Below are 230,686 nucleotides of genomic sequence, written 5' to 3'. Positions count from 1 at the left end.
GGCCGGCATGGACCGGCTCGCCAAGCGTCATGGCGTTACATTGAACACGCTGCTGCAGACGGTTTGGGGGCTGCTGCTTCAGCGGTACAACGGCACGGGGGATGTCGTCTTCGGCAGCGTCGTGTCCGGCAGACCGGCCGAGATTCCCGGCATCGAGAGTATGGTCGGCCTCTTCATCAATACGGTCCCTGTGCGCATCCGCTGCACCGGGGACGAGTCGTTCGCGGCGGTGCTGCGGCGCAGCCAGGAAGCGTCGGCGGCCGGCTATGCATACGAGACGTACCCGCTGTTTGAGATTCAGGCGCTCACCGAGCAGAAGCAGGAGCTCATCGGCCATATTGTGGTCTTCGAGAATTTCCCTGTGGAAGAGCAGGTGGAGCAGCTGGGCAGCGGGGACGATTCCGACTTCCGGATTCAGAATTCCGGTATGGTCGAGCAGACGAACTATGATTTTAACCTGATTGTGACGCCGGGCGAACAGTTGCGGATCCGGTTTGAATATAACGAGGCTGTGTTCGAGCCGGCAGCCGTGGAGCGGATCAGCGGCCACCTGCTTCATCTCATGGAACAGGTCGTTGCGGACGCGGAGCGTGCCGTGGGTGAGCTTGAGGTCGTCACGTCCGAGGAAAAACAGCAGATCTTTGGTGCCTTTAATGCTACAGCGGCAGCTTCGCCAAAGGAGAAAACGATCCACCGGATGCTTGAGGAGCAGACGGAGCTTACGCCGGATGCCGAGGCTGTCGTGTTCGAGGACGAGCGTCTGACCTACCGGGAGCTCAACGGCCTGGCGAACCGGCTGGCGCATACGCTCCGGGAAGCAGGCGTGGGCAGGGATACGCTGGTCGGCCTGATGGCAGAGAGGTCGCTGGAGATGTTCGTCGGACTCTTCGGCATCCTGAAGGCGGGCGGCGCCTATGTGCCGATCGATCCGGAATATCCGGAAGAGCGCATCCGATACATGCTTGAAGATTCGGGCACGAAGGTGCTGCTGACGCAGAGCCGCTTGAAGGAGCAGGCGGCGGAGGCGGGGACGGTCCTGCTGCTGGATGACGCCGGGACGTATTCGGATGACGAATCGAATCCGGAGGCGGTCAGCGGAGCGGACGATCTGGCTTATGTCATCTATACCTCGGGGACGACCGGCAAGCCGAAGGGCGTGATGGTCGAGCATCACGGCCTCACGAACCTCAAGGTGTATTTTGACGAGGTGCTGAAGCTGGGGACGCAGGACAAAATCGTCCAGTTCGCCTCCCTCTCGTTCGACGCTGCCTGCTGGGAGATCTACGGCGCGCTGTTCACCGGGGCGGCACTGTATGTACCCACCTCTTCGACGATCCTGAACTACCGGCTCTTCGAGCAGTACATGCAGGAGAACGGGATTACGATGGCGGCCCTGCCGCCGACCTATGCGGTGTATCTTGAGCCGGACACGATGCTCTCGCTGCGCATTCTGTTCACAGCCGGATCGGCTTCTTCGGTCGAGCTTGTCAGCAAGTGGAAGGACCGGGTCGCGTACTACAATGGCTACGGTCCGACCGAGAACTCGATCGCCACCACGATCTGGCCGGTGTCGGAGGACCCGGATGCGGAGAAGGGGATCGTGTCCATCGGTCGTCCGATGCCGAACCAGCAGGTATACGTCATCGATCCGCTCGGCCACCTGGCGCCGGTCGGCGTCGCAGGTGAGCTGTGCGTGGCGGGAGCGGGACTGGCCCGCGGTTATCTGGACCGCCCCGAGCTGACGGCCGAGAAGTTCGTCGTGAGCCGCTTCAGCGGGGAGCGGATGTACCGGACGGGCGACCTCGCCCGGTGGATGGAGGACGGGCGGCTGGAGTATCTCGGGCGGATCGACCACCAGGTCAAAATCCGCGGCTACCGGATCGAGCTCGGCGAGATCGAATCGCAGATTCTGAAGAGCTCGTCTGTACAAGAGACGATTGTCATCGCAAGGGAAGACGGCCGCGGGCAGCATGAGCTTTGCGCTTACTTCGTGGCGGAGGATCTGCTGCGGGTCAGCGAGCTGCGCGCCCTGCTGGCAGCCGAGCTGCCGGGGTATATGGTGCCGACGCATTTCATGCAGCTCGAGGAGATGCCGCTGACGCCGAACGGCAAGATCGACCGCAAGGCGCTTCCGTCGCCGGAGGCCGGAGGGCTCAGCACGGCGGATTATAATGCGCCGCGTACCTGGATGGAAGCCCGGCTGGCCGAGATGTACCAAGAGGTGCTGGGAATCCGGGGCGTGGGTGTGAAAGACAGCTTCTTCGAGCTCGGAGGCCATTCCCTGAAAGCGACGGCACTCGTATCCATGCTGCACAAGGAACTTGGCATCAACGTGCCGCTGAAGGAAGTATTCCGTGCACCGACCGTTGAAGCGCTGGCCGAGGTGCTCTCGGGCCGCGAACAATCGGCTTACCTCTCGATTCCGGAAGCCGGAGCGGCCGAGATATACCCGCTCTCCTCCGCCCAGCAGCGGATGTATGTGCTCCATGAGCTGGAGGGCGGCCACCTTACCTATAACATGCCGGCGATGATGTCAGTGGAAGGGCAGCTCGATAAAGACCGGCTTCAGGAAGCCTTCCGGAAGCTGATCGCCCGTCATGAAGCGCTGCGGACAAGCTTCGAACTGATAGATGGCGAGCCCGTGCAGCGGGTTCATGCCGAGGCCGCGTTCGAGGTGGAGTACCGGAAGGCGGATGATATCACAGCGGGCGAGCTTGCGTCCCGGTTCGTGAGACCGTTCGATCTCACCCGGGCGCCGCTGCTGCGGGTCGGCCTCGTCGAGATGGCGCCGGATCGGTTCCTGCTCCTGTTCGATACGCATCACATCGTATCGGACGGCGCCTCCATGGGCCTGCTCACCGAGGAATTCGTGAGGCTGTACGAAGGGGAGACGCTCACCCCGCTGCGAATCCAGTACAAGGATTTCGCCGTCTGGCAGCAGGCGGAGCTGCAAAGCGAGCGGATGCGCGAGCACGAGGCGTTCTGGCTGGACCGGTTCTCCGGTGAGCTGCCGGTACTGTCCATGCCGACCGATCAGCCGAGACCCGCCCACCGCTCCCATGAGGGAGAGACGGTTGCCTTCGAGCTGGGCGCCGCACGGAGTGAGGCGCTGCGCAAGCTCGCCGCCGAAAGCGGATCGACGCTGTTCATGACGCTGCTCGCCGCCTATACCGTGCTCCTGCACAAGTACACGGGCCAGGAGGACATCGTGGTCGGTACCCCGGTGGCCGGACGGCCGCATGCGGACCTGGAACCGGTTCTGGGGATGTTCGTGAACACGCTGGCGCTGCGCCATACGCCGGTCCCCGGCAAGACGTTCCGGTCTTACCTGAAGGAAGTAAGGGATGAAGCCCTGCTGGCCTTCGAGCACCAAGACTACCCGTTCGAGGATCTGGTCGACCGGCTGAACCTGGAGCGCGATCTCAGCCGCAGCCCGCTGTTCGATACGCTGTTTGTAATGCAGAACGCGGACGACCGCGGCTACGAGCTTCCGGGTCTGCTCCTGAAGCCTTATCCGAGGGAACAGGCGGCCGCGCAGTTCGACCTGACCTTCGAAGCCGCCGAGACGCCAGACGGCCTCGCGTGCAGCTTCCAGTTCGCTTCCGCGCTGTACAAGCGGGCGAGCATCGAGCGTCTGGCGGAGCACTTCCTGCAGCTGCTCGACGGCCTCACGCAGGATCCGCAGGTGACGCTCGGGGAAGCGGATCTTGTGACAGCCGCAGAACGTGCGCAGATTCTCGGCGCGTTCAACGACACGGCGGCCGAGTATCCGAGAGAGGCGACGATCATCGGCCTCTTCGAGGAGCAGGCCGCCCGGACGCCGGAGCGCACCGCGGTGCTGTTCGAGGACACCTCGCTCACGTACGGCGAGCTGAATGCCCGGGCGAATGCGCTGGCCCGTACGCTGCAATCGGCGGGCGTCGGCCCGGACACGAGAGCCGCCGTTATGGCCGAGCGGTCGATCGAGATGATCGTCGGCATCTACGCGGTCCTGAAGGCCGGCGGCGCTTATGTACCGGTGGCGGCGGATTATCCGGAGGACCGCATCCGCTACATCCTCGAGGACTCGGGCGCGTCGGTCCTGCTCACGCAGGAGATCTTCCTGCCGGCCGTGCCGCAGGAGTACCGCGGAGTGACGGTCAATCTGAACGATGCATCCGTGTACAGCAGTGAGCGCTCCAATCTTGAGCCTGCCGCCGGACCGCATGACATCGCCTATGTCATCTATACCTCCGGTTCGACCGGCAGACCGAAGGGTGTCATGATCGAGCACCATTCGGCCGTCAACCGGATGCTATGGATGGATCACAAATACCCGATCGGCCCGGATGATACCATCCTTCAGAAGACGGCATTTACCTTCGACGTATCCGTCTGGGAGCTGTTCTGGTGGGGGATGGTCGGCTCTAAGGTGTGCCTGCTGCCGCCGGGCGGCGAGAAGAATCCGGCGCAGATCCTGGAAGCGATCGGGAGCTGCCGGATCACGACGATGCACTTCGTGCCGGCTATGCTCCACACGTTCCTGGAGTATGCGGAGGGGCTTGCACCGGAGGAGCTGGCCGGCAAGCTGGCTTCGCTCCGGCAGGTATTCGCGAGCGGGGAAGCCCTGCCGCCGCAGAGCGTAGCCCGCTTCCAGGCGGCCGTTGCGAAGCTCAACGGCGCACGGCTCATCAACCTGTACGGCCCTACGGAAGCGACGGTCGACGTTTCATACTTCGACTGCGAGCCGGACGGCAGCTATCCCCTGGTGCCGATCGGCCGGCCGGTGTGGAATACACAGCTCTACATCCTGAAGGAAGGCACGACCCGGGTGCAGCCGGTCGGCGTGGCGGGCGAGCTCTGCATCGCCGGCGTTCAGGTGGCGAGAGGCTACCTGAACCGGCCGGAGCTGAACGCCGAGAAGTTCGTCGCCGATCCGTTCACGGAGGGCGGCCGGATGTACCGCACGGGCGATCTTGCGCGCTGGCTGCCGGACGGGAACATCGAGTATCTCGGCCGGATCGACCACCAGGTGAAGATCCGCGGCTACCGCATCGAGCTTGGCGAGGTCGAGTCGGCGGTGCTGGACGCGGAAGGCGTGCTGGAAGCGGTCGTGACGGCGAGAGAGGACGAGACCGGCCAGAAGCTGCTCTGCGCTTATTATGTGGCAGACCGCGAGCTGGCGGCGGGAGCGCTGAGAGAGGCCCTGTCGGCCAAGCTGCCGGGCTACATGGTGCCGACGTACTTCGTCCAGCTGGAGCGGATGCCGCTCAGCGGAAGCGGCAAGGTCGACCGCAAGCGGCTTCCCGCACCGGAAGCAAGTGTGCAGAGGGCGGCTGATTACGCTGCGCCGCGCACGGAGCTGGAAGCGAAGCTGGCGGCGATCTGGGCTGCCGTGCTGCGGCTGCCGCGGGTCGGGATCACCGACAACTTCTTCGAGATCGGAGGCCACTCGCTGCGGGCGACGACCCTCACCGCGAAGATCCGCCAGGAGCTGGGACGGACCGTACCGCTGCGGGAGATTTTCCAATCGCCGACTGTGGAATCGCTCGCCCGGGTGCTCTCCGGTCTCGACGAGACGGGGTATGCAGCCATCCCGGCTGCGCCTCCGAGGGAGTACTACCCGGTCACGTCCGCCCAGAAGCGGATGTTCATCCTGGCGCATCTGGAAGGCGGCGAGCTCAGCTACAACATGCCGGGCGTCTTCACGGTGGAAGGTCCGCTGGACCGCAGCCGGCTGGAGGAAGCGTTCCGCCGCCTGATCGCCCGCCACGAGTCTCTCCGCACCGGATTCGGGATGAGAGACGGAGAGGTGGTGCAGAAGGTGTACGCGGAGGTTCCGTTCGAGCTCGACTTCATGCAGGCCGACGAAGAGGCGGCGGAATCCGTCGTTCGCGCCTTCGTGAAGCCGTTCCGTCTGGATGAGCCGCCGCTGCTGAGGGCCGGACTGATCGAGCTGGCTCCGGGACGCCATATTCTGATGTACGACACCCATCACATCATCTCGGACGGGATCTCCTCTGAAGTGATGATGGACGAACTGGCGCAATTCTACGAAGGCCGTACGCCGGCCCCGCTCTCCATTCAGTACAAGGACTTCGCGGTGTGGCAGCAGGAGTACGTGCGCAGCGAACGGTACCGCCGGGAAGAGCGGTATTGGCTCGACACCTTCGCCGGCGAGCTGCCGGTGCTGGACCTGCCGATCGCTTATCCGCGCCCTGCCGTGCGCAGCTTCGAAGGAGCTCTCTACGAATTCGAGGTGGACGGGGAAGTGACCGCACGGCTGCAGGAGCTGGCCAAGGCCAGCGGGGCGACGATGTACATGGTGCTGCTTGCCGCCTACAGCGTGCTGCTCTCCAAGTACAGCGGGCAGGAGGACATCATCGTGGGCACGCCGACCGCCGGCCGGCAGCTGGCGGAGCTGGAGCCGCTCATCGGGATGTTCGTCGGAACCGTAGCGCTCCGGCAGTATCCGCGCCGGGGGCTGACGTTCTTGGACTACCTCGCCGAGGTCAAGGAGAACGCGCTGCAGGCCTTCGAATCCCAAGGGTATCCGTTCGACGAGCTGGTGGACCGGCTGGAGCTTGAACGCGACCCGTCCCGCCATCCGCTCTTTGATACGCTGCTGGTGTATGCGGAGGAAGCGGAGACGGAAGCGCACGGGGGCGAAGCCGCCGCCGAGCAGGAGCTGACCTTCATTCCTTACGGGCAGGAGCATCAGGTGGCCAAGTTCGACCTCAGTTTGTCCCTGACGATGAAGGGAGACAAGCTGTCCGGCTCGGCGGAATACGCGGTGAAGCTCTTCGGCCGCAGTGCGGTCGAGAAGCTGGTGCAGGACCTGCTGAACCTGCTGGACGAAGCGGGCCGGGAGCCGCAGCGCAGGCTGGAGGAGCTCGGAGGCAAGCCGGTACAGGCGATGACAGTCGATGATCTGCGCATTGAAGCTATTGATTTTGCATTCTGACCAGGGGCCTTGATTCTCAGGTCCGACTTACGATAGGCATGGTGTGCCGCCGTTCCGTCCGGGACGCGGCACATCCTCATGTTTTCCCACGATCACTGGAAGCGAAGCTCATCTGAACGGGAGTGAGGATATTGAAAGCCGTAATCGACAAAGAAACAACCTATTGGAGCGGGAAATGGGACGGGGAGGACCGCGTGGTCTGCCTGCCTTACACGGGAACGCAGAGCAGCCGGACCTCATCCGGGTCTGAACACCTTACGTACGATGACCGTCTGCCGGAAGCCCTGGCCGAGAGAATCCGCGGCATTACGGGCGGATCCCCCATGGCCGTCTTCCTGGTGCTGCTGGCTGGGATCAAAGGGGTGCTCTTCCGGTACACGAATGAAGAAAACCTGATTGCCGGTGTACCCACCTTCCCTTCGGGAGAAGCTTCGGCACCCCTGCTGAATCCACTCCTGCTTATTAAGAGCCGGATGAATAAAGAGACTTCGCTGAAGTCCCTGCTGGGCGGGCTCAAAACAGCGGTAGGCGAGGCCATTGCCCATCAGCAGCTGCCATTCTGGAACTATACCGGAGCACTCGAGCTGCCGCAGACGCAGGACGGCCGGACGCTTATACATACCATGATTTCGATGGACGCTCTGCACGGGGAGGAGTCTCACAGCCGAATCGCCTCCGACCTGTCGGTCCGCTTCCATCTTGACGGGGGAAGCATTGCCGTCCGCATCCGCTATGACGGCGCCAGATACGATGCGCAGACGGTCTCGCGCCTGACGGGCCACCTTCGTCAGCTGCTCGCCGTCGTGCTGTTCCAGCCGGAGCTGCCGCTGACCGAGGCGCAGCTGTTGACAGACGAGGAACGCACGGAGCTCACCGAAACGTTCAACGAGACCGCAGCGCTTTATGAGCATGATCGCAGCATTCATGCGCTCTTCGAGGATCAAGTGCGCCGCACCCCCGATGCACAGGCGCTGCGTTGGGAAGAAGGGACGCTGACCTACCGCGAGCTGAACGCGCAGGCGAACGCCATCGGCCGGACCCTGCTTGCGCACGGCCTGCGGCCGGAGCAGCCCGTCGCCATCATGGCGGAGCGGTCTGCCGGTATGGTCGCCGGCATCCTCGGCATCCTGAAGGCGGGCGGCGCTTATGTACCGGTCGATCCCGACTATCCGGAGGAGCGCATCCGCTTCCTGCTGGAGGACTCGGGCGCGAAGCTGCTTCTGGCCCAGGATCGTCTTCAGGCACCTGCCGGGTTCCAAGGCACCGTGCTGCGCCTGAGCCTGGAAGCCGGCCTCACGGCAGAGGAAGAGGCGGATCCGGCGCTGATCTGCGAACCCGGCTCCCTGGCCTATATTCTGTATACGTCAGGCTCAACGGGCCGGCCGAAAGGCGTGATGGTCGAGCACCGCAGCGTCGTGCGCCTCGTGAGGAACACCAATTACGTCGCGCTGAACGAAGGCACGCGTATTCTGCAGACCGGGGCGGTCGTATTTGATGCGACGACCTTCGAGATCTGGGGGGCCCTGCTGAACGGCGGTGTGCTCTGCTTTGTTCCGCAAGAGGCGATCCTGGATGCGGCGAAGCTCAAGGCGGCGATCCGCGGGCTCGGCATCAATACGATGTGGCTGACCGCTCCGCTGTTCAACCAGCTCTCCCAGCAGGAGAAGGGGCTGTTCGAGGGACTGCATACGCTGATCGTCGGCGGGGATGTCCTGTCCGTTCCGCATATCAACCGTGTGCTGGAGGAGCATCCAAGGCTGCGGCTTGTCAACGGCTACGGGCCGACGGAGAATACGACCTTCTCGACTACACACGCGATCGAGGGCATCCAGGAGTCGGCCGTTCCGATCGGACGCCCGATCGCGAACTCCACGGCCTACGTCGTTGACCCGGCGATGAATCTCATGCCGGTCGGAACCTGGGGCGAGCTGCTGGTCGGCGGCGACGGAGTGGCCCGCGGCTACCTGAACCGGCCGGAGCTGAACGAAGAGAAATTCATTCCGAGCCCTTTCCGCGCGGCGGAGCGCTGCTACCGGACCGGAGACCTGGTCCGCTGGCGGGCGGACGGCGTGCTGGAGTACAAGGGTCGCATCGATTCGCAGGTCAAAATCCGGGGCTACCGGATCGAGACGGGCGAGGTGGAGACGGAGCTGCTGAAGCACCTGGGAGTAAAGGATGCGGTTGTCGTTCCGCTGAAAGACGAAGCCGGCCTGTACGAGCTCGCTGCTTATTACGTGGCCGAAGGAACGCTGACCCCGCGGGAGCTGAGAACATCCCTGGCGCAGGAGCTCCCCGCGTACATGCTGCCTTCTTACTTCGTGCCGATGGACGTGCTGCCGCTCACGCCGAACGGCAAGGTCGACCGCCGGGCGCTGCCCGCACCGGATGATTCTGCGGCGGATCAGGCGGATTTCGAAGCGCCTTCCACGGCGATGGAGCTGCGCCTTGAGCCTCTCTGGAGAGCGGTGCTCTCCTTGAAGCGGCCGGTCGGGCGTAAGGATAACTTCTTTGAGATCGGCGGTCATTCCCTGCGCGCCACGAAGCTGGTGGCCCAGGTGCACAAGGAGCTCGGAATCAACATCCAGCTCAAGGATATCTTCAAATATCCGACCCTTGAGCGCATGGCCGATGAGCTTCAGACGATGGAGAAGACGGAGTTCGCGTCGATCCGGCGGGTAGAGGAGCAGGACGATTATGGGGCATCCTCAGCCCAAAAGCGGGTCTACTTCGCCAGCCAGCAGGCGGGCGCGGAGCTAAGCTACAACATGCCGAACATCCTGCTGCTCGAAGGGCCGCTCGACACCGGCCGGCTCGAGGAAGCGTTCCGCGGGCTGATCGCCCGTCATGAGACGCTGCGCACCTCGTTTTGCACCGTGGATGGAGAACCGAGACAGGTCGTGCACGCCGAGGTTCCTTTTGCTATCGAAACGATCCAGGTCCCAGGGCATGAGGTGGGTTCGCTCGCTGCGGACTTCATTCGTCCATTCGATCTCAGCCGGGCTCCGCTGCTGCGCGTAGGGCTTGTACAGCAATCCGAGGAGCGTCATATCCTGCTGTTCGATACCCATCATATCGTCTCGGACGGCGCTTCGATGGAGGTTCTCGTGGACGAGCTCGCTTCCCTGTACCGGGGAGGGGACCTTACTCCGCTCCGCATCCAGTATAAGGACTATGCGGCTTGGCAGCAGCAGCGTTTGCAGGGCGAGGGGTACCGCGCACAGGAGCGCTTCTGGCTGGATGCGTTCGCCGGGGAGCCGCCGGTGCTGGATCTTCCGGCCGATTATGCGAGGCCTGCCATGAAGAGCTTCCGCGGAAGCATCTGCGAATTCAAGCTGACGGAGCGGCAGAGCGAAGGACTCCGCCGTCTGGCCAGGGAGAACGGGGCCACGCTCTACATGGTGCTTCTGGCGGTATATAAGACCCTGCTCCACCGGTACAGCAGCCAGGAAGATCTCGTCGTCGGCACCCCGGTGGCCGGCAGGCCTCATGCGGATCTGGAGCCGCTGATCGGCATGTTCGTCGGCACGCTGCCGATCCGCAGCTATCCGGAAGGGAGCAAGACCTTCGTTCAATACCTGGAGGAAATCAAAGAGGGGACGCTGCAGGCCTTCGATCATGCGGAGTACCCTCTCGAGGATCTGGTCGAGAGGCTCGGTCTGAAGCGGGAGCTGAGCCGGAGCCCGCTCTTCGATACGATGTTTGCCCTGCAGACAGCTCGCAATGATTCCGGTGAAGAAGAGCAAGAGGTGACTGGCGGACTGCGCTTTGCGCCGTATCCGAGCGAACACACGGTGGCCAAGTTTGACCTGACACTCTTCGCTGTAGAGGAAGCAGAGGGTCTTGGCTGCTCGTTCGAATATGCTCTGTCGCTCTTCAAGCGGGAGACGGTTATCCGTATGGCGGAGCATTTCAGCGGGCTGGTGGATGCGGTTATCGACAACCCGCAGACGGAGCTCGCCCGTCTGGAGCTGATTACTCCCCGCGAGAAGGATTCCATTCTCGGTGCGTTTAACGATACAGACACGAAGTATCCCAAGGATTACACGCTTCATGAGCTGTTCGAAGAACAGGCGGCCCTGCGGCCTGATGCCCCGGCGGTCACCTTCGGGAACCGGCAGCTGACTTACGGAGAGCTGAACGGGCAGGCGAACCGGCTGGCCCGGAAGCTGCGTGCGGCAGGCGTCTGCGCGGACCGTCCGGTCGCCATGCTCACGGAGCGGTCGACGGAGATGATTATCGGCATTCTGGCCGTACTGAAAGCCGGAGGAGCCTACGTCCCGATGGACCCTGAGTATCCCGAAGAGCGCCTGCGGTTCATCATGGAGGATTCGGGAGCTAGGGAGCTCCTGACGCTGACCGGTCTGCTGGACCGCGCGCCGGAAGCCGAACGGGTCATCCTGCTGGACGATGAGGCGAGCTATGACGCCGACGCGGCCAACCTGGAGCCGGTCTCAGGCAGCGGGCATCTGGCCTACATCATGTACACTTCGGGAACGACGGGCCGGCCGAAAGGGAACGAGACGACCCACCGCAATATTATCCGCGTCGTGCGGGATACGAACTACATCTCGATTGAACCGGAGGATTCGCTGCTTCAGCTCTCCAGCTATGCATTCGACGGTTCGACCTTCGATATCTTCGGTGCTCTGCTGAACGGAGCGAGGCTGGTGCTGGTATCGAAGGCCGACCTGCTGGAGATGACGAAGCTCTCGATGCTCATCGCCTCGGAGCGGATCTCGGTGCTCTTCATTACAACAGCGCTCTTCAATGTGCTCGTCGACCTCAATCTCGATTCCCTGAGCTCCCTGCGCAAAGTACTGTTCGGAGGAGAGCGTTCTTCACTCGCTCATGTCCGAAAAGCGCTGGAATTCCTGGGTCCGGATCGTCTGCTGCATGTGTACGGACCGACGGAGAGCACAGTCTTCGCCACCTGCTATCCGGTGAATGAGATCGGAGAGGGTGTCGTATCCCTGCCGATCGGACGCCCGATTGCCAATACCTCCGCCTATATCGTGCAGGGAGGGGACCCGCTGCGGCTCGCTCCCATCGGCGTTCCCGGCGAACTGTGCGTCGGCGGCGACGGCTTGGCCCGGGGCTACCTGAACCGGCCGGAGCTGACGGCCGAGAAGTTCATCCCGAACCCTTACCGGACGGAAGAGCGTTTGTACCGCACCGGCGATCTGGCGCGCTGGCTGCCGGACGGGAATATCGAGTTCCTCGGCCGGATCGATCATCAGGTCAAAATCCGGGGTCACCGGATTGAGCTTGGCGAGGTGGAGGCGCAGATTCTGAAGGCGCCGTCCGTGCAGGAGACCATCGTACTCGCGTGGGACGACGCGGAAGGGAGCAGACAGCTGGCCGCCTACTATGTGGCGGACGCGCCGCTGTCCCCGGGCGAGCTGAGGCGCTTCCTCGCCCGTGAACTCCCGGGGTATATGATTCCAGCCTACTTTACCCGGCTGGAGAAGATGCCGCTTACGCCTAACGGCAAGATCGACAGGGCCGCGCTGCCCGCCCCTTCGGATCAGCTCGACACCGGCACGCCGTACGAACCGCCGCGCACTCCGGCTGAAGCAGCGCTCGCGGGGGTCTGGCAGTCCGTACTCGGCGCGAAGCGGGTGGGTATCCGTGACAGCTTCTTCGATCTCGGAGGCGACTCCATCAAGGCGATTCAAGTGTCCTCCCGCCTGCTCCAGGCCGGGTACAAGGTGGAGATGAAGGAGCTGTTCCAGTACCCGACCATCGCCGAGCTGGGCGGCAGGGTACGGCCGGCCGGCCGTACGGCGGACCAGGAAGAGGCGAGCGGTCCGGTGGAGCTGACTCCGATTCTCCGCTGGTTCCTGGGAGAGGCGAATGAGGAGCCGCATCACTTTAACCAATCCGTGATGCTGTATCGCCCGGACGGGTTCAGGGAAGAAGCGGTCCGCCTCGCGGCCGCGCAGGTCGTCAAGCACCACGACGCCCTGCGGATGGTGTTCGAACGCTCGGAGGAAGAGGGCTATTCGGCCCGAATCCGCCCGTCTTCGGAGGGAGAGCCGTTCACCCTGCATACGGTGGACCTGCGTGAATCCGCCGATCCGTCCGCTGCTGTCGAACAGGAGGCGGAAGCGATCCAGCGCAGCATCGATCTCGGCACCGGTCCGCTGATGAAGCTGGGACTGTTCCGGTGCGAGGACGGGGATCATCTGCTGCTGGCCATTCACCACCTGGCGGTCGACGGTGTCTCCTGGCGCATCCTCTTCGAGGACTTCGCCTCGGCCTACGAGGAGGCGCTGGCCGGACGTACCGCCGCGCTGCCGCTGAAGACCGACTCCTTCCAGCTATGGGCCCGGAGTCTGTCCGACTATGCGGCAGGCTCCCGGATGGCTGCGGAGCGCGCCTATTGGCTGAGCCTTGCGGATGCGCAGTGCCCGTCTCTTCCGAAGGATTACACGGCAGAGGAAAGCTCTTATGTCCAGGACAGCGAATCCGTATCCGTTACCTGGACGGCAGAGGAAACGGAGCTGCTCCTGAAGCAGGCGCACCGAGCTTACAACACGGAAGTGAACGATCTGCTGCTGGCGGCGCTGGGACTTGCCGTACAGAGATGGACGGGACAAGGAAAGGTGCTCGTCAACCTGGAGGGGCACGGCCGGGAACCGATTATACCGGATATGGACATCACGCGGACGGTCGGCTGGTTTACCTCGCAGTTCCCTGTGCTGCTCGAGACGGACGTTGACGGGGATGTCGGGGAGAACATCAAGCAGGTCAAAGAAGGACTGCGCGCCATCCCGAACAAGGGGATCGGTTATGGTCTGCTGAAGTTCCTGGCGGAGCCGGAGGATAGTCCACTCGCCGCATTGAAGCCGGAGATCTCCTTCAACTATCTCGGACAGTTCGACCAGGACCTGGAACGCAGCGCGATCGAAACCTCCGCTTATTCCTCGGGGATGCCGCTGAGCGGGCTGACGCCGAGATGGTATGCGCTCGATATCAACGGCATGATCTCCGGAGGCCAGCTCGGTCTCACCATCACGTACAGCCGCAAGGAATACCGTCCCGAGACGGTCCAGGCGCTGGCGGACGGGCTGCAGACCAGCCTGCGTGAAGTGATCCGGCACTGTGCCGCACAGCAGCGAAGAGAGCTGACGCCAAGCGATGTGACCCTGAGGGGCATGAGCGCGGCGGAGCTGAAGGGGCTGGCTTCGCGGACCGCCCATCTGGGCGAGCTCGAAGATGTCTATCCGCTGACCCCGATGCAGGCCGGCATGCTGTTCCACAGCCGCTACGAGCCGAAGTCGGGAGCTTACTTCGAGCAGGTCACGTACAACCTGCACGGCTCCTTCGATTCCGAAGCGTTCGAGAAGAGCCTGAACGGCCTGATCTCCCGGCACGCCGTGCTCCGGACGAATTTCCTCTTCGGTGCGGCCGACCGGCCGCTGCAGGCCGTATTCCGCAGCCGCCGGGCCGAATACCGCTATGAAGATCTCCGGTCCCTGGATGAGGCGGACCGGGAAGGGCGTATGGCGACTGTGATAGCCGAGGACGCTGCGCGCGGATTTGATCTGGGCTCGGATCTGCTGCTGCGCATTACGGTCCTGCGTTCAGGCGAAACGGCCTACCGGTTCATCTGGAGCTTCCATCACATTGTCATGGACGGCTGGTGCCTCTCCGTCGTGAACGGCGAAGTGTTCGAGCGCTACAGCGCCGAGCTGGAAGGACGGGAGGCGGTGCTTGCTCCGGTAACGCCTTACAGCGACTACATCCGCTGGCTGCAGGACCAGCCTAAGGAAGAGGCTGCTTCTTACTGGAGGCAGTATCTGGCGGATTACGAGCAGGAAACCAAGCTTCCCTATGGCGATACGGCAGCCAAGGAGGCCGGTTATACGGCTGCGGAGCTGACCTGCGAGCTGGGCCGTGACCTGACGACCCGGATCAACCGGACGGCGAAGGCGCATCAAGTGACATTTAATACCTTCATGCAGACCGCCTGGGGCATCATCCTGCAGAGATACAATAACCACGGGGATGCGGTGTTCGGCAGCGTCGTCTCGGGTCGTCCCGCCCACATCCCGGGCGTCGAATCCATGATCGGCCTGTTCATCAACACCGTCCCGGTTCGTGTCCGCTGCGAAGGTCAAGAGTCCGTCTCGGCGCTGCTGCGGCGGATCCAGGAAGGGGCGCTCGCTTCTCAGGCGTACGATTACTTCCCGCTGTATGAGATTCAGTCCCTCGCCGGCGGTCGGCAGGATCTCATCCACCATATTATGGTGTTCGAGAACTACCCGGTCGAGGAGCAGGTGGAGCAGCTTGGAGGCCATCCGCAGGCAGCGTTCCAGATCTCGGACGTGGGCATGGTCGAGCAGACGAGCTATGACTTCAACCTGACCGTCATGCCGGGCGAGGAAACGGCCGTGAAGTTCGAGTACAATGCAGAGCTGTACAGCAGCCGGGAGATCGAACGGATTCAGGGGCACCTTGTTCACATGCTGTCGCAGATGGCGGAGGATCCGGAACGCAGCGTCGAGAGCCTGGAGCTAGTGACCGCCGGGGAAAAATTGGCGCTGCTCGAGAGCTTCGGTGCCCTGCCTGAAGGGGCGGAGGAAACAAGCCCGCTTCTGTTCCATGAGCTGTTCGAGCAGCAGGCCCGCCGGAGTCCGGATGAGACGGCGGTCATTTTCCGGGACCGCAGCCTCACCTATGGAGAGCTGAACGCCAGGGCGAACCTGCTAGCCGTCCGATTGCGGGAATCCGGTATAGGCAGGGAGCAGGTGGTCGGCATTCTGGCCGAACGGAGCGTGGAGATGATCACGGCGGTGCTTGCCGTATGGAAGGCGGGCGGCGCCTACCTCCCGCTCGACCCGGACTACCCGGTGGAGCGGATCGAATACATGCTGGAGAACAGCAGGGCGCAGGTGCTGCTTACACAGTCAGCGCTGACCGGCCTGGTGGCGCCATGGAGCGATCAGCCGGAGGCGGACCGTCTCGTGCTGAACCTGGACGACGAGTTTCTGTACAACGTCAATCCGGACAGCGTCAATCCGGACAGCGGCGGCGGGGAAGCCGCAGGCCTGCCGAACATCAACGAGCCGGGCGATCTGGCGTATGTCATCTACACGTCGGGAACGACAGGACGCCCCAAGGGCGTCATGATCGAACACCGGAGTCTGATGAGCACCGCCATGGCGAACCGGCGGGAATACCGGCTCGGGGAATTCCCCGTCCGCCTGCTGCAGCTGGCCAGCTTCTCGTTCGACGTCTTCGCGGGCGATCTGACCCGGGCGCTGCTCAACGGCGGAACCATGGTCATCTGCCCGAAGGAAGACCGGATCGATCCGGAGCGCCTGCATGCCCTGATCGAGACCTACGGCCTCACGCTGTTCGAGGCGACGCCGGCACTCGTGATTCCTTTCTTGGATTATGCGGCCCGCAAGGACTTCTCGCTCACCTCGCTGAAGCTGGTCATCACCAGCTCCGACAGCTGCAGTGTGGCGGATTACCGCGTGCTTCAGGAACGCTGGGGAAGCCGGATCCGCATCATTAACTCGTACGGCGTGACGGAAGCGGCGATTGATTCGAGTTATTATGACGAGCCGCTGGAGAAGCTGCCGAAGACCGGTCATGTGCCGGTAGGCCGGGCTTATATGAACGCAAGGTTCTATATCCTGGATCCTCAGCTGCGTCCCGTACCGGTAGGGGTGACAGGCGAGCTGTGCATCGGCGGGCCCGGGGTTGGCCGCGGTTATATGCACCGCCCGGATCTGACGGCCGACAAGTTCATAGAGAATCCGTTCGTGCCGGGAGAGCGCATCTACCGGACGGGCGATGCCGCCCGCTGGATCGAGGACGGCAACGTGGATTTCATCGGACGGATGGACCATCAGGTCAAGATCCGCGGCTATCGCATCGAGCTCGGCGAGATTGAAACGGCCATCCTCCGATTCCCGGGGGTCAAGCAGGCGGTTGTCACCGACCGGACCGACGAGCGGGGGAGCAAATACCTGTGCGGTTATGCAGCGGCAGAGTCCGAATTGGATCTCGAAGCCCTGCTGCAGGAGCTCCGGCAATCGCTGCCGGCACACATGGTCCCTGCCCGGTTCATGCAGCTCGAGAGGCTGCCGCTGACGCCGAACGGCAAGGTGGACCGGAAGGCGCTGCCTGAGCCGGAAGGCCGGATGATGAAGGGCACCGAGTACGTGGCGCCCCGCTCCGAAGGCGAGGCGCGCCTTGCGGGTATCTGGCAGGAGGTGCTGGGGGTGGAGCTCGTGGGCGTGAAGGACAGCTTCTTCGAGCTTGGAGGCCACTCGCTGAAGGTGCTGGAGCTTATGCGGCGGATCGAGACGGATCTCGGCGTGGAGCTCCCCCTGCGGACCGTCTTCGAAGCCCCGACCCTCGAAGCGCTGGCGGCGGAGCTGGTGAAGAGCGAGCTGGAACCCGGCAGCGGTACGCCGGTCACCCGGCTCAATGACTCCGGCCCGGTGCAGATCTTCCTTTTCCCGCCGATGATCGGCTCCGGACTGGCTTTCTCGGAGCTGGCGAAAGAGCTCGATACTTATGCGGTAGTATATGGGCTGGATTATATCGACGATGCCCCGAGTGAGGAAGAAATGCTGGACCGGTATGTCCGTGCGATTATCGAGGTGCAGAAGGAGGGGCCTTATCTCCTGGGAGGCTACTCGATGGGAGGCAACCTGGCGTTCGAGGTGGCCAAGGAGATGGAGAAACGGGGGTACACCGTATCCCATCTGCTGATGATCGACTCGGCCAGGATCGTCCGAGACTACAATCTGGCCTCCGAGGAGCTGTACCGGCAGGTGGAAGAGTCACTCGACGGGGTTGCCGAGCCGTTCAAACAGGTGCTCACAGGCCGCCACCGTGCTCGGGTACATGCTTACGCCGAGTATGGCAATCGTCTGGTCAACCGGTGGAGCGTACAGGCAAGCGTCCATAACTTCATTGCAGCGGGCGGTTTGGTGCCGGGCGTATCCGTCCGGGACGACCGGCTCAGCTGGAAGCATGGGACACGGGCAGCCTATTCGGAGCATATGATGAAAGGCGGCCATGACGAGATTCTCGAGAGCGGCTTTGTAGAGGCGAACGCCCAGGTGCTGAAAAGCGTGCTTGCCGGGATTGCCGGCCAGCTGCAGAGCGAATCTCCGGAGGGAACGACGGTATAACCAAGGTCCGCCTGGCAATCGTAAGCAATTCCAACCAAAGTCAAGGGCACTGACACTGGTCGGTGCCCTTTTTATTGGGCTTTATCCGCTCCCCGGTTCTCCCCGGAGCTTTACGGGTATTAATCCTTGAGTCCCCTATATTTGGCGCAAAATGGGAAAACATAGAGAAGAAAGGGGAATTCACCATTCGGAAAGGAGGAGTATGATGAAAACCATTCTGAAATCCGCCGCCCGGCTTACGCTGTGCGCCGGACTGCTTCTGCCGCTGGTCAATGCGGATGTCAGGCCGGCCTCCGCCGACTTCACCCTGACGCCCGCCGCCGTGGAGTCTGTTCTGGACGGGCTCATGAAGGAAAGGATGGACGCCCTTCATATTCCCGGTGCGGCCGTTGTCGTAACCAAGGGCAGCGAGATTTATTTCAGCAAGGGGTACGGATATGCCGATACGGCGAATCAGGTACCGATGGACCCGGCCCGCACGCGGATCCCGATCGGGTCGCTCACGAAGTCGGTGACCGCTTCCGCTGCTATGCAGCTTGTGGAGGCCGGCCGGCTGGATTTGAAGCAGGACATCAACACGTATCTGCGTACGTTCCAGGCGCCGACCTATGGGAACACGCCAATTACGCTTCACGACCTGCTGACGCATACCTCGGGGCTCGATCAAGCCGTATATGGGGTAAACGGCCGGACACGCGACTCCGTGCTGGATGCGCAGACGTTCCTGCGGCGGTATTTCGAAGCGCAGCCTCCGGTCCGGGCTCCGGGGGAGAAATACGAGTACAGCAACGCGGGACTGGGGCTGGTCGGTCATCTCGTTGAGCTTACGTCGGGCCAGCCGCTGGCCGACTATTACAAGCAGCGGCTCTTCGGTCCGCTGAAGATGCCGAATGCCACACTCGAGCTGCCGCTCGGCGATCCGCAGCTTGCCAAATCGTATTCCTTTGCCAAAGGGACGTACAAGGAAATCCCGTACAGCTATATCGCCCTGCCGGGTGCGGGTGGACTGAGCGTGGTGCCGAATGAATTCGCGAATTACCTGATCGCCCACCTGAACGGAGGGCAGGCGGGGGATGCGCGGATCCTGAAGCCGGAGTCCGTGGAAGCCATGCATGCGAAGCAGTATGCGGCGGATCCACAGCTCGACGGGATCGGCTATGGGTTCTTCCGCGGGAGGACGGCCGAAGGCATCCCTAAGCTGTATCACACCGGCGAGATCGACGGCTTCGTGTCGGAGCTGGTGCTGATCCCCTCCGAGAAGGTCGGCATTTTCGTTGCCGTTAACGGGGCCGGATCGGATGTCCAGCTGCATGAGGAGGTTCTCGAAGCGCTCAGCGCACACATGACCGCTCCTCCGCAGCCGCTCGATCCAAGTGCAACAGCTTCCGCCGGGGGCATGGGGATCGCCTCGGCCGCCATCGATACGGCAGCATTGGAGGGAGAGTATCAAGCGGGGATTAACCCCAAACACGGCTGGGGCAAGTGGCTCCGTTTCTTCGGCGGCTTCTCCTCGGAGGTGGAGGCGGCAGATTCCTCGACCCTTCAGGTGACCGGTACTTTCGCTGACAGTCCGAAGGAGCAGACGAAAGCGTTCAAGTACGCCGGAGACGGATTGTTCCAGGAGGTGAACGGCCAAGAGATGATTCGCTTTCATGAAGTCGGCGGAAAGATGGCCATGACCCTATCTGACCATACCACCCTGGAGATGGTGTCGTTCTTGCACCGAACCTGGACACTGCTTTCCATCTATGCGGCCGGCTCCCTGGTCTTCGTCGGGATCTGCCTGATCTGGCTGGTCCGTTACGGCATCCACGCCATCCGGAAGGCCGGCAAGCCTGTGTCCGGCGCCGTTGCGGCGATTGCACTGCTCAATACCGTCTTCCTGGCTGTGCAGTTCACCTACGGGAACAACCAGCTCACCTACGGGTACGCTCCTTGGTACGCGTGGGGCATTAGCTCCCTGCCTCTGGTCTCAGCTGTGCTGGCTCTATGGCTGCTTTGGCAGCTGGCATCAGGCCGAAGAGCGGGAGGCTGGACCGGCTGGAAGACCGCCTTTTCCCTCATGACCTTGGGGTTCACGGGGTTTCTGTATTACTGGAACTTCCTACCGCTGCACTACTCCTGATTCCAAGATGCTCCCATATCGGCGGCAATACACGAGCCATGCCTTAGAGCCCGGTTCTCTTCATCCGGAAGGGAACACGGGCTCTTTCTCTTGTGTTCGGCCGGCAATCAGCTGTCCTAATCGCAGGAGGCGCCGGACTATGTGCCGCTTATTCGGGAGGAGCGGTCCATGCCGGCACCCGGGTGACGATCCGGTTCCCGCTGGGCGCGAAGACACCAAAACCCCCGCCTCCGGAATAACGGAGCGGGGGTTCGGGCCCTGGGCAGCAGGGGCTTCAGCTCTGGTTCTGGTTCGGCGCATTCTGCGCCGTGTTGGCATTGGCGCCTGCGGCACGGCCGGCCTGGGTCAGCGACTGCAGGCTGTCCATGGAGCTCTGAAGCTTCTGGAGCTCGGACTCGAGCTCATTCGGCGAGTTGACGGCGGCCTGGATGCGCTTGCCGGATTCCTCAATTTCCTTGGCGACTCGGTTCACGGTCGATACATTAAACTGCATGGCGGCGGGGACCTCCTTGGATTCAGTAAGCCTTGGTTGTTGTTGTTTCTAGGCTTCCTCGGATTTCCAGAAGTTATTCAGCGGGTTCCCGGGCTGGTCTTGCCAGGATCCGGCGTACCCAATACAAATTCCAGAGGAGCATCATATACAGGAACGGATAAATCAGGGTGGAGTATGTAAGCTTCCAGCCGTTGTAATAAAACCAGTCGGCCCGGACCGCCGAATACTCATATCCAACGGCGAACAGCCACCAGCCGGCCACATACAGGCTCTTGGCGGCCAAGCTTTGCCGGTAAGGGAAGAGGTTTAAGAACAGCACATTGACAGCCGGGTAGATGCCGTAGATGGCCAGGTAACCGATCCAGTCCACACCGGAGCCCCAATATCCATAGAGGTCATACTTCAGGTTCAGGGTAATATCGGTCACCAGCACGAGGAGAAGGGAGAACAATGTTGTCGCATAATGCTCGATCCGATTCAGCTTCTTGGGAATCAAGAGAGCCGCGGCATTGAATAGGATGATTGATGCGAGTAGATGAAACGACAGCCCCATGTCCGTTTGTCCCCTCTCTTTGGACATAGAATGCCCCATCCCCCTCGCCGTATACCCAGATCATTCCGCTCCAGTCAAGTGATGTTAAGGGGGGCAGTGAATTAGGCGCCGGCTGCATATAAAATGGTAACGTGATCGTGGTCACCCTTCTCTATGCGGGTTTTGCAGCACGTTTGCAGTTCAAAAGGATCCATCTCCGGCATCCGCATAAAGCTCGCGGATCTCTTGGACCCGTCGGAGCAGCATCTCCCGGAGCTGCTCCGGCGCTTCGACCTCCGCCTTGGCTCCATATCCGAGCAGCGTGTCGGCGAGGCACGCAAGGTCGGAGAGGGCGGCCCGCCGCCGCACGCAGCCGGTACCGTCCTCATGGACCGTCAGCCCGTCGGCCAGCATCGGGTCGCTCTTGGCCCGGATGACGCCGGCACGTGACAAGTGGATCACAAGCTCGGCCGTCTCCTCACCCGGGCGGCCGGCGACCCAGTCCCGGATGTCAAAGCCTGCGGGATCGATCCGGCGAGACTGATCCCCTGACACCGCCAGGGCGGTGATGCGGTCGGCGCGGAACAGCCGGGTATCCTGCGAACGGAAGCAGTAGGCGGGACAGTACCACAGGCCGCTGGCCGTATAGACGCCGATGGGCTGGATGTCCCGCTGCGAGATGCCTTTTTCCGACTCATACGTGATGGTGACGATGCGCCCCTCGAGCGAAGCCTCCAGCAGCGCGGTCAAATGCGGCGTGTCGAGGCCCCGCTCCTGCACATGAAAGAGCACATGCGAGCGCAGCCTTTCGATCTTCTCCTTCGTCTCCCGGGGCGAGTAGTGGTAGAACTTCTTCAGCGCGGATTCCACCTCGGCTTCGAAGGGCAGCATCGGGTAGCCCTTCAGCGACTCGGCGACCAGGAAGAGTGCGACGGCCTCCTTGTCCGAGAAGTGAATCGGCGGGAGCATCCGTTCGCGGAGCAGCTGGTAGCCCCCATGGACGCCGAGCTCCGAGTAGAGCGGCACGCCGAGCTCGCTGAGCTCCTGCAGGTCGCGCAGGATCGTCCGCTTGGAGACTCCGAATTCCTCGGTCAGCTCCTTCAGGTTGAATTTGCGGTGAGCCTGCATTGTCATCAGGATATGCAGCAGGCGCTGGGCTTTGTTCATCGGGCGGGTCCCTCCAGTGGTTAATGAATTCATTGTAGCACGGAAAGGTGACGGGCTTTGGCACTTTTCGGTGATACCCTGAGGACATTCGAACCGGAGGGGGTCAAGAGAGCATGACGGAAGAATCGAAGAATACAACGACAAATACAACGATGACTGAAGAAGGGAAAGAATCGACGAGCATGGGTGCCCCGGAGCTGAGCCTGGCCCGGATCACCTGGCCGATCCTGGTGGAGATGCTGCTGCATCTGCTCATGGGCAATCTCGATATTCTCATGCTGAGCCATTACAGCGAACGGGCCGTGGCTTCCGTGGGGATCGCCAATCAGCTGCTGCAGTTCTTCCTTATGCTTTTCGGCTTCGTGGCCGCGGGAACGACGATTGTAATCTCGCAGGACTTGGGGGGCGGGCAGCGGCAAAAGGCGGTCCAGGCGGCCTGCACGGCGGCAGCGCTGAATACGGTGCTGGGACTCGGGATCAGCCTGGCCCTCGGGGGCGGAGCAGCCTTCTTCCTGACGCTCCTCGGAACACCGGCCGGGATGATGGGCGAGGCTGGAACGTATCTGCGCATCGTCGGCAGCTTTCTGTTCCTGGAAGCGGTGATGCTGACGGGCTCTGCGGTGCTGCGCAGCTATGGGCTGACCCGTGAAGTCATGTGGATCTCGATCGGCATGAACGCCGTGCATGTGTTCGGCAATGCGCTGGTGCTCTACGGGCCATTTGGTCTGCCCCAGCTGGGGCTCGAAGGCATTGCCTGGTCCACGGTCGTCTCCCGGCTGCTTGCGATGACCGCCATCGTGTACGCAGTGATGAGAACGCTTCGTCCCCGGCTGAAGCTCGCTTCCTTCTTCCGCGAAGCGGGGCCTTACGCCCGGAGGCTGCTGGGGATCGGGATTCCGTCCACCATCGAATATATGGCCTATTATGTCTCGCAGCTCATCATCACTTCGTTCATTGTCTCGATCGGCATCACGGCGCTGACCACCCGGGTCTATGCGGACAGCGTGCTGGGCATCGTCTCTCTGCTTGCGACTTCGATCGCGGTCGGCACACAGATTATCGTAAGCCGTTTGGTCGGCGGCAGACGGATGGCCGAAGCGGAGGACGAATGCCGCCGAAGCATCCGCTGGTCGATGGGCCTCTGCGCGGCCGCCGCGGCGGGAGCTGCCTTCGCCGCAGAGCCTATGCTCCGCCTCTTCACGGAGGACCCGGGCGTCATCCGCGAGGGCACCCGGGTGCTCTGGCTCATGCTGCTGTTCCAGCCCGCCCACAGCCTGTGCATGATCTATCAGCATGTGCTGAAAGCGGCGGGGGATGCGGCTTACCCGGCCAAGCTCGGCGTGCTCTTCATGATCGGCATCCGTGTGCCGGTCTCTTGGCTCTGCATCACGGTACTCGGCTTCGGCATCGTCGGCGTCTATGCCGCCTTCATCCTCGACGAGTGGACCCGTGCCCTTCTGATGCGCCGCCGCTGGGCTGCCGGGCAGTGGGCGGGGAGAAGGGAGCACGAGGCTCACGCCGCCGAAGCCGCGACATAGCACAAGGACCCGCCAGCCGTGAGGCTGCGGGTCCTTGTCATCACTTGACCTTCTTTTCATTCGCTGCAGGTTAACAGGAGAACTTCTCAATGCTCTCCTGCAGTTTCTGGGCAAGGCGTGCCAATTCTCTGGAGGAGCCGGTGATTTCCTCCACACTCGCCAGCTGCTCCTGGGCCGAGGCAGAGACGCTGTGGGTTCCTTCGGCAGCCTCCTGTGTTACCCGGTTGATTACCTCAAAGGCAGCCACAAGGTGCTTCGTCTCGAGAGACATCCCGGCGGAGGAGTCGGAGACCTCCTTGATCTGGCCGTTCACCTCATGGATGGAAGCTTCGATCTGGCGGAAGGATTCGCCGGCCTTATGGACCGCGCCGATGCCCTCCAGCACTTCTTTTTCCCCCTGGACGACCTTCTCGATGGCGCGCTTCGTCTCCGCCTGAATGGCCAGAATGACGTCGGACACCTGTTTGCCGGACTTGGCCGTCTGGTCGGCCAGCTTGCGGACCTCACCCGCCACCACGGCGAAGCCTCTGCCGCTTTCTCCGGCACGCGCCGCTTCAATGGCCGCATTAAGGGACAAGAGATTGGTCTGGGCCGCGATATCGGTGATGATGGCGATGATCTGCCCGATCTCATCCGTCTTTTGGCCTAGGGAAGTGACCACCTGCGTAATCTCGCCCACATGGCTTTGGACCGAAGACATCTGGTGAATGGCGGATTGAACGGCTGTCCCGCCCGCCGAAGCAACCTGTGAAGCCTGCTGAACCGCTCCGGTGACAAGGGAAGCGCTGGAAGCAATGTTCTTCGCTTCGACATCCATCTTGTGCACAAGCGATACGCTCTCCGTGATCGTACCGACCTGCCTTTCCGTTCCTTCCGCCAGGCTCTCGGTGATATGGGCGACATGCTCGGTGGCTTGTCCGGTTTGTTCCGCACTCGCGGTAAGCTGCTCGGAGGAGGCCGCCACTTGCTCGGCGTTGGTACCGACCTCTTGAATTAGGCTCCTGAGATTGGATGCCATCAGGTTAAAAGCCCCTGCCAGTTCACCGATCTCGTCCCGGTTTTGGATCCCTACGTTCGTATCCCTTAGATCGCCCTGCGCGATCTTGGAGGCCATGGCCTGCAGCTTGATGATCGGAATGGAAATCATACGGCTGATCGTTACAGTGGCTGCCGTACCTGCCAATAAGGTGACAACCGTCAGAAGGATGACCAAGCTTTTTGTCCGTTCTACCTCCTCAAAGGTAGCGGTTGCTTTCAGATCCAGGGCCTCCTGCTTTCGCTCTACAAACCGGTTGGCCGTGGTCGTAAAGGCATCCAGCACCGGACCTTGGGCGACGGAGATGTCAACGAACGCTTTGGTGTTATCCTGTTTTTTGGCATCGATCATCTGCATGGCGGCAGAGCTGGATTGACCCTGCAGCAGATCGAGGCCCGCCAGGATTTGCTTATCGTCCCGGTCCGTGATTAACGTCTTCAGTTCGGTCAGAGCACCTGTGAAGCGGCTTTGCGATTGTTGAAAAGCTTCCACCTGCTTGGTGTCTCCGGTGATCAGATACTTGCTCAGATGGGAGCTCTCGCTTTCAACCGCAATGTTCAGATCCTTGATGAGCTGAAGAGTTTTCGACTGGTGCTTGATCAATTCGGTATAGGAGTCATTCACTTTGACCAGATATACATAGCTGATCGTCGACATCACGGCGAGCAGGAAGAGGACCAGTCCAAAGCCTCCGTACAGCTTTCTCTGAATCGTGAATCCCTTGGTTTTCTTCATTTGCCGGTACCCTCCTTCGCTTCACCTAGATAGACCTTGGCCTGCTCACGGTACTGCTTGGCGGCCTGCTCGGGAGTCAGCTTCCCGTCGGTAACCTGCTTCAAGGCCAGTTCATAAGCCTTGCTGACCACCACATGACTTGAGGGGTAAGGGGCGTCAATCGGCTTGGAGCGTGTTTTGAGGTCATCGAGAATCCGGTACTGCTCCTTGCCGGCTTCATCGAGATTCGCGGACAGTCTCGCAGCAATTTTGCCCGACACGGGAACGCCGCGCTCTCCTTTCAGGATATCATTCGCCGCTTCGCTGTTCAGGAAGAAGTCCAGGAACGCGGCCGCTTCTTTTTTGTGCTGAGAGTAGGAGGACAGAGCCAGGAACATGGATGGCTTGATGAAATGGCCTGTCTGCCCGCTTGTGACTTCCGGATAGGGAAGAAGCTTTAAGGAATGGCCCGCGAGCTTGCTCAAGGAGGAGACGGAGTTGGTGGCTACACTGTAAAAAGCGGCATTCCCCGCAACGATGGGATGATTCTTATCATTGCCGGCTGCCGTCGTCGCTCCTCCGAGCAGACCTTCCTCACGCCACTGCTTGTTCAAAGCGAAATAATCGGCCATGAGCCGGTCATCGTTGTAACCCAGGGCGGTGCCTTCCGCGTTGTACATGGTGGCTCCGCGGGCTCTCAAATAATAGAAGACATCGATCATGTTTCCGAGAGGATAGAAGTCCGGCCTGCCGATCTTTTGCTTCAAAAGCTTCAACGTTTGATAAAGCTCGTCGATCGTGTATTCATTTTTGGGTACGGGTACCCCGGCGCTTGCCAATAATTGCGGGTCATAGATAAACATGGTCGAATTGTTCCCTATAGGCATGGCATACAGCTGATCCCCCTTCGTTCCGGGAAGGAGATAAGACTTGTCCATCTCCGAAAGATTCAGGGTGCCGTCTTCCGTAAACGCATTCAAGGGCTCGATGAGATCCCGGTTAATATAATCGTAGATGAAATTATAGTCCGCCTGGATGATGTCAGCGGTAGTCTGGTTGGCCGTTTGAATCGCCAGCTGCGTCGCGACCGCCCCGGTATTCGCAAGGGATTCGGTTTCAAAATGGACATGGGGATGCTCCTTCTGGTACAGCTCGATTACTTTCATCGTGCTTTCCTTCCGGCTGTCGGAGCCCCACCAGATAAACTTCAGCGTAATGTCCTCCGTTTGCTCCGTTTGCTGTACCTTCCCGCCGGCCGGTTGGCTGCATCCGACAGCGCCGGCAAGTAAAGTGGCGCCAAGTACGGAGAGAATGCTTCGTTGAGTCGAGGTTCTCATGGTCCACACCTTTCTTGATTGGTAATTCGGCTGCTGATCGGAATTGTGCAGTTTTCCAGCCTCTAAGCTTACTATCGGTAGACGGCCTGAAGAACGTTACCTTTTTTATCCAAGGCTGAAGATCGTTTTAGGGCGACAGGGAGATGGGAGCAGGGAAGGGGCGATCGGAGGATGCCCAAAAGGGCGGCCAAGCGGCCGATCGAAGAATGCCAAAAAGGGCGGCCAAGCGGCCGCCCTTTGCATGGATGGAACAATAGAGTGAGGATTCGAGTAGCACCTTAGGATAAGCGGTACCGTCTTACGACCGCACAGCCTGCACGGTGATCGCGTTGTCCCGGACAACGACCTCGACCGCCTGAACCTGCTCCTGCTCCAAGATGAGATCCGTGATGACGTCTTCGACCTGCTGCTGGATCACCCGGCGCAGCGGACGCGCCCCGAAGGCAGGATGATAGCCGAGCTCGGCAAGCTTATGCTTCGCTTCGTCCGACACCTGCAGGGAGATGTTCTGTTCCCGCAGCGAATTCGTGACTTCCGCGAGCATCTTGTCGACGATCCGGACGAGATCCGGCTGCTGCAGGGATGCGAACGGGATGATCGCATCGAAGCGGTTCAGGAACTCCGGACGGAAATAGGAGCCGAGCGATTCCAGCAGCGTGCTCGTCTGTACACTGTCTTCCGCGGCGAAGCCCACGGTGATTTTCTTCTTGTCGGTTACGCCGGCATTGGAGGTCATGATGATGACCGTATCCTTGAAGCTGACCGTGCGGCCCTGGCTGTCGGTGAGGCGTCCGTCTTCGAGCACCTGCAGGAACATGTGCTGCACGTCCGGGTGGGCCTTCTCGATCTCGTCGAGGAGAAGGATGCTGTACGGATTGCGGCGCACGCGCTCGGTAAGCTGGCCAGCCTCCTCATGACCGACATAGCCCGGAGGCGAGCCGATCAGCTTGGAGACGGAGTGCTTCTCCATGTATTCGCTCATGTCCAGCCGGATCATTGCCTCCGCACGGCCGAACAGCTCCTCGGCCAGCGACTTCGACAGCTCGGTCTTGCCGACGCCCGTCGGACCGACGAACAGGAAGGAGGCGATCGGCTTGTTCTTCGGCGCCAGTCCTGCACGGCTGCGGCGCACGGCGCGGGCCACCTGGCGGACGGCCTCCGGCTGTCCGATGACCTTCGCTTCGAGATGCTGGGCGAGGTCCTTCAGCTTGGCCGCTTCGTCCTGCTGCAGCTTGCCGACCGGAATACCGGTCTTCCGTTCGACGATGGCCTGGATGTGCTCGACGCGAACTTCCGTCAACGCCTGCGGCCGCTGCTCGTCCAGCTGCCCAAGCAGGTTCGTTTCTTCGTCGCGGAGACGCGCGGCGCGCTCGTAGTCTTCCCTCTGCGTAGCCAGGCGCTTCTCTTCCTGGATGCCCGCGAGCCGTGCGCGGACCGCATCTTCACCGCTGCCAGCTCCGAGCAGGTTCAGCTTGGCCCCCGCTTCGTCGAGCAGGTCGATCGCCTTGTCCGGCAGGAAGCGGTCCTGGATGTAACGCTGGGAGAGGTGCACGCAGGCGCGGATCGCCTCATCCGAGTAGGTCACCTGGTGGTATTCCTCGTACTTCGGACGCAGCCCCTTCAGGATTTCCACGGCTTCCTCCACCGTAGGCTCGTCGACTGTAACCGGCTGGAAGCGGCGCTCGAGAGCGGCATCCTTCTCGATGCGGCGGTACTCCTTGAGCGTCGTGGCGCCGACGACCTGCAGCTCGCCGCGGGCCAGGGCCGGCTTCAGGATGTTTCCGGCATCCATGGAGCCTTCGGCGGCGCCGGCACCGACCAAGGTGTGGATTTCATCAATGAACAAGATGACGTTCTTGCGCTGCTGCAGCTCGGTGATCAGCCCCTTCAGCTTCTCCTCGAACTGGCCGCGGATTCCCGTGCCCGCCGTCAGGGAGGCTACGTCCAGGGAGTATACTTCCTTGCCGAGCAGCTTGGCCGGCACTTTGCCTTCCGTGATGCGCAGCGCCAGCCCTTCGGCGATGGCCGTCTTGCCGACGCCGGGCTCGCCGATCAGCACCGGGTTGTTCTTCGTGCGGCGGTTCAGGATCTCGATGACCCGGTCGATTTCTTCGTCGCGTCCGATAACGGCATCGATCAGGCCGGCCTTGGCCGCGTCGTTCAGGTTGCGGCCGAGCCCGTCGAGGAGCCCGCCGCGGCCGGCGGCGCGGGAGGCGTTCTGAGGCTCCTGCCGCTTCGGAGGCTGCATCATGCCTTGGAACAGATCGTCAAAGGACGGCATGTGCGGGAAGGAACCGGACCCCGCAGGGAAGGGGATCCCGCTGCCGAGCTTGGCATAGCAGTCTTTGCACAGCTGGAGCTTCTCCACTTGGGTGTTGACCTGCAGATGCAGGGATACGGCGGCTTCTTGCGTATGGCATGTTTGACAGCGCATGGTTTCTACCTCCAATGATTTAAAATGATGGTTTATTCCATATGAGGTTCGGAAGTCGCCGGAGAACGGCGTTCCAAGGAGAATCGTTTGACTAATTTAGACTTTGATCTTGTTTGACTTTGACCTTATCTGATCTTTATTATAATCAAGCTTCAGCATTTGTCAAATGGTTGCTGATCGGGTTGATCCAGTTCAATAGAAACGCGCTGAAAGAGCGGAGATTCACAAGCCCGGTGTGGAACTGCGGCAGAGCAGAGGCAGGGATGGGTTAAAATGGACTTCAGGCTGAGGAGGGCCTCCTGACCGGACATCGAACAGGAGCGGACCGGCAGCCCCCGCTGGATGATCCCCGGATTCTGAGGCTTCGTGAAGGCGTCTAAGCCCGATTTTCCGCCGTTCTCCTCAAATGTATACTTATGGATACTTATCTGCTCCTTCACTCTCATGGTATGTTTTCTCTGGCCCTCATGAAGTGTGTAAGAACGAAGTGTCATAGAACGTGAAGAGTGAATGGAGGAACAAATGATGAAAAACTTGGGTGTATGGCATTCGCAGCCCCGGCGCCGCAAACTCGGTGTGATGCTGCTAGTCTCCGCGCTGCTCGTGCCTTACGGCGGGAGCACGATCAGCCATGCCGAGACGCCGGCGGGACAATTCACATGGGAGAGCGACTATTATACGGCCGGGGAAGATGCCGGCATCGTAACGCTGACCGTTCGCAGAGAAGGCGGAGCCGGCGGGCAAGCGTCGGTCGACTTCGCGACCGCTGACAGTTCGGCTTACGCGCAGAGCGATTATGGCTCGGGCTCCGGTACGCTTGTCTTCGCGGACGGCGAGACGGTGAAGACGGTGGAGGTCGTGATCTACGACGACGGCGAAACGGAAGGGGACGAATCGTTCTCCGTGGGGCTGTCGAATCCGACCGGCGGAGCGGAGCTCGGCGCTTATCCTTCGGCCGCGGTATCGATTGCGGACAACGACAACTGGATTCCGGATCCGCCAAGCGTGCTTTCGTTCGACCCCGTCTCTTATACGGTTGGAGAAGCGGCAGGCTATGCGGGGCTGCAGGTGGTCCGCTCGGGAGGCGCAGCGGATTACATCTCGGTCCAATATGCGGCAAGCAGCGGCTCTGCGGGTGAAGATCAGGATTATTCGGCGTTCGGCGGCACCCTGTCTTTCGCGCCGGGCGAGCGTCTGGCCGTGCTCCAGGTTCCGATCCTCGACGACAGCGAGCATGAGGAGAACGAGTCGTTCTCGGTCTCGCTGTTCGGGGCCAGCGGCGAAACGTCCATCGAATCGGGTACGGCGGAGGTCACTATCGCCGATAACGATCCTTTTGTTCCTGACCAGCCGGGCGAGTTCCAGCTGGAATCGGATGCATACACCGCGGAGGAAGGAAGCGGGACGGCATCGATCCGGGTGCTGCGCAGCGGCGGCGCAGACGGGGAGGCTGCAGTTGATTACCGTATCGAAGGAGGTACGGCGGCCGAAGGAGCCGATTACGGAGGCACCGGCGGTCAGCTTTATTTTGGCGATGGGGAGACGGAGAAGTCGATTGAAGTGCCGATTACCGACGATGCGGTGCATGAGGCCGACGAACAGTTCAGCGTTACCCTGACGTCCGCATCGAATGGGGCGGTGCTGGGCTCTACCGTCCGCAGCGTCGTGACGATTCAGGATAACGATCCCGCCGGCCGGATCGAGTTCAGCGCGTACACCAAGACCGCTTACGAAGAGGACGGCACGGTGTCGCTGACCGTCACCCGTTCGGGCAGCACGAATGAAGCGGCCAGCGTCCTGTATGCGACGAAGGATTACTCCGCCCTGGCCGGCCGGGATTACCGCGCCGCCATCGGGACGCTGGAGTTCGCGGCGGGCGAAGCTTCGAAGACCCTGACGGTTACCCTGCTCGACGACGGGATCAAAGAATACTACGAGTATTTTGCCGTGGAATTGTCAAACCCGAGCGGTGCCGAATTGGGAGATCGTTCGAGGATGATTGTGTCCCTGTACGACCGCGACCCGATCTATCTGCCTTGGCCTTGGCCGCGTTATTAAGCCGGCAAGCCTGTCGTCACCGCAGCAAAGCCCGCCTTCCCTCAGGATGGCGGGCTTTGCTGTGTCCGGCGGTGATGAGCCCCTGCTGTAAGCGGTCCGTCAGCGCGGCGCCGGCCACCGTCACGGCAGGCTTCTGCAAGGAAGCGGCCGGCTGTAAGACAACCGCGGCTGACCGTTCCCTGCCTGCCGTTTTGCCCAAAATCCAGCGTCTCAGCATGACACTTATTTACCCTTGGAAGGCCACTTTTTTACATAGAGGGATGGATTGGAAAACGCTATCATTAAACCATTCAAAGGCTGCGGCAGCAGGGACAGTCATCTATCAAAGAACGGGAGTGAGCACATGGCAGGCAGGACAAGCAGAGCAAGCAGGGCAAGCGGCTGTACAACGGGAATGAAGGTCATTCTGGCTTTGGCGCTGATGTTCTCCTTCACCGTACCGGCGGCCGCCAACGAGCAGACCGGGACATCTTCATCGTCGGGAGGCCAGGCATCAGCCCCATCCGGCTACACCTATCCGTTTCAGAATCCGGATCTCTCCTTGGATGCGCGGGTGAAGGATCTCCTCTCCCGGCTGACCCTGGAGGAGAAGGTATCGCTGCTTCACCAGTATGCGCCGGCGATTCCCCGGCTGGGCATCCAGGCCTTCCGCACAGGGACGGAAGCGCTCCACGGCGTCGCCTGGCTGGGGGAAGCGACGGTCTTCCCGCAGGCGACCGGACTTGCGAACACCTGGAACACGCAGCTGCTGAAGAAGATCGGTGCCACCGTCGGGGATGAAGCGCGGGCCTTCCACCGGAAGGATCCGGCCCAGAACGGACTCAACGTGTGGGCGCCGGTCGTCGACCTGATCCGCGATCCACGCTCCGGCCGGAACGAGGAAGGGATGGGGGAGGACCCCTACCTGACCGGGGCGATGTCGAATGCCTACGCAGCCGGGTTGAAGGGAGATCATCCCTTTTATCTGAAAACCGCACCGACGCTCAAGCATTTCATCGGCTACAACAACGAGAAGGACCGGGGCTCGAGCTCCTCCAGCATGGACCCGCGCAATCTGCATGAGTACTATCTAAAGTCGTTCAAGCCCGCGATCGTCTCCGGCTCGGCGCTCTCCCTGATGCCCTCGTATAACTCGGTCAACGGCCGACCGGCGATTCTCAGCCCTTTGCTCCGGAGCGTGGTGAAAGAGCAGTGGGCCGGGGACGATTTCTTCATCGTGAGCGATGCGTATGATCCGACCGGTACCGTGAATGACCACCATTATGTGGATTCGTATCCGGAAGCCCTGGCGCTGGCGATCCGGGCCGGCGTGGACAGCATGACCGACCAGGGCAGCAATTCGGGCGTCATTACCGGCTATATCCGGGAGGCGCTGGCCCAGGGGCTGCTAACGGCAGCGGATGTGGATGAAGCGGCGGCGAACGTGCTCCGCATCCGCTTCCGGCTCGGCGAGTTTGATCCTGCAGGACGCAGCCCGTATGAGATAATCCCCGAGAGCGTCATCAACAGCAAAGAGCATGCGGCCTTGGCGCTGAAGGCGGCACAAGAGCAGCTCGTGCTGCTCAAGAACGAGAAGGGGGCGCTCCCCCTGAGCAGGGAGAAGCTGAGCAGGGTGGCCGTCGTCGGGCCGCTGGCCGATCAGGTGCTGAGCGACTTTTACAGCGGGACACTGCCGTATGCCGTCTCTCCTCTTCAGGGCATCCGGGAGAAGCTGCCGGCCGAGAAGATCGCCTTCACCCGGGGCGTCGACCGGATTGCGCTGAAGTCGAAGGCCACCGGCCTCTACGTATCCGCTTCGCCTGACGCATCGGCTCCGCTCACTGCATCGGCGGCGGAGCCCGGGAAGAATGAAAGCTTCGACCTGTACGATTACGGCTGGGATCAATTCCTGCTGAGGGCCGGGGCCAACGACAAGTACTTGACGAACGGCTGCTGCAACGGCGCCGTGACGAATACCGCGAATGCGCCGGGCACGAATGAATGGTTCACATATCAGAACTACCGGTACGAACGCCTCCCGGATCAAACGTATGCCCTGTACAATTACCAGGCGGGACACTGGGATACGGGTCTCGCGGGAGGCAAATACGTAAGCGTAGAGCCTGCCGCACCGCATACGCTCGTGACTTCCAAAGATGCCGTCACCGGGGATACCGAGAAGTTCGAGCCCGTGCTGGTATCCGGCGGGCAGGAGGAGGCAGTGAAAGCCGCAGCAGGCACAGGGGCGGCCATCGTCGTCGTCGGAAGCCAGCCGCAGCTGAACAGCCGGGAGACGATCGACCGGGCGGATCTGGTCCTTCCGCCGGCGCAGGAGGCCTTGATCGAGAAGGTCGCCTCCGTCAATCCGAATACGATTGTGGTCGTTGTCTCCGGCCATCCGTTTGCGATCCCGAAGGTGCAGAAGAACAGGAATGTGAAGGCGATTCTTTATTCTTCCCACGGAGGACAGGAGGAAGGCAGGGCGATCGCCGATGCGCTCTTCGGGGATTATGCGCCGGCCGGCCGCTTGAACCAGACGTGGTATGCCGGAGTGAACCAGCTGCCGGACATCATGGAGTATGACATCATCAAGGGGGAGCGGACGTACCAGTACTTCGAAGGCCGGCCGCTCTATCCGTTCGGTCATGGCCTGACGTATGCCGATTTCGCGTACGGAAGCGTGCGGTTGAATAAGAATAAGGCGGACGCGAAGGACACCGTCAAGGTGGAAGTGGAAGTCACCAATCAAAGCCGGTTCCGCAGCGACGAGGTCATTCAGCTCTATGTCCATGCGGAGAAATCCCGGGTGAAGCGGCCGATCAAGGAGCTGAAGGCCTTCCAGCGCGTCTCGTTCGAGCCGAATCAGAAGCGCAGGATCACCTTCGAGCTGCCGGTCGGCGAGCTGGCCTTCTGGGACGTGACCCGCAGCACGGAAGCGGTGGAGCCCGGCACCTACACGCTGATGGTCGGCCGCTCGTCCGAGGACATCCGGGGAACGGCGAAGCTGAAGGTGGACGGGGAGGACATCCCGCACCGCAATCTCTACGGGGCGACACGCGCCGAGAACTATGACGATTATCAGGGCGTGGTGCTCGTGGAAGACGGGGAGAGCGGGGGCAGTGCGGTCGGTACGGCGGCAGCCGGCAGCTGGCTGCTCTTCAAGGATGTGGACTTCCGCCAGGGAGCCCGGAGCTTCCGTGCACGGACGTCCGGTACGGCGGGGGGAAGCATCGAGGTGCGGCTGGGTGATCCTCAGCGCGGCCGGCCTGCCGCCACGGCCGCCGTCCCGGCGGGCTCCGAAGGGCAGTGGACCACCGTTACCTCGCAGGTGTACGGCGCCCGCGGCGTGCAGGACGTGTATCTCCGGTTTGCCGGAGAGATGAACGTCAGCTGGTTCGAGTTCGAACCGGCAGGCGCCAAGCCTCCGGGCAGGCAGGAGGAGTCGGAGGACGGCGGACGCTGATCCCGACGGCCGGCGGGATCTGAGCAGCAGGGCTTCTATGATGACTTGACTTGCTGCGTATTTCGCTGAGATTGAATTGGTTATCGAGGTGTCACCTCGTGCGGCTTCGGGCTGCCGGGGTGACATCTTTTTCTTTCTCGTGGCGTTACTTGGGGAATAATGGAGAGAAAAATGTCGATTCGGCCCTGGTTTTGTCCGTATTTGCAGCTTTATCAGCACAACTGATAAATCCTATAAGATGATTGTAATTGACCGGAACCCTCCGCTGTGTTAGGTTCAATAGAGCGAAATAAGATAGAAATGCTGGGAAATCAAATCATTGCATGCCATGTGAGGTGGATCGTGTTGGTACTTCAAGTAACGAACAGTCCTTTTAATCAGGAGCAAGTCGAATTGCTCAATCGCATCCTGCCGAGTCTGACGGATAACCAACGGGTCTGGCTCAGCGGATACCTTACCGCTCTTCAGGGAGCGACAGGGGCCGCCGCCGTACCGGCCGCCGCAGCACCTGCAGCCGCTCCGGCGCAGGCCAAAGAAGTGACCGTGCTCTTCGGTTCGCAGACGGGCAACAGCAACGGGCTCGCGAAGAAGCTGGCCAAGAAGCTGGAAGCCGGGGGCAGCCAGGTGACCCTCTCTTCGATGAGCGACTTCAAGCCGAACAGTCTGAAGAAGGTGCAGAACCTGCTCATCGTGGTCAGCACCCACGGGGAAGGCGAGCCGCCGGACAATGCGATCGCTTTCTACGAGTTCCTCCACAGCAAGAGAGCGCCGAAGCTCGACGGCATGCAGTTCTCCGTTCTGGCTCTCGGTGATACATCCTATGAGTACTTCTGTAAGACGGGCAAGGATTTCGACGCCCGCCTCGAAGAGCTCGGCGCGAAGCGCCTGACTCCGCGTGTGGACTGTGACGTCGACTTCGCGGATGCGGCGGCCGAGTGGATGGAGCAGGTGGCAGGCTCTTTGAACGGCGCTGCGGCCCCTGCGGCTGCCGGCGGTGCGCCGGCTCCTGCGGCAGGCGCGGTGGAATCGGAATATTCCCGCTCCAACCCGTTCCAGGCCGAAGTGCTTGAGAATCTCAACCTGAACGGACGCGGCTCCGACCGCGAAACCCGCCACGTGGAGCTCTCTCTGGAAGGATCCAACCTCCAGTACGAAGCGGGCGACAGCCTCGGCGTCTATCCCGAGAACCATCCACGCCTCGTGGATGAGCTCATCGAAGCGATGGGCTGGAACGCGGAAGAGCCGGTTGCCGTGAACAAGAACGGCGAGCAAAAGCCGCTGCGCGAAGCGCTTCTGCGCCATTACGAGATCACCGTTCTGACGAAGCCGCTGCTCGAGCAGGTGGCGAAGCTGACATCGAACAGCGGGATCGGCGAGCTGCTGGAAGCGGGGCGCGAGCAGGAGCTCCGTGCCTACACGAACGGGCGCGACCTGCTCGACCTCGTGCAGGACTACAGCCTGAAGGGCATTCAGGCCGGCGAATTCGTCTCTGTCCTCCGCAAGATGCCTCCGCGCCTGTACTCGATCGCGAGCAGCCCGAAGGCATATCCGGATGAGGTTCACCTCACGGTCCGCACGGTCCGCTACGAAGCTCAAGGCCGCAACCGCTATGGCGTGTGCTCCGTGCACCTGTCCGAGCGCGTGCAGCCTGGCGATTCGCTGCCGGTCTTCGTGCAGAGCAACCCGAGCTTCAAGCTTCCGGAGAACGGGGATACCCCGATCATCATGATCGGACCGGGCACCGGCGTCGCGCCGTTCCGAGCGTTCCTCGGCGAGCGGGAGGAGACCGGAGCCGAAGGAAAATCCTGGCTGTTCTATGGCGACCAGCATTTTGCGACGGACTTCCTGTACCAGGTGGAATGGCAGCGCTGGCTCAAAGACGGCGTGCTGACCCGCATGGATGTGGCATTCTCCCGCGACACCGACGAGAAAGTGTATGTGCAGCACCGGATGCTCGAGAAGAGCCGCGAGCTGTATCAGTGGCTGCAGGAAGGCGCATGCGTCTATGTCTGCGGCGACGAGAAGAAGATGGCGCATGACGTGCATGCCGCCCTCGCTGCCATCTTGGAACAAGAAGGCGGCCTCAGCCCTGAGGAAGCCGTAGAATATTTGACCCGTATGCAACAGCAGAAACGTTATCAGCGGGATGTTTATTAAGACGGGATCCCGAAGATTGCGAGAGGAGAAAGACCACCATGTCCGAGAATAACCTGCTTTCACCGAACAGTGCGCCGCACAGCGATGTGGAAGATATCAAGCGCCGCAGCAACTATCTGCGCGGCAGCCTGGAAGAAACGCTGCAAGACCGTATTACGGGCTCCATCCCGGAAGATGACAACCGCCTGATGAAGTTCCACGGCAGCTATATGCAGGACGACAGAGACCTGCGCAATGAGCGCCAGAAGCAGAAGCTCGAGCCCGCGTACCAATTCATGCTGCGTGTCCGCGCTGCGGGCGGCGTCGTGACTCCGGACCAGTGGCTGATGATGGACCGCGTTGCGCAGAAGTACGCTAACGGAACGATCCGTCTGACGACGCGCCAGTCCTTCCAGCTTCACGGCGTGCTCAAGTGGAACATGAAGTCCACGATCAAAGAAGTCAACGACGCGATGCTGAGCACGCTCGCCGCCTGCGGCGACGTGAACCGTAACGTGATGGCGAACCCGAATCCGTACCAGTCGGAAGTTCACGGTGAAGTATACGAATGGGCAAGCCGGATCAGCAACCATCTCGATCCGCGTACCCGTGCCTATCACGAGATCTGGCTGGACGGCGAGAAAGTGGTCGACAGCCGCGACAACGAAGAGCAGGAGCCGATCTATGGACCGGTCTACCTGCCGCGGAAGTTCAAGATCGGGATGGCGATTCCGCCGTCCAACGACGTGGACGTCTTCTCCCAGGACCTTGGTTATATCGCCATCGTCGAAGACGGCCGTCTGAAAGGCTTCAACATCTCTGTCGGCGGCGGCATGGGGATGACGCACGGCGACCCGGCGACCTATCCGCAGGTCGGCCAAGTCATCGGCTTCTGCACACCGGAGCAGGCGGTTGACGTGGCGGAGAAGACCGTTATGATCCAGCGCGATTACGGCGACCGTTCGGTGCGCAAGCACGCGCGCTTCAAGTACACGATCGACGACCGCGGCATCGAGTGGTTCATCGGCGAGCTGACAAGCCGCCTCGGCTACAGCCTTGAGCCTGCACGTGAGTTCCACTTCGACAGCAACGGCGACCGTTACGGCTGGGTGGAAGGCACGAACGGCAAGTGGCACTTCAACCTGTTCATCCAGAACGGACGTGTCATGGACGAAGAGGGCTACCCTCTGATGACGGGCCTGCGCGAGATTGCCAAGGTGCATACCGGCGATTTCCGTCTGACAGCGAACCAGAACCTCATCATCAGCAATGTCACCACGGCGAAGAAGAAAAAGATCGAGGCCCTGATCAAGGAATACGCCCTTACGGACGGCCTCCACTATACCGCGCTGAAGCGCAATTCGATGGCCTGTGTGGCGCTTCCGACCTGCGGACTGGCTATGGCCGAATCCGAGCGCTACCTTCCGACGCTGCTCGATAAGCTGGAACCGATCCTGGTGGAGAACGGCCTGCGCGACGAGGACATCGTCATCCGCATGACCGGCTGCCCGAACGGCTGCGCCCGTCCGATGCTGGCCGAGATCTCGTTCATCGGCAAGGCGCCGGGCAAGTATAACATGTACCTCGGCGGCGGTTTTGCCGGCCAGCGCCTGAACAAGCTGTACAAAGAGAATATCGGCGAAGCCGAAATTCTCGAATCCCTGCAAGGCATGTTCTCCCGCTACGCCAAGGAGCGTAACGAGGGCGAGCACTTCGGAGACTTCGTCATCCGTGCCGGCTACGTCAAGGAAACACGTTCCGGTCAAGATTTCCACGCCGTATAATCGAGCGGTCCGCCCTAGAGGCGGGCCGTTTTTTTTACGATTTTCATAGAAACCATGAGTGCATTTGCCTATAGGCTGTTCGATTCGATTCTCGCTCTCCCTTTTTTTTCTGCTATACTATGAGCATTAGATAGAGAACAATTGGTGAAGTAGAAGGGGGTAGAGCATGAACAGCGGAATTGACCATTTGGCCGGCTATCTCCCCGGGCTGATCTTAAGAAAGCTGACCGACGAAGGCTGGGACCGTCTTACGCCTGTGGAGGAGACCGCTTCCGGGGCTGTCCTGTTCGTGGATATCTCAGGCTTCACCCACCTGGCCAAACAAGCGGCACAGCAGGGAACCATCGGACTCGAGCAGCTGTCCGTCATCCTGAATACATATTTCGATACGATGATTTCGACGATCGCGGCTCTAGGGGGAGAGGTCGTTCATTTTGCGGGGGACGCGCTGCTTGCTCTTTGGTGCCGGACGGCTTCCGGCGGCAGCCTGCCGGCGGTCACGCAGCTTGCTGTACAGTGCGGTCTCCGGATTCAGGAAGAGCTGCATGACCGGGAGCTGATTCCCTCTTTGCGGCTCTCGCTGCGCTTCTTCGTGGGCGCAGGCGGGTATCGCGTCAGCTATGTAGGCGGGGTGCAGGGAAGATGGGAGCTCGTGCTCTCCGGGGAAGCGGTCCGGCAGATCAGCGAGTACGGCCCCGAGGCCCAGCCGGGCCGAATGCTGCTGTCCCGCGATGCTTATTCGCTCGTGCGGGAGCACTGCTTCGGCGAACAGCCGGAAGACGAGGAGCGGGGAGTATTTGTCCTCTCGATGGGAGGGCAGGCTTCCCCTGAGCCGGCAGAGCCTCCTGCTTCCCTAAAGGATATACCGCTAGAAGCCCTGCTGCCGTATCTGCCTCCAACGGTCATGGCTGCGGTGTCGGCTGACGGTTCGGATTGGGCGGCAGAGCTGCGTAAGGTTACCGTTCTGTTCATCCATCTCCCCGACTTCCATCAGGACGTACCTGCTAAGACGATGCAGCAGGCGATACACGCCATACAGATGATCATGCAGACCTATGAAGGCGTAATCAACAAAGTCAGCCTGGATGACAAAGGAGCGGCGGTGATTGCCGGCATGGGGCTTCCTTCCCAGACGCATGAGGGAAATGCGGTCCGGGCGGTCAAGGCGGGGCTGGCGGTGAATGCCCGGCTCGCTGCGATGAACCTTCCGCATGCGGTCGGCATCGCCAGCGGCATGGTGTTCTGCGGCTCCATCGGCAGCAGTATCCGGCGCGAATACACGATGATCGGCGAGACCGTGAATCTGGCCGCGCGGCTTATGCAGTCGGCGGAAGCGGGCGTGCTCTGTGATGAATCCACCCGCGAGGAAGCGGGTGGGGAGGTGACGATGGAGCCGCAGGGCGCCCGGCACTTCAAGGGCTTCGCGGACCCGTTGAACGTCTACCGTCCAACCGGGATTGCCCAGGCTGCGGAACTGCAGCTGCAGTCCATGATCGGGCGCACGGAAGAGACGGCGGCGATGACCGGGCGGCTGGAGGCGCTTTTGCTCGGCGAGGGCGGCACCGTCATTATTGCCGGAGAAGCGGGGATGGGCAAATCCCGTTTGATCCAGTACGTCTGCGGTCAAGCGGAAGAACGGGGAATCCGTCTTCTGGCAGGGGCCGGGGACTCGATCGAAAAACGTACACCCTACTATCCATGGCGTTCGGTGTTTCAGAGTCTGCTTGGGCTCGTCCCGCTGCCGGAGCATACGGAATCGGCATACAGCCATGTTCTTAATACGGTACAAGCTATCCTGCCTGCCATGGCAGAGCTAGTGCCGCTCTTGAATCCGGTTCTGCCCTTCGAGATTCCGGACAATGAGCGGACGGCCCCCATGACGGGACGAACCCGGGCGGACAACACCCAGGAGCTTTTGACACGGCTGCTTGGGCAGGGCATCGGCTCGGCACCGGCCGTCATCATCCTGGATGACGGCCACTGGCTCGATTCGGCTTCCTGGACTCTGCTTTTGGCGGTATCCCGCCAGCTGCCCCAGGCTCTGCTTCTCTTGGCGCTGCGTCCGGAAAGCTCCGCTCTGCCGGCGGAGTACGGGCTCCTTGCCGGAGAACCGGGCGCCGCTAGGATCTTCCTCAAGGAGCTCTCCGAGCGGGACACGCTCCAGCTGCTCTGCGACCGGCTGGGCGCGGCGGCTCTGCCGGAGGCTGTGAGCTCTCTGATCCTGGGCAAATTCGAAGGCCATCCGTTCTTCAGCGAGGAGTTCGCTTATGCGCTTCGTGACCGGGGCTTTATCGAAGTCCGCGAGGGAGAATGCCGGGTCGTGAAGGGGCTGGACGAATTCCAGGACGTACATTATCCTCCGACAATTCAAGGCATCATCATGAGCCGCATCGACCGGCTGCCCCCGGCGGAGCAGCTTGTGCTCAAGGCAGCGAGCGTCATCGGCCGGCTCTTTTCGTATTCGGCTCTGCATGGCACCCTGCCTCTGAGAGCAAGCAGAGAGGAGCTCTCCGTATACCTTGAGCTGCTCGAGCAGGTCAACATGACCGTGCTGGAAGGCATGGAGCCGGAACTGACCTATCTCTTCAAGCACATCATTACCCAGGAAGTCACCTACAGTATGCTGCTGCATTCCCAGCGCAGGCAGCTGCACCACGCGGTTGCGCAGTGGTACGAGCGGCAGTTCGCGGACCTCGCACCCTATTACAACACGCTGGCCCATCACTGGTCGAAGGCCGGCATTACGGACAAGACCGCCGCTTATCTGGAAAAAGCCGGGGAGCTCGCGCTGCGGACCGGCGCCTACCAGGAGGCGGTGACAGCCTTTGAGGAGCTCGTGGCGCTGATTCCCGAAGCGGCCCCGCCGGTTTCCGAAGCCGCGAGATGGAACCGGCTGCTAGGTGAAGCCTATATGGGCACAGGGGATATGGCGAAGGCGACCGTACGGCTGCATGAGGCGTTGGCGATCAGAGGCCGGCGTCAGGCGGCGGGCCGGGCACAGTTCGCCTGGCATGTGGCGTGGCAGCTGACCCGCCAGCTGCTGCATCGTGCACGCCCGTCTTTCTTTATCGGCCGGCTGTCGAGCCGCAGCGAGAAGCTTAATGAACTCTCACGCTGCTACTTCCGGCTGTCGGAGATCAGCTTCTTTGTCAACAAGCCGATCGATAACCTGTATCATTCGCTGCATGGCCTGAATCTTGCTGAAGCAGCGGGCCCTTCGACGGGACTGGCCCAGATTACCGGCAATATGTGTGTGACGGCAGGGATCATGACCATGTATCCGCTTGCCGGCGCCTACCGCAAGCAGGCGCTGGAGGTGGCGGCTAAGCTTCAGGATCCGACGGCCCGGGCGTGGGTGGCGATGGACTTGTCCCTGTATCACATCGGTATCGGTGAATGGAAGGATGCCGAGGAATTTGCCCTGGACGCCATAGCGATCTATGACAGGATGGGAGACCGCAGGTATTGGGAAGCCGCTTCCTACTTGTATGTCAAAGTGCTGATGTATCATAACGCGGATTTTGGCGAAAGCCTGAAGCGGGCGAAGGGCATCTACGATTCGGGCCGGCGGAGCGGCAACGCGCAGGCCAAGTCCTGGGGGCTGCTCGCTCAGGCGGAGAGCCTGCTCTATCTGGAGCGGACCGGCGAGGCGGTGCAGCTGCTGCAGGAGGCGGAGTCGCTTGTTCCCGTCAACATTGGGCGCACGGAGGAGATCCGGGTGTACTGCCTGCTTGCCTTCGCCAGCTTGAAGTCAGGGAGGGCGGATGCGGCACAGCGGTACGCCCGGCAGGGTCTCGCTTACATCGGGAGCTCCGCGCCGACCACGTACTACTCGTATGACAGCTATGCGCTGCTCGTCGAGGTATTCCTGGAGTTGTGGATCCGGGGCAGGGAGGAATCACAGAAAGCTGAGCTGCAGCAGGCGTTGAAATCGCTGAAGTCCTTCGCCCGCATTTTCCCTATTGCAAGGCCGCGGCTGTCCTTATACAGAGGAGCCTTAGCCTGGATGGAAGGGAGGGCGGGCAAGGCCAGGCAGGCATGGAAAAACAGCTGGACGCAGGCGAAGCGGGCCGCGATGCCTTATGAGGAGGGGCGCGCTTACTTGGAGGCCGCCCGGCGGCTGGAGCCTGCGGATCCCGCTCAGGCGAGCTGTGCGGCGGAGGCCCGCCGCCTGCTGGAGCCGCTCGGAGTAACGCTTCGGGGCGGGCAGGGGCCAGCTGGCCGGCGGCAGTGAATTCCGCTGCGGGAAATAACGAAAGGGACTTCCCCGTTATGGCGGAGAAGTCCCTTTTTGCTATCTTCCTATAGTGAACGGGCTGAAGGCGAAGATCCGTCAATTAACGGAACGAGCGGCCGCTCAGCTGCTGCTCGGCAATCTGCACGAGACGGCGTGTAATGTGACCCCCGATCGCGCCCGTATCACGGGTTGCCATGTAGCCGTAGTAACCGTCCTGCGGGATTTGGATTCCTAATTCTTGTGCGACCTCATACTTCAGCTGATCCAATGCTTGTTGAGCTTGCTGAACAACCAAGGTGTTGCTGCTTCTTCTGTTAGCCATGATCATCATCCTTTCGTTGAGGTGTAAAGCTAGTATGTCATCGTCTTTGATATCGTATTCATGCGAATCTTACTTTTCTTTGAAAAAGATCCACATGAGTTACAGAGCTTTAAGAGATCTGCGACTGCTCAAAATTGTCGGTAAGCAGGCCGGATAAGCGGGCTCTATCAAGCAGCTTCAGCATTTTTTTGAAATCCTCGCTCAAAGACGAATCCGAGGAGCTGATGCTGCCTGTGAGCAGCAGCTGTTCTTCCAGCTCGTGAATGCGGCGGTTCTTGGCCTCCAGCTCCTCCTCCAGGTGCTTCACCCGCACGGCCAGCTCCTCCGACCTGACGAGACTGCCTCGAATCTGGTCGATGACCGTGTCGGCGCGCTCCAGGCTCCAGCCCCCTGCCATCGACCGTTCCAGCCGGATCGGCCGCGGATGCTTGGCCTGCTTCATCGCTTTACGGTCGAGCTTGGCCTTCTTGATCGCAGCCAGGCAGCTGTGCCGGACGACGGCATTCCAGCGGAAGCCGCAGGCGGCAGCCGTCCGGGCGAGCTTCTCTCCTACTTCCTCGAAGGCGGCGAGCTGCGTACTTCCGCAGCGGATATGCTCCAGGATGACCTCGGCGAGGAGACGGTCCTCTTGAGGCTTCCAACAATCCTTGCGTTCATTCATGTTAACACCCCATGTCGAAAGTATATTTACATGTATGTCCATTTTCTATAGGGGAATATACCGTTCCAGCTCTGTTCTTCTTAGGACTCTGCCGATCTAGTGGAGCAGAGGCGCGGCTTTGAAACATTCTGCCGGTCAGACTCGTATTATCGGTTAGAATAGTTGAGGTCAGGGGGAATGGGCATATGAACAGGGAAGAATTCGGAGCCGATGAGCTTCAGGGGGTCAGCGAGGAGAAGCGGGAAGAGAAGCAGGAGGAGAACTTTGCGGATGAGCTGCTCCATGTGGTCGGTGAAGCTCTGGTGTCGGGCGGCGATCTTCTGGTATCGGCTGCCACAGAGGTCGTGAATGCCGCGGGTACGGCGGCCGAGTCGGTCGGCGAGGCGGCAGAGAAAGCCCTGGACACGGTAGGCGAAGCCATCGGGGAGCTGATCGGCGGCATCTTCAGCTGAGACATGCCGAGAATGATGTCGAGCCCAATTTTTCCTCTTGTGCCGTAATCCTGTAGTCAAAAAATCAACTCAGTGAACGGAACACCGACGACAGCGCAGAACAGCACCCCTTATCCATCCTCGCCGCAGCCGAAAGGACGTCCGCCACATCCCGGATTCTGGGATTACGTCCATCCGACGGAAAGGCCGATGACGGTAAAGGACTGGGTGGTGACGCAGTTTATTCTGGCTCTGCCTGTCATCAATCTCATCATGCTGCTCGTGTGGGTCTTCGGCAAAACGTCGAATGTGAACCGGAAAAATTACTGCAGGGCGTCTCTTTGGCTGTTCCTGTTCTTCATGGTGCTCTATCTGCTTGGGACGATTGGAGTCATCTTGTATGCGAGATGGTCCCCTTCGGGGATCCGCTTCTCCTGATTGCCTCATGCCTAGTAAGATGGATGCAACAAAAATGGGTAAGGCTCATCAAACGAGACGGTGCTCCGCTGCAGAAGGATACGTAGGCGCAGCCGCATGGAACAGCCGGGACTTTGGGTCCCGGCTGTTTGTTTTTTTGCCGCTGCAGGAGTATTCGCTGATACTGGCATGTTTTAGAAAGGCGGCCACCATTGTGTTGGTGAAGATTATCGGCTCGGCGGTAGAAGGTACGGCTGAAGCAGCTGCGAGATCTCATCGAATAACGCGGAGATCTCCTCGTCCGAAGCCGAGGAAGCATCATAGCTTTGCAGTTCCTCCTCTAGTGCAGGAAGTGGATGGTCTCCGGTGCGGTTCTCATCATTTCCCGCAGACTCCTCCTCGGCGGGAGGCTCCAACTCCTGGAGGAGTTCAGTGAGCTCCGTCAAAATGCTTTTCTTCTGGTCGGCGGTCAGCTCGGGCGGGCTGCTTCCGGTGCTGCCTTCCAAGGGCTCCGAAGACGCCGGGCCGCTCTGCTGTCCCCAAGCGAAAGGCGGTGCAATCCCGCCCAGGCCTCTGAGCATCGAGGGGATGCCGCTGCTGTCCGCCGGCGCAGGCAGAGGTCGGTCTCTTTCGGGCTGCGGCGGACGGGATTCGGCGATTATCCCCATGATCTCCTCGAACGCCTCGCCTATCTCTTCATCCGTCGCTTTGGAGAGGTCCAATCCGCCCAGCTCTTCCTGCAGTGACGCCAGGGGGGAACCGGCACCCGCTGCGGTTGTGTTCTTTTCTGCGAGTGCCGAAGCCAAGGCGTCAAGCCTGCTCTGTATCTCGGCTAGCATGGACCGCTGCTCCTCCACTGTGAGCCCGGTATCGGCATATGTATTTTCGGTTTCCGCCTGCTGTGCACCGGCCATCATCCATGGCGGCGGTGCCATGCGCTTCATGGTGATTTGAAGCTTTTGCTCCGATGTCAGCTCCGTCGATTCTGCACTGTAGGTGCCGGTGGACACAGGCGTACGGTTCACGTACCCGGCCAAGTAGTCGGACATCTCGGCGCTGAGTTCCAGGGAATCAACCTGCTTGACCGGCCCATCTGCGGCTCCGTCAACCGATCCCTGGTGCCGGCGGTGGTGATGCTGTCCCTCGATGGGCTGGGTTTGATCGCTCGAAGCCGTGGTTGTGGAATAAGTGCTGCGGTAAATGGACATGGACATGGTCAGTTCTCCTCTCGAGTTCAAAACCTGGTGGATGATTCCACTGAAGTCTTCATCGGGAGCGAAGCTGAACGCAAGCTGAATGCCGGCTGAAAGTACGCTGAATGTTTTGGGGAAGGGTCAAATGGGGCGGAAGGTAAGAGAGGCTTTTCGCCTCGAAAGCGATCTAGTATGATGGAAGTGGCTCTAGGGGCTTTGAGGCATGCCAATCTTTCCCAAGAAAGCAGAATCTCCTGGGGAGGCAATGATCAGCTGTTCAGTCTGATTGCCGAGAGTACCGGACTTCCCTCTTTGCCGCCGGGTACAGCTCCCGGAGAAGAGTAGAACAGATGGAAACCGGCAGTTCTGAACCTAACTTTAATGTGCAGTAGAGAAAGAGGTATAATGGATGAGTGAATTCAGTGGAAGCTATCATTTGAGAACGAACGACCGGGAGGCAGCGGTTTCACTGCTTCAGAATTCCGAGAATCACGGTTTTATTTTTCCGGAAGGAAACGGCTGGGTAAGCTTCGTAGTGACCGGACCGCCTTTTGACATTAACGACGAAGTGATCAACTGGAATCCTGGCATTCTATTGCATTACATTTATGCGGAAGACCAAGGGGGGGGAGCTCAAAATCTGGAGCAAGGACGAGCTGGTGTTCGATTATCAATGTGACTGGACCGATGAACTTCGCATTGAAAAACACAGATTCGATCCTTATCTCTTGCGGGAGCTGGTTATAGAACAAGGGAACTCCGCTGAGGATATGGAAGCCGTATTTGAACTCAAGCAGCATTATGTCAAATTCGGTAACGAGCCGCCTCCCTATGTTCTGGCGCAGAGGCTTGGCCTGACGCATTACGAATGGATTTCCTCAGATTACGTCGACGGAGAGCGTTATCCGGAAGCCAGAGAGGTGTAAGCATCATGTTTATATAAGATCCACCCCCAGCACGCATACATACCATACTTCTTTGTTAGGAGCTAGTTCACCTATGTACCGGAACCTGGAAGAATGCATCATCGATTTGGAACAAAACGGCCACCTGGTGCGGATCAAGGAGGAAGTCGACCCTTATCTGGAGATGGCCGCGATTCACCTGAAAGTCTATGAAGCGGGCGGCCCCGCGCTGCTGTTCGAGAAGGTCAAAGGCTCGAAGTTCCGCGCGGTTTCGAACCTCTTTGGGACGATAGAGCGCAGCCAGTTTATTTTCCGCGATACATGGGAGGCGGCGAAAAATATCGTCGCTCTGCGCAGCGACCCGATGCAGGCTTTGAAGCATCCGCTGAAGCATACCGGCACAGGACTGGCAGCGCTGAAGGCATTGCCGATGAAGACCTCGGGAGGCACGGCCGCTCTGCAGGAAATCCGCATCTCGGATCTGCCGCTGATCCAGCACTGGCCGATGGACGGCGGCGCGTTCATCACGCTGCCCCAGGTGTACTCGGAGGACCCGGACAAGCCGGGGATCATGAACTCGAACCTGGGCATGTACCGCGTCCAGCTCAGCGGCAATGAGTATGTGATGGACCGGGAGATCGGTTTGCACTATCAGATTCACCGCGGGATCGGTGTGCACCAGGCGAAGGCGGTCAAGAAGGGCCGGCCGCTTAAGGTCAGCATCTTCGTCGGCGGACCGCCGGCGCATACGCTGTCAGCCGTCATGCCGCTGCCGGAGGGCCTCAGCGAGATGACCTTCGCCGGGCTGCTGGCCGGCCGGCGGTTCCGCTACAGCTACGTTGACGGCTACTGCATCAGCAGCGATGCCGATTTTGTCATCACCGGCGAGATCTATCCGGGTGAGACGAAGCCGGAGGGGCCGTTCGGCGACCATCTCGGCTATTACAGCCTGACGCATGAATTTCCGCTGATGAAGATCCACAAGGTCTATGCGAAGCCGAATGCGGTTTGGCCGTTCACGGTCGTCGGCCGCCCGCCGCAGGAGGATACGTCCTTCGGCGAGCTCATCCATGAGCTGACAGGCGACGCGATCTCGCAGGAGATCCCCGGCGTCAAGGAAGTCCATGCCGTGGACGCGGCCGGCGTGCATCCGCTTCTGTTCGCCATCGGGAGCGAGCGCTACACGCCTTACCAGCAGGTGAAGCAGCCTACTGAGCTGCTGACGCTCGCGAACCGGATTCTCGGGACAGGACAGCTCAGCCTGGCGAAATATTTGTTCATTACCGCCGAAGACGAGCAGCCGCTCGATACGCACAAGGAAGCGGAGTTTCTCGCATACATCCTCGAACGCATCGACCTGCGGCGGGACCTGCATTTTTATACGAATACGACCATCGATACGCTGGACTACTCCGGGACGGGGCTGAACTACGGCAGCAAGGTGGTCATCGCCGCCTACGGGGACAAGAAGCGGGAGCTGTGCAGGGAGGTGCCGGAGTCGCTTCGGGAGCTGCGCGAGTTCGGGCATCCCGAGCTCGTGATGCCGGGCGTCGTCGCCCTGCAGGGGCCGGCGTTCCGCAGCTACGAGGACGCCGGACGGCAGCTTGAGGAGTTGGCGGCCGAACTGGCCGGGAAGGGAGTGCCGGACACGTGCCCGATGATTATCCTGTGTGATGACAGCTCCTTCCTGAGTGCGGACCTCAGCAACTTTCTGTGGGTCACCTTCACGCGGAGCAATCCGTCGCATGATATCTACGGTGTGAACAGCGAGGTGCGGTACAAGCACTGGGGCTGCGACAGTCTGATCATCGACGCGCGGACGAAACCGCACCAGGCGCCGCCGCTCGTTCCCGACCCGGATGTCGAGAAGAACATCGGTCGCTTCTTTGCCCCGGGAAGGAGTCTCTCCGGAGTAAAGCTGCGGTAAGCATCATTTTGGACTCTTCAGGACCTTTAGTTTGTTAAGGATAAGCTATAGTTTGTGCTCTACCTGCATGACCCCCCGCTTGCTAAGATGACTCTTGAAGTGCCTTCAACCTTTCAGGAGAGAGTGAGCTGACGGAGATGACCCTACAGCAGGCAAGCAGAGGAGCGTTCTATACCGGAGAGTACCGCAATGTGTTCAGGGAGTACGGCTATGCGGAAGAGGAGATCACAGGCCGTGTCCATCAGGCATGGCTGGACATCTTCTTCGGGGATGAGCACACCCGGATTTATTTCGAGGCAGGCGAAGATGAAGGGTATATGCTCGATACGGGCAATCTTGACGTCCGGACGGAAGGCATGTCCTACGGCATGATGATGGCGGTGCAGCTGGACGAGAAGGAAGTCTTCGACCGGCTCTGGAAATGGGCCAAAACGCATATGTACATGACCGAAGGCCTGCATGCCGGCTATTTCGCCTGGTCTTGTAACACCGACGGGTCGAAGCGGGCCTATGGTCCGGCGCCGGACGGGGAAGAGTTCTTCGCGATGGCGCTGTTCTTCGCTTCGCACCGCTGGGGCGACGGGCCGGAGCCGTTCAACTACAGCGTGCAGGCGCGGGAGCTGCTGCATACGTGTCTGCACCGCGGCGAAGATGGGCAAGGGTATCCGATGTGGAACCCGGACAACAAGCTGATCAAGTTCATCCCGGAGTGCGAGTATTCCGACCCGTCGTACCATCTGCCGCACTTCTACGAGCTGTTCGCCCTGTGGGCGAATGAGGAGGACCGGGCCTTCTGGAAGGAAGCGGCCGCGGCCAGCCGGCAGTACCTGCACATCGCCCTGCACCCGGTTACCGGGCTGGCACCGGAGTATGCCCACTATGACGGGACCCCCAACGATGAGCGGGGCTACGGCCATTTCTTCAGCGATTCGTACCGGGTGGCGGCGAACATCGGGCTCGATTACGAATGGTTTCGGGCGGATGAGTGGCAGGCGGGCGCGGCGGAGCGGATTCAGGCGTTCTTCGTGGACAAATCCCCGGAGGACTACCGGAGGTATACGATCGCAGGCGTTCCGTTCGAGGAGAAATCCCTGCACCCGGTCGGTCTGATCGCGACCAATGCCATGGCTTCGCTCGCAGCGGCAGGACCAGAGGCTCGGGGGATGGTCGAGCTGTTCTGGAACACACCCGTGCGCACCGGAGAACGCCGGTATTACGACAATTGTCTGTATCTGTTCAGCCTGCTCGCGCTAAGCGGACGGTACCGGATATGGGCTCCCACAGCAGAGTGAACTCCCGGCGCGGGCCGCGTCTGCCCCCTGCCCTCGAGGCAGGGGCTTCTTTTTTCTCAGGAAGGCACCTTCAGGAAAAGGAAAAAGCCTCCCGGGCAGCGAAGCTTTGTTAAGGAAACATACAAAGATATCCAGTAGGAGGGACAGCCTATGAAACGAATGAACCGTCTGACCGAACTGATGCAGGGCTTCGTGGAAAAGGGGCCAGCCGGATGTGCCTGCTCCGTATCCAAAGATGGGGAGCTGCTCTACCAGGACTATGTCGGCTATGCGAACCTGGAGAGCCGGCAGCCCATTACGGAGGACACGGTATACCGGATTTTCTCGATGACGAAGGTCGTCACCTGCGCGGCAGCCCTGATCCTGTATGAGCGGGGCCGCTTCCTGCTGAACGATCCGCTGCATGAATACTTGCCTGAGTTCAAAGACCCGCAGGTGCTGCAGACCGATTCGGCCGGAGCCCTGTCGACCGTGCCTGCACAGCAGCCGATCAGGGTCAAAGACCTGTTCGCGATGACCTCCGGCTTGACTTACGGAGGGGAGCGGACGGAGACCGAACGCCGGGTGAGCCGGTGGCTGGAGGAGCAGCGCAGGGGAGAAGACGGAACTGCCAAGCTCGACGCCCGTTCACTGTCCAGGGGTCTGGCGGCGATTCCGCTCGCCTTCGAACCCGGTACCCGCTGGCAGTACGGCTTCAGCCACGACGTGCTGGGGGCGCTGATCGAGGTGCTCTCCGGCCGGACGCTGGGACAGTTCATGCAGGAAGAGATCTTTAGGCCGCTGGGCATGAAGGATACGTCCTTTAAGCTCACGGCCGAGACGCAGGGAAGATTGTGTACCCATTACAACCGGGCGGAGGACGGTACGCTCACCCCCAGCACGCAGTTTGATGACCCGTACCAGCCGGACAGCCGCTTCGAGAGCGGCGGGGCGGGCCTGCTGTCGACGATCGGGGACTACTCGAAGTTCGCCCAGATGCTTGCGCTGGGCGGCGAAGGGAATGGGGAGCGGATCTTAAGCCCCGGCACGGTCCGCCTGATGGCGGCCAACCAGCTCAGCCCGGTGCAGCTGCAGGATTACAACTGGTCTTACTTGGCGGGCTTCGGATACGGGCTCGGCGTAAGAACCCTGATGGATCCCGCGGCAGCAGGCAGCAACGCCTCGATCGGCGAATTCGGATGGAGCGGGCTTGCAGGCACCTGGGTGATGATCGATCCGAAGGAAAAGCTGTCCGCGGTGTACATGCAGCAGATGCTGCCGAACTTCGAAGCGGTGCACCAGCCGCGGCTGCGGAATGTAATCTATGGAGCGCTGCAGTAAGGCAGACAGACGAACGGTCTTCTCCCGTAAAGGGAGGGGGCCATTTTTTATTTTATAAAAATGATTAGCATAAACATGAAACTTGCGCTTGATCTCTCATTTTATTTATATTATCATTAACTTGTTTACAAAATAGTGAATGATTTTGGTATCTGTAAGCGGTTAAGGAACAGGAGTACAACGTACATAGGGGGAATGCGGTAGAGAATGAAACGATCTGTATTTAAAGCGTTTACATTACCGTTGACCAAAAGAGAGGAGATCTAGGAATGACGACAAGATTGCTTAAGCGCATGAGCCTCGGAATGGTAGCGCTGACACTGCTGGCACCCGGTACGGTGCTCGGCCAGAGTACAGCGGAATCTTCCGGGCAGAACGGGAACAAGCCGGGCCGGGATGTACAGGGGACACCGCCGGCGTTCCAGAATGTTTCGGTACACGACCCGTCCGTAGTGAAGGATGGCGATACGTTCTATGTCTTCGGATCCCACATTGAGGCGGCCAAATCCAAGGACCTGCAGAGCTGGACGCGTTTCACGAACGGCTATACGACACCGAACAATGTGATTTTCGGCGACCTGTCCAAAAATCTGGCCGGTTCGTTCGCCTGGGCCGGCGAGAATGACTCCGACAGCAAGGGCGGCTTCTCCGTATGGGCACCCGATGTGTTCTGGAATCCGAACTACGCCAACAGCGACGGAACCAAGGGTGCGTACATGATGTACTACTGCACCTCTTCCACCTGGAAGCGCTCCGCGATCGGGTACGCGGTATCCCAGAAGATTGAAGGACCTTACACTTATGTGGATACCATCATGTATTCCGGTTTTACCAGCAATGATGCCTATGATAACAACAGCAAGATCAACACCAAGTACACGAACACCAACATTCAGACGCTGATCAACAACGGGACGCTGAGCGGACCGAACGAGAAATGGTTCAAATCGAGCGGCGAGTATAACACGAACGAAGAGGGCGGCTTCCCGAATGCGATCGACCCGGCGCTGTTCCACGACAAGGACGGCAAGCTGTGGATGTCCTACGGCTCCTGGTCCGGCGGGATCTTCCTGCTGGAGATCGACAAGGCGACGGGCAAAGCGATCTATCCGGGCAAAGACGGCAAGACGGCCGGCAGCAACCCGATCGACCGGTACTTCGGAGTAAAGATTGCAGGCGGCTTCGGCAAATCCGGTGAAGGCCCCTACATCGTGTATAACAAAAACAACGGCTATTATTACTTGTATATGACGTACGGATGGCTTGGAGCGGACGGCGGCTACAACATGCGCCAGTTCAGATCCAAGAGCCCTGAGGGCCCCTATGTGGATGCGGACGGACAGAATGCCGTGCTGCCGGGCGAAGTCGATCATTCTCCGATCGGCAACAAGCTCATCAGCAACTTCCTGTTCGAGCGCAAGGTAGGGGACCCGGGTACGGGCATCGGCTTCGGGTATGTATCGCCGGGCCACAACTCGGTCTACTTCGATGCAAAGACCGGGCAGCAGTTCCTCGTGTTCCACTCCCGCTTCCCGCAGACCGGAGAAGCGCATGAGCTCCGCGTCCACCCGATGTTCATGAACAAGGACGGCTGGCCGGTGGTGGCTCCTTACCGCTATACGGGCGAGACCCTGGAGAAGCTGAACCGCCAGGATCTCATCGGCGAGTACAAGTTCATCAACCATGGACAAACCTACTCCGGCAGCATCACCAAATCGTCCTTCATCAAGCTGAACAAGGACAACACGATTTCGGGCGACGTAAAGGGCACATGGAACAAAACGGGCCACAACGAGGCGGAGCTCAAAATCGATGGAGATACCTATAAAGGCGTGTTCGTACGCCAGTGGGATCCGACTTCCCAGCGCTATGTGAATACCTTCACCGCCTTGTCTTCGAACGGTGTGTCGGTGTGGGGCAGCCAGCTGCAGGACAAGACGGACAAACAGCTGGTCGACGATGTGTATAACGATCTCCTGCTCGGTGATACGGGCAAAGTGATCTCCAATCTGACGCTGCCGACGGAAGGTACGCGCCACACAAAGATCGCTTGGAAGACATCCAATCCGGCTGTCATTACGGAAACCGGTGAAGTCACACGACCTGAGGATGGCTCGGCGGCCGGGAAAGCCACACTGACGGCAACGATCACCAAGGGCGGCACTACGAAAACGAAGACGTTTGATATTACGGTGCTGCCTTACCAGGATGCCGATCTTAAGGCCCACTACTCCTTCGAGGACGGTCTGAAGGATGCGACCGGCGGATTCGCAGCGGGCACGGTTACAGGCAACCGGATTGATAACACGAACGGCAGCATTACGTTTGCGGAAGGCAAAGCCGGCCAGGCGGCCGTGTTCAACGGCGCTTCGGGCGTACGCCTGCCTAGCGGCCTGATCTCTGGCAACCAATACTCTGTGTCGCTGTGGCTAAAGCCGGAGCAGCTGACATCGTTCACGACCACGTTCTTCGGCGCGAAAGATACGAACAACTGGGTGTCTCTCGTACCGAGCGGTCCGGCAGCCAACAACACGATGGTATGGTCCGGCAGCGGAACATGGTACGATGCGCCGGCAGGGATGACGATCCCCACAGGGGAGTGGACGCATGTGGCCTTCTCCGTGGATAACGGTACGATCATCGTCTACGTGAATGGGGAGGCGAAGTTCACAGGTTCGAACTTCCCGAATATCTTCACGACAGCGGATGCCAGCTTCAGCCTCGGCGTCAACTGGTGGGATACGCCGTTCAAGGGACTGATGGACGATGTGCGCGTGTATCAAGGCGCGCTGTCTCCGAAGCAGCTGGCCGATCTGGCACAGGGCAAGTAAGGGTTCGTAAGCTGTGAGATGAGATGCACCTCTTGGCAGCGTGGAGAGGAGCCTTTGGGCTCCCCGGCACCGCCAGGGGGTGTTTTTTATCTTGTTAGGGAACAGAATGGGCTGCTACGGCGGTCCGTTCTTTTTTTATTTGGAGCGATCTGAAATTTCGTACTCTTGATCTGAAAAATGGAACCTATCCCAGATGTAGGGAATCGATTATTTTTAGAAAAGATGAAGACAAGTCATGACGGTCCCAGGAGGGAAGGAATACGGAAGTGGACAGGACGGCTGATCACAATCGATTCACAGGAGCTCCGATGCGCCTAACAAAGGCGTATGCTATCGGACCCGTCAGGAATGGGCCCATGTCCGCTGGCAGGGCAAATCTGGAGGCTCCCGCTTGGTGGAGCTGGCCATTAGAGGAAGAGAGACCGGATGCCATGAGTCTGACGGGACCCGGCGGGCGGGTGCTTCCCTGCCGGGAGCTCGAACGCGTCGATCCGCGGAGCCGGGAGCTCGATCTGACCGATTACCGCTTGGACGGGGGAGAATCGTTATTCCTTGCCGCCAAGCTGTACTGTGACCGCCAGAGAAATCTGCTGCTGCGGACCTTCGAGATCAAAGGGCGGATCTGGGTCGACGGCGAGCTCGTCTATTGTGACTCCGGACCCTGCCTGATACCTATGCAAGCAGGTATGCATGAACTGTTGATCGAGTTCACTGAGCTGCGGGCAGACCGCTCGCTGCGGATCAGCGATCCGGAGGAGGAAGCGGCCCGGAACCCTCATCCGCTGTACGAGGAATACTTGAACCGGTATGTCCGCAGGCGGGCAGCGTTGATTCACGATTTCAGGACGCTGGCCGAGGGGCCGGAGCATACGGTATGCCTGCTGGCGGCGGACCGTACGGAGGTAGATGACGGACAACCGGCGGCGGTGAGCGTACGCAATGACCAAGGACAGGTGATCGCTTCCTTGGAGCTGCCCTTTCACCGGGAAATCACCATCGATCTGGAGGGACTTCGTCCCCTGACGCGCTCTCTGCTGCGCTTCGAGATCCGGTTCGCGGATACCCGGGGCCAGATACACACCTTAAACGCGCCCTTGATCGTCCATTCCCTGGATGCCCTGATTGTACCGGCGAGACGCGAATGGGAGCAGCTTCAGACGGAGCGGGAGATCCCGGAGGACGACCGGGCCGCTATCGAGGGAATCCTGCTGGAGCTGGACGGGATCCGGCAGGAGGAACGCGGGGCGCTCAAAGACGAGAAGCCCCGCATCGCCTGGGAGTATGCGGATTATCTGCCGGCCTGCCTGGCGGCGGTGAAGGAAGGGTGCCCCATCCGCGAGGCTGTGTACACCCGCAGGCTAATGGACGATTATTTCGTCTCCGAGCTCGACGGGGCTCTCGTCCGCTGCACGCTGCTGCTTCCGCCCGGGTATTCGGAGGGGGCTTCCTTCCCTCTGATCGTTCTTCTGCCGGTGGGGCACGAGGAGTTGTCCCTCCCCGACTTCCGGGACTATTTCCTCAGCGGAGAGGAGACCGGTGCCGTTCTGGTCACGTTCTCGTGCCGGGGCGTCACGATGGGCGGCTGTATCGGCGAGGCGGCTTTCCTGGAGGGCCTTGCCTACCTCTGCAGCCGCTACCGGATTGATCCCGGGAGCATCACTCTGACCGGCTATTCCAACGGGGCCTCTACCGCCTGGGCGCTGGCTGAGGCGTACCCCGACCGGTTCGCTGCGATTTCCGTTACTGCAGGCGTCCCTTACCAGACGAACCTGGTGAACCTGCAGCATCTGCCCATTCTCAACCTGTGCGGGGATGAGGATTACCTGATGGAAGAAGCGTACAGCCTTCCAGCCGCCGCACTGCCTGCGCAACATTCCGGTGTGCTCGAGACCGGCTCGAATCACTGGGACACGAAGGGCTTTCACTTCCTTCCGTACACTCTGAACTGGCTTCTTCAGCACCGGAAGCGGGAGGACCCGCCGGCAGTCCGCTACCGTACCGCCATCGGAAGACACCGGCGCAGCTTCTGGCTCGAGGTGACCTCCTATGAGTCGGATGCGGCGGCGGAGCTCACCGGGGAGCGCAACGCCCTGGGGACGTACGTGATCCGTACGGAAGGTGCCGGCGGCTTCAAGCTGCACCTGTTACCGGCCGACGGCAGGCCGGTGCAGGCTGCCGTTGACGAACAGCTGATTCGCGTGTCACCGGGGTCCGAAGGCGAGCTGCAGTTCAGGAAGGGGGCGGATGGGGCATGGCGGCAGGTCAGCGCGGCGGACATCCTCCAGGCGGATCTCCCCACGCATGGGATGGGGATTCTCGGGATCTACACCACAGGAGTGGATGTGCTGGTCCCCGGCGAATGGGGATTCGAAGAGGAGGAAGGGGCTGTCCGCAGCACATTGGACGTACTGGCGCGTCCCCGGACGGCGACCTGGGATCCGGTGGTGTACGTCAATTATCCGCAGATGACCTTGGGACCGGGATTCCCAAGGGAACGGCTATCACAGCGCAGCTGGATCTGGGCCGGCTGCGGCAGCGCTGGGCTGGATTGGCTGCGGGCGGAAATTCCGGACGGACTGCGGGCCGAGCTTGGGGACGAGGGGATTGGCATCGGCGGGCGCTATTACCCGGGACCATACTGCGTGCTGTTCATTCAGCCGAACCCGTTCAACCCGGCCAAGCAGGCGCTGATCGCGTACGCCTCCTCCCCCGAGTTGTTCCACAAGCATCTGTTCACCCGCAAGCTGCTGCTTCCCGGATACGGCAGCGGGCCCCATCCTTACCTCAGCAAGGAGGTGATCCTCTACTCGGGCGGAAGACTGCAAGCCATGAATATGAATCACGAAAACAAGGAGCGATGATCATGGAACAACGCATTATTGAACTGATCGGCGAGCTGAAAAAAGACCCCGCGCTTGCGGAACGGCTGACGCCGGAATCAAGCATTCTGAAGGATTCGGGCATGGAGTCGCTGCTCATCACCCATTTTATACTGAGGGTGGAGGACGAATTCGGGGTGGAAATCGACTTTGACACGTTCGACCTGTCTCACTTGGATTCGATTGCCTCCTTCTGCGGGTACATCCGGCAGCATCTCCCCGAGACGGCCGAGAGCGGGAGATAATGATGCGGCCGGAGAGAGCAACAGACCTGCCCCGCGTTCACTGCGGTTCCTTCGAGGCCGAGCAGTTCTGGCGGCCGGACGGACTGGTCAAGCTGCCGGGACTCCCGGACCCCGCCGGCTGGCGGATGGTCTCGGCGATGGATGAGCTGCTCTTCGCCTTCTGCCGGGAGGGGGACACGCTGCTCACGCGCAGTCCGATGAATGCGGCCCACCTGCAGTATTTGGCCGAGCTCGGCTTCGCCTTCCGCCATAACCGGCTTCCCTTGGACGAAAGCGGGGCGAACCCTCACTTAAGCGTACCGGAGCTTCTGGCCGGAACCGGACGCAGCACCCTCGCCGAGTGCATGCCGGGCGAAGGCATCCTGGAGCCCTTCGCAGTCATTCCCGGTACGGAGGAGGCGGCACGAGCCCTCGGTCTGAGTTGCCCTATGCCGCCGATGGAGACCATCACCCGCGTGAATACGAAGATGTATTCGGCGGAGATGAGAGAGCGGCTGGGCCTCCGGAACCCGGCGGTCACGGTCCGCAGCTCCGGGGAGCTTGCGGCCGCCGGCCGCGCTCTGCTCGCGGAAGGCCCCTTCCTCATCAAGGACAATTTCGGGGTGTCCGGACAGGGCAACCTGCTCATCGACTCGGAAGGGGTGCTGGATCGCATCACCGCCCATACGGCCGGGCAGGAGAAGAAAGGGAGGCGCACCGAGTACGTGCTGGAGACGCTGCTGCCGAAGGCGTACGATTTCTCGTGCCAGTTTCATGTGGGCGAGGATGGTTCGGTCCGGATCCTGTCCGTCCAGCGGCTGGCGAACAGCGAATTCGCTTACGAGGAGTCCTATACGCCGGAGCCGCACTTCCTGCAGGAGCTCGAAGAGCAGGGATATTTCGGGCTGATGGAATCGATCGGCCGGGAGCTGCACCGGGACGGCTATTTCGGCCACGTCTGCATCGACTCGATGGGTCTGGTGGACGGGGAGCTGGCGCCGCTTGTCGAGATCAATGCGCGCAAGTCGATGAGCCTCATCAAGCATGGACTGGACCGGTTCCTGCAGGAGGCCGGCCTGCAGGGCAACCTGCGCTCCTGTACGCTGCCTTCCCTGCCGCCGGGGCTGGCCTTCGAAGACCTGCTGGCGGCGCTAGACCGGGAAGGGGTGCTGTACCGTCCCGGCCGGGATGGAGGCGTGCTTCCGCTGACGGCGAATACGCTGACGGTGAACCGTTCTGCGGACCACCCGTTCAAGGGACGGCTGTACATCTGCTCAGCCGGGCGGGACAGGGAGCACGGCCGCGGCTTTACGGAGCGGCTGTTCCGGCTGCTCGAAACGCAGTCGCTCGAATTCACTCGGTAAGGGGGGACGTCTATGCAGTGGACCATTCTCGGCTCAGGCTTCGGGCTCGGATTTTATATCCCGTCGCTGCTCTTGTGCCGGCAGCTGGAAGCACGCGGACATGCCGCGGAAGCGGTGGTGTTCGAAAGTTACTTGAAGAGGGAGAAGCAGGAGAAGATTGCCGAGAGCCGCAGGGAGTATCATGCGAACTTCGCGGTGGCGCTGGTAGCCCAGCGGCTGCCCGCGGATGTGAGGCCCTCCATCGATTGGGAGGCGGCGGAGGCCCTGTTCTCCCGGTGGGAGAAGGAGGACCGCAGACGGTTCGTCGTGCTCTCCGGCCACTGGATCTATCTCCTCGACCGATACCGTGAGCGGATGGGGGAGAAGCCGGTCGAGGCGGAGCTGCTCTACGTGGACGCGGGAGTATCCCCGTCGTGGAAAAGCGTACGCAAGTACATCCCCGATTACGCTTCCCGCTATAGGGAGGTCAGCATGTATGATGCGGCATCCCGAGAGGTTCTCCTCCGCCTCCCCGTGACCGGGGAGCCTCCGGTTCCTTATGCGGAGAGAGAGGACCGCCTGGTACTCCACGGCGGCGGATGGGGCATGGGCACCTACCTCGAGAAACGGACGGAACTGGAAGGAAAGGGCTTCGCGCTCGATATCATCGCGGGGGCTATGGAGGAAGCGCAGCCGCATGGCAGACACCGCTTCTGGATGAATGATCCGGGCTGGGAGGCGTGGCGGACGGAAGGGGAGCCTCCCCGGCATACGTTTCCGAGATTCGGCGAAGTCCGGCCCGGGGAGCGGCCCGTCTTCACCTCACCCGGCCGCCGGCACGGACTGTATGAACGGGTCCGCGGGTCCAAGGCGATTGTCTCGAAGCCCGGCGGAGCGACGCTCATCGATTCTCTAGCCTCGGCGACACCCGTCGTTTTCCTGGATCCTTTCGGACCGCACGAGGCGAAGAATGCCGAGCTGTGGATTGCGAACGGATTCGGCATTTCATATGAAGCATGGAAAGAAGCGGATTTCAGTCTCTCCCTGCTGGAGAGGCTGCATGTAACGCTGCTGGCCCGGGCAGGCACGATCCGCAGCTATGTCGACCAGCTGTGCATGAACGATACCAGCGATAAGCACGATATCCCAATTGAGGTGAGGTGAGCGGCTATGCAGCCGAACAGCAGTGTGACGCTCGATAAGGAGTCCTTCGAGCTCATGAAGCGCACGATGAAGAAGATGGCGGTGCCTTTTCGCGAGAGAACCAGGAACCCGCTGTACAAGACCCCGGTCCCCGAATCGATCGGCATCAAGCTGACGAACCGGTGCAACCTGCGCTGCGCCCACTGCTTCCAGTGGAACGAGGACGGTTATCACCAGAATATGGACAAGGAAGAACAGAACAAGGACATCGACATCGAGGTGATCGAGCGGATTCTCGCCGAGACCCACGAGACGAAGTCTCGGCTCTATCTCTGGGGCGGGGAGCCGATGATCCACCGGCAGTTCGATCGTATACTCGAGCTGCTCGCCGATGACCCACGAGAGACCACGATCTGCACGAACGGCCTGCTTATGGACCGGTATATGGACGGCATCCTGAAGATCTCCCCGCATCTGGAGCTGCTGGTGGCTGTGGAAGGGCTCGAAGCCGAGCATGACTTCATCCGGGGCAAGGGCACCTTCCACAAGACGATGAGGCAGATCGAACGGCTCGTGGAGCTGCGGGAGCAGGGAATCTACAAGGGAAGAATCTCCGTTCACTCCATGATCAGCGACAGCATGATCCCGAAGCTCTATGAGCTGCTGGAGTATTTTGAGAGCCTGAAGCTCGATCTCGTGATCCTCTGCTTCCCGTGGTACATCTCCAAGGAAACGTCGCTCGAGATGGACGGCTACTTCGCCGAAAAATTCAGCTGGCTGCGGAAGCTGGAAGAGCAGCATATCGCCTCCTGGCATGCGTTCAAGTACCAGATGAGTGCGGAGCGGGTCCATGAGCTGGTCGGGGAGCTGACGCGGATCAATGAGCGGGTATGGAATATCCGGGTCCGCTACCAGCCGGGGCTCGATTATGACGAGATTCAGCAGTTCATCCGCGGGGAAGCGATGACCTCCCGGTGCGCCACGACCTGTCTTGCTCTCTCCACCAGGGTGGATGTGGGTCCGACAGGGGATGTGACCGCCTGCAAGTTCTTCAGCGAATTCACCGTGGGCAATCTCAAGGAGCGGAGTCTGATGGACATCTGGGAGTCCCAGGACTACGAACGCATCCGCGAGATCATCAATGTGGAAGGCCTGACCCCGGCCTGCTCGAAGTGCAGCGTGCTGTACCTGCATGGGATTTGAGATGGCCGGATTCAGGAGGAGGGCCGCCTGATGAGAAAAAGACAACAGATCGGCGTGATCGGAGCGGCGTCTATTCTGCCCCGGGTGCTGCTTGAGCCGGTCAGGGACATCGGACATCTTCGTGTGCTCGGGATCGCCTCCCGTACACGGAGCAGGGCGCAGCGGGTGGCGGACGAATACGGCATTCCGCTCGTGTTCGACAGCTACGAGGAGCTGCTGGCCTGCCGGGAAATCGACTGGGTCTATATCCTGCTGAGCAATCACCTGCACGCGGAGTGGACGATCAAGGCGGCAGAAGCGGGCAAGCATGTGCTGGTCGAGAAGCCGCTGTGCCTGCACTCGGCCGAGGTGCGTGCGATACAAGAAGCGGCGCAGCGGCATGGGGTGCACGTGCTCGAAGGCCTGATGGTGCAGCACCACCCGTGGCAGGCAGCCGTCAAGGATCTGATCGACGGAGGGTCCTACGGCCGGCTTCTGGAGATCGGGACGCGGATCTCGTATCTGCCCCGGGCGGGCTTCGAGACGAGCTACCGCAGCTTTCCGGAGCTGGGCGGCGGGGCCTTCCAGGACCTCGGCTGCTATTGGCTGCAGTTCCTGCAGGCCGCCGTCGGACTGGATGCCGAATCGTACGCCGGGCGCTCCTCTTTCGCCGGACCGAACGGCTGCGACTGGACCTTCGAGGCGGAGCTGGGCTATCCCGGCGGGCTGAAGGCCTCGACCGTCATTTCCTTCGAAAAGCCGTACAAGGCGAGCCACACCCTGATCTTCGAAGAAGCCGCCGTGTCCGCAGACGATTTCTTCCGGCCCAATCTGGGCTACCGGATGGGACTGAAAATTACCGAGCGGAGCACAGGAGAGACATTGAAGCGGTTCTGGGAGGAACAGAGCTATTACGCCGGCCAGCTGATCTACTTCAGCGATGTGGTGGAGGGACTGCGGGAGCCGGCGAATCTTGAGGCGACCGCAGCCCGGATCGCGGCCGGGGAACGGATCTACCGAAGTGCGGCGGCGGGAGCGGGTATCCCCCCGATCCACGCGGCCAGAGGTTAACTGGGAGTGGTGAAGATGTCAGGCATCATCGTCGAAGGACTCGCGAAGTCTTTTCAATATTATAAGAAAGAAGTGGGGCTCGCCAGCTCCCTGCGCAACCTGTTCCGCAGAGAAATGCTGACCAAGGAAGCGGTCAAAGGCATCTCCTTCGAGATCCCGGAAGGCGAGATCGTCGGCTTCCTCGGCCCGAACGGGGCAGGCAAGACGACGACCCTGAAGATGCTCACGGGCATCCTGTACCCGACCTCGGGCAGCGCTTCGATCCTTGGGCATGTGCCGTGGGAGCGGAGGAAGGCGTTCAAGAAGCAGTTCGCCATCGTCATGGGCCAAAAAAGCCAGCTGTGGTGGGATCTGCCGGCCAATGAATCGCTTCATCTCAATAAGCACATTTATGAGGTAGAGGAGGGGCAGTTCCGCCGCACGGTAGACGAGCTGGCCGAGCTGCTTGACGTGAAGGAGCTGCTGGGCGTGCAGGTGAGGCGCCTGTCGCTCGGAGAGCGGATGAAGCTGGAGCTCATCGCTTCGCTGCTGCATCAGCCCCGGGTGCTGTTCCTGGACGAACCGACCATCGGTCTGGATATCCTGTCCCAGCGCCGCATCCGCGAGTTTCTCAAATATTACAACCAGCAGCAGCGCACGACCATCGTCCTCACGAGCCACTATATGAATGATATCGAGGACCTCTGCAAGCGCACGATCATCGTGAACAGCGGACGAATCGTCTATGACGGCAGCCTGGCCGCAGTCAACCGCCAGCTCGGGCAGAAGAAGCTGATGAAGATCAAGCTGGGAGAGCCGGTGGATCCCCGGCGGCTGGAGCGATTCGGCCGTGTGCGGGAGTGCAGCGGGATGGAGGCAGTGCTTGAGGTCGACAAGAGCGCCCTCAAGGAACGCTCGAAGGAAGTGCTGGAGCATCTGCCTGTGCTGGACTTTACGGTTGAGGAGATCTCGATCGAGGAGGGCATCGCCCTGCTGTATGCCAAGGAGGCCGCCTCATGAGCGGAGCAGGGGGCAAATATGCCAAGACCTTCGTGATGGGGCTGCAGAATGCGCTGGAATACAGGGCGAACTTCACCCTCAGCCTGCTCAGCAGCATCTTCCCGATCGCCGTCCAGGTGTTCCTGTGGCTCGCGGTCTTCCAAAGCGCGGACCGGTCTTCGGTGTTCGGCTACACCCGAGGCGAGCTCATCGCTTATTCGATTCTTGCCGCCCTGTTCGGCAAGCTGGCCGCTGCCGGGTTCGAGCATGAGATCGCGGGCGACATCAAGGACGGGAGGCTGAGCAAGTTCGTCGTGCAGCCCATCCACTACTTCCTGTTCCGCCTCTGCTCGTTCCTCGGCGAGAAGGCAATGCACTATCTCGTCATTGCCGTGCTGACGGCCGGCGTCGTCTTCGCGCTGCGGGGCGATATTCAGCCGGAGCCCATGCGGATTCTGGTGTGCCTGGCCGCGCTGAGCCTGTCGGTGGCCATCAACTTTCTCATCTTCTTCTCGCTGAGCATGACCGCCTTCTGGATCCAGGAGGTGTGGGGTATCTATCTGGCCTTCAGCCTGCTCGCGAATATCGCGGGAGGGGGCCTGTTCCCGCTCGATATGTTCAGCGATTCGGTGCAAGCGGTGCTGAGCCTGCTGCCGTTCAAGTATATCGTCTACTTCCCTGCACAGCTTCTGCTAGGTAAGGTTCCTCCAGGAGACCTGTTCGCGAGCATCTCGGTGCAGGGGCTCTGGATCCTCGTGCTGACCCTGGTGTCCATGGGGCTGTGGCGCACGGGCCTCCGCAAATACGAGTCGGTGGGAGGGTAGTTATGGGCGCGGTATGGAGGGAATGTCTCAGATACGCACGGATCTATGGGTTATTCGTCAAGAACAGCGTGATCTCGATGATGGAATACCGGGTGAATTTTGTCTTCGGCATCCTGATCGAGCTTGCTTACTTGTGCATCAAACTGTCTTATATCTATGTGATCTACCGGATCGGGGTGGACATCCGCGGCTTTTCGCCGGACCAGATCCTGCTCTTCACCGGCGTATACACCGTGATGGCCGGTCTGTACTCCACCTTCTTCTACGGCAACTTCATCCAGCTGCCGGAGCATATCCGCACCGGCTCGCTCGATATCATGATGACCCGGCCGGTGTCCCTGCAGTTCATGGCCACGCTGCGCAGCATCGATATCGGCTATTCGATCCCGAATCTGATCGGCGGCCTGCTCATGATCGTGTACGGCTGGCGGCAGAGCGGCATTCCGGTGACGGCCGCCCACGTGACCGGCTTCACCGGCTTCATCCTCATTGGTGTGATGCTGACCTATGCGATCTTTCTCCTGCCCCAGCTGCTGTCCTTCTGGACGGTCAAGACGGGCGGGATCAACGAGGTGTCGAACGCGCTGTTCGACTTCAACCAGATGCCGATGGCGATCTATCCTGCCGCGATCCAGCGGGCAGGCACGTTCCTGCTGCCGGTCTTTCTGATCAGCAACCTGTCGCCGCTCTATCTCCTCGGCCGGATGACTCCCGTCTACTGGGTGTGGGGCTGTGCGGCTCCGCTGCTGTTCCTGCTGATGACCCGGCTCGTTTGGCGGATCGCGATCCGGGGTTATACCAGCGCGAGCTCCTAAGAGAAAGGAAGATGATTTGATGCTCCCAGTGGTACTGCTGGCCGGCGGCTTCGGCACCCGGCTCAGCGAGGAGACGGCCTTGAAGCCCAAGCCGCTCGTGGAGATCGGCGGCCGTCCGATTCTCTGTCATATCATGGAACATTACAGCCGGTACGGTATGAAGGAATTTTATGTGGCGCTCGGGTACAAAGGGGACTGCATCAAGCAGTACTTCCTGAATTATCCCTACCTGCAGAGCGACGTTACCGTTCGGCTCGGCGAGGGACAAGTCCAGGTGACGGAGTCCCGGGGCAGCGATTGGACCGTGCATCTGCGGGATACCGGTCTGCATACGACAACTGGAGGAAGGCTGTACCGGCTGCGCGACCAGCTCCGCGGGGATACGTTCCTAATGACCTACGGCGACGGGGTCAGCTCCGTGAACCTCCGGGCTCTGCTTGATTATCACTATGCACAGGGGAAGCTGGCCACGGTGACGGCCGTCCGGCCGCGGGGGAGATTCGGGACCCTGACGTTCGAGGGGGAACGGGTGACCGGCTTCAAGGAGAAGGAGCCGGCCGAAGAGAGCTGGATCAACGGAGGCTTCTTCGTGTTCGAGCCTGGCGTCCTGGATTACCTGGAGGACGACCGCACCGAGCTGGAGGGCGAGGTGCTCGGCAGACTGGCCCGGGACGGCCAGCTCGCCGCCTTCAAGCATCGGGGCTTCTGGGAATGTATGGATACCCTGCGGGATAAAAGGTACCTCGAGGAGCTGTGGGACAGCGGCTCCCCGCCGTGGATCGTGGAGGAAGGGGCTGCGGCTGCTGTGGCGGCAGGCAGGGAGGCGGCGCGATGGAGCTGACAGTCGACAGCCTCTTGGATGACGTCCGTCTGGCCGCTCTCGCGGAGAAGTTCGGAACGCCAATGTACGTCTATGACGGTGCCGTGATCCAGCGGCAGCTGGAGACCCTCCGCAGCCTGTTTCCGGCCGAGGCGGGAGTGGAGGTGTATTACTCGATGAAATGCAACCCGCTCCTCGGCATCGCCCAACTGCTCCGGAGGGAAGGCTGCCGGGTGGAGGTGGCTTCGGCCGGCGAGCTGGCGGCCGTTCTGGAGGCGGGGTATCCGCCCGCGGAGATCATTTTCACAAGTCCCGGGAAGACCGTGGAGGAACTGGAGTGGGCTGTGGATCTCGGCATCCGCTCCATCAATGCGGAGAGTGCCGAGGAAATCCGCCGGATCAACCGCATCGCGGCAGCCAAGGGACGCGTGGCGGATATAGCCATCCGCGTCAACCCGAACCTCGAGCAGAAGACGGCGGGCATCCGGATGAGCGGCGTCTCCTCCCAGTTCGGGATCGACGAGGAGGAGCTGCCCGGGGTGCTGGCCGAGCTGACCCGCCTGCAGAGCGTCCGGCTCATCGGGTTCCACGTCTACTTCGGAACCCAGATTCTGTCGGCGGACGCGCTGCTGGCCCAGCTTGAGGATACGTTCGAGCTGGCGCTGCGGCATGCGGAGAGCTCCGGGACCCCGCTGCAGTTCCTGGATCTCGGCGGAGGATGGGGCGTGCCGTACTTTGCCCATGAAGCGGCGCTTGAACTGGAACGGCTGCGCGAAGGCATCGCGGCGCTGTGGCTGCGGTATGCCGGCAGGCTCCGGGGCACGAGGATCGCGGTGGAGAGCGGGCGGTTCCTGCTTGCGGAAGCGGGCGTGTTCCTCACGAAGGTGCTGTACCGCAAAGCGAGCAAGGGCAGCACCTATCTGGTGTGCGACGGCGGCTCGAACCAGCATGCCTCGTCGGCGTTCCTCGGCCGGTATATCCGGCACAACTTCCCTATGCGGGTGCTGGGCCGCAGCGGCCCCTCCGAGCCGGTAACCGTAACGGGACCGCTCTGTACGGCGACGGATGTGCTGGGGCAGAAGGTGGAGCTGCCGGCCGCAGCTGAAGGAGACGTAATCTGTGTGGACAAATCGGGCGCTTACGGCCTGACGCACAGCCCGGTCCTGTTCCTGAGCCATGCGCTGCCGGCCGAGGTGCTGCTTCTCGAGGGCCGCGAGTATGTGCTGAGAGAAAGGGGGCGGGCGTATGACGTTATCCGAGGACAGCTGCCGCTGGATTGATACGGCCTCCGCAGGGTGCTGGTCCTTTGTCGAGGCGATGACGACGGGCCGGCGGCGGGATATCCTAGTGTGGCTCTGCAACATCGGAGCGGAGCAGGTCTGGCACCCGGCAACCGGCGGCATCACGGACCGGGAGGAGGACCGTGCGGTCCACCGGATGGAGGAGATGAACCTGCTGCTGTGCCGCCGGCAGGATGTGCTCCTTCTCCGCGAGGTGCCTGACAAGGAGTTCCTAAGGGACCTCGAGGCGCTCGGTTTCGAGATTCCGCGCATCCTGTGTCCAGCAGGGGCGGGGGCGGATCCTTACACCCCGATTGCCGAGCTGGTCCTGAAGGATGCGGAGCTGCTCCGGCAGCTGGAGGCACTGGCCGGGCCGCAGGTGTATTTCCTCCCGTATGCCGTGACGGAGCGGGAAGAGGAGATTGCGGCGAGGACGGGACTGCGGCTGATCGGTCCTTCCTCCCGGGCGGCAGCGGCCATTAACGACAAGGCGGCGAACCGGGCCATGGCGCAGATGCTCGGTCTGCCCGTCTGCCGGGGGACGATCTGCCGCTCGGCGGAGGAGCTGCTGGAGGCTTATGAGCAGCTCTACGTGCCGGGAGCCAGCTTCATTGTCAAGGATCCGTATTCGGCTTCGGGCAGGGGACTGCATCTGGTGGAGAGCCCGGAGCGGATGAAGGGGCTCGTGAAGCGGCTGATGCGGTTTGGCCGCAGGTCGCCCGAGACGGGCTGGATTCTCGAAGAATGGATCGAGAAGAGCGGGGATTACAACTACCAGCTGTTCATCCGTGAGGACGGGGAGATTGAAGTGTTCTCGCTGAAGGGCCAGCTGCTGGAGGGGACCGTCTACCGGGGGTCTCATCTCGAGGCGGACCGGGGGCCTGATCTCCCTGCTCCCTTCCGGGAATACGGGCAGCGCATCGGCAAAGCGCTGTACACGCTTGGCTACCAAGGGATGGCGGGGGTGGATGCGATCCGGGCGGCGGATGGGACGCTGATCCCGCTGATCGAGGTCAACGGACGATTCACCCTCTCGACGTACCTGAGCTTCGTAACGGAAGTGCTTGCTCCTGCAGCCGCGTTCGTATCCCGGTATTTCCGTCTTGTGACCCGGACACCTCTGACGTATTCGTCTCTGAAAACGCGTCTTGAGGCGGAGGGACTGGTCTATCGGGCGGACAGCGGGGAAGGGGTACTGGTCTACACGTCCGGCACGCTTCCCCAAGCGGCGGAAGGCGGGAGCGGCCGCTGCGTAGGGCGGGTTTTCGTTCTGATCGCCGCAGCGTCAAGGGAGCGGCTGTCCGGGCTGGAATCCGGACTCGAATCATTGCTGAACCATATACAACAGGAAGGGGAATGACGATGACCACGGCACAACTTACCGAGCTGCAGCAGTTAGCCGGCGCCGCGTTGGGTCTGCCCGCAGAGGTGCAGATGGTTCTTAAGCCCGAGACAGACCTGCGCAGCCATAATCTCAGCTCCATTACAGCCATCGAGCTGATCATCGCGCTGGAGGAGCGCTACGGCATTACGGTTCCCGAAGAGGAGCTGCTTATCGAAAATGTGTGCACACTGGCCCGGCTGGAGATCCTGGTGAACCGCTATGTGTCGGACTGAAGGGCGGGCGGGAACATGAGGACCCTAACGACGCCGATGCCGGAGGTACAGGCGGGAACCCACTGCCTCTTCGCCAGCCTGCGCAGTATCTACGAAGCCTTGGGCGAATCGGTAACCGAGACGGAGCTGTACTTTCGCTGCGGGGGGATGCTTGTCGAGCACAGCAGCGCACAGCCTTACCGGATCGGGCGCTCCGGCGAGGCGATGATGGAGGAGCTGGCGAAGCATGCTGGCAGGCCGCTCACCTATACCTTCAAGCCGGATGAGCTGCAGGAAGGCCGGCTTCTGCCGGCGCTGGAGCAGGCTCTCCTGCGGGGAGAGCCGGTGCTTCTCTTCGTGCACAGCGGATGCCTGGATCGCTGCCACGAAGTGTACCGGGAGAATCCGAGCCGGCCGCATGTCATCTGCCTGAACGGGCTGGACCGTACGGCGGGCAGCGCCTATATCATCGACTCGTTCCTGCTCGACATGTCCGGTCAGGCGCTGACCTATCAGGGACCGGTCCCGCTCCGCCGGCTGCTGGGCGGGATTTATGGGGCCGGCTTTGTCGGGAAGTCCCCGTACGCAGGGCGAAGCGGGGCGGTCTCCCCGGGAGCCGGCAGGGGGAGGATTGCGGCTGCGGGTGACGACTCCGCCCGCACAGCCGCAGGTGCCCTGGGCGCCGCTGCCCGCAGATCTGCCGATCAGGAGGAGGGCCTGAGGCTGGCGGCATCACGGATCAGGGAATACCTGGAATCGCCGGCGCACGCAACGGTACCGGCACAGGCACCGGACGAAGCCCTCGGGTATTCGGGCGAAGCGGCTTATCTGCGCTTCTTCGAAGCGCTGCAGGAAACTGCCGAGCTGCCCGACCCGGCATTCGCCGAAACGTGCAGGGAAGTGTACTACGGCCTGCGGATCGGAGGCGTCATGCATATGCTCCTCTACCTGCAGGAGCTCGTGAGCGAGCATCCTGAAGCGTTCCCGGAGACGGGGAAGGAGTGGATTCGAGAATTGGAGGAAGAGCAGCTGTGCTGGCGGAAGTATCTCCTGCAGCTGTATAAGATCGGCCTCAAGCTGCAGAAGGAGCAGTGGAAGCCCCTGCTGGAGAGGGGAGAAGAGCGGATGCTTCGGCTCTCCGGCATGCTGCGGACCCTAGCCGCGGAGCTGGATACCGCCCTGCACCGCGCAGCAAAAAACCGTCAGGACTAAGCTCCCGGCGGTTTTTTGCTTTGCTGCGGCTCCGCTTTCTCTCCGGCTGCCCGCCGATCGAAGCAGCTCCTCTAGCTCATGGAGACGGACTGGACTCCCTCATAAGCTTCCATCTGCCGCAGGCACAGCTCATACGGATCTTCGCCTCCGCGGTAAGCCTTCACCCAGTCCAGTACGGCGCCGACCGCTTCCTCGGCGGTCCACCGCGGCCGCAGGCCCAGGCGGCTCCAGGCCTTGGAGCAGTCGAGGCGCAGCAGATGATGCTCATGGAGCGAGAGGTCCTCCTCCACGCGGTAGACCGCGCCTTCGCCCCACTGCCGGCACACCTGCCGCACGATCGATTCCACGGTCTGCGCGTCTTCCTCCCGGGGGCCGAAGTTCCAGGCCTCGGCGTATGCAGCACCGCCGCAGAAGAGCAGTTCAGCCAGCCGGAGGTAGCCGGCCAGCGGCTCCAGTACATGCTGCCACGGCCGCGTGGCGCCGGGGCGGCGGATGGCGATCTCCTCGCCCCTCTCCAATGCACGGAAGCAGTCGGGGAGCAGACGGTCTGCCGCCCAGTCCCCGCCGCCAATGACGTTGCCCGCCCGGGCGGTGGCGATGGCGACGCCGTGCTCCGCATAGCGCGCGGGCGGGAAGTAGGAGCTTCGGTAGGCGGCCGTGACGAGCTCCGCACAGGCTTTGCTGCTCGAGTAAGGATCGAACCCGCCTAGCGGCTCGTCCTCCCGGTAGCCCCACAGCCATTCCCGGTTCTCGTAGACCTTGTCGGTCGTAACCATAATGGCGGAGCCGACAGTGTGCCCGGCGGCATGCAGGGAGCGGACCGCCTCGAGCACATTCACGGTGCCCATCACATTGATGGCGTAGGTGTCCTCGGGCCGTCGGTACGATTCCCGGACGAGAGGCTGGGCAGCCAGATGCAGCACAACATCGGGAGCCGTCTCTGCCATAGACCGGCGCACCTGTTCCACGTCGCGGATCTCTCCGATATGGCTGTTGATCCGCCCGGCCATCCCGCTCAGCCGGTACAGGCTCGGCTCCGTCGGCGGCTCCAGCGAAAAGCCTGTCACGTTCGCGCCCATGGCGTGCAGCCAGATGCTGAGCCATGTCCCCTTAAAGCCGGTATGGCCTGTAATCCATACCTTCCGGCCCTTCCAGAATGCCTTGTTCATCGCACTCGCCCTCCATACCCCGCAGAATACATGCATGGACCTATTTTACTCATAGCGGAGTGGGCGGGTAAGGCTCCGGATTTCGGATCGGGTGCCTGTTTTTCAGGCTTCGGTTTCTCATGCTGCGTCCGCCCAGCCCTGCCCCATCGGATTCGGCCGGCCTCCTACGCATAAAACATCCTTTATTTGGGATAGTAACATTGGCTGCAAGATCAACTTGAGGAGGCAATTCATGTCCAAACACACCAAGTGGATTGTCAGGCGGGCTGCGGTCCTGACCGTCCTGTTATGCTCCGCCGCGGGGACTGGGGCGGGGAACGCCATGGCCCCGGCCGCTGACCCGGCCGCCTTCGTCGACCCGACGGCCGAGCTGCCGAAGCCCGGCGAGCTCGAGCTGAGCTCCAGGGTTTACGTGGCCCCTTTCGCAAGGCTGACAGCGGGAGCCGGGCACCGGATCCGGATCGGCGACCGGGCCAATGTGCAGGATAATGCGGTGCTGGATGCCCGGCATGGGGATATCGTGCTCGGAGAACGGGCGATCGTTGCCCATGGCGCACAGATCCGGTCGGCGCAGCCGGCGCACATCGCAGCGGAGTCGCAGCGTCCGGAGTACAGCAATCCGGGCATTGGAGAGTTCGAGAGCTTCATGGCCGCACATCCCGGGCAGCTCAGCTGGGGCGCGGTCCCCGCTTTCATTGGCTTCAACGCTGTGGTGGACGGCGCCGTAATTACGGACGGAAGCATGGTGATGCATCTGGCCAAAGTCAGCCCGGGCATCACGCTGAAGAGCGGGCTGAAGGTGAAGGAGGGCAAATGGCTCCGGACGCAGGAAGAAGCCGATGATCCGGCTCTCGGCAAGGTGGAATACATCCAGACCGGAGATATCGAATTCATGATCGATGTGGTTGAAGTGAACAAGGAACTCGCGGCAGGCTATTCGCAGCTGGCAAGGGAGAATGCAAGTTTCGTCCGCGGAATCAATTATAATCCGGGCAAAATCCCGGGCAATGAGCATAGAACCCTGCCGGCCGTTGGCGGGGTCCGGACACAGCAGCCGGACACCGGCACCTACCGCTACCGGATCATCGGCAATGTGCAGATCGCCGATCTGACCGGCATCCGCGACGGGGTCTCCCTGCGCGCTGACGAAGGGCCGCTAATCCGGATCGGGGCTCAAGCCCGGTTCTTAGGCTCCAATACATTCCATGCGCTGAAGTCGACCCACATCTCCGCAGGGAACCGGGTGGTGCTTGAACCTGGAGCTCTTGTCCATGGAGGCAAGGACAAGCAGCTTAAGGGGGAGACCTGGACCGAGATCGGTGACGGCTCAGTGATCGGCGCAGGCTCCGTCGTCTTCCGGTCAAGGCTCGGCAAGGGCGTGCGTGTGGGTGCGGGCAGCCTGGTGATGGACTCGGTGATTCCGGACGGAGCGGTCATTCCGGACGGCGAAATCTGGATCGGAGGCAGGCGGAAATACAGCGCGGAATAACCCTCGCCGTACTCCGCCTGACCGACAGCGGCCCGTTCCATCTAACGGAAGCTTTCATAAAGCGACAGCGGCAGGAAGCAGCCGGACAGCACTAGAAGTGCCAGTCCGGCTGTTTTATTGCTGCCTTTCCATAGCTGTCTGGCGTAAGCGAACGTGTAGTAAGTCATATAGGCGGATACGCCGATCAAGATGAGGTTCATATTCATTTCACTCCCTGGTGCTGGTTCATGACGGGCGGGTCGATCTGCTTGCCGAAGCTTTCGATTTTGAGTTCCACGTTAACGCTAACCTTCGCTTTTGGGAACTGAGAAGGCCAATCGAAGTCTTCATACTGTTTTAGCGTCCAGAATTGACTCCGGGCGCTGAGATGCCACAAGAAGGGTTCCCCCTTGTACGTTTGCTGCGCCTTCGTCACGAATTTCATGATCCGCTCCTGCAGCTGCTCCTGCAGCGAGGCTTTTAGCTGCTCCTGCTTGCCGGCATCCGAAGCGTAATTGACGAAGCTGGGTGTAGAGAGGATCTGTACCCGCAGGGGGAGCTTCACCGATACCTCCACCGGATCGGTCCGCACATTGAGCTTCACCTTGGTTGTTCCATTCTTGATAAACCGGGCGGTGATCTGGTAATCGTTATTCAGCGGATCCTGATAGGTCGAGATGAATGAATGGGTCAGTGATTTGCGTCGTAAAAACAGAGAATAACGCGACTCCTCTCCGGTAATGGTGCCAATCATTTTGCCTGCTTTGAATACGGCCGAGCCTATAATCTGCACGGGGTCGCCGCCCTTCTGCGGGACCTGTCCGGCGAGGTAGTCATCCTCCACCCTGGAATACTTGCCGGACTGCTTCTCTGTCGTAGCGTAGATGGCCAGGAAGAGCGTATCGTTGGAGAGCCGCTGGAAATACCGGTTCAAGGTGGAGTAGGGAACAAATCCGGTATCGCGCCACCGCTCCTGCATGAACGCATAATACTTATGCGGACGGGTCTCCAGCTTCGGTTTGTTGTTCTTGACGAAGTCGAAGGCTCTCTCCTTCGATACGAGGAGATTGATCTCGCGGCGCATCTCCGGGTCACGTACGGAAGCGCCCATCACATGATGGTATAGATCTCCCTTGGCAAGGTCTTGATTGACGACGACGGTCCGCAGGTGGGCAAAGGAAATCTTCCGGGTAATGACGCTGTTGGCCAGCTCCTTGGCCGACAAGATATCCGGTGCGGTGAAGCTGACGATATCGCTCGGCGGTTCGTTCGGAGCAGATCCCTTATCACTGGATCCCACCTGCGGGTTGGCGATCTGGAATGTAACGGTAACCATATTCTTGGGGGCCTTATCGAGACCGAGCACGACGACGAACGCCTGCTCCTCCAGTTCGTTCTTATCCCAGCAGCCGGACAGCAGCAGAAACAGGGGAAGCAGCCACAGCAGCTTAAGCATGTTCATTGCTTGACCTCCTTCTCAGACGGTCCAAGGCCCACAGCAGGAACGGCAGACAGAGGTAGAAGAGCGAGCTGCCATGAAGAACAAGGTCCCGGTATTGGCTTACCCGCGGATTGTTCTCGGGCAGCAGTCCGAGGAGAAGAACCAATACTGCCAAGGGCAGGATCAACGGTTCGAATTCGTCCATCCGGAAGGTGCGGGCAAAGATAAAGGCTAGCATGTACAAATAGACGGAGATGTGGATGACCGCGGCGATAAGCCAGAACGCCAGGAAGATCGATTCCACGTGCGTAATGAATTGTCCGATAGTGGCTGTTCTTGTCAGCTGCTGGAATGGATAAGCCATATTTTTGGCGGCCGGATAATCGAAGACCGCAATGTACACGGCGGTCATCACGACGATTTTGATCGAAGAAAAAATAAAGCAGAGAAAGGAAGCCCTTCGAAATTCAGAGGCCGTGCGCACGAAGGGGACGAAGGCGGCCATGAGAACCATCTCCCCGAAGATCGCCGTATAGAAGGGGCTTTGTCTAATCAGGTGATCCCATCCGGGCCCGGCCGCGGGTGCCAAGTGCAGCCAGTCAATATCCTGCCAGACGAAGAAGACCAGCAGAGCCAGGAAAACTTCAATATAAGGAATGATGATCCAGGCCGTCCGTCCGATCGCTTCGAAGCCGCGCTTGCTGATATAATAAGCGGCCAGCAGGAACATGGCGTACAAGGCGTTGGGGGGCGTCTTCTGGTAGACCATCGTGTTTACGATATCAGCATAGCTTCGGGAGCTGAAGACCGTTGTTAGGAGCATGGCGGCAGCCAGCAGCAGTCCGATCCCAAAACCGGCGTACGTGCCGGCAAGCTCTGTGATCAGCTCCATCAGGCCTTTTCCTTCGTTCCTCCGAAGAACGGATGTCAGTACGACGAATGCCGTGAGCATAAGAACGAAAGAAAAGAGGGCGAGCAGCCACCCGGCATTTTGGCCTTGATCCATCAGCAGGGTAGGGGTGGTGTCTGCCAGCTTCATACCGACGGTGATCAGAATGAGGGATCCGTACTCCCGTGTTCCGATTTTTCCATTGGATCGTTTGATCATACGGTTACTGTTGTCCTTCCGGTTTTTTCTTCCGCTGCTTGTCCTTCGGCTGGGTATAGAGCGGACGCAGCCACTGCTTCCAGACGGGAGGGCGGACAATCATATCCTTGGAAGAACCCTGATGGGGGGAGAGCGGCGTAAGAAAGGGAACCCCATAGGATTTGAACGAGACCATATAGGCGATGACGCAGGTCAAGGTCAATGCAATTCCGAAAAAGCCCATGAAGGAGGCGATCAGAAGGATGGCAAACCGTAAAATGCGGACCGCAAAGTTAAAGGAAATCTCCGGAATGGTAAAGGACGAGATGCCGGTCAGGGCGACAATTATGACAAGAATCGGACTGACAATATTGGCTTCGACGGCGGCTTGTCCCAGGATGAGCGCCCCGACGATGCCGATGGTTGGACCGATGACCGATGGAATGCGGACCGCCGCTTCCCGGACGAGCTCGAAGGCGGCTTCCATGAGCAGCACCTCGATCAAGGCGGGGAAGGGGACCCGCTCCCTGGTGGCGCCGATCGCCAGCAGCAGATCCGTTGGCAGCATCTCTTCATGAAACGTGCTGACGGCAATGTACAGCGACGGGGTGAGCAGGGCGACGAAGACGGCTATGATCCGGACAATCCGGATGAAGTTCCCGTACGCCCACCGGAGGTACTGATCCTCGGGCGTATGAAAGAGCGACCAGAAGGTGACCGGGAGAATCAGCGCTTCCGGCGAATTCTCCATGAGGAGTACGACATGCCCTTCCATCAGGAAGGAGGAAGCCCGGTCCGGCCGTTCCGTCAGCAGGACCGTCGGAATCAGCGAGTAAGACCGTTCTTCGATATGTTGCTCGAGGATCGATAGATTGGAGACCGAATCCGCCTCAATCTGCCCGATCCGTTGTTTGATCTCGGCCACGAGCTCCGGGTCCGCCAGATTCTTAAGATACATCACCGAGATTTCATTAATGGAACGCCTGCCAACGGTAAGCACTTCCGACATGAGCTCACGATCTCTGATCTGCTTGCGGATCAGGGAGCGGTTGGCGGCCGCCGATTCGATGAAGGCTTCCTTAGGGCCCTTGAGCACGTGCTCGACCTGCGGTTCACCGATCGACCGGGATTGGAAGCCGGGCTTATCCACCGAGAGTCCCTGATCTTCGCCCTGGATCAGCAGAATCGTGCCGCCGTTGACCAGATCATGGATCAGATCCTGTATCAGGGATGTCGCTTTTACCGAAGAGCTCGTTAAGATCTCCTCGAGTGCGGCAACAGCCGCATTGGGGTGCCTCAGTCCAACCGGAGACCGCGTAACCAGCGGCTCTATGATTTGTTTTTCGATGCTTTCGGCCTCTGCCGCCCCTTCAAGGAACAGCACAGCTGCTTCCCGCCCAAGGGACGAAGCGAACAGCTCCCTGACAACCAAGGCTTTATTGGCGGGATAGTTAAAGGCCCGTTTGAGCTCGTCCACATTCTCGGCCAGACTCGCAGTTAGTCGCTGTTCTTGTTCTTCGCCGCGGCCCAAAGTGTCTTTCTCCATAGCAAGACCTCCGTACCCCACTGAGATGCACACAGGTTACGCAGGTAGTATGTGCATAGGCAAGCAAATTATGTATCTGGGGTGATGGAGCAATGGAGAGATCAAGGAGACGCCGGCATGGCAGTTCACGGCGCCTTGTGGGGATCCGGCCGGACGGTGCAGGGAAAGGAGACCGGATCCGATGGGCTCGTGCTTGCAGCCTTCGTTGTTGCGCTCCGCTATGCTTCGCATAAAGGCAGCTGTCCAAAACGAATTACGTCGCTAAGCAGCTGCAAGGAGGGTTGGATCACGGCTCCTTCTTCCCCGTCAAGCTTTCCCTTGCGGGCGGGTAACACGGCCAAGCATTCACCCATATACTGACGGTAACCTGCCGGAGAAGCGGCGTCCAAGATAACCGGCGTACTGCAGAGGCTTGGTGTAGACAGCCTTGCAGTGCCGGCTTACCCCGCTGTACATCCCCTTGTCAGGCTTGCCGTTCATCTCGATCACCCAAGGATGCCCCTGGGTATCGAGGGCGAAGTCCACGCTGGCCTCACACAGGTGGTTGCCGGTATCGGTCTCCACAATCTCCGCTGCCCGCAGACTCATATCGTATAAGGATTTCATCATTCTTTTGACTTCCGTAGGGGAATACAGGTGCCGAAGGGCTGCTGTGGAGGGGATCACCTTCTCGCAGATGCTGGTATTGAAGCAGCCTGAGTAGGCGAGCCGGGATACAGCGGCGGTTACAGACCACTGGCCCTCCCGGTTTTTTTGAGCGAGAATACGGATGTCAAAATGCCTGTTCTGAATTTTCCTGACATGAACGCCCTGCTGGATGAGATAAGGAGTGGAACCGATCAGATCTTCGATATTGTCCTGCAAAGAGGCTTCACTGTTCACGATAACCCGGGGAAGCGTATGGTGGTCCGCGATATGGATCTCGCCGGAGTCTTTCCTTTCCACACGATATACGCCCCGGCCCAGATTGCCGGTACAAGGCTTGAGATAGAGGAGTTTATGTTCGTTCAAAAGCCCGGGTACAGCGTCTTTGTCATATCCCCAGGCAGGGGGCAGATGAGGCGAGAGCCAGCGGGTCAGGCATTCATGGATTTCCAGCTTGTTGAAGCCATTGGCCTGGTTGAACCATCGGGTTCCCAGTACATGATTCATCCGCTGTACGGTAGTGATGTCCAGCCGGTAACAGCGGTTGTAGACCACGTTCGGGAATGGAAGCTCTCCTTCCACCCATCTCCCGTTCTTCAGCAGAAGTCCGCGTATGCGGGCTTTATTCCAGTCGATGGACGAGGGAGTGAATCCAACCAGCGTCATGCGGGGAGGCAGATGCTTCACGTACCTCTGGAGAACGGACTTTCTACGGCGGTCGCTCTCCACCATAATGCCCAGGAGAATGCCGGATTGGCAGCTCAATGGATTCCCTCCTTCCGTGCAGGGGAGTGAGATCCCAATATCTTATGCGGCGGAAGCGAATCGGCATGGACAACTGCACAAGTTACGGCCAAAAGAAAGAGCATACGTGATATTCGGGCCGCATAAACTCTGTTAGACCTGCTCTCCATACGGATCAGGCGGGTTGAACCTCCGAGCATTAGTGCAGACAGGAAGTGAAGAAGGAGCGTGATTGGGTATGGGCAGACTGCCAGGACCACCGGGCCCTCCCGGACCACAGGGGCCTACAGGACCTTCGGGTCCCCAAGGAGCTTCAGGACCAACGGGACCTACAGGACCGGCCGGACCGCCGGGGCCGCCTGGAACTCCAGGCATTTTCATTGAATTTGATTGTGCGGAGTTCTCCGGCATCATTCTGACGACAGCCGCCCCAATCGCCGATTTAGCCTCGGTGTCTATTACGGTGGATGAAGCCGATAACATCGTTTGGCTGACGGCCTATGCTACCTGGACACCCAGTGCGGCAAGCCCGACGATCGCCTTCAGTATCATTCGGGACGGCACGACGGTGCTGTGTACGGCTGGCGATACACCTGTTTCGGCGAACAGTCCGATTACTACAGCTCTTACCTGCTGTGATGTCGGGCCGTCTCCAGGCCCTCATACATACACACTGCGGGCCACAGGCACGATTCCGGGTGCCGGCGAGATTACGATTACTATCAATGAAGGAACATTGACTGCGGCAGAAATCAACACCTGATCATGGGCATCTGACGGCGGAGCCGAGATGAAGTCGCGATAAAGGGAAGTAACCCAAATTGAAATGCGTATATAAGCTTAAAGCAGGCTGCCGAAAAGGCCAGCCTGCTTTTTTTTTTTTTGTTATGCGGATGATTAGTCGGAGATCAGGATCCCGTCAAAGCTCTCGGGACCTACACGTACCGTGCCCAATGCATTCGATGCGACAAAAGCCGTATAAGTCAGCTGCGGCGCAAGCGGCGGATTGAAATCATCTGCGGAGAAAGTAATGACTTGAGGAGCCAATAGGCTTACCCCGAATGTGGACGTAGCCGAATAGACAAGCGGATCCGTCGGCAGTGTTCCCCGGACAATTGTAATGGTAATCCCAGCGACATCCAAGGGGATCAGTACCGATATCGTACCTTTCAGGATCACACGAAGTGTGCCTGTAGCCCCCTCGGTAACAAGACCGATTTGGCCAAAGAGTTCCGGCGTATTCAGCACGGTAATGGGATCGGAGATCGAGCCTGCGTAGCTTGCATTCTGCGAAGTGCGACCATCAATGAGTCTTCCCATTCGCTTCACCCCCTCTCTCTCTTGATGCTCTATTCTATGACTTCCCGCTCCTGGGAGATTGGATGAATATCATAGAATACCAAAAAATGGGTGGCTATAGCGCCACGGCGACGGTCGGGCACCCAATTTTTGGTGGGGCGAACAATGGCCCTGTCATCCGCGGCATACATCCATAGTATAGAGTAACCCAAGGCACCTGCCGCTGTTGTGGAGGTTGGATCTCGAATGAAAATCATGACCGTCCTCGGTACCCGTCCCGAGATCATCCGGCTGAGCCTCATCATCCGGAAGCTGGACCAATTGGCGGAAAAGCATATCCTAGTTCACACCGGCCAGAATTACGACCGGAACCTGAGTGATATCTTTTTTGAAGAGATGGGCATACGGCTGCCCGACCATCGGATTGATCCCGCTTCGAACAGCTTCGGAGGGCAAATCGGGACGATGTTCGGGGAGGTCGAGCGGCTGATCCGGCAGGAGAAGCCCGACCGGCTGCTTGTGCTGGGCGACACGAACAGCGCCTTGTGCGCGGTGCTCGCCGAGCGGATGGGGGTGCCGGTATACCACATGGAAGCGGGGAACCGCTGTTATGACAGGAGCGTACCCGAAGAGCTGAACCGCAGGGTGATCGATGCGGTGTCGACTTACAACCTGCCGTATACGCCGGGCAGCCGGGAGAATCTCCTCCGGGAGGGCGCAGCGCCCGAGCGGATCTGGGTTACAGGCAACCCGATCTATGAAGTGCTGCAGCATTATATGCCGAAAGTGGACCAAAGTGATGCAGTAACGAGACTGGGACTGGAGCCGCAGCAGTATATTCTTGTCACGGCCCACCGTGCCGAAAATGTGGATCATGACGGGAGGCTGGGCCGCATTGTGGAAGGGCTGCGGCTGATCGCGGACCGTCTGCAGCGGCCGGTGGTGATCAGCGTGCACCCGCGGACGCGCTCCAAGCTGACGCAGTTCGGCATCGACAGCCGGCATCCGCTCCTGCGGCTGTATGAGCCGTTCGGTTTCTTTGACTTCGTCAAGCTGCAGAAGCATGCCGGCTGTGTGGTCACGGACAGCGGAACGGTGCAGGAGGAGAGCTGTCTGCTCGGCGTCCCCTCGGTCACGATCCGCCGGAGCACCGAACGGCCCGAGACCATTCTCTGCGGCAGCAATATTCTTGCGGGTCTGGAGGCACGAAGCATCGCGGACGGCGTGGAGCTCATGATCCGTTCCAAGCATGCATGGCCCTATCCGGCCGGCTATCAAGATCCTGACGTATCGACCAAAGTCGTCAACATGATTCTGGGAGGCCTGCACTATGTTTGAAGACCAGACGATTCTGATTACGGGCGGTACGGGGTCATGGGGAACGGAACTGACCGCCCAGCTCCTGCAGCTTCGTCCGAAGCATATCCGCATCTTCTCGCGCAATGAATTTAATCAGGTGAACATGCAGAGGCGTTTTCACGGACGGCCCGAGCTCCAATACCGGATCGGGGATATCCGTGATTATCAGGCTGTCGAGGAAGCCTGCAGGGGTGTGGATTACGTGTTCCACCTTGCGGCGCTGAAGCATGTGCCGATCTGCGAGTCCCAGCCGGACGAAGCCATGAAGACCAATGTGATCGGTACGGAGAACATCATCCGGGCGGCGATCGCAGCCAAAGTAAAAAAAGTGATCGACGTGTCGACCGATAAAGCGGCGGAGCCGATCAATTTCTACGGCATCAGCAAGCTGGTCGGGGAGCGGCTGATTATTCATGCGAATGGACTCGGTACGGACACCCGTTTCGTCTGTATCCGCGGAGGCAATGTGCTCGGGACCAACGGCAGCGTGGTGCCATTCTTCATGAAGCAGATCGCTGAGGGGAGGAACGTTACCCTGACGTCGAGAGAGATGACACGCTTCTTCTCGACTGTCACCGATACCGTGGGACTGCTCGTGAAGGCGTCGCAGCTAGCCGCCGGAGGCGAGATTTTTGTCTTGAAAATGCCCGCCTGCCGCATCGAGGATCTGGCGCAGGTGCTGATCGACAAACTGGCTGACGCGCCGGTCGGGATCGAGGAGATCGGGATCCGTCCAGGGGAGAAGCTGCACGAGGTGCTGGTCACCCGCTACGAGTCCCCGACGACCTACGACTTCAGTGATGAGTATTATGTTGTCCTGCCTTCGGTACCGAGTACGGCGCTTATCCGCCGCTACGAGGACTATCCCCGGGCTGCCTTCGAGAAGTACGAATCGAATGACCGTCTGCTGACGCCGGCCGGAATCGAATCACTGCTCGTCCGCGGAGGGTTCCTCCCGTGAAGGTGCTGATTCTCGGCGGACGCGGGATGGCGGGACATATGATCAAGGCATATCTGCAGTCCCTCGGTACCGATGAGGTGTGGAGCACGCAGCGAGAGCCCGAACAGGGCCCCGGCGAGATTCTACTTGATGTTACGGACGAACAGAGAACTTGGGAGGTACTGCAGTCCTTGCGCCCGGAGCTCGTCGTGAATGCGGCCGGTCTGCTCAACCGTGACGCGGAGAGAAGGCTGGAGGAGTCCATCCGGGTGAACGGCCTGCTCCCTCATCGATTAGCGGAGTACGGAGACCGTCTGAACTTTCGGCTGATTCATATCAGCACGGACTGCGTCTTCTCGGGCAGCCGGGGCGGCTACCGTGAATCGGATCCTGCAGACGGGGTAACGGTATACGCCAAGACGAAGAGCCTTGGGGAAATCGCCGGCCATCCCCGGCACCTGACCATCCGCACGTCGATTATCGGTCCGGAGCTTAAGCCCGAGGGGATCGGATTGTTTCATTGGTTTATGAACCAGAGCGGGGACATTCCCGGCTACCGGCACGTGTATTGGAATGGGGTGACGACACTGGAGCTCGCCCGAGCTGTCCGCTGGGCGGCTGAGCGGCCGGTGGCGGGACTGATGCATCTGGCCGTTCCGCAGAAGATTTCGAAGCACGATCTGCTGCTCCTGATGCAGAGGACATTCCGCAGAGACGGAGTGAAGGTCGAGCCATACGACGCCTACCGGTCCGATAAAAGCCTGGTGAACACACGGACGGATGCCGCTTATCTTCCATCCGATTATGCCGTCATGCTGAGCGAGCTGAGGGACTGGATGAAAGACCGGCCGATCTACCGACGCTATCAAAAGTAGGTGAACTAACCATGCAGCCTATGGTATCCATTGTGATCCCGACGTACAACTGTCCCTATGTCGATCAAGCTATAGAAAGCGCCTTGAACCAAACCTACCGCAGTATCGAAGTCATCGTAATCAATGACGGATCTACGAAGCATGAAGAGAAGATCAAGCCGTATTTCGGCCGCATTAAATATATGAAGAAAAGCAACGGGGGAACGGCAAGCGCATTGAATGCGGGGATCCGCATGGCCAGGGGGGATTACTTTGCCTGGCTGAGCTCCGACGATTTGTTCCTGCCGGACAAAATCGAAAAGCAGCTCGCCTTCATGCGCCGGCAGCGGGCATCGGTGTGCTATACGAACTATCACACCATCGACCCGGCCGGACAGATGATCGCCGAGCGGGCTGGAGTCCATTTTGATACCAGCGCGGCATTCTACCGGCACTTTCTGCAGGGGTGCACGATCAACGGCTGTACGGTCATGATGGAGATGAAGGTGTTCGCCGAAGTCGGGCGCTTCGATGAGCGGTACCGCTATGCGCAGGATTTTGATCTGTGGCTGCGCACCGTGCCGCATTATGATTTTCATTTTTTGAACGAACCGCTGACCTTGTACCGGGTGCATGAAGGCATGGGCACACTGCAGCATGGCGGTGAGCAGATGCGGGAGGGCGAAGCGCTCATCGACCGGCACCGGGCTGCGATCGAACGCCTGATCCGTGATGGCCGAAGGGCCGAAGTGAAGGAAGTGAGGTGCAGTATGGAAGAGTCATTCTCGAAGGCTTATCAGGAGAATCTGTGGGGGGATGAGGAGTCCTTATCCGGCACCGGATCCAATCTGGTCCAGACGGAGACGATCCGAAGGCTCCTTCCTCCGCTGTTTCAGATGTACGACGTAAAAACCATTCTCGATGCCCCCTGCGGTGATTTCCATTGGATGCGGCACACCAATCTGTCCCGGCTGGACCATTATTACGGAATCGATATTGTTCCGGAGCTCATCCAGCGGAACAACCAGCTGCATACCCACCCGCAGCGGACGTTTATGCATCTGGATATGACCAAAGACCCTCTGCCGCGCGCAGACCTGATTCTCTGCCGGGACTGTCTCGTGCACCTGTCCTTTGAAGATATCCGGAGAGCCATCCGGAATTTCAAGCGCAGCGGAGCCAAGTATCTGCTCACCACGACTTTCACCGGGCCGCGGGTCAACACCGATTTTGAATCGGGGTACCATTGGCGTGCGCTGAACCTGGAGGGGGCGCCGTTTCACCTGCCCTCGCCCGAGATTCTGATCAACGAGAGATGCACCGAAGCCGACTACCAGTACACGGATAAGTCCCTTGGCCTCTGGGAGCTGAGCAGACTGAGTCTGTGACGGACGGCCGGAAGAAGGACCGCTTGAAGTGCCGGGGAAATGTACATGTGTGCTTCAGGCTGGTAAGGAAGGGGGTATTCCGGTGAAATTCACTTTTCCGATCCTTACGCTTTGCCTTGGCGGGGCACAGAGACAGCTGGTGGAGCTGACCAACGGCTTGACTGCCAGGGGACATGATGTGACCATACTCATGCCAAGAACGGGGAAGGTGGAATATGAGGTATTCTCCACCCTGAAGTTGACCGACCCTTACTATATCCGTGAAAGTGACTATCCTAAGAGCGATGTCATCGTCTCCAATTATTATTTGACGGTTCCTGACGCTCAGGTGGCCAGCGAGAAAGGGAAAGGGATTCATGTGCGCTTCAGCCTATGCTATGAACCCGCCTTCCTGCCCGGCAACCATATCACATTCCCGTCCTACCAGGTGACGCCCCATCTGCTGGTCGTCTCGAGCTGGCAGCAGCAGCTCATTGAGCTGAACCACGGCATCCGGGGGCATATCGTGCCGATCGGCGTCAGCCGGGAGCTTGTGAACCTTCGGATGCGCCCGCCGCACCATCCGCTGCAGATCAGCACGATCGTGCGGAGCGCGGAGGAGAATTGGTCCTGGCACCGCGATCAGGCTTATCTCATCGAACAGCTGGAGAGGGTTCGCAGCCACTGTCCGAATGTCGAGCTGAACCTGATTTGTCCCCCTGCAGAGCTGGAGAGCTCGCCCCAGCTACAGGAGTGGAAGCGTTCGGGGCGGTTTCGTTTTTTTCTCCCCTCGAACGACAGGGAGCTGTGTTACAGCTATAACTTTGCGGATATCTATGTGTCCTCCTCCGTATACGATTCCGGCTCCTTGCCCGGGCTTGAAGCGATGAAGTGCGGTGCGGCGCTGGTGACGACGTATGCGGGCGGGAACATGGACTACTGCAGGCATGAAGAGAATTGTCTTGTCTCGTACCGTCATGAGAACCGTCTGGCCGAGAATGTCCTGAGGCTGCTCCGGGACCCTGAACTCAGGCTTAGGCTGACGGAAGCGGGAGAGAGGGAAGCCGGCCGCTGGACCTGGGAGCGGAGCGTGGCCGCGTTCGAGGCGGCGGTGGAGAACATCGTAAAGGGGTGAGAAGAGTGAACGTGCTCATTGTATTCTTCGTGCCGAGCGGGGGGGTGGAGACCTTGAACCGCCAGCGCGCGTATGCCTTAAAGGAGGCGGGCATCGACTGCCATTTCCTTTACTTCCAGCGGGGGGCCGGCATGCAGAATGTGAAGGGAATCCCTACTTTTATCACCAATGATGATGAAGAGATCCGCAGTATTCTGATCACCGGAAACTATGCGGCCGTCCTGCTCATCAGCGCGTTTCAGTACCTGGAGCGCTTTCGCAGACTCGGGTTCCGGGGGAAGCTCATCTGGGATATCCAGGGCTTCGGCTCGATAGAGGAAACCCGGAAATACCTCTTGACGGCTCAGGAGGCTGTGCCTGCCTATTGTGACGGCATCCTGTACCCCAAAACCCCCTATCTCATGGAGCTTGCTGCGGAATATTACCCGGGGTTTCCCCGTTTTTATTTTCACAATTGCATCGACACGGCCGGTTTCACTTACAAGCCGCAGCCGAAGCAGCCGCAGCCGGTGATCGGCTGGGTAGGAAGGCTGGAGCCCAACAAAAATTACGCGGACTTCCTGCTTCTCGGGTACCGTCTTACATCCGTGGTGCCCGAGCTGAAGCTCTGGATGTTCGAGGATCATACGCTCTCCCTTCCGGAGGAGAGGCGCAAATTCAAGGAGCTGGTTCGAGCTTATGGGCTCGAGAGGAACCTCGTGCTCCGGTCGAATGTTCCCCATGACCGGATGCCGTATTTTTACTCCATGATCGGCGATTCGGGCGGCTTCCTCTGCTCGACCTCCCGGCTCGAAGGGTTCGGGTACAGCGTGCTGGAGGCGATGTGCTGCAAGTGCCCGGTGCTCGCGACCGATTCGGACGGCGTCCGCAGCTTCATCTCTCACAATATCACAGGTAAATTCTACGAGCACGGCAACATGGATAATGCGGTTGAGGAAGCGGTGGAGTATTTGAACAACAGCTACTTGCGGGGTGTCATCGCTAACCAGGCGCACGCGCATGTATTATCCAAGTTCTCGCTTGCCGAATATCGGCGTCAATTCGTACGGATGCTGGAGGAGTTAGGCTGCTATGAATAAAGACGAGACACGGGATGTGCCCACGCCGGTCGGCGTCGTATTGGCCGTATATGATCAGTCCAAAGATTACATCGAGGAATGCATCGAATCGCTGGAGGCTCAGGAGTTCCGGGATTTCAAGCTGGTGATTGTGATCGACGGAGCCAACGACAGCACGACGGATGCCGTCTATGATGCCTCCAGGCGCATGACGGTGCCCTGTCAGATCCTCTGCCGCTTTGAGAATCTCGGGCTCGTGCATACCCTGAACGAAGGGTTCGCAGAATTGCCGGATTGCGAGTATCTTACCTGGGTCTCCAGCGACAACCGGCACGAAGCCTCGTTCCTCGGCACCTTGTACGAATCGCTGCGGCAGGCGCCGGAGGAGACGGTGCTTGCTTACTCGATGTTCCATTATATTGATTCGGAGGGCCGGCGGACTTCGGATGCACCGGACTCCCTCGAAGCCATGAGGAAGCACATGGACCGGCCCAAAGAACATATCTACCAATCCTGTTATATCGGACCGTCTTTTCTGTTCAAGCGCAGTGCCTACGAAGCGGCGGGCCGTTATATGCCCGACTTTCCGCGGGTGGAGGATTATGAGTTCTGGATTCGGCTGCTTCAGCAGGGGGACAGCCAGTTCATCCCCGAGCCGCTGATGGAATACCGGGTCGGAGGAGAGCATGCGCTGTCCACCCGTACCCCGGTGGAAGAGCTGCAGACGACGGCCATGAAGGCGAGTGTGTACCACCGCCGGAAGATCGGTGATCAACCGAAGGTTACGATCGTGCTGTATGCGCACAACCAGGAGTCTCTTGTGCCGGCAGCGGTTGACAGCGTCTTCGGACAGACGTTCACCGATTTTCATCTCGTGCTTGTCGACGGCGGCTCCCGCGATGAAACCTGGAGCCGGATGCACCATTATCAGGACCCGCGTATCATTCCGCTTCGGCTTGACGAGGGAAAGGGCAGCAGCTATGCATGGAACCTGGGCTTTGCCCATGCGCTGGGCGACTACGTGCTGGAGATCGGGGCGGAGGATGTGCTGCCTCCTGATACCCTGGAGATGCTGATCGGCCGCCTGGAAGAGGAGCCGGCCGCTTGGGGGTTCGCTTATGCGAAAGCGTGCCACTGGCTCGGAGGTTCGGAGCCGGGAAGCCCGGCGGCAGTCATCCGCAGCGAACAGCTGCACTGCCCGCTGTTTTACCGCCGCAGCGCCTTCGATCTACCCTCTGTCATCCGCTACCGCAGGGAGACGGGGAGGCAGCTTCACCGGTATTTCCAAGGCTCCCCCTCCGGAAAATTGGTATTGGACGCGCAGTCGGCTGCGGAGCGGAAACCTGCCGGCGGCAGGAGGAAGAGAAAGACCGCCGCAGCGCGCAAAGGAAAGCAGCGCCGGCCCCCTAGCCGCGGCCGCTCCAAGAACAGGACGCCGCAGACTCCGCTGCGCCGGAGCGCAGGCAAACGCGGTGCGCCCCTAGCGAAGAGCCGTGCGTCCCATAGGAGGCCGAGGCGGGAGCGTGCCGCCGCCTGACGCTGCCGTATGGAGCGGAGTCACGGTTCGCCGGCCCCCGGACGACCGGACCAAACGGCCGTCTAACCGGATAGACGGCCGGCATAACGCTTCCCGGCGGGCCGGTCGAGCCGCTGATCGCGCTCAGCATCGTCGGGGCGGCCCCGCCTTGGGCTTCGGCTTCGCCGGCACCCCGCCGGAGCTGCCGCTGGACGGCGGTCAGGCCGTTTCCCCGCTGTTTTTCCTTAGATGGGGGAAATGGCAGCAGGCCGGCTGCTTCTGATTGCCGTGCTGTTCCCGGTGAGCCGGTGTCTCCAGCATGGGAGGTCGTATGGGCTGGCCGCTGCCGGCCGTCTCGGTATCGCTCTCTGCCTTCCCTCTCCCTGACCAAAGCCTCATTCTGGATCCTCTTGTCCATGGTATACTGGATGTATGTTCCAAATAAGGGATAGATGAGGAGGAGGAGTTGCGGATGGGAATGCAGTATACCGTATTGGGCCGCTCCGGCCTGCTGGTTTCGAGATTGGCCTTTGGGGCGATGACCTTCGGCTCCGGGAATATGCCCAGTGTCTATAAGGTGGACCAGAGCGGCGCACAGGAGCTTGTGGACCGAGCGCTTGACGCCGGGATCAATTTCTTCGACACGGCCGACGGCTATGCCGACGGGCAGAGTGAAGAGATGCTCGGACGGCTGCTCGGCAGCAGACGCCGGGAGACGGTCATCGCCACGAAGGGCGGCTTCCGCGTAGGACAGGGACTAGTGCAGGCCGGCTTATCCCGCAAGCATCTGTTCGAAGCCTGTGAAGCCAGTCTGCGCCGGCTTGGGACAGATTATATCGACCTCTACATCGTACATAAGACAGACCCGCACACCCCCCTGGAGGAAACGCTGGAAGCGCTGAACGATCTTGTGCGGCAGGGTAAGGTCCGCTATATCGGCTACTCCAACTGGCCGGCCTGGCTGGCGGCGCAGGCCGTATCGATCCAGCGGGAGCGCGGGTGGGCTTCCTTCATCAACGGTCAGGTATACTACTCTCTGATCGGCCGGGACATCGAGCATGAGACGGTTCCCTTTGCCCTCTCCAACAGCATCGGGCTAACCGTCTGGAGTCCGCTTGCCGGCGGCTTCCTCAGCGGCAAGTATACGAGGGAGAACCTGAAGGAGGAGCAGAACCGACTGAGCGGCTTTGATTTTCTGCCGCATGACAAGGAATGGGGCTTCCAGGTGCTGGACACCGTCCGCGAGCTGGCCGAAGGCTATGGAGCGACCCCGGCCCAAGTCTCGCTGGCCTGGCTTCTGGCCCAGCCCCACGTCAGCGGTGTGCTGGTCGGCTCGAGCAAATTGACCCAATTGGAGGACAACCTTCGTGCGGCAGAGCTGCGGCTGAGCGCCGGGGATGTCGAGCGGCTGAATACCTTGACACGGCCGGCCTCCTTGTATCCGAGTTGGTTCACGGCTGCTACCGCCGATGTTCAAGTGGAAGAAGCATTGAAGCGTTAAGCCGGAAGCGTTACTAGGAAGCGGTAGACAATGAAGACAGCGGCATGAACAGACTTGCATTAGCGGAGTCTGATCATGCCGCTGTTTTTTTGATCGGTGCGGCAATGCCTTCTCAAAGCTGGCGCTCGTACCCTTCGAGACGGCCGAGCAGGCAGAAAGAATCTGGACAGGGCAGGGACGCAGAATAGGGTGCGGGTTGTGCAGATGGATCATAGGGCGGAGAAGGGAAGCGGGTGTGGCCGGCAAGGAAGCAGCCGGCCGCGTTGGCCCGCTAAAAAAAGACTTAGCTCCGGGAAGGGCTAAGGTCTGGAGTGCATTGGCTTCTGCGATCAGGCTGCGGCTGGGGCGGCAGCCTGCTTCCTGCGGGTGCGCCGTTTGGCGTTCCCCTTCAGGCGCCAGATCACGAGACCCGTGATCATAAGAACCAGCGGCATCATGCCGAACACAAAGTAGATGATCTCGGTGATGACTCCGCCATAGGTTCCAAAATGCAGCCCTTTCCTCCAGGCGTTGTACAGGTTGATGGTAAGGCTGGGGTCCGTTTTGTACAGGATCTCCCCGGAGGCCGCATCCAAATATACGGTGCTGTTTGCACCGGAAGTGGCGGAGATGCCGTCCTTCAGCCCGACCTGGTATGACTGCCCGGCTTTGGCAGGCAGGCTGATGCGCATAAGCTCGCTGTCCGGATAGGTGCTCTTGACGATTTCGATAATCTTGTCTGGGGGAAGCATCTGCTCTGAAGAAGCTGCTGACTTCATAGCCGCCGCGGGAATTTCCTCGCGGGCCGCGAAGCCGACCCAGCCGGGAATCATCTTCTCGAACGCATTTACCGTGCCGGTGAGCGCCAGAATCAGCAGCAGCGGGATGGAGATGATCCCCGATGCCTTGTGTAAGCTCATGTTGAACATGAATTTTCCTCGGTTCCGGATGACACGAAAGCCAAGCGCCCATTTACGCAGGCCAGGCCACCACAGGTACAGCCCGGTCAGCAGGATGATCGTCAGGGCCATCCCCAGAATTCCGACGACCGAAGCGGCGGAGGTTCTGCCGATGACGTTCGTCAGCAGGAAATAACGGTGCAGGTTATAAATCGTGGCGAACGGCTCCCGGCGTTCTTCGTGAACCTGGCCGAACACTTCACCGGTAGCGGGATCCCCATAGACGGTGCGGCCGTCTTTGCCGCCGGCCCCGTCTTTGGACAGATGGATGTGGTACAGCTTGTCGTCCGCAGGGTATTCGACCCGGTCCGCCTTCATGCCCGGAACGGCTTCATTCGCATGCTGAAGAAGGACCGGCAGTGGAGCTTCTCCCGTGCCGGACGTGATCCGGACAGGGTGGAGCCAGCTTTCCACGTCCTTTTCGACGAGCAGCAGACTGCCGGTGGTACAAGTAATGACAATGAACAAGCCGAGAATCAGACTGAGAAACAAATGAATGGATAGCATCGCTTTGCGCATGAAGGGGAGTCCTCTCCAAAAGGTGTCGGTTATGTAGGATGATTCGATTTCCGGCCGCCGAGGCGGGAGGAGCACTGCTGAGGAGCGGGAGTCCCGTTAGAACAGGTTCTTCATGGCTTGTCCTCTAATGCAGGCTCGTATATGTTCGTCTCTATAAATTGCAGGCTGCAACCTCACTCCTCGGATCATTAATTGATAATGATTATCATTATAAGTATCGACTTACTGAATGATAATGGGAATCACTCTCATTGTCAATATCGTTTAGTGCCAAAAAGTCATATTTGGAGCCGCTTCAGCAGATGCTAAATCATGGTGCAAGCAAAGAAGTGCTCACCAGCATTTTACATATTTATAGTGGCCATATCCTGCTGCCCTCGCGGAAAAGAATCCCGGGTGTTAAGTATACCAGGCCTGTTCAGCAGCTGACCGAGGAGGGGCTCATGCGCTTTAAGGATGTGTTTTCCATCATAGGCCCTGCGATGATCGGACCTTCCAGTTCCCATACGGCTGGAGCGGTACGGATCGGCAGGTTCGCCCGCCAGCTGTTCGGGCCGCAGCCGGAACGGGTGGAGGTGCGTTTCTTCGGCTCGTTCGCCGCGACGTTCAAAGGCCATGGCACCGATATTGCGATTACCGGGGGACTCCTCGATTGGCAGACGGACGACCCGCGGATTCCTAGAGCAATGACTTATGCGCAGGAGCGGGGGATGCGTGTCGCGTTCGGCCAAGGAACAGGCCTCTATTCCCACCCGAATACGGTCCGGCTGTTACTCTCCTCCGGAACGGGTCCGGGCTGCAGAGAGCTCACCCTCACCGGCGCCTCGATCGGCGGCGGCACGATTGAGATCACCGACATCGACGGATTCAGCGTCAAGCTATCCGGCAGCTACCCGGCTGTCATGGTCCGGCACCGGGATGTCACAGGGATGGTAGCGAACATAACGGACATTCTTAGAGACAGCAGCAGTAATATCGCGCATATGTCGGTCGACCGGAAAGGGAGAAGCGGGGAGGCGCTGACCGCACTGGAGCTGGATGGGGCGCCTTCCCCCCGGCTGATGGAACAGCTGGCCTCGCTGGATCAGGTAAGCCGTGTGCTCTGCGTCGATCTGTCCAGGGACAGTTCCGCTTGAGTGCGGCAGGTGGAACCGGCTTGGGATCAAGAGAGGAGGGATGTCCATGCAGTTTCGGACCCTGGAGCAGCTGGCGGCTCAGAGCTATGAGAAGAATATGACCATTGGACAATATATGCTGGCGCAGCAGAGCACGGAGTCAGGCAGGAGTTCCGAGCAGGAATTCGCCACGATGTCAGCGTACTACGGCGTCATGAGGGAAGCGGTGGAGCGCGGACTGAGCATTGATACCACATCGCGGAGCGGGCTGACCGGAAGGGACGCCCAGCGGGTAATGGCGTACGGGGCGGAGCAGGAGCTGAACCTGGGTGAGGCGGCAGGGGAGGCGATGGCCTATGCGCTGGCCGTATCGGAGGTGAATGCCTCGATGGGAAGGATCATTGCCACACCGACAGCCGGCTCGTGCGGCATTATTCCCGGCGTCTTCCTCTCCTGCCAGAAGCGCTTCGGCTGGACGGACGAGAAGATGGTGTACGGCTTGTTCGCTGCCGGAGCCATCGGCTACGTGATCGCCAACAATTCCTTCGTATCCGGCGCGGAGGGCGGATGCCAGGCGGAGGTCGGATCCGCCATCGGCATGGCGGCAGGCGCACTCACGGAACTGCGCGGCGGTACGCAGGAGCAGGCCGTACATGCCGTCGGTCTGGCATTGAAAAATACGCTGGGTCTGATCTGCGACCCGGTCGGCGGTCTGGTGGAGATCCCCTGCATTATCCGCAACGGCTTCGGAGCCGTTACGGCACTCGCCGCAGCGGATATGGCGTTGGCCGGCGTGCGGAGCATCATCCCGTCGGATGAGGTCATCTCGGTGATGCTCGAGGTCGGCTCCTCCATGCCGGAGAAGCACAGAGAGACCGCGCAAGGCGGACTGGCCCAGACCCCCACGGGACGGAAGATCATGAGGGATTTGCGAATGAAGCCGGAAGCAGAAGAGACGTGAGCGCAGCTCACGGACCGGCATTGCAGGCAAATGCAGGATAGAGCGAGATTCGGGTGATGTATGTCTCGCCAAGCTCGACTCTGTCATCGTAGATGTCTAATAAACGGGCAGCGTCCATGAAGGACGTTGCCCGTTTATCTTGGTGCGATAGAACAGCGGCTAGCTGTCTTGGCCGCCAGCGACCAGCCTGCGTGAGGCTGCAGGCTGCCCCTTCTTGTCATAGGCGACGAGCCGCAGAGGTTCAGCAGCTGCTCCGGCAGGGACGGTGATCTCCATCTCCCAAGGCATCTCGAAGGAGATACCGAGCCGCTGCCCCCCGTGGTAGAGGGCAACGGCGAATGGAGCGCTCCCATCCGGGAGCCTGGCGTATACGCTGACGCTCTGGCGTCCCTCCGGCAGGGAAGCGTCCTCGTGGAGCCGGTAGGTAAAGTCAACCGGATCCGCGGCGGGGTCGACCCGGCCGAGGAAACGGGGGGAGGCGGCAAGGCGCCGGTACCCTCCATCCGTATAAGGATTCTCGCCGAGATCGTAGACGAAATCCATGTTGGAGCGGCCGGCCTGGGCCCGGCTGAAGTTAAAGTAGGTGACCGCTTTCACCTCGGGGAACATCACCGGCAGATAGGCATACATGTATCCGAGCTGGTCTTCCGCCCACTCATAGTAGGAGCGTCCGCTGGAGATGACGCTGTGCGCCACCGCCCCTTCGGAGATCATGATCGGCTTGTGGCTGTATTTGGAGCATAGAGCGGGGCGAACGCGTCGATGACATTATCCTGGAGATCTTCCATCCCGTCCGTTACCGGGGTGGAATACAGGGAGAAGCCGACCCAGTCTACATAGTCGTCGCCGGGGTAATAGGCTTCGATGCCGTCCGCGGGTGAGAAGTTCGGCGACCAGACCATCGCCACATTCGGGGCTTCCTGTTCCAAGATATCGTGGATAAGCCGGAACTTCTCGATGTACAGGTCCGGGTCCCCATGCCAGGGCACCCAGGCGCCGTTCATTTCCGAAGCGTACCGGAGAAAGACCGGAATCCCCGATGCCTTGGCTTCCCTTGCGAACCGGCGCACATATTCATCGTCCAGCACATCCTGCAGCCCATACCGGGGCTCCCACCCGATCTGGAGCGCGCCGTCCAGTGCACGCACCCGCTCCGCCGTCCGCTTCGGGAAGTAGGTATCCGTGTCGGTCTGGAGCTTCCTCCAGCCGACATAGGACAGATAGAGGGCATGGCGGCGCCCGTAGACCTGCTCCACCTTGGTCACATCATAGCGCACCCGGCTGTCCGCTCCCAGCATCCCGAGATAAGTTCCGGACACCGGCTCGAACTTGGCCGGGGGGCCTGGATCCGGAGCAGCGGTCCTCGGCGTACGCAGATACAGCTTCAGCTCCGTCCCTGCGGCATCTATCGTTTCCGGCGAAGCGGAGGGGCTTGCAGCCAAAAGAGAGGCATGCACTTCCAGTCTCGTCTGGTAATTGGACGCGGCTTCCGTCTGGCCGGCCTTCTCCGCCGCTTCCGCTTGACTGGCCCAGTAGTCCGTGAGCGTCTGCGGCACCGGTTCTGCCTGACGCTCCCCCGCAGGAGGTGCATCGGTGTAAGGGACCCAGCGGAATGCGGCCCACAGGAGGAGAAGCAGAAGCAGGCCGAGCAGTACGGAGAAGAGGGGCCTGGTCTTGTTGTTCATCGGCAGTCCTCCCAGCGGTTCGGCAAGATATCTCTATTATAGGACGGGGGAGGCACGGCCGACAAAAAATTCTGATAAAAAATTCCGATAAAATATTTCTTCGTCCTGTTCATTATTTCTGCGCAGCGGCCGATATATATAGAGTTAAAGGTAGTTCTTACATACGAAGACTTTATACATAAGGGTGTGTCTGTATTGTTGTTAGCCGCGTTCGGAGTGCTGCTGCTTTGGTTTCCACTGAAAATGATCCGCTTGAAACACCGTTTGGCATCCGTTCTCTTCCTGGCCGGCTTTCTTTCGTATCTTCTGACCGCGTTCCAGTATTCATGGGCCGATGCCTATTATGACCGGATGAACGCGATCAGCATGATGCTGTACCTGGTATCCATGTTCTACTTATTCGCTTGCTATGCCTGGTACAGCGGGTACCTGGCGCAAGCAGGGGAGGCAGAGGCCAGGACCTATCCGAGGTATGATACGAGTACGAACAGTGCTGTCCCGAACAGGGGAATGGAAACGGCTGCCCGGCATATTGCCGGGTAGTCGGGGGAGCGCCACCGGAATCCGGCGGAAGCTCCCCGCCCCACAAAAAAGGCCCAAGCCTCGTCCATCCGGACGGGATTTGGGTCTTTTTTTGCTCCCGATGCTTGCTTTCAGAGGTTTGTCCCAAAAAACTCCCGGCCTACTTCCCGGCCGCGGGCTGGGCAGCCCTTCGACCCTTAGGCTCCCGGTCAGTAGGAAGTGGACTAGCCATAGACTGCACGGATACCTGCCGGATCCCCGCGATGACGAAGGCGCCTCCGATCAGGTGCGCCCAGGAGAACGGCTCCTGCAGGACCGTATAGGACAGCAGAACGGTGCTCACCGGAATGCATCCGGTATAGACGGCGGCGGTGGAGGCAGAGACCTTGGAGACGCCGGAGAACCATAAGAGGTAGGCGAGTGCGGTTACGAAGACGCCGTAATACAGCATCAGAGCGGCGTCCTCCATCCTCAGGGCGGACAAGTCCGTGCGTACCGCTTCCGCCAGCGAGAAGGGCAGGAACATCAGGAAGGAGAACAGCGTGACGCAGGTGGTTCCCGTCAGCGGGGAGACGCTGCTTGCGGTCAGCTTCCGGATGATGGTCAGCGCGGCTTCGCCGGCCACTGCAGCCAGGATCAGAAGCAGGCCGGCGTAGGAGGCTGGTGCCGCAGCGTCAGAGGCTGTCCCCAGCCAGCCCGGCGCACCGATACAGGCTGCGCCGACTGCCGCGCACAGTACGCCGAAGACCAGTCGGGGAGTCAGGCGCTCCTTCAGGAAGATCACGGAGAGCAGGGCTACCGCCGCCGGGGTAAGGCTGGTAAGAATGCCGGCTTGGACTGCCGAAGCTGACTGCAGGCCGTACAGCATCAGTACGCGGAACAGGAACATCCCGAGAAAGGCCTGCAGAAGCAGCAGAAGCAGGTCCCTTCGGCTGAGGCGAAGCCACTCCTGCCGGCGGCGCCAGGTGAGGGGGAAGAGCACCAGAAGGGCTGCAGCCAAGCTGACGGCTTGGGAGAAGAAGACGGGAAGGTGCAAGGCGGTGATCTTGCCAGCCACCACGGAGCTGCCTATAAGGACGGCGGCGCCGGACAGCTCGAGGTAAGCGGTCCATTGGGATTTGTTCACATCGGGCACCTCCTTTGCTATTCGCTGGTGTATACTGTAACAAAGTGAAGTGGTTGGAGGTAGTACCGCTGAACGGCTAAATGAACAGTACCACTTGGAAAGGAGGCGAAGGCTGTGTGGATTTCCATCGATCCGGCGGCCAGACTGCCGATGTTCAGGCAGATCTTCGAGGCGCTGAGGGGCTCCATCCTCGGCGGAACGCTGCCCTCGGGCGCCAAGCTGCCTTCGACGCGCGAGCTGGCCGTGGAGCTGGGGGTCTCCCGCAATGTCGTTCTCGAAGCGTATGAGCTCCTGATGTCCGAAGGCTACATCACCGGACGTCCGGGTGCGGGGACCTTTGTCGCGGAAGGAACCCTCCTGGCGGGCTTCACCCCGCCGCCGCCTGCGGCAAGGGAGAACTATGCAGCCGGCGGGGACGCGCCTGGTGATCTCATTTCCTTCCGGACGGGACAGCCGGCCCTGGAATTCTTCCCGGTGAAGCAGTGGGCATCGATCCAGCAAAGCGTGTGCATGGAAGCCGGGCCGGCCGACCTCGGCTATGGGGATCCGTCCGGGGAGGCGGAGCTGAGGCAGGTGCTGGCGGAGCATCTGTGGAGGACTCGCGGCGTGGTCTGCACTCCCGGCCGGATTCTGGTTACGAACGGCGCTCTGCAGGCACTGCAGATTATTGTGAAGCTCCTCCTGTCGGCCGGGGATGAGGCGGTCGTAGAAGAACCGTCCAATGAAGACTTGAAAAGCGTGCTGACTTCTACGGGAGCCTCACTGCTGCGGATCCCCGTCGACGGGGACGGCCTCTTGACCCGCGAGCTGCCGCGGGTAGGCCTTCGCCCGAAGTGCATGTATGTGACACCGTCGCACCAGTTCCCGATGGGAGGCATTCTGCCGATCCAAAGACGGATCGAGCTGGTGGAGTATGTACGGGGCAGAGACAGCTGGATCGTGGAGGATGATTATGACAGCGAGTTCCGTTATGACGGCCCTCCGGTACACTCGCTCCAGAGCTTGTGTCCCGAGCAGGTCATCTATGTGGGGACTTTCTCTAAGACCTTATTCCCGTCCCTGCGCATCGGCTATATGGTTCTCCCCGAGTCCCTGGTGGAGCAGGGGGTGAGGATCAAACGGCTGTCCGACTACCAGACCCCGAGTCTAGGACAGCTCGCCTTGGCCCGGTTTATGAGCAGGGGGCATTTCAGCACGCATGTTCATCGAATGAGAAAACTGTACCGCAAACGCCGCGCCCATCTGCTCGGAGCCCTTCAGGAGCAGCTCGGCGGCGGGTTTCGGGTCTGCGGCCGACCGGCCGGACTGCATCTGGTGCTCGAGTTCGAGACAGCGGTTACGCCGGCTTTTGAACGGCTTCTGCACGATGAAGGGGTGGCAGCCGTTGTCCTTCCCGGCAGCCGCCTGCTGATCGGGTACGGCCATCTGGGGGAAGAGCAGATGGACGAAGGCGTGCGCCGGCTCTGCAGAGCGCTGAAGCGGCTGCCCAGGGAGCAGAGCTAAGGGCGAGAGCGCCGCATGGATCGGTTGCATATGGACCACCCTTCCCGGCCAGAGGTCAGCTGGGGAATGCCTCTTACCTCCTTTTGACATAATGAGAGAGAGCATGGGACCGTCAGGCTTGCAGAGCCGGCGGGTCCAGGAAGAGGGGGAGAGCGTATGAACCGGAGAGTCATCGTGCAGGGCAGTCCGTTTCCGATCCAGTATGAGCATGAGAATGGCTATGAGCTGATGGATTTCGCGCCGGATGGGGAGGAGGTCCGCTACATCGTTTCCAAAGCGGACTGCGTGCTGGGACAGGACGGCAGCCTGTATGCCGACGAGTTTGAGGTGGAGGCGTCGTGTTGACGAAGCCTGTGAACCGGAGAGCAGGCGATGCATTTCAACAAGACGCAGGACCCGGAGGGCCTCCCCCCCGGGCTGCGTCTTTTTCTTACGTTTACTGGGGCGCACCTCCTCAAGAAGAACGCACCGTCCATAGGGACGCCGAAGCCGGTTATCTTGTATCGCCGCCTTCAGGCTTGCGAGGCTGGACCTGGGCCGGGTAAAGCTTCGAACGGCGGATCAGAGCGAGTACTGCTTGCGGAACCGCAGCGGCGTGACACCGGCATACTGCTTGAAGCAGCTTGAGAAGTAAGGCGCATAGTGGAAGCCGACGCGTTCGGCGATCCGGGCGATAGGCCATTCCGTCTTGATCAGGAGCAGCTTGGCCTGCTCGAGCCGGTATTGGTGCAGATACTCCATCGGCGTGCAGTGGTAGATCTCTTTCATGGAGCGGACGATATAGTTCGGGTGAAAATGAAGGGCCGCGGCGAGCGATTGGTTCGTCACGTCTGCATGGTAATGCTGCCGCAGATACGATTCCGTCTTCTCCGCAAGCTTCCGGGAGGGGGATTCGGCATTCTCGGCCTGCCCCTCTTCGAGCAGACGCAGCAGCTCCATGAACAGCTGCTGTTCACTCCAGTAAGCCGCGGACCTGATCTCCTCCGACAGGTGGAGCAGCTTGTGGAGATGGCGCTCCCCAAGGGCGGTATCCGCGGGTGCCGCATACTGCCGCAGCCGGACCGTGTACGGATTGGCCCACGTCTGCCGCACAGGCGAGGGCGGGAAGGCCGCAGGGTCCGTTTCCTGGCTCCACTCTCCCGTGTACGCGAAGTGAACCCAATAGAAGACGGTCTCCGTATCGCACGGCCGAACGGCGTAATGATAGCGGTCAGGCACGAGCAGAAGCGTCTGGCCTTCCGCGACCTCCCACTGCCGCTCATCCTCCCCGATGTACAGGACTCCGCGGACCACCCACAGCAGATCGAACAGACCGAGATTCCTCCGGCTGGGATGCTGTTCCCCGGGCCGGAGTGTCGTCAGGCCGGTGCAGATATAATAGGGCATCGGGGGCAGCTGCAGAGAAATGAGATGATGCGCGTTCATGCGTTTCCTCCAGGGGACTCTTTGTGTGATCTAGTGTGAAATATTATCATTTTTGGGGTCGGATTCTTCATAGTTCTCTCCTGAATTCTAGGATAAACTGATAGCAGATAGGATGCAAATGTATACAAAACTTAATCATGGCGGGAAGTCGAGGAGGAACGATCATGACATTGTCAACGAGCGGGCTGCAAAACGGCAGCAGGGTACGCATACAGGATGGGTTCTGGAATTCATTTACCGAGCTGGTGCGTGAGACGGTGATCCCGTATCAATGGGAAGCGCTCAACGACCGGATTCCGGATGCCGAGCCGAGCTATGCGATCCGCAACTTCCGGATTGCCGCGGGGCTTGAAGAAGGGGAATACGGGGGCATGGTGTTCCAGGACAGCGACGTGGCGAAGTGGCTGGAGGCAGTCGGCTATTCACTGGCGAACCATCCGGACCCGGAGCTCGAGCGGACGGCCGACCAGGTGATCGAGCTGATCGCGAAGGCTCAGCATGAGAACGGATATCTCAACACGTACTATACGATCAAGGAACCGGGCGAACAGTGGACAAACCTCCACGAGGCCCATGAGCTGTACTGTGCTGGGCATATGATGGAGGCGGCGGTGGCTTATTGGGGCGCAACGGGCAAGCGCAGGCTGCTCGAGGTGATGTGCAGGTTCGCCGACTACATTGAAAGCGTATTCGGGCGCGAAACTGGCAAGCTGCGGGGCTATGACGGCCACCAGGAGATCGAGCTTGCACTGGTGAAGCTCCACCAGGCGACGGGCGAGGAGCGGTATCTGAAGCTCGCGCAGTTCTTCATCGACGAGCGGGGCGCGGAGCCTAACTTCCTGGTGGAGGAATGCAGGAACAGGGACGGGTACAGCCATTGGGCCAAGAAGAAGCTGCCGATTCCTTCGGTGGAGCAGATGGCCTACAACCAGGCGCACAAGCCGGTCCGCCAGCAGGATACGGCCGTCGGCCACTCCGTCCGGGCCGTCTACATGTATACCGCGATGGCGGACCTCGCCCGGCTGACCGGCGACGAAGAGCTGCTCGGCGCATGCCGGCGTCTGTGGGACAATACGACGAAGAAGCAGATGTACATCACCGGCGGGATCGGTTCCACGCATCACGGCGAGGCGTTTTCCTTCGACTATGACCTGCCGAACGATACCGTGTATGCCGAGACCTGCGCTTCGATCGGGCTCATTTTCTTCGCACACCGCATGCTGCAGCTTGAAGCGAAGAGCGAGTATGCGGATGTGCTGGAGCGTGCGCTCTATAACAATGTCATCGGGAGTATGTCGCAGGACGGCAAGCATTATTTCTACGTGAATCCGCTCGAAGTCTGGCCGAAGGCGTCCGAGCAGAACCCGGGACGCCATCATGTGAAGGCTGTCCGGCAGCCCTGGTTCGGCTGCTCCTGCTGTCCGCCCAATGTCGCGCGCCTGCTAAGCTCCCTGAACGACTATATCTATACGGCTTCTCCGGCGCAGAATACGGTATACGCCCACCTGTTCATCGGCAGCGCTGCGAGCTTCGGCTTGGCTGCGGGGCAGGTGACGCTGAGGCAGGAATCCCGCCTGCCGTGGGAGGGCTATGTGCGGTTCGAGCTGTCCGCCGTACCGGAGGCGCCGTTCTCGCTGGCGCTGCGGATTCCTTCCTGGTGCCGCGGGAAGGCCGAGATGAAGATTAACGGCGCGGCCGAGCCGTACGAGGTGGAAAACGGCTACGCGGTCGTCACCCGGCAGTGGGCGCAGGGGGATGTGGTCGAATGGACGCCTGCGCTGGAAGCGCAGCTGACGGCCGCCCATCCGGAGATCCGCGCCAATGCGGGCAGGGCCGCCATCGAACGCGGGCCGCTGGTGTACTGCCTCGAAGAGGCGGACAACGGCAGCCCACTGGCTTCCCTGGCGATCCGGCCCGCAGCGGCGCTTGCGGCCGGGTTCGACCCGGATCTGCTCGGCGGAGCGGTCGTCATCGAAGCGGAGGGCTTCCGCGAGGAGCGGGACTCCTGGGATGCCGGCACGCCTTACCGCCCGTTCGAAGCGCGCAGGCCGGCCGAGCCGGTGCGGCTGAAGGCGGTGCCTTATTATCTCTGGGGCAACCGCAGGCCCGGCGAGATGACCGTCTGGATCCGCACGCAGGGCGAATAGACGTATGCCAAGGTATGCCAAAGGACCGGCCGCGAGGCCGGTCCTTTGTTTTTTTATTCGTTGTGCTGCTCCGGGAAACTACACTTTGGTAATCGTGAACAAGGTAGAGATCGATCCGCCGTACATATTGATCCGGATGGCATTGGCCAGCAGCTCGGCAACCGGGATCACCTTGATGCAGGCAGGGCGTTCCGCCGGGATCGCAATCGAGTTCGTGACCACGACTTCCTTCAGGTTCGGGTGACGAAGCCGCTCGAGCGCAGGCCCCGAGAACACCGGGTGCGTGGCGACCACATAGGCGTCGTTCGCACCGCGCTCTTTGAGCGCATTCACCGCTTTGACTATCGTGCCGCCCGTATCGATAATATCGTCGATAATGATCGGCGTATAGTTTTCTACGTCCCCGATGACATGGGTGATAGGCGAATCCGTGCCCGTATGCTTCTTTACCATGATGGCACAAGGGTAATCCAGGTAGCTCGCCAGCTTCTCCGCCGTCCCGGCCCGTCCCGCGTCAGGGGATACGATGATCGGGTTCGGGATGTTTCTGCTCTTGATGTAATCATGGAACAGGTCCAGGGCGGTCAGATGATCGACCGGGATATTGAAGAAGCCCTGAATCGCCGCGGCATGAAGATCCAGAGTGATGAGGCGGTCGGCCCCCGCCGTCGTCAGCAGGTCGGCGATCAGCTTGGCCGAGATCGGTTCGCGCGGCTTCGCCTTCTGTACCAGCCGCGAATAACCGAAGTAAGGGATGACGACGTTGACCGTTCGGGCGGACGCCCGCTTGGCCGCGTCGATCATGACCAGCAGCTCAATGACATTGTCATTGATCGAGCCGGAGAAGGATTGAACCAGGTAGACGTCGTGGTTGCGGATCCCCTGCTCGAAGTTTACATAGATCTCGCCGCTCTTGAAGCGGGACCGCTTGATCTTGCCGAGCGGCAGCCCGAGCTGCGCACAGATCGCTTCCGCAAGTTCGATATGTGAAGAACCTGAGAAGATACTGATGTTTTCGTTCAAAATGATGGCCTCCCCGTAAGTTCGATGGTAACGGTATTTACGTACGTTCCTCAGGCTCTCGGCTGCAAAAGTAAAGAATATGTAAAGACGAACCGTATGTTACTGAAATTTTACCTTACTTTGGCCGGAAAATAAACCATAACTATGCATCTTCCCCGCCGCGGGGAACAAAGCAGGGAATCCCCCTTGCATGGGGCTGCCATTCTCACGATATATATAGAATAATATAGTTGATATGGATCAATTAGGGGGTGGATTCCAATGCGAACGTATGAACACCAATCGGCCGTACAGAATGTTGTCATCATGATAGAAACGGCTGAAGTATCGGATTAGCGTGATGGATAGGGATGGCACGGTCTATGCACAGGGAGATGGAAGAAGTCAGTCCTTCCCTAGTTCCGGCGTATCTAAGGTATGTTTGGATCATGGAGCTGCGGCGGCGGCTCTTTTTTGCGTCTCTCGGGACCCGCGTTCTGTAAGTTTCCCAAAGTAAGAACTATAGATTCGACCCTCCACACGAATCGTATTCACTGCTATCATGGCTTTAAAGTGTTTTAAGAAACGCGATTCACCTAATCCGCTTATAAAGTCGGATACAGCTCCCGCTGCCTATGATGGTCTTCCCAGCGGTGGTCCCATGAAAGCAAAAAACAGCAGGGCATCTCACCAAGATGCCCTGCTGCCTGCCGCCTGTTCACGTTTCATGCTTTACCCCAAATGACCGGGATGGCTGATGTCTGCCGCCTGCTGCCCGTTCAATGCGCCGCCAGATAGTCCCGGAGCCACTTGAGTGCAGGGCGCTCTGTGCCCGAGCTCGTGATAAGGTGCGTATTGGCCTTCCACGTCTGGCCTTCGATGTACCCCCACAGGGTCACACCCTTCACAGCCGTATGCTCCCAGAGCACGGGGAACTTCTCCTTGTAGCGCGCGAGCTGGGTCGCATCGTCGCCGGTCATATCCAGCTCGGAGACATAGATCGGGAGGCCGGTGGAAGCGAGCGTATTCAGAATGCTTCTCATCGTGCTGACGGAGACGGTATCCATATTGAATTGATGGCATTGAATGCCGATCCCGTCGATCAACCCCCGGCTCTTCAGCAGATTGGCAATCTGGACGTAAGTGGCCGCCGCATTCGGGTCACTGATGATGCCGTATTCATTGAGCAGCAGCTTGGAATTCGGGAACGCCTTCCGCGCTTCCTGGAAGGACCAGATCACCCAGTCCCAGCCCGTCGCGCCGTCACCTCCAATCGCATTGCGGTAGGACGGCTTGGCATGCAGAGGTTCGTTCACGACATCGACGAAGGCGGCATTCGGATATCTGCTGGCGGAAGCCTGAATCCACTGCAGCACTTCGGCTTTCTGGTCGGCGGCGGAGAGGCTGCCGATCCAGCCCGGCTCCTGGCTGCCCCAGACGAGCGTATGGAATTTGAACGAGAAGCCGCTGCTGCGCGCATAATTGTACGCGGTATCGGCAGCGGTCCAGTTCATCTGGTTCCGAGCCGCTTCGACCGAGCCCCACTTCGTCGAATTCTCAGGCGTCACCTGATTCCAGTACGTGGGGAAGTTCGAGGGTACGCTGTTTGCGATAATGTTGCCAAGGAACTTGCTGCGAGCCAGTCCCGCATCGGCGCTCGGGATGAGCGTGAAGGACAGGATGGAGCTTACAAGCAGGGAAGAGGCACATAGCTTGGCGAGCTTGGATTTGAACATCATTTTCATTCCTCCTGGAGAGTAGAATGGCTTTCAAAGCGGTCCGGCAGCACGTCCCTTCTGGCGGTACGGTCAAATCTTGATGCTGCTGTGTGACAGGTGCTTTGGTTTCAAAATGGAATAATTTAGTTTCACCTCCTGATCAAGGAAAACCTAGTAATCGCTTACATGAGGTACTATATCGCTTCCCGTACAGAATGGGTAGTGTACAAACTTTAGATCTTACTTCAAAAATTTAAGGGGGAGTCTCCCGGGGAGGGATGAGCGTGCGGCCCAACATACGGCAGCTGAACACGCTGCGCAATCAGATGCTGGTCGGCTTCCTGTTCGTCATGATGGTGATCCTGGCGATGATAGGGGTCGGTACGTACGATTCCGTCTCCACGCTGCTCAAGAATAACGCCGAGAAGCAGATCACGCAGACGGCCGTGCAGGGGAACCGCAGACTAGAAGCGGTGCTGCACCAGATCGATTCGCTGACGACCCAGGTGGCCGTCAATGCTTATGTCCAGAGGCTGCTGGCCGGCGAGCGAAGCGGTGTCAGCTCTACGTTCACCGAACGGCAGGCGCTTGTGCCGCTCGTCAATATCATTCCAACCTATGCCGGCGGCGTCCACTCGGTAGAACTGTATACGCACGGGGGACGGGGGCTGTACCCTCTCGGCGGCAAAGAGCTGGAGAGCAAGGTGAGCAGGGAATGGATCGCCAAGGCCCTGGAGAACAAAGGGGGAATCGTCTGGCTGGGCATCGACCCTCAGTATCCCGGCACGGTCACGGCCCTGCGGTCGATCCATCTGGTCAACCAGGATTTTGCGCCCGGCGGGTATCTTCTTGTGCGGCTGGAACGGGATGTGTTCCGGATCGAGGAACCGCTGGCCGGCATGGGGGAGCAGGAAATCTCGCTGCTGGTGGACCAGGAAGGACGGCGGATTACGGGCAGTGACGAGGTTGCCTTAACCGAGCCGGTCCGCGGGCTGATGGACAGCACGGAGCCTGTGGTCCGCATGGGGGACCGACAGTATGTGATGGTGAAGCAGCGGTCGGCGATCACGGGATGGACCCTGCTGATTCTAACGCCGGTAAGTGCGATTACCGAAGGGATTTCCGTGCTGCGGACAGCCCTTCTCGCTTCGGCGGGCATCGGGACGCTGCTGTTTTTCATGCTGTCGTTCCTGCTGTCCACCCTGATTACAAGACCGATTCTGAAGCTGATCAGAACGATGAGGGGTGCCCGCTTCGGTGTGCTGAAGCCGAGCGAGCCGGTATCGTCCACGCTGGAAATTCATGAACTGACCCATTCGTATAACGGGATGGTGGAGGATACGAACCGGCTGATCCGTCTCGTCTATGAGAAGGAGCTGCTGCAGAGCCGCACGGAGCTGAAGGCGCTTCAGGCGCAGATTCATCCGCACTTTTTGTTCAATACGCTGGAAGCCTTGTATTGGTCGCTGATCGACAAGGAAGAGGAGGAGCTGGCCGGCTTCGTCATCGCAATGTCCGACCTGTTCCGGTATACGATCTCGGGTCTGAACAAAGAGGAATGGGTGACGCTGGCGGAGGAGCTCGAGCAGGTGGAGCGGTATTTGTCGATTATGACTATGCGGTTCGGCGACCGGCTGCAATGGCGGATTCTCTCTTCTCCGGATGATGCGGAGGTGAAGCTGCCCAAGCTGCTGATCCAGCCCCTGGTTGAGAATGCGATCCAACACGGGCTGGAGAGCCGCGTAGGACAAGGGAGCGTCAAGATTACGGCCGCCCGGTCCCCCGGAGAAGACCGGCTCACGATCACGGTGGAGGACAACGGAGGCGGGATGGACGGGGAGTCCCTGGCCGGACTGAAGCTGGCTCTGGCGGAGGGCCGGGAGTGGTCCTCCAAGGGCTCCGGGCTTGGGCTGGCCAATGTCCGCCGCAGACTGCGTCTCTATTACGGAAGCGGCGGGGCGAGCGATGAAGAACCGCTGGAGATCGCCAGCCGCAAGGGAAGGGGCACCGTGGTGAAGCTGTCCATCCCTGTAGAGAAAGGGGAGCAAGCATGATTCCATCGAAAAGTATTCTGATTGTGGACGACGAACCGCGTTCGAGGCAGGGGGTGGCCAAAATGCTCGAGGCCTGGAGTGCGGGCAGGCACCGGATCCAGACCGCGGACAACGGCTACGAGGCGCTGCGCATCTTGGAGAGCGAGCCGGTGCATCTGCTCCTCTCGGATATCCGGATGCCGGAGATCAGCGGCCTTCAGCTGGCCGGCAGCGGGGAGCGGGTCTCCTGGCCGAACCAACCGGCCGTTATTCTGATCTCCGGCTATGCGGAATTCGAGTATGCGCAGAAGGCCATCGAGCTTGGCGTAACCCACTATCTGCTGAAGCCGGTATCCCGGGAGAAACTGCTGGATGCCGTGGAGCGGGCGCTGGAGGCGGAAGAGCAGCGCAGCCGTCTCAGCCTGATCGAGAAGGTCGCCGATCCACAGCTGCTTACGGCTGCGGCCCAGCAGACGGCGGTCAGCGAGCCGGTGCAGGAAGCGCTGCGCTATATGGACGAGCATCTGCATCTTTCGTTCACTCTGCGGGAGGTGGCGGAGCGGATTCATCTCAACGCGAGCTATTTCAGCGTGCTCTTCAAGGAGCAGATGGGCATGACCTTCAGCGAGTATGTCACCCGGCGAAGGCTGCAGAAGGCCAAGGAGATGCTGCTGCAGACGCGGCTCCCGGTCGCCGAGATTGCCGAACGGGCCGGGTACCAGTCCGCCAAGTATTTCAGTAAAATCTTCAAGGAGTATGAAGGGACCAGCCCGGGAGCCTATCGGAGCGAGACCTAAAAAAAGTGGAAGATTACCCAATCGGTGCGTCCTTACGGAAGCGGAACGGGGGTGCTACACTGAAAAAGCAGTAAGGAAAGTGCTTACATATCCATATATCCATAGTCTGGGGGGAATAAAAGACGATGAAGAAACAGGTTTATGCAGCCGCACTCACGACAGCCATGCTGGGGACGCTTCTGGCCGGGTGCGGCGGAGGTGGAAGCACCGGTGGTGCAAGCAGCAGCGCAGGGAACACCGGCACGGCAGGCGGGGAGAAAGTAACGCTGAAGATGATGCATCTCTGGCCGGACGGCAGCAACTCGGCCCAGAACAAGCTCGTGAAGCAGATTATCGACGAATATCAGGCGGCCAACCCGAAGGTGACGATCCAGACGGAAGTGCTCGAGAACGAGCAGTACAAGAACAAGCTCAAGGTGCTCTCGGCTTCCAACAACCTGCCGGATGTGGGCTTCACCTGGGCTGCCGGCTTCCTTGAGCCCTACATCAAAGGGAACATGTTCACCCCGCTCGACGATCTGCTGAAGGGCGACCTGAACGGCAAGTTCGTGAGCGGGACGACGGAGGCCTATGCCATTGACGGCAAAACGTATGCGCTTCCGGTGGAGCTGAACATCGTGCCGGTGTATTACAACAAGGAGATGTTCAAAAAATACAACTTGACGCCGCCGGCTACGATGGAGGAGCTGAAGACGGTCATCAAGACGCTGACGGACAACGGAGTCACCCCGGTAGCGCTCGGCGGCAAAGACGCCTGGACCTCTTCGTTCTGGTATATGTACCTTGCGGAGCGCATCGGAGGCGCCGGTCTGCTGGACAAATCGATCGCATCCGGCACGTTCACCGATCCGGCGCTGATTCAGGCCGGCAAGACGATGCAGGAGCTCGTGGACCTGAAGGCCTTCCAGAAGGGCTTCAACGGGTTGTCCAACGATGAAGCGAAGTCGGAGTTCATGAACGAGAAGGCCGCCATGTACGCGATGGGAACGTGGGAGGTGCCGAACTACACCACGAACCCGGATGTGCCGCAGGCGTTCAAGGATAAGATCGGCTTCTTCAAATTCCCGACCGTGGAGGGCGGCAAGGGGACGATCAATAACTGGGTGGGCGGCCCGGGTGTCGGGCTCTTCGTCTCCGAGAAGTCGAAGGTGAAGGATGAAGCGAAGAAGTTCGTCAGCTACTTCGTCCAGAAGTGGGGCGAGAACTCGGTCACCAAAGCAGGCATCATTCCCGCGACGAAGGTCGATACATCGGCCGTCCAGCTTCCGCCGATGTTCACGGAGCTGCTGAGTGAGCTGGGCAAAGCGGACAAAGTAACGCTGTATGTGGACGTTCAGATGAAGCCGGGTGCTTCCGAAGAGCACCACAACCTCGTGCAGGCGCTGGCCGGCAAGGCGCTCACGCCTGAAGAATTCGCGAAGAAGCAGGAGGAGGCACTCAAGGCGGGCAAATAAGGAGCCCCCGCGGTACGGGAGTGGACTTGCCGGGCTGCAGGGCAGGTCCTTTTCTTCTTCCGGCATTCCATCACCACTCAGCTGCAGCTTCAAGGAGGAAACTTGCGATGCACAAAGTCATGTCGAACCCCAGGGTGATTGCGCTGTATGTGCTGCCGTCTCTGCTGCTTATCCTCGCGATCATCTATGTACCGATTATCCTTACCGGCTATTATGGGCTCATGCAGTGGGACGGCGTCAGTCCGATGACCTTCATCGGGCTGGAGAATTACAAGACCCTGCTGAAGGATGCCGCATTCGGAAGCAGCATGCTGCACTCCTTCCTGTTCGCTCTGCTTTCGGCGCTGAGCCTGGCCGGCTATATGCTCGTCGCGCTGGTGCTCTCCGGCCGGATCCGAGGGGCGAACCTGCTGCGCAAAATCTATCTCATTCCGATGCTCCTGTCCTCGGTCGCCATAGCGCAGCTGTGGCTCAAGATTTATCATCCTTCGAGCGGCATCCTGAACAGCTTCCTAAGTACACTCGGGGTGAAGGAGACGCCGGATTGGCTGGCCGACCCTAGTATCGTCCTGACTGCCCTGTTCGTCCCGATCCTGTGGCAGTACGCCGGATTCTACATCCTGATTTACTACGCCGCGCTCAAGAACATTCCTGCCTCCCTGATCGAGGCCGCACGGATCGACGGGGCGACTTCCCTGCAGATTGCCCTGCGCATCAAGCTGCCGTTGATCGCCGAGGTGATCAAGGTCACGGTCGTGCTGGCGGTGGTCGGGTCGCTGAAGTATTTTGACCTGATCTACGTCATGACCGACGGCGGACCGAACGGCGCATCCGAGGTCATGGCCTCCTACATGTATTCCAAGGCGTTCCGCAGCTTCGACTTCGGCTATGGCAGCGCCATCGGTTTCTTCCTGCTGATCGTCTGCCTGGTCGCGACCTGGGGAATCCGCAGACTGACCGCCACGAAAGACACCATCCAATATTCCTGAAAGAGGGGAGAGCTCCGTGATGAAACTCGCCACCGACCGCAGTCCTCGGATGATCCGTCCGCAGAGCGCGGCACTTGCCTCCCGCTCGCACGGCTCCCGGGCCGGATACGCCCTGCTGTACGCGGTTCTGGCCGCCGCCGCCGTCCTCCAGATTCTTCCGCTGGTCTGGCTTCTGTTCTTCTCCTTGAAAAATAACCAGGAAGTGTTCAACCTTCCTCCGCTGGCCCTCCCGACGGAGCTGAGGTGGGAGAATTACGCCAATGTCTGGAGTCAGGGGAACATCTCCCGGTATTTCATCAACAGCGTATGGATGACCGCACTCTCCGTTCTGCTTACCATCCTGCTCGCCAGCTTCGTGACCTTCGCGATCACCCGCATGCGGTGGAAGCTGAGCCCGCTCGTGCTTGGGGTGTTCATGGTCGGGCTGATGATCCCGGTCCATTCGACCCTGATCCCGCTGTTCAGCCTGTTCCAGAAGCTGTCGCTGACCGATTCTCCCGTCAGCATCGTCCTGTCGTACACGGCATTTAATCTGCCGATCACGATCATGATCCTGCTCGGGTTCTACCAGGCGCTGCCGCATGAGGTGGAGGAGGCGGCGGTCATGGACGGCTGCTCGATCAACCGGCTGTTCTTCAGCGTCATTCTGCCGATGACCGCTTCCGTGATCGTGACGGCATCCATCATCAACATGATCTACAACTGGAACGAGTTTATATTCGTGAACACCTTCATCTCCACGGACGAGCTGAAGACACTAACCGTCGGAGTCCAGAATTTCGTCGGCCAGTACACGACCGATTGGGGCGCGATTGGGGCGACGCTCATGATCAGCATCCTGCCGATCCTGCTCATCTTCTTCATCCTCAGCAACCGGATTGTCGAAGGCATCGCTGCCGGCTCCGTGAAGGGATAAGAGGGAAGGGGAAGATCAATGGCTCCCGCACGCGGGGCTAGCGAAGCCGCCGCAACCAGCGGACAGGAAAGGAGAAGATGTGCAGTGCAGCATTCCATTCTGGTCCATGAAGTGAATACGGACCGCAAGGCCGTCGCCTTCACCTTCGACGACGGTCCCCATCCCATCTATACGCCGCAGCTTCTGGATATCTTCCGAGCGTACGGAGGCAGAGCAACCTTCTATGTGATCGGCGAACATCTTGAGCGGTATGAGGATACCGCCCGCCGGTGCTTGGAGGAAGGGCATGAGCTTGGCAATCACACGTACACGCACCCTTATCTCACCCGATTGAGTCGAGAGCAGTGCCGCATCGAGCTTGTGCGGACCGGGGAGCGAATCGAGGCTCTCACCGGACGCAAGCCGGTGACATTCCGCCCGCCTTACCTGGATTTCGATGAGGGTGCAGCCGCTATGGCCGATGAACTTGGCTACGCGGTCATCGGCGCGGTGAATACGGGGGCGGAAGACTGGCGTCAGCCCGGCGTGGAGCATATTCTCCAGGAAACCCGCAGCTCGGTCCGGTCCGGCGGCATTCTGCTCTTTCACGATGGATACCAAGACCGGGAGCAGACCGTGGAGGCCGTCCGCATCCTGGTTCCGGAGCTGCAGGAGCAGGGGTTCGAGCTCGTCACCGTGAGCGAGCTGCTGTCATGGAAGAACCGGGAGTAATATGGAAGGGCTGCTCTTCCCAGAGAACGAACGGAAAAATAGTTCCAGCTTAACAGCGGATAGGGTCATTCCAGGGAAAGCCCGGGATGGCCCTTTCTTTCGTTTTTCTGCGGGATTGGAGAGTGGGGGCCGGGGAGTGGAGGATAAGAAAAGGTATCGATTGCCGTAAATAAGGGAAAGCCTCCGGCTGGCATGCTCCGGTATACTGAAGTCAGGCGTGTCTTGCCCCGGTGGCGGACACAAACACATAACCCTGAACTGAGGTGACCGGAAGATGAAGCAAAAAGATACCGGCGGCAGCCATACCCTCTGGGCAGTGGAAGCCGAGACCGGCTGTCCGCAGGGAGAAGCGGGGAGTGCCGGCCGCAGAACCGTCGTTACCTTCCATAATCGGGGGGCTACGGCCTGGGTGCAGGTCGACAAGGATGAGGATCATGTCTCTTACCTGATCCACTCGCCGGATCTGCTGCAGGTGGAACTGTTCGGGGATGCGGCGGCGGAGCAGTTCATAGAAGCGTTGGAGCGTGCTGCAGAGAACCTGCGGAAGCAGCTTAAGCCCGGACGGGAGAACGGCATGCAGCAGTCTATAGGCTAGAAAAGAGGGGAGCCCTCAAGCCGTTCCCTGCAGGTTCCCCGCACCGCAATTCATGAGTAATCCGCAGGCCGCGTTCGTGCTACACTGTAGACGGAAGCCTAAAGGCCAGGCTTTACTCAGAATGCGGGAGGAAGATCAGAATGAGCAGGAAAGCGGAGGACCGGCCATGAACAGCCCCTTATCCTCAAAGCGGCTCGGCCGCCTGTATGATGCCATGTCGGGTTATGTGGAGCGGGGCGAAGTGCCGGGCATCGTTACGATGATTTATCACAGAGGCGAAGTGCATGCGGAAGCGTTCGGTGCGCTGACCACCGGAGGAGCCCCGGTGCGCCGGGATTCCATCTTCCGCATCGCCTCGATGACCAAACCCATCATAGCCGCTGCCGCCATGATTCTGGTGGAGGAGTGCCGCCTGCGGCTGGACGAACCGGTGGATGAGCTGCTGCCCGAGCTGGCAGGCCGCAGAGTGCTGCGGCGTCTCGACGGTCCGGTCGACGATACCGAAGCGGCGAATCGGCCGATCACCCTGCGGGATCTGCTCACGTTCCGGCTCGGCTTCGGTGCGGTGATGGCACCGCCGGGCACCTATCCAATCCAGCAGGCCATCGCCGATGCAGGTCTGGCACCCGCACCCACACCGCCGGCCGTAACGCCGGACGAGTGGATGAAGCGGCTCGGTCAGCTGCCGCTGCTGCATCAGCCGGGCGAAGCCTGGATGTATCACACGGGCTCCGACATTCTGGGCGTGCTCATCGCCCGCGCTTCGGGCCAGGGGTTCGAAGCGTTCCTGAAGCAGCGGCTGTTCGAGCCGCTCGGGATGAAGGATACGGGCTTCCATGTGCCGGCAGCCAAGTCGGACCGCCTGCCGGCCGTCCATGCGCTGTCCTGCGGGTCTTCGATGACCCGCAGGACAGCGCATGGACGCGGCCGCCCGTCTTCCCCTCCGGCGGGGGAGGACTCGTCTCCACAGCGGACGACTATCTCGCCTTCTGCCGGATGCTGCTCGGCAAAGGCCGGCTCGGGCGCGAGCGGATCCTCTCCCGTCCCGCCGTCGAGCTCATGACCGCCGACCACCTGACGGCGGAGCAAAAAGAGGCGGCTGGAGCCGGCCGGTTCTTCGGCGGGCACAGCGGCTGGGGATTCGGCGGAGCGGTCAATCTGCGCCGCACCCAATTGTGGCAGACGCCCGGCCGGTTCGGCTGGGACGGAGGCTTCGGCACCTCGGGTTATACCGACCCGCAGGAGGATCTTGTCGGCATCCTGCTGACCCAGCGCATGATGGAATCCCCGCAAGGGCCGCGGGTGTTCACAGACTTCTGGACCTTGGTCTATCAGTCGCTGGAGGACTGAGGGCGTGGGCCGGGGGTACGGGGACCATGCGGGCAGCGGTGTAGGTGGCTTGGAGTACATGCTAGGGGGCTGTCCCAAAAGTGTTCCCAGTAGATGTGAACAACCCAAAAATGACCTCAACATCCATTGTGAAGTGGAGGATGAGGTCATTTTTTATCGCTGAATGCCTATTCAAAGTGGGGGATCAAAAATCATTTATTTCCTTTTGGGACAGCCCTTGTCATTGCAGGTTTAGTAAGGGAACAAGACAGGGAACCCAATGTAATAAGGGTTGCTGGTGTCGTAGGAACCGTCTACAGGGAATACGAGCACGGTATACTTACGGCCTGCCACCAGGCTGGCATTCATCGTAGTATAGTTTCCGTAGGACTGCTTATACGCAATCGGCGTACCGCTGCCGTACTCGTAGATCCCGATGGCGTAGTTTTTACCGTAAGGAGGAAGCAGCCATACCTCCTGATTCACCGTTTTGGGAGCAACAAAATTCATATAATCGAAATCGCTGCCGGTTTGAATATAGGAAGTCCACGTATTTTGTGTAAACTGGTAGGTTGTCGTATAACTGTTGTTGGCCGGCTCCAATATATCCTGCTCAATCGGCATAGCGGACGCGCTGGAGATAAACAGAGCGGAAGCCATCATGGCAATCGCGGATAACTTGCCTAATTTTTTGAACATTGACCCTTTCCTCCTCTGGTAGATCACGGACTCATATTCTAAGTATCAGGAAGCGTGAAATGCTGGCCAGCGATCCACAACCCGATCGTACCACAGAGGATTTGGTAGATGTATTACATAATTTGGTACTAATAATACTAAAATGTGGATTTAGTATAATTTAATGGTAAAATAATCCCTGCAGAGTAACGCTGCAGCGCCTGCACCCAGCCGCGCGGAATGTAAGACTTTTGTAAGAACTCCGTAAGCCGCATACCCGGCTTCTCTTCTTATAATGAAGAGCAGGGAGGGATGATGCTTGAGCTCGGTACTTCGAACGACAGGATTAACCAAGCGTTATGGAAAACGGCAGAAGGCTGCCGTGGAAGAGGTGTCGATGGAGGTGGCGCCGGGGGAGATCTACGGATTCCTCGGGCAGAACGGTGCGGGCAAAACCACGACCCTGCGCATGATCATGGGGCTGGTGCTGCCGACAAGCGGGGAGGTGGAGCTCTTCGGCAGGAGGCTGGAAGGCGGCGGGGAAGGCTTCGCCCGGATCGGCTTCCTGCCGGAGGTGCCCGGCCATTATCCGCAGCTGACGGTCAGGGAGCATCTGCGGATGCACCGGCGGCTTACCGGCTTCGCGGGCCCCGACCGGACGGAAGAGACGCTGGCACGGCTTGGGCTCGGCGGCGTGGGGGACGTGCGCGCCGGGCGTCTGTCGCTGGGCCTGCGCCAGCGACTGGGCCTTGCCAGGGCGATCCTGCACGGCCCGGAGCTGCTCATCCTGGATGAGCCGGCCAACGGCGTCGATCCGGCAGGCCTGCACCAGCTGCGCCAGCTGCTGCTGGATCTCGCCAAGCAGCAGGGCATGGCAATCCTGCTCTCCAGCCATCTGCTGGGCGAGGTGCAGCAGATTGCAGACCGGATCGGCATTCTGCACGAGGGCCGGCTGCTGGAGCAGAAGGGGGCGGAGGAGCTCGAGCGGACGCTCCGCAGCTGCATCGAGCTCCGGGCCGAGCCCCTGGAGCGGGCGCTGGTGGTGCTGGAGCAGAAGCTCGGCGTCCTGGACTACGAGCTGAGGGAATCCGGGACGGTCCGGCTGTACGGGCAGTCCGGGCGGGCCCCTGCCATTGCCCGGGAGCTGATCAGCGATGGAGTGGAGCTGCTGGAGCTGAGGGAGAGGCAGGACTCGCTGGAGGAGTACTATTTGAAGCTGATCGGGGGGAGAGGGGCATGACGGGCGTGTTGTATGCCGAATGGCTGAAGCTCCGCAGGTCGAGAGGATTGTGGCTGCTGCTGTTCATCCTGTTCGTGAAGCATGTGATCGAATTCTCGGTCTATTACCAGGATCTGGCGAATTCGCCTTCCCGGCTCACCTGGAGCTGGACGTATTACACGCATTACCGGCAATTCGCACTGGGCCTGATGCCGATCATCACGGGTCTGCTGGTGGGGTATGCGGTGATCGGGGAGTTCCAGCACAATACGGTGACCGGGATGCTTACGTATCCGATCCGGCGAAGCACCTTCCTGCTCGGCAAATATGCAGCGGTCTTCCTGCTGACCATCCTCGTGTACGGTGCCGACTTCGGCATGAAAGCGGCGGGAGGGCTCTTGTTCGGACTGCCCCCGGTCCCCTGGACGATGTGGCTGCGGTACATCGAATGCGCGATGCTGCTGATTCTGGTGTCCTTTGCCCTCGTTCCCTTGTTCGCCTGCATCTCGCTGGCCTTCCGGAGCTATATCGCCAATATGGCTGCCGGCACGCTGGCGGCGGTGATCGGCGAGGTGGTGTGGGACGTGACCGATATCGCCGTCCGGTTTCCCTTCACTTACCCGGGCATTCTCGTCGGAAGTCTGCTCGATATTCCTTCCCGTTCCGCGGGAAGCGCCGAGCTCCTGCAGGGGGGCATAGGGCTGCTGCTGCTCTTCGCGGTGTTCCTTGCGGGAAGTCTGAGGGTGCTCGCACGGAAGGATATCCATGCGCATGAGGGATAGCTGCCGCCGGGAGTGACGACGGTTCTTCCAGCATGATACAATAGAACCAAGGAATGGACAGCTTCTTCGCTGCGGCGGAGGACCTGCTTCGGATACGGGAGTGGAGCAGAGGATGCGTTACGGGGAACGGGAGAAAAGGATTCTGCTTGTCGAAGACGACGGGGATCTGGGAGCATTGATGCGGGATGGACTGGAGCGGGACGGGCTGCATGTGGACTGGTGCCTAGACGGAACCGGGGCTGCCAAACGGCTGGCGGGCGAGGGCGGGACGCCGGGCGGATATGACCTGGCGGTACTCGATCTCATGCTGCCGGGGACGGACGGGCTGGAGCTGCTGCGCCTCATCCGCCAGGCGGGCAGCCTGCCTGTGCTCATGGTGTCCTGCCGCGGAGAGGAGACCGACAAGATCGTCGGCCTGCGGATGGGCGCCGACGATTACTTGGCGAAGCCGTTCGGGCTCGGGGAATTTTCCGCCCGGGTGAATGCCATGCTGCGCAGGTACCTCGATTTCGGCGCGCGGCAGGGGGAGACTCCGTGGCTGGAGCAGCAGGGGATCCGGCTGAACACCGAGACCTACGAGGTCTATGTCGGGGACAGGGAGGCCGGACTGACGGGGAAGGAGTTCGAGATCCTGAAGGTGTTCCTGAGGCAGCCGGGCCGTGTCTTCTCCAAGGCCCAGCTCTTCCGGGCCGTATGGCAGCAGGATTATCTGTATGACGAGAATACGGTGATGGTCCATATCCGCCGGCTGAGGGCGAAGATCGAGCCAGAGCCCTCCCGGCCCCAATATATCCAGACCGTATGGGGGATCGGCTATAAGCTCGGGAGCTGCGGGGAGGGTGGGCGCACTTGAATTGGCTGGTATGGCTGGGGATGGGGGCGGCCTGCATCCCGCTCCTCCTCTGGATGCGGCTGAAGCGGGAGATGCGCGCCCTGACACAGGGGCTGAGGCTGCTCCGGCACGAGGAGGACCGCCGGCAGCTGAGGCTCACGGCCTGGGACCGCGACCTCATGGAGCTGAGGGACGAATGCGGCCGGCTGGCGGACCGCTGGAAGGAAGAGGCGGTGCGGGCAGGGCTGCTCGATGAATCCCGCAGGCGTATGCTGGCCAATCTGGCCCATGATATCCAGACGCCCTTGGCCGGCATGCTCGGCTATATCGAAGCCGTGCAGGGCGACGGCCGCCTGACGGAAGAGCAGCGGGCCCATTATCTGGACATCGCCTCCCGCAAGGGGCGGGAGTTGTCCGCGATGCTGCGCGATTTTTTCGAGCTCTCGAAGCTTGAGGCGGACGATACCCCGATTCGGCTTCAGGCGGTGGATCTGGCGGAGCTGCTTCCCGAGTGGATGCTCACGCTGTATCCCGAGTTCGAGCGGATCGGCCTGGAGCCTGAGGTAGAGCTGTCCTCTGCTCCTGCCCTGGTATGGGCGGAGCCCGGACTGATGGGGCGGGTCGCTGCGAATCTGCTGTCGAACGCGCTGCGGTACGGCGCCGCGGGCGGTGCGGTCGGCGTCTGTGTAAGGGAAGAAGGCGAGCACTGCGCCTTAACCGTATGGGACCGGGGGCCGGGGATTCCGCAGAGCGAGCTGCCGTTTATATTTGATCGGCTGTACACCGCCGACCCTTCACGCAGCCGCGCGAGAAGGGGAAGCGGGCTGGGGCTGGCCATCGTGAGGCGGCTGGTGGAGCGGCAGCAGGGGACCATCGAAGTGAGCTCCATCCCCCACGAGCGGACGGAATTCACCGTGCGCTTGAAGCGGGTGCGGAGCTGACAGAGGACGGGGCGGCAGCGGGCTCCGGGCCGGCGAGAGGGGGGGCCGGGTCCCCGTGGCCTCACCCTAGGGGGCTTGGCGGCACGTTATTATACATGCCTTCTGTTTAACCAAATATTCCTTGACAGGAATATTCCTAATGACGTATATTGTTAATGAAAGGAGCAGGGAGCGATGGGCGTGAATCTTACAACACTGCATGCACTTGCCGAGCCCAACCGGTTTCACATGGTCGAACTTCTGCGGAAGGGTCCCTTAACGGTAGGGGAGATCGCCGAACGGCTGAATCTGAACCAGCCGCAGGTGTCCAAACATCTGAGGGTTCTCAGTGATTCCGGGCTCGTCGAAGTGCGTCCGGATGCCAACCGGCGCATTTACCAGCTGCGTCCGCAGCCATTTGCGGAGCTCGAGGGGTGGGCCGCCGCGTTCCGCAAGGAATGGGAGGAGCGGTTCGACCGTCTGGACGATTACCTGCAGAAGCTGCAGTCCCAAGAGAATCGGCCCAAGGATTCATAGGGCGCCGGCCAGCGTTGTTTTCAACATCTTACTATATCATAGGAGGAATGAAAGATGACGACGAAGGAAAATGCAATGGTATCCCGGGTGGAAGGTACGGAGCTGGTATTGGAGCGTGTATTCAACGCCCCTCGCGAGCTGGTCTTCAAGGCATTCTCTGAGGCGGAGCATCTCAAACACTGGTGGGGTCCGAGAGGCTGGACGCTTACCGTATGCACCGTGGATTTCCGTCCCGGCGGGGTGTGGCACTACTGCATGAAATGCATCGATGAAGCCCAAGGGGATTTCTTCGGATTTGAATCGTGGGGCAAAGCGGTCTATTCCGAGATCGAAGCGCCGGAGCGGATCGTCTACACGGACTACTTCTCGGACAGCGAAGGCAATTCGGCACCGGGGATGCCCTCAACGGAGTGTACGCTGAGCTTCATTGAGCAGGACGGCCGGACGAAGGTTATCAGCCGGGCGAGCTATGCAACGGAAGAGGCATTGAAGCAGGTCATGGACATGGGCATGCTCCAGGGCATCACCGAAACCTGGGACCGGCTCGCAGAGCACCTGGGAGCCGTCCAAGGGGCGTAATCGAATTCGCATGGGAGCAGGCTGCCGGCAGGAACGGCGGCCTTTTTGGCTGTGTCCGGCTGCTGCTGCCGGAATCTGCGGCCTTAAGGGCCGGATGTATTTTCTCCGTGCCGGATGCCGGCGACGGCGGGGAAGCTCCGCCGTGTGATGGAGGAGAGGCATCACGAGCCGCACGCCGGTTGACTTCCCGGAAGTCCAAGACGACCGGGCTGTTCATCGTGCAGGATAAGCGGAATGATTACGCTTGAATTCAATATACTTGTTTGCGTGTTTATATACGGTTGACCAGAAGTTCCTGATGGGGCTGATCACCGAAACGGCGCCGGTCGGCTACGTACATGACGTATCTATCGACAATGTCATCGACAAGTCACACATGCGCCTGCAGACCAGCCTATGAACTGAGCTTCCGGGGTGTCTCCACGGTGAGCCGGCCGGTACCCCACAGCCGATGCTCAAACAAAATCAGTCTCTGCGATGCATGCGCGGAGGCATATCGTGCAAAACTAGGTTCCGGTGGAAAAAACATGGAAGCCAAAGGAGCGAGGCACGAATGAGTGAGGCGACATTAAGGGTAGCGGGCATGACCGGTGAGAGCTGTGCCGATTCGGTGGAGGGCGCCCTGCGGAACATCGGGGCCGAAGGGCATGTGGATCTGGCGGGACAGACCGTACGGGTGGAATACGACGAATCGCAAGTGAGCATGAACAGCATAAAGGGCGCGATCGAGGGTTCAGGCTACAGAGTGGTATAAACGATACGCGGAGGACCGCCGGAACGCCGGCGGTTCTTTTTATGCAGACGGGGGGACGGCATGGGGATTCTTCGCTGCAGACACCGCAACTATTCACCGGCGGCGTGCGTCTGAAGAGCAGCTTGAGATAAGCCCAAAGGAGCGAAGACAGTTGAGAAACAAAATCATGATGGCAGCGGCATCGGCGGTAATGGGAATGAGCTTGATCGGTTCCCCGGGGAAGAGCGAGGCGGCGGACACCAGCGTACCGGTTACTCTGCCGAAGTTCACGGTGAACTTCAATGGCAGTGAAGTGAAAAGCGAATACAGACAGTATCCGCTCCTGGTATATAAGGATATCACCTACGTACCGATCACCTGGTATGACAGCCGGCTGCTCGGGCTCGAGACGGGATGGAGCACCCAGAAGGGACTCAGCATTGGCAAAGGAAGTGTAACCTCGTCGTACGCCCCTTACGCGAGCGATACCCGTAACCGTCAAACGGCCAGAGCCACCGTGCCCACCTTCCCGGTCACCATCAATGGGAAGACGGTCGACAACAGCAGGGAAGAATATCCGCTGCTGCTGTTCAACAACATTACATATTTTCCGCTCACCTGGAGGTTCGCCCATGACGAGTTCGGATGGGGTTACCGGTGGGATGCCGCGGCTGGACTTTCGATTACCTCGGATAATCCACAGGTGAAGGCATTGAATCTCCCTGCTTCGGCCGGCGATCAGGAAGTGGCCTTTTTCAAAGGGGATTACTATTATTCGGAGCTTGTCGGCAAGGAGTATCACATCTACCGGGCACCTGGAGCGGATCTGAAAGCGAAGAAGCTTGTCTACGCCTATGAGGCGGATACGGGCTACGGGATCAACAAATCGCTGACGATCCGGGTGAAGGAGGATGAACTGCATTTCTCTTATCACAGCGGCGGTGCCATTATGGGCTCGGATGTATACGGCAAGGTGGGGCCGGATGGAAAAGGGGTCATTCTGCAGCAGGGTTACTTGGATTTCCGTGAAATCCCTTTAGGCACCTTGTTCATCAGCCAGCACGTTCCGCCGCAGACAGGAAATATGTACCTGTTACCGAAAGGAGAGAAGAATCCATACGATCATCCTGCAGGTGATCCGAAGTTCTACTACGGCTGGCAAATTTCGATGGATGGGGAGGCGCGTTCCTTCAGCGGCAGCTCATCGAGTACGGTCATCGGTGACCATGTGTATGTGATAGCCACACCTTCTGAGGTGCAGGAGGATCGCCTCAACCGCATTTACCGGGTGAACCTGAAGACGAACAAGACCGAGCTTCTGGTGAACTCGGAGGTGATCGGCTTCAAGATCATCAAGGATCAGCTCTATTATGTCAAAACGGCGGATAGGCTTCTGTATTCCTCGAATCTGGACGGTTCGGGCGAACAGAAGATTTCGCATAACGAGGTCGCTGCCTTTACGTTCGGAGTCATGGACGGAAAGGTGTACTATACCTCCGCAGGACCGAATGATACGCTGAAGCTTTATAAGGCGGCTTCCTCCGGCAAGGATGAGCTGGTGATGGGGGACGCGATCGTCAGCGTACAGTTTCTGAATGACCGTATTCTCTGCAAGCTGGCTGCGGGAGGCGATTACGGGCTGAAGATCCTGGACCGGGCAGGCGCGCTCCGGCTGGCGGTTGCCGATCAGGTCGCAGGAGCCTGGGCCTATGGGGATACTCTGCTCTTTATCTCCGCCGCAGGCCAGGGAGTGAAGGAGATTAAGATCCCTTAGGCCGCATGGGAGCCGGACGCAAGGAAGGGAAGGAATGGAAGGCTGTCCCATCCCTTCCTTCGGCAATACCGGATGAACGGGAAGAGCTTCCCCGAACAGTGAGTCCGTGTCCCCCAAGCCTTGACGACAAGCAGAACGGAAAGGCCAGTAGCAGCCAGACTTATCCTCGCAGGGAGGAGTTTGGCCGCCATAAACTTGTTTGCAATATCCTTGTTTGCATGAATATATATTGGGTTAGATCCTACCCTGACCCGAAGAAGGGTTCCACCGCCGAGATCGGCCTCGGGAATATGGGTACCTCGGGCCAAGAAGGTGCAAGCCGTACCGCGGCCGTGGATTCCTCAATCCATGATGCGAGTGATTCCGCCTTCCATAAACTTGTTTGCAATATACTTGTTTGCATACTTATTAATTTTTTCGAATCATCAAACCATGGTCAAAAAAGTGCCGAAAAAGTGAACCATGCCTTTCCAAACCAATTGATATATACTTATGGAAGAGAAGCAGCTAAAGGAGGATAATGATGGAAACCCATTTGCTCGGCACCCGGTTCATTACACAAATCGGCATTCTTGTTCACGATATCGAAAAAACGTCACAGGCATACGCCGACTTTTTTGGTGTAGACAAACCGCAGTGGTTCATCACCGGGCCGGTGGAGGAGGCGCAGACGGAATACAGGGGAGAGCGGACCGAAGGCAGAGCCAAGCTGGCTTTCTTCGACATGGGCTCCCTGCAGGTGGAGCTGATCGAGCCGGACCATGAACCGAGCGTATGGCGCGAATGCCTCGACAAGGACGGGGAAGGAGTGCACCATGTTGCTTTTGCCATTGAAGGGATGAAGGACAAAGTGACGGTGCTGGAACGCAGAGGGATGCCGCTGCTGCAGAAAGGCGAATACCCCGGCGGGCGTTATGCCTATCTCGACACGCTGAAGGATCTCAAGGTGATGATTGAACTGCTCGAGAATGACAAACCCGGCCGGCAGGAGGGTTAGCAGCATGAACATTGTGGTTACCGGCGCGAACAGGGGACTCGGTTATGCCGTTACGGCGGAGCTGCTGAAGCGGGGTCATTCCGTCATCGCAGGGGTGAGGGGCGATGCAGCTTCGCCTGATGAACGGAACAGCCGCCTCTTCCGCTTGGGGGAGCAGTATCCGGGCCGGCTGCTGACCGCCTTACTAGATGTGGCGGATGAAGCCGTGATCGCCGATGCTGCAGCCTCGTTGAAAGGCAGCGGCGTGGAATTGGACGCGATAGTCAATAATGCGGCGATCCTCCTGGGACGTGGCAGCCGTCTGGAAGAGCTGGATCTGGAGGACATGGCCGCGTCGATGGATATCAATCTCTACGGGCCGGTGCGGGTCGTCAAGCACTTTTTGCCGCTGTTCGGGGACCGGTCGGGATGCATCGTCAATATTTCGTCGGAGGCAGGCAGTCTGACGAACGCTTACGGCGGGGACTACCCTTATGCCCTGTCGAAGGCGGCGCTGAATATGTTCTCGCAGCAGCTTCACCGGTATCTGCAGGCCAGAGATATCGCGGTCCATGCCGTTCACCCCGGCTGGATTCGGACCGATATGGGCGGAGAACAGGCGCCGGGTGATCCGGAGGACGCGGCACGCGGCATTGCGGATCTGATCGAACGCCGGATCGCGCCGGCTTCGGGTCCGTTTGTCTTTATCGATCACAGAGGCCAAAGTCTGCCGATTTGACAACGTTTCCAGATCGCAGGCCTGGGCCTGGCTTCTAACGAAGCTTGAGCAGCAGTCATGAAGGATGCATAGACCTTGGGGCCGGCCGCGTGCTTGGACCCAGGTCTTTTTTTATTTAGGGGGAGCCGCTGGGGTGGCTGACCCGTGCCTATGAGTCCATCGGATTGACAGGATTCATGGTTAGGGGAATGGGTTACAAGAGAATAACATGAATAACATGATTTACCTGGAGCCAAGCGGTGAGAATGGACTGTACAATAGATCTTCAGAACCAGATGGAGGAGATCGTATCATGCTGCAAAAAGGAATCGAAATCGTATTTGGCAGGCCTTATAGAGAAAAACGCTCCTTTGTGGCCTTTTATTGGATGGGGATAGGTGTTTATTTGCTCCTTCTGCTCATGGCCGTACTGGCCCGCTTCTCATTTCCGGATGTGCTGTTCCCGCTGATCGGCTATCCTCTGTTGTTCCGGTTCGTTTACGGCGTGAACGCGAAGCTTCAGGGCTCCCTCGCCAAACGGAGGATGACCCCCCTGATCATATCGGCCGCGTTCTTTGCGCTTACCGTCGCCATCGTCCAAGGGATAGGTGCGGCCGGGGATGGCAAGGGCGTATCCGGTTACCGGGCTTCTATGACGAGCAAAGTGAGTAGGAATGGGAATGTTACGGTATCGATCGGTTCGCTTAGCGGTTACTATGAGGTTGAGAAGGTACAAGCCGTGTCCGGCACGATCCGGATTCCCTACGAAGCAGCCGTCGGGTCAGGTGAGGTTACCCTCCAGGTTCGAAGCGGCAGCGGCATCATCTGGGAGCAGCACGTTTCCCCGGCCGCTAGCGGGGTGATAGAGTTCGAGCCTGCGGCGGATACGTCTTACAGCATGGGACTTCAAACGGCCAACGCGGAGAATATTCAGCTTACTTTTCAAACGACAGACTGACAGACGTAAAATCAACAGCAAAGAATACATCCTCACCCGGGATGTATGTTAGAATCGGCTGTGACAGCATCCACGAAACGAGGAGAAGGTGAGCGCAATGACGGAGTCTATCGATAAGATCGCCTGGGTTCATCTGCTGGAGGGCCGAATCTTATGCGCGCGTTCCACAGGCAAAGAAATCTATTATATGCCGGGCGGGAAAAGGGAGCCGGGTGAAACGGATACCGACACGCTCGTACGGGAAATTGAAGAGGAATTGTCCGTCCGGATTCTTCCCGGCACGGTGTCGCATCTGGGGACGTTCGAGAAGCAGGCGCATGGGAAGCCGGAGGGCGTGAAGGTCCGCATGGCTTGTTATCAAGCGGATTATGAAGGAGTACTGAACCCCGCTTCCGAGATCGCCGAAATCGCCTGGTTAACTTATGCGGACCGGGAACGCGTATCTGCCGTGAATCAGATCATCTTTGACCAGCTTCATGAAATGAAGCTGTTGGTTTAAGCCGAAGGCTGTCCGTCCCGTACCGCGGAGGCTCAGGTTATCTCTTGAAGCTGCCGGACGGTCAACCGGCTCCATCCCTCGAGACGCAGGGACCCACCCCCGATAACCAGGTCAGCGGAGGAAGTGGAGCGGCTGCCATCCAAGTGAATTCGAAAAAATCGTAACCGATGTGACACATGATTACATCAGGCCGCCAGCTTATGCTGACGGCCTGTCCGCATTTCGCCACAAAAGCAAAGTTTATGTAAAGTAGATTGACAGAATAAGGGGATTTCATAATAATTAGGGTGATTTTCAACCTATTGACGAAGAGTGAAGGGGTGAGTTTCGTGTTCGTGCGGTTCTTGCAGAACAACCTGCTTGTCAGCTTTGTGCTGACTGTCCTGCGTGTTTACTTAGGGTGGACTTGGCTGAAGGCGGGCTGGGGAAAGATTGCCGGCGGCTCGTTCAATGCCGAAGGATTCCTGCTCGGGGCCGTCAAGAAAGCGGGAGGGGAGAATCCTGCCGTGCAGCCGTGGTGGGCTGAATTTTTGCAAAGCTTTGCCATCCCGAATGTCGGTCTGTTCAACGTATTGGTCCCTTGGGGGGAACTGCTCGTCGGCCTTGGCCTGATTCTAGGCTCGTTTACTACGTTCGCAGCCTTGATGGGCATGCTGATGAACTTCTCGTACATGTTCTCGGGAACGATAAGCACGAATCCCCAGATGGTCGTGATGGAGCTCTTGATCGTAGCTGCAGCCGCCAATTCTTCTAAGATCGGGGTAGACCGGTGGTTCCTGCCCTATCTTCAAGGCTACCTGAACCCAAGGAAGAATCCGGACTCCTCTTTGAAGGGCGCCTGATTCCGCTTCCCCCGTGATCTAACAGAATGCATGCCATCCAACATCAAAAGGGACTTCACCATTCGAGGTGAAGTCCCTTTTTGGTCGTTCTGCTTAGCGTGTGCACCTTGTGCAAATGATTCCGCGCGGGGCTATACGCCGAGCTCCCGCTTCGCGTAGCGGCTTTCGGGCCTGCGCAGCCCCAGATTCTCACGCAGGGTGCGGCCTTCGTACTGCGTGCGGAACAGGCCGCGGCTCTGCAGCTCGGGCACGACACTCTCCGCGAATTCCTCCAGGCCGCCCGGGAAATACGGCGCCATAATGTTGAAGCCGTCGCATCCGCCGCCCGTGAACCATTCCTGGAGCTGGTCTGCGATGCCTGCCGGCGAGCCGTAGATCGTCCGATGGCCGCGGGCCCCTGCTATGCGGCGGCTGACCTCCAGGATGGAGAGGGAGTCGCGCTTCGCGATATCCTTGATGAGATGCAGACGGCCTTTGGCTCCGTCTGCGGTGTCGGGCAGATCGGGGAACGGTTCGTTCGGATCGTAGCCCGACAGGTCGTGGCCGATCATCCCCGACAGCAGGGTGATGCTGGCCTTCGGGTGAATCAGGCTCTGGAAGTGCTCAAACTTCTCCCGCGCCTCCGCATCCGTTGCCCCGATGATCGGCAGCACGCCGGGTAGGATCTTGACATCGTCCCTGCTGCGTCCGAACCGGCCCGCGCGTCCTTTGACGTCGTCATAAAATGCGCGTGCCTCGCCCAGCGTCTGCCACGCCGTGAAGATGACTTCCGCCGACTGCGCGGCGAAGTCGCGCCCGTCCTCGGAGGAGCCGGCCTGGATCAGGACCGGGCGGCCCTGAGGTGAACGGGCCATATTCAGCGGCCCCTTCACGGAGAACCATTCCCCGCTGTGATTGATGCGGTGAACCTTGCTCCGGTCGGCGAAGAGCCCCTGTTCTTTGTCAAAGAGCAGGGCATCATCCTCCCAGCTGTCCCACAGCTTGGTAACGACATCCACGTATTCGCGCGCCCGCTCATACCGGAGATGGTGCTCCAGGTGCTTCTCCTGTCCATAGTTAGCGGCGGCTCCCCGGCTGGAGGTCGTGACGATATTCCAGGCCGCGCGCCCTCCGCTGAGATGGTCGAGCATGGAGAACTGCCGGGCGACATTGAACGGCTCGCTGTAAGTCGAGGACAGGGTGCCCGTCAGGCCGATGTGTTCGGTGACGACCGAGAGGGCGGAGAGCAGGGTGAGCGGCTCCGGCCGGATCGGCGACATATAGGAGACGGCGGTGTCCAGATCGTCGGAGACCGCGAGAATATCGGCGAAGAAGATCATATCGAACTTGGCCCGTTCCGCGGTTTGTGCCAGGTGCTTGTAATGCTGGAAGTCCAGAATGCCGCGTTCATTCGAAGCGGGATATCTCCAGGCGGCTACGTGGTGGCCGGCTCCGGAGAGGAAGGCGCCGAGGCGCATTTGACGTGGGCTGGTTGTCATGTGGAAGTTCGCTCCTTATGCTCTGGCTCGGGTGTGTCTTTTTGCGCTCCGTTATGCTTCGCATAAAGGTCGCTGTCAAAAAGACACGCCCCTCGCTGTAGTGAAAACCTATACATTTGCGCTCCGTTATGCTTCGCATAAAGGTCGCTGTCAAAAAGACACACCCCTCGCTGTAGTGAAAATGAAAAAAAGGAGACACCTCTCCCATGCATACAAGCGTGGGAATGGCATCTCCGGTGGTCCGGTAGGATGAGCCTCGGAAATTAATCCGACTAAATATATAAGATAAAGAAAGTATAAGAGCCCCGATTCAACCTGTCAATCCACTTTATTTAGAGGGCATTCCTGTGATCGTGTCCCCATGTTGTCCCGATTCCCCGGAATCTTGTCCGAATTCCACATGACATTCCGGCAGAAGTTGGTTTATGATAGAAAACAATTAAAACAATTCACACAAACATACTAGGAATTAAAAGTGAGGGTCTGCTCTGCTTTATCATCACGCTGGAGGTGAGAGTTCTATGGAAATCAAATCGTTCGCCGGTTATGCGGAGAAGGGATGGGGCGTGTGGGTGCAGCGTTCGTCTCACGGGTGCCACAACCCGCTTCCCGAGCACGGCCACGACTTCATCGAGCTGGTCTATGTCGTCCATGGTGCGGGACGCCATCTCATTGATAAGGTGACCTTCGAGATCCGTGCCGGAGACATCTACGCCATAGCTCCTGGAGAGAGCCATGCCTTTCCCGATGCAATGGAGTCGGAGCTCGAGATCATCAACTGCCTCTTCCTTCCGGAGAGTGTATGGCAGTCCCTGCCCGCCGATTCGGATGCCCTTCACAGCCTGCCTTACGTCGCTCCGCTGTACCAGGGCACCGGCCGGCTCCCCCGCAGACTCTCGCTCGCTTCCGGCGAGTCGACGGTGATTCTGAGCCTGCTTGAGGGAATGATGAACGAGATCCGGGAGGGGGCGCCGGGGAGCCGGCTGATCGTCCGCAACCGGCTGATCGATATCCTGATCACTTTGTCCCGCGTGAAGCTCAAGGAGGAGTCGACGGGACCGGAGGTGCTCCAGCCCCCCGGCGCTCATGCCGGGGGTCATGAGATCTTAGTACGTAAGGTACTGGCCTACCTGGAGTCGCATTATCACCAGCGCATTACGGCGGCCGGCCTCGCGACAGTGTTCTCGATCTCCTCCCGGCACCTGAACCGGGTGTTCCGCCAAGAGACCGGCCGCAGTATCACCGAGACGCTGCAGGGGATACGGATCGAGAGAGCCAAGCACATGCTGCATGAGACACCGCGCAGTGTAGAAGGCATCTCGGCGGCGGTAGGCTTCGGCGACCCCTCGTTCTTCAGCAAGCTGTTCAGCCGCACGGTAGGACACACGCCCGGCGAATACCGGCGGATCGCGCGGAGCAAACGCTCATCCTGACCCGTACAGCACAGGGGGAACCCGATGATATAGAGATTGAGTATATAGATTGAGATTCGAAAAGGAGAGAGAACCGATGAAAAAAAAGCGTCCATGGTCCATACAAAGCAGGGGATCCGCAGGAAAGGCGGCCGCGTCCCTGCTGCTGGCAGGCAGCGTTCTGATAGGGACGGCGCCGCTGAAGACTGCTGCAGCAGCCGAAGCCGTTCAGGCACCGGCACAGGAAGGAAAGCTGCCGGCGGCCCAAGATGCGGGTCGCGGACAGCATAAGGAGAAGCTGTCGCTGATTGACCAGGGAAGCAGCGTGACGCTGAAGAACAGCCGGGTCAGCGTGACGATCGACAAGGGCAGTGCCACGGTAACCTCGATAACATACGGAGAGGACAGCCCGAACCTGCTGGCGAACGGCGGGGCCGGCTACTACATACTGAACTACTCGCAGAACGGCAAGAACCTGAAATTCGGGCCGACGAACGAGCTCAGCTACAAGGTAACCGCTCAGGATGAAGACCATATCGACATCGCTTTGACAGTGGACGACCGCGCCGTACTGCCGTTCTCGTATGAGCTGCATTTTGTGCTCATGAAGAATGAACCCGGTCTCTATTTCTACTCGGTCGTAGGGTATCCCGAAGCGGTGGAGGGCGGCGTCACGATCGGCCAGGGCCGGTACGCGTTCCGCGTCGATCCGAACCTGTTCGATTCGTATGCTGTGGATGAAGAGCGTCGCGGTCCGCTGCCGTCGCCAGCAGAGCTCGAAGCTGGGGAAGAGGTCATGGATGCGAGCATCAAGCTGCCCAATGGTGAGGTATACACGAAGTACAACCACATCGAGTATGCCGGTGACCTCAATGTGACGGGACTGTACGGGAAGGACCTCGGGATCTGGCTGATCCGGGGCAGCAACGAATTCGTCGACGGCGGTCCGACGCAGCAGCGCAACTCCGTGCACCAGACGAACACCACGCCGATCCTGCTGTGGCATGAGCATGAATCCCACTACGGACGCGGCAATGTGGTGCCTTCGCCGGGCTGGAAGAAAATCTACGGGCCGTCCTTCCTCTATGTGAATCAGGGCGGAGATGCCGACAAGCTCTGGAAGGACGCGAACCGCCGGGCGGAAGCGGAGCAGCGCAAATGGCCGTACCGCTGGCTGGACAGTCCGCTGTATGAGGCGGACCGCAGGGGCAGCGTGAAGGGGCAGCTGAAGATCACGGGCGGCGAGCCGGCGGCGAATGCGTGGGTGATTCTCGCAGACCCAAGTCCCGACTGGCAGGATCAGAACCTCGGCTACAACTACTATATCCGGACCGACAGCCAAGGCCGCTTCACGATTCCAGATGTGCGGGTGGGCACCTACACCTTGTACAGCTTCGTCAAAGGGTACTTCGGCGAATTCCGCAAGGACGGCATCACGGTGCAGGCGTCCAAAGAAACGAAGCTGCCGGCCCTGACGTGGACGCCGGAAACACACGGCACAACTTTGTGGACCCTGGGCACACCGGACCGGACGGCAGGCGAATACCGGCATGGGGATGACTACCACCACTGGGGGCTGTGGCTCGATTACCCTCTGGACTTCCCGAACGGGGTGGACTTCACAATCGGCGAGAGCAGCGAGCGGACGGATTGGAACTATGCCCATCCGGTGACGGCAACGCCAGGCGAGCCAGCACAGCTTAAGGTGCCATTCAATCCTCAGCTGACGCCGTGGAAGATCCGCTTTGACAGCGATAAAGTATACCGTGCAGGCACCAAAGCGACCCTCACCTTCGGCATCGCCTCCTCGCGCAACGGTTCGCTGCGGCTGAACCTGAACGGCACGGAGATTGCGAACCTGGCCTCGCTGCCGGGGCCGAAGAGCGACTCGGGCATGCCGCGCAGCGCCGTTCATGCCTTTTACCGGGAATTCACGGTCGAGTTCGACGCCGCCCTGCTGAAGAAGGGCGAGAACGTATTGCAGCTTACGCATGCCAAGAACATATATGACGCGAACGGCCAGCGTACGGGAGACCTTTATACGAGCCAGATGTATGATGCGATCCGCCTGGAAGTCCAGCAGCCCTAAGCGAACAAAGGAGAGAGACCGATGAACATCCAAGACATGAACAAGCGCAATACCACTCACCGACTGTCAAAAGAGAGGAGAGCGGCTTCCGCCCTGCTGCTGTTCCCTCTGCTGCTCACGGCCTGCGCAGGTGGAGCCAAGCCGGAAGGCGGGGCGGCGGGCGCAGCTCCAGCGGCAGCCGGGCCGGTGGAGTTCAGCGTGATGACCATCACCCCGAGCACCCCGCCGGCGGCGGACGACGGGCCGATCAAGCTGGCGATCGAGAAGGCGGTGAATGCGAAGCTGAACGTCCAGTGGGTGTCGAACAACATCTATGCGGAGAAGCTGAACATTACGCTTGCATCGGGCAACCTGCCTGACTACATCATGATCAACAACCCGTTCAGCAGCACATTCCGTACGATGGTGCAGCAGGGGGCCTTCTGGGATCTCACTCCGTTCATTGCAGAGTATCCGAACATTTCGAAGGGCATTTCGAAGACTGCCTGGGAGACGACCAAGATGGCGGACGGGCGCACCTACGGCATCCCGAGACCCCGGCCGGAGGACAGCGAGTCGTTCTTCATCATCCGCAAGGATTGGCTCGACAAGCTCGGACTGCAGGTGCCTGCGACCACGGAAGAGCTTCAGGCGGTCATGAAGGCTTTCGTGGAGAACGATCCGGACGGCAATGGCAAAAAGGACACGACGGCGCTCGCCGCCTACATCAATCCTTCCGATCTCGGCTGGGGCGGCAACATCGGGCCGGTGCTCGGAGCAATCGAAAGCTCCTTCACCGGTGCGCACGGGCACTGGAAGTGGGACGAAGCTTCGAAGGGGCTCGTCTACACGGCACTCCTCCCCGAGACGCGCAAGTCGCTGGAATACCTGACGGAGGCCTATAAGCAGAAGTGGATGCCGGAGGACCTGCTGTCGCTGAAGCTGACGCAGACCCGGGATCTGTTCAAGGGGAACAAGGCGGGGATTATCGTCGACAAGACCGGCACGCTGAAGCTGCATGCGGACGAGCTGAAGAAGGTGGCGCCGGACTTCAAATACAAGGACTTTTATCCGCTGACTACCCTGAACGGCTATGTGCCGAAGGGCTCGGGCTTCAACGGGATGTTCGCCATTCCCAAATCCGTGCCGGAAGCGAAGGTGAAAGCGATCCTGAAGGTGATCGACACCTGGATGACGCCCGAGGTGAGCGCGATTCAGAAGTATGGTCTGGAGGGCGTGCACCACAAGGTGGAGAACGGCAAGAAGATCACCGACCCCGAAAAGCTCAAGAAGGACAACGCCTCGGACTTCAACCACATCGTGAACATTGTGGATGCCGTGTGGGAGTCGTCCCCGTCGCCGGAGGAAGCGGAAGCGACCGAGCTGTTCCGGAAGGTGGAAGGGGACCGGGCGAAGGTCAGCGTACCGGATCTCAGCGCCGGTCTGTATTCCCCAGCCGCCCAGAAGCTCCTGCCTGAGCTCGATAAGAAGATCCAGGATCTCAAGTCCAAGATCATCCTCGGACGCGAGCCGATCACGGCCTGGGATGCTTTCGTCACCGAGCTGAAGGCGAACCCGGATTTCGTCCAGACCACGAAGGAAATGACCGAAGCTTATAAGAAGCGCACGGGGACGCCATGAGACCGATCGCCGCCGAGATCGAAGACCCCCGGCAGCGGGTAAAGGGAGGGGAGCGGGAGAGCTTCCCGCCTCCCGGTACCGACGGGGACCGGCTTCGCAGCCAGGTGAGGCCCGGCCGGTGGAGGTCGAATCTGCGCCGGAGCAGCGGGCTGTACCTGCTCGCACTTCCGGGCGTACTGTTCTTCCTCTTGTTCAAGTACGCACCGATGTGGGGCGTGCTGATCGCCTTCCAGAATTATTCGCCGTATACGGGCATGCTGGACAGTCCGTGGGTGGGGCTCGACCACTTCCGGCGGTTCTTCTCGAATCCCGACTTCCTGCTCCTGTTCCGCAATACACTTGGGATCAACCTGCTCAGCCTGGTTTTCTTTTTCCCGCTGCCGCTCGTGCTGTCCCTTCTCCTGAACGAAGTGAGGCACACGGCCTATAAGCGGCTGGTACAGTCGGTCATCTACATGCCCCACTTCCTGTCCTGGGTGATCATCGCCGGGCTGACCTTCCTGCTCTTCGGCAAGGCGGAGGGGCTGGTGAACCTGCTGCTCGAAGCGGCAGGCAGGCCGAAGCTTGATGTGCTGACGAACCCGGACACGTTCTGGCTGATGATCACCCTGCAGTCGATGTGGAAGGAAGCGGGCTGGGGCACGATCATTTTCCTGGCCGCCATGGCGGGCGCCGACCCGCAGGTGTACGAAGCGGCGCGAATGGACGGGGCGGGACGCATCCGGCAGATGTGGCACGTGACGATCCCGGCGATCCGCAGCGTCTTCGTGATCCTGCTCATCCTGCGGCTCGGGGACATCATGGATGTCGGCTTCGAGCAGATCTTCCTCATGTACAACGGCGCCGTCTCCCATGTGGCCGAGGTGTTCGATACGTACGTGTACCGCACCGGCATCCAGCAGGGCGAATTCAGCTACAGCACGGCCGCCGGCCTGTTCAAGTCGCTCGTGGGCCTCGTGCTGGTGCTGCTTGCTAACCGCATTGCCAAGAAGTTCGGGGAGGAGGGCGTGTTTTAAAACAATGGGTCGATGGAGCGGCTGCGCATACGGATTCATGCCTCCAATCGCTGTTGTTTTCGGATTCTTTGAATTGAGATTGGAATAAGGGGAGAATCCGAAAACAAAGGCGAACGCTGCCGCTTTTCCAGTCATGATCCGTATGCTTAGCTTACGTGGGCCGTCTTTTATTTAAAACAGTAGTAATAAAGTAAAAAACAGGAGTCGCACGAAAAACGGCGTCATACCGCCGCAGAACGTAAGAAAGGAGGGTTAACCCATGAAACGCAACGCAGGCAATATCGCCTTTCAGTCCGTCAATTACACCGTGCTGGGTGTGCTGGCGCTGGTGACTTTTTTTCCGCTGTACTATGTGTTCATCGTCTCGCTGACCGAGCCGGCGGAGTTCCTGCAGAAGAAGATCGTGCTGTGGCCGGAGACCTGGTCCTTCCAGTCTTATGCTTATCTGCTCTCTACGGAGGCGTTCCCGAGGTCGGTTGCCAATAGCGCCTTCCTGGCTTCCGTAGGCACGTTGTGCTCTCTCGCTGTCTCGTCGTCGCTAGCCTATGCGCTGTCCCAGCGCAGGATGGCCGGACGCAGGCTCCTCATGGGCCTCATCCTGCTCACGATCCTGTTCAGCCCTGGCGTCATTCCCGCCTATATGCTGGTCCGCCAGCTCGGCCTGATGGGCAGCCTGTGGGCCCTGATCATCCCGTCGCTGGCCAGCGGCTGGAACGTGCTGCTCATGAAGGGCTTCTTCGACAGCCTGCCGGCGGAGCTCTCGGAATCGGCCGCGATCGACGGCTGCGGGGAGGTGCGCACGTGGCTGCGCATCATTCTTCCGCTGTCGCTGCCGGCACTTGCGGCCTTCGGCCTGTTCCATGCCGTAGGCTACTGGAACCAGTTCTTCTCTGCGCTGCTGTACCTGAACGATCCGAAGCAGTGGCCGATCCAGGTGCTGCTGCAGAACATGCTGCTCAGCGCCTCGACGACGGACCTCGGCACGCCGGGCGAGTACGTGCAGGCGCCGCCGACGGAGATGCTGAAGATGGCCGCCGTCATGATCGCGACCGTGCCGATTCTGCTCGTGTATCCGTTCCTGCAGAAGCATTTTGCCAAGGGGGCGCTGGTAGGCTCGGTCAAATCGTAACAGAGTACATTGGAAAGGGTTCAACCCAACAAGACCGCTTGAGGAGAAGGGAAGTCAGCAGCCATGTCCAATCCGACAGACCAACCGGATATCATCTTCCTGATGACCGACCAGCAGCGCTGGGACGCCATCGGGAAGTTCAATGAGCACATACTGACGCCGGCCATCGACCGGCTGGCGGAGGAGGGCATCGTCTACAGCCAGGCCGTGTGCCAGGCGCCGATGTGCGTGCCGAGCCGCAGCTCCATGATGCTGGGACTGTACCCGTCCCAGATCGGCGTGCGGACGAACCACGGCGGCCTCTACGACGAGGAGAAGCTGCCGTCTGATCCGCTGCCGGAGCTCATGCGTAGCGCCGGCTACCAGACCGCCGGCTTCGGCAAGACGCACTGGAACCACGGCCTGCACAACCCCGAGCCTCCCACGCGGGGATTCGAGGTGCGGGCGGTGGGCCTGGCCCGGGACAGCGGCCATTATGAGCAGGGTGCCGTGATGATGGGCGACGCCGAGCCGGAGGGGCTGGCCGCCTACTACGAGGAGACGCGGGACTTCGGCGGCGGGGAGGAGAATGCGGACGGGTATATCGGCTGCACCAGCCGGGTCCCGATGGAGCATCACCGTGACGGCTGGGTCGCGGAGCAGTGCCTGCAGTTCGTGCGGGAAGGGATGGACCCGGAGCGGCCGCTCTTCCTGTACTTGTCCTTCTTGAAGCCGCATGCGGGCTTCAATGTGCCCGAGGCGTTCGAGCGGCTGTACCGGATCGAGGACATTCCGGACCTGCCGCAGCCGCCGTGGGAGGAGGAAGCCGGCACCCATCTGGCGGCATCGGATGCCATGAATGCGCATTCAGCCTCCGCCTATCACGAGAAACGGCGGGTGTGGGAAGCGATGACCCCGCTCGAACGCCGCCGCACGACGCTGAGGTACTGGGCCAACTGCTCGTGGCTCGACCACTACTTTGGCCGTGTCCTGGACGAGCTGCGGGAACGCGGCCGGCTGGAAAACGCCCTGATCGTCTTCTGCTCCGACCATGGCGAGATGCTGGGGGAGCGCCGGTACCGCTTCACCAAATACTGCCTCTACGACAGCAGCGTGCGGGTACCGCTCATTCTCTCCGGCACCTATGTGCCGCCGGCGCTCCGGGGCACGGTCGACGACCGGCCGGCGGAGCTGGTCGACCTCGTGCCGACGCTCTCGGAGGCGGCCGGTCTGCCGCACAATCCGCTGCTGCCTGGGCTGGACCTGCTCGGGGAACGGCAGCGCCTCGGCACCTTCTGCGAATTCCACGGCAAGGGGGCCCCCGCGAGGCATACGGCTCCTGCGCTCATGTGGCGGAAGAAGGAGTGGAAGCTGATTCTCTACCTGCCGTATCCGATCGGCGAAGCCTTCAGCCATGTGGATGACTACCAGGGTGAGCTGTATCACCTGGAGGAAGATCCCAACGAATGGCGCAACCTGTACGGCGATGAACGACATGCCGCCGTCCGGGAGCGGATGACGGCCGAGCTCCTGATGCATCTGGCCGCCGCCTGGTCGCGGGGACCGTTCTTCTACGACCGGCACGGCTATGAGGCGCTGGGAGAGTAGGGGGCTGGACGCAGGAGCACTGCTCAAGGAATCTGACTGCCCGGGGTGCTTCCAACATGCTTTTCCTGTATCATGGGAGGGTGAGGAGCTGATCCCATGAATCTATGGATTATTGGACTGAATATAAGTTTTGCAGTTTATGTGCTGATCATCCAATGGGCAAGATTCCGTTCGAACACCTGGTTCCTTTATAAGAAAGAAAATGCATTTCTCATCGCACTTCTAATCTTCTCGATTCTCAATGCCGTGAACATCATCACGTGACCGTCAACCCTGAGCCGCTGCAAGCGCCTGCATGTGCGGCTTCTTTTTTTGCCGCAGAGCTTTTATAATTTACCCACTTGACGCATCGGGATAATCATGATAATTTATTTTTACAGCAAAATATTCGATGCCGTAATAAATCGGCAAGCCTACTGGAACAACCAGCGGCCTCCATCCCCTGACTCGACCGCGAGCAGGGCTTTGGGGGCCTTTTTATTTGCATCGGAGAGGGAAAGGGGCAGGGAGAATGAACCATCTGATAGGACTGGGCAGCGAAGCCGACACGCAGCTGCGCCGGATGATCCGCCGCTTCGTGGTGGAGCGGGACAAGGTCGTCTTCCTGAACGGAATGACGCTCCCCCAGCTGGAGGTGCTGCGCAAGCTGTCCGCGGAAGGTCCGTTGAAAGCCGGACAGCTGTCCGAGGAGCTCGACTTCTCCCCGGGCGCCATGACCGCGCTCTGCGACAAGCTTGTCGCCGGTGAAATGATCGAGAGGCGCAGGCCCGAGGAAGACCGCAGGACGGTGGTTCTGTCGATTACCGCAAAAGGGCTCCGGCTGCTCGACACGCTAAGGCAATCCGGACAACCGGGCATGCATCTGAAGCACTTGTTCCAGGACTTCACGGAAGAAGAGCTGGAGTGGCTGCAGAAGCTGAGCACGAAGCTGTACCGCAATCTGGACTTGTACGCGGAGACCATGCGGGCCGATCTGGCCGTGAAGCTGGAGGGTTTTGAAGACCGGGCAGAGGCTTATGGAGAGAAAGTCAACCGCACGTGAACGAAATCAACGATAGGGAGAAGTGGGTCATGAAGGTCACCAAGAGAAAAAGAAGTTCGGCATTCGGTTTGGCGGCGGCGGCAGTGCTGCTCGCCATAACGGCGGGCTGCGGCGGGAATGCCGGAGTGAAGGAGACGGGGGCCGCAGCGGGTCAGGAGAAGGGCGCAGCAGCGGCGGCCGTCAAGCAGGTAGACGTCCAGTTCGCTCTGGATACGGCGGCTACAGGGTCGCCGCAGTCCCGGGTGGCAGTGGAGCAGGGCTACTTCGGGAAGAACGGGGTGCAGGCTAAGACCTTCGATTTTCCCTACGGCATTGACACGCTGAACGCCCTGCTGGTCGACCGGGCGGATGTGGGCTCTGCGGCGGACTATGCACTGCTGAATTCGCTCGGCAAGGGGGATATGGTGATCCTCGGTACGCTCTCGCGGGCCAATGATGTCTCGGCGAAGAACAGTGTTCTGCTCGTGAGAAGCGGGATAGGCAGTGAGCAGGATCTCGCCGGCAAGAAGCTCGGCGTCGCCAGAGGTACCGTGTTCGAATACGTGTGGGCCAAATACCTCGAGAAGCTCGGCATCCCGAAAGATAAGGTCACCTATGTGAACTACTCTTCGCCGGACGAGGCGCTGGTCGCTTTGAAGCGCGGGCAGATGGATGCGATCTGGGCGAGCGGCGCCGTGCGCGAGAAGCTGAAGGAAGTCGAGGGCGTCAAGGAGCTCGTGGACAGCTCGAAGACGGGAGTATACGTCAAGGCGTTCCTTGTGGCCCGGCGTTCCTTCGTCGAGCAGCATCCGGAGGCTGCGGCTGGTACGCTTAAGGCGCTGAAGGAAGCGACAGACTATATCGGCGGCCACAAGCAGGAGACGGCGCAGCTGCTCTTCAATAAGATCAAGCTGCCGCAGGCGGGCGTGCTGAAGGACCTGGAGGCGTCAGCGTACGTGGTGGGCTTCACCCAGGAGGATTACGAGCATCTCAGCGAGATGCAGAAGTGGCTGCAGGAGCAGGGGATTCTTAAGGGCACCTATGATCTCAAGAGCAAAATCAACGTGGAGCCGCTGAAGAAGGCACTGCCGGAGAGCGAAACGTACAAGCCTTAACGGCAGGAAGTATCGGAGCGCCCCGCATAAGAAGGAGGAATCCCGTATGTCAACGATATCGGCCGCAGCCGCAGCCAAGACCATACATATCAACCAGCTGCACAAAAGCTACACCGCTCAAGCCGGCACCGAGCCCCACTATATCATCAAGGGAGTAGACCTGGTGGTCAAGGGCGGCGAATTCTTCGTCCTCCTCGGCCCGAGCGGCTGCGGCAAATCGACGCTTCTTAATATCATCGCCGGCTTCGTGGCGAAGACGGACGGCAAGCTGACGATCGACGGGGAGGAGATCTCCCGTCCCGGACGGGACCGGGCGATGGTCTTCCAGCAGGCCGACGCGTCGCTGTTCCCGTGGCTGACCGTCCGGGAGAACGTCGAGTTCGGACTCAAGATGAAGAAGACGCCGAAGACGGAGCGCCGGGAGGTGTCGGACCACTATATCGGCCTGGTCGGCCTCAAGGGGCACGAGGACAAATTCCCCCGCGAGCTCTCGGGCGGTATGAAGCAGCGGGTCCAGCTGGCCCGGGTGCTCGCCTTGAACTCCTCCATCCTGCTTATGGATGAACCGTTCGGGGCACTGGATGCCATGACCCGCCGGACGATGCAGAAGGAGCTCATCCGCATCTGGCAGCAGACTGGCAAGACCGTGATCTTCGTAACGCACGATCTGCAGGAAGCGCTGCTGCTCGGCCAGCGGATCGGGGTCATGTCGGTGGGACCGGCCTCCCGCATCTCCGATATCCACGAGGTTCCGCTTTCCTACCCGCGCGAGCTGTCGGATCCGACATTCCATGAGCTGTACGAGACGATACAGCGGCACTTTGACGAATAGGAGGCGGCATAGCATGCCCGCAGTAAACCGAATTATCAATACGGGAATCCTGACCTGGATCATCGGCTTGATCGTATGGCAGCTGCTTTCCCTCGCTTCGAGCCCCGACTTCCTGCCGGGACCTTATCAGACGCTTCTCGGCGCCATCGAGCTGTCGAAGGACGGGTCGCTGTGGAAGTACATGGCCGCCAGCCTGTTCCGGGTGGCCGTCGGCTGGTCCCTCGGCAGTCTGATCGCTATTCCGATCGGGCTGGTCATGGGGAGGGTAACCGTGATCCGCAGGCTCACGGAGCCGTTCCTGAATTTCATCCGCTTCATTCCGCCCCTGGCCTTCATCACCCTGTTCATGCTGTGGTTCGGGATCGGGGAGCAGTCGAAGATCATTCTCATCCTGTACTCGACCTTATTCATCGTCATTCTCAATACGATGACCGGCGTGCTGTCCATCGAGGAGGACAAGATCCGGTCGGCCCGAAGCATGGGAGCCACCGAGTGGCAGACGATGCTCCATGTGATCATCCCGGCCACGGTGCCCTACATCTTCACCGGCGTACGGCTTGCGATGAGCACCTCGTACATGGCGATCATCGGGGCGGAGATGATTGCTGCGGATAAAGGCGTCGGCTTCATGATCTGGAATGCGCGTCTGTATTTCAAGATGGACTGGATCTTCGTCGGCCTCTTCGCGCTCGGCCTTATGGGCTACTTCACCGACCGGCTGCTGAACTGGTTCGGCTCCACCGTGCTGGCCCGCTACGGGATTGCGGGGGGCACGGCGTTCCGGGGCAGGCTGAGATAACCGGCATCACCCGTCACGATGCCTCGGCAAGAGAACAGGCATGAACACAAGACGAATTCATAATTTGGAGGAATGCTCGCTATGGCCTATTGGGAAAAGGAAACATTCGAAGGTACGATCGGACGGACGACCGAGGAGTCCGTACCGGCCTGGACGGAGCGGGGCGGCAAAGCGGCCCCGGGTGCGCCAAACGTCGTCGTCATCCTGCTCGACGACCTGGGCTTCGCCCAGCTCGGCTGCTACGGCTCGGACATCGCCACGCCGAATATCGACGCGCTGGCGGCGGGCGGTCTGCGGTACAATAACTTCCACACCACCGCGCTGTGCTCTCCGACCCGGGCGGCGCTGCTCAGCGGACGCAATCCGCACTCGGTCGGTCTGCGCAGCGTGCTCATGGCCGACAGCGGGTTCCCGAACGCCCGTGGACGTGTCAGCAAAAGCGCCGCCCTGCTCAGCGAGATCCTCGTCGAGAACGGCTACAACACCTTTGCGGTCGGCAAGTGGCATCTGAATACGAGTCAGGAGCAGTCGTTCAGCGGGCCGTTCGACAACTGGCCGCTCGGGCGCGGCTTCGAGCACTTCTACGGCTTCCTCGGCGGGGCCACCTCGCAGTGGAACCCCGATCTGGTCGAAGACAACAAGCGGGTGAAGCAGCCGGCACGCGCCGAAGACGGCTACCATCTGACGGAGGATCTGACCGACAAGGCGATCGATTACATTCGCGAGCAGCAGACCGCCGCTCCCGACAAGCCGTTTTTCTGCTACCTCGCGTACGGGGCGACGCATGCGCCGCATCATGCGCCGAAGGAGTATATCGACAAGTACAAAGGCCGGTTCGACCAGGGCTGGGACTTGGCGAGGGAGCAGTATTTTGCCCGCCAGCAGGCGCTCGGGATCATCCCGCCGGATGCCGAGCTGCCGCCGAGAAGCCCGGACGTGCTGCCTTGGGAAGAGCTCTCCGAGGAGCAGAAGCGGCTGTATGCGCGTCTGCAGGAAGCGTTCGCCGGATTCCTGGAGCATACGGACCATCATATCGGCCGCCTCGTGCAGGCGCTGAAGGACTTTGATCAGCTGGACAACACGCTCTTCATCCTGCTCTCGGACAACGGCGCATGCTCGATGGGCGGCGATCACGGGACGATCAACAACTGGGGGGATATGCACGGAGCCGAACCGCTCGAATCCAAGCTGAGCCGGATCAACGAGATCGGAACGCCCCTGGCCGACAACCATTATCCAAAGGGCTGGGCCCAGGTCGGCAATACGCCGCTGCGGTGGTACAAGTCGTTCGTCCATGCCGGCGGGGTGAAGGATCCGCTCATCGTCCATTATCCGCAGCGGATTCAGGACGGCGGAGGCATCCGCGGACAATATCACCACGTGACGGATATCGTGCCGACCGTGCTGGAGCTGACCGGCCTGAGTGCACCGGCGGAGTACAAGGGCGTCCCGCAGCAGCCGATCCACGGCACCTCGCTTGCCTACACCTTCGAGGGCGGGGAGGAGCCGACCCGCAAGACGACCCAGATCTACGAGATGGTTGGCAACCGGGCGATCTACCATGAGGGGTGGAAGGCGGTGGCGGTTCACCGGCCGGATACCGATTTTGAGGAGGACGTGTGGGAGTTGTACCGCTTGACCGAGGATTTCAGCGAGGTGCACGATGTGGCCGCCGAGTACCCGGAGAAGCTGGAGGAGCTCATTCAGCTGTGGTGGTCCGAAGCGGAGAAATACGGCTTCCTGCCGCTGGAGCGCCGCTCAATGAGAGCCATCCTGCAGAACCTCGGGGCGAAGAAAGGGCCGCAGCCCCCGGGAGAGCGTGTCTTCTACCGCTCAGAGCTCGGACTGCCGATGTCCAAGTCGCCGGACATCCGGGGCAAAGCCTTCGAGATCACGGCGGAGATCTACAGGGAAGACATCGCGGACGAAGGCGTCCTCGTCGCTTCCGGCGGCCGGGCCGGCGGGTACGCCTGGTATATCAAGGACAACCGGCTCGTCTTCGGCAATAACATCGAGGGCGTGCGGTACCAGTACATCGAGTCGGGAGAAGAGCTGCCGGCCGGTGAATTGAAGCTGCGGTTCGTCTACACGCCGGAGGGAGAAAACGAGGGCACCGGCAGGCTCTACCTGGGGGACCGTCATCTGGGCGAAGGGAAGCTGCAGGGCAGCGCTGCAATCGGCTTTGCCTTCGGCCAGTTCAACATCGGCGAGAACGGCCTGACCCCGGTCGTTCCGCAGTACCAGGTGCCCTTCCGCTTCAGCGGCGAGCTGAAGAAGGTCGTCTACGTGACCGCGAAGCCCGAATGGGACGCGAAGGCGGCGGCCGAGCTGGAGCTTGCGACGGAGTAGACACCTCTGTAAGCTGAGCTCAGATGGCAAATCAGGAAGGGAGCGTGGAAGGAACGATGAAAATGGTTTTCTCCACCTGCGGCTGCGGGTGCTCCGTCAGCCGCTCCGCTTCCCCTCTCGAACGGCAGCCGCTAACTGAAGAGGCGGCCGCTGCTTCGGCCGGAGGAAGCGCAGTGCAGCAGTGCGGTGATACGGAGGCTGCGGTAGAGCAAGCTGCGCGGGAAGCCGATGCCTTGCAGCCGGCTGTGGCTGCAGATGGGCCGGGCGGAGGCGGTGTCACGGACGCCGTCCGCGCCGGTGGCTCGTGCGCGGCGGTGACCGCCAGGGGAACGGCTGCCCGAGCGGAAGAGGAACCGGCGGCATCGCGGAGCGCAGCCGGGCCCGGGGCCGGTCCGGCGGAGACGGAAACCGGCCGTCGTGACGGTATGATCCGGCTGCCCGGCGGCACTTTCCGCATGGGCACCGACGACCGCGAAGGCTTTCCGCAGGACGGGGAAGGGCCCTCGCGTCCCGTCACGCTGGATGCCTTTTACCTTGACGCCTGCGCGGTGACGAATGAACAGTATCTCGCCTTCGTCCGTGATACCGGCTATAGGACGGAAGCGGAGCGGTACGGATGGTCGTTCGTGTTTCATCTGTTCGTTCCGGAACGGCTGCAGCCGATGGTGGATGCCGTTGTCCAGAGCGCCCCCTGGTGGTGGAAGGTGGACGGCGCTTCGTGGCGTGCCCCGGAAGGGCCGGGAACCGGGATCGGGGAGCGGATGGAGCATCCGGTCGTCCATATTTCGTGGAACGATGCAGACGCCTATGCCCGCTGGGCCGGCAAACGGCTTCCGACGGAGGCCGAGTGGGAGTATGCGGCACGCGGGGGGCTGGAGGGCAGGCGCTATGCGTGGGGGGACGACCTGCTGCCGGACGGTCAGCACCAGTGCAACATCTGGCAGGGCACGTTTCCGCAGGAGAATGACGCACTGGACGGGTATGCCGGCACGGCGCCGGCGCGCTCCTTCCCGCCGAATGGCTATGGCTTCTACAATATGGCCGGCAATGTGTGGGAATGGTGTGCGGATTGGTTCAGCCCCGATTACCACCGGACGACGACGAGCCTCAATCCGGCCGGTCCTTCTCAGGGGCAGACGAAGACGCTGAAGGGCGGATCCTACCTCTGCCACAGCTCCTACTGCAACCGGTACCGGGTGGCGGCACGCACCTCGAACACGCCGGACAGCTCGACAGGCCACATGGGCTTCCGCTGCGCAGCGGATGCTTGAATGCAAGGCAGTATTCCTCTGTGGGATGAGGATGCTGCCTTTTTTCTATGAGCTGTTTTTTATACAAAAGGAAATATTTTTTGGACTATACTGTTTACTACTGTTTTATTTTGATATGATTTGATCATGTGAAAAATTGAGAAAAATCGGTACGAATCGGATAGAAAAAACGTCCGTATCGTTCCGATTGGATGAAAGGATGAAAGCGCTCCATGGAATACCGCATTGCAGCTGAAGGGGTCCACAAGGAGATCCGCCGCTCGACGCTGAAGCTCGGCGGAACGAATCCGGCCGGTGAAGAGATCTCGTTCACCAACTACTATATGGAAGTGGACGGCGCACCGTATATCGGGATCTGCGGTGAGTTTCACTATTCCCGTTATCCGGAGGAGGATTGGGAGAGGGAACTGGTCAAGATGAAGATGTCGGGGATCAACATCGTGGCGACCTATATTTTCTGGAACCATCATGAGGAAGAAGAGGGCGTATTCCACTGGGAAGGGGGGCTGAATCTTCAGAGATTCATCGAGCTCTGCGGCAGGCAGGGCTTGTACATCATCCTGCGGGTCGGTCCGTTCTGCCATGGCGAGGTGCGCAACGGGGGATTGCCGGATTGGCTGTTCGGACGCTCCTTCGTGGTGCGTTCCAACGACGAGGAATACCTCAGCTATGTCCGCCGGCTGTACGGCGAGATCGGGAGACAGGCGCAGGGGCTCCTGTACCGGGAGGGCGGCCCGGTCATCGGCATTCAGCTGGAGAATGAGTACATGGCCTCGGCCGCCGTGTGGGAGCTGACCGCGAAGCAGGGGGATGTGTACACGCCCGGCGGGGACGGCGGCGCGGAGCATATGCGCCTCCTCAAGGCGTATGCCGTTGAAGCGGGACTCATAGCTCCGCTATATACGTCGACGGGCTGGGGGAATGCTCCGGTTCTGGAGGACGAAGTGCTCCCTCTGTATGGGGGCTATGCCTATACACCGTGGAGTGTGACCGCGATTCACACGGAGCAGGAGCCGACGGGGGAATATGTCTTTGCGAATTTTCACAACGATGAAGCGGAGACCGCCGGGTTCCAGCCGCCTTATCCGAAGTCGGGCTACCCGTTCGCCTGCTGTGAGATGGGCGGCGGGATGCAGGCCTGGTACCTCTCCCGGTTCGTCGTCGAGCCGGAGAGTGTGGCGGCGATGACCTTGGTGAAGCTGGCCGGGGGCTGCAACTTCCTCGGGTATTACATGTTCCACGGCGGGACGAATCCCGCAGGACGCAGCGGCATGTATATGAATGAGAGCATGACGCCGAAGTTTACCTACGACTTTCAGGCGCCGATCGGCGAATTCGGTCAGATCCGGGAATCCAATGCTTTGGTCCGGCCGCTGCACTACTTTCTGCGGCATTTTGGCCCACGGCTGGCTCCAATGGCCACGGTGCTTCCAGAGAATGCGGGGCGAATCGATCCCCGGAACACCGATGACCTGCGCTATGCCCTGAGGGTTCAAGGACGGGAAGGCTTCCTGTTCATCAACAACTATCAGGATCACGTGGAGATGAAGGCTCACCGGGATGTCCGCTTCCGGGTGGACCTCGAAGGGGAGACGATTGCTTTCCCACGCCGCGGGCTTCTTGTGGAGAAGAATGTCTCCGCCCTGCTTCCGCTGAACTTTGATCTGGATGGAGTCCGGCTCCGCTATGCGACCGCGCAGCCGGTGACCCGGACGGAACTCCAGGATGGGGGAGGAAGCGTTTATTTCCTCGCCGTTCCCCGGGGCATGACGGGCGAATTCTGCTTTGCCGCAGAGGCGATCGCAGAAGTTACCGTGGAAGCGGGAGTGGTCGAGCGGTCCGCAGACCATGTCTATGTCGAAGTCCCGGCCGGAACCTCTTCGTGGATTGGTCTTCGCCGATCGGACGGCACGCATCTCTATGTTTACGCGATGGATGTGCAGGAGAGCGGCCGGTTGTGGGAAGCGGAGCTGGGGGGCCGGCGCCGCATCTTCTTCTCGGACGTTCCTTTTACAGCGGATGGGGAGAAGTTGAGCCTCTACGGCGCCGGAGGAGACAAGGGGGTTCTGCGGGAATTTACCCTGGGGGAAAAGGCCTCTTGGCCGCACGCCAAGGAAGGCTGGAGCTCGGAAGCGGGACGCTTCTTCACTACGCATACGGTTCAGGTACCTCAAAGTGAAACGCCGGTGGAAATTGAGCGGCTGCGGGACGATAAGTTCCGGATCCGCTGGAGCGAAGAGGCATGGAACGGCGTGGACGATCTGATGCTCACCATCGATTATGAAGGCGATGTCGGCTTTGCTTTTGCGCAAGGGCGGCTCTTCCACGATCACTTCTGGAACGGGATGCCGTGGGAGATCGGGCTTCGGCGCTTCCGCGGGAAGCTCGGCTCCCGGGAGATCATCCTGCAGGTAACCCCGCGCAGGAGCGGGACCCTGTCGGTGTCCTCCGACATCGCAATGGCGCAGAACTTCATCGGGGAGAGCGTCGCGCTGATCCGCTCCGTGACCGTCCGGCCCGTATATGCGTTAGAGCTGAGAAGGTAGACTGCAGCCATCTGAGTTCATAGGGGAGGAAGCCGGACAGGAAGCGGCCGTCGCCCCTCGTAACTCGGGGGCGATACACTCGGTGAACAGGCTGCCTCCTTCCGGGCGTTGTCGTCACATAGGCTGCTGGAAGAGCCGGCAGCCTATGTGAGTTATACGCAAAGGCGTGTTTGGGCCTGGACGCGGCGCCTGGGCTGACATTCGGATGAATGTCGTGGTATGATGTTGGGAACAAATAGGAATTGCGGGATTACCCGAGCACAGAAAGGATGATTTGAAATGCCATCTTCCCTGAAAGAGAAGGCCGTGTCGTTTTTGACTCTGGCGGCTTCGGGCAGCGTACAGGAGGCATACCGGCGTTACACAGGTCAAGGGTTCCGCCACCACAATCCTTATTTCCGTGGAGATGCGGATTCGCTTATGCTTGCGATGCAAGAGAGCGCTGCCAAGAATCCGAACAAAACGCTTGAGGTCAAGCTCGCCCTCGAAGAAGGGGAATTCGTTGCCGTACACTCCCATGTAAAACAGCATGGAGAGGATCTCGGCGGGGCAGTGGTACATTTGTTCCGCTTCCAGGACGGACTCATCGTGGAGTTCTGGGATGTAGGTCAGCCTCTGCCGGAGAGCAGTCCCAATGAGCATGGGATGTTCTGATGCAGGGGGAAGCCGGGACAATGGAACGATAAGGGGCAACCACGGCTGCAAGGAAGAGGACAAGCCGATGGAGTTCATCGGGAACGGTCAGTAAAAAATAATAATTTACCGATTGTTCCCAATATGTTAAGCTGAATTCAGAGATAAGGAACCGAGACACAGGACAGCCAATTGAAGAACGATCATTCCCAATAATGAATGGTGAGAGCAAATGAACAGCAAGGGAGAGGGACCATGCCCAGAACCAAGGAATTCGAAGAAAACGTCGTACTGGATAAGGCCATGAAGCTGTTCTGGGAGCAGGGGTACGAGAAGACCTCGATGGCCGATCTCGTCGAGCATATGGGTATTCATCGAAGAAGCCTCTACGATACGTTCACCGACAAGCACACGTTATTCCTCAAGGCAATGGATCGCTTCGGAGATAGGATCACCTCCCGGTTGAAGACGGGTGTCCAGCAGGCGGGGACGGCAGAGGAAGCGCTCCGCTTTGTCTTCAACTTCATGATCCACGGCGAAGAAGTGCCGCCCGGCTGCATGTTCGTGAATTCAGCCGTCGAGATGGCGATCCGGGATGAGGCCATTGATGCGAAAGCAAGGAGGCTTTTGGCAGGACCGAAGAGCTTCTTGTCGAGCTCGTGGAATGGGGGCAGCAGAACGAAGAATTCTCGAAGTGGTTCGGAGCGAGGGAGATGGCCCAGTATCTTCATAACGCCTTAACGGGACTGAGAGTCATGACGCGGACGTCGGCCCCGAAAGAGAAGCTGGAGCGGATCACCGAATTATCGATGCGAATACTAAAAGGCTGAGATACAATTTACAAATTTTTTTCAGTAAATTAGAATGATCGTTCCCATAGCAATTGAAAACCCATGAAAAATCCAAAGGAGAGATTCGAATGAAAACCTTGATTATCGCTGCCCACCCTAATCTGGCTTACTCCCGGATTAACCGTGCCTTGACGGAAGCCATGAGAGAGCAGCCGGACACCACCGTGCATGCACTGTACGAGGCATACCCCGATCATCGGATCGATACCGACCGCGAGCAGGACTTGCTGGACAGCCATGACCGGATCATCTTTCAATATCCGCTGTATTGGTACAGTACGCCGCCGCTTCTAAAGACGTGGTTCGATGAAGTCCTGGCCTACGGCTGGGCTTTCGGGCCCGGGGGCGAGCACCTCAAAGGAAAGGAAATCGGCATTGCGATCTCAACTGCAGGCACCGCGGATTCGTATCAGCCCGGCAGTTATAACCTGTTCACGATCCGCGATATCGCCAAACCGGTGGAGGCGCTTGCCAACTATGTCAGTGCCCATTACCTACCGCCGTTCGCCATTCATAACGCGAACCATCTCACGGATGAGCAGATCGCCGAAGCTCAGGCGGCTTACGTGAAGCACTTGGCAGACTCGCGTCACGTGAAGACGGCCGGTCTGATCACGATTAACAAATAAAACAAAACCAGGGAGGACATACATCATGACGAACAAAATCGCATTGGTCACCGGGGCAGGCAAAGGCATCGGATTCGAAATTGCCAGACAATTGGGACAGCAGAACATCACCGTATTGGCCGCCGCCCGCACCTTAGCGGCAGCAGAGGAAGCGGCGGAGAAGCTGCGCGGGGAGGGCACAGAAGCGGTCGGCGTGGAGCTGGAGGTGACGAATGCCGCCCATATTGCGGAGCTCGTCCGGTCGATCGGGGAAGCCTACGGCCGGCTGGATATCCTGGTCAACAACGCCGGGATCTGGGTGGAAACATCGGGATACGACGGAGACGTGCTGCGGGATACGTTCGAGGTCAACACCTTCGCGCCTTTTCACATCACGGAAGCGCTCCTTCCTCTGCTTCTGAACAGCGAAGCGGGCCGGATCGTCAACCAAAGCAGCGCACTGGGATCCATCCAGCTTCTGCTGACCGATGAGCTTGCGCAGCGAATTGCCACTCCGGCTTATTCGGCCTCGAAGGCCGCCTTGAACATGCTGACGGCTTATTGGGCGCAGAAGACGAAGGGAACGAAGCTGAAGGTTAATTCGGTGCACCCCGGACTCGTCAAAACCCGAATGGGCGGAGACAAGGCGGAGCTGACGGCGGCGGAGGGGGCGTACACGGCGGTTCGTCTGGCGACCCTGCCCGAGGAGGGGCCGACAGGCGGATTTTATTACCTGGATGATCAGCTGCCGTGGTAATAATCAACGAACTGCCGGAGGATGAACAGATCCTTATGATATGTAAAAAAAGGCTTTGACACCTGCGGACGCCGGTGCTATATTTTATACCATAGTATTCCAATTGGAATTATATATTTCACTTATGAGAAGGTCTACCGGCCAACTGGAGACTCGCTCTTTCCCCACCCCGGAAAGCGGCGGCGTCTCCTTTTTTTGCGTGGAAGAGAAGGGGGAAGGGTTCATGAACATAGAAAATATCGAAGCCTTCGTCTATATTGTGCACTTCAACAGCTTCAACAAAGCGGCGGAGGCGCTGTACGTCTCCCAGCCGTCGATCTCCGCCCGCATCCAGTCGCTGGAGCGGGAGCTGGACGTCAGGCTGTTCGAGCGTGAAGGCCGGCACTTTACCTTGACGGAGAAAGGCAAGCAGTTCCTGCCCTACGCGCAGAACATCCTCAAGACGTACAAGGCCGGGAGGCAGCAGCTGCAGGCGGCGGAGCAGCAGGCCGACGAGCTGCGGATCGGCTGCACCTTGTCGGGCGCCAACTATATTCTCCCGCAGGTGCTGCCCTTGTTCAAGCGAAGGCACAGGCACATCCGGATCAAGCTGCTGACCGCCCCGAGCGAAACCATCCTGGAGAAGGTCCTCGCCAAGGAGCTCGATATCGGTTTGACCCGCAGTTTGTCCCATCCGGATATCGAGTCCGAGCAGCTGTATGAGGACCCGATCCGGTTGTTCGTGCACCGCAGCCATCCTTTTGCCGGCAAGATGTCGCTGACCATGGAAGAAGTGGGCCGGGAGCCCATTGTGTTCTTCGAATGCGGCTCGCTGGACTGGAACCGGATCCACCGCCTGTTCCAGACGCTGGATGTGCCGCCCCGGATCGAGATGCAAATCGACAATCTGGAAACGGCCAAAAAGCTGGTCGTCGGCGGCATGGGCATCTCCTTCCTGCCGGAGCTCTCGGTCCGCAAGGAGATCCGGGAAGGGCTGCTGCACCCGCTGGATATGCCGCAGCTGTCCGGTTTGTCGCTGCGTACGCATCTGCTTTCGCTCAAGGGGCAGGGGACGGAGCTCGGGCAGCTGTTCACGGAAGTGATCCGGGGCGTAGACTTGAGGGAAGGCACTGCGTGAAGCCTCTTGGCGCGATTCCGGATGGCAGGCTTCATACCCACATTACGGCAGGGTTCACGACGCAGCAGCCTTAAATAGAACAAATCGATGGAAGCATCGAACTATTCAATCCATCATTGTAGCAGCTTTGCAGGGATGGTACAGTAAGCAAAGTGTTATTCCGACTATACATATTGGAATAAAGAAAGATCTTGTTGGGTTCATCAAAGAGAGTCTAGGGGAGAGATGAGAATGGGGCTGCGGTTAAGCTTACTGGATCAAAGTCCGATCGCTGAGGGAGACACACCCGAAGAGGCACTGCGCCAAACCTTAAAGCTGGCCCGGAGGGCGGAAGAGCTGGGGTACCACCGCTTCTGGGTATCGGAGCATCATGATTCCAAGGAACTGGCGGGTTCTTCGCCGGAGGTGCTGATCTCTTACCTGCTGGCGAAGACGGAGAGCATCCGCATCGGGTCCGGCGGTGTGATGCTCCAGCATTACAGCCCTTACAAGGTGGCCGAGAATTTCGGCGTACTGGCCTCGCTGGCACCGGGGCGCGTAGACCTCGGCATCGGCCGGGCGCCGGGGGGACTGCCGCAGTCGACGAAGGCGCTGCAGTTCGGCGCCGCCCAGGGACCGGTGCCGCTGGACACCAAGCTCGAAGCCCTGCAGAAGTATCTGCTGGGCTGGACCGAGCCGGGACACGAGCTGCACGGCGTCCGGGCGGCGCCGGTAGCCGGCACGCCGGCGGAGCTGTTCCTGCTCGGCGCGGGGACGGACAGTGCCGCGCTGGCCGGGCGGCTCGGCATTCCGTACGTATACGCCGAGTTCATCAGCGGCGATCCGGAAGGGGCGGCGGCTTCCTTCGCGGCTTACCGGGAGCAGCTTGGTGCGCGGACGGACCTCCGCCCGCTGCTGGCCTCGTCGGTCATCGTCGCCGATACGGATGAGGAGGCGGCGAAGCTGGCCGCGGACGCCAAGGTCATCAAGGTCTTCCTGGAGAGCGGAAGGAAGGTGACCGTAAAGACGCTGGAGAGCGCCGAAGACTTCGGGAGGCAGTCCGGGGAGAACTATACGATTGATGTGAAGCAGGCGCAGATCCTCCACGGCTCGCCCTCCTCGGTGCGGGATAAGCTGCTGGAGACCGCACAGCGGTACGGGATCGAAGAGATTATTATCACAGCCTACAACCGCACCTTCGAACAGCGGCTCCGGACGATCGAGCTCCTGCAGGCTGCGCTGGCCGGGGGAGCCGGCGATTTGACCGAATCACTGAGCTTGTAGAAACGGATCGCGATTTTTTAGACATTTTATAGAAATGAAAGGCGGAATGAAGATGAGTCATCCTGTGAATCAGCCGAAGCGCAAATTGAAACTGGGTGCGATGCTTCACGGCGTCGGAAGCAGCATGTCCACCTGGCGGCATCCGGAGCTGCCCTCCGATGCGAGCATCTCGATCGATTACATTAAAGAGCAGGCCCGGATCGCCGAAGAAGGCAAGCTGGACCTTGTATTCATCGCCGATGGACTGTATATCAACGAGAAGTCCATCCCGCACTTCCTGAACCGGTTCGAGCCGGTTACGATCCTCTCGGCCATCGGCTCGGTCACCTCGAACATCGGTGTGGTCGGAACCCTGTCGACCTCCTACAGCGAACCGTTCACGGTGGCCCGGCAGTTTGCCTCAATCGACCATATTACAGGCGGCCGGGCCGGATGGAATGTCGTCACTTCTCCGCTGGAAGGGTCGGCGAAGAACTTCAGCCGCAAGGAGCATCCGGAGCATGCGCTCCGTTATGAGATCGCCGAGGAATATCTGGAGGTGGCCCGTGGCCTGTGGGATTCCTGGGAGGACGATGCCTTTGTGCGGAACAAGGAGACGGGCGTCTTCTTCGACCCGGGCAAAATGCACCGGCTGAACCATCAGGGCAAGCACTTCTCCGTAGAGGGACCGCTGAATATCGCCCGTTCGAAGCAGGGCCATCCGGTCGTCTTCCAGGCCGGCTCGTCCGACAGCGGCCGCACGCTGGCGGCAAAGACCGCCGACGCCGTGTTCACCGGGCACGATACGGTAGAAGAGGCGCAGCTGTTCTACCGGGATGTGAAGGAGAGAGCCGAAGCCTTCGGCCGCAGCCCGGATGAGATTCTGATCTTCCCCGGCATTGGGCCGATCGTCGGGCGGACGGAAGAGGAAGCCGAGCGTAAATACCAGGAGGTAGCGGATCTGGTGCGTGTCGAAGAGGCGCTGCTCTATCTCGGCCGGTTCTTCGATCATCACGATTTCTCGGTCTACCCGCTGGATGAACCGTTCCCGGACCTCGGGGACATCGGTGCGAACAGCTTCCGCAGCACCACGGACCGGATCAAGCGGAAGGCGAAGGAAGAGGGACTTACGCTGCGGCAGACCGCTCTGCAGGTGGCTACGCCGAAGACGAGCTTTATCGGCACGCCGGAGCAGGTGGCGGACAAGATTCAGGCGTGGTTCGAGCAGGGGGCGGCCGACGGCTTCATGATCGGGTCTACCGTGCCGAACGGCCTGCGGGATTTCGTGGAGCTCGTGGTCCCTGTGCTGCAGGAGCGCGGCCTCTTCCGTGAGGCGTACGAAGCAGACACCCTTCGCGGGAATCTCGGTCTGCCTGTTCCGGAGAATCGTTATACGGCAGCAAGAAGGAAAGCAGCGCAGGCACAGGTGCTGCCCGAGCAGCCGGAGACCGTCCCCGCACCCTAAGATCCGTGACTGATAGGAGAGAAAAAGCCTCATGAATAGATCCTTCCGCGCATTCCCTTCCGCAGCCCTGGCCCTCTTCGTCCTGCTGGCCGGCTGCGGAGCACCGCCTGCGGCCGAACCGAAGCCCGCACAGGGTGCCGCACCTGCAGCATCCGCCCCTGTTCAGGGAGGAACCTTCACCTACGCGCTCGCGGGAACCCCGAGCGGCCTCGATCCGAACGTCGTCCCCGGCGCTGCGGATTACCGGGTCATGCGGTCGCTGTACGACAGCCTCGTCGTGCAGCTGCCCGACAAGACGATAAAGCCCTGGCTGGCCGAGGAGTGGACCGTCTCCCCGGACGGCAAATCCTATACGTTCAAGCTGCGCAAGGATGTCACGTTCCATGATGGAACACCGTTCAATGCGGCCGCGGTCAAGTACAACTTCGACCGGATTGTAAACCCGGCGACGAAGTCCCGTTTTGCCATCACGCTGATCGGTCCTTATGAATCCTCGGAGGTTATCGACGAGTACACGGTGAAGGTCAACCTGAAGTCGCCGTACAGCGCCTTCCTGAGCTCCCTCGGCCAGGCGTTCCTCGGCATCGTCTCACCGGCCGCCGCCGAGAAGTACAAGGACCAGCTCGTCAAGAATCCGGTCGGCACGGGCCCCTTCAAGTTCGTGAACTGGACAGAGAATGCGGCGATCACGCTGGAGCGCAACCCGGCCTACAAGTGGGGACCAGCCCTCGCTGAGAACAAAGGCGCGCCATACCTGGAGAAGCTCGTCTTCAAAATCATTCCGGAGGAGGCCACGCGCATCGGCAGCGTGCAGAGCGCCCAGGTCTCCGCGGGAGAGACGGTTCCGCCGCAGAACCTGATCTCGCTGAAGAGCGATCCGAACGTCCAGCTGCTTCAAGCGGAAGCGACCGGCATCCCCTATACGCTGATGCTGAACCAGGATCATGCCCCGTGGAATGAGCTTGACGCGAGGAAAGCCGTTCAGCTGGCGATCGACTTCGATGCGATCGTGAAGACGCTGTACCTAGGCACCTACCCAAGGGCCTGGTCGCCGCTTACCCCGTCCGTCGCCGGCTACAACAAGGAGCTCGAAGGTGCGGTGAAGCCAGATCTCGACAAAGCGAACGCCCTGCTCGACGGGCTCGGCTGGGTGCGAGGGGCGGACGGGATCCGCGAGAAGAACGGGAAGAAGCTGACCATCCACTACGTGGACGGCTCGCCGAACCGGGAGAAGCGCAACGACATTGCAGCCATGATCCAACAGCAGCTCAAGAAAGCGGGCATCGCGGTTGAAGTGGAGATTACCTCGGACACATCCACGGCGCTCATGGTCAAGGGTTCGAATGACCTGGCAGGCGTCAGCAACGTGTCCGGCGACCCGGATATTCTGCGGAGCTTCTTCCATACGAATGCGATCCCGAACGCGAACAAGTGGGGGCACAACCATACCCACAAATCCGATCCGCAGCTTGACGCCTGGCTCGAAGAAGGGCTTCGGGAGCAGGACCCCGCCAAACGGGAAGAGATCTACAAAAAGGTACAGAAATACGTGATCGACAATGCGTACGGCTTCCCGGTCTACGTGTTCCCTTACACGGTGGCGGCCACGAAGAACGTCAGCGGGTTCAAGTTCGATTCGCTCGGCTACCCGCTGTTCTATGACGTGTCGCTGAAAGGTTCCTGAGGAAAGGAGGAGTGCCGGTGGTAGGAGCTGTGATTCAACGACTACTGTCGTCCCTGCTCGTGATTGCGGGGGCATCGTTCCTGGTCTTCTTCATCTTGTACCTGCTGCCGGGCGACCCCGTGCTGATGATGCTGGCGGGTACGACGTTCACGCCGGAAGCGGCGGCCAGCCTGCGGCACCAGCTCGGTCTCGACCAGAGCGCCCTGCAGCAGTTTCTCCGGTTCGCGGGCGGGCTGCTGCAGGGGGACTTCGGCAAATCGCTCGTCAGCGACGACCCTGTCCTGCCGAAGATCCTGTCCCAGTTCCCGGCTACCGCCGCCCTCACCTTCGCCGGGACCGTGATTGCCGTCGTCTTTGGCATCTGGCTCGGCGTCCTGTCGGCGGTGCACCGGGGCGGCCTTATCGATCTGGCGGCACGGCTGGTCTCGCTGCTCGGGATTTCCATGCCGACCTTCTGGTCGGGCATCCTGCTCATCCTGATCTTCTCCGTGCATCTGAACTGGTTCCCGGCCCTCGGATCGGAAGGCTGGCGGACGCTCGTGCTGCCTGCGGCCGCGCTGGGGCTGGTCGGCTCGGGCTTCATCGTGCGCATGGTCCGCAACTCGATGCTCGAGGTGATGAACGAGCCGTTCATCACGACCCTCCGGGCGAAGGGGCTGCCCGAGCGGCTGGTCATGTACCGGCACGGCCTGCGCAGCGCGCTCATTCCGGCGCTGACAATTATCGGCATCCAGATCGGGGAGCTGCTCGCGGGGGCCGTCGTCATCGAGACGGTCTTCTCCAGGCAGGGGATCGGCAGAGTATTGGCCGGGGCCATTACGGCGAAGGATCTGCCGGTCGTGCAGGGCGTGATCTTTTTTACGGCTGTGGTCTATGTGGTTATTAATCTGCTCGTGGATCTGTCGTATGCGCTGATCGATCCCAGGGTTAGACGGGCGCAGTAACGCGGGCTTCATAGAAGGGAGCTTCAAGAAGGGAGGAAGAAGAGATGAAAAGTGCCGCCGCCGCCCGTAACGTTCCGGTGGAGAAGCAAAAAGCGGAAGGGGATTCGTCACCGGGAAGGAAGGGCAGGGTCGCGCTGCCCGATCTCCTGTACAAGGGAGCGCTGCTGCTCATTCTGCTCATCGCCGTCTCCGCGGTCGTGCCCCAGTGGATTGCGCCGTATGCGCCGACGGAGATGAATACGGAAGCGCTGCTGCAGCCTCCGGGTGCTGCGCATCCCTTCGGGACGGACTACTTTGGCCGGGACATCTTCAGCCTCGTCGTGCACGGCAGCCGGGATTCGCTGCTGATCGGTCTCGGATCCGTCGTGATCGGCGGGCTGATCGGCGGTCTCATCGGCAGCCTGTCGGGCTATCTCGGAGGAGCCGTGGATGCGCTGCTGATGCGGCTCATCGACGTGCTTATGACGATCCCGGGTCTGCTGCTCTCGCTTGCGGTGGCGGCGGCCCTTGGACCCAGCCTCTTCAATATCGTGCTGGCCGTGAGCATCGCTGCCGTTCCCCGGTATGCGAGGGTGGTGCGCAGCCAGGTGCTCAGCATCAAAAGCAGGCCGTTCATCGCCGCTTCCCGGTCGATCGGCGCGGGCGGCTGGCACATCTTCGTGCGGCACGTCCTGCCGCATACGTGGACGCCTCTGCTGGTGATGGCGACCATCGGCGTCGGCTCATCGATCCTGTCGGGAGCCGCGCTCAGCTTCCTCGGACTCGGCGTCCTGAAGGAAGTGCCCGACTGGGGCACCCTGCTGTCGCAGGGCAGGGGATATCTCACCGTAGCGTGGTGGATCACGACGTTCCCGGGGCTTGCGATCACCGGACTCGTGCTGGCCGTGAACCTGGTAGGCGACCGGCTGAGGGATGTGCTCGATCCGAAGCTGAATCCGTACGCCGCTTCCAAGGGGCGCTGAGCTTGGAGCTTTGGGCTGCAGGGCGTAGACAGAGAAACATTGCAAAGGAGGAAATCCGCTCATGGCCAAACCGCTGCTGGAACTTGAGAACATTACCGTAGACTTTCTGACGGAGGAAGGGCCGGTCACCGCGCTCAGTGAGCTGTCACTCTCCGTGCTGCCCGGAGAGACTCTCTGCCTCGTCGGGGAGTCGGGGAGCGGGAAGACCCTGGCCTCCAAGACGGCCATGAGGCTGGTCGAATTCGAGAACGGCCGGATCTCCAAGGGCAACATCTGGCTTGGAGAGCAGGATGTGTCGATGTGGAGCCAGGACCGGATGCGCTCAGTCCGCGGCAAGCGGGCCGCCATGATCTTCCAGGAGCCGATGGCGGCGTTCGACCCGGTCTTCACGGTCGGCCAGCAGCTGGTGGAGGCGATCGTGCAGCATGGGAGCCGGACGAGGCAGGAGGCTTGGCGGCATGCCGTGGAGCTGCTCGGCCGCGTCGGCATTCCCGAGCCGGAGCTGCGGATGAAACAGTACCCCGGCGAGCTGTCCGGGGGCATGCTGCAGCGCGCCATGATCGCCATGGCCCTCTCCTGCGGGCCGGAGCTGCTCATTGCCGACGAGCCCACGACGGCGCTCGATGTGACGGTGCAGGCCCAGATCCTGCGCCTGCTGCAGGAGATCAAGGAAGAATTCGGGATGTCGATTCTTCTCGTGACACACGATCTCGGCATTGCCGCCGAGATGGCGGACCGGATCGCCGTTATGTATGCCGGCCGGATTGTGGAGGAGGCGCCGGCGGTGGAGCTGTTCGAGCGCCCGCTGCACCCGTACACTAGGGGGCTGCTGGCTTCGGTGGCCCGCGCGGAACATCCGCGGGGGACCCGTCTTCCGTCGATCGAGGGGAGCATCCCTTCGCTGACGGTGCCCCCGCCGGGCTGCCGCTTCCACCCGCGCTGCCCGCAGGCCGTGCCGCAGTGCACGCAGAGCGAGCCGCCGCTGGCCGTGTATGACGGCGGCCGCCGGGCTGCGTGCTGGCTGGCCGGGAAGCCTGAGCCGGTCGGCGATCAGCGGCCGTACGGCGTTGACGTAAAAGGGCCAGAGACTCGAGCGGCGCAAGCCGTGAACAGCGCAGGGTCCAGCTGGCCGATACCTGAAGGAGTCGGCAGCCATCCTGCAACGGTGCTGGGGGCCTCGACAGGGCGCGCCGGACACCGTTCGGGCGAGGCTGGAGACGGGCGCGACGGCGACCGGGTTTCGGAGGCTGCAGTGCAGCCCGGCCTCCCCGTGAGCTCCTCCGCCCCATCTGTTCAAGTCCTTCCGCCGCCGGGCGAAGGCCCTACAGCCGGCGGCTCCGGGGGGCACCCGCTGCTGTTCGAAGTCCGCGGGCTGCACAAGGCCTACCCCCTCGGCGTAGGCCTGCTGCGCCGCCCGAAGGGCCACATCCGCGCCGTGGACGGCGTGTCGCTGACGATCCGGGCCGGCGAGACGTTCGGCCTGGTCGGCGAGTCCGGCAGCGGCAAGTCGACGCTTGGCCGGACGCTGCTCCGGCTCGAGAAGCCGACGGAGGGTCAGGTGCTCTTCGAGGGACAGGACCTGGCGAAGCTGTCTCCTGCTGCACTTCGGGAGGCCCGGAGGTCGATGCAGGTCATCTTCCAGGATCCTTACGGCTCACTGAACCCCCGCTGGACGGTGGGCGAGCTGATCGGAGAAGGGCTGGCTGTACACGGTCTTGCCGCAGGAGCCCAGCGGAAGGAGCGCGTGGCGGAGCTGCTGGCAGCCGTAGGGCTGCGTCCCGAATGGAGCAGCCGCTATCCCCACGAGTTCTCAGGAGGACAGCGCCAGCGGATCGGTATCGCCCGGGCCATGGCCCTCCGGCCGAAATTCATTCTGGCCGATGAAGCGGTGTCGGCGCTTGATGTGTCCGTGCAGGCTCAGATCCTGAATCTGCTGCAGGAGCTGCAGCGGAAGGAGGGGCTGACCTACTTGTTCATCGGCCACGGCCTGCAGGTAGTCCGCCACATGTCGGACCGCATCGGCGTCATGTACCTTGGCCGTCTGGTCGAAACGGCCCCAAGCGGCGAGCTGTTCCGGAGGCCGGCCCATCCCTATACGGCGGCCCTCCTGGCCTCCATTCCGCATGGGGACCCGAGACGGCGGGGAGGCCTGGTTCCGCTGGCCGGGGAGATTCCTTCGCCGGCGAACCCGCCTTCGGGCTGCCGCTTCCATCCCCGATGCCCGGCGGCGCAGCCGCTCTGCCGGGAAGCCGAGCCGCCCTGGCAGGAGATCGGACCGGATCATGCGGCGGCGTGCCATTTTCCGCTGTAAGGCCGAATCTCGAATAAACCGCCCGTTCGGGCGCTAAGATTCACCCTACCCTACGATTGAGGAGATGATGAGGATGAGCCATACGGCCATTGATTTGAACGAATTTAAGGGCAGCCTGTCCCGGATCGAAGCAAGCGTGGAGGGACTGACTGAAGCTCAGCTGAGCTGGAAGCCGGCTCCCGAGAAGTGGAGTATCAAGGAAGTGGTGGCCCATCTGGCGGACCACCTTGTCGTGACGACCTTCCGCATCCGGCAGATCGTATCGGAAGAGGTGCCGCAGGTGCCGGCCTTCGACCAGGATGCCTGGGTTGCGGGAATCCTTGCGAATGACGTGCCGCTCCAAGAGCTCCTTGACACGTACAGGGTGCTGTTGGATGTCAATCTGCCGATTCTTAAGCGGCTCACTCCGGAGCAGTGGTCGCGAACCGCAGTGAACCCGCGGGGCAAAACGGTGACGCTGGTGGAGCTGCTCGAAGGCTTCATCAAGCATATCGGAACGCATCAGGGCCAGATTGAGCGCAACAAGCAGGCGTTCGTGCAGGCGGCGGCCGCTTCAAGCTGACGGCAGCGGAGGGGGCCGGTGATCCGGGGCAGCGCGCATCTCTACGTGCGCGCTGCGCAGACGCATGGCAGTGCCGGACCACCTGGGTGCGGCAGGCTGTTTGTACAGCTGTATTGGTCTGGGGATGCCCGGCCCCTGCGTCGTTGGCCTTTCTATATAGAGGGAATCAATGGAGAGATAGAAAAGGTTAATTAACGGTTGACGCGTAAGAAAAGCGGTGCTACACTCTGTATATCCTAATACCAACCATACATATAGGATTTATAAGTTTAAGGCTGATTGGACCAACCAAAAGCCGCTGTTTGAAGGAGCAGTGGCTTTTTTCCGTTCTCAGCCGGTCTATTCACATACACATGGAGGGGTTCTAACATGATCAAAAACAAAAAAAACAAGCTTGTTCCCGCAGTGCTCACGGCCCTGCTGCTCCTCGCCGGCTGCGGCACGGCGCCGGCGGCCAAGGAGACCGCAGCAAGCGATACCGCCGGCGGCACCAAGCAGGAGAAGCCGGCCGCCGCGGCTCCCAAGAAGGTGATCATCGGTACAGGCACCCAGTTCCCGAATATCTGCTTCCTCGATGATAAGGGGAACCTGACCGGCTACGATGTCGAGCTGGTGAGAGAGATCGACAAGCGCCTGCCGGATTATGAGTTCGAATTCAAGACCATGGATTTCTCCAACCTGCTCCTGAGTCTCGAGACCAAGAAAATCGACGTTATCGCCCACCAAATGGAGGTCAACGAGGAACGGAAGGCCAAGTTCCTGTTCAACGACGAGGCGTATAACATTTTCCCGAACAAGGTTGTCGTTCATAAGGACCGCAATGACATCCAATCGATCGACGATCTCAAGGGCAAGAAGGTCATCGTCGGCGCGACAAGCAATGCGGCCGTGCAGCTGCAGGAATATAACAAGAAGAATAACGACGCCATCCAGATCGTCTACTCGGGCAACGGCGGCACGAACGATGTCATTGCTCAGCTCAAGGCCGGCCGCGTGGACGCGACGATCTCCACCCAGTTTGCCATCGACCAGCGCAACAAGACGGCGGACGCCCAGCAGAAGACGGTCGGCCCGGCGATCTCTAATTCCAAGGTATACTTCATCCTCCAGAAGGACGGCACCGAGCTCAAAACCAAGATCGATGAGGCGTTGAAGGAGATCAAGAAGGACGGCACCCTCAGCAAGCTCAGCACCCAATGGCTTGGCGCAGACTATACCATATCCGAATAGAAAGCGGGCAGGGCTATGGGAAAAGCTTTTGATATCACGCTGGTGGGAACCTTCCTGCCCAAGCTGCTCGCTTATCTGCACGTGACGCTGTTCATCCTGCTCCTCTCCCTGATCGCGGGGATCGTGTTCGGCTCCGCTCTGGCCCTGGTCCGGCTCTACAAGGTGCCCGTACTGAGCCGGGCTGCGGTCGTCTACGTCTCGTTCATGCGGGGGACGCCGATCCTGATCCAGCTGTTCCTCGTGTATTACGGTCTGCCGGAGCTGCTTCGGGTATTCGGCATCGACTTGTCGAATGTACATGCTCTCGTCTTCGTCATTCTGACCTACGGCCTGCATATCGGCGCCTTCTTCTCGGAGATCGTGCGCTCGGCGGTCGTCAGTGTGGACCGCGGACAGCTCGAAGCGGCTTACTCGATCGGCATGACGCCGAGAGACGCTTTTATCCGCATCGTCCTCCCGCAGGCGCTGACGATTGCGATGCCGAACTTCGGAAATCTCGTCATCTCTTCGCTGAAGGATACGTCGCTCGCTTTTTCCCTCGGGGTTATGGATATGTCGGGACGGGCCGAGACGCTGGGAACGACCAATCACTACCTGGAGATCTATATGGCGCTTGCCGTCATCTATTATGCGGTCAGTCTCTCCCTCGAGAAGCTCTTCGCCTTGGCGGAGCGCAGGCTCCAGCGTCATGAGATCCGGGAGAGCACCGAGTCCGGCAGTTCGGGCACCGGCCGCACCGTGAAGGGAAGGAGGGGATTCCGATTCAGCTTGACCCGCTCTTCATCATAGAAGCCTTCTTCGATATCCTGAAGGCTCTGCCGCTGACCCTCGTCATCTCGATTGTCCCGCTGCTGTTCGGTTTTGTGATCGGCACGGGCATCGCACTCATCCGGATCTACAAGGTGCGCGGCCTGCATCACTTAGCCGCCTTCTATGTCTCGTTCATCCGGGGCACCCCGCTGCTTCTGCACATCATGATCATCTACTTCGGTCTGCCGCTGCTGTTCGATACGCTGGCCGCCTCCTACGGCTGGAGCGCCCGTTCGAGCTCCATTCCGCTGATCACGTTCGTGCTGGTCGCGTTCTCGGTGAACTCGGGCGCCTACATGTCGGAGGCGATCCGCTCCGGCATTCTGTCGGTCGACCGGGGCCAGCTGGAGGCCGCTTATACGGTCGGCATGACCCGCTGGCAGGGGATGCGGCGCATCGTTCTGCCTCAGGCGCTGATGGCCAGCCTGCCGAATCTGCTGCACAAATTCGTCGGCCTGCTGCACGGTTCGTCGCTCGCTTTTACGATCTCGCTCGAGGATCTGAACGGGAGGGCGAACATCGTCGCCACATCCAATCTGAAGTTTCTCGAAGCGTTCATCGCGGCGGCCATCATCTATTGGGGGCTGACGCTTCTCGCGGAAGGCCTGACGGCGCTTCTGGAGAGACGCCTTAATCTGTACAACCGGGGAGGTATCGCATGATCCAGCTTACGAATATCCGCAAGTCCTTCGGGAGCCAGCAGGTGCTCCAGGGGATCGATCTCACCGTGCAAAAAGGGGACGTCGTCGCCATCCTGGGGCCGAGCGGTTCAGGCAAAACGACGCTCCTGCGGTGCATCAATTTCCTCGATAAGCCGGACGAGGGGACAGTAGCGATCGGCGGCTTCGGCGTCGACTGCCGGGCGGCCGGGAAGAAGGATATCCTGGCGCTGCGCCGCAGGAGCGCGATGGTGTTCCAGCACTACAACCTCTTCAAGCATAAGACCGTGCTGGAGAATGTGATGGAAGGACTGACCGTCGTCCAGAAGCTGCCAAGAGAAGAGGCGAAGCAGCGCAGTCTCGAAGTCTTGGAGAAAGTCGGCCTGGCACACAAAACGGATGCCTATCCGAGCGCCCTCTCCGGCGGGCAGCAGCAGCGGGTCGGGATTGCACGGGCGCTGGCGCTGAACCCCGAGGTGATCCTGTTCGACGAGCCGACGTCCGCTCTGGACCCTGAGCTGGTAGGCGAGGTGCTCGCCGTGATCCGGCGGATCGCCAAGGAAGGCGTCACGATGATCATCGTGACCCACGAGATGGCGTTTGCCCGGGAGGCGGCGAGCCACGTGGTCTTCATGGACGGGGGCGTCATCGTCGAGCAGGGAGCGCCGGACGAATTGTTCGGCCGGCCGAAGGAAGAACGCACGAAGCAGTTTCTCGGACGATTCGCGTCCGAGTGGAGCTACGCAATCTAGTTCAATGGGCTGGATGCTCAAGGAGGAAATGGATATGACGGAGGTATACCGGCTGGCAGCGGCCGAAGATGCGGAAGAACTGCTGGCACTCATCCTGGGCGCTTATCAGACGATCCGGGAGTTGAATATCGCCTTTACTGCGGCCCAGGCCGATCTAGACCTGGTGCGGGGCAATATCGTGAACAATTCCTGCTATGTGCTGGAGATTGACGGGGAGATCGCGGCTACGATCTCCTTGAAGTCCCTGGAGGAGGTTACACCGCATCCGTTCCTGTACTGGTTCGCGGTCGATCCGAAGCAGAAGGGCAGGGGCGTAGGACGCAGGCTGCTGGACCACGTGGAAGATACCGTTGTCCGCCTCGGGCTGCAGGCTTCCGCTGTGACGCTGGCTACTTCGCGCAAGCACCCGTGGCTGCTGCCCATGTATGAGCGCAGAGGCTACCGGCCGTTCTTCGAGCGGGACCTTGGGGACGATGATAAGCTCGTGTTTATGACAAAAGTGCTGCTGCAGGAGGCGGATCAGCCTGGTGCCGGCGAATCGGCGGTGGCCGGCGTGCTTCAGGAAGGCAGGCCGGCATGAGCGCGGACCTTCTTCGCGGGGAAGCGCAGGCGCTGGACCGCGAGGCGCAGGCGCTGCTGCCGGAGCTGACCGCCTTCCGCCGGGAGCTGCACCGCCGGCCGGAGCTGTCGATGCAGGAGATGGAAACGACCCGCCGGATCCGCGGGGAGCTGGAGCGAGAAGGCATCCGCCTGCTGCCGCTGGACCTGCCGGTCGGTGTGCTGGCCGAGATCGACGGAGGGGAACCGGGGCCTCTGGTTGCGCTGCGGGCGGATATTGACGCGCTGCCGATTACGGAGGAGACCGGGCTGCCCTACGCTTCCGAGATTCCGGGCCGCATGCACGCCTGCGGTCATGATTTCCATACGGCGGCGATCCTGGGCGCCGCCAAGCTGCTGCACCGGCGGGCCGGCCGCTTCCGCGGCCGGGTCCGCCTGCTGTTCCAGCCGGGTGAAGAGAAGGGCACCGGCGCCAAGGCGCTGATCGGCGCGGGGGCGCTGGAGGGCGTGCAGGCCATCTTCGGCATGCACAACAAGCCTGATCTGCCTGTCGGCACCATCGGCCTGACGGACGGCCCGTTGATGGCCAGCGTGGACGGCTTCAAGATCCGGGTCATCGGCAAGGGCGGCCACGCGGCGATTCCCGATGCGGCCATCGACCCGATCGTCGCGGCCAGCGCCATCGTCGGCGGGCTGCAGACCGCGGTTTCGCGCAGCATTTCGCCGCACCACAGCGCGGTGCTCAGCGTCTGCAGCTTCAAAGCGGGCACGACGTGGAATGTAATCCCGGATGAGGCTGTGCTGGACGGGACCATCCGCACCTTCGATGAAAGTGTCCGTTCGCGGATGCCTGAGCTCCTGGAGCGGATCGCCGCAGGCATTGCCGCAGGGTACGGAGCGGAGGCCAAGGTGTCCTGGTTTGCCGGCATTCCGTTCGTGGATAACGATCCGCGTGCCGTGGATGTGGTCAGGACTGCCGCAGAACGGCTGTCGCTGAACATAACGAAGGCCGAGCGCTCGTCCGGAGGGGAAGATTTCGCCTTCTACCAACGGGAGGTTCCGGGCAGCTTCGTTTGGCTCGGGACGGGCGGTACGGAGCAGTGGCACCACCCGAAGTTCACGGTGAATGAAGAAGCGCTGGCCCCGGCGGCGGCCTTGTTCGCGCTCTCGGCACTGGAAGCGCTGGAGAGGCTCGGTCAAGAGGTGCAGCCGCTCGCCCAAGTGGAATAGCAGGAGGAAGAGGAGGAGGTTTATGCACACATCTTATGATGTTATTGTCATCGGAGCAGGCTCTATGGGGATGAGCGCCGGCGCACATCTGGCGCAGCGCGGCCGCCGTGTGCTGCTCATTGACGCCAATGACCCGCCGCATACGGGGGGGAGCCACCACGGGGAGACGCGGCTGCTCCGCCATGCCTATACCGGCGGCCCGACCTATGTCCGCATGGCGATTCGGGCGCACGAGCTGTGGAGGGAACTGGAGGAGGCCACGGGCCGGAAGCTCTTCCTGCCGACCGGCGTGCTCAACATGACGCCGGCCAGCCATCCGAGCCTGCTCGGCAAGCTCGAAGCCTCCAAGACCTTCGACCTGAACGTCGAATGGCTCAGCGCGGCGGAGATCGGGAGCCGCTGGCCGGGCATCACGCCGCCCGAACATTACGTTGGCCTGTACGAGAAGGACGCCGGAGTCCTCCTCAGCGAGGAATGCGTCCGGGCCTACCGGGAGGTGGCCCTGGCCCACGGCGCTCTGCTGCTCCCGTATACCCGGGTCACCGGGATCACGACGCTGGCGAAGAGCGTGACCGTCTCGACTCCGGTCGGCGACTTTCATGCGGAGAAGCTGATCCTTACCGCAGGCGCCGGCGCAGCCAGCATTCCAAGGTTTCCGCTTCCCGTGCAGGCCGTCCGCAAAACGGTCGGCTGGTTCGAGGCCGAGGAGCGTCTGTTCAGCGCAGAGAACTTCCCGGGCTTTACGATCGGCGGCTCGCAGGGAGGCTACTACGGCTTCCCGAGCTTCGGAGGTTCGGGTCTCAAGATCGGGCGCCACGATACCGGACGCCTCTTCGGGGACGGTGAAACGCCGGAGGACTTCGGCGCCTATCCGGAGGACGAAGGGGATCTGCGCAGCGCGCTGGCGGCCTATATGCCTTCGGCTGCAGGCCAGCTGCTCCGCGGGGGCATCTGCCGGTACGAGCGCAGCCCCGACGAGCATTTCATTATCGACCGGGCCCCGGTTCTGGCCGGCGTCTATTATGCTTCGGGCTTCTCGGGGCACGGGTTCAAGTTCGCGAGCGTCGTAGGGGAGATTCTCGCCGATCTTATCACCCGGGGAAGCTGCGAGTTCGATCTGCAGCCCTTCCTGCTGTCACGCTTCCGCAAGGGAGCCGTGCAGGCGAACGAAACGGCATAAGGCCGAAATTGGGATCAAACGGCAAACGGGAAGCGGCATCATACAGCTAACAACATAAGCAGCTAACAACATAAGCAGCAACCAACATAACCAACAACTTAGAAAACAAACGGCTTAATGCATCGCGTGCGAAGCCTCTTAGGGAGCCGCTTCGCATGTACATATTTTTCATTGCGAAAGGGTGTGCCTTGCTCATGTCCATCACAGCCGAGCTGCAGATCAGGAACGCGCGTCCCGGAGAACGGGAAGAAGCCGTCTCCCTGTCCGTTGAAGCCTACAGCGAATACCGGGACAGCTACAGCGGGGAGTTCTGGGAGGGCTACAAGCAGTCGATGCGTGACCTGTGGTTCCGTGAGGAACTGCCCGCCGAGCGGATCATCGCCGCCCGGGGCGGAAGGCTGCTCGGCAGCCTTCTCCTGTACCCGCCGGTAGAGCGGCTGTACGAGAAGCTCCAGGCGAATATCCCGTACCGCGAGATCCGCCTGCTTGCCGTTCACCCCGACGCACGGGGGCAGGGCATAGCCACCTCGCTGATCCGTGAATGCGCGGAGCGGGCGAGGCAGAGCGGTGACCCGTTCCTCGGGCTGCATACGACGCAGCAGATGCGTGCTGCGGTGCGGCTGTACCGCAGCCTCGGCTTCGAGCGGGCGCCGGAGTTTGATTTTCCCGGCGGCGACGAACGGACGGTGGTGGAAGCTTACCGGCTGCCGCTAACCGGCGGATCGAAACTTCTATCGGCCGTCCAATAGACCGCTCAAGCAGCGATTGTTTGGCCATCACTCGAAGGGAGCAGGGACAGCATGAAGATCGCATTGCTCAGTCTCGTTATGAATCTTCCGAACGCCATCACCGGGGAATCCTTCACGACCGGGCAGAAGCTTGAGAATGTGATCCGGCAGGCGGAGCTGGCCGAACGGCTGGGCTTTGACGCCTACGGCGTGGGGGAGCGGCACGGCGCTCCGTTCCTCTCTTCCTCGCCGCCGGTGCTCCTGACCGCCATCGCGGGGAGAACCAGTCGCATCCGGCTGCTGACGACGGTCACCGTGCTCAGCGTGCTGGACCCGGTCCGCGTGGCCGAGGATTACGCGACCCTGGACCACCTCTGCGGCGGAAGGCTCGAGATGATCATCGGCAAAGGCAACGACCCGCGCCATTATCCGCTCTTCGGGATTACGGAAGAAGAGCAGTGGGAATCGATGGCCGAGCGCTATGCGCTGCTCCGGCGCTTGTGGGATGAGGAGGACGTGTACTGGGAAGGGCGCTACCGCCCGCCCATCAGCGGCGTCACTACCCAGCCGAGGCCGCTGCAGCAGCCGATTCCCGTGTGGCACGGCAGCGCCTCGAGCCCGCTGTCCACGGAGCTTGCGGCAAGGTACGGGGAGCCGATCTTCTCTTCGAATACGTTCCACCCCAAAGCCAAATACAAGGCGCTGATCGACCATTACCGCGAGCGGTGGGCCTATTATGGGCGAGATCCGGAGGACGCGGTCGTCGGAGCGGGAGCGGGCAGCCTGTTTCTGGCGGATACGTGCGAGGAGGCGGTCCGGCGGTTCCGTCCCTACTATGACGCCGTGCAGGCCACGGCCTCCGCACAGCATAACCAGTCCCCGTTCAAGGATCTCGAGGATCAGATGGAGAACGGGCCCATCCTGGTGGGCAGCCCCGATCGGGTGATCGAGAAGATTCTAGATTATCATGCCGCCTTCGGGCACAGCGTGCTGAGCATCAGTGTAGATGGCTTATCCGAGGCGGAGCAGCAGGAGCAGCTGCACCGGTTCGCCGAAGAAGTCGTGCCGGTGCTGCGGCGCGAGCTGCCAAGCAGCGTGTGGGAGCCTAAGACACCCGTAGGACAGGGGAGGTGACCGTTGGACATGGGAACAACGACAGGCAGACGAATGATTCTGAACCTGCTCCTGAGCCCGGCCGGCTCCCACCGCGGCGCCTGGCGCCATCCCGATACCCGGCTGGAGGAGCTCCATGACATCCGGCATTATCACCGGCTGGCCCGACTCGCCGAGCAGGCGAGGATCGACTCGCTGTTTCTGGCGGACGGCCTGTCCGTTGAGGTCGAAGCCGTCCGGCACGGACCGATCCTCAGCTTCGAGCCGCTGACGCTGTTATCTTCGATTGCCTCGGTCACGGAGCACATCGGACTGATCGCTACCGCATCCACGACCTTTGGCGAGCCGTATTGTACGGCCCGCTTCTTCTCGTCGCTGGACGCGATCAGCGGCGGCCGGGCCGGCTGGAACATCGTCACGACCGGGGTCGAGCGTACGGCCTTTAACTTCGGCCTGAAAGGCCTTCCTCCCCACGCGCTTCGGTACGAGCGGGCCCGGGAGTTCACGGAGGTCGTGCTGAAGCTGTGGGACAGCTGGGAGGAGGATGCACTTGTGCAGGATAAGGCGGCGGGTATCTACGCCGACCCGGCCAAGGTGCACGATATTCGCCACGAAGGCACCCATTTTTCCGTCCGCGGCGCATTGAATGCGATCCGCTGCCCGCAGGGAAGGCCGCTGCTGGTGCAGGCCGGGGCCTCCGATGAGGGCAGGGACCTGGCGGCCCGGTACGCCGAGATGATCTTCACGGTGCAGCCGACGCTGGAGGAGGCTCGGGAGTTCTACCGGGACATCAAGCAGCGCACCGTTCTGGCCGGCCGCAGCCCGGAGGGGCTCAAGGTGCTGCCGGGGCTTCTCGTTACGGTGGGCGCCACCGAGGCGGAGGCGGAGCAGAAGGCGGCGGAGCTTCGCGCGATCATCTCCGTGGAGCGCTCCGTGATGTCGCTGTCCAATCTGCTGGGCATGGACTTCTCCGCCTACTCGCTCGACGATCCGTTTCCCCCGCTGCCCGAGCCCCAGGATGTGAATGCCTATCATTCGTTCCATGCGCTGGTCCGCAATATCCTCAGCCAAGAACAGCTGACGATCCGGGAGTTCGTGCACAAGCATTGGTCGGGCAGCGGGCAGCTTGCGGTTACCGGCACACCCAAGAAGGTGGCGGATGTGATGGAAGCGTGGTTCCTCGGCGGCGCGGCGGACGGCTTCAATGTGATGCCGCAGCTTGCCTTTGGCGGCGTTGAGGCGTTCCTCGGGCTGGTGGTGCCGGAGCTGCAGCGGCGGGGCTTGTTCCCCGAGCGATATACCGGCCGAACGCTGAGGGAGAATCTGGGCTTGGCCGGTATATCGGTATATCATGGATCATGAGAAGGAGAGGAGCATGGCGGTGACCATTGACGAGGGGAAGGATTTCATCGTGACGCATGATGAAGAAACAAATACGCAAAGGGTTGGGGAAGAGCAGAGGGACGATTATCCGAATGCCCATCTGCTGGTGGAGCCGGATTGGGTGCAGGAGCATGCAGCCTCTTCGGATATCATCCTGCTGGATGCCCGGGCCCAGGGCTACGGAGAAGGGCATATCCCGGGGGCGTCGTGGCTCGATGTCAAACGGCTCAAAGACACGGCCGGCCGCACCTTCGCCTCCGCTGAGGCCATACGGGAGGTCTTCAACGAGAGCGGCGGCCGGGCCGGCAGCACGATTGTCGTCTATGACGATGGCGGCGGCGTCACGGCAGCCCGTGTGTTCTATGTGCTGGAAGCGTTCGGCTGGCGGGACCGGGTCAAGGTGCTGAACGGCGGTTTTGCCGCATGGAAGGCAGCGGGGCATACGGTGACCACCGAGGCCCTGAGTGCCGGACCGGGCTCGGTTGCGCAGCTGACCCTGGACGAACGCAGCGTCGCAACCAAGGAGCACATCCAGGCCAGGCTGGAAGGGGCCGTCATTCTCGACACACGGTCACGCGAAGAGTACACCGGCGAGGACACGCGGAATAACCGCAAGGGAGGGCATATTCCCGGAGCCGTGCACCGGGAGTGGAAGGACTCTCTGCTGCCTCCTGACGAGAACGGCGTCGTCCGCTTTAAGCCTGCCGGGCAGCTGCTGCAGGAGTTCGAGGAAGCCGGCGTACGCCGAGATCGGGTGATTGTGCCGCACTGCCAGTCCAACCAGCGGGGGGCGCATACTTATTTTGTGCTTCGGCTGCTCGGGTATGAGGATGTGAGGCCATATGAAGGATCCTGGGACGAATGGGGGAACGCGGAGGATACCGAAGTCGAGCTGTAACCGGCTGTATGCCCTTTCCCTGGCATCCGTCGGTTTCAGGGGGCGACTATAAGTTAAGTTGGATCCCCTTATATATGGGCATCTGCGTGCAGGAGCGGGTTCGGGGCTCCGGCAAGCAGATGCCTGTTTTCGAGATCTGAGAATGGATATCTCACCAGGGATCGATGCCCCTGCCGCGCAAGCCGTCTAAGAAAATAGCGGAAGTACGGTGCGTTATTTCCAATTTTTGATGCTTCCCCCCAGAAGTAAAGGAACTCAGATGCGCTAATGTAAGGCTGGTGGATGTAGACTAAACGGTGGACACAACTTAAGGAACGACCTTTATAATAAAGACAAACGAACAAAGGTCGAGGTGTGCCATGAGTCAGCAACGGGAGAGTTACGACAGTGAGTTTAAGAAAAAAACGGTGGAGCATATAGAGAAGGAGGGGAAGAAGCCAATTGAGATTGCCCGGGAACTTGGGATTCCGAAAAGTACCTTAAGCCGCTGGATCAAACAGTACGGGAAAAGTGCGGCTTCGGAACAATCACAAGTCTTTGTGGATTACGAACGACTAAAGAAGTTGGAGCAGCAAACCCGCGAACTGCAAGAGGAGAACGAAATCTTAAAAAAGGCAATGCACTTCTTCACGAAAGACCGGCACTGATTTTTTCGTTTATTCATAAACACCGCTTCCAGTACCGTGTCGAGAAGATGTGCTCCGTTTTACAAGTATCCAGAAGCGGCTATTACAAGTGGGTAAAACACCAGCCTAGTAAACGGGAAAAGCACCGGATGTGGCTGAAAAAACGCATCCGGCATCACTTTTACCGTTTGAAGAAGCGCCCGGGCAGCCCCGTGATTACTGCGATTCTGCAAGAGGAAGACGGTTGTGCTGTATCCTCAAAAACGGTCAGTCGCCTTATGAAAGAGATGGGTCTTAAGTCGATTACGGTTGGAAAATACAAAGCAACGACCAATTCCAACCACAACATGCCTGTTCATGACAATACCCTAAATCAGCAGTTTAAAGTGGAGGCACCCAACAAGGTCTGGGTAACAGATATTACTTATGTCGCCACTGGCGAAGGCTGGCTATATTTAGCCAGTGTGATGGACTTATATTCACGTAAAATCGTAGGCTGGGCTACAGGCGCGCGGATGACCAGGGAGCTCGTGATCGATGCCCTGGAGCTTGCTTACAAGCGCCAGAAACCGGCCCCTGGCTTGATCCACCACTCCGACCGCGGATCTCAGTATGCAAGCGGTGATTACCAAGAACGGCTGGCAGGCTACTTCATGACCGGCAGCATGAGTTGAAAAGGTAACTGCTATGATAATGCGTGTATCGAGTCTTTTCACAGTACATTGAAAAAAGAACTTGTGTACCAAACCAAGTTTAAAACTCGTAAGCAAGCAGCCGATGAACTCTATAATTACATCGAGTTTTACTACAACCGAACACGGCTTCACTCCACTTTGGGTTATAAAACGCCTCATCGCTTTGAACAGATGTACCATGAACAAAGAGCAGCTTAGCCTTAAAGGGTTCCTTCATTTTGTGTCTACTTTATTGACAGAAGTCCACTTGTCTGCACCCTTGTACCTGTGGACCAACGGCTTCGGATAGAGAGAGGGTTACGAATGCGAATGGAACGCAGGGTCCGGATTGCCGGGCAGCATCATCAGCGACTGCACATGACGACTGACCTCCCGGGCATGCAGCGGGCCTCCGTGACCCATATAGAACTTATCCACTCCCGAATCGAGCAGGCGGGTTAATTCACGGGCAACGAGGTGCGGATCCTCTTCAAAAGGGGGACGGATGGCATGATGCTTTCTCATGATCCCGCCGAGCAGAATTCCGGAGGCGACAAGGTCACCCACCAAGGCTTCCCGGGAAGGGAGCTCGATGGAGATCGAACCGGACGTATGTCCCGGCGTGTGTTTTACGGTGCCCGGAATTCCGTATGGTCCCAGCGGGATCTCGCCGCGTTCTGTAAGCAAGAGATCCGGTTCAAACCCGATATACGGTTCACGCATTAACGGGGTCTTGATGAACAAACGTCCGAACCAGCCTGTAGGACAGAACGTCATGGGCTCCCTGCGGTTAAAATGCTGGGCATCCCCTGCATGTGCTGCGATGGGGGCTTGGGACAGCTCTCTGATCACTGCCGCGCTGCCGGCATGGTCGACGTGGGCATGGGTGATCACGATAAGCTTGATGTCTTTCCAGGTGCGCCGTTCCTTGGCGAGAGCCCTTGCCACTTTGTTCTCCGAACCCGGAAGTCCTGCGTCCAGGAGAATGCAGCCATCGGGACCGACGAGCAGGTAGGCATTGACCATGTGCATGGGCAGGATGGGGATGCGGACGATTTTGACAGTTTCCATCAGGGTATGGTCCTCTCTGTTTAGATATTTTTGCCCTATCACCACTGAACCGAACCGAACCGAACCGTCCGGTTCGATTTCATGTTACTTCAAGCTTTAGTTTTAGGCAAGAGAAATGATACAATGGACGGATAACGATCGAGGGAACACGTGGAGGACACAAGCATGCGCAGAGAGGATGCGGCACGGCAGCTCATTGTCATGAAATCTGCCGAATTGTTCAATGTGAAGGGCTATGCGGCAACATCCATCCAGGACATTATGGAAGCGACCGGATTAACCAAAGGAGCGGTGTACCGGAGATTCCCGAGCAAAGACGAGATCGCGGGGGAAGCGTTCGATTATGCGGGCCGGGTGCTGATGGAGCAGGTCACGTCGGCGGTCGGCCGGGCGGATACGGCGATCGACAAAATCATGGCGATATGTCATGTTCATGTGGACCCGGTGAATCATCCTCCGATCAAAGGGGGATGTCCCCTGCTGAATACGGCTGTAGAGTGTGACGATACCATGCCGATCCTCCGCGAGAAAGCATTGGCTGCTTATCAAGAGCTGCTCCGGCTGGTCCAAGGGATTTTGGAGCAAGGGGTATCCGCCGGAGAAATAAGGGGGGATGCGGACTTGGAAGCTTTGTCCTCCTTTATCGTGTCTTCCCTTGAAGGAAGCGTCATGGCCAGCCGACTGAGCAGGGACAGCAAGCATGTGGGAATCGTGATGCGACAGCTCCGCGTTCTCCTCTCTACATACACACCCAGGAAAGAATAAGGTACCGGGATAATCTGGCCACGCCGACGACGGCGTGGTTTTGTTCGTTCGACGCCGGCGCCGCGGGGGCTAACTTTGCAGCGGCTGCAGAGACGCGTAATGAATTCCCGAAAGCGTAGGCATCCCATTCGCCAAACAGCCAGGAGCATTCCGGAAGCTATGGACTCCGGCAGCTGTTGACTCCGGAAGCGCACGAACCGAATTGTACTTTATCCTGCATGGAAGCAGCCGCCCATAAGAATAGGACAATTCGAGATGTGCGACGAATGACTCTGCTCAAAAAATGTTATCGTTTTTCAATTGCCATACGCAGGTGCGAGAGGACCCCAAGAAGCAGGACGAACGAACAAACGGTTTTTTCAAAAGGGGTGCCGAGCCATTGCTGGATGAACCCAAAAGACCAAAATACAGCCAAAAACCAGCAGATCACCGTGATTCCTCTGTTGAATTTAGTTAATTTATTTCCGCCGATCAGCAGTGTAAATACGACTCCCATAACAGCAATCAGGGTACTGATCATAGAGAGTGACAGCTGAGCAGCGAAGGATTCGGAACGTCCGCCGTTGACCCATGTGTATGGAATGATGCTGCAAATAACAAGCACATGGATCAAGATGGTCAAAGAGTAAAACCATACCCCCATCAACACAGCCGTTATCATCTTCATTTTTCTGAGTTTGTCCAGCATCCAACCCTCCGCTTTCTGCACGTTATACGTTATCGGCCTTCACTTGCCCCACCTGTTCCCCAATCCATCCTACGGACATTTCATTGTAGTTAGGGCATCATTCAACCCCCGCCGCATTTGTCTCTCCTTGCCCATCGTCTGGCCTGCTGTCCGCCATACGCACCGCCCGGTACGCCCTAGGCGGCTGTCCGGTCCATTTCTTGAATGCCTTCGAGAACGAAAACAAGTCCGGGTACCCGACGGAATGGGCGATCTCCGAGAGCGAATAGCCCGTATGCTCCAGCAGATGACGGGCTTCCTTCATCTTGAGCTCCTGCAGGTACTGCACGGGCGGCAGACCGTAGGTGTGCCGGAACCGCTTGGAGAAGTGGGTCCGTTCCACGCCGACGTAGTCGGCCGCACGCTCGACGGTAATCCCGTCCGAGTAGTGCATCTCGAGATACTCCTTGCCCCGCTGCAGCCAAGAGGCCTCGCCGCGGACTTCGCTCTCGTTCGCAGCGTCCGCATGGGTCGACAGCAGATCGAAGATGCCGTGGAGATAGTGAAGCCGCGCGAGATCGGTCATGCGTCCGCCGGGCAGGCTTGCGCCGCGCGCCGACCGGTCCAGGAAGGTCCACAGCAGCTTCACCGCATCCTTGACGGCGGCACCCGCGGCATAGGGCCGTTCTTCCTGCAGTCCGAGGCGGGCGAGCAGACTTCGGGCTCCCGCACCGTCGAAGGCGAAGAAGACTTTGCGCAGTGGTTCCTCCGCCACGGTGTAGTATTCATGGGTGACCTGCGGGAAAAGACAGAACAGATCTCCGGGACGGAGAGGGTAGGTTTGCCCGCCCTGATGGAAGGTGCCGCGGCCATCCAGAACGGTCAGCAGATAGTAGTAGGGTGTGGTGCGGGGCCCGATATGGTAGTTCGGCTTTGCCTCATTGTAGCCGATCCGGATCGGCCAGGCCGGCCCGGATTTTTCGTAATCCGTGGGGGTGAAATGATAGATTTCCAGAAATTCATGGTGGTCTTCTCGCAGGTTGTCTCGCATCGCAGGACCTCGTTTTGCCATAGGATATGGTTTCATCATAGAGCTCAGGGGGCTGAAGTTCAAGAGCCCAATTGGTCGTCAACCCACAAAATGACAAATCATTCCCGCTACGAATTGACATTGCATCGGAGAGAAACTATTGTTAATATTCATTATGCAAACTATTCCTAGCAGTATGGTTGGGAATATATCGACCGGACTTCCGGAGAAGAGCGCAAGGAAGCATAAAGCGGTTAACCATAGAACAAATCGTCTGCCGGGCAGCTGGAGACAGGGATTGCCCGCGAAGGGGGAAACAAGCATGACAGATCAGTCGAAAGAAGCGTACAGAGGGGATCAGGAGCAGGACATCCGTTTCGGATGGTTCCTGCCGACCGCAGGGGACGGACGCTATGTGGGTGTAGCGCCAGAGAGAGAACCGACCTTGGACTACATGATCCAGGTCGCCCAGACGGCGGAGGCGGCCGGCTTCGGGTTCGTCCTGATCCCGACCGGCGGAGCCTGCCTCGACGCCTGGGTCGTCGGGTCGGCCGTAATGAGCCACACGCGGACGCTGAGGCCGCTCGTAGCGGTCCGTCCGGGACTCGTGGCACCGGTGCTCGCTGCACGAATGGCGGCGGCGCTGGACGTGCTGTCGGAAGGCCGCGCGATGATCAATGTCGTGACAGGCAGCTCGGTGCAGGATCTAGAGGAGCTTGGCGATCCGCTCGCCCACGCTCATGACGAGCGGTATGAGAGAGCCAGCGAATACATGGAGGTCATGAAGCGGTCCTTGTCCGGTTCGCAAGGCATGGCGGTTTCGGAGTTCCGCACCGGCGGCAGTGCATCTGCCGGGCAGGGGGCCCTCTTCAGCGGCAAATACTATCAACAGACGCGTCCGGCTGCAGCTCCGCAGACGGTCCAGCAGCCGCACCCGCCGTTCTACCTGGGCGGCAGCTCGCCGATCGCCAAACGGGTGGCGGTGGAGCACGCGGATACCTTCCTGATGTGGGGAGAGCCGCACGAATGGATCCGGGAGCAGATTGCCGAAATCGAGAGCATCCGGGACGGGCTGGAGCAGGAGAGAGGCGAGCGCAGACCGCTGCGCTACGGCCTGAGGGCCCAGGTGCTTGTCCGCGATACCGAGGAAGAGGCCTGGGCAGCAGCCTGGGAGACGATCTCCAAGGTGTCCCCCGAGCTGCTTGCGAAGGCGCAGGAGTCGTTCGCCCAGACGGATGCGACGAACCAGCGCCGGCAGAATGAACTGCGGGAACGCTCGCGCGCGGACCGATTCGTCGCCGGACCGAACCTGTGGACAGGACTCTCGCAGGTCCGCTCCGGAGGGGCGATCCTGATCGTAGGCACCGCGGAGCAGGTAGCCGACCGGCTCGTGGAGTACGCCCAGCTCGGCGTCAGCACCTTCATCCTGTCCGGCTATCCGCATCTGGAGGAAGCCGAGAACTTCGGACGTACAGCCCTGCCGCTGTTCCATGAGAAGTGGTCTGCCTTGCAGGCCGCAGCAAACCTTACCAACTAACCGACGATTAGAGGAGGGTCACCCCCATGCCTATCCAAAAGAAATTCACCCCGGTCCTCGTGGCTGCAGCCGTTTCATCCGTTTCGCTGCTTGCCGGCTGCGGAGGCAGCCCGTCTGCCCAGACGGCCCCTGCGGCCGGTGACGGCAAGCAGGCGGCAGCCTCCGGCCCCGTAACGCTCTCGTTCCTGCACTGGCGGGGCGAGGATGTCAAATCGCTGAACGGTCTCATTGAGAAGTTCCAGCAGGAGAACCCGAACATCAAGGTCGAGATGCAGACGATGCCGTCCGACCAGTACCAGTCGGGAGCTCAGGCGAAACTCACGGACGGAACCAGCGGAGACGTGTTCGCTTCCTCTCCGGGGGCCCAGTTCGAAGCGCTCGCGAAGGCGGGGCTGTTCACCGATTTGTCCGGCGAAAGCTTCCTCGCGAACTTCAATGAGTCGCTGATCGGACCGGGCAAGAAGGACGGCAAGCAGCTCGCTGTCCCTTACCAGCTCGTTTATAACGATCCGATCTATAACGTCAAGCTGTTTGAAAAATACGGTCTGACCCCTCCGAAGGACTGGGATGGCTTCCTGGCCCTGTGCGCCAAGCTGAAGGAGGCGGGCGTAATTCCGATCGCCTTCGCCGGAGCGGACATCGGTCCGGGGCAGTTCATGAACACGATGGTCATGAACAACCTGCCGAGTGACGACGCCTTTGTTCAGGTGGGCGAAGGCAAGGCGAAGCTCACGGACGAGTGGTGGGTGAAGACGCTGAGCCAGTTCAAGGAGCTCAATGACAAAGGCTACTTCCAGCCGAATGCGCTCGGCACGAAGGACCCGGCTGCAGGCGCGCTGTTCATCCAGGAGAAGGCGGCGATGCTCGCGAGCGGCTCCTACCAGCTGGCGCAGAACCAGAAGCAGAACCCGAACCTGGAGCAGAAGCTGCTCGCCCCGATCACCACAGCGGCTGACAAGGCCAAATACGAGGGCGTGCATACCAGCACCTTCCTGCTCGCGGTGAACAGCAAGTCGAAGCATCCGGCAGAGGCCAAGAAGTTCCTCGAATTCCTGAGCCGCAAGGAAACGGCGGGCACGTATGCCAATGAGACCGGCCAGAACGTGACGGTCAAAGATGTGCAGTACACCTCTAAGGAGTTGCTGGCGGCAGGCGAGTGGTCGGCGAAGAAGACGATCTTCCAGCCGCGCTTCACAATCACGAACGGAGAGATCCAGAAGGCGGTAACCGGGTCGATTCAAGCCGTGCTCGGCGGCAAGTCTGCAGAGGATGCGGCCAAGGAAGCCCAGGCGATCGTGGACCAGCAGATCAAGAAATAACGATGCGGAAGTCACCCGTTCTGTGGTTGTTTCTGCTGCCCGGCACGCTGCTGTACCTCGTGCTCTTCATCTATCCGACCCTGTCGGGCATGTTCTACTCCTTCACGGATTGGGACGGCGTCTCGCCGTCCTACCGGATGGTCGGAGCCGCCAACTACAAGGAAACGCTGGAGAGCATCGTCTTCCGCAAGGCCTTTCTCAACAACGTCAAATTCATGCTGGTGGTCGTGATCTTCCAGACGCTGCTCTCGCTTGGACTGGCCATGCTCCTGGCGCGCAATTCCCGGATTCACGTGCTGCTGCGCGCCTTGTACTTTTTTCCCACGGTGCTGTCTTCCGTCTCGGTGGGCTTGATCTGGAGCTTCATGTACGATCCGTCGATCGGACTGCTGAACTTGAGCCTGCAGAAGGCCGGGCTGGAGAGCCTCGCGCTAAGCTGGACGGGGGATGCCGACATCGCGCTGTATTCGATCGCCGCCGTGCAGGTGTGGGCGCATGCCGGCCAGATGATGATCGTCTTCATCGCCGGACTTCACTCCATCCCGGCGGAGCTGTATGAAGCAGCCCGGATCGATGGAGGGGGACGGTGGCAGATTTTCCGCAAGGTGACCTGGCCGCTGCTCGCTCCGTCGGCTACTATCGTGCTAGCCTATACGACTATCCAGTCGTTCAAGGCCTTCGATCTCATCTTTACGATGACGGACGGCGGACCCAACTACGCGACGGAGATCCTGACGACCTACATCTACCACCAGGCGTTCGGCAGCTACAAATTCGGTTCGGCGGCAGCCGGCTCCATGCTGTTCCTTATTCTGCTGTCCGTGCTGACAGCCCTTCAGTTCAGGGCGCTGCGGTCGGACCGCGTTTCTTATTAGCCTGAATCTGGTCATAACCTGAATCTCTGGTTCGAACCCGCATCTCGTACTAACCCATGGAAGAGGGTGTGAACCCTATGCTGATCAACAGCTTGCGCCGTACCCTGCTTCTCCTGTATGCGGCCGTCATAATCATACCGCTCTATATCGTTCTCGTCTCGGCCTTCAAGACGCCGGGGACCTTCTTCGCGAAGCCGTTATCCTGGCCGTCGCCCTTCACCGTGGAGAACTTCACGACCATGTTCCAAAGCCAGCCGATGTGGCGCTACTTTGCGAACAGTGCAGGCGTGACGCTCGGTACGGTGCTCCTGGAGCTGCTGCTCGGCAGCATGATCGCTTATGCGATCGCCCGCCTCGGCGGCAAGCTGGGCAAGGGCCTGTTCCTGCTGTACCTGGCCGGCCTGATCGTTCCGTCGCAGGTGAACATGCTGCCGATCTACGCACTGGTCCACCGGCTGGGATGGACCGACGGGCATGCCGGACTGATCCTGGTGACGGCGGCACTGCTGCTGCCCCTGACCGTCTTCCTGCTGACCGGCTTCATGGGCCTGCTCAGCAAGGAAATTCTCGAAGCCGCGAGCATTGACGGGGCGGGAGAATGGACGCTGTACACGCGCTTTGCCCTTCCCCTGTCGGCGCCCTCGCTGGCCGCTGCGGCCGCCTTCCTGTTCGTCATGGTATGGAACGATCTGCTGATGCCGATGCTCCTGCTGAACGGGAAAAGCAAGCTGACACTCCCGCTCGCCATGCTGCAGTTCAGAGGAGAGTACGTCACCGACTATCCGATGCTGCTCACCGGCGTCGTGGTGACTTCGCTTCCGATGGCGCTGCTCTTCATCTTCCTTCAGCGGTTCTTCGTCGCCGGCATGACGGCCGGCTCCCTGAAGGGGTAGGGGAGGTCTGCGCACGCATCGTACCGTACGGTAACCCAATCAGGAATTCGCAGTAACAAGGGCGTATGCCACAAAAAGACAAAACAGCCGCTGTGCCTTCACCGGGCAGGCGGCTGTTTTTTTGCTGTACAGCGGAGATCGAGTGCCCGGCTGAACCGGGTGGCTGACCGGACCGCGTTTCTCAGTACCCGTGATCCACCGGATGGAGGACCGGCGCTCAAGTAGAGGAAGGCTGCCGGAGTCCCATCGCCTCGTAGGTCCCGAGCAGGGAGAGCCGGGTAAGCTGCAGGGCCATATGGTGGGGGGAGTAAATGCGGTCGTCCGCGAACCATTTGGCGACGGTGCCCTGAACGGCGAAGGAGGCGTAATCCAGCAGCAGATCGAGAGGCACCCGGACCTTCTGGTCCATCCTGATACCGGAGAGCCGCCGGTAGAGGCTCTCCCGCAGGAGCTCCTGCATCCGCCCCTGAACATTGGCCGGGGTGGGACTGGCCAGCATGGCGCCATAGAATGCCTCATGCTCCGTGAGATGCTCGAAGAGGGTGAGGAAGAGCGGGTCGGGGTCGTGGAAGGTCGGCGGCGAGTGCAGCCGGCAGCGCTCGCCCGTCAGCAGCTCCTCCAGCCTTCCGAGATGTTCACCAAGCATCCGCCCCAGCAGATCTTCTTTGTCAACAAAATGAGCGTAAAAGGTCGACCGGTTAATATTGGCCTGTACGCTGATGTCCACGATACTGATGTCCTCATAGGCACGGCGGCGCAGCAGGGTGAGGAAGGCATCGAAAATCATTTGTCTGGTGCGCTGAATTCTCCTGTCGGTCGTTCGAACAGCTGTCATGCGGATCTCCTCCCTTTTTCCGACAATATGAGGCTGCATGTTGTTTAAACTACAGAACAAGGGCGCCCCTGAAGGATGCCGCTCCTTTCTCGAGCTGGAGTCCGCACCCGGGGCGGTCCCACACTTTCTTCGCTCCCGTGGCTTATGCCGGTAATATCCTACACCCGGGCATCATCTGTTGTTTAACCATCAGCAGGGGCAAAAAGACAGCTTGCAAATCCTGGGATACCCGCTATGATAATAGAAATACCAAAGCAATTCAATCGGAATTTAAGTGATAGAGATTGAATTTGTGTGATAGAGCTTTCAGATTGGAATTCCGAGAGGGAAAGGAGGATCCACTTGCGGGGCGAACGCTTTCTCGAGTCCTTGAATGACGGGCGTACGGTATGGCTTGGAGGTACGAAGGTCAGCAGCCTTCCGGAGCATCCGGCCTTCAAGGGGACGCTCACTACCATTACGAAGCTCTTCCAGATGCTGGACGATCCCGCCCGGCAGGACGATGTAGGCTATCCGGTTTCCCCCGGCGGCCGCTATGCCCACAGCTCCTTTCTCGTGCCGTACACGCCGGAGCAGCTCGCTCAGCGAAGCAGGGCATTCTCGGTCTGGTCGGAGAGCACGCACGGCATGATGAGCCGCCTGTCGGATTATGCCCGCTCGCTCGTCACGGGCTGGTATGCGGCCCGCGGTCAGCTGTCGGCGCTCGATCCCCGCTTTGCGGACAAGATCACCGCTTACTATGAGTCGGCACGCGACAAGGATTTGTTCCTGACCACGGCGATCATCGATCCCCAGATTGACCGCTCAGGCGGCCTGGACGATGAGCGGATTGCAGAGCGGTTCCTGCATGTCGTGCGGGAAACGGAGGAGGGCCTGGTGCTCCGCGGGGCCAAGATGATCGCGACGGGAGCTCCCTATACGCATGATTTCGTCATCTCCTCCTTCCTGCCCTTCCGCTCTCAAGACCGCAGCCACGCCCACGTGCTGATCGTACCGGCGAACGCTCCGGGACTGCATATCGTGTGCCGGGAGTCGTTCGCGAGCGCGCAGGAGCAGAACCATCCGCTCAGCGCGCAGTATGACGAGATGGATGCAGTCCTGTTCTTCGACGACGTGCTGGTACCGTGGGAGCGAGTGCTCCTGTACGGCAGCCCCGAGGATGTCCTGGCCCTGAGAGCGAACCGGACGGCGAACTCGCTGGCCTTCCACCAGAATATCGTGCGGTATGTCGCCAAGCTCGAATTCATCACCGGTGTGGCCTTCGCCATGGCCGAATCCATTGGGACCACCGGCTTCCTGCATATTCAGGAGAAGCTTGGGGAGCTGCTGACACAGATCCAGGTGATCCGGGCGCTCGTCATCGCCTCGGAGACGAAGGCGGTGCCGGACGAGTCCGGTGTGCTCGTGCCGGATCTTAGCTTCATCGAGACGGCCCGGAACATCGGGACGAAGCTGTACCCGAGAGCGGTCGAGATTCTGCAGCAGGTGGGGGGAGGAGGCTTTGTGCAGGCCCCCTCCGGCGTGGAGGATTTCTACGGCCCGATCTCCGGGCTCATGCATCTGTATTACGAGGGAGCCACCGTATCCGCCGAGAAAAAGGTGCAGCTGCTGAAGCTCGCCTGGGATCTCATCGGCAGCCCGCTCGGGGCAAGGCATCAGCTTTACGAGCGGTTCTATGCCGGAGACCCGGTCCGGGGCTTGGCGAACCAGTATCTAGCTTTTGATAAGAGCACATTGACCGAGCCCGTATGGAGGCTGCTCAAGGAAACGAGCAGGGGCCGGGTTCCGCTGTAATGCCCAGATGCCGCACATGTCCCGCAGAGGGGGAGCCAGCTCCTTTGTTAGGACATCATCCGCACTTCTATAGTCCGACCCATGCCGATTAGTTCACTAAAGGCGCCTGCAGATCTGAAAGATCGCCGATGCAGGTGCCTTTTCTTATCCCTTCCCCGTATTCTTGTTTGCTTCGTATAGCCCAAGGGGTTCCCCTTGTTCTATTCCCATATTCGATATAGAGGTGATGACCATGTCTTTGAAGTTTGCTTATTGGGTGCCGAATGTCAGTGGAGGCCTTGTCATTTCCAAGATTCCGCAAAAAACGGGCTGGTCTTTCGAGGACAACGCAGCCTACGCCAAGCTGGCTGAGGAAGCGGGGTTCGAGTACGCGCTGCTGCAGACCCGCTTCATTGCCAGCTACGGCGCCGAGAACCAGCTTGAAGCGATCTCGCTGGCCTCCGCGCTGGCTGCCGTGACCTCGAAGCTCAAGCTGATCGCAGCGGTTCTGCCGGGACTCTGGCACCCGGGTACGATCGCCAAGGCCATTACGACGATCGATCAGATCAGCGGCGGCCGGGCGGCCGTCAACATCGTCAGCGGCTGGTTCAAGGGGGAGTTCTACGGCTTCGGCGAGCCCTGGCTCGATCATAATGAACGGTACCGCCGCTCGGAAGAGTTCATCCGCATCCTGAAGGAGCTGTGGACGGAGGATTCCACCACCTTCCGCGGAGACTTCTACCGGATCAACGAAGCCCCCCACAAGCCGAAGCCGCAGGTACTCCCTCCCGTCTTCCAGGGCGGCAACTCCGCCGCAGCCCGGGCCATGGCGGCACGGGTATCCGACTGGTACTTCATGAACGGCAATACGCCGGAAGGTTTCCGGTCACAGATCGAGGAAGTCAAAGCCTTGGCGGCAGCCGAGGGACGGAGCCTGAAGTTCGGCGTCAATGCGTTCATTATCGTCCGTGATACGGAAGAGGAAGCGCGCCAGGTGCTTCGGGATATCATCAGCTATGCGGACCCCGAAGCCGTGGAAGGCTTCCGCAGCCAAGTGCAGTTCGCAGGCAAGGCTTCGCCGGAGCAGGAAGGCATGTGGGCGAATTCGAATTTTGAGGATCTCGTGCAGTATAACGACGGCTTCAAGACGGGCCTCATCGGGACCCCGGAGCAGGTTGCGGACCGCATCATAGAACTGAAGAAGATCGGTGTAGATCTGATTCTCACCGGCTTCCTCCATTACGATGAGGACATCAAGGCATTCGGCGACAAGGTAATTCCGCTGGTCCGCGAGAAGGAAGCCGCAATCCAAGCGGTGCCGGCGAATTCATAAATATATCCATTCCGTGCCAGACCCCAATCATTCCAAAGGAGCGATGAAGATGAGTGTAGAACTGGAAAAAGCAAACGCCGTACCCGACTATGAGAACCTGCGTGCCGAGGTGCGCCGCATTGTCGATGAGGTCATCCGGCCGAATGCCGAAACGACCGACCGGGAGGGGCGGTTCCCCAGGGAGAACCTGCAGGCGCTGGCGGAGACCGGCTGGAACGGCGTCCTGATCCCGGAGCGCTACGGCGGCCGTGGGCTTGACCATGTCGCTTTCGCCATCGCTGCGGAAGAGGTCGGCCGGGGCTGCCCGTCCACTTCTCTGGTGTATGTCATGCACGTAGGCGCGGTGCAGACCATCGCGCTCTACGGCAATGAAGATCAGAAGGAGAGGTGGCTGAGACCGGTCGGTGCCGGGTCCATCGGCACGTACTCCACGAGCGAGAAGGCCTCGGGCGGGCACTGGTGGTTCAACTTCAGCGAAGCTTCGCGCGACGGGGAAGATTATATCCTGAATGCTGAGAAATCGTTCACGACCTCCTCCGGCCAGGCGGATTTCTATGTGTTCCAGACGAGAACGCCGGGGGCGCAGACCCCGACGGATGTCTCATTCTTCATCGTGGACGGCGGCCTGCCAGGCATCAAACCGGGCGTCTGGGATGCGCTCGGCGTCCGGGGCAACCACAGCGGACCAATTACATACGACGGCGTCCGGGTGGAAGCGCGGGATAAGCTCGGCACCGAAGGGCAGGGCAGGGAGATCCTGGAGAGCGGCGTGTCGCCGGTCTACCTGATCGGGCTCGGCTCCACGTGGCTCGGTGCCGCCCAGGCCGCGCTCGAAGCGGCCGTGGACTACGTCAAGGCCACCATTCACCGCGACTTCAACAAGCGGCTGTCGGATTACCAGATCATCCGCCAGCAGCTGGCCGAAGTGAAAGTGCTGATCGAGAGCCTGAAACCTTGGCAGGTGTCGCTCGCGAAGCAGCTCGATGAGCTGCAGGCGGCAGGACGCCCGCAGGTGGAGCTGCTGCTGCCGCTCGTCGAGTTCAAGATCCATGCGGCGGAAGTCGCAGCCAAAGCCGCGAAGGCGGCATTGGATGTCACCGGCGGCTACGGCTACAAGAAGGGCATCTTCGAGCGCCTGTTCCGCGACACGCGTGCAGGTATCGTCATGGGGCCGTCCAACAACATCGCCCGGGAGTGGATCGGTAAAGCGCTGGTCGGTCTGCCGCTCGAGCTGTGGTACGAAGGCGGAGACTGAGCTGCCCGAAGCAGGCAGGGGGCCTGACCATCGCCGCCGTGCTTCCGCGGGAGCCTGAACCCCCAGCTGTAACCGAAGTGCGGGCCGGGGTTCATGGGACGCCGGAAGCAGCTGCGGCCGACCACGCTCTTCCGTTTGCAGCTTCTCGAGCCTGCCGATCCAGGCTTGACGGAGAGTCTCTACGCAAGGTGTACCATCGGCCATTCCGTTGCTATCACAATCTGCCCGGCAGCGGGGGGGCGCCATCCATCTTAAACCGCATCCCTTTGTCTGCAAAGAAAAGCCGCCTATCCGCGGCTTTTCCCTTTTCTCCCCAGAACCGGGGAGGATGTACATTTATGTATTGACGGAAGCTGGAAACGGGTGTAGTCTTATTAATCATACAGGATTTGTTGGTATTAATGGTTGCTTCCACGATGTCATAGGGGAGGGGTTCTCATGCCAATAGGGAATCAGGATTGGCTGAAGGAGGAAGGAGCCGTATTTCCGGGACGCACCTATGCCGAGGTGGTCCTGGGACCGGCTTATCATCAAGCGAAGTCGGAGCTGCTGACCCCCATGATGGCGGTGAACAAAGCCCATCTGATCATGCTCCGGGAGCAGGGGCTGATCACGGATCCGGAGGCGGAGAACATCGCCGCCGCCTTGAAGAGCCTGGACCTGACCGCCCTGCAGCAGAGCGGGTATACGGGACAATTCGAAGATTTGTTCTTCCAGGTGGAGCACGGGCTGCTCGAGCTCGCGGGGGACGCCGCAGGCAACCTGCATCTGGCGCGCAGCCGCAATGATATGGGCATCGCGATCTACCGGCTCGTCCTGCGGGAAAAGCTGCTGGAGGGGATCGGCTCCGCGCTCCTGCTGCATGAGCGGCTGATCGCCTTTGCCGGCGAGCACACCGAGACGGTGATGCTCGGCTATACGCACACGCAGCAGGCTCAGCCGACCACCATGGCGCATTACGTCGCCGCCGTCTCCGATTCGCTCGGCCGGGACATCCGCCGGCTGAAGGCCGCCTATGCGAACTGCAACCGCAGCTCCATGGGGGCCGCCGCCCTGACGACCTCGGGCTTCGCGGTCTCCAGGGAACGGATGGCCGAGCTGCTCGCCTTCGACGGCCTCATCGACAACGCCTACGACGCGGTCAGCGGGGCCGACTATGTCGGGGAGATTGCGTCGGCGGTGCAGCTCGCCGCCATCAACCTGGGCCGCTTCGTGCAGGAGCTGCTCCTGTGGTCGACGCAGGAGTTCGCCGTGCTTCACGTGGCCCCGCCGTATGTGCAGATCTCCTCGATCATGCCGCAGAAGCGCAACCCCGTCTCCATCGAGCATATGCGCTCGCTCCTCTCTAGCTGCGCGGGGGACGCGCAGACCGTCCTGACAATGATCCACAATACGCCCTTCGGGGATATCGTGGATACGGAGGACGATCTGCAGCCCTACGCCTGGAAGAGCCTGAGGACGCTGGAGTCGGTCTACCGGCTGCTGGGCTGCGTCATCGGGACACTCGAGATCAACAAGGAAGGGCTCCGGGCCCGGGCCGAGGCCAGCTTCGCCACAGTGACCGAGCTGGCGGACACGCTCGTGCGCACCGAAGGCCTCTCCTTCCGTACCGCGCATACAATCGTCTCCCGGGTAGTGAAGGAGGCGGTGAGCCACGGCTTGTCTGCTGCCGGGCTGGAGCTTGCGGCGCTGAACCGGGCCGCAAGGGAGATCATCGGCCGGGACCTCGCCTTGGATGAAGAGGAGCTTCGCCGGTCGCTCGACCCCGCCTGGTTCGTCGAAGTCCGCAGGCTGCCCGGGGGGCCAAGCCCTCTGGAAGTGCAGAGGGCCCTCCAGGGACAGCGCTTCCGGCAGGTAAGCGATGAAGCTTGGCTGCAGGAGCGGCGCGAGGCCATCCGCACCGCACAGCAGTACGTTGAATCCACGATCGCCCAGTGGGGCGTGCCCCAGAACCAATCATGAACCGGACCGCCGGAGATGAATTCCTCTTTCGTTTGCAGAGAGTGTTCATCTCCTTTTTTGTTATATCAGATTTTGTTATATCAGTAAGGTTAGCTCGCCAAATCCAAGACAGAAGGTGATCCACGTGTTATTCGCTAATCCAGAATATAAGCCGTTCGACCTTCATGCGCATCTTCCCTACCCGGTACCCTTCATGTCCAGGCATCCCCTCATCTCGGGAGCAAACGCGCTCCGCGGGCAGCGGATGCGGCTGACATGGGATTTTCCCCCGCCGGTACCCCAGTCCCAGGACGCTGCAGAAGATCAACGCCCGATCATCGACCGCTGGGTGGAGGAGCTGGACCGCTACGGACTCGGCGGTATCAACTTCCTGACCGCGTGGAACAACGACGACCTGGCGGAGCAGATTGGCCGGTATCCCGGACGGTTCACCGGCTTCGCCCATCACGGGATCGAGGAGCCGGGGGCGGCGGTTGAACTCAAGCGGGCGGTGGATGAGCTGGGCCTGCGGGGCTACAAGCTGTTTGGCCCCCTGGTGGAGCGGCCGTTCCACGATCCGTCCTTGACGCCCGTCTGGGAGTTCTTGGCGGAGAGACGGCTTCCAGTGCTCATCCACTTCGGACTCCTCGGCCATACGGGCGGCATCGCCTCCCATCTCAACATCAACCCGCTGGCGATCTTCAATGTAGCGAGGGAGTATCCGGATATCCCGATCATCGTGCCGCATTTTGGCGCGGGGTATTTCCAGGAGCTGCTTCATCTTTGCTGGAGCTGCCCGAATGTGTTCATCGACACGTCAGGGTCCAACCAGTGGATGCGGTGGGTGCCTTATGAGCTGAACCTGGATATCCTGTTCCGCAAGTGCTATGAGCTCATCGGCCCGGAGAGGCTGCTGTTCGGTACGGATTCCAGCGCGTTCCCGCGGGGCTTCGTCTACCGGTACCTGCAGGACCAGGTGCGCTCCTGCCGGGAGCTGCGGATGAGCGAAGAGGAGATCGAGAACATTTTTGGGAACAATGCCAGAAGGCTGTTGAACATACCTGTGATAGAGAAGGAGAGCACGCCATATGCACAAACACAAAGCGCATCCGTTTGAATCCGCGGAGTCAGGTTCCGCCCGTAAGCTCGGCCGTATGGGGGGGACTGCGGCGCTCAGTCTCGCCCTGGTGCTGGCCGGCTGCGGCGGCACGGACAGTACCACACCCGCAGCGTCCGGCCAAACGAAGGCCGGGGAGAGTGCAGCCGCCGGGGAGGATAAGATCACCCTCGAATACTGGCAGTACCAGTACCCGGCCAAGGTCGAGCTGATCACGAAGCTGATCGAGGATTTCCAGAAGCTTCATCCGAATATCACCGTCAAGCAGACGAATTTCCCGTATGACCAGTATAACGAAAAGGTCGCCACACTCGTCCCCGCCGGTAAGGGGCCCGATATTATCAATCTGTACTATGGCTGGCTGCCCAAGTATGTATCGTCGGGGTATCTGCAGCCGCTGCCGGAGCCGGCCTTCTCGGAGGAGGCGGTCAAGAAGGAGTTCTTCCCGTTCGTCGAGACCGCTAAGTTTAACGGCAAATATTACGCGATCCCTACGGCCGTACGGACGCTTGCCTTATTTTACAATAAGGACCTGTTCACGAAGGCGGGACTTGACCCTTCGAAGCCGCCGGCTACCTGGACGGAGCTCGTGGAGACCGGCAAGAAGCTGACCGAGAAGGATGCGAAGGGGCAGTTCGTGATCGAGGGGATCGCATGGCAGCCGGGCGCGCAGCTCCATCACTGGTACCGGGATGCGCTGGTGTATCAGGCAGGCGGCAAGGACATCAGCGATGACCGGCGCCGCATCCTGTGGGCGGAATCGCCGGCGGGACTTGAGGCGTTCAAGTACCTGATCGACCTGTCTCTTGTACATAAGATCGGCACCAAGGACTTTTATACGGATGATATTACGGCCTTCAAAACGGGGCATGCCGCCATGAATATCGACGGAAGCTTCCAACTGGGCGGACTCAAAAAGGATGCGCCGAACCTGAACTATGGGATCGCCTCGCTGCCTTCCTACAAGGAGAAGGCTACGCAGGTGTCGTTCTGGGCGAACGGGATCACGAAGAATGTGCAGGGCAAGAAGCTGGAAGCGGCCGCCGAGTTCCTGAAGTTCCTGACGAGCAGGGAAGTGCAGGAGCAGTGGGTGGAGAAGGTCGGCGAGCTGCCGGCCAAGAAGGAAGTGGCCCTCCAGGACAAATATACGAAGGACGAGAAGCTCAGTCCGTTCATCCGGCAGCTCGACTATGCGAATGCGCATTTCTTCGTGGACGAGAAGCTCGAGAAGGATTATTTTACCGAAGCGGTGGACCAGGTGGTGCTGAATTCGGTGCCATATGAGAAGGCGTACCAAGAGCTTGTGAAGAAAACGCAGAAGCTGTATGACGATTACTGGGCGAAGCAGGACAAGAAATAAGGCGGAGCCGGCGGAAAGAAAGGATGTGACTCCATGGAACTTGCAGACAAGCTGCAGGACAGGGGCAGGCAGGCTCGTCTCAGGAGAGGCCTGAGCGTCAAGGGGCAGCGGTACTTCTTCATCTACAGCTGCCTGCTGCTGCCTCTGCTGTTCTTTGCAAGCGTGCGGATCCTGCCGATCCTGTATTCATTTCATGTCTCGTTCCGGGAGTGGGACCTGCTCTCGGAGGTGAAGCCCTTCGTCGGGCTCGGCAACTACGCCGCTCTGCTGCAGGACGAGATTTTTCTGCAGTCGCTCCGCAATACGCTGATCTACGTGGCCGTCGGCGTGCCCGGCCAGCTGCTTGCGGGGCTCATCGTGGCGCTGCTGCTGCACCGGATAGGACGGCTCAAAGGCTTTTACCGGACGGTCTACTTTATCCCGTATGTGACAAGCGTCGTGGCGGCCGGCTGGGTGTTCCGCTGGATTCTCATGAAGAACGGCATCGCGAACGGCATGCTGCTGGGACTGGGCCTCGAACCCCAGCTGTTCCTCGGCTCCCCGTCGCAGGCGATCTATCTGGTCATTGCGGCCATGATCTGGCAGGGCGTCGGCTTCCAGATGCTGATCTTCCTCACGGGGCTCGAGAACATCCCCCGACTGTATTACGATGCCGCTTCGATCGACGGAGCGGGCTCATGGCGCAGGTTCCTGCACATCACGCTTCCGCTGCTCAACCCTGTGATGGTGTTCTCGGTGGTCATCGGAAGCATCGGATTCCTGCAGTCGTTCTCCGAGGTGCTGAACATGACGGGGGGCGGCCCGCTCAATTCAACGGTGTCGCTGGTGCTGCACATTTACAATCTGGCCTTCAAGCACTTCAAGATGGGCGAGGCGGCAGCAGCGACCGTCGTGCTCTTCGCGATGATCCTGGCGCTGTCCCTGCTGCAGCTCAAGGTGCTGAACAAGAGAGCCGATGACTAGAGGAGGGAAAAGGGTATGCGCAGTCTGACCGCACCGCCTGCCGCAGCAGTCCCCCGGAGAGCCGCCGCTTCACGCTCCCTTACCGGTGCGGTGAGTTATGTACTGCTTACGGCCGGCGTGCTCCTGATGGTGTTCCCGTTCCTGTGGATGCTGGCCACTTCGCTCAAGCCGCCGGGTGAAGTCTTCTCCCTCAGCCTGCTTCCGGAGCAGCCTACCCTGGCCAATTACGTCGAATTGTTTAAGGGATCCTCCTTCCCGAAGTGGATCTCGAACAGCTTCATTGTCGCTATGGTCACCACAGCGAGCGTCTGCTTCTTCGATACGATCGTCGGGTACGTGCTCGCCAAGTTCTCCTTCTACGGCAAGCAGGTCATCTTCGTCGCGATCCTCTGCACCCTGATGGTGCCGACCGAGATGCTCATCATCCCCTGGTACCTGCTGTCGGTGAAGCTGGGCTGGGTCGATACGTTCGCGGGGCTGCTGTTTCCCGGCCTGATCTCGGCCTTCGGCATCTTCCTCATGAAGCAGTTCATGGAGTCCTTACCTTCAGAGCTGCTCGATGCCGCACGGATCGACGGGATGAGCGAGTGGGGCATCCTGTTCAAGATCGCGGTACCGCTGGTCCGGCCGGCGCTGGCGACCCTGTTCATCCTCTCCTTCCTGGGGAGCTGGAACGGCTTCATCTGGCCGCTGATCATCACGCAGACGGAAGAGAACTTCACCATTCCCGTCGGCACGGCCTTCTTCTCGAGCGAGCTCAAGGACAACAGCGGCTGGGTCATGATCATGACCGGGGCGGCGGTGTCCGTGCTTCCGCTGATTCTCCTGTTTTTCCTGTTTCAAAAGCAGATCATCCGGGGCATTTCGCTGACCGGACTCAAGTGAGCCGGCAGGCAGGTTGTGCGCAGCGAAGACAGCCCGTTCCCTGCTGGGAGCGGGTTTTCTTACATTATCGACGAAGTTATAATATTTGGGCCTCAATTCCGCTGGCGCGTAAGCGGTCTATGAAAATAGCGGAAGTACGATTCGTTATTCACGCTTTTGGATGGTGAGAACCAAAAATAAAGGAACTCAGATGCGCTATTATAGGGATCGTGGATGTAGACTAAACGGTGGACACAACTTAAGGAACGACCTTTATAATAAAGACAAACGAACAAAGGTCGAGGTGTGCCATGAGTCAGCAACGGGAGAGTTACGACAGTGAGTTTAAGAAAAAAACGGTGGAGCATATGGAGAAGGAGGGGAAGAAGCCAATTGAGATTGCCCGGGAACTTGGGATTCCGAAAAGTACCTTAAGCCGCTGGATCAAACAGTACGGGAAAAGTGCGGCTTCGGAACAATCACAAGTCTTTGTGGATTACGAACGACTAAAGAAGTTGGAGCAGCAAACCCGCGAACTGCAAGAGGAGAACGAAATCTTAAAAAAGGCAATGCACTTCTTCACGAAAGACCGGCACTGATTTTTTCGTTTATTCATAAACACCGCTTCCAGTACCGTGTCGAGAAGATGTGCTCCGTTTTACAAGTATCCAGAAGCGGCTATTACAAGTGGGTAAAACACCAGCCTAGTAAACGGGAAAAGCACCGGATGTGGCTGAAAAAACGCATCCGGCATCACTTTTACCGTTTGAAGAAGCGCCCGGGCAGCCCCGTGATTACTGCGATTCTGCAAGAGGAAGACGGTTGTGCTGTATCCTCAAAAACGGTCAGTCGCCTTATGAAAGAGATGGGTCTTAAGTCGATTACGGTTGGAAAATACAAAGCAACAACCAATTCCAACCACAACATGCCTGTTCATGACAATATCCTAAATCAGCAGTTTAAAGTGGAGGCACCCAACAAGGTCTGGGTAACAGATATTACTTATGTCGCCACTGGCGAAGGCTGGCTATATTTAGCCAGTGTGATGGACTTATATTCACGTAAAATCGTAGGCTGGGCTACAGGCGCGCGGATGACCAGGGAGCTCGTGATCGATGCCCTGGAGCTTGCTTACAAGCGCCAGAAACCGGCCCCTGGCTTGATCCACCACTCCGACCGCGGATCTCAGTATGCAAGCGGTGATTACCAAGAACGGCTGGCAGGCTACTTCATGACCGGCAGCATGAGTCGAAAAGGTAACTGCTATGATAATGCGTGTATCGAGTCTTTTCACAGTACATTGAAAAAAGAACTTGTGTACCAAACCAAGTTTAAAACTCGTAAGCAAGCAGCCGATGAACTCTATAATTACATCGAGTTTTACTACAACCGAACACGGCGTCACTCCACTTTGGGTTATAAAACGCCTCATCGCTTTGAACAGATGTACCATGAACAAAGAGCAGCTTAGCCTTAAAGGGTTCCTTCATTTTGTGTCTACTTTATTGACAGAAGTCCATCGGCGCGGTTTTCGGACCTGTATTCCCCATATAAGGCATCTGAGTTCCGCTATGATTCGGGAAATGCCGGAAATATCTCAATAAGATACCTGAGTTCCGTTATTTCAATAAGAACGTTGAGGCGCCGGAAGCTGAACTGCATACCTTCCAGCTCGAGCTGCAGATCGCGGATCGCGGCCACCTGAGGTGAATAGCGTACATCGGTCGAAACCCCATACTGATCTTATAGGACGCCGACAAGCGTTTTTTGCTGCCTTTTTTGGATAGAAATTCCTCGGGTTTCGATTGATAAAATCAATTAGACAAGGCATAAGGGCAGTGGTACATTCAGGTACATAAACATACTTAAACGATAGGAATAATGAAATTAATTCGCTGTCGACTTGAAGGGGGATTCTGTACGTGCATTTTGTGAATCGTCGTAAAAGACTGCTGGGCAGCATGGCTGCCATGCTGATCCTGCTCTCCGCCTGCTCTTCACCCGGCGCTTCGCCGGGCGGCTCGCCCGCTCCTGCCGCCTCAGGAGGGAACAGTACCGCCGCACCTGCCCCAGCCAAAGAGAAAACAGTCTATGTGGGCATCGTGAATGCCCCCGTGACCGTGAACCAGATTAATGATGCCGGCGATTCGGCATCGGATAACGTGCTGGCGCTCATCAATGATTCGCTGCTGGACCTGAATGAGAAGTTCGAATTCCAGCCGAAGCTGGCCGAGTCGGTGGAGACCAAGGACAATCAGACCTTCACTGTCAAGATCAACCCAGCGGCCAAGTGGAACGACGGCCAGCCGTTCACGACCGCCGACGTTGCGTTCACGCTGAAGACGGCGCTGCACCTGAAGGTAGATACCAACTTCAAGCTCAATTTCATCGAAGGCTTGAATGCCGCCGGCAAGCTCGATGAAGGGAAGACGGAGATCAGCGGCCTGAAGATCGTCGACGACAAGACCTTCGAGGTGCGGACCAAGACCCCGGTCGACCCGCTGATTTTCAAGGAGCGCTTCGGTACCAAGGTATTTTTTCTGCCCCAGCATATTCTGAAGGATGTCTCGCCCGAGCAGGTGGCCACCCATCCGTATTTCCAGAAGCCCGAGGTTACGATCGGTGCATTCAAGCTGGCCGCATTCCAGAAAGGGCAGTATGCGGAAGTCGTGAAGAACACGCAGTATTACCGCGAGCCCGCCAAGCTGGATAAAATCTTCGTAAAAGTCCTCCCGGCGGCGAACCTGGTGGCCCAGCTGCAGACCGGGGAGATCCACATGAACTCCATCCCTGTGGGCCTGATTCCGATCACCGAGTATGAGAAGGTCAAAGCGCTGCCGAATGTCGAACTGACCTCCGGGAACGCCTCCGTTCCGCCGGAGCTGTTCTTCAATGTGCAGAAGATTCCCGACGTGAAAGTACGTCAAGCGGTCGCTTATGCGCTGAACCGGCAGCTCATCGTCGAGCAGCTGCTGAAAGGGCAGGGCGAAGTGATTGACGGCGGCATTCCCAGCTACCACCCTTACTACAATAAGGAGATTACGAAGTATTCGTACAATCCCGAGAAGGCGAAGGCACTGCTGAAGGAAGCGAATTGGGACGGAAGCAAGCCGCTGACCTTCCTGGTCCCGGTAGGCAACAAGATCCGCGAGCAGGCCGCCGATATTCTCGTACAGAATCTCGAAGCTGTTGGCATCAAGATACAGGTGCAGAAATTCGACTTCGCCACACTGATTGCCAAGGTCGGCAAGGGCGAATTTGATCTGACGGTCTTCACCCGCGACTTCTATATCGAGCCGAGTTCGTACTTCACGATGTTCAAAAGCGACAACGCCAACAATGACATGAAATACAACAATCCGAAGGTAGATGAGCTGATCAACCGGGGAGAGACCGAGTCGGATCCGGCCAAGCGGCGTGCGATCTATAACGAGCTGCAGGCCATCCTTCATGAGGATGTTCCCTCTCTGGCCGTCTATTCGGAGAAGCGGCTGCTTGCCGTGTCCAAGCAGGTGATCGAAGGCAGACCGCGCGATATCGGGATGTTCAACAATGTCAGTCAGTGGGATTTGAAGCCGTGAGCAGACACGGAAAGGACGCCTGAGGATGCGATAAGGCTGCTCAGACAAGGAGGACGTCATATGGGAAAAAAGCAGCTGGTGCAGTGGATGCTGGAGCACGAGCCGCTCTACGAGGACCTGGCCCTGCAGATCTGGGAACGCCCCGAAACCGCTTATGAGGAGCTGTTCGCTTCAAGTCTGCTGAGCTCGGTGCTGGAAGAGGCGGGATTCCGTCTTCGCCGGGGTATCGGCGGGATTCCTACCGCCTTCGTGGCGGAGTACGGTTCGGGCGGGCCGGTCCTCGGCATTCTCGGGGAGTATGATGCGCTGCCGGGCTTGTCGCAGAAGGTATCCGCTGAGCGGGAGCCCGTGACGCCGAACGGGCCGGGCCACGGCTGCGGCCACAATCTGCTCGGCACGGCCGGCGTGGAAGCCGCCGTCGCCTTGAAGCATCGGCTGGAGGCGGAGGGGATCGCCGGAACGATCCGCTACTACGGCTGCCCGGCCGAGGAAGTGCTGTCGGGCAAGACATTCATGGCGCGCGAGGGCGTCTTCGACGACCTGGATGCCGCTTTGACGTGGCACCCCGGCAGCCAGAACACCCCGTGGAGCACGCCGACCTCGGCATTGACCTCCGTCGAGCTTCATTTCCACGGACGAGCAGCCCATGCGGGAGGAGCTCCCCATCTGGGGCGGAGTGCGCTGGACGCCGTGGAGCTGACGAACATCGGGGCGAATTATTTGCGGGAGCATGTGCCCGACGGCTCGCGGATTCATTATACGATCACGAACGGGGGAGTCGCTCCGAACATCGTGCCCGATGCGGCGAGCGTCTGGTACTATCTCCGGGGAGCCAACCGGGAAGCGGCGGATGAGCTGCTGGCGAGACTGCTGAAGATTGCTCAGGGAGCCTCTCTGATGACTGAGACGGAGATGGGCTGGGAGATCAAAGGGGGCGCCTACAGCCTGAACGTGAACCATTCGCTCAATGCGCTGCTGACCCGGCAGAAGGACGCGGCACAGGCGCCGTCCTTCTCGGAGGAAGACCGCCGGTTGGCCTTATCGCTTGTGGACACGCTGGAGCCCGCCCAGAAGGAGGCGGCCTTGGCTAAAGCGCTGAAGCTGGGACTGCCGGAAGGGGAGCTGCTGCCAGCCGGCTTCAGCGAACCGGGACCTGCGGGAGGACCGCCGTCGGGTGGCTCGACCGATCTTGGGGACGTCTCGTGGATCACACCGGTCGGACAGATCATCACCACCTGCGCTCCGGTCGGCATCCAGGTGCATACGTGGCAGGCTTCGGCTGCATTCGGCTCCCCCATCGGGCTGAAGGGCATGCATTACGCCGCCCGGCTGATCGCCCTCGCCGCCTATGAGCTGCTGACCGACCGCGGGGAGGGGCTGGCGCAGGCCCGTGCCGAATTCCTGGCGTCAACCCGAGGCCGCAGCTACGTTCCCGCGATTCCCCGGGAAGTCCTGGCACCGGTGCCGGAACCGGTGAGGGGAGGCGGGAGGGCATGAATATGCTGGAGATCAACCGGCTGCGCACAGTCTTTGGCACCGGTCCGGAATCCGTTACGGCGGTGGACGAAGTCTCGCTGAACCTTAGAGCCGGGGAGACCCTGGCGCTGGTGGGGGAATCAGGCAGCGGCAAGAGCGTGACGGCACTCTCAGTCATGCGGCTGCTCAGCGGACACGGCCGGATCAGCCAGGGGGAGATCCGGTTCGGCGGCAGGGATCTCGCCAAGCTGTCCGAGGCCGATATGCGGAAGGTTCGTGGCGGCGAGATCGCGATGATCTTCCAGGAACCGATGAGCGCGCTGAACCCGGTCTTGACGATCGGGGATCAGCTCATCGAGATGATCCGGCTTCATACGGAGCACAGCGGTAGGGAAGCCCGGGCCCATGCCGTGCGGATGCTGGAGAAGGTCGGCCTTCCCCGGGCGGCGGAAGTCATGAAGTCTTATCCGCATAAGCTCTCCGGCGGCATGCGCCAGCGTGTCATGATCGCGATGGCTCTCTCCTGCAGGCCGAAGCTGCTCATCGCCGATGAGCCGACGACGGCGCTTGATGTCACGATTCAGGCCCAGATCCTCGAACTGATGAAGGAGCTGCGGGATGAGACGGGGACAGCGATTCTGCTCATCACGCACGATCTCGGCGTCGTGGCGGAGATGGCCGACAAGGTCGCCGTCATGTACGCCGGCCAGATCGTCGAGCAGGCCGAGGTGTTCACTCTGTTCCGCGAGCCTTCGCACCCTTACACGCAGGGGCTGCTGAACTCGATCGTGGGGCTGGAGGCGGAGGAAGGCCGGCTTGCGGCCATCGCCGGCACGGTGCCGTCTCTCCAGCAGATGCCGAAGGGCTGCCGGTTTCATGACCGCTGCGCTTATGCGGAGGAGCGCTGCCGGCGGGAGCCTCCCCTGCTGAAACGGGTAGAGGAGGACCGTGCGGTCCGGTGCTGGCTCGCCGGGACTGCGGGCATCCCGGCTCCCGCGCTGCAGGAGGTGAGCGTATGAGCATTGACGCCGCCCGGACCGGGTCCATGGCGGAATCGCGCAGCGCCCCGGCGCTTCTTCAGGTGGAGGGGCTGAAGACGTATTACCCGATCCGCCGGGGGATGTTCTCCAGGACCGTAGGGCAGATCAAGGCCGTGGATGACGTCAGCCTGCACATCAGGGAAGGGGAGACGTTGGGGCTCGTCGGCGAGTCGGGCTGCGGCAAGTCGACACTCGGCCGTTCGATTGTCCGGCTGGAGGACCCGGCAGCGGGGACTGTCCGATTCGAAGGGAAGGATATCACGTTCCTCCCCCGGCGGGAGCTCATCCCGGTGCGGACCCGGCTGCAGATGATCTTCCAGGATCCGTACTCCTCGCTCAATCCCCGCAAGGAGATCGGCGATACCCTGGCGGAACCGCTGCTTGCCCACCATCTCGCAGACCGGCGTGGGGTTCAGGTCCGGGTCGAACGGCTGCTTGATCTGGTGGGCCTGCCGAGATCCCATCAGCGCCGCTATCCCCATGAGTTCTCCGGCGGCCAGAGGCAGCGGATCGGAATCGCCCGGGCACTCGCCCTGGAGCCAAAGCTCATCGTCTGCGACGAGCCGGTGTCGGCACTCGATGTGTCGATCCAAGCCCAGATCCTGAACCTGTTGGCGGATCTGCAGAAGGAGCTCGGCCTGACCTACCTGTTCATCGCCCACGGCATCGGAGCGGTCAAGTACATCAGTACGCGGATCGCTGTGATGTATCTCGGCAAAATCGTGGAGCTCGCAGACAAGGAGGCCCTGTTCCGCCGACCCAGGCATCCGTATACGCAGGCACTGCTGCAGGCTTATCCGCCTCCGGATCCGCTGCTTCGCACCCGAAAGCGTGTCGTTCTCCGGGGAGATGTGCCGAGTCCGGCCGATCCTCCGGCGGGCTGCCGGTTTCACACCCGCTGCCCTTATGTGCAGGAGCGCTGCCGGCGGGAGGAGCCGCCGCTTTCCGGTGAGGCGGGAGGTCACGCTGCAGCCTGCCATTTTCCACTCACGTAAGCGAAAGGAGAATGCCGCTATCTTTGGGTACTTCATCCGGCGTCTGCTCATCGCCATCCCTGTGCTGCTGGGCATCACAGTCATCAATTTCTTCCTGATCAATCTCGCGCCGGGTAACCCTGTCGATATGTTCATCGATCCTAACATGCCGGCGGAGCTGCTCGAAGCGAGGAAGGAACGGCTGGGCCTGAACGATCCCGTGATCGTGCAGTATGTCCGCTGGCTTGGCTCCCTGCTGCAAGGGGAACTCGGATATTCCTTCAGCTCCTATGCGCCGGTCGCGGGGCTCATCGGCGAGCGCATCGGCCCGACGCTGCTGCTCGCTTCCGCTTCCCTGCTTCTTGGGATACTCATCGCGGTTCCCGCAGGGATTCTCAGTGCAGTCAAACAGAATACGCGTTTCGATTATGTGACGACCGGCCTCTCGTTTATCGGGACGTCGATTCCGCAGTTTTTTCTGGGACTCAGCTTGATCTATCTCTTCGCCGTACAGCTGAGGCTTCTGCCTACGGGCGGGATGCGTACGCTGGGGGGAAGCGGGGGCACAGGAGATCTCATCGCCCACATGATTCTGCCCGTCTTTGTTCTGGGCATCGTAATCGCGGGGAAGAAGGTGAGGTATGTCCGGGCAGCCATGCTGGATGTGCTGAAGCAGGATTACCTGCGCACAGCGCGCGCCAAAGGACTGCATCCGTTCCTCGTGACGAACAAACACGCGCTGCGCAATGCCCTGATCCCGATGATTACCGTCTTCGCGTCCGAGATTCCGCTGCTGCTGGGAGGCAGCATCCTTATCGAGCAGATTTTCCAATGGCCGGGGATCGGCCAGCTCACGATCCAGTCGGTCCTCTCGAGGGACTACCCCACGCTGATGGGGCTGAATCTGACGGCGGCCTGCATCGTCCTGACGACGAATCTAATCGCGGATCTCCTGTATTCGGCGGCGGATCCCCGCATCCGTTACCAATGAATCCCCGCGTCCATTCTCAATGAGTCTTCGTGTCTATTTCAAATGAATCTCCATGTCTATTTCAATTGAAAGGAGGTGAATCCTTATGGAGCTGACCGGTCCCGATACCGGCGAAGCCCTCCGGGAGCAGAGCATCCGTCACGAGAAGGCTTCCCGGCCGAAGAGAAGGAGCCTGGCCGTCCGATTCCTCCGCCACAAGCCTGCTGCGGCAGGACTGAGCTTTACGATACTGCTTATCCTCTGCGCCCTGTTCGCCCCGCTGATCGCCCCGCATGATCCGAAGGAAGTGACGGGCGTCTTCTCGGCCGCTCCCTCGGCAGAACACTACCTCGGGACGGATCAGGTGGGCCGGGACGTCTTCAGCCGGCTTGTGTACGCCACCCGGGTTTCGCTGCTTGTCGGGATCGTGACCATAGCCCTCTATGTGACGGCAGGCACCCTGATCGGGCTTCTCACCGGTTATTACGGAGGGTGGCTGGATATGGCTGTGATGCGGGTGACCGACATGTTCATGGCCTTCCCGTTCCTGATGGTTACGCTGATTGTCGTCAGTGTGCTGGGCGCCACCATGACGACGATCATCCTGGTGCTCGCGCTCTTCTCCTGGCCGGGCATCGCCCGGCTCGTCCGGGGGAGCGTGCTTGCGATCAAAGAGGCCGATTATGTGAAGTCCGGGGTGGCGCTCGGGTACAGCACCCCGCGCATCCTGCTCGGGCATATTCTCCCGAATGCGGCAGGTCCGATCATCGTGGCCGCCACCTTCGGCATGGCATCGGCCATCCTGAGCGAAGCGGGACTGAGCTTTCTGGGCATGGGCGTGCAGCCGCCGACGCCGAGCTGGGGCAATATGCTCACGGATGCCCAATCCCTTACGGTGCTGACGGAGCAGCCCTGGCTCTGGGTGCCTCCGGGGGCTATGATCCTGCTCACCGTGATGGCCATCAACTTCATCGGCGACGGCCTGCGCGACGCCCTCGATTCGCAGCAGCAGTCCTAGCCCCTTCAAAATCTGCGGGAAAGAAAGGAGCCGTTATGAAGCCGGTGATCGGCATTACCAGTACGATTGTCGTGCGCAATGAGTACAGTGAAGGAGCCTACGTCCACCAGGACTATCACCGCTCCGTCGAACGGGCCGGCGGACTGCCGGTCGTCCTTCCCCTGACTTCGCCGGAGACCTTCCGGGAACTCATCGACCTGTGCGACGGCATCATCTTCTCCGGCGGGGAGGATGTCGACCCGGCCCTCTACGGGGCGGAGCCCCATCCACAGCTGGGTGCCTTGTTCCCGGAGCGGGACCGCATCGAGATCGAGGCCGTGCGGCATGCCGTGAAGACCGGCAAACCGCTGCTTGCCATCTGCAGGGGTGTCCAGGTCATGAATGTGGCGCTGGGCGGCTCGCTCTATCAGGATCTCCCCAGCGAATTTCCGGGTGCATTGGAGCATATGCAGCACGGGGTTGCGAGGGGCAAGGCAACGCATGCCGTATATATTGACGAGATCAGCCTGCTGGGGAGCATCTTTCGTCACAATCAGGTGCGGGTGAACAGCCTCCACCACCAGGCGCTGCGCCAGGTGGCTCCGGAACTGGTCATCACAGCCACGTCGCCGGACGGTGTGATTGAAGCCGTTGAACTGCCGGGGCATCCTTTTGCCGTGGGGGTCCAGTGGCATCCGGAGTCGATGACCGCAGCCGACCCTCTCATGCGGCTGCTGTTCGAGGGATTGGTAGCGAAGAGCTTGGCAAGCCCGCGTGTGCGGAATGTTTCCTAATAGCAAAATGAAAATAATGGTTGAGATTCAAGTTATTACCAAGTATACTCATTGGTGAAGTCAACATTAATCGAAAAGGTGGAATGGTTCATGAGTCAGCTGCTGTGCCTCGTATGCAAGGATGAAATTACGGTAGACCAGGGTGTTACAACTGGCGAGATTGTCGAGTGCTCCTCCTGCGGGCAGGAACACGAAGTCCATGCCGCAGCCAACGTAATTACCGTAGAGCTCGCGCCGGAGATCGAAGAAACCTGGGGAGAGTAGGGGGAGAGCCCATGAGCAGCGGTCAAGCGAACGTCCTGCTGTGCGTCACGAAGCTGAGGGAAGAGGAGAAACGGATCGCCGAAGGGCTGACAGCCCGCGGGTTCCAGGTGGAAGTCAACCTGGATTCCATGGCCCTTCCCCTGAGCCGGCCGGCAGGGGAAGGGCGGCCGGACCTCGCGTTGATCCGCTGCCTCTCGCAGAAGAACGCCCTCAGCCGGGCAACGCTTCTGGATTTGGCCGGCATCCGGACGCTGAACAGCGTCCAAGCCATAAACATCTGCACGAACAAGATCCATCAGGCCATCGTATTCGAGGGGCACGGCATCCCGCAGCCCCGGTTCCAAGTGGCCTTCACGGCAGCCAGCCTGCAGGAAGCCTTCGAGGCTTTCGGACAAGTTTTCGTGGTTAAGCCGGCCAGCTCATCTTGGGGAAGGGGGATTGCCCGCATCGTCGGCAGGGAAGGCCTGGACGGATGGATTGCGGCAAGGGAATCGCTGGACCCGAGCCATCAGTCGTTTCCGGTTCTGGTGCAGGAGTATGTGGACAAGGGGGATTTTGACATCAGGGTAGTCGTCGTGGGGAAGGAGCCGATCGCCGCCTTCCGCCGCGTATCACCGGATAATTGGAAGACGAATACCCATCTCGGAGCGGAGGTGGAGCCCTTGGAGGTGGATGCCGAAATCCGGAGCCTCTGCGGCCGGGTAACCGGTGTGCTCGGGGAAGGCATCTACGGCATCGACTTGTTCTATGATTACAAGGAGCACCGGTATCTCGTCTGCGAAGTGAACCAGAACCCAGAATTCGCCAAATCCTGGTTGATCCACGGCGTCGACGTCGCCGCCCATATCGCACAATATGCAGCAAACCGGCTCGCTTCCGAACGCAGCCTTCAGCCAACCTAAATTCCAAGTAAACGGGGATGAAAAATGAAGAACGCACAGATCTCCAAAGCCCACTTTTTTTCGCTGTCCTTCGTGCTCTCGAGGGTTCTCACCTCCGGCGTCATTATGAGCATCGAAAAAAACGAAAGTGAATTGAAGGGACTCGAGAAGAGCATCGGCAAAATCACAGGGAAGAAGCATGTCTCTCTCTATAACAGCTATACCGGGGCCGTGCATGCGGCCCTCTGGGGCCAGGATATCGTTCACGGTTCCACGACAAGAATCGAACAACTGAGTGAGGGGGAGCGCCGGTTCATCCGCTGGCTCGGCGTGGAGCTGACGGATGAGCTGGCCGTGCCGCTGGGCTTCGAGCGGCTCGCGGTCGGCTGGGACGAGCTGAACGACCTGGAAGCCCGTGTCACCGCCTTATCCAGCAGCGCTCCGGTGCTGGTCCTCGATTTCACCCCTCTCGGCTTCGGTCCCGCTGCCGCCATTGCGGCGAATGAGCCCCTGATCTGGAAAAAGGCCGAACGCCTCAAGATCTTCGGCGCCTTCGATCTGCAGACAATGTGGACGCAGGAGGAGAGCGAGCCGGATCTGCAGCCGGCCGTACAGTTCAATTACCGGTTAAGCCCGCTCGTGGCGGCCTGCGTCAAACTATCTCTTCTGAGGAGGAACCGAGAGAATGAAGACTGATTTTCTCCGCAAGCCGCTCGAGCTTCCGACAGAGGACTGGATCCGTGAAAGCCTGGCGTATCAAGGGGGACCTGCGATCATCCCCGAGGACGTGCGCCGGACCATCTTCCCCACGATCACCAAGGAGGACATCACGCAGATGCTCATCTCCATCCAGCAGGACGGGGACAGCGTCGTAGAGGAGTTCGCCGAAGCTTACCGCAGCTATGTCGGCGCGAACCATGCCATTGCGACGGCCAGCGGCACATCGAGCCTCCATCTGGCCCTGGTGGGGGTGGGCGTGCAGCCGGGGGACGAAGTCATCCTGCCGGCATTCACCTTCATCGCCACGGCCCAGGCTGTCGTCGCCGCCAAGGCGATCCCCGTGTTCGTGGACATCGACCCGCGGACGTACTGCCTCGATCCCGAGAAGGCGGAGCGGGCGATTACGAAAAAGACGAAGGCGATCATGCCCGTCCATGTCCACGGGCTGCCGGCGGACCTGCCGAGCCTGCGCGCTCTGGCCGACAAATACTCGCTGCGCCTCGTCGAAGACGCCTCGCATGCGCATTCCGCCTCGATCGACGGCCGGCTGGCTGGCTCGATCGGCGACGGGGCGGGCCAGAGCCTCATGGCGGACAAGAACTTCCCGGTCGGCGGGGAGGGCGGCATCGCCTTCTTCCGGGAGCGGGAGGATTACGACAGGGCGCAAGCATTCCTGGAGGAAACCGGCATCGACTACCGGATGTCCTGGATCGCCGCCGCGTTCGGCATCTCCCAGCTCGACCGGCTGCCGTACTATGACTCGATCCGGGCCCGCAACGCCGATTACCTGACGAAGGCGCTGACGCAGACGAAGCTGTTCCGCGGACCTTATGTGCCGGACGGGTACAAGCACAGCTATAACATGTACCGCGTGAAGATTTCACCGGAAGCGCTGGGGTTGGACGATCTGGAGGATTACCAGGTCAAGAATGCCATCCAGGAGCTGATCCTGAGCGAAGGCGTTCCGGCGAGGGAGTGGCAGAATGTGCCGATTCCGGGCCATCTGCCGTTCAAGAACCGGCGCGGCTTCGGCGGCGGGTATCCGTTCACCCTGTCCGAGCGGCAGGACTTCGGCTATGACCTGCACCATTTTCCGGAGACGCTGAAGATGCTCCGCTCCACCCTGACGATCTGCCGGGAGCTGCGCTCCCCGGTCGAGTACGAACGCATCCAGGCCTATGCGCTCGCCTTCCGCAAGATCGACGCGAATCCGGAGATCATCCGGGAGATCGCTTTGAAGAGCAGGGAAACCAAAATCTTATACGAAAGGGACGCCAGACTGGGATGAGCACAGCTGAATCGAAGACATTAAGGGCGGCCATCCTGGGCGGCAGCGGCTTCACGGGGGCCGAGCTGTACCGGCTGCTCGGGCGGCATCCGCAGATCCGCGTGGAATTTATCTCGTCGGAATCCAAGGCCGGCCTGCCGGTGGACCGATATTTCGTTTCCTCGTTACATAAGAAAACGCCGGGTTCCCTGAAATTCCGCAAGCTGGAGGAACTCGAAGGCCCCTACGACCTCATCTTCTCCTGCCTGCCCACCGGGAGCCTCCCCCGGTACATCGAACGGGCAGCGGCGCAGACCGATAAAATCTTCAACATCAGCGGGGATTACCGGATCACGGACCCGGGCCTGCTCCAAGCGCATTACCCTGAATCGCTGAAGTACGAGGTTCCGGGGGGCGCCCACTATTATATTCCGGAGTTCTCCGAGATCAACCGGGATGCCAAGCTCGTCAATCTGCCCGGCTGCATGGCGGTGGCGAGCATCTACTCCCTGTATCCGCTGGCCGCCCACGATCTGATCGAGCCCCGGGTGATCACGGACGCGAAGACCGGCTCCAGCGGAGCCGGCAAGGCCAGCTCCGAGACCCATGCGGAGCGCGCGCACAACTTCCGGCCGCACAAGATCCACGGGCACCGGCACAAGCCGGAGATCGAGCATGCCCTGAAGGGCCACCTCGGCCGAGAGATCGAGCTGCAGTTCTCGACCTTCAGCCTCGATCTGCCCCGCGGCATCCTCGTTACCTCCTATACGCAGCTGAAGGAAGGGGTGACTGAGGTGGATGTTCGCAAGGCCTTCTACAGCACGTATGCCTCCAAGCCGTTCATTCATTATTTTAATTCGAAAAACGGGCCGCACGGCCCGATGATCAAGACGGTTACGGGCACCAACATGGCGGAAGTCGGCGCATATGTCGACGGCCGCAGCTGCGTCTCGATCGCCAGCATCGACAACCTGATCAAGGGGGCGGCCGGACAGGCGGTCCAGGCGGCCAACCTGTACTACGGCTTCCCCGAGGAAGCCGGGCTGCAGTACGCGGCGGAAGGGGCGTGGCCTTGATGGACAATCTGTATGTGATCAAGCTCGGCAGCAGCACGGTGCTGAACCGGCCGGAGATCTTCGGTGAGATCAGGCGCATCTCGGAGCGCGGCGGCCGCGTGCTGCTCGTCGCAGGCGGGGCGGAGGGCATCAAGCGCAAGTACGAGCAGCTTGGCCGGGAAATGCCGTTCCTGACCCTGCCGGGCGGCGATGAGGTCCGCTACTGCCCGCCGGCGGAGATGCCGGTGATCCGTGCAGCCTATCACGAGATCATCCTTGCGGAAGCGGCGGCCGCACTGCGCTCCCAAGACTTAAGCGTATTCGCCCAGAACGGCGGGGATAACCAGGTCGTGACCGGCACCAAAGCGAAGCCGCTCAAGGTAGTGAAGGATAGGAAAAGCTTGATCGTCCGCGATTCCCTGTTCGGCAGCTACGCGGGGAGCAACACGGGATTCCTCCGGTCGGCCCTGGATGCCTACGATGTCGTCATCCTGACGCCGCCGATCTACGATCCGGCGCTTGGCGATTACATCAATATCGATGCGGACGTGCTTGCCGCCCATCTCGCAGCGGAGCTCGGAGCGCAGCATCTGCGCTTTGTGACCGGCACGCCGGGGATTCTGGAGAATATCGAAGATGCCGGGTCTACGATCCGGCATGTATACCAGGGTGACGAGCTGCCCTGGGTCAAAGGCCGGATGAAGCAGAAGGTGAGGGCTGCCTCGATTGCTCTCGAGCAGGGCGTGGGCGACGTCTGCATTACCGGTCCCCATACGCTGGAGGGCGGCGGGCGGACCTGGTTCTGGAGCTTCGCGCGGTCAGAGGAGGGGGGGAGTCTGGACCTGCTCTCTAAGGTAAGCCGGATTCCATCCGCTTCCCTCGACGAGCATGAGCTGGCCTCCTTCCTGCTGGAGGAGGTCCGCTATCCCGGCGTGTCGGGCTTCATCGACGAGGCCGGCAATGTCGTGTTCCGCAAAGGAAGCGGTCCGCGGACGCTGCTGCTTCTCGGCCACATTGACACGGTGCCCTTCCAATGGCAGGTAAAGAACGACGAAGAGGGGCTGACCGGCCGGGGTGTCGTGGATGCCAAAGGCAGCTTCGTCAACTTCATCCATATGCTTGAAGAAGCCGACGTGCCTGAGGACGCAGAGCTGCTCGTTGTAGGAGCCGTGGAGGAGGAGGTGTCCTCCTCCAAAGGCGCCCTCCATGTCAGGGACCATTATCACGCGGATGCCGTGATTATCGGCGAGCCCAGCGGGGAGAATAACCTGACGCTCGGCTACTACGGCTTGTTTAAGCTGGAGATCACCGTCTCCCGCCTCCAGGAGCACACGGCAGCCAAGGACACCGTCAGTGTGATCGACGAGCTGTATCAGGTAGTGGAGACGATCCGCCGCCGGGTGAAGGAGATCGACCCGGATTCCCTGTCATCGCTGATCGACGTTAAACATACAAATCTGAATGGATTACTTACTATTACCGGCACGCTGAACTTCCGCATCTCGCCGGCCGCAGGCCGAGATTACAGCCAAAGCGTCGCGCTGGACGATCTTGGAGAGGACGTTAGAGTGGAGGTGCTGCGGGCTACGCCCGGCTATGCCAATGGGCGGAGCGACGCCTTGGTGAAGAGCTTCGTCCGCAGCTTCGCCAAGGAAGGCCGGACGGTTCACTATATCAAAAAGCGCGGCACGAGCGACATGAACACGCTGGCGACGACGTGGGAGGGGGTGCCCATGGTGGCCTACGGCCCCGGCGATTCGAGCCTCGACCATACGAACCGGGAGTACCTTCATTTCGCCGAGGTCCTGTCGTCCCGGGCTATCCTGAGAGAGGCCGTGAATGAATGGTTCCGGCTCGGAGGAGGAACGTAGATGGAAGCACTGAAATCCGCAGGGACCGCCGCCGGGTCCGAGGTGACGCCCGGCCGGCTGCAGGAGCTGGCTCTCCAGGCACGGAAGCTGATCATCGACATGGCGGCGGCGCCGACAGGCTGCCACATCGGCGGCAGCCTGTCGGTCATCGACCTGCTGGTCGCGGTATTCGCCAAGTACGGGGGCGATGACCGGCATGCGATCGTGCTCAGCAAGGGGCATTCGGCGGCTGCGCTGTACGCCGCCCTCCATGTACACGGCGTGATCGCAGAGAACCCCGCTGCGACCTATGGCCGCAGCGGCTCGCTGTTCACCGGGCACCCGAACCACAAGCTGCCGGGCATCCCGTTCGCCACGGGCAGCCTCGGTCACGGCATCCCGTATGCCGCCGGCTGGGCGCTTGCCCAGCGGATGAAGGGCAGCGGCGGCCTTGGCATTGCGATTGGCGGAGACGGCGAGCTGCAGGAGGGGCTGGTGTGGGAAACCGCGCAGATCGTCCAGGCGAAGGGGATTGCTAATTTTATTTATATTGTAGACGTCAATGGCGGGCAGAACGACGGTCTGCTGCAGGATATCTCGCCTGTCAACCGGCTGAGGGAGCGCTTCGAGGCGTTCGGCTTCCATGTGAGGGAGATTGACGGGCATGACTTCCCGGCGATCCTCGGCGCGGTGGAGCCTCATCCGGATGGGCCGCTCGCCGTACTGGCCGCCACGGTGAAGGGCAAAGGCGTCCGTGCGATCGAAGGCAACCCCGACGCCCACTATGCGAAGATTCCGGAGAAGACCGCCGACAAATGGAAAAGGAGCTTGTCATGAGCCTATCGAGCAGGGAAGCCTACAAAGCGGAGCTGACGGAGCTTGCCCGCACCAACGACAAGATCGTCTGTCTCGAAGCGGATCTCGGGGGGAAGAATCACGTGTTCCAGGGGACCCACCCGGACCGCTTCCTGAACATCGGCATTGCCGAAGCGGCCGGCATCGACATGGCGGCAGGGCTGGCCGAGGCGGGGTATGTGCCGTTCTTCTCCACCTTCGCCTCTTTCGCGGCCTTGAGGGCGGCCGAGAGCATCAAGCTGGCCATGGGCTACATGGGCAAGAACATCAAGATCGCCGCAGCCTACGGGGGCGTCTCCGGCGGCTGGTTCGGCACGACGCACCACTGTCTCGAGGACATCGCGGTGCTGCAGTCGTTCCAGCACGTCCGGATCGCCTGCCCCCACGGGGAGGAGGAGACCCGGCTCGTCATCCGGGAAGCGGCGGCTTCGCCGGAGCCGTACTATATCCGGCTCGGCCGCAATGACGGCTTCCGCAGCCTGGACCGACCGCCGGGAAGCAGCGCGAGGGAGATTCTCTACCAGGGAGGGAAGCGCTCCGGGGCGGCTCTCTGTCTCATCTCGGTCGGCGAACAGGCCGCGGAGATCTGCATCAGGCTGGCGGAAGAGGACCCGAACCTGCTTCACGCCCACCTCGTCTATGTGGACAGTCAGTCCCTGAAGGGGTATGCGGAGGAGCTGCGCTCCGTGTCTGACACCTTCCTCGTTGCCGAGGAGCACAGGGGCACGGGGGGCACGGCGTCCTATCTCTCGCTGCTGCTGCCGGAGTGCCGGGTGTACTCCCACGACTGCGGCGAGGAATGGCCGGTCTACGGAGGCACTCATGCAGAAGTGCTGGAGCACCTCGGCTTCGGCCTTACCGGATTGAAGCGGCAGGCCGCCGAGTTAGGAGGACGTCATGGTATTTAGCGTGCTGAGATCGCGGCAGTTCCGCAACTATTTTCTATCGGATATCATCAGCGGCTTCGGGGTGGGTATGAGCACGATCGGGGCCAACTGGTATCTCATGGACCGCACCGGGTCGCTCGGCGCCATCGGCTTCATGCTGACGCTGAACGTGCTGGCCGGCTTCGCCATCTCGCCTCTGGTCGGCACGCTGACGGACCGCTTCAACCGCCGGACCATCATCCAGGGGGCCAACTGGGCCCGTGCGGTACTGATTTTTGCGCTTGCGCTGGCCTTCCTGTTCACTGGATTCCATACCGTGTATCTCTATCTTTTCACGATCATCAACGGCATGGGCTGGACCGTCTATATGTCGGCCTCCCGAAGCCTTGTGCAGGAGCTGCTGACAGAAAAGGAGCTCATGAACGGCAACTCGCTTATCGAGATTTCGCTGCAGGTCGGCATGTTCCTGGCCGGGGCGGTCTCGGGCATCCTGTACAAATATTACGGATTCGAGTTCATCCTCATCCTGAATGCCGCCGCGTTCGTGATCTCGTCGCTCTTCCTCTCCCGCGTCCGGCATACGCCGCTGCCCGTAGAGAACAAGGACGAATCCTTCTTCGCGAACTTCAAGGAAGGGCTGCGCTACCTGAAGGACCGGCCGCCGGTCTTCCTGCTCGGTGTTGTCTCGATCATTCCGGTGGTCGCCGTCATGATCTTCAATGTCGTGCTGCCCGGCTATGTGAACGGTCCGGTGCAGGGCGACTCCGTGGTGTTCGGCCTCTCCGATATGTTCTACGGGATCGGTGGCCTGCTCTCCGGCTTTGCCGCCGCGCCGCTGGCCCGCAGGCTGCCCGGCCAGGCGGCGGTCACGCTGTTCTTCCTGCTGGCCTCGGGCGTCCTGTTCGCCTGGGCGTTCAGCGCTTCCGTCCTGCTCCTGTATCTCGGCAGCGTGCTGCTCGGCCTCAGCAATTCATCGCTGCGCATAATTATCAACACGCGGCTCATGGAGACGGTGTCAAAGTCGTTCATGGGCCGCGCGATGTCCGTGTGGATTGCGATCTCGCTGCTGCTGCAGTGCATATCCGCCGCCGGGCTCGGCGTGGTTCTGGACCGGGTCGCACCGGGCCTTGGCTTTGCGGGCATCGGCGCTTTGATGGTGGCCGGTCTGCTGCTGTATTTTGTGGTGGTATATGCCCTGAGGGCATCGGGGGCTGCGGGAGCGGCAGGACAAAGCCAAGCCACGCTGGAGCAATGATGTGATCCATCGTCATCGACTCATAATCGAAAAGGAGGGTTCTCCCGCATGAGCAGCAAGCAAAAAATCGTGGCTTTCGTCGAACCGAGCTTCTACGGGGTCAGCTTCGCGAGAGCGGCCTACGAGCAGGGGCATCAGGTTATCGCTATCGTCTCGTCCAAGGACAATCCGGCCAAATACGGATATGAGGGAATCTACCATGATCTGCTCGTCGCCGACATCCGGGACGGGGATTCGATCTACGAAGCGATTGCCGCTTCGCCGTACTTCGGCCGGCTGGACGCACTGATTCCGGCCACCGATTATGCGTCTCACCTGACGGCACAGGCGGCCGAACGGCTCGGGCTCCGCGGTGTCCCGTATGAGGCCGCGCTGCGGGCCCGGAACAAAGATCTGGCCCGTGAGGCGTATGAGCAGCACGGCGTTCCGGGCGCGAAGTACAGGAAGGTGGGCGTCCTGGAGGAGGCCTTGGAAGCAGCGGAGGCGATCGGGTACCCGGTCGTGCTCAAGCCTACGAACTGCGCGAGCTCGCAGGGTGTGTATTTTATCAAGAATGGGGAGGAGCTCAGGGAGGCCTTCGTTCAGCTGCAGGAGTTCAAGGTGACCTACATGGATTTCAAAGTTCGGGAGGAGTACCTCATCGAGGAATACATCGAAGGACCGGAGTTCAGCGTCGAGCTGTTCCTGCAGGAGGGCACGCCGGTGTTCGCTGCCGTCACGGAGAAGCGCACCTCGCCGCTGCCGTACTTCGTGGAAGTGCTGCACACGCTGCCGACCTCGGTGCACCGGGAGAGCGAAACGGCGCTCATCGACACGGCGGTCCGTGCGCTGAAAGCGATCGGCCTGGTGAACGGCCCGAGCCATGTCGAGGTGAAGCTGTCCGCGTCCGGCCCGCGCATTATCGAGGTGAACGGCAGGCCGGGCGGCGACCATATCTCGTCGGACCTGCTCGTGCAGGCGTTCGGCCTGGACATCTTCGCCGCCACGGTGAACTATTACCTGGGTGAACCGGCAGAGCTCCAGCCTGCACGCAAGCGTGCCGCCGCGATCGCTTATTTGACGGCGGAGCGGGACGGAACCGTGGCGGGGATCAGCGGACACGAGGCCTGGAAAGAGAGTCCTTACGCGGTACGTTCGGACCTTGCGGTGAAGCCGGGCGATGACGTGGTCGTGCCCCGGAGCTCCGACGACCGCCTCGGCTATGTCATTACGGCAGCCGATTCGCCCGGGGAGGCGAAGGAAGCCGCGCTGGCGCTGGTCCGGCATGTTACAATTACCTATGAGGAGGCGCAGCTGCCTCTGGCGCATGGACAATAAGGAGGCGTTGAACCCGCATGGGCATTGCAGTATTGTACGGAAGCTCCCGCCGAAACGGGAACACGGATATCCTGGCCGCCCGGCTGGCGGAAGGGAGGGAGGCGGATCACCTGTATCTGTCCGATTACCGGCTCCAGCCTATCGTCGATTACCGGCACACGGAGCCCGGCCCTTATCCTGACGACGATTACCATGAGCTGATCGGCCGCGTCCTTGCGGCAGATACCTTGGTGTTCGCCACCCCGATCTACTGGTACGGAATCTCGGGCGTGCTCAAGACCTTCATCGACCGGTGGTCCCAGTCTCTACGCGAGAACCGCACGGAGTTTCTCGCCGGTCTCGCCGGCAAGCAGGCGTATGTCATCGCGGTTGGCGACGACGATCCGCACCTGAAGGGGCAGCCGCTGCTGCAGCAGTTCGGCTATATTTTCGACTTCACCGGTATCCGCTTCGCGGGCCATGTCATCGGTACGGCGAACAAGCCGGGCGACATCCTGCAGGATGCAGAGGCGCTGGCGGTGGTCGATGGGTGGAGAGAGGAGTGGAAGAACGGTAGCGGAACGGAGAGTGGCAGGGGCTCCGTCTGAACAAAATAGCAGTTTGGTTCCTTTCCCGTGGGAGTGACTCATGGAATGAAACCCTTAGGCGGTTGGTACTTCGGCGCCAACCGCTTTTTGTCGTTCTCAACAATCCGGTCCGAGGACTAAGGTCAAATTTTAAGACCCTTTCATCTCATCGTGGAACGGAATCGCAGGCTTTGCCCTTCGTCCTGGAGCAGCTTGATCCAGTCGATGGGTACAACCCAAAAATGACCTCAAAATCCACTGTTAAGTGGAGGATGAGGTCTTTTTTTATCGGTGAACTCCTATTCCTCCAACAACCGACGCATGGACTGGCGCGCAAGCTGTCTATGAACATTAGCGGAAGTACGGTGCGTTATTCCCGCTTTTTAATGGTATCCACCAAAAATAAAGGAACACAGATGCGCTATTATAGGGATGGGCGCGGTTTCCGGACCCCGTTTTCCCATTATAAAGCATCTGAGTTCCGCTATTTCCGGGAAATGCCGGGAAATACATCAATAAGATACTTCACTTCCGCTATTGCAAAAACGAACGCTGGGGCGCCGGGCCGAAACGATCGGTCCGGAAGCTGAGCCGCATACCTTCCAGCTCGAACTGCAGGACGCGTTTCGCGGCCGCCTGAGGCAACCAGAGGATCAGATCCGCCTGCAGCGGCCGCAGCTGTGAGACCAACGATCCGGCAGGCGTCCTCCCCCAACCTTTGTCCCCGTATGGACGAACGGCGGTGAGATAGGGATCCTCCCGGATCAGGGTGAAGAAAATCCGGCCCGCCGCTTCGACTTGTGTACGGCTGGACCGATCAGCCGGATCTCCAAACGTTCCTGTGGAGAGGCTGCACATCCTAAACTTTTACTAAACGTGCGGCGTCCTCAAAAGGACGCCTGCAGGTGTTGTACCTAGCCCTCATACCGGCTCTGTCAGCCCATGCGTCTTGACGGCAGCCGGACGATCACGCAGCCGCTGCCCCCGGTGAAAGAACGGGAAGGCGGCGAAGGTCAGCAGCGTCAGGATCCCGAAGATCACAGGCCCCTGTCCGAAGCCCAGACCCTGGAGCAGCAGTCCGCCGATCCAGGCACAGAGACTCTGTCCGAGAAAAGCGAACCCGCTTGCGCCGTAATACGCTCCCCGCAGGGATTCCGGCGCAATCTCCCCGATGAGCACATCCCCTACCACGAAGCACAGAATTTCGCCCGTCGTGAACAGGATCATGGCCAGCGACAGCAGAATCATGTCATCGAACAGGCCGAAGCCGAAGAGCCCGATCCCGAAGAACAAACAGCCGAGCTTGAGGGACGCCAGGGATGTATAGCGTTTCATCATCTTCGTCAGCGGATACTGCAGCACGAGCACGGACACCGCATTGACGGCGAACAGGCTGGAGTATACCTCCACGCTGGTCTGCCCGATGAACTGCGACAGAGTCGTATCGAGGTGGGAGTAGGCGCCTGCGACGAAAAAGTTGCCGAGCAGCAGGTACAGAAACACCTTGTCGGTGAACACGATCCGCACCATCTGGCCGACGGACGCATCCGTCGTCTCTTTGCCCCGCAGCAGGTGGCGGAAGGAGAACATGAAGACAACGAGCAGCGCGGCATAGAAAGCGTAGATCGAGGCGCTGATCAGGAAAGGAAGCAGCGATGTGGTGCCGCCCATCCCGAGCTTCAAGCCAATCAGCGGGCCGACGGCACCGCCGATGTTGATCGCGAAGTAGCGGGCGCTGAAGGCGCCGGCGCGGCTCTCGGGCGGCGTTACATCGGCGAGCAGGGCGCGGGCGGTCGGCTCGAAGACATTGCGGAAGAGGCCGTTCAGAGCACTCAGCACGAAGAACAGCCAGGTCGCATCCGCGTAAGCGAATCCGACGAAGACCAGGCTCCACAGGGACATGGCCGAGATCATCACCGGGTAGCGTCCCAGGCGGTCCGACAGGGCGCCGCCCGCGAAGCTGCCGAGCGTACCCACGAGCAGGCTCATGGCGAGAATGGCTCCGACCGTGGCGGGATCGATGCCTTTCACCTTGCCGAGATAGATACCGAGGAACGGGATCGACATGAAGAAGCCGGTCCGGGACAGGAAGGTGCCGAGAATCACGCCCCAGGCAACAGGATGAAAGGAAGGAATGCGGAATCGGTTCGTTATTTTTCTACGGGGGTTCGTTTTCATTACAGCCGCCTTCTTTTCTTTTTATCGTTAAGTTCAGTATACCTGCACAAAAAGGACAGAAAAGTGTATAGTTTGGTGAGAATGGTTCACCTTTTATTTCAGAACGGAGGAAAGGCTATGCAGACGGTACTGCCGTATCTGGAGCTGAGACGGACCTTCAGGGAGCAGGATACCGGGGCGCCGTTCCCTGTCACGGTCGACAGGCTGGCCGGCATCTGGCACTGTACGCCCCGCTATGTCAAGGCGATCGTCCGCACCCTGAGCGAGCAGGGCTGGATCGTCTGGCAGCCCGGCCGGGGGCGCGGGCACTCCTCGACGCTGACCCTGCGGATGGATGCCGATGATCTGCTGCTGCAGGAGGTCAGGCGTCGGATGGAGCAGGGGGAGGTCCAGGAAGCGATGGAGCTTCTGAACCGCTTCGGCGGGCCAGTAGTCAAAGACCGGTTCCTCGACTGGATGTCGGAGGGGATCGGCTTCTCCACCCAGCAGGCGTCCGATACGGTGCAGGAGACGCTCCGTCTGCCCGTTTACCGGTCGATTACGACGCTCGATCCGGGTCTTGTGTATTACGCGTTCGACTGCCACTTGGCGAGACAGGTGTTCCATACGTTAGTCGAGTACGACGATCTGCAGGGAAAGGTGCTGCCCTGTATAGCCCACTCCTGGGAGAGCCGCTGCGGCGCTGCGGAATGGATCTTTCACCTGCGGAAGGGGGTTCTCTTTCACCACGGGAGGGAGCTGACCGCAGACGATGTCCTGTACTCGCTGAACCGACTCAGGAAGGATCCTGCACGCTTTGCCGGAGGCTGGAGGTTCCAGGGAATCTCGCACCTCGAAGCCTTGGACCGCAAAACGGTCCGCATCCGCCTCCGGGAGCCGAATCACCTGCTGCTCCGCTTCCTCAGCACCATCCCGGCCGCGATCGTTCCGGCGGATGTGGTGGAGCGCGATGAAGCGGGCTTTGCTCGGGTGCCTGTAGGCACGGGGCCGTTCCGGGTGGTGAGCCGCAGCGAGGGGAGATGCGTGCTCGAGGCGTTCCCGGCCCACTTCCGCGGCCGGGCCCACCTGGACCGCGTGGAGCTGCTCATCCTGGCGGGACTAGCCGCCGGCCGGCTGAAGGAGCCCGATTGGACGTCCATCATGACGTCGCACGGGGAGACCTCGAGCGCGCCGCGAGAAGCGCTGGTCAGCGGAAATCGGGACTGGAACAGCGTGGAGACCCGGTTCACCTGCTGTTCCCTGCTCGTGTTCAACCAGGCGAAGCCGGGACCGCATCGGCATCCCGCTTTTCGCAAAGCGCTGCACCTTATGCTCGACCGCGAGGCGCTGATCGCTGAGCTTGGGGGAGACCGGCTCTGTCCCGCGCGGGGCTTCCACCCGATGCCTTCCGGATATGGTCAGCCCTCTTCCGCCCAAAATGCCTTACCCCGCTCCCCGAACCCGGACATTGCGGCGCTGCTCCAGCAGAGCGGCTGCCAGGACGAGCCCCTGAAGCTGGTGAGCAACCCGTACCACGAAGAGGATGCCCGCTGGATGGCAAGGCGTGCCGCCTCGTACGGCGTCCGGGTGGAAGTTACGGTCCGGAGCACGGCCGAGTGGGGGGACGCGGACTTCCCGGTGGCGTACGACTGCCAGCTGTACGGCGTGGTGCTGGGCGGTGACGAGGTACGTGAGTTGGAGCTGTACCTGCAGCCTAACTTTTTCGCCGCTCTCTGGGACCCGGAGACGGCGGAGGCTGTGAGGCAGGAAGCGGACGAGATCTTCCGGGAAGCGGCAGAGGACCGGCGGAGGGAGCGGCTGGCGAAACTGGAGGAGCGGATCCGGGAGACGCATGCGGTGCTCTTCCTCGTGCACAAGTCGACGAACACGGCTTATCATCAATCGGTTCGCGGCGTACGAGTCAACTCGTACGGCTGGGTCGACTTCGACCGGATCTGGTTCCACGGGGAGCCGGAATAAGGCCAGGATGGGGTGACGGCAGCAGGGGAATTTCATTCTCACTCATTTTCTACCATGATCTGCACAGGGCGAGGGGAATATAATCGAAGCGGACCTATGTACGGGAAAGGAAGTGATGACGATGGACCAAAAGTCTCTCGAAGCCGGCCTCCAGCCCCTGCTGGATGAGATTACGGCTGCCAGCCCGGGGTATGGACTGCAGGCGGCGGCTTATCTGAACGGAAAGCTGGCGATCAGCGCTTGTTCCGGTACGGCTGACGGCGTCTCAGGCAGGCCCGTGCAGGCAGATACCCTGTTCATCGGCCAATCCGCCTCGAAAGGTGTCGTCGCCACGCTGATTCACCGTCTCGCGCAGGCAGGCAAGCTGGCCTACGATGATCCTGTGGCGGCTTATTGGCCGGAATTCGCGGCAAACGGCAAAGAGGGGATCACGATCCGACAGGTGCTGACCCATTCGGCCGGCATTCCGCAGACGCCCCCGGGTGCCGACATGGAGACGATCTGCGACTGGGCGGCGATGATCCGCGGGATCGAAGGGCTGTCTCCCCTGTGGGAGCCCGGCACCAAGTCGGGGTACCATGGGCTGACGTTCGGCTGGATCCTGGGCGAGACCGCACAGCGGGCAGCCGGGAGACCGTTTGCAAGTCTCGTCGAGGAAGAGATCTGCAGGCCGCTGGGGATGGGGGGCCGGCTGTACTTTGGGGCCCCACCGGATGCGGAGCCGCGCATTGCCAGGATCAGCGGAGATGTACGGGGGATGATCAGCCTGCCGGAGGAGCTGCTGATCAAGCAGGTTCTGCCTGTCAGCGTGATGCCCGTTCACAACCCGGAGTGGAACGAGCCCCGGTTCCACCGCGCGGGAGTCCCTGCAGTGGGGGCTGTGATGACCGCGGAGGCGCTGGCCCGCATGTATGCTTCCCTGATCGGAGATGGAGCGGACGGCGTGCGTCTGCTCAGCCCGGGTCATACCGAGGAGGCAGCCCAGCTGCAGCACCACCGGCACGACGAAGTGATGGGAGCCAGCCACAGGATGGCGCTCGGGTATGCGCTCGCCGACCCGGAGCTGCCGGGGGCGATGGGGAGCCGTCCGGATGTCTTCGGGCACGCCGGTATGGGGAGCATCATCGGGTTCGCCGATCCCTCCGCAGGGCTTGCTGTAGCGATTCTGACCAACTGCCTTGCGAATGAACAGGGAGACCGGAGGGCGGATGTACGGATTGCGGCGAAAATCCGGGAACTGCTTCAGCTGGGCCGAGAGTGAGGAAGAGAATCAGCCCGACGCATTTAAAATGGAACGTCCCAAACGGCAAGTAGTGACGATCAATCCCCCGCTTTGAATAGGAATCCAGTTATAAAAAATGACCTCATCCTCCACGTAACAATGGATTTTGAGGTCATTTTGGGTTGTTCCCATCGACTGAGCACACTTTTGGGACAGCCCTATTGAAATCCGCCTGAGGATTCATTCGGATTCCTTCATTTTATTCATTTCATCCAAAGTCATCTCATTACACTTCCTGATAAAGTCAAGGATGAGATGCAGCTCCTGCTCGGTGTACTGCGATATGATCTTGAGCGTCGAATCCATGACCGATTGGAACATGGGCGAGATAGGGGCCGAGCCTTCCGGCGCAGGCTTGACAACAACGCGTCTTCGATCGAGCGGATCCTTGTCCCTAGTCACATAACCTGCCTGCTCCAACCGATCAATAACACTGGTCACCGCTCCCGTAGTCAAACCGGTTACTTGTGCCAGCTGGCCGGCGGTTACCGGGCCGGTGCGATTCAGGAAATCAAGGCATTTGTGATCGGTCACGTTCAGACCCAATTTCTCAGAGATCAATTGATGAAACATAACGGCTCTCGCGCTGTTTTGCCGCAATTCATAGATTAGCGCCTTCTGTGAAGAAGTGAGCATGGGATGATTCGAAGGAAAATGATCCCTTGACATAGCGTAGCCTCCAAGTTATGATTTATATATCTTGATGCATTAAGATATTTAATTAAAAAAGATAATGGATGAATTAAGCTTCTTGGCTTTCACAGTATAACACACGATCCATGCACCTCCAAACAAGTTCACTTATGGAGAGGAAGATTCAAAATGACGAATCAGGAAGATCTGAAGGCTATCGGCGCTTTATTTGAAGAATTAAAGGACTCCTGGAATAAGGGCGATGGGGTGGCTTTCGGGAATTGCTTTATGGAAGACGCCGATTATGTGACATTCATGGGTCAGCATCTGAAGGGAAGAAAGCAGATTGCCGATGTCCATCAGATGCTGTTTAACGGACCACTTCAAGGTTCCATCCTGTTATCCGGTGCTTCTTCCGATTTGCAGCCGCGATTTATCGCGCCCGATGTCGCGATCGTGCATGCCATTGGGGAGGTACGCCTCGCCGGGCCTGCTCAAGATCCCAACGACAGAGGATCCATCAATACCAATGTAGTTATGAAGCAGAGCGGAGAATGGAAACTGACTGCTTTCCATAACTGCCGTATCCAGGAGTTTCCGAGAGGCGAACGTTAATCCCCACAGCAAGCGTGTATTGGTCCCTAGCACTGGGCTGGACATTTTTTCCCGGACGAGAAAATAGAGCTTCACACCTGCCGGCGTCGGTGTGAGTCTATGAAGCGGCCGGTCCCCGGCTCCCGTTCTTACCGGCGGCAATCGCTGTGAGCTGCAGTAAGCTGTGCCATGGGCTTGCAGCCCCGATCGCCAGACGGTAATGTAGGGACTAAGAGGGGAGATGAGGTTCCGTGACCGAAGGGGTAAAAACGTTCAACACGGCCGTCGAAGCGACGCTGGAAGTGATGGGTGGCAAGTGGAAGCCCGTCATCCTGTTCCATCTCACCTTCGGCAGGAAGCGCAATGGCGAGCTGCTGAGGCTCATGCCCGCCGTGAGCCAGAAAGTGCTGACACAGCAGCTCCGGGAGCTGGAAGAGGACGGCGTCGTCTCCCGGATTACGCACCATGAGGTTCCGCCGAAGGTGGAGTATGAGCTCACGGATTACGGCTGGAGCCTGAAGGAGATTCTCCATCTGATGTGCCGGTGGGGAGATTCGCATATCGACCGCGTGTATGGTCTGAAGGCCAGGGTCCTTCATGAGGGCGGTGCCACCGGCACGACATGAAAGAAGACCGGTCTCCAGAGAGGAGGCCGGTCCGTCTGCGGCAATTCGATCAAGGGATGACCCTGCGGCGGCGGAGATCGTCGAAGATGTTCATGAACATCGCTTCCGTATCCACATATTCGTGGAAGCCGAACCGGCGCGCCTTGGTCCCGTCAGCGAAGAAGTCGTAATCCCAGGAGAAGACAAAGTCTCCGAAGCGCCAGGAGGAAACTTCCTCATAGCTGTTGTTCATGAGACCGTACTTGCCGACCATGCGGTCCCACAGCGCTTCCTTATCCGCCATCACCGTCTCGAGTGACATCTGGAGGGGAGGGGCCGTCTCCAGCCCGAAGTTCGCAGCGATCTTGGGCCACAGCTCATTCCAGCGGAAGAGGTCGCCGTTGTTGATGTTGAAGGCCTGGTTGGCGCACCGTTCGTCGGTGGCCGCCCATACGGTTGCTTTGGCCAGCAGCCCGGCATCGGTCATCTCGAGCAGGCTGTTGAAGGCGCCCGGCTTGCCGGGAAACCGCAGCGGCAGCCCGAGCTCCTTCGACATGGAGGCATAGACCGCAATCACCATGGCCAGGTTCATGGGATTGCCGAGGGCGTACCCGCAGACGACGGAAGGCCGGATGGCCGACCAGGTCCAGTCTTTCCCCAGCTGCCGCTGTTCGAGGAACTGCTGCTGGTCGACATTGAACTCCGGAGGCATGTGGTAGGCATCGGCTTCGCGGGCCGGCGTCTTGAACGGGCCAAGATGCGCACCATACACCTTGTACCCCTGCATCAGGCTGATATGCTGCAGCTGCGGGGCTGCCGGCTCGACAGCGTCGACTACATTCACGAGCATGGCCAGGTTGGGTGCGACGAGCTCCGCCCAGGTCGGACGGTCCTGGTAGGCGGCATAGAAGATGTGGGTCACTTCCGTCAGGCCGCCCAGCTTCTCCCGGGTATCTCCGGCGTCGAGGAGATCCACGGACACATAGCGGACCCTGCCGGATGACTCCCCGCCGCGTCTCGACAGACCGATGATCTCCCAGCCGGGCAGCTCCCGCAGGTAATCGATCAGGTTGCGTCCAATGACGCCGTTCGCTCCGACGACCAGAGCGGTATGGCGAACCGTGACTTCCTTGTGCTTCATAACCGTATCCTCTCCTTTGGTGTGATCTTTTCTACATTGTGCAGCAGACGGACGGTGAAGAAAAGTACGCACTTTGAAGTCACATAGGAACCTGCAGGTAATGATGGGATAGAGCTTCGTGAAGCCAGGGAAGCAGCGAGGCTGGATAAGGCGATACGGAGGATATCCGGAGTGAACGACGAGGGAGGGCCGGAGGATCGAGGTAGGCTTGAGTATGATCAGTATCGCGGACGGTTGAAGATCAGGATGCAGTGATTCCGGTGGACTTTCGGTGGAGGGAACATATGGAAAAACGCACGAAAACATGAAGAAGCCGGCCCTTGAGGGTCGGCTTCTTGGGGAGGAGAAGGACGTAGATCCTGCGGCTGCGGTCTGCCAAGCAGAGACGGCTGGTCGCCCGCAATCGGGCAGTATCCGTTCTCCTCCTTCCTATCGGACAGCCCCCGTCCAGTGAGGCGGGCGGGTTAACTTCGGAGGCAGCTTGGTCTGCGCATCCCCCTTGGCCGCGTTAACCTGGAATTGGGTGAGAAAGAGGCTGCCGGTAAGATCGGCTCCCCGAAGGTCCGCGTCCCTGAAATCCGCTCCGATCAGGTCGGCTGCCCTGAGGTCGGCTCCCCGGAGATCGGCGGCGATCAGATAAGCCCCGCGCAGGTTGGCGCAGCGGAGATTCGCTCCCTTGAGCTTCGCGCCGATCAGATCGGCACCGCGTCCGGGATTTCGCTGTTTTTCTTTGGAATCGGTCCCTTTCAGTCTGCGGCTGGCATCCCTGCGAACCAGCTCACTTGTCTGCAGCAGCAGCACATTGACCTCCGCACGATGGGCGGAGATGTTCAAGGCCAGCAGGGAATCGGAATCGAGGTGGGTCAGGCGTTCCGTCTCTTGGTAGGCCTGGCCCAGTTCGTCCCGGATCGGACGTGCCGCTTCCAGCGTCAACGCTTCCGCCAGATACCACAGAAGCTCGTGGAGCTGCCGCATGAGCGGGAATACCTCGAACATGATACCCGCCGTCTCGGGGGCTTGCCGCCAGTCCCTCCCTTTGAAGGTGACCTGCGATACCTGCTGACCGGCGCCGAAGCAGTCGTACACCGTGCAGCCTCGGAAGCCGAGCTCCCTGAGGTCGCGGTGAACGCCGCAGCGGAAGTCGGACTGCAGGTTGGGGCAGGGCTGCCCCGCTTGCTTGTCGATCGCGAAGTCGGAAGAGGCGGCGTAGGGCAGCGCGACACAGCAGAGCCCGAAGCAGCTCTCGCAGTCCGACGCCAAGCGGGGATATCGGTTGTCCGCCAAGGAGGCGGAAGATTCGTAATTGTGCGGCATTGCATAAGACTCCCTTAAGAAAATAATGGACGACTCCTCCTATGTTAGCCCCTGCATAATATCCAGTCAACCCGGCAGGAGGGGCAAGGCTCTTCAGTAAAAGCCTGGGATACGCCCCGGAATCATCATATTATGTTGGACTCAGGATAAATACTTTGCTGCGCGGCACAAGGAGACCCTTCGGGAGAAGCGGAAGGTACCAGATGGGGGCGTGGTACATAAGATGGGTGTGGAGATGCCTATTCTGATGAGCGGAGGCTTACTTATGTACCTGGTGTACCCCTTTTGGAACAGACCTACCTTTACGCCTGTCTGGTCCGTTTCCCTCCAACGGGCACTCGAACTGATTGCCGAATCCGTGCAGGGGGAGCAAAACGATGAACGGTTTTATGATCAGCTGATGGAGCTTGCGCCGGATTCTTATTCCTCTTCGGTGGTCGAGTCCATCCGTGATGATGAACGGGGACATAAGCGCATGTTCAAGCAGATCTATAAGAATCTCACCGGATATAGTGTGACCGAGGAAAGCTTGAAGGCGGACCGGGATGAGGAGGCCGCCGAAGCATTTTCGTTTCGAGAAGGGCTCCTGAAGGCATTTCAAGGGGAGCTGGCTGCGGTGGAGAAGTACCGGAGCATCTGGTTCGGGCTGCCATACGGCATTTATAAGGATACGCTGTACGGAATCATCCTCGATGAGCAGAAGCATGCCGCCAAGTACAACCATTTATTGATCACTTGTCCCGCTTGAACCTGCGCGATTCTGGAAGAAGAGCAGACTAACACGTTTAGTCTGCTTTTTGCTTTTTATCATGGATGGTGAATAGAGGAGCTTACGCGTGAAAGAATGGTAATGGCCCGGCAGGAGGCACAGCGAAGGCAGTTCGCCCGGAGGATACAATCCGGTAAAGCAGTTATACCCCGGGCACACGGAAGGAGACCCGCCGATGGATGTTTTGGAACTGTTAGGTAGAGTGCTGGTTGCTTTCATCTCCTTGCTCGGCTGGTCCCGAGTGATCGGTAAGAAGCTCATCTCCCATATGACCTTCTTTGACTTTGTGTGCGGGGTGGCCTTTGGCGCAATTGGCGGCAACATGATTTTTAATCATCTCGTTCCCCTGTGGCAGGGAGTCATAGGGATCTCCTGTTTTTCCTTGTTGACCCTGGGGGCTGACTTCATCTCGCTGAAGAGCGGATGGGGAAGGCGTATGCTGGAGAGCAAGCCCAAGCTGATCGTGGAGAACGGTCAGATTCATATGAAGGCAATGAAGGAGGCCCGGCTGACGGTCCATGATCTGTTGATGCTTCTCAGGAAAAAAGACTGCTTTCACCTCGGAGAAATCGCAATGGCCATCTTCGAGACGGACGGAAGCATATCCCTTCTGAAAAAAACGGACAAGACGTATGCGGCCGCGGGAATTATTGATGGCCGGATCGAAGAAGAGAACTTGAGACAAATCGGCAAAAACGCCGTGTGGATGCGTGCCTATTTGGAAGAGAAGAACCTCGAGTTGGAGCAGGTGATTCTAGCCCAGATCGATACACAGGGAGATGTTCATTTGTTTCTTAAATAGGGATGGACCCATGGCGGGCGGGAAGGGGGGAAGTATTCCTGGAACAATCCCCCTTGTTATAATATGAAAACGTATCCAATACGGGTGGTATTTTGGTGCAGGCTTCGATGCTATACTGGCATTGTTCAGGCTTCAACGGCTCTGAATGCTCGTGAACATCAAAATGACAGCGATTACACGAATGCGGAGAGGAGGCTGAAAGACCAGGTCCGCCGGGCTGCGGACGAACAGCTCATGGGAGCAGCTTACAATCGAAAAGGAGGAACGATGACATGAGAAGACATTCGAGGATCGCCCGAAAGCTGGGTGCGCTTTCAGCAGCAGCGATGCTGGCTTCGCTGCTCTTGGTTACTGCCGCTTCGGCGGCATCTACGAGCACGGATGGCGGCAAGGTGTATTTTGACAGCAATAAGCAGTACCTCTACAACAATGCCTGGGGGAAATCCTCGGTGAGCGGATGGAGCCAGAGTGTCTACTATAACAGCAGCACGAACCTTGGCTGGGTATGGAACTGGCCTACGACCACCGGCGGCGTGAAGGGCTATCCCTCGATCGTGTCCGGCTGGCACTGGACCGACGGGTATACGGCCGGAAGCGGCTTCCCGACCCGGATCTGGGATAACAAGAACATCAACACCTCGGTGACGTACAATTTTGACTCGAATACTACCGGGGTATACAACATGACGTATGACCTCTGGCTCCATGACACCAAGGATGCCAAATCCAACAGCAGGCCGACGGACGAGATTATGGTCTGGCTTCATAATACGAATGCCGGAGCGCTCGGCACCTATATTGAGACGGTGTCGATCGGGGGCTCGTCCTGGAAGGTCTACAAAGGGTATGTGGACGACGGGACCGGTGGAGGCTGGAATGTGTTCTCCTATCTAAGAACGGCGAACACGAACAGCATTGATCTCAATCTCAAGAGCTTCGTGGATCACGCGGTGTATTCCAAAAAGTGGATCTCGAACGCCAAGTATATCAGCTCCGTGGAATTCGGTGCCGAGATATCCAGCGGAAGCGGCCAGGTGAACCTCTCCCGTTGGAATCTGAGCGTCCAATAGCTTAGCGGGACCGTGCAGCCAGGTCAGGTTGCTGTTTCAGACCAGCCCTTCCGGGTTCAACCGGGAGGGTTGTTTGCGCTGAACGGACAGAATGGGTAAGCTTAGAGGGTTACCATACTTTGCATGTGAATGTGGGGGACGGAGAAGAATAACCAGAGAGAAGGAGGGCCAGGGATGGAAATTGGAATCAGCAGCTTTGTAGAAACCACACCGGATCCGAAGACCGGTAAAGTGATCAGCCATGCCCAGCGTCTTCGTGATGTGGTGGAAGAGATTGTACTCGCGGACCGCGTTGGTCTGGATGTCTATGGTGTGGGGGAGCATCACCGCAAGGATTATGCCGCGTCATCACCTGCCGTGGTCCTGGCCGCTGCAGCCGCACAGACGAAGCGGATCCGGCTCACCAGTGCGGTTACCGTGCTGTCCTCTGCCGATCCGGTGCGGGTGTTTCAGGATTTCGCGACACTCGACGGCATCTCGAACGGCCGCGCCGAGATCATGGCGGGCCGGGGATCCTTCATCGAATCGTTCCCGCTGTTCGGCTATGATCTGGACTATTACGATGAGCTGTTCGATGAGAAGCTGGAGCTGCTGCTGAAGATACGCGAGTCGGAGAAGGTGACCTGGCGCGGCGGCCACCGGCCGGCGATCGATAACCGGGGCGTATATCCGCGTCCCGTACAGGATCCGCTGCCCGTCTGGATCGGCAGCGGGGGCAACTCGGAATCGGTCGCCCGCGCGGGCCTGCTGGGTCTGCCGCTCGTTCTGGCGATCATCGGAGGCAGCCCCGCCCAGTTCGCGCCCCTGGTCCAGCTGTACAAGAAGGCGGCGGCCCATGGAGGGCATGATCCTTCCCGGCTGCCGGTCGCGTCCCACTCCCACGGCTTCATTGCGGAAGATACGGAGCTTGCAGCCGACAAGTTCTTCCCTTCCACGCAGCAGGCCATGAATGTCCTGGGGAGGGAGCGCGGCTGGGGGGCTTACGACCGGAGGACCTTCGATGCGGCTCGCAGCTTCGAAGGGGCGCTGTACGTGGGCGACCCGGACACGGTAGCCCGTAAGATCATTGACCTGCGCAAGCGGGTGGGAATCACGCGGTTTCTGCTACACGTGCCGGTAGGCTCGATGCCCCATGACGATGTCATGAGGGCGATCGAGCTGCTCGGGACCGAGGTGGCGCCGCGCGTGCGGGAAGAGGTCGCCGCCTGGGAAGCGTCCACAGCGGAGAGCCCGTGACCTGCAGGCTTTAAGAACGGAACCCAATCGCTTGTATAGGCAGCCCGCTCCCCTTAGAGGAGCGGGCTTTGCTGCTGTTGGGGCCGGTTTCAAGAAGGAAATTGCAACTTCCACTTTATGGTAATATACTAGTGACATAGGGAGGGAGTGAGTTAGGTGGAACAATGGATCATTTGGACTTTGTTTGCTGCTGTCATCGTACTCTCCGAGGCCGTGCTTCGGATGAACAGACGCATCAAGCGCAGTGACTATCTGCTTCAATCTATGATGGACGGGGCAAGGGCACCGGAATATCACCTGGAGGAGGAACTGCGACAGCTTATTAGAGATAAGGATAAAATCAAAGCGATAAAAAGAGCGCAGCAGCGAATGGGCTTAACGTTAAGAGAAGCGAAGGAATACGTTGAATCCCTGTAGAGAGTCAGCGTGTCCAGGGGAAGGAACAGCAGGCTGGGCGGGAACCCGCTCCGGCCCGTGGGAAGCGCTTGGATAGGAGTACATAACAGGTGAATAGATGCAGCAAGTGAAGGCTTCCGGTGGATGGACGGCCTTCTTTTTGTGGGCTGCGTCATGCAGGCTCTAGAAGGAAGGGCGGCCGGCACAGAATCACGAAGCGAGTGTAAATATCATCCCCTGATGTTAATCAAATGGCCGTGAGGCTGCTACAATAAGAGGAGTACCCATTCGAACGCCAAAGGAGTGTTCACCCATGTCTCTGAACCAAACGATCATGCTTCCCCCGGAGGAGCTTCCTATCCTTACAGAAGTGGATGTTGCGGTTGTCGGCGGGGGGCCGGCCGGTGTGGCGGCCGCGATCGCGGCGGCACGAAATGGAGCAAGAACCCTGCTCCTGGAGCAGCGGGGGTTCCTCGGCGGCATGGGAACCCTTTCCCTGGTCCCGGCCTTCTGTCCGTTCACGGACAAAGAGAAGCCCGTCGTGCGGGGCATCGGGCTGGAGCTCCTAGAGCGGATGAAGAGAAGCTGCGGGCCCGCTTACCTGGAAGAGTACCGGGACCAGCTGGATTGGGTGCCGATCGATGCCGAAGTCCTCAAGCGGGTCTACGATGAGGCGGTCCTGGAGAGCGGGGCGTCCGTGCTGCTGCATACCTTTGTCGGTCAGGTCGTCATGAACGAGAACCGAAGCGGAATCAAGGGCCTGGTTCTTCTGAACAAATCCGGCAGGTCCTTTGTTCAGGCCCGCTGCGTGGTCGATGCGTCCGGGGATGCGGATGTCGCTGCGCTTGCCGGAGCTCCCTTCCAAAAAGGGGGGGAGCGAGGGGAGCTGCAGCCCGGCACGATGTGCTATGTGCTCGCGGGTGTGGACCGTGAGCTCTTCAGATTGTATCTGGCGGACAGCGGGGACAGCGGTCAAATCCCGAAGGCGGTCCGGCTGGCCCAGCAGAACGGGGACCTGCCCCCCGGCCGGAGGGAAGTGTCCGGATTCGCCTGGATCTCTGACAGCATCGTCGGCGTGAACTTCGGTCATGTTTTCGGGATCGACGGCACGAAGGCGGAGGATCTGACCCGGGCAGCGGTCGAAGGCCGCAGGCTGGTCCGCACACAGGTCGAGTTCCTGCGGGGCTATGTTCCCGGCTTCGAGCATGCCCATCTGGTAAGCACCGGGGAGCAGGTCGGCATCCGCGAGACACGCCGGATCGTAGGAGATTACATGCTGGTGCAGGACGACTTCATCTCCATGCGGAGCTTTCCGGATGATATCGCCCGCAATGCGTACTTCATCGATATTCATATGGCCACGAGCAAGGAAAACATGGAGGTCCGCCATCTGCCGCGGGGCCGGTCGCATGGCGTTCCTTACCGGTCCCTGCTGCCGCAGGGGCTCGGCAACCTCTGGGTAGCCGGACGCGCAGCCTCCGCCGACCGTGTCGTGCAGGGCTCGCTCCGCGTCATGCCGAACTGCTTCGCGATGGGGCAGGCGGCCGGCACCGCGGCGGCCCTCTGCGCAGCGGGCGGGCTCACCTCCCGCGAGGTGGAGATCCTGCAGCTTCAGCGGCTGCTGGTCGCGCAGGGCGCTTGGCTGGGAGAGGGCTGCGGCTAAGCGTGGAAGGGCGGACACCGGTCCGGCGCAGCCCCCGCAGACCGGGCGGGCTCGCACAAGCGCTGAGCCTTAAGCTTCCTCGGAAGCTGAGGGTACCCACAGCCATGAAGGCGTCATCTTGGGAGAAGGCGTAAAACAGAAAAAGCAGCTGCGATAGCCTAGGGCCCTGCGAGGACCTTGGGCTTTTGCGCTGTTTTGACGTATACTGGTTGGATATGCTGCGTTCGTGATGCGGTGTGAAGGGAGGAGAACCTCATGAACAAGACCCGGTTTGCACCTTGGTCCCTTGCCGTATGCCTAGCTGTCCTCAGCTCCTCCTGCAGTGCCCCCGGGACTGCCCAACCGGGGGAGAACGGCGGGGCCGGGAGCGTGGAACTCACGTTCTGGGACGAGAATCCCGGGCAGAGCCGTACCCCTTACTATGAGGAGCTGTTCCGCCGGTTCGAGGCGGCGCATCCGGGAATCCGGGTCCATTATGTCGGCATCCCTGTCAGCTTCAACAAGCAGCAGTACGATGTCGCCATCGCGTCGAATACCATGCCCGATCTCGCCGCCGTGAACGCGGAGTGGATTGCGGACTTTGCGGCCAAGGATGCGCTGCTTCCGCTGGATGCGTATTATGCGGCATGGCCCGGCCGGGAGGAGATCCCACAGTCGTACATTGACTATAACCGGCGGCTGGTGCCGGACGGAGCCTTGTACCAGCTCCCGAACACCTTATATTTTGACGTGCTGTGGTACCGGGCCGACTGGTTCCGGGAAGCCGGCCTGGCCGCGCCGGAGAGCTGGGAGCAGTTCTTCGACCGGGTCCGGCAGCTGAACCGGCCGGAGCTCGGCCGCTATGGCTACAGCCTGCGAGGGGGAGCGGGAAGCGTTACGCAATTGACCTCCATGCTGTACGCTTACTCCGGACTGACCGAATATTTCCGACAGGACGGCACGTGTACGATCAATGATCCGAAGCATTTGGCCTTCTTGAAACGTTTCATTGCGCTGTACGGCACCTACACGAAAGAAAGCGACATTCTGAACGGCTACAAGGAGATGGTGTCGGCCTTCGATTCGGGGGAAGCCGCCTTGATCTCCCACAACTTCGGGTCGTACCACGATCACGCGGCTTCCCTCGGGTCCGCGGGGGTAGGGGCAGCTCTGCTGCCCAAGGCGGAGAACGGCAGCCGGGTGATGGTGACGGTGGCGAACGGCTACAGCATCTTTCGGTCGGCGGAGAACCCGGATGCCGCCTGGCAGCTGCTGCAGTTCCTTCTGTCGGAGGAGAGCCAGACGTATTGGAACAGCCATGTAGGGCAGATTCCAACGAACAGCCGCTCCCTGAGCAGCGGGGCGTTCCAGGAGCCTGCACTGATCCGGGAGGCCTTGTCGGCTCTCGAAGACCCCGGGACCGTGCAGCTGCACGTGCCGTATGATCTGCCGAACTATGCAAAGGCCGTGCGGCAGCAGATCGAACCGAATCTGCAGAAGGTCCTGGCAGGCGATCTGGCGCCGGAGCTCTTCCTGGACGACTGGGCGGCCTTGATGGAACGGGCTTATGCTCAATATCATCATGAATAAGGGGATGCTTGCCGTATGCTTCCAAGTGGCCGCGAGGGGAGGGCTGTGTCATGCGGTTTCGGTATAGAAGAACCGTAAAATCCGCTTTTTTGACTTTCCTGATTCCGCTGATTGTCGTCTTCGTTACGGTGACCGGCACCGTCTCCTATCTGCTGGCGGCCCGTCAGCTTCAGGCGAATGCGGAGAGGAGTATGAACGATACGCTGACCCAGACGGGAGCTTCCCTGAATGAGAAGCTGTCATCGGTTCTGGCGGACGTGACGGCGCTTGGCGGCAGCAGCGAGCTGCAGATGCTGATCCGGCGGGCGGACGCTCCGGGGTTCAAGCCCCAGCCCCGCGATTATCTTACGCTGGCGGGCAGCTTGGACAAGCTGTATACGGACCATTATGCGATCATCGAGTCCATCTATTTGAACTATAACCATGGCAAGCTGGCGTACTACCGCAAAGACCGGCTGCAGACAGAAGGGATTCCGGCGCCGGACCGCTTCCTGCTCCTCCCTTATTCCGTTACCTCGCAGATCTACTGGTTCAATCTCAGCCCGAATGAGTGGGATCCGGCAGGCGGAAGAGCCGCCGGATTGTATCAATGGATCGAGGGCAGGGAGGAGGCGAGGGGCGGAATCATCGTCATCCGGCTGAAGGAAGCGCTCTTCGAAGCGCCGCTGACAGCGCCGGAGATCTCGCCGAACGGCTATCTGACCCTCGCCAGTCCGGACGGGCTGGCCGGCTTCAAGACCGTGGAGGACCGGTTCGCAGCAGATGAAGGGGAGCTGAAGCAGAAGCTGCTGGCGGCCCCGGGAACGAAGGGCAGGTTCGTGCTGCTGAGCAAAGCGGGGCAGCCGCTCACTGTGGTCTACGATACGCTGGCGATCAACAAGTGGAGGCTGGCGGCGGTCTACCCGGAAGAGGAGCTGTACAGCCGGATCCAATATATTCAGACGCTGACGCTGGCGGTCGTCGTCTCGGTCATTGTGCTCGCTGTACTGAGTACGGGATGGCTGGCCAGCCGGATTACGAAGCCCCTCTGGGGGCTGACGCGGAAGGTGGGCTCGATCCGGGAGGGCCAGCTCGAGGTCGACCTGCCCGATCATCCTGCCGCCGCAGAGGAAATCAAGATCCTGAACCAGGGGATCCGCGACATGCTCGGACGGATCCGGGAGCTGCTCGGACAGGTGGAGTACGAGCAGGAGCAGAAGAGGCTCCATGAGCTGTCCGTGCTGCAGTCGCAGATCCAGCCCCATTTTCTGTATAATACGCTTTATTCGATCAAGAGTCTGTGCGACCTGGGAGAGACGGAGGACGCGTCGAAGATGCTCTCCGCCTTGTCGAGCTATTACCGGATCAGCATCAGCAAGGGAAACCCGGTCATCTCCGTAGCAAGCGAGCTCGACCATATCTCGCAGTATCTCTATATCCAGCAGATGCGCTACGGCGACACGTTCATCTACGAATCCCATGTGGAAGATGGCATGCTGAACTGCCGCATCGTGAAGCTCACACTGCAGCCGCTGGTGGAGAATGCGATCTACCATGGGGTCAAAAAAGTACGCCGTCCGGGCCGGATCGAAGTCCGGGGCTGGGTGGAAGAGGACGGCTGCATCCTTCAGGTCCGGGACAACGGCTACGGGATGGGGCCCGAGCGGCTGGCGCTTCTGCAGGAGGCTCTTGCAGGGGAAGCCGGCGATTCGCCGCCCGGCATCGGCTATGGGGTTAGGAATGTGCACCGCCGTCTGCAGCTGCACTACGGCAGAGCGTATGGCCTCTCCTATGAGAGCTCGCCGGGTGCCGGGACCACGGTCACGGTCAGGTTTCCCTGCGGGGAGCAAAACTAGAGAGATGGATGTAGTTATAGAGGGAAGGTGGGGAGAGCGTCCATGCGGAAGATTGTGATTGCGGATGACGACCGGATCATCCTGAAGGGATTGACCAAGACCATCGATTGGGAGGCGAACGGCTTCCGTCTGGCGGCATCGGAGACGAACGGGGAAGATGCCTGGGAAGCGGTCGAACGGGAGCTGCCCCAGGTTGTGCTCACGGATATCCGCATGCCCTTCATGGACGGGCTGGAGCTCACGGAGAAGATCAAGGAGCGCCATCCCGGAATCAAGATCATTATGATGACGAGCTATGATGAATTCGAGTATGCCCAAAAAGCGCTGAAGCTTAAGGTGTACGACTTTCTGCTGAAGCCGCTGGACGAAGCGAAGCTGCTCGAGACCGTGAAGCGGGCGGCGGACGAGTGGGACCGCGAGCATGCCACGGCCAAAAAGGTGCTCGAGGGCATCCCGCTGCTCAAGCAGCGGTTCTTCGAGAACCTGCTCACCGGCCGATTCTCGGAGGAGGAGATCCGGCATGAGCTCGATTTTTTGGACATCCCGTTGCAGGCCCGGAACTATGCGGTGATCCTGCTGCTGGCCGACCACTACTATGAAGCCTCCCCGCGCAACCGGTACGGGCAGGAGCTGCTGAAGTACTGCATTCACAATGTGGCGGACGAGGTGGTGCGCCTGGAGTGCGGGCCCTCGTCCTTGCCCGGGGAGCCCAAGGGGCAGGTCTTCGGTGCGATTAAGGATGAGATCGTCGTCATCTACGGCGCCTCCGAAGAGGAGAGCGCACTGGAGCTGCGGGCGCTGACTTTGGCGGAGACGATCCGTGCCAACGTGGAGAAGTACCTCAAGACGACCGTCACAGCAGGTGTCGGTTCCGTCGTGGACAGGCTGGATGCCGTCCGGGCCTCCTATCTCAACGCGAAGGACGCCACGGAGCTGCGGCACATGACGGGGAAGAATCAGGTCTTCTTATACCGGGATGAGCTCATCAAGCCGAGGGCCGAAGGGGAGCCGGCAGTGGACTCCAACTGGGCGACCCAGCTGACCATGAAGATCAAATCCGGACTGGAGCAGGAGGCGGCAGCGATCCTGGATAGCCTGGAGGAGGAGTTCCTGTCCCGCAGGCCCGTGGATCTGGTCCGTATGCACATGCTGGGGATGGAGATAGTGTTCGCGCTGGTCCATGCCTTCCAGGATTGGCATGACCCTCCATACGCGAAGGAGGCCGTGGAGAGCCTGTTCGAGGAGATTCACCGCTACCGGACGGCCAAAGAAATGTTCCAGCGCATCCGTGACTTCATGAACGAGTTGTCCGCTGCCGTGAAGGAGAGACGCCTGCGCCAGCACAAGGGGCTGGCCGACCAGGCGGCCGCTTTCATCCGGGAGCATTACATGAAGGAGGGCTTGTCGCTGCAGGATGTGGCGGAACATGTGCACGTCAGCACAACCTATCTCAGTGCCATCTTCAAGAAGGAGACGGGAGTCAACTTCAGCGAGTTTCTCCTCGAGACCCGCATGAACGCCGCCATCGATTGGCTGCGGAAGGAAGAGCTGAAGACCTACGAGGTGGCGGAACGGGTGGGGTATGCGAAT

General features: G+C 60.1%; 182 protein-coding genes and 4 pseudogenes (2 of these 186 only partly in view). 152 read left to right on the top strand and 34 right to left on the bottom strand.

Translation table 11 applies throughout. The features are described from left to right. The 3 genes from ACP26L_RS21270 to ACP26L_RS21260 all read left to right on the top strand — a co-directional run. Positions 1-6,943, top strand: partial view of an amino acid adenylation domain-containing protein gene (locus tag ACP26L_RS21270; RefSeq protein WP_426446149.1) — the final stretch only. The gene continues 7,862 nt to the left of window position 1, outside the view; the window shows 6,943 of its 14,805 coding nt (coding positions 7,863-14,805); its start codon lies off the left edge, out of view; it ends in the stop codon at positions 6,941-6,943. Positions 6,944-7,074: 131 nt separating this feature from the next. Then, positions 7,075-18,102, top strand: coding sequence for an amino acid adenylation domain-containing protein (locus ACP26L_RS21265; protein WP_426446147.1), 11,028 nt, complete (start codon positions 7,075-7,077; stop codon positions 18,100-18,102). A gap of 205 nt (positions 18,103-18,307) precedes the next feature. Further along, positions 18,308-20,227 (top strand): serine hydrolase domain-containing protein, encoded by a 1,920-nt coding sequence (locus tag ACP26L_RS21260; RefSeq protein WP_426446146.1) that lies wholly within the window; start codon positions 18,308-18,310, stop codon positions 20,225-20,227. 274 nt (positions 20,228-20,501) lie between these two features. Here the strand turns inward: ACP26L_RS21260 and ACP26L_RS21255 are convergent, their stop codons facing one another. The 3 genes from ACP26L_RS21255 to ACP26L_RS21245 all read right to left on the bottom strand — a co-directional run bounded on the left by ACP26L_RS21255 (position 20,502) and on the right by ACP26L_RS21245 (position 22,419). Beyond that, complete coding sequence (locus ACP26L_RS21255; RefSeq protein WP_426446144.1) at positions 20,502-20,720, bottom strand: hypothetical protein; 219 nt, start codon at positions 20,718-20,720, stop codon at positions 20,502-20,504. 73 nt (positions 20,721-20,793) lie between these two features. After that, positions 20,794-21,300 (bottom strand): CBO0543 family protein, encoded by a 507-nt coding sequence (locus ACP26L_RS21250; protein ID WP_426446143.1) that lies wholly within the window; start codon positions 21,298-21,300, stop codon positions 20,794-20,796. Between the two features lie 153 nt (positions 21,301-21,453). Beyond that, the gene (locus tag ACP26L_RS21245) at positions 21,454-22,419 is read right to left on the bottom strand and encodes a helix-turn-helix transcriptional regulator (RefSeq protein WP_426446141.1); all 966 of its coding nucleotides are present in this window, start codon (positions 22,417-22,419) and stop codon (positions 21,454-21,456) included. Positions 22,420-22,532: 113 nt separating this feature from the next. Between ACP26L_RS21245 and ACP26L_RS21240 the strand changes: the two genes are divergently transcribed. Further along, entirely contained in the window at positions 22,533-23,957 is a 1,425-nt protein-coding gene (locus tag ACP26L_RS21240) for an MATE family efflux transporter (protein WP_426446139.1), read from the top strand. 70 nt (positions 23,958-24,027) lie between these two features. On the opposite strand, the gene ACP26L_RS21235 is transcribed toward ACP26L_RS21240, so the two are convergent. From ACP26L_RS21235 to ACP26L_RS21225, 3 genes are all read right to left on the bottom strand, one after another. Further along, complete coding sequence (locus tag ACP26L_RS21235) at positions 24,028-25,728, bottom strand: methyl-accepting chemotaxis protein (RefSeq protein WP_426446137.1); 1,701 nt, start codon at positions 25,726-25,728, stop codon at positions 24,028-24,030. After that, positions 25,725-27,044 (bottom strand): ABC transporter substrate-binding protein, encoded by a 1,320-nt coding sequence (locus ACP26L_RS21230; protein WP_426446135.1) that lies wholly within the window; start codon positions 27,042-27,044, stop codon positions 25,725-25,727. The genes ACP26L_RS21235 and ACP26L_RS21230 overlap by 4 nt, the downstream gene beginning before the upstream one ends. 298 nt (positions 27,045-27,342) lie before the next feature. Then, entirely contained in the window at positions 27,343-29,478 is a 2,136-nt protein-coding gene (locus ACP26L_RS21225) for an ATP-dependent Clp protease ATP-binding subunit (RefSeq protein ID WP_426446134.1), read from the bottom strand. A gap of 525 nt (positions 29,479-30,003) precedes the next feature. On the opposite strand from ACP26L_RS21225, the gene ACP26L_RS21220 reads away from it, so the two are divergent. Then, on the top strand, positions 30,004-31,536 hold the full coding sequence (locus tag ACP26L_RS21220) for a Calx-beta domain-containing protein (protein ID WP_426446133.1): 1,533 nt from the start codon (positions 30,004-30,006) through the stop codon (positions 31,534-31,536). 16 nt (positions 31,537-31,552) lie between these two features. Here the strand turns inward: ACP26L_RS21220 and ACP26L_RS21215 are convergent, their stop codons facing one another. Then, the gene (locus tag ACP26L_RS21215) at positions 31,553-31,753 is read right to left on the bottom strand and encodes a hypothetical protein (protein ID WP_426446132.1); all 201 of its coding nucleotides are present in this window, start codon (positions 31,751-31,753) and stop codon (positions 31,553-31,555) included. A gap of 177 nt (positions 31,754-31,930) precedes the next feature. Here ACP26L_RS21215 and ACP26L_RS21210 point away from each other — a divergent pair, with 177 nt between their 5' ends. The 4 genes from ACP26L_RS21210 to ACP26L_RS21195 all read left to right on the top strand — a co-directional run bounded on the left by ACP26L_RS21210 (position 31,931) and on the right by ACP26L_RS21195 (position 43,132). Then, a complete protein-coding gene (locus ACP26L_RS21210; RefSeq protein WP_426446130.1) occupies positions 31,931-34,978 on the top strand; it encodes a glycoside hydrolase family 3 C-terminal domain-containing protein in 3,048 nt (1,015 codons plus the stop codon). A gap of 345 nt (positions 34,979-35,323) precedes the next feature. Continuing rightward, positions 35,324-37,135 (top strand): assimilatory sulfite reductase (NADPH) flavoprotein subunit, encoded by a 1,812-nt coding sequence (locus tag ACP26L_RS21205; RefSeq protein WP_426446128.1) that lies wholly within the window; start codon positions 35,324-35,326, stop codon positions 37,133-37,135. Positions 37,136-37,173: 38 nt separating this feature from the next. After that, entirely contained in the window at positions 37,174-38,898 is a 1,725-nt protein-coding gene (gene cysI, locus ACP26L_RS21200) for an assimilatory sulfite reductase (NADPH) hemoprotein subunit (RefSeq protein WP_426446126.1), read from the top strand. Between the two features lie 166 nt (positions 38,899-39,064). Then, a complete protein-coding gene (locus ACP26L_RS21195; RefSeq protein ID WP_426446125.1) occupies positions 39,065-43,132 on the top strand; it encodes an AAA family ATPase in 4,068 nt (1,355 codons plus the stop codon). Between the two features lie 103 nt (positions 43,133-43,235). Here ACP26L_RS21195 and ACP26L_RS21190 read toward each other — a convergent pair whose 3' ends face one another. Next, entirely contained in the window at positions 43,236-43,457 is a 222-nt protein-coding gene (locus ACP26L_RS21190; RefSeq protein ID WP_426446123.1) for a small, acid-soluble spore protein, alpha/beta type, read from the bottom strand. Positions 43,458-43,566: 109 nt separating this feature from the next. Next, complete coding sequence (locus ACP26L_RS21185) at positions 43,567-44,118, bottom strand: RsfA family transcriptional regulator (RefSeq protein WP_426446122.1); 552 nt, start codon at positions 44,116-44,118, stop codon at positions 43,567-43,569. A gap of 185 nt (positions 44,119-44,303) precedes the next feature. Here ACP26L_RS21185 and ACP26L_RS21180 point away from each other — a divergent pair, with 185 nt between their 5' ends. Together ACP26L_RS21180 and ACP26L_RS21175 are read left to right on the top strand one after the other, a co-directional pair. Next, positions 44,304-44,570, top strand: coding sequence for a hypothetical protein (locus tag ACP26L_RS21180; RefSeq protein ID WP_426446120.1), 267 nt, complete (start codon positions 44,304-44,306; stop codon positions 44,568-44,570). Positions 44,571-44,642: 72 nt separating this feature from the next. After that, positions 44,643-44,987: a hypothetical protein gene (locus ACP26L_RS21175; protein WP_426446119.1), complete on the top strand. Its 345-nt coding sequence runs from the start codon at positions 44,643-44,645 to the stop codon at positions 44,985-44,987. A 206-nt stretch (positions 44,988-45,193) separates the two neighbouring features. On the opposite strand, the gene ACP26L_RS21170 is transcribed toward ACP26L_RS21175, so the two are convergent. Continuing rightward, a complete protein-coding gene (locus ACP26L_RS21170; RefSeq protein WP_426446118.1) occupies positions 45,194-46,180 on the bottom strand; it encodes a hypothetical protein in 987 nt (328 codons plus the stop codon). A 388-nt stretch (positions 46,181-46,568) separates the two neighbouring features. Between ACP26L_RS21170 and ACP26L_RS21165 the strand changes: the two genes are divergently transcribed. The 20 genes from ACP26L_RS21165 (at position 46,569) to ACP26L_RS21070 (ending at position 69,801) form a co-directional block, all read left to right on the top strand. Continuing rightward, positions 46,569-46,838: a hypothetical protein gene (locus ACP26L_RS21165; RefSeq protein ID WP_426446116.1), complete on the top strand. Its 270-nt coding sequence runs from the start codon at positions 46,569-46,571 to the stop codon at positions 46,836-46,838. Continuing rightward, positions 46,768-47,085: a hypothetical protein gene (locus ACP26L_RS21160; RefSeq protein WP_426446115.1), complete on the top strand. Its 318-nt coding sequence runs from the start codon at positions 46,768-46,770 to the stop codon at positions 47,083-47,085. Before ACP26L_RS21165 ends, ACP26L_RS21160 begins: the two co-directional genes overlap by 71 nt. 73 nt (positions 47,086-47,158) lie before the next feature. Then, positions 47,159-48,991: a UbiD family decarboxylase gene (locus tag ACP26L_RS21155; protein ID WP_426446113.1), complete on the top strand. Its 1,833-nt coding sequence runs from the start codon at positions 47,159-47,161 to the stop codon at positions 48,989-48,991. A 137-nt stretch (positions 48,992-49,128) separates the two neighbouring features. Further along, positions 49,129-50,283, top strand: a complete 1,155-nt coding sequence (locus ACP26L_RS21150) for a glycosyl hydrolase family 8 (protein WP_426446111.1) — start codon at positions 49,129-49,131, stop codon at positions 50,281-50,283. 150 nt (positions 50,284-50,433) lie between these two features. Continuing rightward, the gene (locus tag ACP26L_RS21145; protein ID WP_426446109.1) at positions 50,434-51,603 is read left to right on the top strand and encodes a serine hydrolase domain-containing protein; all 1,170 of its coding nucleotides are present in this window, start codon (positions 50,434-50,436) and stop codon (positions 51,601-51,603) included. Positions 51,604-51,872: 269 nt separating this feature from the next. Continuing rightward, positions 51,873-54,434, top strand: a complete 2,562-nt coding sequence (locus ACP26L_RS21140; RefSeq protein ID WP_426446107.1) for a LamG-like jellyroll fold domain-containing protein — start codon at positions 51,873-51,875, stop codon at positions 54,432-54,434. Between the two features lie 431 nt (positions 54,435-54,865). Beyond that, positions 54,866-57,295: a hypothetical protein gene (locus ACP26L_RS21135; RefSeq protein ID WP_426446105.1), complete on the top strand. Its 2,430-nt coding sequence runs from the start codon at positions 54,866-54,868 to the stop codon at positions 57,293-57,295. Positions 57,296-57,297: 2 nt separating this feature from the next. Continuing rightward, positions 57,298-57,558, top strand: a complete 261-nt coding sequence (locus ACP26L_RS21130) for an acyl carrier protein (RefSeq protein ID WP_426446104.1) — start codon at positions 57,298-57,300, stop codon at positions 57,556-57,558. Between the two features lie 2 nt (positions 57,559-57,560). After that, positions 57,561-58,901 (top strand): hypothetical protein, encoded by a 1,341-nt coding sequence (locus ACP26L_RS21125; RefSeq protein WP_426446102.1) that lies wholly within the window; start codon positions 57,561-57,563, stop codon positions 58,899-58,901. A gap of 12 nt (positions 58,902-58,913) precedes the next feature. Next, positions 58,914-60,044 carry a UDP-glucuronosyltransferase gene (locus ACP26L_RS21120; RefSeq protein ID WP_426446101.1) on the top strand — a complete coding sequence of 377 codons (1,131 nt, stop codon included), beginning with the start codon at positions 58,914-58,916 and terminating at the stop codon, positions 60,042-60,044. A 6-nt stretch (positions 60,045-60,050) separates the two neighbouring features. Next, on the top strand, positions 60,051-61,226 hold the full coding sequence (locus ACP26L_RS21115) for a radical SAM protein (RefSeq protein ID WP_426446099.1): 1,176 nt from the start codon (positions 60,051-60,053) through the stop codon (positions 61,224-61,226). 30 nt (positions 61,227-61,256) lie between these two features. Then, positions 61,257-62,276 carry a Gfo/Idh/MocA family protein gene (locus ACP26L_RS21110; RefSeq protein WP_426446097.1) on the top strand — a complete coding sequence of 340 codons (1,020 nt, stop codon included), beginning with the start codon at positions 61,257-61,259 and terminating at the stop codon, positions 62,274-62,276. A 15-nt stretch (positions 62,277-62,291) separates the two neighbouring features. Then, a complete protein-coding gene (locus tag ACP26L_RS21105; protein ID WP_426446096.1) occupies positions 62,292-63,275 on the top strand; it encodes an ABC transporter ATP-binding protein in 984 nt (327 codons plus the stop codon). Beyond that, a complete protein-coding gene (locus ACP26L_RS21100) occupies positions 63,272-64,078 on the top strand; it encodes an ABC transporter permease (RefSeq protein WP_426446094.1) in 807 nt (268 codons plus the stop codon). Before ACP26L_RS21105 ends, ACP26L_RS21100 begins: the two co-directional genes overlap by 4 nt. A gap of 2 nt (positions 64,079-64,080) precedes the next feature. Beyond that, complete coding sequence (locus ACP26L_RS21095; RefSeq protein WP_426446092.1) at positions 64,081-64,893, top strand: ABC transporter permease; 813 nt, start codon at positions 64,081-64,083, stop codon at positions 64,891-64,893. Positions 64,894-64,912: 19 nt separating this feature from the next. Further along, positions 64,913-65,734, top strand: coding sequence for a glucose-1-phosphate cytidylyltransferase (gene rfbF / locus ACP26L_RS21090; protein ID WP_426446091.1), 822 nt, complete (start codon positions 64,913-64,915; stop codon positions 65,732-65,734). Beyond that, positions 65,725-66,993, top strand: coding sequence for a type III PLP-dependent enzyme (locus ACP26L_RS21085; RefSeq protein ID WP_426446090.1), 1,269 nt, complete (start codon positions 65,725-65,727; stop codon positions 66,991-66,993). Before rfbF ends, ACP26L_RS21085 begins: the two co-directional genes overlap by 10 nt. Continuing rightward, positions 66,959-68,353 (top strand): peptide ligase PGM1-related protein, encoded by a 1,395-nt coding sequence (locus ACP26L_RS21080; RefSeq protein WP_426446088.1) that lies wholly within the window; start codon positions 66,959-66,961, stop codon positions 68,351-68,353. Before ACP26L_RS21085 ends, ACP26L_RS21080 begins: the two co-directional genes overlap by 35 nt. A gap of 2 nt (positions 68,354-68,355) precedes the next feature. Beyond that, positions 68,356-68,610 carry an acyl carrier protein gene (locus tag ACP26L_RS21075; protein WP_426446086.1) on the top strand — a complete coding sequence of 85 codons (255 nt, stop codon included), beginning with the start codon at positions 68,356-68,358 and terminating at the stop codon, positions 68,608-68,610. A gap of 15 nt (positions 68,611-68,625) precedes the next feature. Continuing rightward, positions 68,626-69,801: a hypothetical protein gene (locus tag ACP26L_RS21070; protein WP_426446085.1), complete on the top strand. Its 1,176-nt coding sequence runs from the start codon at positions 68,626-68,628 to the stop codon at positions 69,799-69,801. Positions 69,802-69,872: 71 nt separating this feature from the next. Here the strand turns inward: ACP26L_RS21070 and rfbG are convergent, their stop codons facing one another. After that, positions 69,873-70,970, bottom strand: coding sequence for a CDP-glucose 4,6-dehydratase (gene rfbG / locus ACP26L_RS21065; RefSeq protein WP_426446083.1), 1,098 nt, complete (start codon positions 70,968-70,970; stop codon positions 69,873-69,875). A 232-nt stretch (positions 70,971-71,202) separates the two neighbouring features. Between rfbG and ACP26L_RS21060 the strand changes: the two genes are divergently transcribed. Beyond that, a complete protein-coding gene (locus tag ACP26L_RS21060) occupies positions 71,203-72,459 on the top strand; it encodes a hypothetical protein (protein WP_426446081.1) in 1,257 nt (418 codons plus the stop codon). 41 nt (positions 72,460-72,500) lie between these two features. On the opposite strand, the gene ACP26L_RS21055 is transcribed toward ACP26L_RS21060, so the two are convergent. The 5 genes from ACP26L_RS21055 to ACP26L_RS21035 form a co-directional block, all read right to left on the bottom strand. Continuing rightward, positions 72,501-72,659 (bottom strand): hypothetical protein, encoded by a 159-nt coding sequence (locus ACP26L_RS21055; RefSeq protein WP_426446079.1) that lies wholly within the window; start codon positions 72,657-72,659, stop codon positions 72,501-72,503. Positions 72,660-72,661: 2 nt separating this feature from the next. After that, on the bottom strand, positions 72,662-73,900 hold the full coding sequence (locus ACP26L_RS21050) for a Ger(x)C family spore germination protein (RefSeq protein ID WP_426446077.1): 1,239 nt from the start codon (positions 73,898-73,900) through the stop codon (positions 72,662-72,664). Next, on the bottom strand, positions 73,887-74,987 hold the full coding sequence (locus ACP26L_RS21045; RefSeq protein ID WP_426446075.1) for a GerAB/ArcD/ProY family transporter: 1,101 nt from the start codon (positions 74,985-74,987) through the stop codon (positions 73,887-73,889). Before ACP26L_RS21045 ends, ACP26L_RS21050 begins: the two co-directional genes overlap by 14 nt. A 4-nt stretch (positions 74,988-74,991) precedes the next feature. Then, entirely contained in the window at positions 74,992-76,512 is a 1,521-nt protein-coding gene (locus ACP26L_RS21040) for a spore germination protein (protein WP_426446074.1), read from the bottom strand. A 345-nt stretch (positions 76,513-76,857) separates the two neighbouring features. Further along, a complete protein-coding gene (locus ACP26L_RS21035) occupies positions 76,858-77,922 on the bottom strand; it encodes a YheC/YheD family protein (RefSeq protein ID WP_426446072.1) in 1,065 nt (354 codons plus the stop codon). Positions 77,923-78,352: 430 nt separating this feature from the next. Between ACP26L_RS21035 and ACP26L_RS21030 the strand changes: the two genes are divergently transcribed. Then, on the top strand, positions 78,353-78,664 hold the full coding sequence (locus ACP26L_RS21030) for a hypothetical protein (protein WP_426446071.1): 312 nt from the start codon (positions 78,353-78,355) through the stop codon (positions 78,662-78,664). A gap of 134 nt (positions 78,665-78,798) precedes the next feature. On the opposite strand, the gene ACP26L_RS21025 is transcribed toward ACP26L_RS21030, so the two are convergent. After that, positions 78,799-79,221 carry a hypothetical protein gene (locus tag ACP26L_RS21025; RefSeq protein WP_426446069.1) on the bottom strand — a complete coding sequence of 141 codons (423 nt, stop codon included), beginning with the start codon at positions 79,219-79,221 and terminating at the stop codon, positions 78,799-78,801. 225 nt (positions 79,222-79,446) lie between these two features. Here ACP26L_RS21025 and wecB point away from each other — a divergent pair, with 225 nt between their 5' ends. The 8 genes from wecB (at position 79,447) to ACP26L_RS20985 (ending at position 88,930) form a co-directional block, all read left to right on the top strand. Then, positions 79,447-80,538: a non-hydrolyzing UDP-N-acetylglucosamine 2-epimerase gene (gene wecB / locus ACP26L_RS21020; RefSeq protein WP_426446068.1), complete on the top strand. Its 1,092-nt coding sequence runs from the start codon at positions 79,447-79,449 to the stop codon at positions 80,536-80,538. Continuing rightward, positions 80,531-81,520, top strand: a complete 990-nt coding sequence (locus ACP26L_RS21015) for a polysaccharide biosynthesis protein (protein ID WP_426446066.1) — start codon at positions 80,531-80,533, stop codon at positions 81,518-81,520. The genes wecB and ACP26L_RS21015 overlap by 8 nt, the downstream gene beginning before the upstream one ends. Further along, on the top strand, positions 81,517-82,374 hold the full coding sequence (locus tag ACP26L_RS21010; RefSeq protein ID WP_426446064.1) for a dTDP-4-dehydrorhamnose reductase family protein: 858 nt from the start codon (positions 81,517-81,519) through the stop codon (positions 82,372-82,374). Before ACP26L_RS21015 ends, ACP26L_RS21010 begins: the two co-directional genes overlap by 4 nt. 11 nt (positions 82,375-82,385) lie before the next feature. Further along, positions 82,386-83,741: a glycosyltransferase gene (locus ACP26L_RS21005; protein ID WP_426446062.1), complete on the top strand. Its 1,356-nt coding sequence runs from the start codon at positions 82,386-82,388 to the stop codon at positions 83,739-83,741. Between the two features lie 82 nt (positions 83,742-83,823). After that, positions 83,824-84,855: a glycosyltransferase family 4 protein gene (locus ACP26L_RS21000; protein WP_426446061.1), complete on the top strand. Its 1,032-nt coding sequence runs from the start codon at positions 83,824-83,826 to the stop codon at positions 84,853-84,855. Between the two features lie 5 nt (positions 84,856-84,860). Beyond that, positions 84,861-85,934 (top strand): glycosyltransferase family 4 protein, encoded by a 1,074-nt coding sequence (locus ACP26L_RS20995; RefSeq protein ID WP_426446059.1) that lies wholly within the window; start codon positions 84,861-84,863, stop codon positions 85,932-85,934. Further along, entirely contained in the window at positions 85,927-87,450 is a 1,524-nt protein-coding gene (locus tag ACP26L_RS20990; RefSeq protein WP_426446057.1) for a glycosyltransferase family 2 protein, read from the top strand. The genes ACP26L_RS20995 and ACP26L_RS20990 overlap by 8 nt, the downstream gene beginning before the upstream one ends. Positions 87,451-87,901: 451 nt before the next feature. Next, positions 87,902-88,930, top strand: a complete 1,029-nt coding sequence (locus ACP26L_RS20985) for an aldo/keto reductase (RefSeq protein ID WP_426446055.1) — start codon at positions 87,902-87,904, stop codon at positions 88,928-88,930. Between the two features lie 329 nt (positions 88,931-89,259). On the opposite strand, the gene ACP26L_RS20980 is transcribed toward ACP26L_RS20985, so the two are convergent. Next, positions 89,260-90,387 carry a PepSY-associated TM helix domain-containing protein gene (locus ACP26L_RS20980; protein WP_426446053.1) on the bottom strand — a complete coding sequence of 376 codons (1,128 nt, stop codon included), beginning with the start codon at positions 90,385-90,387 and terminating at the stop codon, positions 89,260-89,262. 443 nt (positions 90,388-90,830) lie between these two features. Between ACP26L_RS20980 and sdaAB the strand changes: the two genes are divergently transcribed. Together sdaAB and sdaAA are read left to right on the top strand one after the other, a co-directional pair. Next, on the top strand, positions 90,831-91,523 hold the full coding sequence (sdaAB, locus tag ACP26L_RS20975; protein ID WP_426446051.1) for an L-serine ammonia-lyase, iron-sulfur-dependent subunit beta: 693 nt from the start codon (positions 90,831-90,833) through the stop codon (positions 91,521-91,523). A 46-nt stretch (positions 91,524-91,569) separates the two neighbouring features. Continuing rightward, positions 91,570-92,463, top strand: a complete 894-nt coding sequence (sdaAA, locus tag ACP26L_RS20970) for an L-serine ammonia-lyase, iron-sulfur-dependent, subunit alpha (protein ID WP_426446049.1) — start codon at positions 91,570-91,572, stop codon at positions 92,461-92,463. 159 nt (positions 92,464-92,622) lie between these two features. On the opposite strand, the gene ACP26L_RS20965 is transcribed toward sdaAA, so the two are convergent. Together ACP26L_RS20965 and ACP26L_RS20960 are read right to left on the bottom strand one after the other, a co-directional pair. Beyond that, positions 92,623-93,177, bottom strand: a complete 555-nt coding sequence (locus ACP26L_RS20965; protein WP_426446047.1) for a hypothetical protein — start codon at positions 93,175-93,177, stop codon at positions 92,623-92,625. Next, complete coding sequence (locus tag ACP26L_RS20960; RefSeq protein WP_426446045.1) at positions 93,174-94,148, bottom strand: glycoside hydrolase family 26 protein; 975 nt, start codon at positions 94,146-94,148, stop codon at positions 93,174-93,176. The genes ACP26L_RS20965 and ACP26L_RS20960 overlap by 4 nt, the downstream gene beginning before the upstream one ends. A gap of 243 nt (positions 94,149-94,391) precedes the next feature. Between ACP26L_RS20960 and ACP26L_RS20955 the strand changes: the two genes are divergently transcribed. After that, the gene (locus ACP26L_RS20955) at positions 94,392-94,691 is read left to right on the top strand and encodes a hypothetical protein (protein ID WP_426446043.1); all 300 of its coding nucleotides are present in this window, start codon (positions 94,392-94,394) and stop codon (positions 94,689-94,691) included. Between the two features lie 139 nt (positions 94,692-94,830). Here the strand turns inward: ACP26L_RS20955 and ACP26L_RS20950 are convergent, their stop codons facing one another. Continuing rightward, complete coding sequence (locus tag ACP26L_RS20950; RefSeq protein WP_426446041.1) at positions 94,831-95,796, bottom strand: DMT family transporter; 966 nt, start codon at positions 95,794-95,796, stop codon at positions 94,831-94,833. A gap of 114 nt (positions 95,797-95,910) precedes the next feature. On the opposite strand from ACP26L_RS20950, the gene ACP26L_RS20945 reads away from it, so the two are divergent. Further along, the gene (locus ACP26L_RS20945; RefSeq protein WP_426446039.1) at positions 95,911-97,299 is read left to right on the top strand and encodes a PLP-dependent aminotransferase family protein; all 1,389 of its coding nucleotides are present in this window, start codon (positions 95,911-95,913) and stop codon (positions 97,297-97,299) included. 156 nt (positions 97,300-97,455) lie between these two features. Beyond that, positions 97,456-97,644 carry a hypothetical protein gene (locus tag ACP26L_RS20940; protein ID WP_426446037.1) on the top strand — a complete coding sequence of 63 codons (189 nt, stop codon included), beginning with the start codon at positions 97,456-97,458 and terminating at the stop codon, positions 97,642-97,644. Between the two features lie 216 nt (positions 97,645-97,860). Here the strand turns inward: ACP26L_RS20940 and ACP26L_RS20935 are convergent, their stop codons facing one another. Beyond that, on the bottom strand, positions 97,861-98,724 hold the full coding sequence (locus ACP26L_RS20935) for a helix-turn-helix domain-containing protein (protein ID WP_426446036.1): 864 nt from the start codon (positions 98,722-98,724) through the stop codon (positions 97,861-97,863). Between the two features lie 164 nt (positions 98,725-98,888). Here ACP26L_RS20935 and ACP26L_RS20930 point away from each other — a divergent pair, with 164 nt between their 5' ends. Then, a complete protein-coding gene (locus ACP26L_RS20930; RefSeq protein ID WP_426446034.1) occupies positions 98,889-100,871 on the top strand; it encodes a glycoside hydrolase family 127 protein in 1,983 nt (660 codons plus the stop codon). A 78-nt stretch (positions 100,872-100,949) separates the two neighbouring features. On the opposite strand, the gene ACP26L_RS20925 is transcribed toward ACP26L_RS20930, so the two are convergent. Beyond that, positions 100,950-101,894, bottom strand: coding sequence for a ribose-phosphate diphosphokinase (locus tag ACP26L_RS20925; protein WP_426446032.1), 945 nt, complete (start codon positions 101,892-101,894; stop codon positions 100,950-100,952). Between the two features lie 758 nt (positions 101,895-102,652). Continuing rightward, complete coding sequence (locus tag ACP26L_RS20920; RefSeq protein WP_426455037.1) at positions 102,653-103,609, bottom strand: endo-1,4-beta-xylanase; 957 nt, start codon at positions 103,607-103,609, stop codon at positions 102,653-102,655. Between the two features lie 260 nt (positions 103,610-103,869). Between ACP26L_RS20920 and ACP26L_RS20915 the strand changes: the two genes are divergently transcribed. From ACP26L_RS20915 to ACP26L_RS20880, 8 genes and pseudogenes are all read left to right on the top strand, one after another. Then, on the top strand, positions 103,870-105,645 hold the full coding sequence (locus ACP26L_RS20915; RefSeq protein ID WP_426446030.1) for a sensor histidine kinase: 1,776 nt from the start codon (positions 103,870-103,872) through the stop codon (positions 105,643-105,645). Continuing rightward, positions 105,642-106,421 carry a helix-turn-helix domain-containing protein gene (locus ACP26L_RS20910; protein ID WP_426446029.1) on the top strand — a complete coding sequence of 260 codons (780 nt, stop codon included), beginning with the start codon at positions 105,642-105,644 and terminating at the stop codon, positions 106,419-106,421. The genes ACP26L_RS20915 and ACP26L_RS20910 overlap by 4 nt, the downstream gene beginning before the upstream one ends. Positions 106,422-106,546: 125 nt before the next feature. Further along, positions 106,547-107,875, top strand: a complete 1,329-nt coding sequence (locus ACP26L_RS20905) for an extracellular solute-binding protein (protein WP_426446027.1) — start codon at positions 106,547-106,549, stop codon at positions 107,873-107,875. A 107-nt stretch (positions 107,876-107,982) separates the two neighbouring features. Next, the gene (locus ACP26L_RS20900) at positions 107,983-108,864 is read left to right on the top strand and encodes a carbohydrate ABC transporter permease (RefSeq protein ID WP_426446025.1); all 882 of its coding nucleotides are present in this window, start codon (positions 107,983-107,985) and stop codon (positions 108,862-108,864) included. Positions 108,865-108,913: 49 nt separating this feature from the next. After that, a complete protein-coding gene (locus ACP26L_RS20895; RefSeq protein WP_426455035.1) occupies positions 108,914-109,780 on the top strand; it encodes a carbohydrate ABC transporter permease in 867 nt (288 codons plus the stop codon). 84 nt (positions 109,781-109,864) lie between these two features. Beyond that, positions 109,865-110,491, top strand: coding sequence for a polysaccharide deacetylase family protein (locus tag ACP26L_RS20890; protein ID WP_426446024.1), 627 nt, complete (start codon positions 109,865-109,867; stop codon positions 110,489-110,491). 274 nt (positions 110,492-110,765) lie between these two features. Then, positions 110,766-111,086, top strand: coding sequence for a hypothetical protein (locus tag ACP26L_RS20885; RefSeq protein WP_426446022.1), 321 nt, complete (start codon positions 110,766-110,768; stop codon positions 111,084-111,086). Between the two features lie 166 nt (positions 111,087-111,252). Beyond that, positions 111,253-112,436, top strand: a pseudogene (locus ACP26L_RS20880) (serine hydrolase domain-containing protein). Between the two features lie 231 nt (positions 112,437-112,667). On the opposite strand, the gene ACP26L_RS20875 reads toward ACP26L_RS20880, so the two are convergent. Further along, positions 112,668-113,114: a hypothetical protein gene (locus tag ACP26L_RS20875; RefSeq protein WP_426446020.1), complete on the bottom strand. Its 447-nt coding sequence runs from the start codon at positions 113,112-113,114 to the stop codon at positions 112,668-112,670. Between the two features lie 298 nt (positions 113,115-113,412). On the opposite strand from ACP26L_RS20875, the gene ACP26L_RS20870 reads away from it, so the two are divergent. The 14 genes and pseudogenes from ACP26L_RS20870 (at position 113,413) to ACP26L_RS20805 (ending at position 124,462) form a co-directional block, all read left to right on the top strand. Further along, positions 113,413-114,333 carry an ABC transporter ATP-binding protein gene (locus tag ACP26L_RS20870; protein WP_426446018.1) on the top strand — a complete coding sequence of 307 codons (921 nt, stop codon included), beginning with the start codon at positions 113,413-113,415 and terminating at the stop codon, positions 114,331-114,333. Further along, on the top strand, positions 114,330-115,094 hold the full coding sequence (locus ACP26L_RS20865) for an ABC transporter permease (protein ID WP_426446016.1): 765 nt from the start codon (positions 114,330-114,332) through the stop codon (positions 115,092-115,094). Before ACP26L_RS20870 ends, ACP26L_RS20865 begins: the two co-directional genes overlap by 4 nt. A 112-nt stretch (positions 115,095-115,206) precedes the next feature. After that, positions 115,207-115,947 (top strand): response regulator transcription factor, encoded by a 741-nt coding sequence (locus tag ACP26L_RS20860; protein WP_426446014.1) that lies wholly within the window; start codon positions 115,207-115,209, stop codon positions 115,945-115,947. Continuing rightward, a complete protein-coding gene (locus tag ACP26L_RS20855; protein WP_426446012.1) occupies positions 115,944-116,867 on the top strand; it encodes a sensor histidine kinase in 924 nt (307 codons plus the stop codon). Before ACP26L_RS20860 ends, ACP26L_RS20855 begins: the two co-directional genes overlap by 4 nt. A 174-nt stretch (positions 116,868-117,041) precedes the next feature. Next, positions 117,042-117,383, top strand: a complete 342-nt coding sequence (locus ACP26L_RS20850) for an ArsR/SmtB family transcription factor (protein ID WP_426446011.1) — start codon at positions 117,042-117,044, stop codon at positions 117,381-117,383. Between the two features lie 54 nt (positions 117,384-117,437). Beyond that, positions 117,438-117,962, top strand: a complete 525-nt coding sequence (locus tag ACP26L_RS20845) for an SRPBCC domain-containing protein (protein ID WP_426446009.1) — start codon at positions 117,438-117,440, stop codon at positions 117,960-117,962. Between the two features lie 259 nt (positions 117,963-118,221). Beyond that, a complete protein-coding gene (locus ACP26L_RS20840) occupies positions 118,222-118,362 on the top strand; it encodes a hypothetical protein (protein ID WP_426446007.1) in 141 nt (46 codons plus the stop codon). Positions 118,363-118,515: 153 nt separating this feature from the next. Next, entirely contained in the window at positions 118,516-118,716 is a 201-nt protein-coding gene (locus tag ACP26L_RS20835; protein WP_426446005.1) for a heavy-metal-associated domain-containing protein, read from the top strand. A gap of 151 nt (positions 118,717-118,867) precedes the next feature. Further along, positions 118,868-120,469, top strand: a complete 1,602-nt coding sequence (locus ACP26L_RS20830) for a DUF5050 domain-containing protein (RefSeq protein ID WP_426446003.1) — start codon at positions 118,868-118,870, stop codon at positions 120,467-120,469. A gap of 523 nt (positions 120,470-120,992) precedes the next feature. Beyond that, complete coding sequence (locus tag ACP26L_RS20825) at positions 120,993-121,466, top strand: VOC family protein (protein WP_426446001.1); 474 nt, start codon at positions 120,993-120,995, stop codon at positions 121,464-121,466. 4 nt (positions 121,467-121,470) lie between these two features. After that, positions 121,471-122,184, top strand: a complete 714-nt coding sequence (locus tag ACP26L_RS20820) for an SDR family NAD(P)-dependent oxidoreductase (RefSeq protein ID WP_426445999.1) — start codon at positions 121,471-121,473, stop codon at positions 122,182-122,184. Positions 122,185-122,476: 292 nt separating this feature from the next. Beyond that, on the top strand, positions 122,477-123,121 hold the full coding sequence (locus ACP26L_RS20815; RefSeq protein WP_426445997.1) for a hypothetical protein: 645 nt from the start codon (positions 122,477-122,479) through the stop codon (positions 123,119-123,121). Positions 123,122-123,218: 97 nt separating this feature from the next. Then, positions 123,219-123,491 (top strand): annotated as a pseudogene (locus ACP26L_RS20810) (NUDIX hydrolase); the annotation flags it as partial. Between the two features lie 458 nt (positions 123,492-123,949). Next, entirely contained in the window at positions 123,950-124,462 is a 513-nt protein-coding gene (locus ACP26L_RS20805) for a DoxX family membrane protein (protein WP_426455033.1), read from the top strand. A gap of 131 nt (positions 124,463-124,593) precedes the next feature. Here the strand turns inward: ACP26L_RS20805 and ACP26L_RS20800 are convergent, their stop codons facing one another. After that, the gene (locus ACP26L_RS20800) at positions 124,594-125,940 is read right to left on the bottom strand and encodes an LLM class flavin-dependent oxidoreductase (RefSeq protein ID WP_426445996.1); all 1,347 of its coding nucleotides are present in this window, start codon (positions 125,938-125,940) and stop codon (positions 124,594-124,596) included. A gap of 521 nt (positions 125,941-126,461) precedes the next feature. Between ACP26L_RS20800 and ACP26L_RS20795 the strand changes: the two genes are divergently transcribed. The 37 genes and pseudogenes from ACP26L_RS20795 (at position 126,462) to ACP26L_RS20615 (ending at position 169,922) form a co-directional block, all read left to right on the top strand. Then, on the top strand, positions 126,462-127,373 hold the full coding sequence (locus ACP26L_RS20795) for a helix-turn-helix domain-containing protein (RefSeq protein WP_426445994.1): 912 nt from the start codon (positions 126,462-126,464) through the stop codon (positions 127,371-127,373). 76 nt (positions 127,374-127,449) lie between these two features. Further along, positions 127,450-129,441, top strand: coding sequence for a polysaccharide lyase family protein (locus ACP26L_RS20790; protein ID WP_426445993.1), 1,992 nt, complete (start codon positions 127,450-127,452; stop codon positions 129,439-129,441). Between the two features lie 21 nt (positions 129,442-129,462). Further along, the gene (locus ACP26L_RS20785; protein WP_426445991.1) at positions 129,463-131,061 is read left to right on the top strand and encodes an extracellular solute-binding protein; all 1,599 of its coding nucleotides are present in this window, start codon (positions 129,463-129,465) and stop codon (positions 131,059-131,061) included. Beyond that, positions 131,058-132,077 (top strand): ABC transporter permease, encoded by a 1,020-nt coding sequence (locus ACP26L_RS20780; RefSeq protein WP_426445989.1) that lies wholly within the window; start codon positions 131,058-131,060, stop codon positions 132,075-132,077. The genes ACP26L_RS20785 and ACP26L_RS20780 overlap by 4 nt, the downstream gene beginning before the upstream one ends. Before the next feature lie 259 nt (positions 132,078-132,336). After that, positions 132,337-133,206: a carbohydrate ABC transporter permease gene (locus ACP26L_RS20775; RefSeq protein WP_426445987.1), complete on the top strand. Its 870-nt coding sequence runs from the start codon at positions 132,337-132,339 to the stop codon at positions 133,204-133,206. Between the two features lie 63 nt (positions 133,207-133,269). Then, the gene (locus ACP26L_RS20770; RefSeq protein WP_426445985.1) at positions 133,270-134,793 is read left to right on the top strand and encodes a sulfatase family protein; all 1,524 of its coding nucleotides are present in this window, start codon (positions 133,270-133,272) and stop codon (positions 134,791-134,793) included. A gap of 511 nt (positions 134,794-135,304) precedes the next feature. Then, positions 135,305-135,835, top strand: a complete 531-nt coding sequence (locus tag ACP26L_RS20765) for a MarR family winged helix-turn-helix transcriptional regulator (protein ID WP_426445983.1) — start codon at positions 135,305-135,307, stop codon at positions 135,833-135,835. After that, complete coding sequence (locus tag ACP26L_RS20760) at positions 135,832-136,929, top strand: ABC transporter substrate-binding protein (protein ID WP_426445981.1); 1,098 nt, start codon at positions 135,832-135,834, stop codon at positions 136,927-136,929. The genes ACP26L_RS20765 and ACP26L_RS20760 overlap by 4 nt, the downstream gene beginning before the upstream one ends. 46 nt (positions 136,930-136,975) lie before the next feature. After that, positions 136,976-137,761 carry an ABC transporter ATP-binding protein gene (locus ACP26L_RS20755; protein WP_426445979.1) on the top strand — a complete coding sequence of 262 codons (786 nt, stop codon included), beginning with the start codon at positions 136,976-136,978 and terminating at the stop codon, positions 137,759-137,761. Positions 137,762-137,774: 13 nt separating this feature from the next. After that, positions 137,775-138,560 carry an ABC transporter permease gene (locus tag ACP26L_RS20750; protein WP_426445977.1) on the top strand — a complete coding sequence of 262 codons (786 nt, stop codon included), beginning with the start codon at positions 137,775-137,777 and terminating at the stop codon, positions 138,558-138,560. Positions 138,561-138,641: 81 nt separating this feature from the next. Continuing rightward, positions 138,642-140,909 carry an arylsulfatase gene (locus ACP26L_RS20745; protein WP_426445975.1) on the top strand — a complete coding sequence of 756 codons (2,268 nt, stop codon included), beginning with the start codon at positions 138,642-138,644 and terminating at the stop codon, positions 140,907-140,909. Positions 140,910-140,965: 56 nt separating this feature from the next. Then, a complete protein-coding gene (locus ACP26L_RS20740) occupies positions 140,966-142,180 on the top strand; it encodes a formylglycine-generating enzyme family protein (RefSeq protein WP_426445973.1) in 1,215 nt (404 codons plus the stop codon). Positions 142,181-142,392: 212 nt separating this feature from the next. Continuing rightward, complete coding sequence (locus ACP26L_RS20735; RefSeq protein WP_426445971.1) at positions 142,393-144,726, top strand: beta-galactosidase; 2,334 nt, start codon at positions 142,393-142,395, stop codon at positions 144,724-144,726. Between the two features lie 279 nt (positions 144,727-145,005). Continuing rightward, complete coding sequence (locus ACP26L_RS20730; protein WP_426445970.1) at positions 145,006-145,380, top strand: nuclear transport factor 2 family protein; 375 nt, start codon at positions 145,006-145,008, stop codon at positions 145,378-145,380. A gap of 234 nt (positions 145,381-145,614) precedes the next feature. Beyond that, a pseudogene (locus ACP26L_RS20725) lies at positions 145,615-146,189 on the top strand (TetR/AcrR family transcriptional regulator). Between the two features lie 89 nt (positions 146,190-146,278). Then, positions 146,279-146,839: an NAD(P)H-dependent oxidoreductase gene (locus ACP26L_RS20720; protein ID WP_426445968.1), complete on the top strand. Its 561-nt coding sequence runs from the start codon at positions 146,279-146,281 to the stop codon at positions 146,837-146,839. A 25-nt stretch (positions 146,840-146,864) separates the two neighbouring features. After that, positions 146,865-147,575, top strand: a complete 711-nt coding sequence (locus ACP26L_RS20715) for an SDR family NAD(P)-dependent oxidoreductase (protein ID WP_426445967.1) — start codon at positions 146,865-146,867, stop codon at positions 147,573-147,575. A gap of 223 nt (positions 147,576-147,798) precedes the next feature. After that, a complete protein-coding gene (locus ACP26L_RS20710) occupies positions 147,799-148,692 on the top strand; it encodes a LysR family transcriptional regulator (RefSeq protein WP_426445965.1) in 894 nt (297 codons plus the stop codon). A gap of 231 nt (positions 148,693-148,923) precedes the next feature. After that, positions 148,924-149,955 (top strand): LLM class flavin-dependent oxidoreductase, encoded by a 1,032-nt coding sequence (locus ACP26L_RS20705; protein WP_426445963.1) that lies wholly within the window; start codon positions 148,924-148,926, stop codon positions 149,953-149,955. A gap of 52 nt (positions 149,956-150,007) precedes the next feature. After that, complete coding sequence (locus tag ACP26L_RS20700) at positions 150,008-151,399, top strand: LLM class flavin-dependent oxidoreductase (RefSeq protein ID WP_426445961.1); 1,392 nt, start codon at positions 150,008-150,010, stop codon at positions 151,397-151,399. Positions 151,400-151,430: 31 nt separating this feature from the next. Next, positions 151,431-153,083, top strand: coding sequence for an ABC transporter substrate-binding protein (locus ACP26L_RS20695; protein WP_426445960.1), 1,653 nt, complete (start codon positions 151,431-151,433; stop codon positions 153,081-153,083). Positions 153,084-153,100: 17 nt separating this feature from the next. Next, positions 153,101-154,027 (top strand): ABC transporter permease, encoded by a 927-nt coding sequence (locus ACP26L_RS20690; protein ID WP_426445958.1) that lies wholly within the window; start codon positions 153,101-153,103, stop codon positions 154,025-154,027. Between the two features lie 44 nt (positions 154,028-154,071). Then, positions 154,072-154,989 carry an ABC transporter permease gene (locus ACP26L_RS20685; protein ID WP_426445956.1) on the top strand — a complete coding sequence of 306 codons (918 nt, stop codon included), beginning with the start codon at positions 154,072-154,074 and terminating at the stop codon, positions 154,987-154,989. Positions 154,990-155,050: 61 nt separating this feature from the next. Next, a complete protein-coding gene (locus ACP26L_RS20680; RefSeq protein ID WP_426445954.1) occupies positions 155,051-157,300 on the top strand; it encodes a dipeptide ABC transporter ATP-binding protein in 2,250 nt (749 codons plus the stop codon). A gap of 73 nt (positions 157,301-157,373) precedes the next feature. After that, entirely contained in the window at positions 157,374-157,862 is a 489-nt protein-coding gene (locus tag ACP26L_RS20675; protein WP_426445952.1) for a DinB family protein, read from the top strand. 369 nt (positions 157,863-158,231) lie between these two features. Next, positions 158,232-159,092, top strand: a complete 861-nt coding sequence (locus ACP26L_RS20670) for a transporter substrate-binding domain-containing protein (protein ID WP_426445951.1) — start codon at positions 158,232-158,234, stop codon at positions 159,090-159,092. A gap of 15 nt (positions 159,093-159,107) precedes the next feature. Next, a complete protein-coding gene (locus ACP26L_RS20665; protein WP_426445949.1) occupies positions 159,108-159,881 on the top strand; it encodes an amino acid ABC transporter permease in 774 nt (257 codons plus the stop codon). Then, the gene (locus tag ACP26L_RS20660) at positions 159,854-160,564 is read left to right on the top strand and encodes an amino acid ABC transporter permease (RefSeq protein ID WP_426455031.1); all 711 of its coding nucleotides are present in this window, start codon (positions 159,854-159,856) and stop codon (positions 160,562-160,564) included. The genes ACP26L_RS20665 and ACP26L_RS20660 overlap by 28 nt, the downstream gene beginning before the upstream one ends. Beyond that, positions 160,561-161,313, top strand: coding sequence for an amino acid ABC transporter ATP-binding protein (locus ACP26L_RS20655; RefSeq protein ID WP_426445947.1), 753 nt, complete (start codon positions 160,561-160,563; stop codon positions 161,311-161,313). The genes ACP26L_RS20660 and ACP26L_RS20655 overlap by 4 nt, the downstream gene beginning before the upstream one ends. A gap of 34 nt (positions 161,314-161,347) precedes the next feature. Continuing rightward, the gene (locus ACP26L_RS20650) at positions 161,348-161,893 is read left to right on the top strand and encodes a GNAT family N-acetyltransferase (RefSeq protein WP_426445945.1); all 546 of its coding nucleotides are present in this window, start codon (positions 161,348-161,350) and stop codon (positions 161,891-161,893) included. Continuing rightward, positions 161,890-163,101 (top strand): amidohydrolase, encoded by a 1,212-nt coding sequence (locus ACP26L_RS20645; RefSeq protein ID WP_426445943.1) that lies wholly within the window; start codon positions 161,890-161,892, stop codon positions 163,099-163,101. The genes ACP26L_RS20650 and ACP26L_RS20645 overlap by 4 nt, the downstream gene beginning before the upstream one ends. Before the next feature lie 22 nt (positions 163,102-163,123). Further along, entirely contained in the window at positions 163,124-164,281 is a 1,158-nt protein-coding gene (gene solA, locus ACP26L_RS20640; protein ID WP_426445941.1) for an N-methyl-L-tryptophan oxidase, read from the top strand. A gap of 194 nt (positions 164,282-164,475) precedes the next feature. Continuing rightward, positions 164,476-165,030, top strand: coding sequence for a GNAT family N-acetyltransferase (locus ACP26L_RS20635; protein ID WP_426445940.1), 555 nt, complete (start codon positions 164,476-164,478; stop codon positions 165,028-165,030). 51 nt (positions 165,031-165,081) lie between these two features. Continuing rightward, positions 165,082-166,143 carry an LLM class flavin-dependent oxidoreductase gene (locus ACP26L_RS20630; RefSeq protein WP_426445938.1) on the top strand — a complete coding sequence of 354 codons (1,062 nt, stop codon included), beginning with the start codon at positions 165,082-165,084 and terminating at the stop codon, positions 166,141-166,143. 9 nt (positions 166,144-166,152) lie between these two features. Beyond that, positions 166,153-167,484, top strand: a complete 1,332-nt coding sequence (locus tag ACP26L_RS20625) for an LLM class flavin-dependent oxidoreductase (RefSeq protein ID WP_426445936.1) — start codon at positions 166,153-166,155, stop codon at positions 167,482-167,484. After that, positions 167,474-168,403, top strand: coding sequence for a sulfurtransferase (locus tag ACP26L_RS20620; protein WP_426445934.1), 930 nt, complete (start codon positions 167,474-167,476; stop codon positions 168,401-168,403). The genes ACP26L_RS20625 and ACP26L_RS20620 overlap by 11 nt, the downstream gene beginning before the upstream one ends. A 359-nt stretch (positions 168,404-168,762) precedes the next feature. After that, positions 168,763-169,922 (top strand): annotated as a pseudogene (locus tag ACP26L_RS20615) (IS3 family transposase). A gap of 99 nt (positions 169,923-170,021) precedes the next feature. On the opposite strand, the gene ACP26L_RS20610 reads toward ACP26L_RS20615, so the two are convergent. Beyond that, positions 170,022-170,774, bottom strand: a complete 753-nt coding sequence (locus ACP26L_RS20610; RefSeq protein ID WP_426445932.1) for an MBL fold metallo-hydrolase — start codon at positions 170,772-170,774, stop codon at positions 170,022-170,024. A 165-nt stretch (positions 170,775-170,939) separates the two neighbouring features. On the opposite strand from ACP26L_RS20610, the gene ACP26L_RS20605 reads away from it, so the two are divergent. Beyond that, positions 170,940-171,539 carry a TetR/AcrR family transcriptional regulator gene (locus ACP26L_RS20605; protein WP_426445930.1) on the top strand — a complete coding sequence of 200 codons (600 nt, stop codon included), beginning with the start codon at positions 170,940-170,942 and terminating at the stop codon, positions 171,537-171,539. 286 nt (positions 171,540-171,825) lie between these two features. Here ACP26L_RS20605 and ACP26L_RS20600 read toward each other — a convergent pair whose 3' ends face one another. Both ACP26L_RS20600 and ACP26L_RS20595 read right to left on the bottom strand, forming a co-directional pair. After that, positions 171,826-172,248, bottom strand: coding sequence for a hypothetical protein (locus tag ACP26L_RS20600; RefSeq protein WP_426445928.1), 423 nt, complete (start codon positions 172,246-172,248; stop codon positions 171,826-171,828). Between the two features lie 76 nt (positions 172,249-172,324). Continuing rightward, positions 172,325-173,257 carry an AraC family transcriptional regulator gene (locus ACP26L_RS20595; RefSeq protein WP_426445926.1) on the bottom strand — a complete coding sequence of 311 codons (933 nt, stop codon included), beginning with the start codon at positions 173,255-173,257 and terminating at the stop codon, positions 172,325-172,327. Between the two features lie 301 nt (positions 173,258-173,558). On the opposite strand from ACP26L_RS20595, the gene ACP26L_RS20590 reads away from it, so the two are divergent. The 4 genes from ACP26L_RS20590 to ACP26L_RS20575 all read left to right on the top strand — a co-directional run bounded on the left by ACP26L_RS20590 (position 173,559) and on the right by ACP26L_RS20575 (position 177,860). Continuing rightward, entirely contained in the window at positions 173,559-174,773 is a 1,215-nt protein-coding gene (locus ACP26L_RS20590) for an LLM class flavin-dependent oxidoreductase (RefSeq protein ID WP_426445925.1), read from the top strand. Between the two features lie 26 nt (positions 174,774-174,799). Beyond that, positions 174,800-176,092 carry an ABC transporter substrate-binding protein gene (locus ACP26L_RS20585; protein WP_426445923.1) on the top strand — a complete coding sequence of 431 codons (1,293 nt, stop codon included), beginning with the start codon at positions 174,800-174,802 and terminating at the stop codon, positions 176,090-176,092. 2 nt (positions 176,093-176,094) lie between these two features. Beyond that, complete coding sequence (locus ACP26L_RS20580) at positions 176,095-176,967, top strand: carbohydrate ABC transporter permease (protein WP_426445921.1); 873 nt, start codon at positions 176,095-176,097, stop codon at positions 176,965-176,967. A 77-nt stretch (positions 176,968-177,044) separates the two neighbouring features. Beyond that, positions 177,045-177,860 (top strand): carbohydrate ABC transporter permease, encoded by an 816-nt coding sequence (locus ACP26L_RS20575; RefSeq protein ID WP_426445920.1) that lies wholly within the window; start codon positions 177,045-177,047, stop codon positions 177,858-177,860. Positions 177,861-178,077: 217 nt separating this feature from the next. On the opposite strand, the gene ACP26L_RS20570 is transcribed toward ACP26L_RS20575, so the two are convergent. Next, the gene (locus tag ACP26L_RS20570; RefSeq protein ID WP_426445918.1) at positions 178,078-178,695 is read right to left on the bottom strand and encodes a TetR/AcrR family transcriptional regulator; all 618 of its coding nucleotides are present in this window, start codon (positions 178,693-178,695) and stop codon (positions 178,078-178,080) included. A gap of 342 nt (positions 178,696-179,037) precedes the next feature. On the opposite strand from ACP26L_RS20570, the gene ACP26L_RS20565 reads away from it, so the two are divergent. From ACP26L_RS20565 to ACP26L_RS20430, 28 genes are all read left to right on the top strand, one after another. Next, a complete protein-coding gene (locus tag ACP26L_RS20565) occupies positions 179,038-180,489 on the top strand; it encodes a 4-hydroxyphenylacetate 3-hydroxylase family protein (RefSeq protein ID WP_426445916.1) in 1,452 nt (483 codons plus the stop codon). A gap of 232 nt (positions 180,490-180,721) precedes the next feature. Further along, positions 180,722-181,801 carry a dimethylsulfone monooxygenase SfnG gene (gene sfnG, locus ACP26L_RS20560; RefSeq protein WP_426445914.1) on the top strand — a complete coding sequence of 360 codons (1,080 nt, stop codon included), beginning with the start codon at positions 180,722-180,724 and terminating at the stop codon, positions 181,799-181,801. A gap of 49 nt (positions 181,802-181,850) precedes the next feature. Further along, a complete protein-coding gene (locus ACP26L_RS20555) occupies positions 181,851-183,056 on the top strand; it encodes an acyl-CoA dehydrogenase family protein (protein WP_426445912.1) in 1,206 nt (401 codons plus the stop codon). A gap of 438 nt (positions 183,057-183,494) precedes the next feature. Further along, positions 183,495-185,018, top strand: coding sequence for an argininosuccinate lyase (gene argH, locus ACP26L_RS20550; RefSeq protein WP_426445910.1), 1,524 nt, complete (start codon positions 183,495-183,497; stop codon positions 185,016-185,018). Positions 185,019-185,142: 124 nt separating this feature from the next. Further along, positions 185,143-186,114, top strand: a complete 972-nt coding sequence (locus tag ACP26L_RS20545) for an amidohydrolase family protein (protein ID WP_426445909.1) — start codon at positions 185,143-185,145, stop codon at positions 186,112-186,114. Then, a complete protein-coding gene (locus ACP26L_RS20540; RefSeq protein ID WP_426445907.1) occupies positions 186,086-187,474 on the top strand; it encodes an extracellular solute-binding protein in 1,389 nt (462 codons plus the stop codon). Before ACP26L_RS20545 ends, ACP26L_RS20540 begins: the two co-directional genes overlap by 29 nt. A 33-nt stretch (positions 187,475-187,507) precedes the next feature. Further along, positions 187,508-188,437, top strand: coding sequence for a carbohydrate ABC transporter permease (locus ACP26L_RS20535; protein ID WP_426445905.1), 930 nt, complete (start codon positions 187,508-187,510; stop codon positions 188,435-188,437). A gap of 15 nt (positions 188,438-188,452) precedes the next feature. Continuing rightward, positions 188,453-189,322: a carbohydrate ABC transporter permease gene (locus tag ACP26L_RS20530; protein ID WP_426445903.1), complete on the top strand. Its 870-nt coding sequence runs from the start codon at positions 188,453-188,455 to the stop codon at positions 189,320-189,322. A 290-nt stretch (positions 189,323-189,612) separates the two neighbouring features. After that, positions 189,613-190,772, top strand: a protein-coding gene (locus ACP26L_RS20525; RefSeq protein WP_426445900.1) for an IS3 family transposase whose coding sequence is annotated in 2 segments (ribosomal slippage) — positions 189,613-189,868 and positions 189,868-190,772 — 1,161 coding nt in all. Because the reading frame shifts where the segments join, the coding sequence is not laid out codon by codon here. Positions 190,773-191,232: 460 nt separating this feature from the next. Beyond that, positions 191,233-192,882 (top strand): ABC transporter substrate-binding protein, encoded by a 1,650-nt coding sequence (locus ACP26L_RS20520; protein WP_426445898.1) that lies wholly within the window; start codon positions 191,233-191,235, stop codon positions 192,880-192,882. A gap of 60 nt (positions 192,883-192,942) precedes the next feature. Next, positions 192,943-194,379 carry an amidohydrolase gene (locus ACP26L_RS20515; protein ID WP_426445896.1) on the top strand — a complete coding sequence of 479 codons (1,437 nt, stop codon included), beginning with the start codon at positions 192,943-192,945 and terminating at the stop codon, positions 194,377-194,379. After that, positions 194,376-195,377 carry an ABC transporter ATP-binding protein gene (locus tag ACP26L_RS20510; protein WP_426445894.1) on the top strand — a complete coding sequence of 334 codons (1,002 nt, stop codon included), beginning with the start codon at positions 194,376-194,378 and terminating at the stop codon, positions 195,375-195,377. Before ACP26L_RS20515 ends, ACP26L_RS20510 begins: the two co-directional genes overlap by 4 nt. Next, complete coding sequence (locus tag ACP26L_RS20505) at positions 195,374-196,393, top strand: ABC transporter ATP-binding protein (protein ID WP_426445892.1); 1,020 nt, start codon at positions 195,374-195,376, stop codon at positions 196,391-196,393. Before ACP26L_RS20510 ends, ACP26L_RS20505 begins: the two co-directional genes overlap by 4 nt. Positions 196,394-196,412: 19 nt before the next feature. Further along, positions 196,413-197,363 carry an ABC transporter permease gene (locus ACP26L_RS20500; RefSeq protein WP_426455029.1) on the top strand — a complete coding sequence of 317 codons (951 nt, stop codon included), beginning with the start codon at positions 196,413-196,415 and terminating at the stop codon, positions 197,361-197,363. 85 nt (positions 197,364-197,448) lie between these two features. Next, positions 197,449-198,360 carry an oligopeptide ABC transporter permease gene (gene opp4C / locus ACP26L_RS20495; RefSeq protein WP_426445890.1) on the top strand — a complete coding sequence of 304 codons (912 nt, stop codon included), beginning with the start codon at positions 197,449-197,451 and terminating at the stop codon, positions 198,358-198,360. 35 nt (positions 198,361-198,395) lie between these two features. Next, on the top strand, positions 198,396-199,133 hold the full coding sequence (locus ACP26L_RS20490) for a gamma-glutamyl-gamma-aminobutyrate hydrolase family protein (RefSeq protein ID WP_426445888.1): 738 nt from the start codon (positions 198,396-198,398) through the stop codon (positions 199,131-199,133). A gap of 90 nt (positions 199,134-199,223) precedes the next feature. After that, positions 199,224-199,397: a lysine biosynthesis protein LysW gene (locus tag ACP26L_RS20485; protein WP_426445886.1), complete on the top strand. Its 174-nt coding sequence runs from the start codon at positions 199,224-199,226 to the stop codon at positions 199,395-199,397. Positions 199,398-199,408: 11 nt separating this feature from the next. Next, positions 199,409-200,299: a RimK family alpha-L-glutamate ligase gene (locus ACP26L_RS20480; protein ID WP_426445885.1), complete on the top strand. Its 891-nt coding sequence runs from the start codon at positions 199,409-199,411 to the stop codon at positions 200,297-200,299. 24 nt (positions 200,300-200,323) lie between these two features. Beyond that, the gene (locus tag ACP26L_RS20475) at positions 200,324-200,974 is read left to right on the top strand and encodes a degT/DnrJ/EryC1/StrS aminotransferase (RefSeq protein ID WP_426445883.1); all 651 of its coding nucleotides are present in this window, start codon (positions 200,324-200,326) and stop codon (positions 200,972-200,974) included. Further along, positions 200,964-202,286: a DegT/DnrJ/EryC1/StrS family aminotransferase gene (locus ACP26L_RS20470; protein ID WP_426445880.1), complete on the top strand. Its 1,323-nt coding sequence runs from the start codon at positions 200,964-200,966 to the stop codon at positions 202,284-202,286. The genes ACP26L_RS20475 and ACP26L_RS20470 overlap by 11 nt, the downstream gene beginning before the upstream one ends. Beyond that, positions 202,283-203,341, top strand: a complete 1,059-nt coding sequence (gene argC, locus ACP26L_RS20465) for an N-acetyl-gamma-glutamyl-phosphate reductase (RefSeq protein ID WP_426445878.1) — start codon at positions 202,283-202,285, stop codon at positions 203,339-203,341. Before ACP26L_RS20470 ends, argC begins: the two co-directional genes overlap by 4 nt. Continuing rightward, the gene (locus ACP26L_RS20460) at positions 203,341-205,191 is read left to right on the top strand and encodes a M20/M25/M40 family metallo-hydrolase (RefSeq protein WP_426445876.1); all 1,851 of its coding nucleotides are present in this window, start codon (positions 203,341-203,343) and stop codon (positions 205,189-205,191) included. The genes argC and ACP26L_RS20460 overlap by 1 nt, the downstream gene beginning before the upstream one ends. Next, complete coding sequence (locus ACP26L_RS20455; protein WP_426445874.1) at positions 205,192-206,007, top strand: 1-deoxy-D-xylulose-5-phosphate synthase N-terminal domain-containing protein; 816 nt, start codon at positions 205,192-205,194, stop codon at positions 206,005-206,007. Then, positions 205,986-206,933, top strand: a complete 948-nt coding sequence (locus ACP26L_RS20450) for a transketolase family protein (protein ID WP_426445872.1) — start codon at positions 205,986-205,988, stop codon at positions 206,931-206,933. Before ACP26L_RS20455 ends, ACP26L_RS20450 begins: the two co-directional genes overlap by 22 nt. Then, positions 206,923-208,167: an MFS transporter gene (locus ACP26L_RS20445; protein WP_426445871.1), complete on the top strand. Its 1,245-nt coding sequence runs from the start codon at positions 206,923-206,925 to the stop codon at positions 208,165-208,167. The genes ACP26L_RS20450 and ACP26L_RS20445 overlap by 11 nt, the downstream gene beginning before the upstream one ends. A gap of 48 nt (positions 208,168-208,215) precedes the next feature. Next, the gene (locus tag ACP26L_RS20440; RefSeq protein WP_426445869.1) at positions 208,216-209,484 is read left to right on the top strand and encodes an ATP-grasp domain-containing protein; all 1,269 of its coding nucleotides are present in this window, start codon (positions 208,216-208,218) and stop codon (positions 209,482-209,484) included. Positions 209,485-209,501: 17 nt separating this feature from the next. Continuing rightward, positions 209,502-210,071: a flavodoxin family protein gene (locus ACP26L_RS20435; protein ID WP_426445867.1), complete on the top strand. Its 570-nt coding sequence runs from the start codon at positions 209,502-209,504 to the stop codon at positions 210,069-210,071. Positions 210,072-210,587: 516 nt separating this feature from the next. Beyond that, the gene (locus ACP26L_RS20430) at positions 210,588-210,734 is read left to right on the top strand and encodes a hypothetical protein (RefSeq protein WP_426445865.1); all 147 of its coding nucleotides are present in this window, start codon (positions 210,588-210,590) and stop codon (positions 210,732-210,734) included. Positions 210,735-210,971: 237 nt separating this feature from the next. On the opposite strand, the gene ACP26L_RS20425 is transcribed toward ACP26L_RS20430, so the two are convergent. After that, entirely contained in the window at positions 210,972-212,228 is a 1,257-nt protein-coding gene (locus ACP26L_RS20425; RefSeq protein ID WP_426445863.1) for an MDR family MFS transporter, read from the bottom strand. Positions 212,229-212,345: 117 nt separating this feature from the next. On the opposite strand from ACP26L_RS20425, the gene ACP26L_RS20420 reads away from it, so the two are divergent. Next, positions 212,346-214,187 (top strand): ABC transporter substrate-binding protein, encoded by a 1,842-nt coding sequence (locus tag ACP26L_RS20420; RefSeq protein WP_426445861.1) that lies wholly within the window; start codon positions 212,346-212,348, stop codon positions 214,185-214,187. Positions 214,188-214,302: 115 nt separating this feature from the next. Beyond that, the gene (locus tag ACP26L_RS20415) at positions 214,303-215,448 is read left to right on the top strand and encodes a serine hydrolase domain-containing protein (RefSeq protein ID WP_426445859.1); all 1,146 of its coding nucleotides are present in this window, start codon (positions 214,303-214,305) and stop codon (positions 215,446-215,448) included. 201 nt (positions 215,449-215,649) lie between these two features. Here ACP26L_RS20415 and ACP26L_RS20410 read toward each other — a convergent pair whose 3' ends face one another. Then, positions 215,650-216,138, bottom strand: coding sequence for a MarR family winged helix-turn-helix transcriptional regulator (locus tag ACP26L_RS20410; protein WP_426445857.1), 489 nt, complete (start codon positions 216,136-216,138; stop codon positions 215,650-215,652). Positions 216,139-216,291: 153 nt separating this feature from the next. Here ACP26L_RS20410 and ACP26L_RS20405 point away from each other — a divergent pair, with 153 nt between their 5' ends. Both ACP26L_RS20405 and ACP26L_RS20400 read left to right on the top strand, forming a co-directional pair. Continuing rightward, the gene (locus tag ACP26L_RS20405) at positions 216,292-216,717 is read left to right on the top strand and encodes an SgcJ/EcaC family oxidoreductase (RefSeq protein ID WP_426445855.1); all 426 of its coding nucleotides are present in this window, start codon (positions 216,292-216,294) and stop codon (positions 216,715-216,717) included. Between the two features lie 230 nt (positions 216,718-216,947). Continuing rightward, positions 216,948-217,322, top strand: a complete 375-nt coding sequence (locus ACP26L_RS20400; RefSeq protein ID WP_426445854.1) for a winged helix-turn-helix transcriptional regulator — start codon at positions 216,948-216,950, stop codon at positions 217,320-217,322. 49 nt (positions 217,323-217,371) lie between these two features. On the opposite strand, the gene ACP26L_RS20395 is transcribed toward ACP26L_RS20400, so the two are convergent. Beyond that, positions 217,372-218,442 (bottom strand): SDR family oxidoreductase, encoded by a 1,071-nt coding sequence (locus tag ACP26L_RS20395; protein ID WP_426445853.1) that lies wholly within the window; start codon positions 218,440-218,442, stop codon positions 217,372-217,374. Between the two features lie 429 nt (positions 218,443-218,871). Continuing rightward, complete coding sequence (locus ACP26L_RS20390) at positions 218,872-219,756, bottom strand: pentapeptide repeat-containing protein (RefSeq protein WP_426445851.1); 885 nt, start codon at positions 219,754-219,756, stop codon at positions 218,872-218,874. A 211-nt stretch (positions 219,757-219,967) separates the two neighbouring features. On the opposite strand from ACP26L_RS20390, the gene ACP26L_RS20385 reads away from it, so the two are divergent. From ACP26L_RS20385 to ACP26L_RS20345, 9 genes are all read left to right on the top strand, one after another. Next, on the top strand, positions 219,968-220,504 hold the full coding sequence (locus ACP26L_RS20385; RefSeq protein WP_426445849.1) for a ferritin family protein: 537 nt from the start codon (positions 219,968-219,970) through the stop codon (positions 220,502-220,504). A gap of 196 nt (positions 220,505-220,700) precedes the next feature. Next, positions 220,701-221,327 (top strand): DUF421 domain-containing protein, encoded by a 627-nt coding sequence (locus ACP26L_RS20380; RefSeq protein WP_426445848.1) that lies wholly within the window; start codon positions 220,701-220,703, stop codon positions 221,325-221,327. A 272-nt stretch (positions 221,328-221,599) separates the two neighbouring features. Beyond that, complete coding sequence (locus ACP26L_RS20375) at positions 221,600-222,397, top strand: GH12 family glycosyl hydrolase domain-containing protein (RefSeq protein ID WP_426445847.1); 798 nt, start codon at positions 221,600-221,602, stop codon at positions 222,395-222,397. A 174-nt stretch (positions 222,398-222,571) separates the two neighbouring features. Next, complete coding sequence (locus ACP26L_RS20370) at positions 222,572-223,633, top strand: LLM class flavin-dependent oxidoreductase (protein ID WP_426445845.1); 1,062 nt, start codon at positions 222,572-222,574, stop codon at positions 223,631-223,633. Positions 223,634-223,789: 156 nt separating this feature from the next. Next, a complete protein-coding gene (locus tag ACP26L_RS20365) occupies positions 223,790-224,050 on the top strand; it encodes a hypothetical protein (protein ID WP_426445844.1) in 261 nt (86 codons plus the stop codon). 292 nt (positions 224,051-224,342) lie between these two features. Next, positions 224,343-225,692: an FAD-dependent oxidoreductase gene (locus ACP26L_RS20360; protein WP_426445842.1), complete on the top strand. Its 1,350-nt coding sequence runs from the start codon at positions 224,343-224,345 to the stop codon at positions 225,690-225,692. Positions 225,693-225,947: 255 nt separating this feature from the next. Further along, positions 225,948-227,261 (top strand): ABC transporter substrate-binding protein, encoded by a 1,314-nt coding sequence (locus ACP26L_RS20355; RefSeq protein WP_426445841.1) that lies wholly within the window; start codon positions 225,948-225,950, stop codon positions 227,259-227,261. A gap of 50 nt (positions 227,262-227,311) precedes the next feature. Continuing rightward, complete coding sequence (locus tag ACP26L_RS20350) at positions 227,312-229,096, top strand: sensor histidine kinase (protein WP_426445839.1); 1,785 nt, start codon at positions 227,312-227,314, stop codon at positions 229,094-229,096. Positions 229,097-229,138: 42 nt separating this feature from the next. Continuing rightward, positions 229,139-230,686 carry the 5' portion of a response regulator gene (locus ACP26L_RS20345; protein ID WP_426445838.1) on the top strand. It continues 72 nt past the right edge of the window, so only the first 1,548 of its 1,620 coding nucleotides appear in the window; the start codon lies at positions 229,139-229,141; the stop codon falls past the right edge of the window.

Origin of the sequence: Paenibacillus sp. S-38 (assembly GCF_049942825.1) — a bacterium.
Lineage (GTDB): Bacteria > Bacillota > Bacilli > Paenibacillales > NBRC-103111 > Paenibacillus_G.
The sequence above is the reverse complement of the archived record's forward strand: the minus strand, read 5'-3'. Positions and strand labels throughout refer to the sequence as shown.

Excerpts from the sequence above, each read along its gene's own strand:
- ACP26L_RS21260 (WP_426446146.1), top strand. The coding sequence starts at position 18,308 with ATGAAAACCATTCTGAAATCCGCCGCCCGGCTTACGCTGTGCGCCGGA.
- ACP26L_RS21255 (WP_426446144.1), bottom strand. The coding sequence starts at position 20,720 with ATGCAGTTTAATGTATCGACCGTGAACCGAGTCGCCAAGGAAATTGAG.
- ACP26L_RS21250 (WP_426446143.1), bottom strand. The coding sequence starts at position 21,300 with ATGTCCAAAGAGAGGGGACAAACGGACATGGGGCTGTCGTTTCATCTA.
- ACP26L_RS21245 (WP_426446141.1), bottom strand. The coding sequence starts at position 22,419 with ATGAACAAAGCCCAGCGCCTGCTGCATATCCTGATGACAATGCAGGCT.
- ACP26L_RS21240 (WP_426446139.1), top strand. The coding sequence starts at position 22,533 with ATGACGGAAGAATCGAAGAATACAACGACAAATACAACGATGACTGAA.
- ACP26L_RS21235 (WP_426446137.1), bottom strand. The coding sequence starts at position 25,728 with ATGAAGAAAACCAAGGGATTCACGATTCAGAGAAAGCTGTACGGAGGC.
- ACP26L_RS21230 (WP_426446135.1), bottom strand. The coding sequence starts at position 27,044 with ATGAGAACCTCGACTCAACGAAGCATTCTCTCCGTACTTGGCGCCACT.
- ACP26L_RS21225 (WP_426446134.1), bottom strand. The coding sequence starts at position 29,478 with ATGCGCTGTCAAACATGCCATACGCAAGAAGCCGCCGTATCCCTGCAT.
- ACP26L_RS21220 (WP_426446133.1), top strand. The coding sequence starts at position 30,004 with ATGAAAAACTTGGGTGTATGGCATTCGCAGCCCCGGCGCCGCAAACTC.
- ACP26L_RS21215 (WP_426446132.1), bottom strand. The coding sequence starts at position 31,753 with ATGCTGAGACGCTGGATTTTGGGCAAAACGGCAGGCAGGGAACGGTCA.
- ACP26L_RS21210 (WP_426446130.1), top strand. The coding sequence starts at position 31,931 with ATGAAGGTCATTCTGGCTTTGGCGCTGATGTTCTCCTTCACCGTACCG.
- cysI (WP_426446126.1), top strand. The coding sequence starts at position 37,174 with ATGTCCGAGAATAACCTGCTTTCACCGAACAGTGCGCCGCACAGCGAT.
- ACP26L_RS21195 (WP_426446125.1), top strand. The coding sequence starts at position 39,065 with ATGAACAGCGGAATTGACCATTTGGCCGGCTATCTCCCCGGGCTGATC.
- ACP26L_RS21190 (WP_426446123.1), bottom strand. The coding sequence starts at position 43,457 with ATGGCTAACAGAAGAAGCAGCAACACCTTGGTTGTTCAGCAAGCTCAA.
- ACP26L_RS21185 (WP_426446122.1), bottom strand. The coding sequence starts at position 44,118 with ATGAATGAACGCAAGGATTGTTGGAAGCCTCAAGAGGACCGTCTCCTC.
- ACP26L_RS21180 (WP_426446120.1), top strand. The coding sequence starts at position 44,304 with ATGAACAGGGAAGAATTCGGAGCCGATGAGCTTCAGGGGGTCAGCGAG.
- ACP26L_RS21170 (WP_426446118.1), bottom strand. The coding sequence starts at position 46,180 with ATGTCCATGTCCATTTACCGCAGCACTTATTCCACAACCACGGCTTCG.
- ACP26L_RS21165 (WP_426446116.1), top strand. The coding sequence starts at position 46,569 with ATGAGTGAATTCAGTGGAAGCTATCATTTGAGAACGAACGACCGGGAG.
- ACP26L_RS21160 (WP_426446115.1), top strand. The coding sequence starts at position 46,768 with ATGCGGAAGACCAAGGGGGGGGAGCTCAAAATCTGGAGCAAGGACGAG.
- ACP26L_RS21155 (WP_426446113.1), top strand. The coding sequence starts at position 47,159 with ATGTACCGGAACCTGGAAGAATGCATCATCGATTTGGAACAAAACGGC.
- ACP26L_RS21150 (WP_426446111.1), top strand. The coding sequence starts at position 49,129 with ATGACCCTACAGCAGGCAAGCAGAGGAGCGTTCTATACCGGAGAGTAC.
- ACP26L_RS21145 (WP_426446109.1), top strand. The coding sequence starts at position 50,434 with ATGAAACGAATGAACCGTCTGACCGAACTGATGCAGGGCTTCGTGGAA.
- ACP26L_RS21140 (WP_426446107.1), top strand. The coding sequence starts at position 51,873 with ATGACGACAAGATTGCTTAAGCGCATGAGCCTCGGAATGGTAGCGCTG.
- ACP26L_RS21135 (WP_426446105.1), top strand. The coding sequence starts at position 54,866 with ATGAGTCTGACGGGACCCGGCGGGCGGGTGCTTCCCTGCCGGGAGCTC.
- ACP26L_RS21130 (WP_426446104.1), top strand. The coding sequence starts at position 57,298 with ATGGAACAACGCATTATTGAACTGATCGGCGAGCTGAAAAAAGACCCC.
- ACP26L_RS21125 (WP_426446102.1), top strand. The coding sequence starts at position 57,561 with ATGCGGCCGGAGAGAGCAACAGACCTGCCCCGCGTTCACTGCGGTTCC.
- ACP26L_RS21120 (WP_426446101.1), top strand. The coding sequence starts at position 58,914 with ATGCAGTGGACCATTCTCGGCTCAGGCTTCGGGCTCGGATTTTATATC.
- ACP26L_RS21115 (WP_426446099.1), top strand. The coding sequence starts at position 60,051 with ATGCAGCCGAACAGCAGTGTGACGCTCGATAAGGAGTCCTTCGAGCTC.
- ACP26L_RS21110 (WP_426446097.1), top strand. The coding sequence starts at position 61,257 with ATGAGAAAAAGACAACAGATCGGCGTGATCGGAGCGGCGTCTATTCTG.
- ACP26L_RS21105 (WP_426446096.1), top strand. The coding sequence starts at position 62,292 with ATGTCAGGCATCATCGTCGAAGGACTCGCGAAGTCTTTTCAATATTAT.
- ACP26L_RS21100 (WP_426446094.1), top strand. The coding sequence starts at position 63,272 with ATGAGCGGAGCAGGGGGCAAATATGCCAAGACCTTCGTGATGGGGCTG.
- ACP26L_RS21095 (WP_426446092.1), top strand. The coding sequence starts at position 64,081 with ATGGGCGCGGTATGGAGGGAATGTCTCAGATACGCACGGATCTATGGG.
- rfbF (WP_426446091.1), top strand. The coding sequence starts at position 64,913 with ATGCTCCCAGTGGTACTGCTGGCCGGCGGCTTCGGCACCCGGCTCAGC.
- ACP26L_RS21085 (WP_426446090.1), top strand. The coding sequence starts at position 65,725 with ATGGAGCTGACAGTCGACAGCCTCTTGGATGACGTCCGTCTGGCCGCT.
- ACP26L_RS21080 (WP_426446088.1), top strand. The coding sequence starts at position 66,959 with ATGACGTTATCCGAGGACAGCTGCCGCTGGATTGATACGGCCTCCGCA.
- ACP26L_RS21075 (WP_426446086.1), top strand. The coding sequence starts at position 68,356 with ATGACCACGGCACAACTTACCGAGCTGCAGCAGTTAGCCGGCGCCGCG.
- ACP26L_RS21070 (WP_426446085.1), top strand. The coding sequence starts at position 68,626 with ATGAGGACCCTAACGACGCCGATGCCGGAGGTACAGGCGGGAACCCAC.
- rfbG (WP_426446083.1), bottom strand. The coding sequence starts at position 70,970 with ATGAACAAGGCATTCTGGAAGGGCCGGAAGGTATGGATTACAGGCCAT.
- ACP26L_RS21060 (WP_426446081.1), top strand. The coding sequence starts at position 71,203 with ATGTCCAAACACACCAAGTGGATTGTCAGGCGGGCTGCGGTCCTGACC.
- ACP26L_RS21055 (WP_426446079.1), bottom strand. The coding sequence starts at position 72,659 with ATGAACCTCATCTTGATCGGCGTATCCGCCTATATGACTTACTACACG.
- ACP26L_RS21050 (WP_426446077.1), bottom strand. The coding sequence starts at position 73,900 with ATGAACATGCTTAAGCTGCTGTGGCTGCTTCCCCTGTTTCTGCTGCTG.
- ACP26L_RS21045 (WP_426446075.1), bottom strand. The coding sequence starts at position 74,987 with ATGATCAAACGATCCAATGGAAAAATCGGAACACGGGAGTACGGATCC.
- ACP26L_RS21040 (WP_426446074.1), bottom strand. The coding sequence starts at position 76,512 with ATGGAGAAAGACACTTTGGGCCGCGGCGAAGAACAAGAACAGCGACTA.
- ACP26L_RS21025 (WP_426446069.1), bottom strand. The coding sequence starts at position 79,221 with ATGGGAAGACTCATTGATGGTCGCACTTCGCAGAATGCAAGCTACGCA.
- wecB (WP_426446068.1), top strand. The coding sequence starts at position 79,447 with ATGAAAATCATGACCGTCCTCGGTACCCGTCCCGAGATCATCCGGCTG.
- ACP26L_RS21015 (WP_426446066.1), top strand. The coding sequence starts at position 80,531 with ATGTTTGAAGACCAGACGATTCTGATTACGGGCGGTACGGGGTCATGG.
- ACP26L_RS21005 (WP_426446062.1), top strand. The coding sequence starts at position 82,386 with ATGCAGCCTATGGTATCCATTGTGATCCCGACGTACAACTGTCCCTAT.
- ACP26L_RS20990 (WP_426446057.1), top strand. The coding sequence starts at position 85,927 with ATGAATAAAGACGAGACACGGGATGTGCCCACGCCGGTCGGCGTCGTA.
- ACP26L_RS20985 (WP_426446055.1), top strand. The coding sequence starts at position 87,902 with ATGGGAATGCAGTATACCGTATTGGGCCGCTCCGGCCTGCTGGTTTCG.
- ACP26L_RS20980 (WP_426446053.1), bottom strand. The coding sequence starts at position 90,387 with ATGCGCAAAGCGATGCTATCCATTCATTTGTTTCTCAGTCTGATTCTC.
- sdaAB (WP_426446051.1), top strand. The coding sequence starts at position 90,831 with ATGCGCTTTAAGGATGTGTTTTCCATCATAGGCCCTGCGATGATCGGA.
- sdaAA (WP_426446049.1), top strand. The coding sequence starts at position 91,570 with ATGCAGTTTCGGACCCTGGAGCAGCTGGCGGCTCAGAGCTATGAGAAG.
- ACP26L_RS20965 (WP_426446047.1), bottom strand. The coding sequence starts at position 93,177 with ATGATCTCCGAAGGGGCGGTGGCGCACAGCGTCATCTCCAGCGGACGC.
- ACP26L_RS20960 (WP_426446045.1), bottom strand. The coding sequence starts at position 94,148 with ATGAACAACAAGACCAGGCCCCTCTTCTCCGTACTGCTCGGCCTGCTT.
- ACP26L_RS20955 (WP_426446043.1), top strand. The coding sequence starts at position 94,392 with ATGATCCGCTTGAAACACCGTTTGGCATCCGTTCTCTTCCTGGCCGGC.
- ACP26L_RS20940 (WP_426446037.1), top strand. The coding sequence starts at position 97,456 with ATGAACCGGAGAGTCATCGTGCAGGGCAGTCCGTTTCCGATCCAGTAT.
- ACP26L_RS20935 (WP_426446036.1), bottom strand. The coding sequence starts at position 98,724 with ATGAACGCGCATCATCTCATTTCTCTGCAGCTGCCCCCGATGCCCTAT.
- ACP26L_RS20930 (WP_426446034.1), top strand. The coding sequence starts at position 98,889 with ATGACATTGTCAACGAGCGGGCTGCAAAACGGCAGCAGGGTACGCATA.
- ACP26L_RS20920 (WP_426455037.1), bottom strand. The coding sequence starts at position 103,609 with ATGTTCAAATCCAAGCTCGCCAAGCTATGTGCCTCTTCCCTGCTTGTA.
- ACP26L_RS20915 (WP_426446030.1), top strand. The coding sequence starts at position 103,870 with ATGAGCGTGCGGCCCAACATACGGCAGCTGAACACGCTGCGCAATCAG.
- ACP26L_RS20910 (WP_426446029.1), top strand. The coding sequence starts at position 105,642 with ATGATTCCATCGAAAAGTATTCTGATTGTGGACGACGAACCGCGTTCG.
- ACP26L_RS20905 (WP_426446027.1), top strand. The coding sequence starts at position 106,547 with ATGAAGAAACAGGTTTATGCAGCCGCACTCACGACAGCCATGCTGGGG.
- ACP26L_RS20900 (WP_426446025.1), top strand. The coding sequence starts at position 107,983 with ATGCACAAAGTCATGTCGAACCCCAGGGTGATTGCGCTGTATGTGCTG.
- ACP26L_RS20895 (WP_426455035.1), top strand. The coding sequence starts at position 108,914 with ATGATCCGTCCGCAGAGCGCGGCACTTGCCTCCCGCTCGCACGGCTCC.
- ACP26L_RS20885 (WP_426446022.1), top strand. The coding sequence starts at position 110,766 with ATGAAGCAAAAAGATACCGGCGGCAGCCATACCCTCTGGGCAGTGGAA.
- ACP26L_RS20875 (WP_426446020.1), bottom strand. The coding sequence starts at position 113,114 with ATGTTCAAAAAATTAGGCAAGTTATCCGCGATTGCCATGATGGCTTCC.
- ACP26L_RS20865 (WP_426446016.1), top strand. The coding sequence starts at position 114,330 with ATGACGGGCGTGTTGTATGCCGAATGGCTGAAGCTCCGCAGGTCGAGA.
- ACP26L_RS20860 (WP_426446014.1), top strand. The coding sequence starts at position 115,207 with ATGCGTTACGGGGAACGGGAGAAAAGGATTCTGCTTGTCGAAGACGAC.
- ACP26L_RS20850 (WP_426446011.1), top strand. The coding sequence starts at position 117,042 with ATGGGCGTGAATCTTACAACACTGCATGCACTTGCCGAGCCCAACCGG.
- ACP26L_RS20845 (WP_426446009.1), top strand. The coding sequence starts at position 117,438 with ATGACGACGAAGGAAAATGCAATGGTATCCCGGGTGGAAGGTACGGAG.
- ACP26L_RS20835 (WP_426446005.1), top strand. The coding sequence starts at position 118,516 with ATGAGTGAGGCGACATTAAGGGTAGCGGGCATGACCGGTGAGAGCTGT.
- ACP26L_RS20825 (WP_426446001.1), top strand. The coding sequence starts at position 120,993 with ATGGAAACCCATTTGCTCGGCACCCGGTTCATTACACAAATCGGCATT.
- ACP26L_RS20820 (WP_426445999.1), top strand. The coding sequence starts at position 121,471 with ATGAACATTGTGGTTACCGGCGCGAACAGGGGACTCGGTTATGCCGTT.
- ACP26L_RS20815 (WP_426445997.1), top strand. The coding sequence starts at position 122,477 with ATGCTGCAAAAAGGAATCGAAATCGTATTTGGCAGGCCTTATAGAGAA.
- ACP26L_RS20800 (WP_426445996.1), bottom strand. The coding sequence starts at position 125,940 with ATGACAACCAGCCCACGTCAAATGCGCCTCGGCGCCTTCCTCTCCGGA.
- ACP26L_RS20795 (WP_426445994.1), top strand. The coding sequence starts at position 126,462 with ATGGAAATCAAATCGTTCGCCGGTTATGCGGAGAAGGGATGGGGCGTG.
- ACP26L_RS20790 (WP_426445993.1), top strand. The coding sequence starts at position 127,450 with ATGAAAAAAAAGCGTCCATGGTCCATACAAAGCAGGGGATCCGCAGGA.
- ACP26L_RS20785 (WP_426445991.1), top strand. The coding sequence starts at position 129,463 with ATGAACATCCAAGACATGAACAAGCGCAATACCACTCACCGACTGTCA.
- ACP26L_RS20780 (WP_426445989.1), top strand. The coding sequence starts at position 131,058 with ATGAGACCGATCGCCGCCGAGATCGAAGACCCCCGGCAGCGGGTAAAG.
- ACP26L_RS20775 (WP_426445987.1), top strand. The coding sequence starts at position 132,337 with ATGAAACGCAACGCAGGCAATATCGCCTTTCAGTCCGTCAATTACACC.
- ACP26L_RS20770 (WP_426445985.1), top strand. The coding sequence starts at position 133,270 with ATGTCCAATCCGACAGACCAACCGGATATCATCTTCCTGATGACCGAC.
- ACP26L_RS20765 (WP_426445983.1), top strand. The coding sequence starts at position 135,305 with ATGAACCATCTGATAGGACTGGGCAGCGAAGCCGACACGCAGCTGCGC.
- ACP26L_RS20755 (WP_426445979.1), top strand. The coding sequence starts at position 136,976 with ATGTCAACGATATCGGCCGCAGCCGCAGCCAAGACCATACATATCAAC.
- ACP26L_RS20750 (WP_426445977.1), top strand. The coding sequence starts at position 137,775 with ATGCCCGCAGTAAACCGAATTATCAATACGGGAATCCTGACCTGGATC.
- ACP26L_RS20745 (WP_426445975.1), top strand. The coding sequence starts at position 138,642 with ATGGCCTATTGGGAAAAGGAAACATTCGAAGGTACGATCGGACGGACG.
- ACP26L_RS20740 (WP_426445973.1), top strand. The coding sequence starts at position 140,966 with ATGAAAATGGTTTTCTCCACCTGCGGCTGCGGGTGCTCCGTCAGCCGC.
- ACP26L_RS20735 (WP_426445971.1), top strand. The coding sequence starts at position 142,393 with ATGGAATACCGCATTGCAGCTGAAGGGGTCCACAAGGAGATCCGCCGC.
- ACP26L_RS20730 (WP_426445970.1), top strand. The coding sequence starts at position 145,006 with ATGCCATCTTCCCTGAAAGAGAAGGCCGTGTCGTTTTTGACTCTGGCG.
- ACP26L_RS20720 (WP_426445968.1), top strand. The coding sequence starts at position 146,279 with ATGAAAACCTTGATTATCGCTGCCCACCCTAATCTGGCTTACTCCCGG.
- ACP26L_RS20715 (WP_426445967.1), top strand. The coding sequence starts at position 146,865 with ATGACGAACAAAATCGCATTGGTCACCGGGGCAGGCAAAGGCATCGGA.
- ACP26L_RS20710 (WP_426445965.1), top strand. The coding sequence starts at position 147,799 with ATGAACATAGAAAATATCGAAGCCTTCGTCTATATTGTGCACTTCAAC.
- ACP26L_RS20705 (WP_426445963.1), top strand. The coding sequence starts at position 148,924 with ATGGGGCTGCGGTTAAGCTTACTGGATCAAAGTCCGATCGCTGAGGGA.
- ACP26L_RS20700 (WP_426445961.1), top strand. The coding sequence starts at position 150,008 with ATGAGTCATCCTGTGAATCAGCCGAAGCGCAAATTGAAACTGGGTGCG.
- ACP26L_RS20695 (WP_426445960.1), top strand. The coding sequence starts at position 151,431 with ATGAATAGATCCTTCCGCGCATTCCCTTCCGCAGCCCTGGCCCTCTTC.
- ACP26L_RS20685 (WP_426445956.1), top strand. The coding sequence starts at position 154,072 with ATGAAAAGTGCCGCCGCCGCCCGTAACGTTCCGGTGGAGAAGCAAAAA.
- ACP26L_RS20680 (WP_426445954.1), top strand. The coding sequence starts at position 155,051 with ATGGCCAAACCGCTGCTGGAACTTGAGAACATTACCGTAGACTTTCTG.
- ACP26L_RS20675 (WP_426445952.1), top strand. The coding sequence starts at position 157,374 with ATGAGCCATACGGCCATTGATTTGAACGAATTTAAGGGCAGCCTGTCC.
- ACP26L_RS20670 (WP_426445951.1), top strand. The coding sequence starts at position 158,232 with ATGATCAAAAACAAAAAAAACAAGCTTGTTCCCGCAGTGCTCACGGCC.
- ACP26L_RS20665 (WP_426445949.1), top strand. The coding sequence starts at position 159,108 with ATGGGAAAAGCTTTTGATATCACGCTGGTGGGAACCTTCCTGCCCAAG.
- ACP26L_RS20655 (WP_426445947.1), top strand. The coding sequence starts at position 160,561 with ATGATCCAGCTTACGAATATCCGCAAGTCCTTCGGGAGCCAGCAGGTG.
- ACP26L_RS20650 (WP_426445945.1), top strand. The coding sequence starts at position 161,348 with ATGACGGAGGTATACCGGCTGGCAGCGGCCGAAGATGCGGAAGAACTG.
- ACP26L_RS20645 (WP_426445943.1), top strand. The coding sequence starts at position 161,890 with ATGAGCGCGGACCTTCTTCGCGGGGAAGCGCAGGCGCTGGACCGCGAG.
- solA (WP_426445941.1), top strand. The coding sequence starts at position 163,124 with ATGCACACATCTTATGATGTTATTGTCATCGGAGCAGGCTCTATGGGG.
- ACP26L_RS20635 (WP_426445940.1), top strand. The coding sequence starts at position 164,476 with ATGTCCATCACAGCCGAGCTGCAGATCAGGAACGCGCGTCCCGGAGAA.
- ACP26L_RS20630 (WP_426445938.1), top strand. The coding sequence starts at position 165,082 with ATGAAGATCGCATTGCTCAGTCTCGTTATGAATCTTCCGAACGCCATC.
- ACP26L_RS20625 (WP_426445936.1), top strand. The coding sequence starts at position 166,153 with ATGGGAACAACGACAGGCAGACGAATGATTCTGAACCTGCTCCTGAGC.
- ACP26L_RS20620 (WP_426445934.1), top strand. The coding sequence starts at position 167,474 with ATGGATCATGAGAAGGAGAGGAGCATGGCGGTGACCATTGACGAGGGG.
- ACP26L_RS20610 (WP_426445932.1), bottom strand. The coding sequence starts at position 170,774 with ATGGAAACTGTCAAAATCGTCCGCATCCCCATCCTGCCCATGCACATG.
- ACP26L_RS20605 (WP_426445930.1), top strand. The coding sequence starts at position 170,940 with ATGCGCAGAGAGGATGCGGCACGGCAGCTCATTGTCATGAAATCTGCC.
- ACP26L_RS20595 (WP_426445926.1), bottom strand. The coding sequence starts at position 173,257 with ATGCGAGACAACCTGCGAGAAGACCACCATGAATTTCTGGAAATCTAT.
- ACP26L_RS20590 (WP_426445925.1), top strand. The coding sequence starts at position 173,559 with ATGACAGATCAGTCGAAAGAAGCGTACAGAGGGGATCAGGAGCAGGAC.
- ACP26L_RS20585 (WP_426445923.1), top strand. The coding sequence starts at position 174,800 with ATGCCTATCCAAAAGAAATTCACCCCGGTCCTCGTGGCTGCAGCCGTT.
- ACP26L_RS20580 (WP_426445921.1), top strand. The coding sequence starts at position 176,095 with ATGCGGAAGTCACCCGTTCTGTGGTTGTTTCTGCTGCCCGGCACGCTG.
- ACP26L_RS20575 (WP_426445920.1), top strand. The coding sequence starts at position 177,045 with ATGCTGATCAACAGCTTGCGCCGTACCCTGCTTCTCCTGTATGCGGCC.
- ACP26L_RS20570 (WP_426445918.1), bottom strand. The coding sequence starts at position 178,695 with ATGACAGCTGTTCGAACGACCGACAGGAGAATTCAGCGCACCAGACAA.
- sfnG (WP_426445914.1), top strand. The coding sequence starts at position 180,722 with ATGTCTTTGAAGTTTGCTTATTGGGTGCCGAATGTCAGTGGAGGCCTT.
- ACP26L_RS20555 (WP_426445912.1), top strand. The coding sequence starts at position 181,851 with ATGAGTGTAGAACTGGAAAAAGCAAACGCCGTACCCGACTATGAGAAC.
- argH (WP_426445910.1), top strand. The coding sequence starts at position 183,495 with ATGCCAATAGGGAATCAGGATTGGCTGAAGGAGGAAGGAGCCGTATTT.
- ACP26L_RS20540 (WP_426445907.1), top strand. The coding sequence starts at position 186,086 with ATGCACAAACACAAAGCGCATCCGTTTGAATCCGCGGAGTCAGGTTCC.
- ACP26L_RS20535 (WP_426445905.1), top strand. The coding sequence starts at position 187,508 with ATGGAACTTGCAGACAAGCTGCAGGACAGGGGCAGGCAGGCTCGTCTC.
- ACP26L_RS20530 (WP_426445903.1), top strand. The coding sequence starts at position 188,453 with ATGCGCAGTCTGACCGCACCGCCTGCCGCAGCAGTCCCCCGGAGAGCC.
- ACP26L_RS20515 (WP_426445896.1), top strand. The coding sequence starts at position 192,943 with ATGGGAAAAAAGCAGCTGGTGCAGTGGATGCTGGAGCACGAGCCGCTC.
- ACP26L_RS20510 (WP_426445894.1), top strand. The coding sequence starts at position 194,376 with ATGAATATGCTGGAGATCAACCGGCTGCGCACAGTCTTTGGCACCGGT.
- ACP26L_RS20505 (WP_426445892.1), top strand. The coding sequence starts at position 195,374 with ATGAGCATTGACGCCGCCCGGACCGGGTCCATGGCGGAATCGCGCAGC.
- opp4C (WP_426445890.1), top strand. The coding sequence starts at position 197,449 with ATGGAGCTGACCGGTCCCGATACCGGCGAAGCCCTCCGGGAGCAGAGC.
- ACP26L_RS20490 (WP_426445888.1), top strand. The coding sequence starts at position 198,396 with ATGAAGCCGGTGATCGGCATTACCAGTACGATTGTCGTGCGCAATGAG.
- ACP26L_RS20485 (WP_426445886.1), top strand. The coding sequence starts at position 199,224 with ATGAGTCAGCTGCTGTGCCTCGTATGCAAGGATGAAATTACGGTAGAC.
- ACP26L_RS20480 (WP_426445885.1), top strand. The coding sequence starts at position 199,409 with ATGAGCAGCGGTCAAGCGAACGTCCTGCTGTGCGTCACGAAGCTGAGG.
- ACP26L_RS20475 (WP_426445883.1), top strand. The coding sequence starts at position 200,324 with ATGAAGAACGCACAGATCTCCAAAGCCCACTTTTTTTCGCTGTCCTTC.
- ACP26L_RS20470 (WP_426445880.1), top strand. The coding sequence starts at position 200,964 with ATGAAGACTGATTTTCTCCGCAAGCCGCTCGAGCTTCCGACAGAGGAC.
- argC (WP_426445878.1), top strand. The coding sequence starts at position 202,283 with ATGAGCACAGCTGAATCGAAGACATTAAGGGCGGCCATCCTGGGCGGC.
- ACP26L_RS20460 (WP_426445876.1), top strand. The coding sequence starts at position 203,341 with ATGGACAATCTGTATGTGATCAAGCTCGGCAGCAGCACGGTGCTGAAC.
- ACP26L_RS20455 (WP_426445874.1), top strand. The coding sequence starts at position 205,192 with ATGGAAGCACTGAAATCCGCAGGGACCGCCGCCGGGTCCGAGGTGACG.
- ACP26L_RS20450 (WP_426445872.1), top strand. The coding sequence starts at position 205,986 with ATGGAAAAGGAGCTTGTCATGAGCCTATCGAGCAGGGAAGCCTACAAA.
- ACP26L_RS20445 (WP_426445871.1), top strand. The coding sequence starts at position 206,923 with ATGGTATTTAGCGTGCTGAGATCGCGGCAGTTCCGCAACTATTTTCTA.
- ACP26L_RS20440 (WP_426445869.1), top strand. The coding sequence starts at position 208,216 with ATGAGCAGCAAGCAAAAAATCGTGGCTTTCGTCGAACCGAGCTTCTAC.
- ACP26L_RS20435 (WP_426445867.1), top strand. The coding sequence starts at position 209,502 with ATGGGCATTGCAGTATTGTACGGAAGCTCCCGCCGAAACGGGAACACG.
- ACP26L_RS20425 (WP_426445863.1), bottom strand. The coding sequence starts at position 212,228 with ATGAAAACGAACCCCCGTAGAAAAATAACGAACCGATTCCGCATTCCT.
- ACP26L_RS20420 (WP_426445861.1), top strand. The coding sequence starts at position 212,346 with ATGCAGACGGTACTGCCGTATCTGGAGCTGAGACGGACCTTCAGGGAG.
- ACP26L_RS20415 (WP_426445859.1), top strand. The coding sequence starts at position 214,303 with ATGACGATGGACCAAAAGTCTCTCGAAGCCGGCCTCCAGCCCCTGCTG.
- ACP26L_RS20410 (WP_426445857.1), bottom strand. The coding sequence starts at position 216,138 with ATGTCAAGGGATCATTTTCCTTCGAATCATCCCATGCTCACTTCTTCA.
- ACP26L_RS20405 (WP_426445855.1), top strand. The coding sequence starts at position 216,292 with ATGACGAATCAGGAAGATCTGAAGGCTATCGGCGCTTTATTTGAAGAA.
- ACP26L_RS20395 (WP_426445853.1), bottom strand. The coding sequence starts at position 218,442 with ATGAAGCACAAGGAAGTCACGGTTCGCCATACCGCTCTGGTCGTCGGA.
- ACP26L_RS20390 (WP_426445851.1), bottom strand. The coding sequence starts at position 219,756 with ATGCCGCACAATTACGAATCTTCCGCCTCCTTGGCGGACAACCGATAT.
- ACP26L_RS20380 (WP_426445848.1), top strand. The coding sequence starts at position 220,701 with ATGGATGTTTTGGAACTGTTAGGTAGAGTGCTGGTTGCTTTCATCTCC.
- ACP26L_RS20375 (WP_426445847.1), top strand. The coding sequence starts at position 221,600 with ATGAGAAGACATTCGAGGATCGCCCGAAAGCTGGGTGCGCTTTCAGCA.
- ACP26L_RS20370 (WP_426445845.1), top strand. The coding sequence starts at position 222,572 with ATGGAAATTGGAATCAGCAGCTTTGTAGAAACCACACCGGATCCGAAG.
- ACP26L_RS20360 (WP_426445842.1), top strand. The coding sequence starts at position 224,343 with ATGTCTCTGAACCAAACGATCATGCTTCCCCCGGAGGAGCTTCCTATC.
- ACP26L_RS20355 (WP_426445841.1), top strand. The coding sequence starts at position 225,948 with ATGAACAAGACCCGGTTTGCACCTTGGTCCCTTGCCGTATGCCTAGCT.
- ACP26L_RS20350 (WP_426445839.1), top strand. The coding sequence starts at position 227,312 with ATGCGGTTTCGGTATAGAAGAACCGTAAAATCCGCTTTTTTGACTTTC.